We start from the raw sequence: 199,781 nt of genomic DNA, 5'->3' as shown, positions 1-199,781 counted from the left end.
GGGGGGTTGGGGGGGGGGGGGCGGGGGGGGGGGGGGGCCCCCCCGGGGCGGGCGCCCCCCCCCCCCCCCCCCCACCACCGGGGGGGGGGGGGGGGCCCACACCCCCGCGCCCCCCCCCCCCCGGCGGCTTTCTGCGCCCCTGGCGGGGCTGAGGCGTACGGGAACGCCTGAGGGCCCGCGGCAGTCACGCTGCGGGCCCTCAGGCGATTCGCGGCTCCATCGCCTCGGGTTACGCCTCGTCCCGGCGCAGCGACGGCTTGAGGTCCTTGAGACGGCCCAGCAGGCCGTTCACGAACGAGGGCGACTCGTCCGTGGAGAACTCCTTCGCCAGCTGCACCATCTCGTCGAGCACCACGGCGTCCGGGGTCCCGTCGGCCCAGATCAGCTCGTAGGCGCCCAGGCGCAGGATGTTGCGGTCGACGACCGGCATCCTGTCCAGCGTCCAGCCGACCGAGTACTGCGCGATCAGCTCGTCGATGCGCTTCGCGTATTCCGCGTAGCCCTCGACCAACTGCATCGTGTACTCGCTCACCGGCGGCTGCCGGGTGTCTTCCCGGGAGAGCCGGATCCAGTCCGCGAGGACCGTCAGGACATCGACGCCGCGCTGGTCGCCCTCGAAGAGGATCTGGAAGGCGCGCTTGCGGGCCGTGTTGCGGGCAGCCACGGTTAGCTGTTCACCCGGCCGAGGTAGTCGCTCGTGCGGGTGTCGACCTTGATCTTCTCACCGGTGGTGATGAAGAGCGGCACGTTGATCTGGTGGCCGGTCTCCAGGGTGGCGGGCTTGGTGCCGCCGGTGGAGCGGTCGCCCTGGACGCCCGGCTCGGTCTCCTGGATGACGAGCTCGACGGCGGCCGGCAGCTCGACGAAGAGCACCTCGCCCTCGTGCTGCGCCACGGTGGCCGTGAAGCCCTCGATCAGGAAGTTGGCGGCGTCGCCGACAGCCTTGCGGTCGACCATGAGCTGGTCGTAGGTCTCCATGTCCATGAAGACGAAGTACTCGCCGTCCATGTACGAGAACTGCATGTCACGCTTGTCGACAGTGGCCGTCTCGACCTTGACGCCGGCGTTGAACGTCTTGTCGACGACCTTGCCGGACAGCACGTTCTTGAGCTTGGTGCGCACGAAGGCGGGGCCCTTGCCGGGCTTGACGTGCTGGAACTCGACGACGGACCAGAGCTGGCCGCCTTCGAGCTTGAGCACCAGGCCGTTCTTGAGGTCGTTCGTGGAAGCCACGGTTGCGGAATCTCCTGGACTGACGTGGACGACCCCGGCGCACGCCACTGCCTAGAGGGCGAGCAGCTCCTTGGTCGTGATGGTGAGTAGCTCGGGTCCGCCGTCCGCCTCGGGGCGAACGACGAGCGTGTCATCGATCCGGACACCGCCCCGGCCCGGGAGGTGGACCCCCGGTTCGACGGTGACCGGCACGCAAGCGTCCAGTTTACCCATGGCCGCGGGGGCCAGCTGCGGGTCCTCGTCGATTTCGAGTCCCACACCGTGTCCGGTGAGCGGCGGGAGGCCCTCGTGGTGGCCCGCGGCCTCCAGTACCTGACGTGCCGCACGGTCCACGTCACGGTAGGCCACACCCGGTGCCAGTGACTCGCGTCCGGCCCGCTGAGCGGCGAAGACGAGGTCGTACAGCTCGATCTGCCAGTCGGCGGGGGACGTACCGATGACGAAGGTACGGCCGATCTCACAGCGGTATCCGCGATAGTTCGCGCCGAGGCAGACAGAGAGGAAGTCACCCTCCTCGACGCGGCGGTCGGTGGGGTGGTGGGCCCGGCGGCCGGAGTTCGGTCCGGTGGCGACCGATGTGGCGAAGGCCGGGCCGTCGGCGCCGTGGTCGACGAGCCGGCGCTCCAGTTCGAGGGCGAGATGCCGCTCGGTGCGGCCCACGAGGATGGACTCCAGGAGTTCGCCCAGTGCCTGGTCGGCGATCTCGGCACCGATGCGGAGGCAGGAGATCTCCTCCTCGTCCTTGATGACGCGGAGCTGTTCGACCGCGCCGGCGAGGTCCGCGAGGCGCAGGCGCGGGACGACCGAGCGGATGGCCCGGTGCCGGGCGACCGTCAGGTGCTCCTCCTCCACGGCGAGGGAGTCCGCGCCCTGGCCTGTGGCGAGGTCCGCCGCGGCCACGGCGGGGTCCCCTCCGGCGCCGGGAAGGTGATGGACCTGCACGGCACTGTCGGGGCGTCCGACGCCGGGGCGGTCGTCCGGAGGGCCGGCGCACACCAGTTGGTCCTCGGTCCTGCCGAGCAGCAGCACGCTGCCCTGGGGGGCCGCACCCGTGAGGTAGCGGACGTTGGCCGGGCGGGAGATCAGCGCGGCCTGGCTGCCGCCGGCTTGGCAGCGGTCGCGTAGGCGGGCTCTTCGAGTGGCGTACACCTCTGGCATGAGTTGAGCGTAGGAGTTTTGCCGGTATGTCGCTTTTCGGGAGAGTCCGAGTGGGGAGGGTCGCCTGTCGTCTGCCGGCCGGTGGGGGCTGGTCGCGCCCACGCGGCGGAGCCGCGTATCGGCACAGCCCCGCGCCCCTTCAGGGCGCTACCAGCTCGGCGGGCTTGCCATCGACCTTGCCAGCACGTCGTCCAGGACCCTCGCCGTCTGGGGTACGTCCATCTGGCTGTTGTCGATGATCGGCAGCCCCGAGCCGTACCAGCCCGCCATCCGCCCGTGGATCCGCGCGACTTCCTCATCGGTCAGGCGGCGGTTGCCGGAGCGTTCGGCGTTGCGTTCCAGGACGATCTCCAGGCCGGGCAGCAGAACCACGGGCAGCAGACCGGGGCCCACGTGCCGCTTCCAGCCGCCGAGGCCGACGACCGGCCGGTCGGGGAAGACGGCGTCGTCGAGGATGCAGGAGATGCCGTTGGCGAGGAAGTTGCGGGCGGCGAAGCCGCAGGTGCGGCGGGCGAGGCGGTACTGGGCCTCGGAGTGGTCGTTCCAGCCGGACTGGGGGTCGGCGAAGCCCGAGCGAACCCACTCGCGTACGTCGTCGAGGCTGATGTGGGCGGTGGGGACCCGGCGGTGATCGGCCCAGAACTTGGCGACGCTCGTCTTGCCCGCACCGGCCGGGCCGATCAGCAGCACGGCGAGCGTGGTGCCCGCCGGGTCGGGCACGGCGGCGGGCGGCGCGCTGGGAGCGCCCACTGGGGCACCGGGCGGCAGCGGCACATGGCCGGTGGTGTCCGGTGCCGGCGCCGGGGAGTGCTGCGGTGCGGGCGGGACCGGAGCCGGGGTGAAGCCCGGTGCCGGAGGCGGTGGGGGCACCGGGACGGAGCCCTGGTGCACACCTGGGGGACGCGGTCCCGGGTGATGTGCGGCCGGCGACCAGCCTGCGGCCGGTCCCTGCCCCGGCTGATGGGGCGGCGGCAGCGGAGAACCCACTGCGTGCTGCATCCGGTGCCACTCCGTCTCGTCTTTTCGGCTCGTTCACCGCCGGGGCGCTCACGTCGGTGCCGGGAGCCCGACCGCGCTCGGCCCGCGAGCCTGCGCGCGTTCGTCCTCTCGTCCCCGACGCGCCCCTCCGGCTCCCTCGCGGCAGGCTGATTGGCGCTGGCCGGGGGGCATGTACCCCCTCGCAACCGAACGGTACCGCCCCCGGCCGTCGTTTGGTGAAACGGCCGGGGGCGGCCCGAAGTGCCCCTGCGGAAAGGCGAATCGGGCGGAACACCCGTCGGGGGACTTACTGGCCGACCTCGCCGTACGCGGCGAGCAGGACCGCCGGGTCGGGACCCTCCAGGACGGTGGGCTTGCCCAGTCCGTCGAGGACGATGAACCGCAGGAGATTGCCGCGGGACTTCTTGTCGACCTTCATGGTCTCGAGGAGCTTGGGCCACTGGTCGTAGCGGTAGTGCAGCGGCAGGCCCACCGACTCCAGGACCGTGCGGTGCCGGTCGGCGGTCGCGTCGTCCAGCCGGCCCGCGAGCCGGCCGAGCTCGGCGGCGAAGTGCATGCCCACGGCGACCGCGGCGCCGTGCCGCCACTGGTACCGCTCGTTCTTCTCGATGGCGTGGGCGAGCGTGTGGCCGTAGTTGAGGATCTCCCTGAGGCCCGCCTCCTTGAGGTCGGAGGAGACGACCTCGGCCTTGACCCGGATGGAGCGCTCGATGAGCTCGGCGGTGTGCGGGCCCGCCGGGGTGCGCGCGGCCTGGGGGTCGGACTCGATGAGCTCCAGGATCACCGGGTCGGCGATGAAGCCGGCCTTGATGATCTCGGCGAGCCCGGAGACGTAGTCGTTGACGGGCAGGGAGTCCAGCGCGGCCAGGTCGCACAGGACGCCGGCGGGCGGGTGGAAGGCGCCGACGAGGTTCTTGCCCTCGGCGGTGTTGATGCCGGTCTTGCCGCCGACGGCCGCGTCGACCATGGCGAGCACGGTGGTCGGGATGGCGATCCAGCGCACTCCGCGCAACCAGGTGGCCGCCACGAACCCCGCGAGGTCGGTGGTGGCGCCGCCGCCGACGCCGACGATGACGTCGGAGCGGGTGAAGCCGGACTGTCCGAGCGCCTTCCAGCAGTAGGCGGCGACCTCGGCGGTCTTGGCCTCCTCCGCGTTCGGGACCTGGATGGCGACGGCCTCGTAGCCCTGTCCGGCGAGATCGGCACGCAGTGCGTCTGCGGTGTCCGCCAGCGCCTCGGGGTGGATGACGGCGACCCGCTGGGCCTTCTCCCCCACCAACGCGCCGAGCTCGCCCAGGAGTTGACGTCCCACCAGGACCTCGTACGGCTCGCTGCCCGCGGTTCCGCCGACCTGGATGCGCGTCACTGCCTCGCTCATGCTTCCTTCAACTCCAGTGCGTCCAGCGCGTTCTGTGTGACTTCTTCGGGTGTACGGCCGTCGGTGGCCACGACCGCCGTGGCGATCGACTCGTACAGGTGGCGGCGGGCCTCCATCAGCTCGCGCCACTGTTTGCGCGGGTTGACCGCCAGCAGGGGACGGGCGGCGTTCAGGCCGGTGCGCTTGACGGCCTCCTCGACGTCCATCGAGAGGTAGACAACCTGCTGCCCGGCCAGCAGTTCACGCGTGTCCGCGTCCAGGATCGAGCCACCGCCCAGCGCGAGGACCCCCTCGTGCTCGGCCAGTGCCCGCAGCACCGCCCGCTTCTCGATCGCCCGGAAGACCGGCTCGCCCTCGTCGACGAAGATCTCCGCGATGCTGCGGCCCTCGACGGCGACGATGTCGTCGTCGGTGTCCCGGTACCCCACGCCGAGCCGCCCGGCCAGCAGCTGCCCGACGGTGGACTTGCCCACACCCATCGGACCGACCAGCACCACCCTCGGACCCGTCACCGGATCGCCAGGTTCTCGAGGTAGGAGCGCACATTGCGGCGGGTCTCGCCCACGCTGTCGCCGCCGAACTTCTCCGCCACCGCGTCCGCCAGCACCAGCGCAACCATCGCCTCGGCCACGATCCCGGCCGCCGGCACCGCGGACACGTCCGAGCGCTGGTGGTGGGCCTGGGCCGCCTCACCGGTGGTCACGTCCACGGTCTGCAGGGCACGCGGCACGGTCGCGATCGGCTTCATCGCCGCCCGCACCCGCAGCAGCTCACCGGTGGTCAGACCGCCCTCGGTACCGCCGGAACGGCCCGACACCCGGCGGATCCCCTCCGGCGTGTTCACGATCTCGTCGTGCGCCTTCGAGCCCGGCACCCGCGCCAGCTCGAACCCGTCACCGATCTCGACGCCCTTGATGGCCTGGATGCCCATCAGGGCACCGGCCAGACGGGCGTCCAGCTTGCGGTCCCAGTGCACGTGCGAGCCCAGGCCGACCGGGACACCGTAGGCCAGGATCTCCACCACACCGCCCAGGGTGTCGCCGTCCTTGTGGGCCTGGTCGATCTCCGCGACCATCGCCTTCGACGCGTCCGCGTCCAGACAGCGCACCGGGTCCGCGTCCAGCTTCTCCACATCCGCCGGGACCGGGTACACACCGGCCGGGGCCTTCGCGGAAGCCAGCTCGACGACATGGCTGACGATCTCGATGCCGGCCGTCTCCTTCAGGTACGAGCGGGCCACCGCGCCCAGCGCCACCCGGGCCGCCGTCTCCCGCGCCGAGGCACGCTCCAGGATCGGCCGGGCCTCGTCGAAGCCGTACTTCTGCATGCCCGCCAGGTCCGCGTGACCGGGGCGCGGACGGGTCAGCGGCGCGTTGCGCGCCAGCCCTGCCAGGATCTCCGGGTCGATCGGGTCGGCCGCCATGACCTGCTCCCACTTCGGCCACTCGGAGTTGCCGACCATGATCGCGACCGGGGAGCCGAGGGTGAGTCCGTGCCGGACCCCGCCGAGGAAGGTGACCTCGTCGCGCTCGAACTTCATCCGGGCACCGCGGCCATAGCCCAGCCGACGCCTCGCCAGGTGGTCCGCCACCATCTCCGTGGTGATCGGCACGCCGGCGGGAAGACCCTCCAGCGTCGCCACGAGTGCGGGACCGTGGGACTCCCCCGCGGTCAGCCAGCGCAACCTGCTCAACGGTGCTCCTCAGTGCTCGCGCCCTGGTACTGCCCTGCGTACGCGCGTCCTCGCGTACGGCAACGGCGCGACCAGGTGCGCGGCCCCGGCCCGCCACCTCCGATCCTCCCACGTCCGGTGGCGGGAGCCGGTCACAGGTCCAGCAGACGGACGTGGGCACCCGCGTGGAGCCCTTAGGCCATCCGTTGCGCCGCGCTCCTGATCGCCTCCCGGATGCGGAAGTACGTGCCGCAGCGGCAGACGTTCGCGATGGCGTCGATGTCGGCGTCCGTGGGGTTCTTCGTGCGCTTGAGGAGGGCGACGGCGGCCATGATCTGGCCGGGCTGGCAGTAGCCGCACTGGGCGACGTCCTGTTCCAGCCAGGCCTCCTGGACGGGGTGCAGCCGGTCGCCGTCGGCGAGCCCCTCGATGGTGGTGACCTCTCGGCCCGCGGCCTCGGAGACGGGGACCACGCAGGGGTTGACGGCCTCGCCGTCGAGGTGGCTGGTGCAGGCCTTGCAGACGTCGATGCCGCAGCCGTACTTGGGTCCGCGGATGCCGAGCAGGTCGCGCAGGGCCCACAGCAGGGGCAGGTCGTCGGGGGCGTCGACGGTGACGGACTTCCCGTTGACGGTGAAGGTGTGGGACGGCACGGACGGCTCCTCAGCGCGGGAACGGGGTGAAGTCGACGTCGAAGTTGACGGGGAAGCTGCGCGGCTTGGTGCCGGTGGCCCGGGCGTAGGCGTTGGCGACGGCACCCACCGCCGCGGGGACGCCGAGTTCACCCGCGCCGCCCGGCTCGTCGGCGCCTTCAATGACGTAGATCTTCACGTCCTTGGGGGTGTCCTTCTGGCGCGCGTAGTGGAACTGGGAGTAACTGCCCTCCAGCGGCAGGCCCTTGTCGATGTGCAGGCCGGCCCTGAGCGTGGTGGAGATGGCGTCCGTGAGCCCGCCGAGCAGCTGGGCCTCCAGGCCGCGCGGGTTGATCACCCGGCCCACGTCGGCCACGATCACCGCCTTCGTCACCCGGGGCTTCTTCGGGTCGGTGGCGTCGATCTCGACCAGGCAGGCCGTGCAGGACTTGTACTCGTCGTGAAAGCCGATGCCCTGGGCCCAGCCGGCGGGCAGGGCGCGGCCCCAGTCGCCCTCCTCGGCGGCACGGTCGAGGACGGTCCGCTGCCGGTCGGACTTGAGGAACGACCGCCGGAACTCCACGGGGTCCTTCCCCAGCTTGGCGGCCAGCTCGTCGACGACGATCTCCTCGGCGCCGCGTGTGTTGGCCGAGTACACCGACCGCCACGACCCGGTGTGCATCCTGAGCGGTATCTCGGTGAGGGTCTGGGTGGTCAGGCCGAAGTTGTAGGGGGACTTCACCGTGGTCAGGAACAGGGTCTGGGCAAAGGTCGCGTTGCCGAGGCCGGTGGGCAGGCTCGCGGCGGCGGCGGTGACCGCGTCGCCGAGTCCGTGCCGGAAGTCGGTCTCGACGGCCGCCACCTGGTGCTGGAAGGTGAGCACCTGCCCGGCCGCGTAGGTGGCGCGGACCCGGTGGTGGGTGGCGGGCCGCATCCGCCCGTGCCGCATGTCGTCGATACGGGACCACATCAGCCGCACGGGCCTGCCGCTCTTCTTGGACACCACGGCGGCCTCCAGGGCCGCGTCGTGGAACAGCCGCCGCCCGAAGGAGCCGCCGGACTGCACCACATGCATCGTGACCTTGGACACCGGCAGCCCGACGGCCTTCGCGACGGCCGCCTGGGCGACGATCGGCGACTTGAGGCCGGACCAGATCTCGGCCGAGTCGGACCGTACGTCCGCGACGGCGGAGTTGGTCTCCAGCGGGGCGTGGCTCACGAAGGCGAAGTCGAACTCGGTGTCGACCTTCTTGACCAGTGCCCCGAGCAGGTCGAGCGAGGGCGTGGCCGCCTTGAGCCTCGCCCGGATGTCGCTGTCCGAGAGCGTGTCGACACTCCCGCCGGCCCAGGTCACCTCCAGGGCGTCCTTGCCGTCGAGGGCCTGCCCGAACGTCTCCGCGACCACCGCGACGCCGGTGTCGATGACGACCACGTCGAGGACGCCGGGCATGGCCCGTACGGCGGCCTCGTTGTCGACCGACTTCACGGTGCCGTTGATGGTCGGCGGGCGGCGCACCATGCAGGGCTTGGCGCCGGGCACGTCGAGGTCGAGCGTGTACTCCTGTGTGCCGGTGACCAGGGCGCGGGCGTCGATGCGCGAGGTGGGGGTGCCGACGAGAGTGTGCTCGGACTCCTTCTTCGGCGTCACCGTGAGGGAGCCGAGGTCCAGGCCGGCCGCGGCGGCCGTGAGGGAGCCGTACGAGGCCGTGCGGCCGTCGGGTGCGGACACCACACCCGCGCGAACCGAGAGGTCGGCCGCCTTCAGTCCCCACTGACGGGCCGCGGCACCGACCATCCGGGCCCGCGCGGCCGCCGCGGTCCGGCGCACCGGGTCGTACAGCGAACGGACCGAGTTGGAACTGCCGGTGAGCTGGTTGAAGAGCAGCTCGGGCCGGGCGTTCTCCAGATGGACGCGGACCCGGTCGAGCGGGGTGTCGAGTTCTTCCGCGACCAGCATGGCCACGGCGGTGGTGAGCCCCTGGCCGACCTCCTCACGGGGCAGCCGGAAGTGGACGTCGCCGTCCTCGTCGACGCTCAGCACGAGCATGTCCGCGGTGGGCGCCCCGGCCAGGATCAGCAGGTCTCCGAGGTCGACCAGGTCGGCCGGTGCGGGAGGCGTCGGGATCGCCGCTTCGGCTCTGCCGGGGGCGTAGGCGTCCACGCCGACCCTGGTCGCTACGGCAAGGGCGGGCGCGGCCACCAGATAGGTGAGAAACCTGCGCCGGGCGTGACGGGTCATGGCGGCTCCGTTCGGCGGCCCGCCGGCTTTGCCGGGCCGTCCGCAGAGCATGACCTGGGGTTACTTCTCAGTACAGCGTTTTCACAGGATCGCCATGTCCCGCTTCGCCGACGGGCCTCAGCGGGCCGCCAGCGCGTGTTCGCCCGCCTTGCGCATGGCCTCCACCGGCGCGCGCTGCACACCGGTCATCTGCTCGACCTGGAGCACCGCCTGGTGCACCAGCAGGTCGAGGCCGCTGACCACGGCCCCGCCGATCATCGACCAACGGGCGGCGAGCTCGGTCGGCCACGGGTCGTACAGGACGTCGAAGAGGGTCGCGGGGCGCTCCGGTACGGCGTGGGCGAGGGCGTCCGTGGCCCCGGCGGGCGTGGTGGCGATCACCAGAGGGGCGCGCAGCGCCTCGGCCGCGTCCGCCCAGTCCGCCGTACGCACCTCGATGTCGAGTCGCCGGCCCCACTGCCGCATCTCGGCGGCCCGGGCCTCGCCGCGCACGTAGGCGACGACCTCGCCGGTGCAGATCCGGGCGAGCGCGGCGAGCGCGGAGGAGGCGGTGGCGCCGGCGCCGAGGACCGCCGCCGAGTCGACTTGTTCGATGCCTCGCTCGCGCAGGGCGGCGACCATCCCGGGGATGTCGGTGTTGTCACCGAGACGACGGCCGTCCTCGGTCAGGACGACCGTGTTGACCGCCTCCACCGAGGCGGCCGTCTCACTGATCTCGTCGAGCAGCGGGATGACCGCCCGCTTGAGCGGCATGGTCACCGACAGCCCGGCCCACTCCGGTCCGAGCCGCTCGACGAACCCGGGCAGTCCGGCCTCGTCGAGCTCGAAGCGGTCGTACGTCCAGCCCGTGAGGCCCAGCTCCTCGTAGGCGGCGCGGTGCAGCACCGGGGAGAGGGAGTGGGCGATGGGCTTGCCGAGGACGGCGGCCCGGCAGGCGTCAGCTGCCCGTGCTCTCATCGAACTTGTCCTTGAGCTTCAGGAAATCAGCGTGGGTCTTGGCGAATTCGGTCGTCTTCACACCGTCGGTCGCGACGAAGTAGTACCAGCCGTCGTCGGTCGGATCCAGGGCCGCCTTCAACGCGACATCACCCGGGTTGTCGATCGGTCCGGGCGGAAGGCCCTTCTGGGTGTACGTGTTGTACGGGTCCTTGTTGCTGTTGATCGCGGACTCGCTGATGTGAATGTTGCTCTCGCCCTTCAGGTAATTGAAGGTCGAGTCGAACTGGAGCAGGCCATAGGTCTCGGGGTTCGCGAGATTGAGGCGGTTGTAGACCACTTCCGCCATCTTGCGGTAGTCGTCCTCGGTCTTGCCCTCGGCCTGGACGAGGCTCGCGACCGTGATGACCTGCAGCGGGCTGTCCAGCTTGAGCGCCTTGGCCTTCGCCTCGAGGTCGTAGTCGTCGTATTTCTCGGCGGCCTGGGTGACCATGCCCTTCAGCACGTTCTCGGGCTTCATGCCCTTGGCCGCGGGATATGTCCCCGGGTAGAGGAATCCTTCCAGCGGGTCCTTGATCTTGCTGTTGTCGTTGGCCCAGCTCGGCAGCCCGAGACTCTTGTACTTCTCCTTGGCGATCTTCTTCGTGGTGCCGGAGGAAAGATCGAGTTTGTCGTCGATCGCCTTGTAGACGGCGATATTGCGCACCCCCGGTGCCACCACCACGTTGTTCTGACTGTCCGGGTCGAGCATCAGCACCACGGCACTCGCGGCGGACATCTGCTTCTTCAGCAGATAGGCACCGGCCTGGATCCTGTCGCCCTTGTCGTTCTGCTGCTGGGCGGAGACGAAGGCGTCGACGCTCTTGACGACTCCGGCCTCCTTCAGCCGTCGGCCGATCTCGTAGCCGCCCGCACCCTTGGGGATCTGGACGGTCACCTTCTCGCTGGTGCCGTCGCCCGCGTAGTCCGGGGCCGTGCCGAAACGATTTTGGTAGAACTGGTAGCCGAAGTACCCGACACCGCCGATACCGCCGCCGAACACCAGCAGCACCACCAGACAGGCGCAGCCGCTCTTGCGCTTCTTGCTGCCCTTGCCGCCACGGCCCCGCCGGTCGCCACGGCCGCCTTTCGGGTCGTCCGTGTCGTCCTCGTCGTCGTCCCCGCCACCCGCGAAGAAGGCATGTTCGCCCTCGTCCGGGCCGGGATCCCAGTCCGTCTGCTGCGGTTCCGGCTCGGCACGCCGACGGCTCGGCGGCTCCGGCGGCGGGTAGGCGTCCGGGCTGCCGTAGTAGTCCTGCTGTTCCGCGCCGTACGCGGCGGCCTGCTGGCCGTAGGGGTCGGACGGGTCGGCGGGGTAAGGGACCTGCCCCTGCCCCTGCGTGCCGTCCGCCCAGCCGTTGTTGTCGTACGACTGCTGCGGAGCGCCCTGATAGGCCTGCTGGTCGTACTGCTGTTGCTGTTGGTACTGCTGCTGGTGGTACTGCTGGTGCTGGTCGTACTGGCCGTCGTGCTGCGGGTACTGCTGCTGCGCCTGACCGTAGGCGGCCTGCTGGCCGTCGCCCCAGCCACCGTTGTTGTCGTACTGCGGCTGCTGCGGCTGCTCCGGATAGTGCTGCGGCTGGCCGCCGTAGGGGGACTGCTGACCCTCGGGGGCCTGCTGTCCTCCCCATCCGTCGTCCCCGTACAACGGGTCCTCCGGATGCCACGGTTCGGAGCCTTGGCCCCGGCCATACTCAGTCATCGATCCCCTAGAGCCGCGAGGTGGTGGTCGCCTTCTTCGACGACCCGGCTACCGGTCCGCCTCTTTCTGTGCGGTGGCTGTTCGAATGCCGCCGCATCGCGCGGAACGTTACCGTATCGCGATCAGATGACCACTTCGACGCCCTCGCCGGGTGCTTTACCTGACACCCGTTCGGATTCCAGGGCCTGCTGGAGGATGATCACAGCGGCTGCCTGGTCGATGACCGATCTGCCCTTTTTGGATTTCACTCCGGACGCGCGCAGTCCCTGACTGGCCGTCACCGTCGTCATCCGCTCGTCGACCAGCCTGACCGGGATGGGCGCGATCCCCCGCGCGAGCTCCTGGGCGAAGCCACGGACCTTGACCGCGGCCGGGCCCTCGCCCCCCTTGAGGGAGCGGGGGAGACCGACGACGATCTCGATCGGTTCGTACTCCTCGACCAGCTGCCTGAGCCGACGGTGAGCTGCCGGGACGTCCCGGCCGGGGACCGTCTCCACCGGAGTGGCGAGGATCCCGTCGGGGTCGCACGAGGCGACCCCGATCCGGGCGTCCCCCACGTCGATCGCGAGTCGACGGCCTCTTCGCATTACTTGGCCGTCTCCCCGACCAGGCGCTCCACGGCGTCAACGGCCTCACCGATCGCGGCCGGGTTCTGGCCACCGCCCTGGGCGACGTCCGGCTTGCCGCCACCGCCGCCGCCGAGCGTCTTGGCCGCCGTGCGGACCAGGTCACCGGCCTTGAGACCGCGCTCGCGGGCGGCCTCGTTGGTGGCGATGACCGTGAGCGGCTTGCCGTTGTTGACGGTGAAGAGGGCGACGACGACGGCCCGGCCGCCCTGGATACGGCCGCGCACGTCGAGGACCAGCTTGCGCAGGTCGTCCGGCGTGGTGCCGTCCGGGACCTGACCGGTGACGACCGCGATCCCGTGGACGTCCTTGGCGGACTCGGCGAGACCGGCCGCGGCCTGCAGGACCTTCTCCGCGCGGAACTTCTCGATCTCCTTCTCGGCGTCCTTCAGCTTGCCGAGCATGGCGGAGACCTTCTCCGGGAGCTCCTCAGGGCGGCCCTTGACCAGCTCCTGGAGCTGGGCGACGACCGTGTGCTCACGGGCCAGGAAGTTGTAGGCGTCCACGCCCACGAGCGCCTCGATACGGCGGACCCCGGAACCGATCGACGACTCGCCGAGCAACTTGACCAGGCCGAGCTGCGAGGTGTTGTGCACGTGGGTGCCGCCGCACAGCTCCTTGGAGAAGTCGCCGATGGTGACGACCCGGACCCGCTCGCCGTACTTCTCGCCGAACTCGGCGATGGCGCCCTGCTTCTTGGCCTCGTCCAGGCTCAGGATCTCGGCGTGCACGTCGAGATCACGGGCGAGCACCTCGTTGATCTTCTGCTCGACGTCGGTCATCACGGCCGTCGGAACGGCGGACGGGGAACCGAAGTCGAAGCGGAACCGGCCGGGCTGGTTCTCGGAACCGGCCTGCGCGGCCGTCGGACCGAGCGCGTCCCGCAGGGCCTGGTGGGTGAGGTGGGTGGCCGAGTGGGCGCGGGCGATGGCCGTACGACGGCGGCCGTCGATCGAGGCGAGGGCCTTGGCCCCGACGGTCACCTCGCCGAACTGGACGACGCCCTTGTGGACGTAGACGCCCGGTACCGGCTTCTGGCAGTCGCGGATCTCGATGACGGCACCGGAGTCGACCTTGATGCGGCCGGTGTCGCCGATCTGGCCGCCGCCCTCGGCGTAGAAGGGGGTGCGGTCCAGGACGATCTCGACCTCGTCGCCCTCGGTGGCGGCCGGGGAGGAGGCGCCGTCGACGAGGATGCCGACGATCGTGGACTCGCTCTCGGTCTCCGCGTAGCCGAGGAACTCGGTCTCGCCGGCCTGGTCGGCGATCGCACGGTAGGCGCCCGCGCCGGCGTGGCCGGTCTTCTTGCCCTGGGCGTCGGCCTTGGCGCGCTCCCGCTGCTCCTTCATCAGACGGCGGAAGCCGTCCTCGTCCACGGAGAGCCCCTGCTCGGCGGCCATCTCCAGGGTGAGGTCGATCGGGAAGCCCCAGGTGTCGTGGAGCAGGAACGCCTTGTCGCCGGCGAGGACCGTGCCACCGGACTGCTTGGTCTCGGTGACCGCGGTGTCGAGGATGTTGGTGCCGGCCTTCAGCGTCTTGAGGAAGGCGTTCTCCTCGGCGACGGCGACCTTCTCGATGCGCTCGCGGTCGGTGACGAGCTCCGGGTACTGCTGGCCCATCATGGCGATCACGGTGTCGACCAGGTCGAGCACGACCGGGCCGGTGGCACCGAGCAGGCGCATGTTGCGGATGGCGCGGCGCATGATGCGGCGCAGGACGTAACCGCGGCCCTCGTTGCCGGGGGTGACGCCGTCGCCGATGAGCATGACGGACGTCCGCATGTGGTCGGTGACCACGCGCAGGGACACGTCGGACTCGTGGGCGTCGCCGTACGCGACACCCGTCAGCTCGGTGGCCTTGTTGATGACGGCCATGGAGGTGTCGATCTCGTACATGTTCTGCACGCCCTGCAGGATCATCGCGAGCCGCTCGAGTCCGAGGCCGGTGTCGATGTTCTTGCTGGGGAGCTCGCCGAGGATCTCGAAGTTGTCCTTGCCGATGCCCTCGCCGCGCTCGTACTGCATGAAGACGAGGTTCCAGATCTCCACGTACCGCTCGTCGTTGACGGCGGGGCCGCCCTCGACACCGAACTCGGGGCCGCGGTCGTAGTTGATCTCGGAACAGGGGCCGCAGGGTCCCGGGACGCCCATGGACCAGTAGTTGTCCTTCATGCCGAGGCGCTGGATGCGCTCCTTCGGCACCCCGACGACCTCGTGCCACAGGCGCTCGGCCTCGTCGTCGTCCTTGTAGACGGTGATCCAGAGCTTCTCCGGCTCCAGGCCGTAACCACCCTTGTCCTGGGGGCTGGTGAGCAGCTCCCAGGCGTACTTGATGGCGCCTTCCTTGAAGTAGTCGCCGAAGGAGAAGTTGCCGCACATCTGGAAGAACGTGCCGTGCCGGGTGGTCTTGCCGACCTCTTCGATGTCGGGCGTGCGCACGCACTTCTGGACGCTGGTCGCGCGCGCCCACGGCGGCTTGACCTCACCGAGGAAGTACGGCTTGAAGGGGACCATGCCGGCGGGGACCAGGAGCAGAGTCGGGTCGTCCGCGATGAGCGACGCCGAAGGGACGACGGTGTGACCGCGCTCCTCGTAGAAGCTCAGCCAGCGGCGGCGAATCTCGGCCGACTCCATCAGTGGTCCTCATTCCGGTTGTACGAGTACGTCGTCCTGTCGCTGTCGACGGACTTCGGGTCGGTGCGGTTCTCGATGGCGGTGTACCGCCGGGGAGCGGGGAGTTCGGGGTCGGAGTTGATGCCCAGGGCCTCCCCCAGCTCCTCCTCCCGCTGGGCCATGTTGTCCCGGACGTCGAGCGCGAAGCCCACCGCTCGGTCCTTGATGCGGTGACCCGTCTCGATCGCCTTGTTCGCCGCGGTCGCGGCCAGGCTCTCGGGGGTCAGCTGACGCAGCTTGCGATTGACCTTGGTGGTGGCCCAGACACCGGCGGCGACGCCGGTGCCGAACCAGAAGGTACGGCGGAACATGCTGGCTCTCAGTCCCTCTTTCCGCGGAGGTTTCGCTTCTCTCGCCGGGAGACCGTGCGGCCCACGATCACGGTACGCCGGGGCTCCTTGGCGGGCATGTCGTCCTTGCGGCCGCTGACCGCCCTGCGCACGCCGTAGCCGAAGGCCGCGACCTTGACGAGGGGGCCGCCGAAGGTGGAGGCGACGGTGGTGGACAGCGCGGAGGCGTTCGACGTGACCTCCTGGACGTCCGAGGCGATCGCGTCGACCCGCTCGATCTGGGTCTGCGCCGAGCGCACCGCGGTGGAGGCCTCGGCCAGCAGCGGGACGGCCTGGTCGGTCACGTCCGCCACGAGTTTGGTGGTCGCCTTGAGCGTCTGGGCCAGCCTCGCCAGGGCGACGGCGAGGAAGGAGACCAGGATCGCCCAGAAGACGGCCACCAGGATCCCGGCAACCTCTCCACCGGACACCTGACACCTGCTCTCATAAACACCTGTAGATAACGCTGCCGAGCCTATCGCGCCGGGGATGGCGCTCCGCACCGGATTACCTCCCGCGGCCCTTCGGGGGGCGACGCGTGATTGTACGGAGTGAACACGCTTCAGTACGCTCCGTGTTCCATGCGTAGTCATCAGCCCGGCGGCACCGCGGCGCACGGCAATCTCCCCCTGGAACTCGACGCTTTCGTGGGCCGCGGTGCCGAACTGCCGGGGCTGGCGCGGGCGCTGGACACCGCGCGGCTGGTGACGGTGACGGGTCCGGGCGGGATCGGTAAATCCCGGCTCGCGGCGCGGGTGGCCGGCGGCTGCTGCGCGCTGCCCGACGGGGTGTGGCGCGTCGAGCTGTCGGTGGTGCGCGACCCGGAGTTCGTCGACCACGCGGTCGTGGAGGCGCTGGGCCTGACGGACCACACCGTCCGGCCGCCGCGCGAGTCGCTCCTCGCGCACCTCGCCGGGCGCCGGCTCCTGCTGGTCCTGGACGGCTTCGAGCACCTGGTGGACGCCTGCGCGGAGCTCGTCGCCGACCTGCTCGGACGGATCCCGGGACTGGCCGTCCTGGCCGTCGGACGCAGGCCTCTGTCCGTGGCCGGGGAGCAGGTGTTCGCGTTGGGGCCGCTGGGCGAGGACGAGGCCGTGGAACTGTTCGGGGAACGGGCCGTACGGCAGGGAGTGACGGTCGGCGACGATCCGCACGCACGGGAGCTGTGCCGGCGGCTGGACGGGATCCCGCTGGCGATCGAACTCGCCGCCGGACGGCTGGGAGCGCTGTCCCCCGAGCAGCTGCTGGAACGGCTCGACGACCGGTTCCGGGTGCTGACGGGCGGCGGCCGGGACGCCCTGCCCCGGCATCGGACGCTGCGCACGGCGATCGGCTGGAGCCACGAACTGTGCACGCCCGAGCAGCGGTTGCTGTGGTCACGGCTGTCGGTGTTCGCCGGGCAGTTCGACCTGGAGGCCGCCGAGTACGTGTGCAGCGGCGGCGGTCTGCACTCCGACGACGTCCTCGACGTCCTGTCCGCGCTGCTCGCCCAGTCCGTGGTGTCCCGCGCGGAGACCGCGACCGGCGTGCGCTACCGGATGCTCGACACGGTCCGGGCGTACGGCGCCGAGTGGCTGGAGGCTACGGGCGACGCGGTCCGGCTGCGCAGACGGCACCGCGACTGGTACGTGGGCCTTGCGACCTGGTGCGAACTGGACTGGTTCTCGCCGCGGCAGAACGAGGTGGCCGCACGGATCGAGGCCGAGCTGCCGAATCTGCGCTGCGCCCTGGAGTACTGCCTGACCGAGCCCGACGGGGCGGAACTGGGCCAGCACCTCGCGGGCTCCCTCTGGTTCTGCTGGGTCGGCTGCGGGCGGCTGTCGGAGGGGCGGCACTGGCTGGAACGCAGTGTCGATCTGGAGCCGGGTGCCGAACACGCCCGGCTGAAGGCCCTGTGGGTCCTCGGCTATGTGGCGGTCCTCCAGGGCGACACGGTGCCCGCGCTGGCGGCTCTGCAGGAGTGCCGGCAGGAGGCGGAGCGGTCCGGGAACCCTACGGCGATGGCGTACGCCGAGCACCGCACCGGCTGTCTGGCGCTCGTCTCGGACGACATGCCGCGTGCCGAGACGCTGCTGCGCTCGTCGCTGGCGCGCTATCAGGAGATCGGCGAGCTCAACAGCAACGTGCTGATGGGCCAGGTCGAACTGGCGATGGCCCGGGCGTTCCTGGGAGACCTGCCGGACGCGGTGCGGCTGTGCGAGGACGTACGCCGGGTGTGCGAGGACCACGGCGAGCGATGGGCACGTTCGTACGCGCTGTACGTCCTGGCGTACGCGGCCTGGAGCGAGGGTGACCCGGCACGCGCGCGTGAGCTGCTCACGGACTGCCTGACCTGCGCGCACGCCTTCCACGATCTGCTCGGTTCGGTCCTGTCCCTCGAACTGCTGGCTCTGGTCACGGTCACCCAGGGCGATGCGGCCGAGGCCGCGCTGCTGCAGGGCGCGGCGGCGTCGCTGTGGCCGTCGGTGGGTCTGCCGCTGTTCGGCTCGGCCCACTACAACGCCCCGCACGAGCTGTGCGAGGCGACGGCCCGGCAGCGGCTGGGCGACGAGCGGTACGAGACGTGCGTACGGCAGGGGGCTCGGCTGGACCGGGACGCGGCAGTGGCCCGGGCCCTGGGGCGTGGCGGGCGGGAGGCGGGTCTGGAGGCGCTGCGTGCCCCGCGCGGTCCGGTGCGGCATCCGACGGCGGCCTCGAAGACGCAGCAGCCCGCCGCCTCGCCCACCCGGAAGGGCGGGGAGACGGCGGGCTGAGTGGTGCGTGGTGCTACGGCCTGCTGGTGATCAGCGGGCGTAGTACTCGACGACGAGCTGCTCGTCGCAGATCACCGGGATCTCCTTGCGGTTCGGCTCGCGGTCCAGGCGGAAGGCCAGGGCGCCGAGGTTCACCTGCAGGTAGCGCGGGGTCTCACCGTCGGGGGCGAAGCCACCGGCGCGGGCGACCTCGAACAGCGTCTTGCTGCGGCTGCGCTCGCGGACCATCACGACGTCGTCGGGACGGACACGGAACGACGGCTTGTCGACCTTGCCGCCGTTGACCTCGATGTGACCGTGCACGACCATCTGACGGGCCTGGTAGATGGTGCGGGCGATGCCCGAACGCAGGACCAGGGCGTCGAGACGGCGCTCGAGCTCGATGACCAGGGCCTCACCGGTCTTGCCCTGGGTCTTGGCGGCACGCTCGTAGGCGCGGACGAGCTGACGCTCGGACACGTCGTACTGCGCACGCAGACGCTGCTTCTCCAGCAGACGGACCTTGTAGTCCGAGTTCTGCTTGCGGCCACGGCCGTGCTCACCCGGCGGGTAGGGGCGGGCCTCGAAGTACTTGACGGCCTTCGGGGTCAGCGCGATGCCGAGGGCACGCGACTTCTTGACCTTGGGGCGGGACTGGTTCGCCACAATCTCTCATTTCTGGTGTTCGGCTCGTCAGAGTTATGGGAGGTCGCATCCGCAGCCGGGGAAACCCGCCGGGTCCGCGAGGGACCTGGTGGGCAGCCGCTCCCCTGGTCTGGGCACATACGTGCAGCACGCGAGTGACCCACCGACCGGTGCCGCCGTACTCTCGTACGACGGGTGGTGATGGGTTGCCCGCGACACCATTCGAACGGTGCGCGACGCTCCTGGAACCCACTGGGGTTCCGGCCGGTTGTCCCGCTCTGACTGCGCGGGACTCGGCACTTCGAGGGATTCTACAGGGTGCTCAGGACCGCTTACGACCGAGGTGCTTGCGGGTCCACTCGACCGCGTCCGCGTACCGCGCCTCGGCCCCGTGCCGGGTGGGGGTGTAGTACTCCCGGCCCCTGAGCTCCTCCGGGGCGTACTCCTGGGCGGCGATCCCCTCGGGCAGGTCGTGCGGATAGACGTACCCCTGCGCGTGCCCGAGCTTGGCCGCGCCCTTGTAGTGCCCGTCCCGCAGGTGCATCGGCACGGGCCCCGCGTGGCCCTTGCGTACGTCCTCCATGGCGGCGCCGATCGCCGTGGTCGCGGCGTTGGACTTCGGGGCCAGGGCGAGGGCGATGGTCGCGTGGCTCAGTGTCAGCGCGGCCTCGGGGAAGCCGATCATGGCGACGGCCTGGGCGGCGGCGACGGCTATGGGGAGGGCGCCCGGGTCGGCGAGGCCGATGTCCTCGCTCGCGGAGATCATCAGGCGGCGGGCGATGAAGCGGGGGTCCTCGCCGGCCTCGATCATGCGGGCCAGGTAGTGCAGGGCCGCGTCGACGTCCGAGCCCCTGATGGACTTGATGAGGGCGCTGGCCACGTCGTAGTGCTGGTCGCCGTCGCGGTCGTACTTCACGGCCGCGCGGTCGACCGTCTCCTCGAGTGTGGTGAGGGAGATCTCCGGCTCGCCCTTGTCCAGCGCGGCGCCGGCGGCGGCCTCCAGGGCGGTCAGGGCGCGGCGGGCGTCGCCGCCGGCGATCCGCAGGAGGTGGGCCTCGGTGTCCCCTGGGAGGGCGACGGTGTTCTTCAGGCCGCGCTCGTCGCTCACGGCCCGCTTCAGGAGCCCTCTGAGGTCGTCGTCGGTGAGGGGTTCGAGGGTCAGCAGGAGGGACCGGGACAGCAGCGGGGAGATCACCGAGAAGTACGGGTTCTCGGTGGTCGCCGCGATCAGGGTCACCCAGCGGTTCTCGACCGCGGGGAGCAGGGAGTCCTGCTGGGCCTTGCTGAAGCGGTGGATCTCGTCGAGGAAGAGGACGGTCTCCTTGCCGAACCCGCCGATGGCGCGGCGGGCGCCTTCGATGACCGCGCGCACTTCCTTGACCCCGGCGGTGATCGCGGAGAGCTCCACGAAACGCTTGTTGGTCGCCTTCGACACGACGTACGCCAGTGTCGTCTTGCCGGTACCCGGCGGGCCCCACAGGATCACCGAGGAGGGCCCGGCGGGGCCGCCGCCGCTCTCGCCGACCAGTCGGCGCAGCGGCGAGCCCGCCTTGAGCAGGTGCTGCTGGCCCACCACCTCGTCGAGGGTGCGCGGGCGCATCCGGACCGCCAGGGGGCTGCCGGCCGGGTCCTTCTCCTGGCGCTCTTCCGCCGCGGCGGTGAACAGATCGGGCTCCACGTTCAAAACCCTATGTCACGCCACTGACAACGCCCGAAGGATCAGGCCCGAAGGATCAAGCCCAGAGGGTGGAGCCCCAGCGGGTCAGGATCATCATCGCGATGATGCCGCAGTGCGTGACCGGCAGGACCCAGGTGAACTCCGCGAGGAAGCGCTTGAGCCAGCCCGGGGACGGCAGGAAGTCGTTGCGGACGTTGAACGAGGTGACGTACCAGAACATGGTGATCGTGGCGACCCAGGCCAGCGAGCACCACAGGCACAGCGCGTTGATCCGGTACAGGGACTGGAACTGGAGCCAGGTGCAGAAGGCCACGCCGAAGAGCGTGCCGAAGTTGAAGGTGAGCCAGTACCAACGCGGGAAGCGGGCGCGGGTGAGCAGGCTCATGCCGACGCAGATCACGATGCCGTAGCAGACGAGGCCGAGCATCGGGTTGGGGAACCCGAAGGCGGCGGCCTGCTTGCTCTCCATGACGCTGCCGCAGGAGACGATCGGGTTGAGGGAGCAGCTCGGGGTGAACGTCTTGCCGCTCACCTTGCCCTCGAGGATCTTGAACTTGTCGATCGTGATGACCCACGCGGCGAGCAGTCCGGCCGCGCCGGTGATCACCAGCAGCAGGGCGAAGGCACGGCTGCCGCCCTCCGTCCGGGGCGTCGCGTCGGCGCCCGCCGACGCGGGCCCGGGCTCCGTGGAGACGTCTTTCACTGTGGTCTTGCTCATCACGCCGATCCGTCTGCTTGAGAGTTGGACCTTACTTCGGGCAGGGGCCATTGTGCCGTACACAGAGGCTTGTCCACCGTTCGGTGGACATAAGGAAGTACGCACGGTCGTCCCTGAGCGTTCGGTTCCGGCCGACTCTCGAGGGCATGACAACACACGCGAACGAACTCGCTGTGGACGTTCGGGGGCTGCGCAAGCGGTACGGCGACGTGACCGCGGTCGACGGAATCGATCTCGGCATCCGCAGGGGCGAGGTGTTCGGCCTGCTCGGGCCCAATGGCGCGGGCAAGAGCACCACGGTGGAGATCCTCCAGGGCAACCGCGACCGGGACGCGGGCGAGGTCTCGGTGCTCGGCGCGGACCCGGCGCACGGCACACGCGCGTGGCGCTCACGTGTCGGAATCGTCTGGCAGGACGAATCCGCGCCCGCGGAGTTGACGGTCGGCGAGACCGTACGGCATTTCGCCCGCTACTACCCGAGGCCGCGGGACCCCGAGGAGGTCATCGGTCTGGTGGGTCTCGAGGCCAAGGCGGGCAGCCGGATCAAGGCGCTGTCGGGCGGCCAGCGGCGGCGCCTGGACGTGGCGCTCGGGGTGATCGGCGATCCCGAGCTGCTGCTTCTGGACGAGCCGACGACCGGTTTCGACCCGGCGGCCCGGCGGCAGTTCTGGGACCTGATCCGCAAGCTGTCCGACGAGGGCACCACGATCCTGCTCACCACGCACTACCTGGAGGAGGCCGAGGCACTCGCCGACCGGCTGGCCGTGATCTCCCGGGGCAAGGTAGTCGCCGAGGACGAACCGGCGAGGCTGCGGGAGCGGTACGGCACCGGCGCCACCGTCGCGTGGACCGAGCCGGACGGCACCCCGCGCGTGGAGCACACCGACACCCCGACCAGGACGGTCGCCGAGCTGATGCGCCGCTTCGACGGCGAGATCCCGGGACTGACAGTGGGCCGCCCCACGCTGGAGGACGTCTACCTCCGGCTGACCGGACAGGAGGACGCGCGATGACCACGACCGCCGTACGGTCCCGGGCCGATGCCCGCGCGGAGAGGCTGCCCGGCGCCTGGGAGCTTGGGCTTGGGCGGGGTGCCCTGGAGATCAAGCAGTTCTTCCGGCAGCGCGACCAGATGGTGTTCACCTTCGCGTTCCCGGTGGTCTTCCTGTTCCTGTTCGCGTCGATCTTCAGCGACGACGTGAAGGGGGCGGGCATCAGCGTCCAGCAGCTCTACGTCCCGGCGATGATGGCCGCGGGCATCATGTCGACGAGCTTCCAGTCGCTCGGCATCTCCATCACCATCGAGCGGGACGAGAAGGTGCTACGCCGGCTGCGGGGCACGCCGATGCCGCCGACGGCGTACTTCCTCGGCAAGGTCTGGCTGGTACTGGTCACCGGTCTCATGGAGACGGCGATCCTGCTGCTCGTCGGTGTGGCGTTCTACGACATCGATCTGCCCTCGGACGGCGGCAAATGGTTCGCGTTCGCCTGGATCTTCGTGCTCGGGCTGACGGCCTGCGCGCTGCTCGGCATCGCGATCAGTTCGGTGCCCAAGTCCGCCAAGAGCGCGAGTTCCGTGGTCGTGCTGCCTTTCCTCGTCCTCCAGTTCATCTCCGGGGTGTACATCTCGATCGAGACGATCCCCGACTGGATGCTGAACATCGGCGCGCTGTTCCCGCTGAAGTGGATGTGCCAGGGGCTGCGCGGGGTGTTCCTGCCGGACTCGGCGCAGGTCCTGGAGCAGGCAGGCGACTGGGAGTTCGGGCGCATCGCCCTGGTGCTGGGGGCGTGGTGCGTCGGAGGATTGCTGCTGTGTCTGCTGACCTTCCGGTGGAAGAACCGGCGCGACGGATGAACGACCGGACGGGGGCGGACGGCGCCTACAGCTGGGACCGCTCCTTCCGGCTGTGGGACACCTACTTCGCCCTCATCTGGCTGGCCACCCTGGCGTTCGTGCTCGGCACAGGACATCCGGGGTGGCCGGTCCGCGTCACCGCGGCGGCGCTGCTGGTGCCGTTGATCCCGCTGTTCGTGTGGACGGGACGCCCGTTGCTGAAGGGCGACCCGCCCCCCGAGCGCCAGGCCCTCGGCTACCTCTTCGCGATGACCGCCCTGTTCCTGCCCTCGGCGATCCTGGTGGGCGAGACCCGGCTGATGACCTTCGCGCTCGTCCCCCAGTGCTTCATGACGCTGCGGATGCGGTGGGCGACCGTCATGGTGGCCATGATCAACCTGGCGCCGGTGGTGGGCTGGGCGCTGCTGTGGTGGCCGAGCGACCAGGACGTCTTCTTCAACGGCCTGTTCGCGGTGGTCACCCTGGTCTTCTCGGTGGCCCTGGGCGGTTGGGTGATCCGCATCATCGAGCAGAGCCAGGAGCGCGCGGCGCTGATCGCGGAGCTCGACGCGAGCCGGCACGAGGTGTCCCGGCTGTCGGCGGCGCACGGGGCGCTGGCCGAGCGGGAGCGGATGGCCAGGGAGATCCACGACACCCTCGCGCAGGGCTTCACCAGCCTGTTGATGCTGGCCCAGGCCGTCGACGCGGAGCTCGGTCACGATGTGCCGCAGGCTCGCCGGCATCTGGCGCTGATGGACGAGACGGCCCGGCTGAACCTCGCCGAGGCGCGAGCTCTGGTCGCCGGAGGCACCCCCGCCGACCTGGACGGCGCGACGCTGCCGGACGCCCTGTTCCGGCTGGCGGCGCGGAACTCCGCGAAGCTGGAGGTGACCGGCCCGGTCCGTCCGCTGCCCGCGGGACCCGAGGTCGTCGCCCTGCGCTCCTGCCAGGAGGCGCTCACGAACTGCCGTAAGCATGCGGGGAGTTCGGCCGCGGTGACCATCGGTCTCCACTACGCCGACGGCCGCCTCACCGTGTCCGTACGGGACGACGGCCACGGCTTCGACCCGGGGGCCGCCCATGACGGCTACGGCCTGGCGGGGCTCCGTGCCCGCGCCACCGAGGTCGGCGGCACGGTCCGGGTGCGCAGCGCGCCCGGCGGCGGCACCACGGTCACCGTCGAACTGCCCGTACCTCCCCCGAGGAGTCGTTCATGATCCGGATCATCCTCGCCGACGACCACCCCGTCGTTCGGGAGGGCCTGCGGGCGATGCTGACGGCGGAACCGGACCTGGAGGTGATCGCCGACGCGTCCAGCGGGCCGCAGGCGGAGGCACTGGCGGCGGCGCTCCGGCCCGACATCGTGCTGATGGACCTGCGGATGCCGGGCGGCTCGGGCGTCGAGTCGATCGTGCGGATGACCGAGGCGGGGCTGCCCTGCCGGGTGATCGTCCTGACGACGTACGAGACGGACCGGGACATCCTGCGGGCCGTGGAGGCGGGGGCGGCGGGCTACCTGCTGAAGGACCTGCCCCGGGGTGAACTGGCTCAGTCCGTACGGGCCGCCGCGCGCGGCGAGACGGTACTGGCGCCGACGGTCGCCGCCCGACTGGTCGACCAGCTGCGCACCCGGCCGGAGCGGCCGAGGCTCTCGGAGCGTGAGACGGCGGTCCTGCGGCTGGTGGCGGAGGGCTGTACGAACGCGGAGATCGGCCGGCGGCTCTTCATCGGCGAGTCGACGGTGAAGACCCATCTCCTGCGGGCCTTCGGCAAGTTGGGGGTCACCGACCGGACGGCAGCCGTCACCTGTGCCATGCGGTACGGGCTTCTCGACCAGTAGGGCCCCGTCAGGCGCCGTCGATCCGGTCGAGCAGGTCCCGGGCCTCGACGGTGCGGTAGTGCTCCGGGCCGAAGGTGGCCACGCAGGCGTCATGGGCGATCGCGGCCTTGGAGTGGGCCTCGGTTCCACGGCCCAGCCCCAGGAGGGCTCTGGCCATGGCCAGTTCGACGGCACCGGTCTCCGGGCGACGCTGTTCCTCGGGCAGGCGCCGGCTCAGGCTGTCGGCGCTCTCCGCCTCGGCGAGCGCCTCCTCGTGACGGGCCTGGCCGTTGAGGCTGCGCGCCAGGCCCAGCCGCAGACCCAGGGTGAACCGGTCCTCGGTGTGATGGGCGGCGAGAGCCTCGCGAGCAAGCCGCTCGGCTTCCGGATGACGGCCCTGCGCGTTGACGGCGTAGATCTGGCCGTTGCGGGCGGCCGCGATCATCCGTGACCGCTCCGGCTCGCCGAGCCGGGCCGCGGGCCGGACGGCGGCCCGGGCGACGGCCGCACACTCCCTCTCGCACTCGGCGTACCTGGCGAGCGGGATCAGGCCCTGGGCACGGTTCGAGCGCAGTAGCAGGGTCCGCGAGTGTTCGGCGCCGAAGTTCCTGCCGAACACCGGCAGCAGCGCGTCGTATTCGGCGAGGGCTTCGGCATGCCGGCCCTGGGCGCCCGCCGACATCGCGGCGAAGGACAGTGCCAGGACTCCGTCCGGAAGACCCGTGCCGAGGCTCGCGGCCACGGCACGGGCTTCGGCCTCCGCCTCCTTGTAACGCCCACCCCGGAACAGGGCCATGGCGGGGACCAGGGACTTCCCCAGCACCTGTACGTCGCTGTCTCGGCCTCTCAACCGGAAGAGTCTCATGCGCGGAGCATAGGAACGCGGTGCACGCTCGTTCGAAAACATCGCCAAGCGTTTACCCCGGTATCCCGACTCCTTTGCCCCTGGGGCGAGTTGGCAGGAAGAAGGGCGCCTGCCGGTGAGTGCCGACGCCCTTCCCCCGCCGTCCCGCTAACCGAGCCTCGACTCCAGCTCCGCCACGATCTCGTTGACCCCGATCGCCGACTGCTCCCCGGACTCCATGTCCTTCAGCTGTACGACGCCCTCGGCGAGGTCGCGTTCACCGGCGACGATCGCGTAGCGGGCGCCGCTGCGGTTGGCGTTCTTCATGGCGCCCTTGAGGCCCTTGGCGCCGTAGGAGAAGTCGGTCGCGATGCCGAGCTTGCGCAGTTCGGTGACCTTGGCGAACAGGATCCGGCGGGCCTCCTCGCCCAGCGGGACCGCGAACACGCTGGTCGTGGAGGGGAGTTCGAGCTCGACGCCCTCCGCCTCCAGGGCGAGGACCGTGCGGTCGACGCCGAGCGCCCAGCCGACGGACGGGAGGGCGGGTCCGCCGATCATCTCCGACAGTCCGTCGTAGCGGCCGCCGCCGCCCACCGCGGACTGGGAGCCCAGGCCGTCGTGGACGAACTCGAAGGTCGTACGGGTGTAGTAGTCGAGGCCGCGCACCAGCTTCGGGTCGTCCTCGAAGGCCACGCCCGCCGCGGTGATCAGCTCACGGACCTCCTCGTGGTACGCCTTGCAGGCGTCGCAGAGGTAGTCACGCAGCAGGGGTGCGTCCGCGAGCTGCTTCTGCACGTCCTGGCGCTTGTCGTCGAGGACGCGGAGGGGATTGATGTCCGCGCGGCGCAGGGTCTCCTCGTCGAGGTCGAGACCCCTCAGGAAGGTCTGCAGCGCCTCCCGGTACACCGGGCGGCACTCCTTGTCGCCCAGGCTGTTCAGCAGGATCCGGAAGTTCCTCAGGCCCAGCGAGCGGTACGCCTGGTCGGCCAGGATGATCAGCTCGGCGTCGAGCGCCGGGTCCTCCGCGCCGATCGCCTCGGCGCCGACCTGCGAGAAGTGCCTGTAGCGGCCCTTCTGGGGGCGCTCGTAGCGGTAGTACGAGCCGGAGTACCAGAGCTTGACCGGGAGGTTGCCGAGCTTGTGGAGGTTGGCCTCCAGCGCCGCACGCAGCACGGACGCCGTGCCCTCGGGGCGCAGGGCGAGCTTGGTGCCGCCCTTGGTCTCGAAGGCGTACATCTCCTTGGTGACGATGTCGGTGGACTCACCGACACCACGCGCGAACAGCTCGACGTTCTCGAAGCCGGGGGTCTCGATGTAGCCGTAGCCGGAGGTGCGCAGCGGTGCGGCGATCGCGTCGCGGACGGCCAGGAACTTGGCGCTGTCCGGCGGGATCAGGTCGTACGTGCCCTTGGGGGCCTGAAAGGTGCTCACGGAAGTCTCTCGTCACATTCCTCGTCGGGGAGCCTGAGGTGCTCCCTGGCCGTCGGCGGCCACCTGCCGCAGATACGGGTTGGTGGCGCGCTCCTGGCCGATGGTCGTCTGGGGGCCGTGGCCGGACAGCACCACGGTCGAGTCGTCGAGCGGCAGGCACACACGGGCCAGCGAGTCGAGCATCTCGGCCATGTCACCGCCGGGCAGGTCGGTGCGTCCGATGGAGCCGGCGAACAGCAGATCCCCGGAGAAGAAGACCGACGGGATATCGGCCGTCTCCGGCATCCGGAAGGCCACCGACCCCTTGGTATGCCCCGGCGCGTGCGCGACGGACAGCTCCAGACCCGCGAGCTCCAGCTTCGCGCCGTCGGTCAGCTCCTTGACGTCGTCCGGCTCCCCCACGGTGATCTCGCCCATGAGCGGCATCCCGACGGAACGCCCGAGACCCATCGAGGGGTCCTTCATCATGTAGCGGTCCTCGGGGTGGATCCACGCCGGTACTCCGTGCGCGCCGCACACGGGGACGACCGAGGCCACGTGGTCGATGTGGCCGTGGGTGAGGACGACGGCGACGGGCTTGAGCCGATGCTTCTTCAGCGTCTCCTCGACTCCCTCGGCGGCCTGGTGGCCCGGGTCGATGATCACGCACTCCTCACCGGCGGCGGGGGCGACGAGATAACAGTTCGTCCCCCAGGCCCCGGCGGGGAACCCCGCAATGAGCACGATCGTCCTCGTTTTGTGTGGGTACGGGCGGTCTTTCGGGCGGCTGCCCCAGTGGTCAGAGCCTACCGGCGCTGCCGATTCCTCAGCGAACCCATATACGGTACGGGGCACACGCAGGCGGTCGGCTCATACGACGCATGCGTACCGGTCGGCGGACGAGACGCATGAGGAGAGAACCCCGTGGTCACCCAGGAACAGCGGAAGCGGCAGCTCGCGCGGGAGAAGTTCTTGCGACAGCAGCAGCGGCGCACGGCCGCGCGCCGCAAGGCCCGTGTACGCAACTCCGTGATCGGGTTGGTGCTCGGCGTGGTCCTGGTGGGCAGCCTGGCGCTCTACACGTCCGGCGTCATGAAGGACGACGACAAGACCAGCGCGAGCGCGCAGACCAGCCCGAGCGCGGCGCCGAGCAAGGCGCCGGACCCGTGCGAGAAGGCCGCCGCCGGCAAGGTCAAGACGGAGACCTGGAAGAAGGAGCCGGCGATGTCCATCGACAAGTCGGCGAAGTACACCCTGGGCCTCGCGACGACCTGCGGTGAGATCGACATCGCGCTGAAGGCGTCGGCGGCCCCGCACACCGTCAACTCGTTCGACTTCCTCGCGGGCAAGGGCTTCTTCGACCACACCAAGTGCCACCGGCTCACCACCAACGGCATCTACGTCCTGCAGTGCGGCGACCCGACGGGCTCCGGCAGCGGCGGACCGGGCTACACCATCCCGGACGAGAACCTGAAGGACAAGAGCCTCAAGTCCAACGTCTATCCGGCGGGCACCGTCGCGATGGCGAACACCGGACAGGCGCACACCGGCGGCAGCCAGTTCTTCCTCGTCTACCAGGACAGCCAGCTGCCTCCGAGCTACACCCCGTTCGGCACCATCTCGGCATCCGGTATGAAGGTGCTGAAGAAGATCGCCGCGGCTGGTGAGAGCACCGGCGCGGGCGACGGCGCGCCGAACGCGACCGTCGTGATCAACAAGGCGACCGTCACCAAATCCTGACCGCCAACTGCGTAATTTCGGTCGCGCGGGATGCGGACAGGCAACCCGCCGGTCGCCTATGTTGGCCGTGACGAAACTGTGGACGATGCCCGGGGGCGCTGAAGCCTTCCGCAGGCATCATGTGGAGGAGGCGCTGTGAGCAGCGACCCGTGGGGCCGCGTCGACGAGACGGGGACCGTGTACGTGCGTACGGCCGACGGCGAGCAGGTCGTCGGTTCCTGGCAGGCGGGCACCCCCGAGGAAGCCCTGGCCTACTTCGAGCGCAAGTACGAGGGCCTGGTTGTCGAGATCGGCCTCCTCGAGAAGCGAGTGAAGACCACCGACCTGTCCGCGAAGGACGCGCAGACCGCGATCGACCACATTCGCGAGCAGGTCGACGCGCATCACGCGGTCGGTGACCTGGCGGCGCTCAAGGTCCGGCTGGACGCTCTCGTGGAGACGGTCGGCAAGCGCCGCGAGGAGCGCAAGCAGCAGCGCGCCAAGCAGTCCGACGAGGCCCGGCACTCCAAGGAGGCGCTGGTCGTCGAGGCGGAGGAGCTGGCCCAGTCCGACCAGTGGCGGTCCGCCGGTGAGCGGCTGCGCGCCCTGGTGGACACCTGGAAGGGTCTGCCGCGCCTGGACCGCAAGTCCGACGACGAGCTGTGGCACCGCTTCTCGCACGCCCGCTCGGCGTTCTCCAAGCGCCGCAAGGCCCACTTCGCGTCACTGGACGCGCAGCGCGAGGACGCCCGCAAGACCAAGGAGCGGCTGGTCGGCGAGGCCGAGGCGCTCTCCGGGTCCACGGACTGGGGCCCCACGGCCGCCCGCTACCGCGATCTGATGACGGAGTGGAAGGCCGCGGGCCGCGCCCAGCGCGAGCACGAGGACGACCTGTGGAACCGCTTCCGCGGTGCCCAGGACGTGTTCTTCGCCGCCCGCAGTTCGGTCTTCGCCGAACGGGACGCCGAACAGACGGAGAACCTCAAGCTCAAGGAGGAGCTGGCCGAGGAGGCCGAGAAGCTCCTGCCGATCGGTGACCTGAAATCGGCCCGCGCCGCGTTCCGCACGCTCAACGAACGCTGGGAGGCCATCGGCCACGTCCCGCGGGACTCGCGCCCGAAGGTCGAGGGCCGGATGCACGCCGTCGAGCGCGCTCTGCAGGAGGCCGAGGAGACGGAGTGGCGCCGGACCAACCCGGAGGCACGCGCGCGTGCCGAGGGTCTGACCGGTCAGCTCCAGGCAGCCGTGGACAAGCTCAGGGGCCAGATCGATCAGGCGCGCGCCCAGGGCAACAACGCCAGGGCCGACAAGCTGGAGCGGGAGCTGGAGGGCCGCCAGGCACTCCTGGACCAGGCCCTGAAGGGTCTCCACGAGTTCGGCGGCTGAGACATCGGCTGAGATCGACCCGTACGACGAGAAGGGCCCCGTACAGCGCGTACGGGGCCCTTCTCGTCGTATCGGCGTCCTACGGCGTACTACGACCGGTTCCGCGCCGAGGTCACCCGGTACACGTCGTAGACGCCCTCGACGCCACGGACCGCCTTCAGGACGTGCCCCAGGTGCTTCGGGTCGCCCATCTCGAACGTGAAGCGGGAGGTGGCGACGCGGTCGCGGGAGGTCTGGACGGCCGCGGAGAGGATGTTGACGTGCTGGTCGGACAGGACACGGGTGACGTCGGAGAGGAGCCGGGAGCGGTCCAGGGCCTCGACCTGGATGGCGACCAGGAAGACCGAGGACTGGGTCGGCGCCCACTCGACCTCGAGGATGCGTTCGGGCTCGCGGGACAGTGACTCCACGTTGACGCAGTCGTTGCGGTGAACCGATACGCCACTACCGCGGGTGACGAACCCGATGATCGGGTCGCCGGGTACGGGCGTACAGCAGCGGGCCAGCTTGACCCACACGTCGTCGACGCCCTTGACGACGACACCGGGGTCCTGGTTGCTGCGCCGCTTGCGACCGCGGGTGCGGGACGGCGGGACCGCCTCGTCCATCTCCTCGGTGGCCGCCTCCTCGCCACCGAGCGCCGAGACCAGCTTCTGCACGACGTTCTGCGCGGAGACATGGCCCTCGCCGATCGCCGCGTACAGCGCGGAGATGTCGGGGTAGCGCATCTCGTGCGCGAGGGTGACCAGGGAGTCGCCGGTGAGGATCCGCTGGATCGGCAGGTTCTGTTTGCGCATCGCGCGGACGATGGCGTCCTTGCCCTGCTCGATCGCCTCGTCGCGGCGCTCCTTGGAGAACCAGGCGCGGATCTTGTTGCGGGCACGGGGGGACTTGACGAAGTTCAGCCAGTCCCGGGACGGTCCGGCTCCGGGCGCCTTGGAGGTGAAGACCTCGACCAGGTCGCCGTTGTCGAGGGTCGACTCCAGCGGTACGAGCCGGCCGTTGACGCGGGCTCCTATGGTGCGGTGGCCCACCTCGGTGTGCACCGCGTACGAGAAGTCCACGGGCGTGGCGCCGGCCGGCAGCGCGATGACGTCGCCCTTGGGCGTGAAGACGAAGACCTCGTTGCGCGAGAGGTCGAAGCGCAGGGACTCCAGGAACTCGCCCGGGTCCTCGGTCTCCTTCTGCCAGTCCAGGAGCTGGCGCAGCCACGCCATGTCGTTGAGGTGGTCGTCCTTGCCGGTGGTCCTCGGCTGGTCCGAACGCACCTTGGAGGCGCCGGCGACGGCCTCCTGCTTGTACTTCCAGTGCGCGGCGATGCCGTACTCGGCGCGACGGTGCATGTCGAACGTGCGGATCTGGAGTTCGACGGGCTTGCCGTTGGGGCCGATCACCGTGGTGTGCAGCGACTGGTACATGTTGAACTTGGGCATCGCGATGTAGTCCTTGAACCGGCCGGGGACCGGGTTCCATCGCGCGTGCACGGTGCCGAGGGCGGCGTAGCAGTCGCGGACGGTGTCGACGAGGACTCGGATGCCGACCAGGTCGTAGATCTCCGCGAAGTCGCGACCGCGGACGATCATCTTCTGGTAGACGCTGTAGTAGTGCTTGGGGCGGCCGGTGACGGTGGCCTTGATCCGGGCCGCGCGCAGGTCGGACTGCACCTCGTCGGTCACTATGGCCAGGTACTCGTCACGCTTCGGTGCCCGCTCGGCCACCAGCCGTACGATCTCGTCGTACATCTTGGGGTAGAGGATCGCGAACGCGAGGTCCTCCAGCTCCCACTTGATGGTGTTCATGCCGAGGCGGTGGGCGAGCGGCGCGTAGATCTCGAGGGTCTCGCGCGCCTTCTTCTCCTGCTTCTCGCGCTTGAGGTAGCGCATGGTGCGCATGTTGTGCAGCCGGTCGGCGAGCTTGATGACCAGGACGCGCGGGTCCTTCGCCATGGCCACGACCATCTTGCGCACGGTCTCGGCCTGCGCGGCCTCGCCGAACTTGACCTTGTCCAGCTTGGTGACGCCGTCGACGAGCAGGCCGACCGATTCACCGAAGTCACGGCGCAGCTGGTCGAGGCCGTACTCGGTGTCCTCGACGGTGTCGTGCAGCAGGCCCGCCATGAGGGTGGCCGGGTCCATGCCGAGTTCGGCGAGGATCGTGGTCACCGCGAGCGGGTGCGTGATGTACGGGTCGCCGCTCTTGCGCTTCTGGCCGCGGTGCCACCGCTCGGCGACCTGGTAGGCCTGCTCGATCTGCCGCAGGGTGGCGGTCTCGATCTTCGGGTCGTTGCTGCGCACTATCCGCAGCAGGGGCTCCAGGACCGGGTTGTACGGGTTGGAGCGCTGGCCGCCGAGGCGGGCGAGACGGGCGCGGACGCGGTTGGAGGAGCCGGTGCGGGCGGGCTGGCCCGTGTTCGGGCGGACGGACGCGGAGCGCTCGGAGTTCCCCGGTGCGGCGGAGTCGAGGGCGGGGGACGGCTTCGGCCTGGCAGCTTCGGCCGGCTTGTCGACGGGCGCGGACTGGGCGTGCTCGACCGGCCCGCGGGCGTCGTTCGTCGCGGTCTTCGCGTCCGGCGCGGGCTTCGCCGCGGGCGCCGAGCCGGGCTCGGGCTTGGCGGCGGTCAGTGGCTGGGCCTCGTCTGGCAAGAGGGCTCCTCGTGCGCGATCCGGGTCCCCAGGTCAGGCTCCGGAGGACCCATGGTAGCGATCCTGCGCCCCGGGATCGTCTTCAGTCCGATGTGAGGGACGTCTACGTCTGGAACAAGAGAGGCCGCCATCGGAATTCCGGTGGCGTCATCCCCCCTGGGGGCGCGGGGAACCGCGCGACCAGCCACGACGGAGCGGCAGACGACGAAGCACCTCGCTTCCCCATGGGGAACGGCCGCCCCGGTGTCCCGGAACGGCCGTTTCACAGGCAGGGCGGTCTGCGCTCAGACCACCAGCAGTGCTTCCAGCGGAGCCCCCGCCAGCGCCGGGATCAGCCGGGCACGCCCGCCCAGGAAGCCCAGCTCCATGAGAACCGCGAGGCCCGCCACCTCCGCGCCCGCGCGACGGATCAGCTCGATGGACGCCTCGGCCGTGCCTCCCGTGGCCAGGACGTCGTCGACGATCAGGACACGGTCGCCGGCCGACAGGTCCTCGGCGTGGACCTCGATCTCCGCCGAGCCGTACTCCAGGTCGTACGCCTGGCTGAGGGTCGCCCCGGGGAGCTTGCCCGCCTTGCGTACGGGGATGAAGCCGAGGCCCGCGCGGACCGCGACCGGGGCGCCGAGGATGAATCCCCTGGCTTCCAGGCCGACGACCTTCGTGGCTCCGGTGTCCGCGGCGACCGCAGCCAGCGCGTCGGTGAGCGCCGTGAACGCCGCCGGGTCCGCCAGGAGCGGGGTGATGTCCTTGAACATCACGCCCGGCTCCGGGTAGTCGGCCACGTCCCGGATGCGGCTGAGCAGCAGTTCCGTGATCCCTGCGAGCTCGGTCATCGGCGCTTCCCCGAGGGACGGCCACGGCCCCGGCCCCGCGAGGCGGGCTGGGTGCGCGGGCCGACGACCGCGTGGGCGTCCTCCGGCTCCTCACCGACGGGACGCGACTCCACGATCTCCTCGTCGGCGGTCGCCTGGGCACGCTTGGCCAGGACCCGCTTCCTGACGGCCTTGATCGCCGGCTCGCGCTCCTTGAGGTCGGCGACGAGCGGGGTGGCGATGAAGATCGAGGAGTACGCACCGGCGGCGAGGCCGACGAACAGCGACAGCGAGATGTCGTTGAGCGTGCCCGCGCCGAGGAACCCGCCGCCGATGAACAGCAGGCCCGCCACCGGCAGCAGCGCGACCACCGTGGTGTTGATGGAGCGGACCAGGGTGCCGTTGATCGAACGGTTGGCGATGTCGCTGTAGGTCCAGCGGGTCTGCTTGGTGATGTCCTTCGTCTGCTCCTTGAGGGAGTCGAAGACGACCACCGTGTCGTAGAGCGAGTAACCGAGGATGGTCAGCAGACCGATCACCGTGCCCGGCGTGACCTCGAAGCCGACGAGGGCGTAGATGCCGACGGTGATGGTGATGTCGTGGATCAGGGCGACCAGCGCCGCGATGGCCATGCGCCACTCGAAGGCGATCGCCAGATAGATCACGACGAGGACCATGAAGATCGCCAGACCCTGCCAGGCCTTGTTGGCGATCTGGTCGCCCCAGCTGGGACCGACGAGGTCGGCGGCGATGGTCTCCGGGTCGACCTTGAAGTCCTTGGCCAGGTCGTTCTTGATCTGGTCGGACTGCTTGGTGTCCATGCCGGCGATCTGGATGCGCAGCGTGCCGTTGCCGAGCTTCTGGACGACCGCGTCGTGGCCGGAGGCCTCCTTCGCGTAGTCCTCGGCCTGGGAGACGGAGACGCTGGTCTTCTCGGTGGTGAAGACCGCGCCGCCCTGGAAGTCGATGCCCATGTTCAGGCCGCGTACCGCGAGGCCGACGATCGCCGTGATGGTGATCAGGATCGAGATGCTGTACCAGAGCTTGCGGTGACCGATGAAGTCGTAGCTGATCTCGCCACGGTGCAGTCGGGCGCCGAGGTTGCCGAGTTTCGACATGCTCACGCCTCCTTCGTCTCAACGGGGGCGGGACGGCGGGTGCGGCGCAGCGGCGGCTGCGCACCGAGGCCCTTCGGGTCGAGGCCGGACCACTTGTGACCGCTCGCGAAGAACTTCCGGCGCGCGAGGAGCGTCATCAGCGGCTTGGTGAAGAAGAAGACCACGACCACGTCGAGCACGGTGGTCAGACCGAGCGTGAACGCGAAGCCCTGGACCTTGCCGACGGTCACTACGAAGAGCACAGCGGCGGCCAGGAACGACACGAAGTCGGAGACCAGGATGGTGCGCCGGGCTCGCGGCCAGGCCCGCTCGACGGCCGGGCGCAGCGTGCGGCCCTCGCGGATCTCGTCGCGGATGCGTTCGAAGTACACGATGAACGAGTCTGCGGTGATACCGATCGCGACGATGGCACCGCACACGGCCGGCAGGTTCAGCGCGAAGCCGATCGTCGGGCCGAGCAGGGACATGATCACGTAGGTGAGGATCGCGGAGGCGAGCAGCGAGGCCATCGCGACGAGCGACAAGCCGCGGTAGTAGGCCACCAGGTAGATGACGACCAGCAGCAGGCCGATCGCACCGGCCAGGAGACCGGCGTGCAGCTGCTCACCGCCGAGCGCCGCGGTCACCGTGGTCACGCTCTGCTCCTGGAAGGAGAGCGGGAGGGCGCCGTACGACAGCATGTTGGAGAGGTTCTGGGCCTCTTCCTGGGTGAAGCTGCCGGAGATCTGGGCGCTGCCGCCGGTGATCGAGGAGCTGACGTACGGGCTGGAGACGACCTCGCCGTCGAGGACGATGCCGAACTCGTTCTGCGGCTGGGTGTTCTTCGCGAGCTGCCCGGTGATGTCGGCGAACTTCTTGGCACCCTTGCCGGTGAAGGTCATGGTGACCTGCCAGCCGGCGGCGTTCTGGGTGTCGAAGACGGCCTGGGCCTTCTTGACCTCGGTGCCGTCGACGGCGGCGGGGCCGAGCACGTACTTGTACCAGACGCCGTCGATGTCGCCGCAGCCCAGAGTGGTGTCGGTGGGCTTGGCGCCGTCGCCCGCCTTGGTGCGCTGCGCCTTCTTGGAGCAGTCCAGGGCGGCGTACTGGGCCTGGAGCTTGGCGTCGGCGGCGGAGGGAGCAGGGGCGCTGCTGCTCGGGGCGGCCGACGGGGACGCGGAGCCGGTCGGGCTCGCGGACACCGACGGTGTGGAGTCGGCCTTCAGCGCGTCGGTGACGGCGCGGCCCTGCGAGGAGGCGGTGGGCGAGGGGGAGGACGACGAGGTCGCCTTCTCACCCGTGGAGCCGGACTTGCTCGCGGACGGGCTGGGCGAGGCGGTCGAGGAGCCGCTGGCGGACGCGCTCGGCGACGGGGTGGCCGCGGCGCTGCCGGTGGCGTCCTGGGCCAGGACCGGACGGAAGTACAGCTTGGCGGTGGTGCCGACCTGGTCGCGGGCCTCCTTGGAGTTGGTGCCCTTGGGGATGTTCACGATGATGTTGCGATCACCCTGGGTCTGCACCTCCGCTTCGGAGACGCCCAGACCGTTGACACGGCGGTTCATGATGTCGACCGCGGTGTCCATGTTGGCCTTGTTGATCGCCGACCCCTGGTCGGCCTTCGCCTCCAGCGTGATGCTGGTACCGCCGGCAAGGTCGATGCCGAGGCGGGGGGTGGTGTGGCCGGAGAGGAACATTCCCCCGGTCAGCGCCACCATGGCGATCAGGATCAGGGCCAGCGTGCGCCCTGGCTTGCTCTGGGCACTCGCGCTCCGGCCCCTCTTAGGTGCTGCCACCTTCTCGTACTCCCTCTCGGGCCGCTCTCGCGCCGGATCGGCGTACGGACGGCCATGACATGGTTGGGGATCCCGTGCGAGCTGCGCAGGTTCCGGGGCGCGCGGAGTTGGCCCGCGCGCCCGGAGTGCGACTACTTCGCGTCGGAGTCGCCGTCGGTCTTCTTCGGCTCGTCGTCCGACTTCGCCTCGGTGGCGTCGGCCTCGGCGTCGGCCTTGGCGGGCGCGTCGGCGACAGGCTCCTCGGCGGTGTCCTTCTTACCGAGGTCGACGGACTTCTCGTCGGAGGCGGCGGCAGCTTCGTCGGCGGACTCGTCGGTCTCGGTGAGGGAGGAGGCGTCGTCCGGGACGACGTCGGAGTCGGACTTCAGGTCGTGCTCGATGCCGTGGACGATGCGGTTGTACTCGTCGTCCGACAGGACGGCACCGATGGCGTTCTTCGCGAAGAGCAGGTCCACACCCGGGCCCGCGTCCAGGAGGACGGTGTCGTCACCGACCTCCTTGACCGTGCCGTACATCCCCCCGATCGTGCGGACGCCGCTGCCGGGCTGCATGTCGTTCCGCATGTTGGCGGCGGTCTGCTGCTTCTTCTTGGCAGACCGGGTCATCAGGAACATGGCCCCGATGAGCACGATGAAGGGGAGGAGGGTCACGAGACTCACGGGTCGGAACTTCCTTCACGCGACCGCGAGGTGAGCGGCCTGATGGTTGGGGTGTGGACGCCGCCGACAAAGGCGGCATCGGCGGAGTCTAAGCGAGTCCGCGCGCAGGGAACAACGCTCAGCATCGCACCTGGGTTCCGCACCCCGCCAATGCCCGCGCCGTCACGATGCCGTCACGTCCCGAACAGGTCCCCTTGTCCGTTTCCTGTGGCCGCGGAGCGGGGCGGCGTGAGGCCGAGATGCGCCCATGCCGCGGGAGTGGCGACCCGTCCCCGCGGGGTACGGGCGAGCAGGCCCTCCCGCACGAGGAAGGGTTCGGCGACCTCCTCGACGGTCTCGCGCTCCTCCCCCACCGCGACCGCGAGCGTGGACAGGCCGACCGGGCCGCCGCCGAACAGCTTGAGCAGGGCCTCCAGGACTCCACGGTCCAGCCGGTCGAGGCCGCGGGCGTCGACCTCGTAGACCTTCAGCGCCGCCCCCGCGATGTCGCGCGTGATGACGCCGTCCGCCTTGACCTGCGCGTAGTCGCGCACCCGGCGCAGCAGGCGGTTGGCGATACGGGGCGTGCCGCGGGAACGGCCCGCGATCTCGGCGGCGCCCTCGGAGCCGATCTCGACGTCGAGCAGATGGGCCGAGCGGTGGATGACCCGCTCTAGCTCGGCCGGTTCGTAGAACTCCATGTGCGCGGTGAAACCGAAGCGGTCGCGCAGCGGGGGCGGCAGCAGGCCCGCGCGCGTGGTGGCGCCGACCAGGGTGAAGGGGGGCAGCTCCAGAGGGATGGCGGTGGCGCCGGGGCCCTTGCCGACGATGACGTCGACGCGGAAGTCCTCCATCGCCATGTACAGCATCTCCTCGGCGGGCCGCGACATGCGGTGGATCTCGTCGAGGAAGAGGACCTCGCCCTCCTGGAGGGAGGAGAGGATCGCCGCGAGGTCACCGGCGTGCTGGATGGCGGGGCCGCTGGTGATGCGGATCGGGGCCTCCATCTCGGCCGCGATGATCATCGACAGGGTGGTTTTGCCGAGCCCGGGGGCGCCGGAGAGCAGTACGTGGTCGGCGGTGGCGCCCCGCGCGCGTGCCGCGCGCAGGACCAGGTCGAGCTGTTCGCGGACCTTCTCCTGGCCGATGAACTCGTCCAGGTCCTTGGGGCGCAGGGCGGCCTCCACGGCCTGGTCCTCACGGTCGGCGACAGAGCCCACCAGCCGCTCCGCGGCGGGGGCGGTCTCGTCGGTCGTGTCGTCCCAGTTCACTGACGTTCTCCTAGCGGGCGCGGTTCAGGGTTTGCAGGGCGGCCTTCAGCAGTTGGCCGACCTGAGGCGTGCCCTCGGCCGCCTCCGCCTGCGGGGCCACGGCGGTGACGGCCTCGTCGGCCTCCCGCGTGGCGTAGCCGAGGCCGATCAGGGCCGCGTGCAGCTGGTCCCGCCAGCCCTGGGTGACCGGTGCTCCGATCGCGGGGGCGCCGATCGGCTCGCCGAGCCGGTCCTTCAGCTCTAGGAGCAGCTTCTGGGCGCCCTTCTTCCCGATGCCGGGCACCGCGATCAGGGCTTTCTCGTCGCTGGTGACGATCGCCCGGCGCAGGGCGTCCGGCGCGTGCACGGCCAGCATGGCCTGCGCCAGCCGGGGGCCGACCCCGCTCGCGGTCTGGAGGAGCTCGAAGACCTGGCGCTCGTCGTCGTCGACGAAGCCGTAGAGGGTCAGGGAGTCCTCGCGCACCACGAGGGAGGTGGCGAGCTTGGCCGGCTTGCCGAGGCGGAGGGTCGACAGCGTGTTCGGCGTGCAGTGCACCGCCATGCCGACCCCGCCGACCTCGACCACCGCGGTGTCGGGAGCGAGTGCGGCGACCGTGCCGCTCACAAAGGCGATCATGCCGTACGGCCTTTCCGTGCTGTGGCTGTGTGCAGGGCGACGGCCTGCTGGAGTCGGTTCTGGGCGGGGGCGCGCCAGATGTGGCAGATGGCGAGCGCTAGGGCGTCGGCGGCGTCGGCCGGCTTGGGCGGTGCGTCGAGCCGCAGCAGCCGGGTGACCATGGCGCCGACCTGGGCCTTGTCGGCGCGTCCGCTGCCGGTGACGGCGGCCTTGACCTCGCTCGGGGTGTGCAGGGCGACGGGGATGCCGCGGCGGGCGGCGCACAGCATCGCGACGGCGCTGGCCTGGGCGGTGCCCATCACCGTGCGGACGTTGTGCTGGCTGAACACCCGCTCCACGGCGACGAATTCGGGGCGATACTCGTCCAGCCACTGCTCGATGCCCTGCTCGACGGCGACGAGCCGCTGCCCCAACTCGGCGTCCGAGGGCGTGCGTACGACCCCGACGCCGACCATGGTCAACGGCCGGCCCGCGAGCCCCTCGACGACACCCACACCGCACCGCGTGAGTCCGGGGTCCACCCCGAGTACGCGCACCCTGCCCCTCCCTCTCGAATCGCCTGTTTGTGCAGGCTATCTGCTGCCACCGACAACGGCGGCGGGCCGGTGGGGTGTGTCCCACCGGCCCGCCGGATCCGCTCAGTTCGCGGCAGCGCTACGCGTCGACCTTCTCCATGACCTCGTCGCTGACGTCGAAGTTGGCGAAGACGTTCTGGACGTCGTCGCTGTCCTCCAGTGCGTCGATGAGCCGGAAGATCTTCCTCGCGCCCTCCTCGTCCAGTTCGACCTGCATGGTCGGGACGAAGTTGGCCTCGGCGGAGTCGTAGTCGATCCCGGCGTCCTGGAGGGCGGTGCGGACGGCGACCATGTCGGTGGCCTCGCTGAGCACCTCGAAGGACTCGCCGAGGTCGTTGACCTCCTCGGCGCCCGCGTCGAGGACCGCGCCGAGGACGTCGTCCTCGCTCAGCTCGCCCTTGGGGACGATGACGACGCCCTTGCGGTTGAAGAGGTACGACACCGAGCCGGGGTCGGCCATGTTGCCGCCGTTGCGGGTCATGGCGACGCGCACGTCGGAGGCGGCACGGTTGCGGTTGTCGGTGAGGCACTCGATGAGCACCGCGACGCCGTTCGGTCCGTAGCCCTCGTACATGATCGTCTCGTAGTCGGCGCCACCGGCCTCGAGACCGCCGCCGCGCTTGACGGCGGAGTCGATGTTCTTGTTCGGGACCGACGACTTCTTGGCCTTCTGGATGGCGTCGTAGAGGGTCGGGTTGCCCTCGATGTCGACGCCGCCCATGCGGGCCGCGACCTCGATGTTCTTGATCAGCTTCGCGAAGAGCTTGCCGCGCTTGGCGTCGATCACGGCCTTCTTGTGCTTCGTCGTAGCCCATTTAGAGTGGCCGGACATCTGCCTGTCTCCTTCGCGTAACCCATCCCAGCAACCAACGCCTGAGATCCTACAAGGACTCCGCCGCCCGGTTCGCGCGCACCATGTCGACAAACAGAGAGTGCACGCGGTGGTCGCCGGTCAGTTCCGGGTGGAACGACGTGGCGAGCGCGTTGCCCTGACGGACCGCGACGATGTGACCGGCGTGCTCGGCCAGCACTTCGGTGCGGGCACCGACGGACTCGACCCAGGGGGCGCGGATGAAGACGCCCTCCACGGGGTCGCCCTCGACGCCCTTCACCTCGACCGCGGCCTCGAAGGACTCGTTCTGGCGTCCGAAGGCGTTGCGGCGCACGATCATGTCGATGCCGCCGATCGTCTCCTGGCCCGAGCGCGGGTCGAGGATCTTGTCGGCCAGCATGATCAGGCCCGCGCAGGTGCCGTAGACGGGCATGCCCTCGCGCACACGCGCGCGGAGCGGCTCCAGCACGCCGAACAGGGCGGCCAGCTTGGAGATGGTGGTGGACTCGCCGCCGGGGATGACGAGGCCGTCCACCTCGGCGAGTTCCTCGGGGCGCCTGACCGGCCTGGCCACGGCGTCGGCCGCGGCCAGGGCGACGAGGTGCTCCCGGACGTCGCCCTGGAGGGCCAGGACGCCTATGACAGGAGTGCTCATCAGTGGTTACCAGCCGCGGTTGGCGTAGCGCTCGGACTCGGGGAGGGTGTCGCAGTTGATGCCGACCATGGCCTCGCCGAGGTTGCGGGACGCGTCCGCGATGATCTTCGGGTCGTCGTAGAAGGTGGTCGCCTTCACGATGGCCGCGGCGCGCTTGGCGGGGTCGCCGGACTTGAAGATGCCGGAGCCGACGAAGACGCCCTCGGCACCGAGCTGGCGCATGAGCGCGGCGTCGGCGGGAGTGGCGACACCACCCGCGGAGAACAGCACGACGGGGAGCTTGCCGAGCTCGGCGACCTCCTTGACCAGCTCGTACGGGGCGCGCAGGTCCTTGGCGGCGGCGTACAGCTCGTTGTTGTCGTAGCCGCGCAGGCGGGCGATCTCGTTCTTGATCTGGCGCAGGTGGCGGACGGCCTCGACGACGTTGCCGGTGCCGGCCTCGCCTTTGGAGCGGATCATGGCCGCGCCCTCGGCGATGCGGCGCAGGGCCTCGCCCAGGTTGGTGGCGCCGCAGACGAAGGGCGTCGTGAACGCGAACTTGTCGCTGTGGTTGACCTCGTCGGCCGGGGTGAGGACCTCGGACTCGTCGATGTAGTCCACGCCGAGCGACTGCAGGACCTGGGCCTCGACGAAGTGGCCGATGCGGGACTTGGCCATGACCGGGATGGAGACCGCCTCGATGATCTCCTCGATCATCGTCGGGTCGGACATCCGGGCCACACCGCCGTCCTTGCGGATGTCGGCGGGGACCCGCTCCAGGGCCATGACGGCCACGGCACCGGCGTCCTCGGCGATCTTCGCCTGCTCGGCGTTGACCACGTCCATGATCACACCGCCCTTGAGCTGCTCGGCCATGCCGCGCTTCACGCGCGCGGTACCGGTCTCGGGAGTCTGGTTCTCGGTGCTGGACACGGGCTGACCTCGCTGATGTGAAAGGGGGATTACTGCAGCACCGAGGAAACGCCACCGGACCAGTCCACTGCAAGGGCCAATGGGAAGCCGGTGGATCGTTCTGCTCCCCCAAGGGCCACATCAGTCGGAGTTCTCCCAGGTCAGCACGCCCGGACCGTCGGGTGTGAGCACCGGCACCCACGCCTCGTCGGCCTCGGCCAGGCGGGACTCGTCGAGAACCAGGGGCGTGGGCCACACGTCGTCGCGGTTCGCGGAGCCGTAGACGTGCAGTGCGACGGCGCTCCTCAGCCGGTCCAGCAACTCGGGCGACCAGGTCGGACCACGGGAGCCGGACCTCTTCAGCTCGCCGACGAAGATCTCCTTCAGCTCCTCGTCGAGGGCCCGTCCCGGCACGGGGAGCAGATAGCCCTCCTGCTCGTACGGGACGCAGCCGTAACCGCCACCCTGCACCTCGTAGACGATGCCGGTCGGCGCCGCCACGACGACGAAGACCGTGCCGTTCCCGTTGCCCTCCAGGTCGAGGAAGACCCGGCGTCCCGCGTCTGTCATGTCCTACGCGGCCCGGTCCACCAGGGCCGCGGGCGGCTCGTCGTCCATCTCGAAGGCCATCGGGAAGGGGGCGTGGCCGGCCAGCCGGAACCAGCGGACCTTGCGGTGCTGGCGGAGCCGGCGGGCGGCGCCGACCGCGTCGTTGTGGAAGCGGCGGGCCATCGGAACCCGTCGTACGGCCTCCGTGAGTTCATGGGCCGCCGATTCTCCCCCGGGCGCCTCACGGACCGCCTCGACCTGGGCCGTCTCCGCGAACACGGCTCGCAGCGCCTGGCTCAGCTCGCTCTCGGCGACCTCACGCTGCTCCTCCTCGGCCTGCCGCGCGGCATGTGCGGCCTCGTACAGGACGATCGACGCGGCGGGGTCGAGGACGCCCGAGGTGGCCAGTTCCTGGGCCACGGAGGCCCGGCGGAGCAACTGCGCGTCCAGTCCCGCGCGCGTGGCGTCGATCCTGGCGTGCAGCCGGTCGAGACGGCCCGCGGTCCAGCTCAGGTAAAGGCCGATCGCGACGAGCGCGACAAGGATCCAGATGAGGGTGGGAGTCACGAGCAGCAAGGCTATCGGGGCGGGTTCGGACGGGGCGGGTCAGGACCGGGGAGGACGTGTGCGCGGTCGGCGTGTCCGGTGCGTGCGAGAGCGCTGTCACGGCACTACGACATCGGCGGCGGGGTGCACTCCGGGCCGGGCCGACTCCGGTCATCGCCGCTCCGGCTCCGGCCACGCGCCGCTCCAACCGCCCCCGTACCTCGCCTCGGCGGCCCCGTCATCGGCGAGAGCGGCAAGCCCCCGGGCCGGACCCGGCCGCGTCGTCAGCCTCGCCGACCGACCGTGAGTGGGGCGGTCCAGCCCGTGCCGCACCTCACCAGGCCTGCGGCACCACGCGCGCCGGTCCCCCGCCGACCGCGCCCCGCGCGCAAGTACCGTCCGGTCATCGGGGCCGGTCAGTCCCGGGCCAGCCCCAGCCGTGCCCGCAACCCCGGGCCCCGGTCGTCCTCCGCCGCTGCCACCGCCGCCGCGCCCGCCGTCACCGTCTCGTACACCGAGAGGATGTCCGCGCCGACCGTCGACCAGTCGAACCTGCGTACGTGCGCGCTGCCGCGTGCCCGCAGTTCGGCCAGTCGCGCCGGGTCGCCCAGCAGGCGTACGGCGGCCTCGGCGAGGGCGTCCGCGTCCTCGTTGGCGAAGAGCTCGCCGGCCGCGCCGTGGTCCAGGACCTGGGCGAAGGCGTCGAGGTCGGAGGCGAGCACCGGGGCCCCCGCCGACATGGCCTCGACGAGGATGATCCCGAAGCTCTCGCCGCCGGTGTTGGGGGCAATGTACAGGTCGACGCTGCGCAGGAAGCGGGCCTTGTCCTCGTCGCTGACCATGCCGAGGAACTCCACGCGTGCGCGTAGTTCCACGGGGAGCGACTCCACCGCCTCCTCCTCGTCACCGCGCCCGGCCACCAGCAGCCGGGTCCCCGGGCGCTCGGCGAGGATCTTCGGCAGGGCCCTCATCAGCACCGGCAGCCCCTTGCGGGGTTCGTCGATACGGCCCATGAAGCCGATCGTGTCTCCCTGCCACTGCGGATTGGGCTTGGCCTTGGCGAAGAAGCCGACGTCCACGCCGTTCGGGATCACCACCGCGTCGCCGCCGAGGTGCTCGACGAGCGTGCGGCGGGCGTACTCGCTGACAGCGATCCGGGCGCTGATCTTCTCCAGGGCGGCCTGGAGGATCGAGTACGCGGCGATCATCGCGCGCGAGCGCGGGTTGGAGGTGTGGAAGGTGGCGACGATCGGGCCCTGCGCGATCCAGCAGGTCAGCAGGCCGAGGGACGGCGAGGACGGCTCATGGATGTGCACGACGTCGAACTCCCCGTCGAGCAGCCAGCGGCGCACGCGCGCGGCGCTCAGGAAGCCGAAGTTGAGCCGGGCCACGGAGCCGTTGTACGGCACCGGGACGGCGCGGCCGGCCGAGACGACGTACGGGGGCAGCGGAGTGTCGTCGTCGGCCGGGGCGAGGACGGACACCTCGTGACCGAGACGGATGAAGTACTCGGCGAGATCGCGGATGTGGAACTGGACGCCGCCCGGTACATCCCAGGAGTACGGGCAGACGATGCCGATCCTCACGCGGTTCCCTTCGTGGGATCGAGGTCCTTCAGCCACAAACGCTGGAGCATGTGCCAGTCCTCCGGATGGTCGGCGATCCCGGTGGCGAAGGCATCGGCCAGCGCCTGTGCCATGACAGACGTCTTTTCGGCCCGCGTACCTGACTCGGGCACCTCTACCGGCGGGTGCACCCTGCCCTGCATGACGGGCGAGTCGTCGTACCAGAGTGTCACCGGCAGCAGCAGCGCGCCGGTCTGCTGGGCCAGCAGGGCCGGTCCCGCCGGGATACGGGTCGTCTCGCCGAAGAACTCCACCTCGACGCCGGAGCTGGACAGGTCGCGCTCGGCGACCAGGCAGACCAGTCCGCCGTCCCGCAGTCGCCGGGCGAGGGTGCCGAAGGCGGTGCCGCCACTGTGCGGCAGGACCTCCATGCCGAGTCCCTCGCGGTAGGCGACGAAACGGTCGTACAGCGTCTCCGGCTTGAGACGTTCGGCGACCGTGGTGAACGGTGTCTCCAGCCGGGTGGTGACCCAGGCGCCGGCGAGGTCCCAGTTGGCCATGTGCGGCAGCGCGAGGATGACGCCCTTGCCGGCGGCGAGGCCGTCGGTGAGGTGGTGCAGGTCCTTGGGTTCGAAGCCGCCCCTGATGCGTTCCTTGCTCCAGGCGGGCAGCCGGAAGGACTCCATCCAGTAGCGCAGGTACGAGCGCATGCCCGCGCGCGAGAGCTCGGCGAGGCGCTCAGGGCTCGCGTCGGGCACCACGCGCGCGTAGTTGCTCTCCAGCCGGAGGACGCCTTTGCCGCGCCGTTTCCAGGCGAGGTCGGCGATGTTCCGGCCCAGGCGCACGGCGACCGGCTCGGGGAGCTTCTTGACCACGCCCCAGCCGAGGCCGTACAGCGTGTCCGTCAGCCGCTCCTGCGCGCTCACTTAGCGGCCTCGCTCCCCTGCTCCTGGGTCTTCTCCTCGGCACCGGACTCCACGGTGCCCGACTCGACGGCGCTCGTACCGGCGGTGCCCGACTCGGCGGCGGCCTCCTCGGCCTCCGCCGACTCCCGGCGGACCGTGACGACCCGCTGGATGAGCGTGACCAGGCTGCCGACGGCGACGATCCACAGAGCGACCGGCAGCAGGTACTGGATGCCGGGCACGCCGAACTTGTGCAGGCCCGCGAGGCCGGCCGCGACCAACGAGATCACGAGGCGCTCGGCGCGCTCGACGAGGCCGTTGACGGCGACCGGCAGCCCGATCGACTCGCCACGGGCCTTGGTGTACGACACCACCTGGCCGCTGGCCAGGCAGAAGATGGAGACCGCGCACAGGGCGATGTCGTCGCCCCCGCCCGCGTACCAGAGGGCGAAGCCGCCGAAGACCGCGCTGTCGGCGACCCGGTCGAGCGTGGAGTCCAGGAAGGCGCCCCAGCGGCTGGAGCGGCCGAGCTGGCGGGCCATGTTGCCGTCGACGAGGTCGGAGAACACGAACAGCGTGATCACGACCGTGCCCCAGAAGAACTCGCCCATGGGGTAGAAGACCAGCGCGCCCGCGACCACTCCGGCGGTGCCGAGGAGCGTGACCGTGTCGGGGCTGACGCCCCTTCTGATCAGAAATGTGGCGAACGGCGTGAGGACACGCGTGAAGAATGCACGCGCGTACTTGTTCAGCATGGCCTTCCCGAGGGTCGGTGTCGCCGCGCGGCCCCTGCTGGCCACCGGCTGGCCCATCGTAGCCACGCGCGCACGTGGGCGACGGCCGGGCACCCGGAGCCCGTGTGTCACGGGCCCGCGGCACACGGGTCACGGCGCGATCGCGTCCGTTGTATGGACGCACCGTGACGCGAGTGGAAAGCTCGAAGGACCGCGGGCGTCACCGGAGCCGCACCGCACGCGGGTCCATGCGTCCGCGCCCACAGTGACCTCACCGTGCACGGGAGGCAAGGCCATGGGCGACAAGGCGAACACACACCCCGGAGCCGCCGGCAGGGCAACGGCGGCCGACCACCCCGCGTCCGTACGGAATGTGGTGCTGGTCGGCCACTCCGGTTCGGGCAAGACGACATTGGTGGAAGCTCTCGCGCTGACGGCGGGGGCGGTGAACCGGGCGGGCCGCGTGGAGGACGGCGGCACCGTCTCCGACTACGACGAGATCGAGCACCGGCAGCAACGCTCGGTACAGCTCTCCCTGGTGCCCGTCGAATGGGACGGGTTCAAGATCAACCTTCTGGACACCCCCGGATACGCCGACTTCGTCGGGGAACTCAGGGCCGGTCTGCGAGCGGCGGACGCGGCCCTTTTCGTCGTCTCCGCCTCGGACGGGGTGGACGGCTCCACGCGCATGGTGTGGGAGGAGTGCGCGGCCGTCGGGATGCCCCGGGCGATCGTCGTCACGCATCTGGAGGCCGCGCGGGCGGACTTCGAAGAGATGACCCGGATCTGCGCCGAAACCTTCGGAGGCGACGACCCGGACGCCGTACTGCCGCTCTACCTGCCGTTGCACGGCCCGCAGGGCCCCGACGGGCACGCGCCCGTGACCGGGCTGACCGGGCTGCTGTCGCAGAAGCTGTTCGACTACTCGTCCGGGGAGCGCAAGGAGGGCGAGCCGGGTGAGGACCTGCTGCCGGAGATCGAGGAGGCCCGCAACCGGCTGATCGAGGGGATCATCGCGGAGAGCGAGGACGAGACCCTCATGGACCGCTACCTCGGCGGCGAGGAGATCGACTTCAAGACGCTCGTGGAGGACCTGGAGCGGGCCGTGGCGCGCGGGGCGTTCCATCCGGTCCTGGCCGCCGCCCCCGCGAGCGAGGGCGCCAAGCAGGGGCTCGGCACGGTCGAGCTCCTCGAACTGGTCACCGGCGGTTTCCCGACTCCGTTCGAGCATCCGACACCGGGTGTCACCACCATCGACGGCAAGCCGCGTGAGATCAAGGCGTGCGACACCGCGGGGCCACTGGTCGCGGAGGTCGTGAAGACCGCGTCCGACCCGTACGTCGGCAGGATCTCGCTGGTGCGGGTCTTCTCCGGGACCCTGCGTCCGGACGAGACGGTCCATGTCTCGGGGCACGGGCTCGCGGACCGCGGGCACGAGGACCATGACGTGGACGAGCGGGTCGGCGCCCTGTCCGCACCCTTCGGAAAACATCAGCGCTCACTCACGCACTGCATCGCGGGCGATCTCGCGTGTGTGGCGAAGCTGAGCCGCGCGGAGACCGGGGACACCCTCTCGTCGAAGGACGACCCGCTGCTCATGGAGCCGTGGGAGATGCCCGATCCGCTGCTGCCGCTCGCCATCCAGGCGCACAGCAAGGCCGACGAGGACAAGCTCTCGCAGGGGCTGGCGAGGCTGGTCGCCGAGGACCCGACCATGCGGCTCGAACAGAATCCGGACACCCACCAGGTGGTCCTGTGGTGCCTGGGCGAGGCGCACGCCGACGTGGCGCTGGAGCGGCTGCGCAGCCGCTACGGCGTGCAGGTGGACCTCGTACCGCACCGGGTGCCGCTGCGGGAGACGTTCGCCGACAAGTCGGCGGGGCGCGGGCGGCACGTGAAGCAGTCCGGCGGGCACGGACAGTTCGCCATCTGCGAGATCGAGGTGGAGCCGCTGCCCGGCGGCTCGGGCATCGAGTTCGTGGACAAGGTCATCGGCGGCGCGGTGCCGCGGCAGTTCATCCCGTCCGTCGAGAAGGGCGTACGGGCGCAGGCGGCCAGGGGGGTCGCCACCGGCCATCAGCTCATCGACGTCCGGGTCACCCTGCTGGACGGCAAGGCGCACTCGGTGGACTCCTCCGACGCCGCGTTCCAGACGGCCGGGGCGCTGGCGCTGCGGGAGGCGGCGGCGGACGCGCGGATCCATCTCCTGGAGCCGGTCGCCGAGGTGTCCGTGCTGGTCGGCGACGACTACGTGGGCGCCGTGATGAGCGATCTGTCCGGGCGGCGCGGCCGGGTGCTCGGCACCGAGCAGACCAACGGCGGCCGCACGCTCGTCAGGGCCGAGGTGCCCGAGATCGAGATCGGCCGGTACGCGATCGACCTCAGGTCGCTGTCGCACGGCACCGCGCGGTTCAGCCGTTCCTACGCACGGCACGAGCCCATGCCGCCGCAGATCGCCGAAAGGATCCGCGAAGACGCGCGGGACGCCTCGTAGTTGGGGCCCGGCGCCACACAAGTGGCGTTCGGAGTCCCACGGGTGAGGTTCATGGAACCCTCCCTTCCGAATCGGCGGGCGGCTTCGGCCGTCCGCCGATTAATGTCAGTGCGTACAGATACGCTGATGACCTGATCAACAGGTGTGCGGAGCACGGAAGTCGGGAAGGCCGCAGTGGGTGAGTCCGGCGGCGATCGGGGGCGGGAATGACCGTTGACGGCGGTTACGCGGACATCTTCGGTCCGCAGGTGCCGCGCACGGGCGACGAGGCACAGACGGCGACGTTCGCCCTGGCCTCGGCGGCCTATCGGGACAATCCGGTGGAGGAGATCCTCAAGGCCAACAACGAATGGCACGAGTCGACCATCAAGGGCGGCCGCAGCTGGGCGAAGATCTTCCGCCCCAACCTGGGCGAGGCCTTCTCCACGGCCGTGGTCGCCCGCATGCTCGGCAAGGGCCGCAAGCCGCTCATCCAGTCCTTCGGCGCCGAGCCGCAGGTCGTGGTCGACCACTGTCTCGCGGCGAACAACATCCGCCGGGACCGGGACAACTGGCTGAGCGCCGTCGTGGTGCTCTGCGGTGTGCTCTTCCTGCCCGGCCTCCTGGTCTGGCTGCTGGTCTTCACGCTGCGCACCAACATCGCCAGGCGTGACGACAAGCAGGCGGGCGTACTCTCCACGGCGCTGCTGGTCGCGATGGGGGCGCTCGCCGTGCTCTTCCTGATCAAGATGCCGTTCGGGGGGTTCTGGGCCCTGTACGCACGCGCGTGCGTGGTGCTTCCCGTGGTCGGCTGGTTCTGGGCCAAGCAGATCTGCGAGCGCACGGCGAGGGACCTGCGGGGCCGCTGGGACAGTCTGCTGGCCGGCAGCAGCGTCGGCGCCAAGGTGCCCGAGGCGGTGCCGAGCAGCCCCGGTGAGACCGCTGCCGAGCAGCTGCGCCAGTCCCTCGCCACGCTCAGCGCCGAGCAGCAGTCCAACTCGGTCTTCTACGCCGGCCCCAAGGGGATACTCGGCATGGGCACCCGCTGGGGCAGCTGGCAGCTGGCCGAGGACCTGGTGTCCGCCGACCCCACCCGGGAGATCCACCCCTTCCGTAGCTGGGACGTCATCCGCTCGATCCACGACCAACTGCGCATGCTGGAACGCAACACGATCAACACCGGCGGCTTCCCGAAGCCGTCCGTACGGCACTGGGTCGTCACGCCGATCGCGGAGGGCGCGAAGGAGGTGTCCCGGCCCGGCGGCACCGACGTGGACGCGTACCAGGTCAAGTCGCACGCGATACAGGACATCTGCAACAAGCAGCAGTTCGGCGGCGGCGACCGGCACTACCTGGGCGTCCAGTGGACGCTGTGGGAGGGCCAGCTGGTCCTCACCATGCTGATCACGGTGACCGTGCTGCACGAGACGCTGCGCATCGAGGTCACCGGCCATGCGCTGGGGCCGGTGCACGGACTGTTCACCTCGAAACCGGCGGCGAAGGAGAAGGAGGTCGCCAAGTCGGTCCGGTTCTGGGAGACCCGGAAGATCAAGCTCCCGCTGGTCGACGCCGACGAGGTGGTCCGCCTCGCGGCCCGGGCACCCCTGACCCGGTATCCACCGCTGCTCAACTGGCTCGGCGGCTCGCTCACCCTGCCCGAGCCGTTCGGTCTGCGGCACGCCTGGGCGGACAAGCCCTGGCGGCACCGCTTCATGGCCGACGACGCGCTGCGCGCCGCGACACCGGTGCTGCGGGTCGTGCACTCCGCGGCGCTCCGGGTGCTGACGGAGAACGGCGTGGACACGGAGAAGTTCGGCACGCGGGCAGGCTTCCTGAGCACGCAGGTCCAGGACGTCTCACCCCGGAAGGCCGACCTCTACGACGCGTAGGCGAGAGGGGGCCGTGCGTCGTCGGCCCCCTCGTACGTCACTGACTGGGCCAGGCCTCCGCCAGCATCTTGCGGGTGTCCCCCAGCAGTTGGGGCAGCACCTTCGTGTGGCCGACGACCGGCATGAAGTTCGTGTCGCCGCCCCAGCGCGGGACGATGTGCTGGTGCAGATGGGCGGCGATTCCGGCGCCGGCGACCGTTCCCTGGTTCATACCGATGTTGAAGCCGTGCGCACCGGACGCCGTCCGCAGGGCCGTCATCGCCTGTTTGGTCAGTGCGGCCAGTTCGGCGGTCTCCGGCTCGCTGAGGTCGGTGTAGTCGGCCACATGACGGTAGGGCACGACCATCAGATGGCCGCCGGTGTAGGGGTAGAGGTTGAGCACCGCGTACACCAGCTGTCCGCGCCGGACGATCAGGCCGTCCTCGTCGGACTTGGCCGGAATGGAGCAGAAGGGACAGCCGTCGTCGGCACCCGGGCCGGTCGGCTTGTTCTCGCCCTGGATGTAGGCCATCCGGTGGGGTGTCCACAGACGCTGGAACGCGTCCTGCGTCCCCACTCCCCACTGCTGCTCCGGCTCACTCGTCATGCAGTGCAGCATATGACTTCGCCCGTTCGCGCCGTGTCGGCGGGGTTGTGGGAAAAACGGACCGGGCCAAGCTGGACGGGTGGACGACGACAGCGGCACGCGCCTTGGCACCAACGGGCACGAGACCCACGGCACCGACGCTCGCAAGGCCCTCGGCACTGGCGAGCACGAGTGTCACGGCACCGCGGCTCACCACACCCACCGCCCCGACGAACCCGAGGACCACGGCACGGACCCTCACCACACCCACGACACCGACGAACCCGAGACACATGGCGCCGACGGAGTCCAGACCCCCGGCACAGCGGCCCGCAGGCCCCTCGGCACCGACGGAGTCCAGACCCGCGAGGCCACCCGCCGCCGGACCCACCGCACCGACGGCCCCAGGGCTCACCGAGCCGGTCGCGGCCGAGGCGACAGCACCGAGCCCGCCGACGCCGCCCACCGCCGAGCCCGCTGGGAGCAGCGCACCGAGATCCCTCTCGCCCTCGCCTCCCTGGCCTTCCTCGCCGCATACGCCCTCCGGGTCCTGGCCCACGGTCTTCCGGAAGCCGCGCTCGACCTCTGCCTGGCGGTGACACTGGCCGCCTGGGCCCTGTTCGCCGTCGACTACGCGGTGCGCTGGCGTCTCAGCGGGCAGCGGCTGGGCTTCGTACGGACGCACTGGCTGGACACCGTGGTGCTGCTCCTGCCGCTGCTGCGACCCCTGAGGGTCGTGAAGGTGTACGAGGCCGTGCAGCGCCGGCACGGACGGCCCCGGCTCGCCCTGCACGCGCGCGTGATGGTGTACGCCGGTCTGTCGACCGCGCTGCTGGGCTTCACCGGCGCCCTCGCCGTCTACCAGCAGGAACACGACGCGCCCGGCGCCACCGTGCGCACCCTCGGCGACGCCGTGTGGTGGACCTGCGCCACCCTCGCCACCGTCGGCTACGGCGATGTCGCCCCGGTCACCCCGCTGGGACGCCTGATCGCGGTCGGCCTGATGATCACCGGGCTGGCCCTGCTCGGCGCCGTGACCGGTACCTTCGCCTCCTGGCTGCTCCAGGTCTTCGCACGGGAGGACGACGAAGGGCCCCCGGGGAACTGAACTCCCCGAGGGCCCCGCCGTACGGGCGTCAGACCTGTGTCCGCTCCTCCACGACCTTCGCGATCTTCGCGATGGCCTCGTCGAACGGGATGCCGTTCTCCTGCGAGCCGTCGCGGTAGCGGAAGGAGACCGAGCCGCCCGCCATGTCCTCGTCGCCCGCGATGACCATGAAGGGCACCTTCTGCTTCTGGGCGTTGCGGATCTTCTTCTGCATCCGGTCCGAGGAGGAGTCCACCTCGACCCGCAGGCCCTGCTTCTTGGCCGCGGCCGCGAACTTCTCCAGGTACTCCACGTGCGCGTCGCCGATCGGGATGCCGACCGCTTGGACCGGGGCCAGCCACGCCGGGAAGGCGCCCGCGTAGTGCTCCAGGAGCACCGCGAAGAACCGCTCGATGGAGCCGAACAGCGCGCGGTGGATCATGACCGGACGCTGCTTGGAGCCGTCCGGCGAGGTGTACTCCAGCTCGAAGCGCTCCGGCAGGTTGAAGTCGAGCTGGATCGTCGACATCTGCCAGGTCCGGCCGATCGCGTCCTTGGTCTGGACGGAGATCTTCGGACCGTAGAAGGCGGCGCCACCGGGGTCGGGAACGAGCGGCAGACCCTGCTTCTCGGCGACCTGACGCAGGGTCTCGGTCGCCTCCTCCCAGACCTCGTCCGAGCCGACGAACTTCTCCGGGTCCTTGGTGGACAGCTCCAGGTAGAAGTCGGTCAGGCCGTAGTCGCGCAGCAGGCCGAGGACGAAGGTGAGCGTCTTGTCGAGCTCCTCCGACATCTGCTCACGGGTGCAGTAGATGTGCGCGTCGTCCTGCGTGAAGCCACGCGCACGCGTGAGGCCGTGCACGACACCCGACTTCTCGTACCGGTACACGGTCCCGAACTCGAAGAGGCGCAGCGGCAGTTCACGGTAGGAGCGGCCGCGCGCGTCGAAGATCAGGTTGTGCATCGGGCAGTTCATGGGCTTGAGGTAGTAGTCCACGCCCTCGTCGAGCTGCATGGGCGGGTACATGCCGTCGGCGTACCAGTCCAGGTGCCCGGACTGCTCGAAGAGCTTCCCCTTCGTCGCGTGCGGGGTGTAGACGAACTCGTAGCCCTCCTCCTCGTGGCGGCGGCGCGAGTAGTCCTCCATGACGCGGCGGATGATGCCGCCCTTGGGGTGGAAGACGGCGAGGCCGGAGCCGATCTGCTCCGGGATGGAGAACAGGTCGAGCTCGGAGCCCAGCTTGCGGTGGTCGCGCTTCTCGGCCTCGGCGAGGAAGTCGAGGTGCGCCTTCAGCTCGTCCTTGGTGGGCCACGCGGTGCCGTAGATCCGCTGGAGCATCGGGTTCTTCTCGCTGCCGCGCCAGTAGGCGGCCGCGTTGCGCATCAGCTTGAACGCCGGGATGTTGCGGGTGGAGGGCAGGTGGGGACCGCGGCACAGGTCCTTCCAGCACAGCTCGCCGGTCTTGGCGTCCAGGTTGTCGTAGATCGTCAGCTCGCCGGCGCCGACCTCGACGTCCGCGCCGTCGTCGGAGGAGGCCGAGCCCTTGAGGCCGATCAGCTCCAGCTTGTACGGCTCGGCGGCCAGTTCCTCGCGGGCGGCCTCGTCGGTGACCACTCGGCGGGAGAACTTCTGGCCCCGCTTCTGGATCTCCTGCATCTTCTTCTCGACGGCCTTGAGGTCCTCGGGCGTGAACGGCTTCTCGACGTCGAAGTCGTAGTAGAAGCCGTCCTTGACCGGCGGGCCGATGCCCAGCTTGGCCTCGGGGAAGAGCTCCTGCACGGCCTGCGCCATCACGTGCGCGGCGGAGTGGCGCAGGATGTTGAGTCCGTCCTCGGAGGAGATCTCGATGCCCTCGACCTCTTCGCCCTCGGACAGGACGTACGCGAGGTCCCTGAGCTCGCCTCCCACGCGCGCGGCGACGATCGAGCGTTCGCCGGCGAAGAGCTCGGCGGCCGCAGTGCCCGTCGTCACCACGCGTTCTTCCCGCTCGGAATCGCGCTGGATGATCACACGGACGTCTGACACCGGTCTCTCCTGACTGAAGGTGGGTGCGGCGCCATACCGGGAGCGCGCGCAAGAGGGGATCGTACCGACCCGGCACCCGCCTCCGCGAAATCAGTCCCCTCCGCAGGCTTCCTGACCGGACTCTCCGCAGGCCTCCTCGAAGAAGTCCAGATTCTCCTGGAGGGATTTCATCAGCCGGTCCCGCTCGGCCTCGTCCACCTGCACGGGGGCGACCCCGGTGGCCCCCGTGAGCCTGCGGAAGCCGCCCCGGCTCTCCAGCCGGCCGTGCACCCGCACGGGCAGCCCTACGAGATGGGCCTGCCCGGCGATCCGGTACGCCTCCTCGTCCAGCGTCAGCCTCAGGTGCGGGATCTCGGCGCCGGCGATCACGCGCAGCCGTACCGAGCCGTCGCCTCGCGGCCCCGACCTGCGCATCCGCTCCACCGTGCCGGTGATCCGCACCGGGACGGAGGGTTCCTCGCGCAGGAAGCGGGCCCCGGCTTCGCGGAGCACGGGCAGGTCGCCTGGCGAGAACTCGACGGCCTCGGCGCGGGCCGCGCACCCTTCGGGGACCCCGGCCGCGGGCGCCCATTCGACGGCGATGCGCGCGCCCTCCGTGCCCCGCACGAAGTCGATCAGCGCCTCAGTGAGCTCCCGGCTGACGCCCGCCTCGACGGCCCCGTCGAAGGCGTCCATGCCCCCGGTGGCCCGCTGGTAGTCGATGGCCTCCCTGGTCGCGTAGAGGGCCTGGTGGAGGCGGACGGCCAGCGGGCGGCCGGTGTCGACGGGCACGAAGGCGGTGAGCCGGCGGCCACCGGTGGCCGAGCCGACCAGGACGTTGTCCAGGGACGCGGCTGCCGTACGGCGGTAACGGGCGCCGTAATAGCCGGCACGCGCGCGTGTGGCGAGCGCGCCGGCGAGGAGGGTCTGGCGGGCGGCGGCGCGCAGTTGCTCCTCGACGGTCCAGGTGGTGGCGTCGGCGGGGCCGGTCGGCACGTCCCGCCACCAGCGGATCTCGTCGCTGGGCACGGCGAGTCCGACGAGCACCTCGCGCGCCGAGGCAGTGCCGCTGCGGGACAGGGCGACGAGGGCCTCGCCGAGGAGGTCCTCGCTGTCGGGGAAGGCGCGGCTCTCGGGCACGAGCAGACTGGTCCCGCTCGCGCCCGGTCCTGGTGGCGTCCAGCGGCCGTAGCGTCCCGGGGCGCCGCCGCGCCGCTGCCAGCCGTGCCGGCGCAGCAGGGCGCTCAGGACGGCGGGGTCGACCTCGTCGGGGGTCGGTGAGCGGTCCCAGTGGGCTTCCGGGTGGGGGCGTACGGCACGCAGTGGTTCCTCCAGCGGGCGGTGGGTCATGCTCTGCCTCCCGTCCCGACGCGCGTCATGATCTCGCACAGCGCCCGGTCGTCGAAGATGCGGTTGGTCGGTATCCGCACGGTGGTCCGGGTCCGGCCGGTGATGGGGTGGCCGGCCAGGTTGACCCAGTAGCAGCAGTGTCTGAGGTCCAGGCGGTCGTGGCCGGCGCGCAGCCAGTCGTCCTGGGTTCTCGGCACGACCATGACCACCAGGATCTTGTGGACGGACACCGGTGTGCGGGCGAGTTTGCGCAGGTGGTCGTTGTCGAGCGTGAAGGAGAAGAAGCGGCCCGGTGGGCTGGGCGCGATCTGGTAGGTGCACTTGAGCTGCACCTTGATGGTGACCTCGTCGTCGACGGTGTGTCCGGGCGAGCCGTGGCTGACGTGCCAGTCGATGCCGTTGTCCGGAAAGGGCTGCGACAACGAGCAGCCGGCCGCCGCCGCGACGGCGTGCAGATAGCCCACCTGCAGTGTCTCCATGCAGGCGGTGGTGGCGAGCGTGCCGCGAAGAATGCCCGTGCGTTCGGGCAGCAGCCCGCCCCGCTCGGGCTGCGCTATCGCCATGACCAACAGCCTTCCAAGCAAAGTGACATGCCCACATTGGGGGCGGATGAATCCCACGCCGGGCCGCTGAACTGCAAAGACCCGTACTCCTGTTGTGTCCTTCCGGCGTACGGCGCAAACAGCCCGGGTATCACCAAACAGGCAGAAGACGGCGCGTCAGCTGCCGTGGGTGAACGAGGGGTTGAGTTGGTATGACGTGCTGGTACGAAGGGCCCCTGGCCGCTTTCGACACGGAGACCACGGGCGTCGACGTCGAGACCGACCGGATCGTGTCGGCCGCCGTCGTCGTCCAGGACGCGGCGGGCGCCCGGCCACGGGTGAGCCGGTGGCTGGTCAACCCGGGTGTGCCGGTGCCCGCCGGGGCGACGGCGGTGCACGGGCTGACGGACGAGCATCTCCAGCGCAACGGCCGCTGGCCGGCGCCGGTGATGTTCGAGATAGCCGAAGTGCTGGCGGAGCAGGCGGTGGCGGGCCGTCCGCTGGTCGTGATGAACGCGCCGTTCGATCTGACGCTGCTGGACCGGGAGTTGCGCCGCCATCGTGCGTCGTCCCTGGACCGCTGGTTCGACACCTCGCCGCTGCTGGTGCTGGATCCGCGGGTTCTCGACAAGCATCTGGACCGCTACCGCAAGGGCCGCCGCACCCTCACCGACCTGTGCGCGCACTACGGCGTCGAGCTGGAGGGCGCGCACGACGCGGCGGCCGACGCGCTGGCCTCACTGGATGTCGTACGGGCGGTCGGGCGCCGTTTCGCAACCCGGCTGGAGCGGCTGGCCCCCTCGGAGCTGCACAACCTCCAGACGGTGTGGCACGCGGCCCAGGCGCGTGGCCTGCAGGCCTGGTTCGCGCGCAGCGGCTCGGAGGAGTCGGTGAGCACGGACTGGCCACTGCGTCCGGACCTGCCCGCGGCGGCGTGACGGGGCATGAAGAAAGCCGGCCCGTCTGAGACGGACCGGCTTTTCCCGGTGGGCGATACTGGGTTCGAACCAGTGACCTCTTCGGTGTGAACGAAGCGCTCTCCCACTGAGCTAATCGCCCGGGAACGCACTGAACAATACAGGTCCCCTCGGGTTTCCTTCAATCCGCTTCCAAGTGGGCGACCAGCCCCCGCCGTCCGGCGCGCATCATCAGCCGGTGGTTGGCCCGGAAGGCCAGTCGTCCCGGCACGGCAAGGCGCCGGAGCAGTGGCTTGGTCACCTCGGTGACCTGGTCGTAGTGGGCAAGGCTGCCGTCGCCGTCCGCGGTGATCGTCCAGCGCGCCCAGCCGTCGAGGTCCCCGGCCATCGCGATCTCCAGCACCCCGGCCCCGGGGTCGCGCCGCACCTCGCGCGCGGTGAAGACCAGGTCGTACGGCAGCACGGCGCGGATCGTGATCAGGCCGCTGGTGTCGTCGAGCCTGCGGACCTCGCGCACCTGGGGCCACCAGCGGGGATACTCCTCGGCCCGCTCCAGCGCCTCGTACACGGCGGCCGGCTTCGCGGGGAGGTACCACTGGGTGCGGAAGCGGAATCGGGTCCAGTCCATGGGCAGAGTATGGGCGGGGTCCGGCATCGGATTCGAGTACGTCCTGAGTACGTGTACTCATGTCGCGCCGCGTGACCCAGCCCACACTTCAAGGCATGACCCACATCCCGCCACCGGCCGAGGAACTGCGGCTCCTCGATGCAGAGCTGTGGCAACTGGACGCCCGCCGGGCCCAGTTGCTGACCCGCCGGGCCTGGCTGGTCGCCGCGCTCCAGCCGAAGTGGCCCGCGCCCGAGCCGACCGGACCGACGCCCTCCGCGCTCCCCCGCCCCGAGGCGAGCCGACCGAGTGTGCAGAACCTGCTCCTCGTGCTCGGCGGTGTCCTGCTCACGGTCGCGGCGATGGTGTTCACGCTGGTCAGCTGGGGACACCTGGGCATCACCGGCCGGGCCCTGGTGCTCGGCGCGGTCACCGCGGCGGCGCTCGGAGCCCCGCTGCTCCTGCTGAAGCGGGACCTGCGGTCGACGGCCGAGACGGTCGCGGGCCTGGGTCTGGCACTGACGGTCCTGGACGCGTACGCCCTGCACGGGGCCGCTCTCCCGCAGACGCCCGGGGCGGCCTACACGGCGGTCGCCTCGGCCCTCCTGGCCGGCCTCTGGACGGCGTACGGGCTGCTGCCGCGCGCCGAAGGGCTGCGCCTGCCCCGCCCCGCCGCCCTGGTCGCGACCCAACTCCCGCTGTTCTTCTGGGCGATCGCGGCCGACGCGGGCGCGTACGGCCTCACGGCCGCGCTGTTGGTGACGGCCGGGGCCGACACGGTTGTGGCGCTCCGGGTGACGCCCAGGTCCGTACGCGTGATCGCCGCGATCGGCGCGTACGGCACGGGCGCCTGGGGCGTACTGACCGCCGGATGGCTGACCTGGACAGCCTCCGGCCCGAGCGCCGCCGCCCGTGCGGCGGCGCTCCTTCTCCTCGCGGCGGCGATCGCCCTGGGGGCGGCCTGGCAGAAGCGGTGGCTCGGCCTGGCCGTTGCCTCCGGGCTGCTCATGGTGGCGGCCCTCGGCGGTGCCGCCCGGCCCGCACTGCCCGAACTGTGGACGGTCCCGGTCCATCTGGCCTTCGGTATCGCCCTGTTGGCGGCACTCCGGCTCAACCGCCTGCCGGACGCGGTACGACGAGGTCTCCTCTGGGCCTCCGGCGCCGTGCAGGCACTTGCCCTGCTGTGGGTCCTGCCGGTCGTCGGTGCCGTCGTGGTGGGTCCGCTCGCCTGGGTCTCGCAGGCCTGGACCGGCGCCCCGTCGGACGCCCGCGCCGCGGTGACCGTCGGCACGGCCTGGCCGCCGCACTCGGGGGCCATGCCCATCGTCCTGGCCGCCGTCGCGGGTGTGCTCGCCCTGGCGGTACGGGACGCGGCCTGGCGCGTGCGGGCCCTGAACGGGGCCCTGGGCCTGGCCTGGGCCACCGCACTCACACTGTCGGCCGTACTCGAACTCCCTTACACGGCTGGCCTGTTGATCGAAGGCACCGTAACGGTCGGAGCCCTCGCGGCAGCCGTGTTCCTACGGCAGCACCTGACAGCCCTCGCCCTCGCACTGGTGACCTCCGCGAGCCTCGCCTTCCTGGCCCTCGCGTCCCAGACCGCGACCCTCGTCACGCTCTCCGGCCTGGTCGCACTGTTCACGGCGACCTCCTGGCGCCTCGCCCCGTTCACGGCCCCGACCGCCCTGGCCTACGGCACCGCGCTCGCCGGTGCGACCGGTGCCGCCGCGGGCTGGTCACCGGCGCACACCGCCCTCCTGGTCCTCGCGATCCCGGCGGCCGCCGCTCTGCTGGCCCCGCGGCTCGGCGACCTGAAGGCCACCGTGCCGGTCGAGGCGGCGGGAGTGGCGGCCGGACTGCTCGCCATCGCCCTGGCGGCGACCGACACTCCCCTGCTCGCCACGGTCCTGGCCCTGTGCGGGGTGATCGCGGCGGGCACGGCGATCCGCACGGACCGCCGCCCGGCCGGATACGCGGCCGCCGCCCTGTTCCTCGCGGCCACCTGGGTCCGCCTCGCGGCCTGGGACGTGGGCACCCCGGAGGCGTACACGCTCCCGGTCACGGTTCCCGCGCTGCTGGTCGGCGTCCTGCGCCACCGCCGTGACCCGAGGATCTCGTCCTGGACGGCGTACGCCCCCGGACTGGCCGTCACCCTCCTGCCGAGCCTCGTCACGGCCTGGAGCGACCCCAACTGGGCGCGCCCCCTGCTGCTGGGCACGGCGGCCCTGTCGGTCACCCTGGCAGGCGCCGGCCACCGTCTCCAGGCCCCGCTTCTGCTGGGCGGCGGTGTCCTGATCCTGGACGCCCTGCACGAACTCGCCCCGTACCTCGTCCAGGTGGCGGACGCCCTCCCCCGCTGGGTACCGCCCGCCCTGGCCGGCCTCATGTTGCTGGCCCTGGGAGCGACCTACGAACAGCGCCTCAGGGACGTCCGACGGATACGGGAGAACCTGGGCCGGATGAACTGACGCAGGGGCGTGGGGAACTGCGGGACCGGCCACGCCGGCCCCGCAGTTCCCCACGAACAGTTACGGCATCCTGTCCCCGAGAAGCGCCAGGTTCTCGATCGCGGCCAGCCCGTACAGCGCGGTGTCGTTGGTCGCCACCCAGGCCGCCTCGCTGCCCGCCACCAGCGCGACCGGTCCGCTCAACGCCTCCGTCTTCCAGGGCGACGACTCCTTGTACCCGTCGGAGTTGTAGAACTTGTCCCACGCGCGCGTGGCCAGCTTCGCGTCCCCGGTCTTGACGGCCGCGTACGCGTCCAGGCGTGAATGCCCCTGGAACAGCAGCAGTGTCCCGAAGTTGGACCCGTACCGAGCCGCCTGCTCGGCCTTGGTCGCGTTGAAGTACCGGCAGTAGTCGAAGTACGCCTCGTTGAACTTCGGCATGTCGACCAGGTCGATGAGCTCGGCGCACAGCTCGTTGAGCCCGAACACGGCGGACAGGTGCGAGACCCCGACCACCGGCGCCGTAGCGACCGCGAACTTCCCCGTGTCGAGGTCGTACAGTCCACTTCCCTGCACGAAGCCGTTGGGCTGGGCGGCGATGCCCTCCATCGTCGACAGCACCCGGGCCTTGGCCTTCTCCCACTTGGGCCCCTTGCGCTCCCACTCGGTCAGCCAGGCCGACACCAGTCCGCTCCAGTCCGTGCCGAAGCCGACGGACAGCGCGTGCCGGTCCGGCGTGTACGTGTCGGTGCGGACCTTGCGCAGCGGGTCCAGTACGAGGAACGTCTCGTCGGAGTCGACGTTGGCGTGCATGAGGTCACCGACGCGCTCGTCGGCGGTGAGGAAGTAGTAGTAGCGGCGGTACGTCGTGTTGGCGATGCGCTGCTGCTTGGCACTGTCGGCATAGTGCTGCACACCGTGTCGGGTACCGAGTCCGGCCCACTGCCCCAGGTGGTATACGTCCACTTCACCGGTGTGCCGGGTCATGGACTCGGCGAACCGGAAGATGTCCGCGCGTCCGCTGCGGATGTACGCGAACCAGAGCCAGAGGTCCGGCGAGAGCTCGGAGTTGTCCCACGCGTAGCCGCCGATGTCGTACCGCCACTGGTGCCTGACGGTGTCGTAGGTGTGCATGATGTCGCCGTGGTCCCAGAAGCCGTACCAACGGCGTTGCTCCACCTGGTCCTTGTAGTAGGTGAAGAGGAAGTCGAGGTGGTCCTCGATCTTCGCCTTGGCCGGGGTCGAGCGGTCCGGCTCGGAGTACAGGCCAGGACCGAAGACCTTCGCCTTGATGAGCTGCTTGGGCGGGGCGGCGAGCTGCGGCAACACCCGTACGGCCTCGACCTGTTCGGCCAGGGCCTCCGGTGTGGGCGTCGACTCGTTGGCCCAGAACAGCAGTTCCGAGGTGCGGGCGATGCCGTAGGGCGTGCCGAACTCGGGCTCGTAGTCCTCGTAGGTGATGTTGAGGCCCTCGAGCTGTTCGGCGAAGGTGTCCTGGCCCATGCCGTCGTGGTAGAAGCGCAGGTCCATGGGCTGAGCCTCGGGCGACCAGAGCCAGAGGGTGACCTCGGCCTCGTCGGTCTGCGCGTCACGGATGTCGAGCTGGGAGGGGTGCCGCTCCCAGAAGTCCCGGAGTCCGAAGGAGAATCCGCCGCTCGCGCCGCCGACGTACCCGAACCCGGAGGCCCGCCCGCCCCCGCCGGCGCCGATCCAGCCGTGCCCCTTCTTGGTGCGCTTGCGCAGGGTGAAGCCGTCGGAGGAGAGCTGGGAGAGGGTGTAGTCGCCCCACTCGGGGATGTACTGGAGCCGGGTGGTGACCCGCTGGTCCCAGGTGGCCGGGTCGGGCAGCTTCTTGCCCGCGTACTGGGCCTCCTGCACGGCGATACCGGGGTCGCGGCGCAGACCGGTGATGCCCTTGACGGCCTCCCTCAGCAGGCCGGTCCCTTCGCCGCCGATCCGGACGTGGCGGTCGTAGGACTGGTCCCGCATCGGCACGGTGAAGCGGACGCCGAGGCCGCGGATGAAGTCGCCGCTCGCCTTGCCGGGCTCCTGGGTGCCGTCGTAGGTGATGGTGTGGACCATGCGGAAGGAGTCGGCGCCCGCGTAGAAGTACAGGCGGATGGAGAACGGCAGCCAACTCCGGTTGCCCTTGCGGTGCTTGCCGTCGATCTTCACGACGGCACGGACCGGACCGGACTGCTCGACGGTGACCTCGGAGATGGCCCCCTCGAAGCGCTCCGTCTTGACCGTGCCCTGGTCCTCGTCCTCGATCTCGGGCTGGCGGATCAGCACGAGCCGCCCGTTCTTGGCGATCTCGGTGGAGCCGCGGGTCACCGACTTGATGAGGGTGGCGCCCGACTTGCCGATCTTCGCGGTAATGACCCCGGTGGAGACGGTGATCGCGCCACCGCTCTTGTCGACGGTGACCTTCTTGGCGGGTACGGCGGCGTCACCTGCGGTCAGCGACAGCTTGCCGTTGCCCGAACTGACCGCGTGGGCGGTCCACTTGAGCGAGCCGTCGGGCCAGTAGGCGATCGGCCAGGACTGGACCGGCACACCCTTGCCGTCCGCGTCGGTGACCGCGAACTTCTGGTCCTGCTGGTAGACGCCCTTCGGCCAGGGGACACCCACGGTGGAGCCGGGCGCGGCGCCGAGGCCACCGTCCTCCAGCCAGTCCAGGGTCACCGGACTGTCGTCGGCCTCGGCGGCTCTCGGCGCGGCCTGCGCGTCCTTGGCGCCCAACGCCCAGCTGAACTGCGCGGCGGCACCGGCGACGGCCGCCGCCTTGAGGATGGACCTGCGGGGGATGGGGGACATGGTCATTCCTTTCCATGGAACAGGCTGGTCAGGGGCATGACAGAGAGCGGTGCGACGCCGAGGGCGCCGACCTGGTGACGAGGGCGCCGCCCGTCAGCGGCGCCGGTAGCGCTCCTCCACGGCGACGGCCGCCGCCGCGACGGCCCCGAGGACCGGGACCGCCAGCGGCGTGACGAACCCCGCGGTCAGGGCCACGACGGCCAGGCCGGCGACGATCAGGAAGGACCCGGCGGGATCACGCAGGGTCCGGCGTACGGCGTCCGCGAGCAGCGCGCGCCAGGAGGCACCCGGGACCCAGACGGCCGCCGCGCGCAGCCCGGCCACCGCGAGGGCGATCAGCGCGAACAGTCCGACGGCCCCGACGAGCGGGCCACCGGGGATCCCGGCCCGCGCGGCCTGGACGTCCACCCAGACCGCGGCCGCCACGACCCATCCGGCGACCCCGACGAGCCACCCCCGGCGCACGGCCGTACGGAAGTCCGCGACGAACTCCCGCCAGCCGCCGGCCTCATGGCCCGTACGCCGCCGCAGATGCCGGGCACCGGCGGCGAAGGCCGCGGGGTAGGTGACAAGACCGAGACAGGCCACGGCGATCCACACGCCGGTGAGCAGGGACTCGGCGAACACCGCGAAGCGCTCGCCACCGAACACGGACGCCCTACGACGGGCCTTCACACGCACGTGCGCCATGCTGACCGCCTCACTTCAGTCCGGAGGTCGCCATGCCGTCGATGAGATAGCGCTGGAAGGCCATGAAGAAGGCGACGACCGGCACCAGCGCCACCAGCGACATCGCGATCATGCTGCCGTAGTTCGAGATGCCCTCCTGGTCGCGGAACATCATCAGGCCGAGCGAGACCGTGTACTTGGAGGGGGTGTTGAGGTAGATCAACGGACCCATGAAGTCGTTCCACGCGTTGATGAAGGTGAAGATCGCGCTGGTGATGAGGGCCGGCCGGCACAGCGGCAGCACGATCGACCAGTAGGTCCTCAGGTGCCCGCAGCCGTCGAGCTTGGCGGCCTCGTCCAGCTCGCGCGGCAGCCCGCGCATGAACTGCACCATCAGGAAGACGAAGAACGCCTCTGTGGCCAGGAACTTCCCCGCCACCAGCGGCACCAGCGTGTCGACGAGTTCGAGCTTGCGGAACAGCACGTACTGCGGGATGAGCAGCACGTGGTACGGCAGCAGCAGCGTGCCGATCATCAGCGAGAACAGCAGGTTCCGTCCGGCGAACCGGATCTTGGCGAAGGCGTACGCGGTCAGCGAGCTGGAGATCACGACACCGGCCACGGCGAGGCCCGCGTACATCAGCGAGTTCATGAAGAAGCTGCTGATGGAGATGCCGGAGATGCCGTCGGAGAGCCCGGAGAAGTTCGCCCAGACCGGCTTGGTGGGCAGCAGGTCGATGCTGGCGATGATGTCCTTGCTCGGCTTGAACGAGGCTCCGAGGACCCAGATCACGGGGTACAGGACGACTGCCAGGACGGCGAGCGAGCCCACGTGCCAGGCGATCGATCCGGTGCGCCGCCGCTCGTTCGCGGAACGCACGACGGGGGTGCTGACTGTGGTCACTTGGCCGCCTCCTCGTAGTGCACCCACTTCTTCTGCGACCAGAACAGGACCGCAGTGACCAGCGCCACCGCCACCACCAGCGCCCAGGCCATCGCGGAGGCGAAGCCCATCTGGGCCTCCTTGAAGCCCTTCTGGTACAGGTAACAGGTGTAGACGAGCGTGGCGTCGGCGGGCCCGCACTGGGTGTTGGAGACCACATACGCGGAGCCGAACACCTGGAACGCGTGGATGGACTCCAGCAGCACGTTGAAGAAGAGCACCGGGGAGATCATCGGCAGCGTGATGTTCCAGAACCGCCTGAGAGGGCCGGCCCCGTCCATCTCGGCGGCCTCGTAGAGCTCCTGCGGCACCTGCTTGAGGCCCGCCAGGAAGATGACCATCGGCGCACCGAACTGCCAGATGCTGAGGGCCACCAGTGCATAGAGGACGTAGTCCGGATTGCCGATCCAGCCGCCCACGTCAACGCCGAAGACCTTCTGCGTACGGTCCACGATCGCGTCGTCCGAGAACAGCGCCCGCCACACGAATCCGACGGAGACGCTGGCCCCGATGAGTGAGGGCATGTAGAACGCGGCCCGGTACAGCCCCTGCCCGCGCCGCTTCTGCGCGAGCAGCAGCGCGACACCGAGCGCGAGCAGCAGCTTCAGCGGCGTGGCCACGACGACGTACTTGAGCGTGACCTCCACCGACTTCTGCCAGCGCGGGTCCTGGAACATCGTCGTGAAGTTGTCCAGCCCCACCCACTTCGGGGGCGTGAACAGGTTGTAGCTGGTGAACGCGTAGTAGAGCGACGCGATCATCGGCCCCGCCGTGAGCAGCAGGAAACCCGCGATCCACGGCGACATGAAGAGATAGCCGGCGAGGTTCTCGCGGCGCCGCCCGCGCCGCCCGGCGACAGGAGCGGCGGACCGCTTCTTCGCCGGGCGCACGGGCGCTTCCTTGACGAGCGTCATGGTGGTACGTCCCCTCAGCCCGCGAACGCGGCCTTGGCCTCGCTGAACAGCGCCTTGGCGGCGTCGGCCGGCTTGCTCTTGCCCTGGGAGACCTCGCCGCCGATCCGCAGGAACGCCGCCTCGATGACGTCGGCGCCCGACGGGTGCGGGGTGATCTTCCCGAGCACGCCGGCCTTGGCGACCTCGTCCTCGTAGGCCGCGACACCCTTGTTCTGGGCATCGGTCGGCTTGAAGGCGTCGTACTGCTCGGTCGTGGGAAGGATGCCGCGGTCGTAGCCCATGGTCTTGCCGACCTCGGGGTCGTGGACCATGAAGGAGATGAACTGGGCGACCTCCTTCGGGTGCTTGGTCCCGGAGAAGCCGCTGAGCATCAGCGAGCCGAGGTACTGGCCGGTGTGCTTGCCGTCCGTGGTGGGGATCGGCGCGAGTCCGTAGTCCGACTCGCCCTCGCCCTCGTAGCGGATGGAGAAGTTGTCCCAGGTGAACTCGGACGCGGCGAGCCCGGCCGACAGACCCGACTTGGGATACACCTGCTCGATCTTCTTGGGGTCGGCGACGAGCCCGGACTTCACTCGCTTGTATGCGTCCGTCCACCACTGCGTCAGATCGTCCTCGGTGAAACCGAGATCGGAGTCGGTGAAGAAGGCCTTGCCGTTCTGACGCAGATACAGGTCGTACAGGTACATGATGGCGTGGTAGCCGGTGTCACCGGCGATCTTCAGCTTGTCCTGGATGGTCTGGAGCGCGGCGAAGTACTCGTCCCAGGTCCAGCCCATCTTCGCCTCGACACCGGCCTTCTTGAAGGCCTTCAGGTCGATGACGAGCGCCATGGTGTTGGCGCCGACGGGGATGCCGAGCTGCTTGCCGTCGACCTGACCGTTCGCCAGGACACCGTTGCGGAAGTTGTCCAGGCTGAGATTCCCGGCGTCCGCCTGTGACTTGAGATCCAGCAGAACTCCGCGCTTGTCGTACTTGCGCAGGAAACCGACCGCATTCTGGAAAACGTCCGGCGGATTCCCACCCGAGGCCTGGGTCTGGAACTTCTCCCAGAACGCGGCGTAGTCGGTGAATTCAGGCTTGATCTTGATCTTCGGATACTTCTTCTCGAAGAGCGCGATCGACTTCTTGATGGCGATGGTGCGCGGCTCGCCACCCCACCATGCGTAACGCAGCGTCACTGTTCCGTCTCCGGAACTGCCGCTGTCCCCACCGCACCCGGTCGTCGCGGCCAGTCCCAGCGTCGCCGCTGTAGCCCCGGCCGCCTTCAGGATCGTTCGCCTCTCAACATTCCTGCTGGTTCCCACAGTCGGTCCCCTCCCCGCAGCGTCGCCGCCTGCATGAATCGTTTCAAGTAAGCGCTTGCTGGCACAAGCTACGGAGGGCCCGGGGGTGCGTCAATGATTCGGACAGGAATTTCTTGTGAGTGTGGTGAGAGACCGGACCGCGCCCAACAGCCGGGCTGCGTGCGGGAGCTGACGTTGCCCCAGGTGAGAGACGTGGAGTCGACTGGCCGAACAGAACGCGTGGTGTCGTACGCGATCGGCGGGCGGCCGAAAAAGGACGGGCGGCAAAGAGATGTTGCCGCGGACGGTCACGCTCGGCGGAGTCGGCGGATCAGGTGGCGCGTGATCGGCGGATCACATGGGGCGGAGTCTGCGGATCGCGTGAGCGGATCGCGACCGCCCGTCCGCACGACGGTCGGTACGCATGCCGACGGCCCGTCCGCGTTGTCGCAGACGGGCCGTCGGTCCGGGTGGGCGATACTGGGTTCGAACCAGTGACCTCTTCGGTGTGAACGAAGCGCTCTCCCACTGAGCTAATCGCCCGGGCGCAGGAAGTAGATTACCCCACGTCAGGGGGTGCCTGTGACCAGCGGTGACAGGCACGGCACCCCCGGCACGGCTCACTGGTCCTTGATGTTCCAGGGCATCTCGAAGCCGAACTTCCAGAGGTAGACCCCGAGGATCGCGGCGATGACCACCAGGCCGATCGAGGTCAGGATGATGTTGCGCCGACGCACCCTGGGATCGAGGGCGCGATGGGCCGCCTCGGTCACCTTGCGTTTGGTCCAGCGCAGCGCGAGCTGGGCCCACACGAACTCGGTCGCCCAGATCGCCATTCCGCCGAAGATCACGACCCAGCCGGGTCCCGGCAGCGGCAGCATGATGATTCCGGCGACCACGACCGCGAGACCGATGACAAAGATGCCGACCTGCCAGCTCAGGTGCAGCAGCCGACGCGCCTTGACGAATTCCGGCGCCCTGGATCCGAGCCCCTGCTCGTCCTGCGCCTCGTCCGTCCTGCCGTCGGCCTTCTCGTCGGATGCCACGGCGACCTCGCCCGAATCGTCACTCCCCGTATTCATACAGCCAAACCCTACCGGAGAGAAACCGGTCACCGGAATGGTCGTACCTACCGAACAGGGTCTCGGCCGGAAGAGTTACGTAAAGGCACGCAAAACACTCAGAGGGGTTTACAACGGCACCGTAGGTGGCATGTCGATTTCGCCGACGTGCGAATCCCCGAGCGCACACTGAGCGAAAGGCCCTGGCGCTTATGAACACCACGGTCAGCTGCGAGCTGCACCTGCGCCTCGTTGTGTCGAGCGAGTCCTCCCTGCCTGTCCCCGCAGGCCTGCGGTACGACACGGCCGACCCCTACGCCGTGCACGCCACCTTCCACACCGGAGCCGAGGAGACCGTCGAGTGGGTGTTCGCCCGCGACCTCCTCGCGGAGGGCCTCCACCGGCCCACCGGAACCGGCGACGTCCGAGTCTGGCCGTCGCGCAGTCACGGTCAGGGCGTCGTGTGCATCGCCCTGAGCTCCCCTGAGGGCGAGGCGTTGCTCGAGGCCCCGGCGCGGGCCCTGGAGTCCTTCCTGAAGCGGACGGACGCCGCCGTGCCACCGGGCACCGAGCACCGCCACTTCGATCTGGATCAGGAGCTCTCGCACATCCTGGCGGAAAGCTAGGCGCGAGACCGCACAGAGCCGCCCGGCGCCGTCCACTCGGGGAGACGGCTCGGGCTCGTACAACCGAATATGGATCGACAGGTGCCGTGGCTGCGGAGCGCTCCGCAGCCACGGCACCTGTCGTGCGTCCGGCGGAGGCCGCCGCCGCTCCTGTCCATCCGAGCGCCCCCGGCCGGGGCGCATGCCTCGTACGACAGCAGCCGCCGGCCGCATCCCACAGGGGACCCGCTGGGCCGGCGCCGACGGCCCCATACCGCCAGGGGCCACTGCCCGTCCCGCGAGGCGCCACTGACCTCGCACCTGGGCGTCCCGTCGGCGGTATCCCGCCACGGACCGATGGCCGCGCCCCGGCCCGGCAGCACTCGACCCGACCGGGATCCTCGGCCCCATCCGCCTGTGGCGACCGCTCTCGTCCGCGCCGGACTGCCGACCGCATCCGCCGAGCGCAACTGGCCTCCTGCCCGCCAAGCACCGATCGCCGCGCCCCCGACCCCGGCACCACAGCCCTCGACCCAGCCCACCGGCCGCACCAGCAGGGCACCGCTCTCGTCCGCGCCGGACTGCCGACCGCATCCGCCGAGCGCGACTGGCCTCCTGCCCGCCGAGCGCCGATCGCCGCGGCCCGACCGGCCAGGGCTGATGGCCTCGTCCCGTCCGGTCGGTCGGGGACGGAGCCATCGTCGCGGTGTCGTGAGCCACTACCATCGGCCAGCATCGGCGGGCGTCCGCCCGACCCCCAGTCCAGGGAGCGAATCGTGCTGATCACCCACGACACCCGGTGTGCCCTCGACGCCGTGGTCGATCTGGTGAACACCGCACCGGAGGACGACGCGGCGACAGACGCACTGCAGGATGTCGCGGCGCTCGAGGATTTCGTGCGAAACCACGAGATCAGTGATGTCGGGGCGCTGTCGGAGTTCGACCTGGCGGCCGTGCGCAGGATCCGCGGCCGGTTCGCCTCGGTCTTCGCCGCCCCGGACCCCCGGGCCGCCGCGGCCCTGATCAACGACCTGGTCGCTGCCGCAGGCACCACTCCCCAACTCACGGACCACGACGGCTACGACTGGCACGTGCACTATTTCGCGCCGGGTGCCTCCGTAGCCGATCACCTGGCCGCCGACTGCGGCATGGCACTGGCCTTCTTCGTGGTGGCCGGCGAACAGGAGCGGCTGCGGCGCTGCGAGGCGCCCGACTGCCGACGGGCCTTCGTCGACCTCTCCCGCAACCGCTCGCGGCGCTACTGCGACAGCCGTACCTGCGGGAACCGTCTGCATGTGGCGGCGTACCGGGCGCGACGCAAGGAAGCCGCGGGCTGATGCACGGGGCCAAGGGGGGCGACGTGATCCCCGACGGGTGACGCCGGGGACCACGGGTACGGCTCAGAGCAGCAGCAGGTCGTGCAGCGCAGCCATGAGCAGCAGACTCCCGATCACCGCAAGAAAGATCATCAGCGGTGGCTGGGAAAGGGCGAAAAGGCATCCACGCGGCTCATCCTGCGGCGGCGCGGTGTCGCTCTGTTCCGTGTCCAGCATCTCGCGGTGATGATGGCGCAGTCGGCACCCTCGACGCGATCAACACGCCCGGAATGAGCGGGAGTTCGCTAAATTCCGTGATGTCCGTTTCGGATTCTGATCGCTTACGGACGAGCTCGGATCCGACTGCGAACGTTTCAGTCCGTCATGCGACCGTCATATGCCGTGCTTCTTGAGGATGGCCTCGATGTCGCTGAAGTCCTCCGCGGCGGATCCGGTGCCGGCGGTCTTGCCCGCGGGGCGGGCCGCCGGGGCGCGGACGGCCGGGCCGAGAGAGGGTGCAGAGGCCGCCGGTGCCACCGCCTCCTGCTGGGCACCACGGGCCGCCTTGCGCTCCTTGCGGGTGCCGCCGCGACGGCGCTCCACCGCGCGCGTGGTCGAGAACAGCACCCACGACAGGCCGAGGACCCCGAAGCCCGCCCACGCGGTCGGGCTGAGCGCGGTGTCCGCGAGCCAGTCGACGACGCCGGTCATCACCAGGCCCAGCGGAACGAGGGAGTAGGCGGCGATCCGGGTCGCCGCGAGGAAACGCTTTCGGTACGCCGTGACCGCCGCGATACCCAGGCCGGCCGCGGCGACGGCGGAACAGACGGTCTCGGCAATCATCCGGTCCTCCATGCGGGGCTCGATCGGCCAGGTGGCCACTTCGTCCCTATCCATCCTGCACCTCCCGACCCCCACCGGGCCATGCTCCGGCAGGACATCAGGGACATCTCCGGGTCGCCTCCTCCGGAGGTGCCGGTCGCGAGGCTGCCGGGGACCAGGGGTGCCACGCCGGGCCCGGCCGCGGGTGGTGCCGTCGAGCGGGTCGGAGCTGGGAGACTGGGGGCATGAACGACCCCTCCCCCGTGCGTCCCTCCGTCCCCGTCCTCGAGGTCTGGTGCGAGTTGCAGTGCCCGGACTGCCGTGGCGCTCTGGACGATGTCCGTGCCCTCCGCGCCCGTTACGGCGACCGTCTGGAACTGCGGCTGCGGCACTTCCCCCTGGAGAAGCACAAGCACTCCTTCGCCGCCGCCCAGGCCGCCGAGGAGGCGCTGGAGCAGGGGAAGGCCTGGGAGTACGTCGAGGCCGTGCTGGGGCGGGTCGAGGAGCTGGACCGCGGGGGCGAACCCTTCCTGGTCGAGGTCGCCCGTGAACTGGGCCTGGATGCCGAGGAGTTCGACACCGCCCTGATCGACGGCCGGCACATCCTGATCGTGGACGCCAACCAGGCCGAGGGCAAGGCGATCGGCGTCACGGGCACGCCGACGTACGTCATCGACGGTGAGCGCCTCGACGGCGGCAAGAGCCAGGACGGGCTGCGGGAGCGGATCGAGGAGATCACGGACCGACTGCTCGCCGGGCAGGAGTGAACCCGCCTCAGAGCAGGCTCTTGTACATCGAGTAACCGACGTTCGTGTAGCCGAGCGACTCGTACAGCCGCTCGGCGGGGGTGTTTCCCGCGAAGACGTTGAGGCCCAGCACCCGTCTCCCGGAGGCGATCGCCTGGGCCTCGGCCAGCAGCATCAGGGAACGGCCGTGTCCGTGGCCCCGGAGGGCCTCGTCGGTCTCGACGTCGTAGACGAACGCCTTGTCACCGAGGAACTCCACCCACAGGACCCCGGCCCGGACGCCGTCGTGCTCCAGCACGCTGAACAGTGCGTGCTCGGTGTCGAGGCCGCGTTCCACCAGCAGTTCGTAGTCCTTCCTCGACCTTGCCGCGGCCTCGTCCTCCGGCACCCCGCGTTCGCTCCAGTCCCGGGCGTATTCCGTGATGCCGCGCTCCGCCCACGGCCCGAACTCGACCTCCGTCATGGGCCTGGCGCGGCTTCCCACGGGCAGTGGGGGCGGGGTGTCGCCGAGCCGCTTCTCCATACCGCGGTTGCGATGGACGTATCCGAGCATGGTGGCGAGGCGCAGCCCGGGTTCGGCGTCGGCCGGGACCCTGATCTCCACCTGCTTGCACCCCCAGCCGCGCGCCACCTCCTCGGCGGCGAGCGCGGCGACCGTGCCCCGGCCGCGTCTGCGGTCCGGCTCCTCGATCCGCAGGTCCCGGATCTGGGCGACGGCAGCCCCGAAGGACGGGTGGGTCGCGAGATGTGTCGCTCCGACGGGGCGGCTGTTCACGCACACCGTGTAGTGGCGGGACAGTGCCCCGTCGGCGCCGCGCTGAAGCGGCTCGGTCGGCCGCAGAGTGGTGGTCATCAACGGAGTTCTACCCGCTGTCGCACGCCGGGGCAGCCCAATATCCCGGGGCTTTACGGATCGAGGTCGTCCCCGGCCCGCTCGTCGAAGATCCGCATGGCCTTGGCGGTCACCGGGCCCGGTGCGCCCGACAGTTCACGTGCGTCGACCCGGTGTACCGCCTGGACGTCCCGCAGGGTCGAGGTGAGGAAGATCTCGTCGGCCCGGTCCAGGACGTCGAGCGGCAGGTCGCTCTCCCGGGCCCCGGTCCATTCGACGGTCAACGCGCGCGTGATGCCCGCCAGGCAGCCGGAGGCGATCGGCGGGGTGTGGATCTCGCCGTCGAGGACGACGAAGACGTTCGACCCGGTCCCCTCGCACAACTGCCCGACCGTGTTGGCGAACAGGGCCTCGGAGGCGCCCTGCGCACGCGCGCGTGCGAGAGCGACGACGTTCTCGGCGTACGAGGTGGTCTTGAGGCCGGTGAGGGCCCCGCGCTCGTTCCGCGTCCACGGGACCGTGATCACGGCCGTGAAGTCGGGGCGGTGGGCGGACTCGCCGAGGGCGACCACCAGGGTCGGCCCGTGCTCGCCCCGGTCCGAACCGAGCGGCCCGTGGCCGCCGGTGCAGGTGATGCGCAGACGCCCCAGCGGCATCGGATTCGCTTCGAGTACGGCGGCACAGGCGCGGCGGACCTCGTCGTGATCGGGGTCGGGCAGTCCGAGCCCCCGCGCCGACAGGGTGAGCCGGTCGAGATGCCGGGTGAGCGCGAAGGGCCGGCCCTCCACCGCCTTCACGGTCTCGAAGATGCCGTCGCCCACGGTCAGCCCGTGGTCGAAGACGGAGACGCGAGCGGTCTCACTGTCCTGGAGCCCGCCGTCGAGCCAGATCTTCACGGTTGCAGTCCCTCTCCGCCGACCTCGTACGTGCCCGACGCTACCGCGAGCAGCCGGGCCGCCTTCAGTTCGGTCTCCCGCCACTCCCCCTCGGGGTCGGAGCCCCAGGTGATCCCGGCGCCGGTGCCGAAGCGCAGCACGCCTTCGGCGCGGTCGAACCAGAAGGTCCGGATACCGACGGCCAGCTCTCCGCTCCCCCGGTCGGCATCGACCCAGCCGACCCCACCGCAGTACGGCCCGCGCGGCGCGGTCTCCAGGGCGTCGATGATGCGCAGGGCGCTGGACTTGGGCGCACCGGTGACCGAGCCGGGCGGGAAGGCGGCGTCCAGTAGTTCGGCCCAGCCGGCGTCCTCGCGCAGCTCGCCGCGGACGGTCGAGACGAGGTGGACGAGACCGGGGTGCTTCTCGACGGCGCACAGGTCGGGGACGGTGACGCTGCCGGGGGCACACACGCGTCCCAGGTCGTTGCGGACCAGGTCCACGATCATCACGTTCTCGGCGTAGTCCTTGGCCAGCAGGTCGTCCTCGGTCCGCCCGGTCCCCTTGATGGGCCCCGACTCCACCACCCGTCCCTGCCGGCGCAGGAACAGTTCGGGCGACGCGGTGGCGATCTCCACCCCGTGTCCGGGCAGCCGAATCGTTCCTGCGTACGGCGCCGGGTTGCCGCGGGCCAGCAGCGCGGTCAGCGCGTCCACGTCGGCGCCGGGCGGGAGGGGAGCGGTCAGGACGCGGCAGAGGTTGGCCTGATAGACCTCGCCGGTGGCGATGTGCGCACGAATCCGTCGTACGCCCTCCATGTACGCGCCGCGGTCCAGCGACGACGTCCAGTCGCCGGTCGCCGGGCCCCGCCACGCTCCGGGCCGCGGCACGGGCACCGGCTCCTGACGTACGTCGGCGAAGCGCGCGCAGGTCACACCGCCCTCGAAGTCCGCGGCGACGGCCCAGAAGCCGGTGGAGTCCAGGGCCGCGGGATCACTGGTGACATCGAGGAGACCGGTGGCGAGGCGGTCGCCGAAACGGGCGAGAGGAGCGAGGTCGGGCACGTCGCCGAGTCTATGGCGGGTGTCCTGCGGGTGACCTGGCCGTGTCCTTCAAGGCGCCCTGACCACGTACGTCGGCATACGCACCGCAGCACGCTGCGCAAACGCGTTTTTGTGCTGGCCCCGGAATCCGCTAGAGTTCAACTCGTCGCCGGGCCGCGAGAGCGGTACGAAACGACACGCGGACGTAGCTCAGTTGGTAGAGCGCAACCTTGCCAAGGTTGAGGTCGCCAGTTCGAACCTGGTCGTCCGCTCGTAGGAAGCAGGGGGATCTTCCCGAACCCCCTCACTCCTGGTGGAGTGGCCGAGAGGCGAGGCAACGGCCTGCAAAGCCGTCTACACGGGTTCAAATCCCGTCTCCACCTCCAAGGACGATTAGCTCAGCGGGAGAGCGCTTCCCTGACACGGAAGAGGTCACTGGTTCAATCCCAGTATCGTCCACTGGATCTTCGAGAGTTCATCGAGGGTCTGACCCGCGCGATTAGCTCAGCGGGAGAGCGCTTCCCTGACACGGAAGAGGTCACTGGTTCAATCCCAGTATCGCGCACGCAGTACTCACGATCCCGATCGTGGTTTCCCGCGCGATTAGCTCAGCGGGAGAGCGCTTCCCTGACACGGAAGAGGTCACTGGTTCAATCCCAGTATCGCGCACACTTCGAAGCCCCCGGCCCTTTGGCCGGGGGCTTCCTCGTTGCCCGGTCAGCTGGAGAACAGCATGTGGCCGAAGCCGCGGTTGCGGTGGTGTCCGCCGTGATGACCACCGTGGCCGCCGTAGTGGCCGCCTCCGTGCTGCGGCGCGCCCCAGGCTGGTGCGCCGGGCGCGGCAGGGTACTGCGGAGCGGCCGGCGGCGGCGGGACGACGGGGCCGCCGCCGTACTGGCCCTCCAGTCGGGTCAGCGCCTCCAGCTCGCCGTAGTCGAGAAAGATCCCGCGGCAGCCGCTGCACTGCTCGATCTGGACACCGTTGCGGTTGTACGTGTGCATCGGTGCGTGACACTTCGGACACTGCATCGTCGGCTCAACTCCTCGCCCGTTGGTACTGCTTCGTGTTACGCCAGGACAGACTCCGTCCGCCCCTGGTCGGTTGCACCCTACTTCGCGAAACCGCCCGCCAACTGCGGCGGGGCGGAACCCATTCGGTCACAGGCGTCCACCACCGCCTGCTCCACATCGTCCAGCGGACGGTCCGCCTCGGTCGCCTTGGCGACGGCCCGGGCCGCGGTCTGCACGGTGAGCGCGCGTGCGGGGACGTCCAGGGCGGGCCAGGGGTCACCGTCGGGGGGTACCGCCGGGCCGGCGGCCGCTCGGTAGGCGCCGAGAAAGCGGGCCCAGTCGTCCGGCGGCAGCAGACCGCAGGCGTACCAGGCAGCGGGGCGGGCCAGGTCCCAGGCGGGTTCTCCCACGCCGAGGTCGTCGACGTCGATCAGGCGCCAGGCGCCGTCCGGGGCGGGGTGGCGGACGAGCTGGCCGAGATGGAGGTCGCCGTGGCAGAGGGTCGCCGTGTCGGTCATGGGGGTCTCGGCGCGGGCCCATCCCGGGAGAGTGGACCAGGCCCGGAGGACGGGGACGACGGCGGGGTTGTGCCGGTGCCGGGTGGCCGCGAGGAGACGGGCGACGGCGAGGGCCGCCTTGACGGGGCCCCGCATGGGCGGCAGGTCCGGCGGCGCGGGGGTGCGGTGGAGGTGGGCGAGGAGGGTGGCGGCGGGCTCCCAGGGGGCCTCGTCCGGGTTGTCCGGGTTCACGGGACTGCCGTAGGGCCAGAACGTGACGAGTCTGCCGTGCAGGTCGACGGGGGTCTCGCCGAGCGGGGGCAGGAGGATGCCGGGGAGTTGGGCGGCGGCGGTGAGGCGGGGGGTCAGGTCGGTGGGGGTGGTGTCGGGGGCGTGCGCCTTGGCGACGGTGTCGGCGTGCCGGACGACCGTGGCGTCGGGGCGGTCGGCGAGGGTCACCGCTCCGCAGGGGCAGGCCGAGGAGGTGCGGGAGTGAGCCTCGGTTCTTGCTCTGAGGGTGAGCTCGGTGAGCAGGGGGTGGGTGGTCACGGGGCTCCCTGGGCGTGCGGTGGCTGCTTGCGCAGGGTATGCGGGTTCGGCGGCCGGTTGTCGGGTGCGGGTCCGGTGGGGGCTGATCGCACAGTTCCCCGCACCCCTGGGGAGTCGCAGGTGATGACGGCCAGGATGGACTGCTGGTCACGCACGGCGGAAGGGCACCCGCCCCAACCGCGACAGCCTGGGCACGCTGCACGGTCGCCGAAGGGCCCTCGCTCAGCCCTGAGGGCAAAGCAATGCCGGCGCAGCTCCCCAGCTGCGCCGGCATTTTGCCGTCCGCCGCACCCCCGTCCCCACGGGGTTTCATGGGTGGATGTCCCCGCCCGGACCGCTCTTCCGGGCCTGGGGTCGCCGCTCAGCGCCCCAGCATCACTCCCACGGACGACGCCTGTGTGGCCACTGTCTCCCAGCCGTCGAAGACGACGAGGAGCAGGACCGCCAGGGGAAGGGCCATGAGCGTCGCCACCAGTGGGTGGCGACGGCCCTGACGGCGCTTTCGCGTACGAACCAGAGTCCGCGGTGCCGTGTAGGCCATGGTCCCTCTCCTGACCGTGTCGGTTGTCTTGGCAGCGGCGGGTGTCTGACCTCGGGGGACGAGTGCTGCACCCGCCGCTTGACCTCAAATCTAGGCTTCACGGGCTCTGCGCACGTCATGCCCTCGTACCGATTCCCGGGCCTCCCCGAGGATGAGCCATGACCGGCGAAGTACTCCCGTGGGTGGAGACGAGGACCTAGGTCTCCGGGTCTTCCCTGAGGGGTCGCCCGGTCTGCCCCGTTTTCTCCGAACTGTCCTCACGCGGGACCGGCTGTTCGACCAGTGCCAGCACCCGGGTCGCCATGAAACGGGCCGTTCGCACCACGGATCCGTTTCGCGTGACTTCGCTCACTTCCACGACACCTCGGCGTACCGCCGTCTCCACCCGGCGGCCCGCCCTGCTCGCCACCACCTCGTACGTGCGCGTCGTGTCCCCTGCGTCCACGACTATCTCCACGCGATCACCCTTCACGGGTTCAATCCCCCTTCTGCGACGGGTGGTTGGGATCACAGTCGACCCGAAATCGCCCTGTCCGCCGACCCCCTGACCACCTCTCAAGTCTCCCACCCGGCACTGACAATCCATCGGGACGAGAGGGCGCGGCCTCTGCGCGCGGCGGGCCGTGGAAACGTAAGCTGTCGCTCGTCACACGGACCGGGCAGCGGGGATGAACATGGCGATGATGCGCCTGAGGCGCGAGGACCCGCGCGTCGTCGGCTCGTTCAGGCTTCACAGACGGCTCGGCGCGGGCGGGATGGGCGTCGTCTACCTGGGCTCCGACCGCAAGGGCCAACGGGTCGCGCTGAAGGTCATCCGACCCGATCTCGCGGAGGACCAGGAGTTCCGGTCGCGCTTCGCGCGCGAGGTCTCGGCCGCGCGGCGGATCCGCGGCGGCTGCACCGCCCGGCTCGTCGCGGCCGACCTGGAGGCGGACCGTCCGTGGTTCGCCACCCAGTACGTGCCGGGGCCCTCCCTTCACGACAAGGTCGCCGACGAGGGTTCGTTGGGCGCTGCCGAGGTCGCCGGCATCGGCGCCGCCCTCTCGGAGGGGCTCGTCGCCGTGCACGAGGCCGGGGTGGTGCACCGCGACCTCAAGCCGTCCAACATCCTCCTGTCCCCCAAGGGGCCGCGGATCATCGACTTCGGCATCGCCTGGGCCACCGGGGCCTCGACCCTCACCCACGTCGGCACCGCCGTCGGCTCCCCCGGCTTCCTCGCGCCCGAGCAGGTGCGCGGCGCCGCGGTGACACCGGCCACGGACGTGTTCTCCCTCGGTGCGACCCTGGCGTACGCGTCGATGGGCGACTCGCCCTTCGGGCACGGCAGTTCCGAGGTGATGCTGTACCGCGTGGTGCACGAGGAGGCGCAACTGCACGGCGTGCCCGACGCGGTGGCCCCCCTCATCCGCGCCTGTCTGGCGAAGGACCCGGAGGAGCGGCCGAGCACGCTCCAACTGTCGTTGCGGCTCAAGGAGATCGCGGCCCGCGAGGCGCAGGGGCTTCCTGATCTGCGTCCGCCCGGGCCGCGCGCCGCCGAGGCGGACCGGCCCACCGGACGCATCGCGGACGCCTATCCCGACCGGGCTCCGCAGCGGCGCCCGCAGGGGCAGCAGCCCGGCCCGACCAGTTCTCCGGGGGCTGCTCCGACACGGGGTTCCGGACAGACCCGGGGCCAGGGTCCCGCGCGCGGCGGGGTTCCGTCACGTGGCAGCGCCCCGCGCGGCAACGGCGTGCCGTCCTCCCGTCCCGGCTCCCGGTCCATGCCCGGTGCCTCACGGGACACGAGCCGCTCCGGCAGCGGAAGCCGTCCCGCGCCGCGCAGCGGTACCGGACGCCCCACGTCCAGGAACACCAAGACCGGACTGCGCCCGGCGAACCCCCGCCTGCTGCGCCAGCGGCTGTTCGTGTTCGTCGTCGTGACCCTGCTCGTGGCACTCGGAATCGCCGCGGCCCAGGGCTGCCAGGGGCCCGCGCGGGGACTCGGCGACGACAGCGGAGTCGTACGCGAACAACGGCAGGGGCAGGTGCACGCGTCGCCGGATCACGTGCTGCCGCAGCGGTCGACCGGCAACAGTGCCGGCTGAACGCTGCGCGGCGGTGTCGCCGTAGCGGATCGCACCACACGCGCGTGGGAGGGCGCTACCGGCGTCGCAGAGCGCACCGTCCCGGCGGAGACGCGGCCCCCGATCGCGGACGACGGCGGGGTCAGGCCTGTGGGCGCCCCGTGGCCACCGCGTAGAAGGCGACCGCCGCGGCCGCGCCCACGTTGAGGGAGTCGACGCCATGGGCCATCGGGATGCGGACCCATTCGTCGGCGGCGACCAGGGCCTGGGTGGTCAGGCCGTCGCCCTCGGCGCCGAGCATCAGCGCCACCCGGTCCATCTTGTGCGGCGCGGCCTCGTCGAGGGTCCTGGCCTTGGCGTCCGGAGTGAGGGCGAGGAGGGTGAAACCGGCCTCGCGGACCGACTCCAGGCCCTTGGGCCAGGTGTCGAGACGGGCGTAGGGCACGGAGAAGACCGCGCCCATGGAGACCTTGACGCTGCGGCGGTACAGCGGGTCGGCGCAGTCCGGGGAGAGCAGGACCGCGTCCATGCCCAGGGCCGCCGCGGAGCGGAAGATCGCGCCGATGTTGGTGTGGTCGTTGACGGACTCCATGACCACCACCCGACGCGCGGTCTGGAGCAGCTCGGCCGCCGTGGGCAGCGGCTTGCGCTGCATGGAGGCGAGGGCGCCGCGGTGCACGTGATACCCGGTCACCTGTTCGGCGAGTTCCGGACTGACCGCGTACACCGGGGCCGGGAGTTCGTCGATGACGTCACGCATGACGTCGACCCACTTGGCGGACAGCAGCATGGAACGCATCTCGTACCCGGCGTCCTTCGCCCGCCGGATGACCTTCTCGCCCTCGGCGATGAAGAGGCCCTCGGCGGGTTCGCGTTTGCGGCGCAGTTCGACGTCGGTCAGGCCCGTGTAGTCGCGCAGGCGCGGGTCGTCGGGGTCATCGACGGTGATGAGATCGGCCACAGGGTGATACTGCCTTGTCCTGGGAGCGGTGCCAACGGCTGGGAACGAACTGTGTTACCCCGGGTTACCCCAGGGGTGCCGACGCCGGTGCTCCCACGGCGACGACCTCGCCGACGACGATGACGGCCGGGGGCTTCACCTCCTGGGCGACGACCACCTCGCCGACCGTCGCCAGGGTGGCGTCGACCCGGCGCTGGGCGGCCGTCGTGCCCTCCTGGACCAGCGCGACCGGGGTGTCGGGCGACTTGCCGTGGGCCATCAGGGTCTCGGCGATCCGGCCGATCTTGTCGACGCCCATGAGGATGACGAGCGTGCCGGTGAGTTTGGCGAGCGAGGGCCAGTCGACCAGGGAGCGTTCGTCGTCAGGGGCGACATGGCCGCTGACCACGGTGAACTCGTGTGCGACCCCGCGGTGGGTGACCGGGATGCCGGCCGCTCCCGGTACCGAGATCGAGCTGGAGATGCCGGGGACGACGGTGCAGGGGATGCCGGCTTCGGCGAGAGCGTGCAGTTCCTCCATGCCGCGGCCGAAGACGTAGGGGTCCCCGCCCTTCAGCCGTACCACCGACTTGCCCTGCTTGGCGTGCTCGATCAGGGCGTTGTTGATGGCCTCCTGGGCCATGAAACGGCCGTAGGGGATCTTCGCCGCGTCGATCACCTCGACGTGCGGCGGGAGCTCGGCGAGCAGGTCCCGGGGGCCGAGCCGGTCGGCGATGACGACGTCGGCCTCGGCCAGGAGGCGGCGGCCGCGGACCGTGATCAGGTCGGGGTCGCCGGGGCCGCCGCCGACAAGGGCGACGCCGGGGGTGCGGGTGCGGTGGTGGGGGGCGACAAGAGTGCCGTCGCGGAGGCCCTCGACCACCGCGTCACGGATGGCCGCGGTGTGGCGGGGGTCGCGGCCCTTCGCGTTCGTCGTGAGGACGGCGACCGTGACGCCCTCGCTGTGGCCCGTCGCGGGGGTCCAGGCGGTGGCCGCGTCGGCGTCGTCGGAGCGGACGCACCACACGCGGTGCCGCTCGGCTTCGGCGGAGGCCCTGGTGTTCGCCTCCGTGTCGCCGGTGGCGATGAGGGCGTACCAGGCGTCTTCGAGGTCGCCCTCCTCGTACGGGCGCCGGTGCCAGGTGATCTCGCCCGCGTCCGCCATCGCCTCCACGGAGGGGGTGGCCCCGGGGGACACGAGGAGGACGTTCGCGCCTGCCGCGATCAGGGCCGGGAGGCGGCGCTGGGCCACCTGGCCGCCGCCGAGGACGACGACCTTGCGGCCGGTGAGGCGGAGGCCTACGGGGTAGGCGGGGTTCTCGGCCATGAGGGGCGGCTCCTCCGGGTGTTCGTGCAGTGGCCCTGACGTGCGGATTTTACGGGGCGGGCGGCGAGGTCGGCGCGGGGGTCCGGTGGCTGGGCCTCTCGCCGGAAGGGAATGCGCGGGCCCGGACCCACGTGCCGGGGGGACTCGGGGACAGTCCCCCGAGTCCCCCCGGCAGCGCCTACTTCTCGGTGACCCCCGCGGAGTCGAAGGTCGCCACCTCGTGCATCGCCCTCGCCGTGCTCTGCACCAGGGGCAGGGCCAGCAGTGCGCCGGTGCCCTCGCCCAGGCGCAGGTCGAGGTCGACCAGCGGACGCAGTCCGAGCTTGTTCAGGGCGGCCACGTGGCCCGGTTCGGCGCTGCGGTGGCCCGCGATGCAGGCCGCGAGGACCTCCGGGGCGATCGCCCGGGCGACGAGGGCGGCGGCACCCGCGCTGACGCCGTCCAGGATGACCGGGGTGCGCAGGGAGGCCCCGCCGAGCAACAGGCCCACCATCGCCGCGTGTTCGAAGCCGCCGATCGCCGCCAGCACGCCGATCGGGTCGGCGGGGTCCGGCTGGTGGACCTCGATCGCGCGGCGGACCACCTCGGTCTTGCGGGCCAGGGTCTCGTCGTTGATGCCGGTGCCGCGGCCGGTGACCTCGGCGGGGTCGGTGTCGGTGAAGACGGAGATCAGGGCGGCGGACGCGGTGGTGTTCGCGATGCCCATCTCGCCGGTGAGGAGGGCCTTGTTGCCGGCGGCGACCAGGTCGCGGGCGGTCTCGATGCCCACCTCGATGGCCTGCTTGGCCTCCTCGCGGGTCATCGCGGGGCCGGTGGTCATGTCGGACGTACCGGCACGGATCTTTCGGGGCAACAGGCCGGGCGTGGCCGGGAGTTCGGCCGCGACGCCGACGTCCACCACGCACACCTCGGCGCCCACCTGGGCGGCGAAGGCGTTGCAAACGGCCCCGCCGCCGAGGAAGTTGGCCACCATCTGGGCCGTCACCTCCTGCGGCCACGGGGTGACACCCTGAGCGTGGACCCCGTGGTCACCGGCGAAGATCGCGACGGCCGCGGGCTCCGGGATGGGTGGCGGGCACTGCCGCGAAAGCCCGGACAGCTGGGCGGAGATGATCTCCAGCATGCCGAGCGCGCCGGCCGGCTTGGTCATCCGCTTCTGCCGCTCCCAGGCCTCGCCGAGCGCCTTGGCGTCCAGCGGGCGGATCTGGGCGACGGTCTCGCCGAGCAGGTCGTGCGGCTCCTCGCCGGGCAGGGCGCGGCGGCCGTACGTCTCCTCGTGCACGACCCACGACAGCGGGCGGCGCTTGGACCAGCCGGCCTGCATCAGTTCGGGCTCGTCCGGGAACTCGTCGACGTACCCGACGCACAGGTAGGCGATGACCTCCAGGTGCTCGGGCAGACCGAGCGCGCGCACCATCTCGCGCTCGTCGAAGAAGCTGACCCAGCCGACGCCGAGGCCCTCCGCGCGGGCGGCGAGCCACAGGTTCTCGACGGCGAGCGCGGCGGAGTACGGGGCCATCTGCGGCTGGGTGTGCCGGCCGAGGGTGTGGCGGCCGCCGCGGGTGGGGTCGGCGGTGACGACGATGTTGACCGGGGTGTCGAGGATGGCCTCGATCTTCAGTTCCTTGAACTGCTTCGCGCGGCCCTTGGGCAGCGACTTGGCGTACGCGTCGCGCTGGCGCTGGGCCAGTTCGTGCATCGCGCCGCGTGTCTCGGCGGAGCGGATGACGACGAAGTCCCAGGGCTGCGAGTGGCCGACGGAGGGCGCGGTGTGGGCGGCCTCCAGGACGCGGAGCAGCACCTCGTGCGGGATCGGGTCGCTGCGGAAGCCGTTGCGGATGTCGCGGCGCTCCCGCATGACCTTGAGGACGGCCTCGCGTTCGGCGTCGTCGTAGGCGGGCGCGGCGGGGCCCGTGGACGGTCGTGCTTCTGCCGCGGGGGCCGCGCTCACTTCTTCCGGCACTTCTTCCGTTACTTCCTGGTCTTCCTGATCGGCCGCCCGGGTGTCCAGGTCGTCCGCCTGCTGAACGAGTACGGGGTCGTCGTCGGCCTCGCGCGGGGCGGGGACCACCGGTTGCGCCTCGTCCACGGGGAGCGACAGAGGGTGGGGCGGAGTCGGCGCGAGCTGCGGGGTGGTCGGCACCGAGCCGTCCACGGCCACGAACTCGCCCAGGAGCCCGCCCGGTTGGGGCTCCAGAGGAGCGCCGGGGGGCAGGGCGCCCGGGGTCTCGTCGGCGCCGGGGGCCACGAACCAGGGCTGGGCGTCGGCGAGTTCGGCCGCGAACGGCGGCTGCGGCGCGGGCTGCGGACCCTGTGGCGCCAGGTCCGGGGCGGGGTGACCCACTGGAGCCTCCGCCAGGAGGGCCGCCGCCGGCTCCATCGGCCGTACGTCGGTGTCGGCGACGTCAGCGGCCTCGGCGATGTCGGCCACGTCCGCCGCGACCGGGTCCGGTGCGGGGGCTGCCTGCTCGGCGGGCAACGGCTGCGAACCTGCCTGCGGCTCGGGAACCTCGGTGACGGCCTCGACGGGTGCGGAGGCGTCCGTCGGCTGCGAGGGCTGCTCGGACTCGGTCGGGGCCTGGAGAACAACGGCCTCCGGGGCTTCCGGCGCGGATACCGCAGCGGCGACCTCGTCGGGGACCGGTTCGGTGTGCGGAGCTGCCAGGGCTTCCTGCGCCGGGGCTGCTTCGGGGAACGCGACAGCGTCCTGAGGGGCACCCGCCTCCGGGAAAACGGCCGGGACCTGAGGGACGAACCCCTCCGCGGGAACCGTCGCGTCCTGGGTGACGATCTCCTCGGGGGCGGCGGTCACGTCCTGTACCGCGACTGCTTCCGGCGCGGGGACGGGCTCGGGGGAAGCGAGGGTTCCGGACACCTGTCCGTCCACGGCCTCACCGCCGTCGAAGGTCTGCTCGGCGTCGAAGGTCTGCTCGGCGTCGAAGGCCTGCTCGGCGTCCGCGGTGTGACCGGCGTCGGCGACCTGGACCTCGTCGGCGACGCCCACGAACTCGGCAACGGGCTCGGCACCGTTCACGTCGACCGGCTGAGCGGACACCACGGCCTCGGGCTCGGGTCCGGTCTCCTCCGCGACCTCACCGGTCACGGGCTCGGGCGTCTCGGTGGCCGGTACGTCCTCGGTCACCGGCACGGCTTCCGCGGCCTCGCCCTGCTCGGCGCCTTGCACGGCGTTCGAGGTGTCGGCGTCAGGGCCGGTCTCCGGAGTCGGAGCCGCGCTGGGCACAGCTCCGTCGACCGGCACCTGCCCCGCGGCCGGATCGGCCTCGGCGACCGGAGCGGCCTCCGTGTACAGGTCGGCATCCAGCACCTGCACCGCGTCGGGTACGGAACCGTCCCCCGGTACCGGATCCGCTCCGGCAGTGGGCGCGGCGTCACCGATCGGGGCGACGTCGGCGATCGGGGCGACGTCGGCGAGAGAAGCCGCGTCCGCGTCCATGACCGTGTCCACCACCTGAACCGGTTCCGGCTCGAATCCGTCAGCCGGGAGCAGGCCCGGCTCCGCGACCGGATTCTGCGCGGGCTCCGTCTCGTACCCGGCGTCCGGGACGACGGCCGCGGGGGCCTCGGCAGGTGCCGCATGCCCGGCGGTCCCCGCCTCGAAGGCGAGCCGCGCCATCGTCGCCTGCGCCGCGCCCACCGGTTCCTGGGCCGGGACAACCGTTTCGGCAGCCGGGGCCGCCGGGTTCACCTGCGTCTGGACGGCGGCCTGGACCGGGGCGCCCCACGGGGCCGCGCCCTGCGGCTGCGGGGTGTCGAAGTACTCGGGGCCGGCCACGGCCGCGGCCGGCTGCCGTACCGGTACGCCCGCGGGGCCGCGGTCGGCGAGGGAGCGGACCGGGCTCGCGGAGGCGTCGGGGATCGGCGGGCCCAGGTGCAGGGGCCGACGGGGCGTGATGGGCGGGATCGGCACCGAGGGTGCCTGCGGCTGGGACGTGCGGACGGCGCTCAGATCATGCGCTCCGCTGTCGCGGCCGGACATCTCGTGCGGTCCCGGCTCGTGGACGGTCTCGACGACCGGCTCAGGCGCGGGCGGAGCGACCTCGTTGCCCCAAGGGCTCTGGGCGCCCGGCAGCAGCAACAGGTCTTCGTCCTCGGCGGTGGTCTCGGAGAGGTAGGTGTACGCACCCGGAACGCCCGGCTGCTCCACCATGCCTGCGTTCTCCGGCAGTCCCTCGGCCGGGACCTGGCCGGTGTCGGTCATGCGTACCCCTCGCCCATCGGTTAGTGCTTCCACGTCCAGCTCACCGGGGACGGCGCACCGACCGCCCCCGCAGTGAAGAACGAGCGTGCGTGCCCAGCGGCACGAACGGCCTGCCGAGAAAGACGACAAAGCCATTAACTGGCATTGTCCCGGCCGTTCCCCCGTCGCGACAGGTTGATCCGCGACGGTCCGCTGTGGACTGCGCCACGTTGCGCGTCCTCCGGTTCTGCCGTACCACACCCACCCCAAAACGGGCGCGCTTTCCGGACATTGGCGAACGAATGCCGGGCCACCCGGTGCGGTACAACGGTCGGCCAGCCTACCGCGCGCAGTACGACAACAGGATCACGGGGACCGCAAACCGGGTCAGGTCGTACGGTCCGGAAGGACCCCGCTGAGCAGGAACGCGACACTCCGTTCCGTCTCCGTCCAGGCCCGGGTGTCGAGTTCGACGGACTGGAGGAGGGAACACTCGACGCGGTAGCCGTGCTCGGTGAGGTCCCGGCCGACGAGTTCGGCCTCGTCACGGGTGGCCGCGTGGGCGACGATGCGCTGCGGACGCCGGTCGGCGACCGCGGAGACCACGGCCACTCCCCCGCCGCCGACGCGCACGACGTCCGGCTCGGGAAGGTTCTCCAGGACGTGCGGGGCGGTGCCGGGGACGATCTGGACCTGGAGTCCGAACGCGCGCGCGTTGGCCTCGGTGCGCTCGCAGGCCCGCAGATCGCGGTCGACGGCGATGACGGCGGCCCCGGCCCGGGCGGCCTCGGTGGCGAAGGCGCCGCTGCCGCAGCCGATGTCCCACACCAGGTCGCCGACGCGCGGGCCCAGCCTGGCGAGTTGGGCCGCTCGGAGCGGTTCCAGCTCACCTTCGCCCATGAGACCGCCGTAGGCCTCGGCGGGCAGGGTCCAGCCACGCGGAGCGGCGGCCGGGTCGCGGCCGGCGATCCAGCCGCCGTCCTCGGCCACGGAGGCGGTGCCGCCGATGACGATGACGAGGTTGGGGTCGCGCCAGGTGTGGTCGGCGGCCTTGTCGGAGGTGACGACGGTGAGCTGCTCGCGGTCGGTGCCCAGTTCCTCGCAGATGACGAAGGTGCGGTGGACGCCCTCCATCAGCAGGCCGAGTTCGGCGGGGCCTGCGCCGGGTGAGGTGAGGACGGCGACCTTGGTGTGGGCTCGGCATACGTTCACCGCGCGTCGCAGGGTGCGGCGGTGTGCGACGACCACTTGTGCGTCGTCCCAGGGCATGCCGGCGCGGGCGAAGGCGGCGGCGACCGAGGAGACACCCGGGACGACCTCGACCTCCAGGCCGAACTCGGGCGCGCGCAGGGTCCGTACGACGCCGAAGAACCCGGGGTCGCCGTCGGCGAGCACGACGGCGGTGCCCCGGTGGCCGGTGATGCGGCGCGCGGCGAGGGCGACGCTGCCGAGGCGGATGCGTTCGGCGGCGGGGGGCACCTCGGGGAGCGCGAGGTGGTGGGCGGCACCCGCCACCAGCGTGGCGGCGCCAAGGGCGGAACGTGCCGCGGCGGTCAGCGGCGAGCCGTCCCAGCCGATCACCGTGACCCGGTCGGCCATCGTGTCTCAGTCTCCAGGGGGTGTACGCGAGTGGTCGTCGGGAGGCTACCCGGTACGGCGGGGAAGCGCTTTCGCCGTCCGCCGTCGGTACGCGGTCAGTTCCAGTCCGAGTACGGCGTGAAACCGTCCGCGTCGGCCAGCTGCCCGCCCGCCCCGTCGAGGTCCTCGGGCAGCAGGCTCCACACGATGAAGTCGGTGCGGACGTCGCTCCAGGTGCCGTCCTCGGCTCGGACGTGCGCTATGCAGGCGTTGCGCAGGACGCCCTCGCTGATACAGCCGATCTTCTGGGCGACCTGCTGGGAGGCGGTGTTGTCGGCCGCCGTGCGCAGCTCGATCCGCTCGAACTTCTGGTCCGTGAAGAGCCATTGGGCGGTGGCGAGCGCGGCTTCGGAGGCGTAGCCCTCGCCGCGGGCCCAGGGGGCGACGATGTACGACAGCTCGGTGGAGCGGATGTGCCAGTCGGTCCTGCCGAGCTGGATGACACCCACCAGACGCTGGGTGAGGAACTCGGTGACGGCGAGACCGAGTCCGCGGCCGGCCTCCCGCTCGGTCGGCGCGTACTCCGTGATCCAGCCGCGCGCCCGGTCCTCGCTGAACGGCTGGGGGACATCGGTCCACGCCCCGACCTGCTCGTCGTTCATCATCTCGGCCAACGCGGGCACGTCGTCCTCGTCGAGGGCGCGCAGCACCAACCGCTCCGTGCTGATGGAGATGTTGGGGAAGGTGCCAGTCATGCGCCACTCCGTAACCGTCGGAAACCTTCAGTCCTGCGAACTGCCCAGCATGCAGCATGGCGGCGCGCGACGGGAGCACGGGGTCCACCCATGGTGAGCGAGTGGACCCCGTCCGTGGCGATACGCGGTTTACGCGCCGGTAACCCCGTGCCGCTCAGAAGGACGCGATGACGGAGCCGGCGTACGTGTCCTGGATGAACTTCTTGACCTCGGCGGAGGTGAGCAGCTTGGCCAGCTTCCGCACGCGCGGGTCGTCCTCGTTGCCGTCCTTGACGGCGAGGAAGTTGCCGTTCGGGTTGCCCTTGGCGGACTCCAGGACGAGGGCGTCCTCGGCGGGCTTGAGGTCGGCCTCGATGGCGTAGTTGCCGTTGACGACCGCGGCGTCGACGTCGTCCAGGGAGCGCGGGGTCTGGGGCGCCTCCAACTCCTTGAACTCGAGGTTCTTCGGGTTCTTCACGATGTCCGCGGGGGTCGCCTCGTTGCCCGCGCCGTCCTTGAGGGTGATGAGTCCGTTCGCGGCGAGCAGCTTGAGGGCACGCGCCTCGTTCACGCTGTCGTTGGGGACCGCGACGGTCGCGCCGCTCTTGAGGGCGTCGGCGCTCTTGACCTTGTGGGAGTAGAGGCCGAGCGGCTCCAGGTGGACCGTGACGACGGGCACGATGTGGGTGCCGTTCTTCTTGTTGTAGTCGTCGAGGTAGGGCTGGTTCTGGAAGTAGTTGGCGTCGACCGAGCCGTCCTCGGTGACCGGGTTCTGCGCCGTGTAGTCGCTGAACTCCTTGACCTCCAGGTCGAGTCCCGCCTTCTTCGCCAGGTTCTCCTTGACGAAGTTCAGGATCTCGGCGTGCGGGGTCGGACTCGCGGCGACGACCAGCGGTCCGCTGGTGTCGGAGGCGGCGTCGGAGGAACCGCAGCCGCTGAGCCCGAGGGTGAGGGCTCCGGCGGCGAGGACGGCAGTGGTGAGCTTTGCGGTGTTACGCACGAAAAGTGCCTTTCCTTTTGGGTGCAGCGATCCCGTGATGGGGTGCACGGGAAAATTCCGAGGCGCCTCAGACGGTCTTGGTGTCCGCCGTGGACGCCTTCAGCAGACGCAGCTTCGGCGCGGGGGCCGAGCGTCCGCTGCGGCTGTGCAGCGACCGGGCCGCGAAGTCGCCGGCGAACTGGATGAGCGAGATGACGACGGCGAGGATCGCGACGGTGACCCACATCAGCTGGGTCTCGAAGCGCTGGTAGCCGTAGCGGATGGCGACGTCGCCGAGGCCGCCTGCGCCGACCGTGCCGGCCATCGCGGAGTAGCCGATGAGGGCGACGATCGTGGTGGTGGTGCCGGCGATCAGCGAGGGCAGGGACTCCGGGACGAGGACCTTGCGGACGATGGTCCAGGTGTTGCCGCCCATCGACTGCACGGCCTCGACGAGCCCGCCGTCCACTTCGCGGACAGCCGTCTCGACAAGCCGCGCGAAGAACGGGATCGCCCCGATCGCGAGCGGCACGATGGCGGCCTCGCGGCCGATGGTCGTCCCGGTGATCGAGCGGGTGAAGCCCATCAGCGCGACCATCAGGATGATGAACGGCATCGAGCGGGCGACGTTCACGACCTGCCCGATGACCTTGTTCGCGACGACGTTCTGGAGGAGGCCGCCCCGGTCGGTGAGGACGAGAAGGACTCCGAGCGGGAGGCCGCCCACGACGGCGATGAGCGTGGCCCAGCCGACCATGTAGAGGGTGTCCCAACACGCCTGCTCCAGCAGGGGCTGCATTTCGGACCAGGTCACTTGGCACCTTCCTTCACCGGCTGGGACTCACCGACGATGTCGATCTGCAGCCCCTGCTCACGCAGGAAGCCGACGGGTACGACGTTGTCCTCGTAGCGGCCGGGCAGTTCGAGGCGCATCCGGCCGACCTGGAGGCCGCCGACGGTGTCGATGGCGGCACCGAGGATCGATATGTCGATGTTGTAGGTGCGTGACAGCTGGGAGATGACGGGCTGGGTGGCCGCCTCGCCCTGGAAGGTGACGTCGAGGACGGTCCGGTCCTCGCCGGTGGCCTCGCCGCCGACGGGGAAGAGGGCGGAGGCCAGCTCCGAGCCGGGGGTGGCCAGCAGTTCGCTGACCGTGCCGGACTCGACGACGCGCCCGTTCTCCATCAGGGCGGCCGAGTCGCAGATCGACTTCACGACGCCCATCTCGTGGGTGATGAGCAGGACGGTGAGGCCGAGTTGCCGGTTCAGGTCGCGCAGCAGCTGGAGGATCGAGCGGGTGGTCTCCGGGTCGAGGGCACTGGTGGCCTCGTCGGACAGCAGGACCTTGGGGTCTCCCGCCAGGGCGCGCGCGATGCCGACGCGCTGCTTCTGGCCGCCGGAGAGCTGGGCCGGGTAGGCGTTCGCCTTGTCGGCGAGCCCGACGAGGTCCAGCAGTTCGAGCGCCTTGCGCGAGCGCTCCCTGCCGGACCTGCCGAGGATTTCGAGCGGCAGCTCGACGTTGTCCTGGACGGTCCGGGTGGACAGCAGGTTGAAGTGCTGGAAGACCATGCCGATCCGGCTGCGCGCCTGCCGCAGCTCCCGGCCGGCGCGCGGACCGCGACCCGCGAGGGCGGTGAGGTCCTGTCCGGCGACGGTCACCGTGCCGGCGGTGGGGCGCTCCAGCAGGTTGACGCAGCGGATGAGCGAGGACTTGCCGGCGCCGGACTGGCCGATGACGCCGTACACCTCGCCTTCGCGGACGTGGAGATCGACGCCGTCGAGGGCGGTGATCTCGCGACCGCGTGAGCGGTAGACCTTGGTCAGGCCTGAGGTCGTGATCACAGGGGTTTCCGTCACAGTCGAGTACGCGGGCGTGGGTGTGCCCTGGTACGGGAGGAAGATCGTGCGCGGGCTGTCGGTCACGTACGGCGTTGATGGGCGTACGGACATGCCACAGCGGCTCGCTTCGGGGCGCGAGGCTCAGGGGTGGTGCGGGGGCCCTCTAACAGGCGCGCATTCGACACGTACAACGAGCACCGGGCGTCATGGTCGCCTCGGTCGCAAGGATGCGGCAGCTCGTCGTGGTCATGCGATCAGTAAAGCAGACGTATGGAACCGACCAAGAACCCGCTGTCCGTATGACGGACAGCGGTGGACAGGTGTCAGCCCCGGACGGAGATCTCCACGTTCCCGGCGGTGACCAGCGCCGACAGGGCGGAGAGGTCCTCGACCACGAGGTCGGCGTCGAGCTCGTGCGCCTGGTGGGTTGTGGTCAACGCCACGGTGATCATCCCGGCGGCGCGGCCGGCGCGCAGGCCCGCGGGAGCGTCCTCGAAGACGACACAGCGGGCCGGGTCGACGCCGAGTTCGCGGGCGGCGAGCAGATAGGGCTCGGGGTCGGGCTTGCCGCGCGTGACGTCGTCGGCGGCGACCAGCGTCTTGGGGAGGATGCCGACCGCTTCGAGGCGGGCCTCGGCGAGACGGCGGGTGGCGGAGGTGACGACGGCCCAGCGGTCGAAGGGCAGGGAGTCGAGGAAGTCCTTGGTCCCGGGGAGCAGTTGGACCCCGCCGTTGGGTACGTCCTCCACCTCCAGGCGCTCGATCCGCGCGACGGCCTCGGGTACGACGTCGGCGGGCAGCAGGTCGGCGGCTATCGCCGCGGCCGTCCGGCCGTGCAGTTCGACCTGCGCGAACGCCTCCGCGGTGATGCCGTACTCCTCGGCCCAGCGCGTCCAGCAGCGGTGGACGGATTCGAGGGAGGAGACGAGGGTTCCGTCGTTGTCGAACAGAAGGGCTTCGGCGTGGATCTTCATGCCCTCGACCCTACGGTGCGAGACGGGGGCGGCCGCCTCAGGCCTTTTGGCCCGTAATAGGCTCGCCGCATGTTTGATGCCCTGACGCTGGTGACCGGCGTCGCCGCGCTGCTGCTGGCCGCCTGGTGCGGCTGGGCCGCGTACCGGGACCAGCCGACCAAGGACTGGCACTTCATCGGGATGGCCGCGGTGTCGGTGCTGGCCCTGGCGCAGCTGGTGGTCGGGATCGTGCAGCTCGCGCGGGGCGAGAAGCCGGAGCAGGGCACGACGATCTTCGTGGCGTATCTGCTGGGGGCGTTCGCGTGTGTGCCGGCGGCGGGGTTCATGTCGCTGGCGGAGCGGACGCGGTGGGGGTCGGTGACGGTCGCCGCCGGCGGGGTGGTGCTGGCCGTTCTGGAGGTGCGGCTCTATGACATCTGGGGAAGTTGACGTGAGCCGACGGTTGATCAGTGGGCCGGGGACACTGCTGGTGTGGCTGTACGGCGTGATGGTCGTAGGGGCCGTGTCGAGGTCGGTGTACCAGATCTCCACCGAGTTCGACCGGGCGCCGCTCGCGTATTCGCTGTCCGCGGTGGCGGGTGTCGTGTACGGGTTCATCACGTACACGCTGGTGCGGGGCGGAGAGACGGCTCGCAAAGTGGCGCTCGCGTGCTGCGGGGCTGAGCTGGTGGGGGTGCTGACCGTCGGCACGTGGACCCTGATCGAGCCGTCGGCGTTCCCGGATGCGACCGTGTGGTCGGACTTCGGGATGGGGTATCTGTTCATCCCTGTGCTGCTGCCGCTTTCCGCCATCTACTGGTTGCGAAAGGGTGCGCCTACGGGGGATGCCGCCTGAGGCCTGTCGGCGGCATCCGGCCGTATGTGGCTGTCCGCGCAGTTCCCCGCGCCCCTAAAAACTATGCGGTTGCCGCATATGCGCCTGCGGGCTTCTCCAGGACGATCATCGGGACCCCGTCCGCGCCCTTCGAGGTACCCACCGTCTGGTAGCCGACCCGGCGGTAGAGGCGGAGGTTGCCCTCGCTGCGGTGGCCGGTGAAGAGGCGGAAGCTGGTGGCGCCGCGCTCGTCCGCGAGGGCGGACTCGGCCGCCCGGAGGAGACGGGCGCCGATCCCGTGGCCCTGGAGGCGGGGGTGGACGCAGAGTTTGCCGATGGCGGCCGAGCCGTCCTCGGTGACATGGCCGCGGACCGAGCCGACCACCTCTTCGCCGAGGCGGGCCACGAAGACGCAGTCCGAGGCCACCTCCCCGCGGACCGAGTCCAGACTCTGGACGAGCGGATCGATGCGGTAGTTGCCGTACAGTGCCGCCTCGCTCTGGAAGCACAGGTACTGCAGCCTGAAGATCTGCTCCGAGTCCTGCTCGGCCGCCGCAGAGATGGTCACGCTCATGCCCATGTGCGCACGCCTCCCGCTCACCTGATCGCCTGTTGTCCCCCACTCCTATCCCCGCGCACGGCGTGTCGCAACCTCCGGTGCGAGCAATCGGCGAAGACATCCCAGGCATCTGGAACGTTCCGGACCCAGACTGCCCTGTGAGATACCCAACTCGCCCGCGATCTCCCGGTAGGTGAGGTCTCTCGGGGACAGCAGGGCGGCCAGGAGGGAGGGGCATCGGCCGGGCAGCCGACGCACCGCGTCGTGCACGGCCCTGCGGCGGGCAGCGGCGAGGGTGAGCTGTTCGGGAGTGTGGTCGCCGTCGACCGCGGGCTCGGTGCCGTAGGGCCGTTCGAAGCGGGCCGTACGGCGGCTGCGGCGGGACTCCGAGCGGACGGCGCGGCGGAGCCAGCCAGGCGGATCCAGGGGCGGGCCCTGCGTCTCCAGGTGCTCGAGGAGCCGGAGCCAGACCGCCTGCTCCAGGTCGCCCGGTTCCGTACCGGTGGCATGTGCCTCGGCACTGGCCTCGGCGGTGAGCAGCGGGCGCAGGGTGGTGACCAAGTCGTGCGTCATATGCGGTACGACATGGCCGCCCGGGCTGCGGGTTGCCCGGGCGGCCGGAAGTCACCCCATCCGGGGCCGGGGACTCAGCTGTTGACGAAGTCGGCGCGGGCGAGGACGCCCGTGTCCGCGTTGTCGGTGAAGACGCCGTCGATGCCGGTGGCGAAGTACCTCTTGAAGGCGCCGAAGGCGTCTCCGTAGGCGTCCGCGTCCGTGCCCCTGCGGTACTCCGTGGGCAGGAACGGGTTCTCGTTGCGCATGGTGTACGGGTGCAGGATCAGCCCGACCTTGTGCGCGTCGGCGACCAGGGTCGTCTCCTTGTCGAGGCTGCCGTCGGCCTTCTTCGTGACGACCAGGTCGAGGGTCGGGCCGATGCCCTGGGCGTAACCGGCGATCTCCCTGAGGCCCTTGGGGGTGATCAGGTCGGCGACGGTGCGCGGGTCGCCCGTCTCTACGAAGTCCCAGGGGCGGGTGTTCGCGGCGGACAGGAGCACGACCAGGGGGTTGTCGACCAGCTTGTTCAGGCGCTGGATGCTGGTCGGCTCGAACGACTGCAGGATGACCGGGGAGTTCCGCCTGTCCTTGCCGTGCTTGTGCAGGAGCTTGGCGACCCGCTCCTCCAGACCCAGGCCCAGCTTGCGGAAGTAGGTGGGGTGCTTGGTCTCGGGGTAGATCCAGACCTGCTTGCCGCGCTTGCGGGTCTGCTCGTCCTGCCACTTCAGGACTTCCTCGAAGGTGGGGATCTCCCAGCGGCCGTTGTAGAGCGTGTTGTGCGGTCGGTTGGCCGGGATGCGCTCGATCGCGCGCAGCGTCTTGAGCTCGGCGAGCGTGAAGTCCTCGGTGAACCAGCCGGTGGTGGAGACGCCGTCGAGGACCTTCGTGGTCCTGCGGCCGGCGAACTCCGGATGGTCGGCGACGTCCGTGGTGCCGCCGATCTCCGGCTCGTGGCGGCAGACGAGGTGGCCGTCCCTGGTGGGGACGAGGTCGCCGGCCTCGACCACGTCGGCGCCCAGGTCGAGGGCGAGCTGGTAGGACCCGAAGGTGTGCTCGGGGCGGTAGCCGCTGGCGCCCCGGTGACCGATGATCGTCGGCACGGGCAGGCTCTTCAGTCCGCCCTTCCCATGTCCGGCGGACCCGGCCGCCCCGGCGGCTCTCGCCGTGCCGGACACCCCGAGGACCGCTCCCCCGGCGCCGAGCACCGCGGCCCCGAGGAGCGCCCGCCGCCCGGTGCCACCCGTCTGCTCGTCCTGCGTTCCCATGAGGACCCCTTCTGCCGTCGCCTCTTCAGTGCGCGCCGATCGTAGGTCCGCGTCCGTGACGGAGGGGAGACCTGCGGCGGAACACGCGGGTGACGTGGGATGTCGTATGGGAACAGATGTCTGACGAATCGTCGGCTTCAGGGCGCGAGGCCGGGGTACGCGACCGTCGGGGCGACCTCCGTCACATCGTTCCGCCCGGGTTTCCGGCACGCAACGGGAATGCGCCGCAGGTAAACGAGCGTCAACAGTGCGTAAGACCTCGGTGAACCCCGGGTACTCGATGTGCACGACCCCCCGAGCCGCGAGTAATGTCCTCACCTGCACAGACTCATACAGTTTTCCTGGCCGTTCTCTTTACACCGGAGGGCTCGTTGTCCCGCTTCGTGCTCATCAAGGCAGTGCTCGGACCGATCATGCGCCTGATGTTCCGCCCCCGGGTGGAGGGCGTGGAGCACATCCCGGGCGACGGCCCGGTGATCCTGGCCGGCAACCACCTGACCTTCATCGACTCGATGATCCTGCCGCTGGTGTGCGACCGGCAGGTGTTCTTCATCGGCAAGGACGAGTACGTCACCGGGAAGAGCCTCAAGGGCCGGCTGATGGCGTGGTTCTTCACCGGTGTCGGCATGATCCCGGTCGACCGTGACGGCGGTCGCGGCGGAGTCGCCGCGCTGATGACCGGGCGGCGGGTCCTCGAGGAGGGCAAGGTCTTCGGGATCTACCCCGAGGGGACCCGGTCGCCCGACGGCCGGCTGTACCGGGGGCGTACCGGGATCGCGCGGCTCACGCTGATGACGGGGGCGCCGGTGGTTCCCTTCGCGATGATCGGGACGGACAAGCTGCAGCCGGGGGGTGCGGGGATGCCCCGTCCCGGGCGGGTGACCGTGCGGTTCGGTGAGGCGATGGAGTTCTCCCGGTACGACGGGATGGGCCGGGACCGGTATGTGCTGCGGGCCGTGACGGACTCCGTGATGACCGAGGTCATGCGGTTGTCGGGGCAGGAGTACGTGGACATGTATGCGACCAAGGCGAAGGCTGCGTAGGTAGGGGTTCGTTGTCGGGTCCGGCGCCGTGGGGGCTGGTCGCGCCCGCGCGGCGGAGCCGCAAATCGATACAGCCCCGCGCCCCTAAAGGCCCTTGTCCAGCCGTTGGTTCTTCAGCATGAACCAGGCTGCTATTGCCGTTGCCAGCAGGACCGCTGCTCCTGCTCCCGCCGCGATGGCCAGGCCGTCGACGAAGGCATCCCGGGCTGACGACAGCAGTTCCTGAGCCGTGTTGGCCGGCATCCCGGACGCCGCCTCGACCGCGCCGCCCAGTGATTCGTGCGCCCCTGCCGGGGTTCCGGCCGGGGCTGCGAAGCCCCGGTACACGCCCGTCACGATCGAGCCCAGTACCGCGATGCCGAGCGCCGCGCCCAACTCGTACGCCGTCTCCGAGACCGCCGACGCCGCGCCCGCCTGTTCCTTCGGGACGCTCGACAGGATCACGTCCGCCGTCACCGTGAACGAGAAGCCGGCGCCCACGCCCACGATCAGCAGGGCGGCGCCCAGCATCGGGTAGCCCGTGGACTCGTCGAGCAGGGTCAGGGATGCCAGGGCCAGGCCGATGGCCGCGAGGCCTCCGGCGACCACCGCGCGTACCGAGTAGCGGCGGGCCACCGTGCCCGCGACCAGGCCCGCCACCACCGCGCCCACCGCCGCCGGGAGTTCGGCCAGGCCTGCCTCCAACGGCCGCCGTCCCTGCACGAGTTGCAGGTACTGGGAGAGGAAGAACACCAGGCCCGAGAGGCCGAGGATGGTCAGCAGGTCGGCCAGGACGGCGCCCGAGAAGCCGCGGTTGCGGAAGAGGCGCATGTCCAGGAGGGGTGCGGGCAGGGTGAGTTGGCGGCGGACGAAGGCGTACAGAGCCGTCGCGCCCAGGGCGCCCGCGGCGAGCGGCTCCCAGGTGACACCGTGTGCGGCGAACTCCTTGACGGCGTAGACCACCGCGATCATGCCCACCAGGGACAGCACGACGCTGCTCAGGTCCCAGGGTCCCGGGTTCGGGTTGCGGGACTCGGGGAGCATCCTGATGCCGACGACGACCAGGACCGCCATCACCGGCAGGTTGATCAGGAAGACCGAGCCCCACCAGAAGTGCTCGAGGAGGAACCCGCCGACGATGGGGCCGATCGCCGTACCGGCGGAGGCGGTGGCGCCCCAGATGCCGACGGCGAGGCTGCGTTCGCGCGGGTCGTGGAAGAGGTTGCGGATCAGGGCCAGGGTGGCGGGCATGAGGGTCGCTCCGGCGACGCCGAGCAGAGCCCGCGCCAGGATCATCGACTCCGGTGTCGTCGCGTAGGCGTTGAGCACGGATATCGCGCCGAACGCCGTCGCGCCGACGAGCAGGATCCGCTTGCGGCCGATGCGGTCGCCGAGGCTGCCCATCGACACCAGCAGGCCCGCGATGACGAACGAGTAGACGTCGCCGATCCACAGGAGCTGGGTGCCGCTCGGCCTGAGGTCCTCACTGATGTACGGGGTCGCGAGGCCGAGGACGGTCGCGTCGACGGCCACCAGCAGCACGGCGAGCACCAGGACGGACAGCGCGAGCCAACGGCCGGGACGCTTCACCGCCTCGGTCGCGGTCGCCAGCTGCAGGGTGCTGGTCATGATTCCTCTCCCGGTTGTGCGGAGTGACGTAGTGCGCCGCCGAGCAACAGCCCGACGGTCATGTGGTGGAAGTCCTTGGGGGCGCCCTTGCCGCTCTGGAGCATCCAGACAGCGGAGGCGAGCAGGCCGAACAGTGCCTCGGTGAGCCAGGCGGGCGTGAGGTCGATACGGAACTCGCCGTCCTGCTGTCCACGCCGGAACAGTGCGCCGATCCGGGCGTCGATCCTCGACCAGCCCTCGTTCTGCTCCGCGCCCTCGAACAGCTGGTTCTCGGTGTAGAGGAAGGCGAGGAGCCCGGCGGCCGGCTCGATCTCGCGGACGAGGCGCCGTACGGCATCGCTCGCCGGCCCCTCGTCCAGCTGTGCCGCGTCCACCGCGGCCTCGCACTCTCCGATCCCGAGCGCCTCCAGTGCCCGTACGAGCGCGTCGCGTCCGGCGAAGTGGCGGTGCAGTGTGGCCCGGCTGATCCCGGCGGCCCTGGCGACCTCGTCCATGGTCGCGGTGGATTTGCGGGTCAGCAGGGCCGCGGCATTGCGCAGCACGTGGTCACGATCGACAGCCATGAGACAACTATAACTCATGTGAGACATTGATGTCTCATCATGGGCGCAGGCGTCTCACCAGGAGACGTTGATCAGGGATGTGTCAGTGCCAGGGCAGCTGACCGCGCCGCCCCCAGTACGCCCGCGGTTCCTCCACCAGCTCCGCGAGCCGGGCCAGCTGCTCGTCGTCCAGGTCCACGACCGGCGCGTGCAGGTTGGAGGCGAGCTGGTTGACGGTGGCCGCTCCGGAGAGGACCACTCCGGCCCAGGGCTGACGAAGGACCAGCGCGAGGGCCACGGCGTCACAGCCCAGGGACGTCTGTGCCGCCACGGCCTTCAGGGCGTCCGGAGCGTGCGGCTCGGCGAGCCTGCCGTTGGCCATGCCCTCCTTGACGATCACCGTGAGGCCGGCGTCGTGGGCCTCGGCGAGCGCGGGTCCCGCCGAGGTCTCCAGGGCGTTGTAGGTCGACTGGACCGTACGGAAGAGGGGCTCGCCGTCGACCGTCACGGCGAGGGCGGCGCGAACGGCGTCGGCCTGGGCGGGGCCGCTGGTCGAGAAGCCGATGGTGGTGCCCTGGGCGGCCGCTTCCGCGAGCCTCGCGTGGAGTTCCTTGTCGGTGAGGGCCGGGCTGTCCGGGGTCACCGAGTGGATCTGGTAGAGGTCCAGGCGGTCGCCGAGCAGGTCGGCGGACTCGGCGCGCTGACGGTCGTACGTCCGGACGCCGTGGTCCTTGACCTCGTGCTGTTCGGCGTCGGTGGTCCAGTCGGCGGTGTAGGTGTAGCCCCACTTGCTGCCGATGACTACGTCGTTTCGGCCGGGGTTCTTGTGGAGCCAGTCCGCGAGGAACTCCTCGGAGCGGCCGTAGGAGCGGGCCACGTCGAAGTAGCGGACGCCCTGGGCGTAGGCGGCGTCGAGGAGTTCGTGGGTGCGAGCTCGCAGGGCGTCTACCGTGCGGGTTTCTGCCAAGCCGAGGTCATGATCTCGGCCGAGGTTGATGTAGCCGGGGCGGGCGATTGCGGCAAGGCCCAGGCCGATGTGGGAGGTGGGGGTGGTCGCTGTGGCGAGGCGGGCGAAGGGCATACCGACAACGTAGCTCGGGATGCCCTTCGCCTCAGGGGGTGGGTTGTGCGGTGGTTTGGCGGGTGCGGCGCCGTCGTGGCTGGTCGCGCAGTTCCCCGCGCCCCTAAAGGCCCTTGGCCTGAGCCCATTCGTGCTGTGAGGCCACGTTTGCCTTAACCTCCGCCAACTGGACCGCGACCGCGCTCGGGGCCGTACCGCCCCTGGCGTTGCGGGAGGCGAGCGCGCCCGGGACGTTGAGGACCGTACGGACCTCCGGGGTGAGGTGGGCGGAGATCTTCGCGAACTGGTCGTCCGTCAGGTCGCCGAGCTCCTTGCCCTCGGCCTCGGCCGCCTTGACGCACTCGCCGGCGACCTCGTGGGCGACACGGAAGGGGACGCCCTGCTTGACCAGCCACTCGGCGATGTCGGTGGCGAGGGAGAAGCCGGCCGGAGCCAGTTCCTCCATGCGGTCACGGTGGACCGTGAGGGTGGCCATCATGCCGGTGAAGGCGGGGAGCAGGACCTCCAGCTGGTCGCAGGAGTCGAAGACCGGCTCCTTGTCCTCCTGGAGGTCGCGGTTGTACGCCAGCGGGAGCGCCTTGAGGGTGGCCATGAGGCCCGTCAGGTTGCCGATCATCCGGCCGCTCTTGCCGCGCGCCAGCTCCGCGATGTCCGGGTTCTTCTTCTGCGGCATGATCGACGAGCCCGTCGAGAACCCGTCGTGCAGGGTCACGAAGGAGAACTCCTTCGTGTTCCAGATGATGATCTCCTCGGAGATGCGGGAGAGGTTCACACCGATCATCGCGGTGATGAAGGCGAACTCGGCGACGAAGTCACGGGAGGCCGTGCCGTCGATGGAGTTGCCGACGCTGCCGTGCTCGAAGCCGAGGTCCTTGGCGACCGCCTCCGGGTCGAGTCCCAGGGAGGAACCGGCCAGAGCGCCGGAGCCGTACGGCGAGACCGCCGTCCGCTCGTCCCACTGGCGCAGCCGCTCCGCGTCCCGGGACAGCGACTGGACGTGGGCCAGGACGTGGTGCGCGAACAGGACCGGCTGGGCGTGCTGGAGGTGGGTGCGGCCGGGCATCGCCACGTCCGGGTGGGCCTCCGCCAGCCCGATCAGGGCGTCCTGGAGATCGGCGATCAGGCCGCCGATGATCCGGGCGTGGTCCCGGAGGTACATGCGGAAGAGGGTCGCGATCTGGTCGTTGCGCGAGCGGCCGGCACGGAGCTTGCCGCCGAGGTCGGCGCCGACGCGCTCCAGCAGGCCCCGCTCCAGGGCGGTGTGGCAGTCCTCGTCCGCGATCGTGCCCACGAACTCGCCGGATTCCACGTCGACTTCGAGCTGGTCGAGTCCGGCGATCATGCGCTGGAGCTCGTCCTCGCTCAGGAGCCCCGCCTTGTGCAGCACGCGCGCGTGGGCACGCGAACCGGCGATGTCGTACGGGGCGAGCCGCCAGTCGAAGTGGACGGACGCGGACAGCTTGGCCAGGGCCTCGGCGGGACCGTCGGCGAAACGGCCGCCCCAGAGCCGGACGTCACCGCTGTTGCTGCTCACTTGCGTTGCTCCTCACCGCTGCACTCAAGGTCCTGCATGATTATGCAGAGTCCTGCATGATTCGTCAATCCGGATCGGGCGGCGGAGAATTTGCGGTCCCTTTGAACATCGGAAACCGCTTGCGCGTATTCCCCGCCGAACGCAGGCGCCGCGTTTGTAAACGAAGACCACTCACTCCCGATCCCGAGCGAGGCATCCGCATGTCCAGGGCTCTTCCGAAGTACAACAAGCGTCGCGTGGCGATCATCGGCGGCGCCGCCGCCGTGGCACTGACCGGGGCCATCGTGGCCGGTACCGCCCTCGCCGGGGAGTCCCCGAAGAGCAGCACCGCGACCGCCCGCACCCTGGCCGACCCCGGCACCATCACCTGCCCGGACGTAGCTTCCCAGCTGCCCGCGATCCCGGCCACCGCGCAGGCCGAGGTCGAGCGCAACCTGACCCTGCTCCAGACCCAGATCGATGAGGCCAACAAGCGGCTCGTCGACACGGTCGGCCAGGGCGGCGCCAACTTCGTCCAGAACGCCATCCTCGGCCCGCTGGAGGACAAGCGGATCGCCACGGTCAACCGCATCGCCACGGCGATCGGCCGCACCGCCGACAAGCCGCAGGGCCTGGACGCCCTGGCCCCGTGCACCCTCAACGCCGCCGGTGCGGCCGGCACGGGCGAGGAGGCGGCAGGCGGCGCCGAGGCCGGAGCCGGCGGGGAGGCCGAGGCCACGCCGAGCGAGGCGGCCTCGCAGGCGGCCGGCGCCGAGGACACCGGGAACGCGGAGGGCGCCGGTGACGCGGGCGCGGCCGCCGGAGCGGGTGCCATCTCCTGCCCCGACGTGGCCTCGCAGCTGCCCGCGATCCCGGCCACCGCGCAGGCCGAGGTAGACCGCAACCTGACGCTGCTGAACACACAGATCGCCGAGGCGAACAAGCGGCTCGTCGACACGGTCGGCCAGGGCGGTGCCAACTTCGTCCAGAATGCGATCCTCGGCCCGCTGGCCGACAAGCGGAAGTCGACCATCGACCGCATCGCCATCTCCATCGGCCGTACCGCGGAGAAGCCCCAGGGCCTCGACTCCCTGGCCGCCTGCACGCTCACCAAGTGACGTGACAGGCGCTGTGGCCGCCCCGTTTGAGCGCCGGCCGGGGCGGCCACGGGCGTCCGTCAGGGTCTCCACTCAAGTGGGCCCCCGAAAGTGGACACCCGAAAGTGGGCACCCGAATCCCTTAGGCAAATTCATTAGACAGGTGAAAGACTTTCCCTCATAATCGTTAGACATGGGAAAGACTTATGAGCGCATAGACGGCCGCCTCCGCACGTTCATCGAGGCGCAGCCCCTCTTCTTCACCGCGTCCGCCCCGCTGTCCGGCGACGGCACGGTCAACCTCTCCCCCAAGGGGCTGCGCGGTTCCTTCGCGATCCTCGACGAACTCACCCTGGCCTACCTCGACTTCGCGGGATCGAACGCCGAGACGGTGGCGCATCTGCGGGAGAACGGCCGGATCACCCTCATGTGGTGCGCGTTCCAGGGACCGCCGAACATCGTCCGGGTGCACGGGCGCGGTGAGCCGGTCTTCCGGGACGACCCGCGCTTCCGGGAACTGCTCACCCACTTCCCGGACATCGACCCGACCGAGCACGGACTGCGGGCGATCATCGTCGTGAGAGCCGAACTGATCCGCGACTCCTGCGGTTACGCGGTGCCGTACATGGCGTACGAGAGCGACCGCGAGCTGCACGCCAAGCGGTTCTCGCGCGAGGACGACGAGTCGCTCAGCGCGTACTTCACCAAGAAGGAACACATCGCCACCAGCCTGGACGGACTGCCCGGGCTGCCGTTGCCGCTGCCGCCCACTACGGTCTGAGCCATGCGAATGCGCTCCGCTGTTCTCGCCGTTCTCGTGTCGGCGCCGCTGGTCGCCGGTGCCGCTCCCGCCGCCCAGGCGCCGTTGCCCGCCCGGATGGCCGACACCGGGGGCGGCAGCCAGCTGATCACCGCCGTCGCCCCGCGGACCGATGCCACGCAGGGCACGCTGACCTGGTGGGATCTGCGGGGCGGCACATGGGTGAAGGCCGGTTCCGCGAAGGCCAGGTTCGGAGCGAAGGGGCTCGTGGAGGGCGCCTCGCGCAGGCAGAACACGAACACGACTCCGACGGGGCTGTACAGGATGCCGTACGCCTTCGGGATCAGCGCCGCGCCCGTCGGCACCCGATACAGGTACCGTGCCGTGAAGCCGAGTTCGTGGTGGTGCGAGGACAACGACTCGCCTGCGTACAACCGTTGGGTCCAGCCGCGTCCCGCGCACTGCCGGGCCGCGGAGTCCGAGCACCTGATCGCCTATCCGACGCAGTACGCGTACGCGCTCGTGATCGGGTTCAACTACGAGCGTCCCGTGCGCGGCCGGGGCGCCGGGATCTTTCTGCATGTCAACGGACGGGGAGCCACCGCCGGTTGTGTGTCGGTGCCTTCGGACGCCATGCGGAAAATCCTGGCCTGGGCCGATCCCTGGAGCAGGCCGCACATCGCGATCGGGACGACGGGCGGGCGTACGGCGATCACCGGCTACTGAGCCGGACGGTGAAGGTCGTCGATCCCGGCCGGCTCTCCATCGCCATGTCTCCCCCGTGCGCCTCCACCACCGCCGCCACGATCGACAGGCCGGGTCCCGCGCCGCCGCCATACTCCCTTTCGGCGCCGCCCCGTTCGGACCGCATGCGGATCACGGTCAAGGCGCTCGGCGACCACAGTGCGGCCGTGGCGCTGCTGCGGCCGGGCACGCGGGTGTGGGCGGAGGGGCCGTACGGCTCGCTGACCGGGGATCGGCGGACCTCGCCGAAGGCGCTCATGATCGGGGGCGGGGTCGGCATCACTCCGCTGCGGGCGCTGTTCGAGACGCTGCCTGGAGAGGTGACCCTCCTGTACCGGGCGCGCACGGTGCAGGACCTCGCGCTGGGCGGGGAGTTGGAGGCCGTCGCGCGGTGGCGGTGCACTACGCGCTCACCGGACCCGACGGACGGCGGCCGAGCATCACCGCCGCCTCGTTGCGGGCGGTCGTCCCCGACCTGGCAGGACATGACGTCCATATATGCGGTCCGCACGGCTTCGCCCGGGACCTGTACGAGGAGCTGCGCGCCGCCGGTGTCCCGGACCACCGGATCCACCACGAGTCGTTCGAACTCTGAGAGCCGGGAGGCCGTAGAAGTGCACGCGTTGAAGAAGAACCGCCCGCTGCGCCGGATCGTCCTGGCGAGCGCGGCCACCGTGTCCGGGATGGTGATGCTGCTGTCGCTGAAGCCGCACACGTCAGCGGCGGCCGCGCCGGCACTGCCCGCGCTCACGAGCAGTTCGAGCGCATCCAGCGGCTCCGCGTCGGCCACTTCTGGCACGAAGACTCTCACCGGCGACACGATCCCGACCCGCTGGGGGCCGGTCCAGGTCCGCAGCACGATCAAGGACAGCAGGCTCACCGAGGTCTAGGCGGTCACCTACCCGACGGACAACCCGCGGGACCACGAGATCAACAGCTACGCGATCCCCGGCTGCGCAGCGAGGCCCTCCAGGCCCAGAGCGCGGACATCGACACCGTCTCGGAGGCCACGTACACGAGCGACGGTTACCGCCAGTCACTCCAGTCCGCACTGGACTCCGCTCGCAGCTGAACACACTGGCGTCACGGCACGTATCCAAGGACCAAGGGACCACGCCCACCCCCCTTGCCGCCGTCCTCGGAGGAAACGTGACCACCACGCTCGCCAGCGGCCGCGCCGCCCGCCGTCAGACGATGCGCCGCATCCGCCCGCGCCGTTCCCCGGCGACCGTCCTGCTGATCGCCGTATGGGCGGGCGCGGTCGGCGTGTTGTGGCTGTGGTGGCACAACACGCCGTCCGTGGCCGACGACAACAGCAAGATCCTCAACGCGGGCCGGATCACCGGTCTGCTCGCCGGGTACCTGATGGCGCTCGTGGTGCTGCAGATGGCCCGGGTGCCCGCGCTGGAACGCCGGGTGGGCTCCGACCGGGTCGCCCGCTGGCACGCGATGACCGGCCGCTACACGCTCTGCCTGGTCATCGCCCACGTCTTCCTGATCATGTGGGGCTACGCCCTCCAGGCGGGCAAGGGTCTCGGCGACATCGTCCAGCAGACGATGGACTCCATCAACCAGCTGCCCGACATGGGCAAGGCGGCCATCGGCACCGGTCTGCTGTTCGTGATCGGGCTGATGTCGATCGGCGGGGTGCGCAAGAGGATCCCGTACGACACCTGGTACCACGTGCACCTGCTGACGTACGCGGCGGTCTTCCTGACCTTCTGGCACCAGCTGACCACGGGCAACGACTTCGCGGTCGAGCCGATCGCCAAGACCGTCTGGTACGCCCTGTACGGCTCGGTCACCGCACTCGTGATCTGGTACCGCATCCTCACGCCGATCCGGCTGAACCTGCGCCACCGGATGTACGTCGAGGCCGTCGTCGAGGAGACCCCCGGCGTGGTGTCGGTGCTGATCGGCGGGCGCAAGCTGCACCGGATGGGCGCTGAGGCGGGCCAGTTCTTCCGCTGGCGGTTCCTCGCGCCCGGCATGCGGTTCAGCTCGCACCCGTACTCGCTGTCGGCGGCGCCCCGGCCGGGGATGCTGCGGATCACGGTGAAGGCGATCGGCGACCACAGCGAACGGCTGCGCGAGCTGGTGCCCGGCACCAAGGTGTGGGCCGAGGGGCCGTACGGCGCCATGACCGCCCAGCGCCGCAGTCGCGGCAAGGTGCTGCTGGTGGCCGGCGGTGTCGGGATCACGCCGATGCGGGCCCTGTTCGAGACGCTGCCGGGCGCGGCCGGTGACATCACCCTGCTGTACCGGGCCAACACCACCCAGGACCTGGCCCTGTGGGACGAGCTCTCGGCCATCGCGGACGAGCGCGGCGCCCGGCTGATGTACGCGGTGAACAGCCCGGACGGGGAGCGCCCGGACATCTCCGCGGAGTCCTTGCAGCGCAAGCTCCCCGACATCGACAAGCACGACGTGTTCATGTGCGGGCCCAACGGTTTCGCGCAGTCCGTGTTCGAAGCACTGCGCGGCGCGGGCGTGCCTGCCCGCCGCATCCATCACGAGTCGTTCGAGATGTGAGCGACGGGAATCCAGGAGCTGTTGAAGCGATGAGGAAGTCTCACCCCGTCCGTCGAGTCGTGCTCGCGACCGCCGCCACCGTCTCCGGTGTCGTGCTGATGCTGTCGCTGAAGCCGTCCTCGGACCCGGCGTCCGCCCAGGCGGGCGGAACGATCCCGCAGCAGACTTCGGCGGCCCAGGAGTCGGCCCAGGGCGGCACCGGGGCGGCCGCCGGCAGTACGTTCACCGGCGACGTGGTCCAGACCCAGTACGGTCCCGTCCAGGTCCGTATCACCGTCAGCGGCACCAAGATCACCAAGTCCGAGGCGGTCCAGGCGCCCAAGGGCGGTACCAGCGACCAGAAGACGGCGCTGTCCGTCCCGAAGCTCAACCAGGACGTGGTCACCAAACAGAGCCCACAGGTCGACACGGTGTCCGGGGCCACCTACACCAGCGAGGGCTACAAGAAGTCCCTCCAGTCGGCGATCGACAAGGCGAACGCGGCCCCCGCCGCCCCCGCGGCCCCGGCGCAGCCGTCGGCCCAGCCCTCGCAGTCGGCGGGCGGCGGCGCGGCGGCCGCCAAGACGGTGACCGGTGCGGTCTCGCAGACCCAGTACGGCCCGGTCCAGGTCCGGATCACGGTCAGCGGCGGCAAGATCACCAAGGCCGAGGCGGTGCAGGCGCCCAAGGGCGGCACCAGCGACCAGAAGACCGCGCTGTCCGTCCCGAAGCTCAACCAGGAGGCCGTGGCGGCCGGCAGCGCGGACATCGACTCGGTGTCCGGGGCCACCTACACCAGCGAGGGCTACAAGAAGTCGCTCCAGTCGGCGCTGGACCAGGCCGGTGGCTGACACGGTGGCCGAGCCGGCGCAAGCTCCCGCCGCGGTACGTCACGCGGAAGAGACCATGGGGACGGTCTTCTCCTTCGACGTCCGCGGCGGGGAACCCCTCGCCGTGCAGACGGCACTGCGGGAGGCGGTGGCGGGACTGCACCGCGTGAACGAGGTGTTCAGCACCTACCGCGACGACAGCCAGGTCTCCCGCCTGGCCCGCGGCGAACTGACGGTCGCCGACTGCGATCCGGAGGTGGCCGAGATCCTCGAACTCGGCGCCGAGGCCGAGCGGTTGAGCGACGGCTGGTTCAGCATGCGCTACGAGGGCCGCCTCGACCCGACCGGCATCGTCAAGGGCTGGGCGGTGGAACGCGCGGCCCGCCACCTGGCTCTCGCCGGGGCGACCGGCGTGAGCGTCAACGGCGGCGGAGACGTACAGCTGTTGGGCGTACCGGGCCCTGAACGCCCGTGGCGCGTGGGCGTCTCGGACCCCCTGCGCCCGGGCGGCCTGGCGGCGGTGGTCTCGGCGGCGGGCGCGGCGGAGTTGGCGGTGGCGACCTCCGGCACGGCCGAAAGAGGCGCCCACATCGTCGACCCCCGCACGGGCCGCTCCGCGGTCACGGACCTGGTCGCGGTGACCGTGGTGGCCCCCACCGTGACCTGGGCGGACTGCTGGGCGACGGCGGCCTTCGCGATGGGTTCGAGGGAGGGCCTGGCCTGGCTGGAGGCGCTGCCGGACGTGGAGGCGTTGCTGATCACGGCGGGGGACGAGGTCAGGTGTACCGGGGGCCTGGCAGCTCGACTCGGGTGAGCGGGTTTCCCTAGGGGGGCGGGGCTGTGTCGATGTGCGGCTCCGCCGCGTGGGCGCGACCAGCCCCCACAGACCCGCGCCCAACAGACGACCGCTAGTGCCCGTTCTGCGCCAACCGCAACAAGTGCTCAGCCAGCGCCTGACCCCCCGTAGGGTTCCGGCTGATCAACATCAACGTGTCGTCACCGGCAATCGTCCCCAAGATGTCATGCAGCTCAGCCTGGTCAATGGCCGACGCCAGGAACTGCGCGGCCCCCGGAGGAGTCCGCAGCACCACAAGATTCGCCGAAGCCTCCGCGGAGATCAGCAGCTCCTGCGACAGCCGCCGCATCCGCTCCTCCTTCGCCGACTCCCCCAGCGGAACACGGGGCGTCCGGAAACCCCCCTCGCTCGGCACCGCGTAGATCAGGTCGCCCTCGTTGTTGCGGATCTTCACCGCGTTCAGCTCGTCGAGGTCCCGGGAGAGCGTCGCCTGCGTGACGCTCAGCCCGTCGTCGGCCAGCAGTTTCGCCAACTGGCTCTGCGAGCGCACCGGTTGCCGGTTGAGGATGTCCACGATCCGGCGGTGGCGCGCGGTACGCGTCTGCGGCACGGCAGGCCCGGCGGCGCCGTTCAGCTCGTGATCCTGCGCATGACTCATCGTCGTCCCATTCCCCGGATCATCCGTCTCCCTCAGCGGCACCCAGGATGCCGGGCAGCGCCTGAACAAGCGCGTCCACTTCGTCGTCGCCGAGGTTCAGCGGCGGCATCAGCCGTACGACATCGGGGGCGGGCGCGTTCACGAGGAACCCGGCGTCCTGAGCCGCCTGTTGCACCTGCGGCGCCAGCGGCTCGGTGAGCACGATACCCAGGAGGAGCCCCGCGCCCCGGACATGGTCGATCAGCGGGTGTCCGAGTGACTCGATGCCGTCCCGCAGCCGCTCGCTCTGCTGCTTGACGTTCTCCAGCAGCCCGTCGTTCGCGATGGTGTCGAGAACGGCGAGACCGGCGGCGCACGCGACCGGGTTCCCGCCGAAGGTCGTCCCGTGGTGCCCCGGCTGGAGCAGGTCCGCGGCCCGCCCGAAGGCGACGGTCGCGCCGAGCGGAAGTCCGCCGCCGAGCTGCTTGGCGAGGGTGACGACGTCCGGCAGCACACCCTCGTGGGCCTGGTACTCGAACCAGTGGCCGGTACGGCCGATTCCGGTCTGTACCTCGTCCAGGACCAGCAGCGCGCCCTTGGCCGCCGTGATCGCCCGGGCCGCCTTCAGATAGCCGGCCGGGGGCATCACCACGCCGTTCTCGCCCTGGATCGGCTCGATGACGACGAGCGCGGTGTCCTCGGTGACGGCGGCGTCCAGCGCCTGTGCGTCGCCGTACGGCACGTGGGTGACGTCACCGGGCAGCGGCAGGAAGGGTTCCCGCTTGGCGGGCTGGCCGGTGAGTGCGAGGGCGCCCATGGTCCGGCCGTGGAAGCCGCCGTCGGTGGCGACCATGTGGGTGCGCCCGGTGAGCCGGCCGATCTTGAAGGCCGCTTCGTTGGCCTCGGCTCCGGAGTTGCAGAAGAAGACCTTGCCCTCCCGGCCGAAGAGCTGGAGCAGCCGTTCGGCGAGGGTGACGGTCGGCTCGGCCATGAAGAAGTTCGAGATGTGGCCGAGGGAGGCGATCTGCTTGCTCACGGCCTCGACGATCGCCGGGTGGGCGTGGCCGAGCGCGTTGGTGGCGATGCCGCCGACGAAGTCGAGGTACTGCTTTCCCTCGCTGTCCCAGACCTTGAGGCCCGCACCGCGGACGAGAGGCAGCCTGGGAGTGCCGTAGTTGTTCATGAGCGAGCCCTGCCACCGCTGGGTGAGCTCCTGATTGTCGGTCATACGGCATCCCCCTCTTGTACGTCCGGCACGACCATCGTGCCGATCCCCTCGTCGGTGAAGATCTCCAGCAGGATCGAGTGCTGGACCCGCCCGTCGATGACCCGGGCCGTGGTCACCCCGCCTCGCACGGCGTGCAGGCAGCCCTCCATCTTCGGGACCATGCCGGAGCTCAACTCCGGCAGCAGCTTCTCCAGTTGGGAAGCCGTGAGGCGGCTGATCACCTCGTCGCTGTTGGGCCAGTCCTCATAGAGACCCTCGACGTCCGTGAGGACCATGAGAGTCTCCGCTCCAAGAGCAGCAGCGAGTGCCGCAGCCGCCGTATCAGCATTGACGTTGTAGACATGTCCGTCGTCCTGGCTCCGGGCGATCGACGAGACGACCGGGATCCGGCCGTCGGCGAGCAGTGCCTCGATCGCGCCCGTGTCGATCGCGGTGATCTCGCCCACCCGCCCGATGTCGACCAACTCCCCGTCGATCTCGGGCTGGTGCTTGGTGGCGGTGATGGTGTGCGCGTCCTCGCCGGTCAACCCGACGGCGAGCGGCCCGTGTTGGTTGAGCAGCCCGACCAGCTCACGCTGGACCTGCCCGGCGAGCACCATGCGTACGACGTCCATGGCGTCCTCGGTGGTGACACGCAGGCCGGCCTTGAACTCGCTGACGATGCCGTGCTTGTCGAGGGCGGCGCTGATCTGCGGGCCGCCGCCGTGCACGACGACCGGCTTGATACCGGCGTGGTGCAGGAACACGACGTCCTGGGCGAACGCGGCCTTCAGGTCCTCGTCGATCATGGCGTTGCCGCCGAACTTGATGACGACGGTCTTGCCGTTGTGGCGGACCAGCCAGGGCAGCGCTTCGATGAGGATCTGGGCCTTGGGCAGGGCGGTGTGTTTACGAGTGGTGCTCATGACGAGTAGGCGCTGTTCTCGTGGACGTAGTCGGCGGTGAGGTCGTTGGTCCAGATGGTGGCGGTCTCGGACCCGGCGGCGAGGTCGGCCACGATGTGCACCTCGCGGTAGCGCATGTCGACCTTGTCGCGGTCCTCGCCGACACCGCCGTTCTTGCAGACCCAGACGCCGTTGATGGCGACGTTGAGCTCGTCGGGCTCGAAGGCGGCCTTGGTGGTGCCGATGGCGCTCAGGACTCGCCCCCAGTTGGGGTCCTCGCCGTGGATCGCGCACTTGAGGAGGTTGTTGCGGGCGATGGAGCGGCCCACCTCGACGGCGTCGTCCTCGCTCGCGGCGTTGATGACCTCGACCTTGATGTCCTTGCTGGCGCCCTCGGCGTCCCGGATCAGCTGCTGGCCGAGGTCGTCGCAGACCTGCCGTACGGCCTCCGCGAACTCCCCGTGTTCCGGGGTGACTTCGGAGGCGCCGGAGGCGAGCAGCAGCACGGTGTCGTTGGTGGACATGCAGCCGTCGGAGTCGACACGGTCGAAGGTGGTCCGGGTCGCGGCCCGCAGGGCGCTGTCCAGGACGTCGCTCTCCAGGTCCGCGTCGGTGGTGAGGACGACCAGCATGGTGGCGAGGCCGGGGGCGAGCATGCCCGCGCCCTTGGCCATGCCGCCGACGGTCCAGCCGTCCTTGGTCACAACGGACGTCTTGTGCACGGTGTCGGTGGTCTTGATGGCGATGGCGGCCTTCTCACCGCCGTGCTCGGAGAGTTGGGCGGCCACGGTCTCGACTCCCGGCAGGAGCTTGTCCATCGGGAGCAGGAGACCGATGAGCCCGGTGGAGGCGACGGCCACCTCACCCGCGCCGATGTCCAGCACCTCGGCGACCTTCTCGGCGGTGGCGTGCGTGTCCTGGAAGCCCTTCGGCCCCGTACAGGCGTTGGCGCCACCGGAGTTGAGGACAACCGCGGACAGCCGGCCGGCCTTGAGGACCTGCTCGGACCACAGCACCGGTGCGGCCTTCACGCGGTTGGAGGTGAAGACGCCGGCGGCGGCGCGGCGGGGCCCGGTGTTGACCACGAGGGCCAGGTCCGGGTTGCCGTTCTCCTTGATTCCGGCGGCGATGCCCGCGGCCTGGAATCCCTTGGCTGCCGTGACGCTCACGGTGCGACTCCGATCGTGGAAAGACCGAGCTCCTCGGGGAATCCGAGGGCGATGTTCATGCTCTGGACGGCACCGCCCGCGGTGCCCTTGGTCAGGTTGTCGATGGCGCTGATCGCGATGATGCGGCCCACGGACTCGTCGAGGGCGACCTGCACCTGAACGCCGTTCGAACCGTAGACGGACGCCGTGGCGGGCCACTGGCCCTCGGGGAGCAGGTGGACGAAGGGCTCGTCGGCGAGGGCCTTCTCGTAGGCGGCGCGGACGGACTCGGCGGTGACGCCGGGCTTCGCCTTGGCGCTGCACGTGGCGAGGATGCCGCGGGGCATGGGCGCGAGGGTCGGTGTGAAGGAGACGCTCACCCGGGAACCGGCCGCCGCGCTGAGGTTCTGGACGATCTCCGGCGTGTGCCGGTGCCCGCCGCCGACGCCGTACGGCGACATGGAACCCATGACCTCGCTGCCCAGCAGGTTGGGCTTGAGGGCCTTGCCCGCGCCGGAGGTACCGGAGGCGGCGACGATCACGGCCTCGTTCTCCGCGAGGCCCGCGGCGTAGGCCGGGAAGAGGGCGAGCGAGACGGCGGTCGGGTAGCAGCCGGGCACGGCGATGCGCTTGGACCCCGTGAGCGCGGCGCGGGCGCCCGGCAGTTCGGGCAGACCATAGGGCCAGGTGCCGGCGTGCGCGGAGCCGTAGAACTTCTCCCAGTCGGCCGCGTCCTGGAGCCGGAAGTCGGCTCCCATGTCGACGACGAGGACGTCCGGGCCGAGCTGCTCGGCCACGGCGGCGGACTGGCCGTGGGGCAGGGCGAGGAAGACGACATCGTGTCCGGCGAGGACGTCGGCCGTGGTTTCCTGAAGTACCCGGCCGGCCAGCGGCAGCAGGTGCGGCTGGAGTACGCCGAGCGGCTGTCCGGCGTTGGAGTTGCCGGTCAGGGCACCGATCTCGACCTCGGGGTGCGCAAGGAGCAGCCGCAGGGCCTCACCGCCCGCATATCCACTCGCCCCGGCCACTGCCGCACGTACCGCCATGTCATCCTCCTCTTGGACGGCATGACTATACGCACCTATGCACGTTTATGCAAGAACGGTGATCGTGAAGCGTGCGCAAGGCTGTTGTGACTGAGCGCTCCGTTTGGCGGGTCAGCGCTTCAGTGGGCGAGTCGGTTGGCGGAGACCAGCCACCGCCAGCGGCGACGCTCCGTGACGAGGGTGGCGGCGACCAGCAGGGTCACGGGGGCCGCCGCCCAGGCGGGCCAGGCCAGCCACGAGGAGACCACGGCCGCGGCGAGCTGGAGCAGCACCAGCAGGATCGTGGCCCAGCCCGGCACCGCGATGATCACGTTGGCCTTGTCCCCCGGGGTGGAGAACACCGTGGGAAGACCGATCAGGACCAGCACGGACAGGGCGGCAAGCAGCCATGAGTGGCCGGCCAGGGCCCAGGGGGTGGCCACCCACGCGACGAGTTCCGTCGCGAAGCGCAGAGCGGAGGCAGCGCGGTCGTCCGGCCGTCTCAAGGTCCTTGCCCCACCAGCAGCGTCGGTCACCTGCGGACGATCCCACGGCACGCGGCTGACCGCCAGGGATGTGGAACGCCGCCGTCGCACCAGGCCGGTGTCGCCGAACACCGAGCCCTTCCACCCCTGCTTCCCACGCGGCCGTCGGCCGGCAGGTGGCCCTTGCAGGTCAGTCCGCTCCGCGAGCGCGACTGCTGATCTTCGCCCCGGTACCGCATCGGCGCACGGGGCGGGCCGGAGAAACAGCCCGCGTGTCCGTGGGGTGTGCCTCGGGCGACATTCCCGAGGTGGCATGCGACATTCGACCGTCTCCTCCTCCACGACCGCAGTCTCATCGCGGCGCGGTGCGGTGCGGCTGCTGCCGCCGGCGTGGGTCAGGGCCTACCTACCGACCCACACAAGGGGACGACTTCATTCGGCTGCGCCCTGCCCCGAGCTGAGCCCGTCCAGCAGGAGGTCCCCGAGTTCGGAGAAGGCGTCGCCCGCGGTCAGGCCGGTGCTCTCCAGGAGGGCGCCCGACTGGACCGCGTCGATGGTCACCGCGACGACCTGGGCGGCGAACTGCCCGTTGAGCGCGCGGAAAACGCCTGCCCGCACACCCTCCTCGATCAGTCCGTGGACCCGGTGCGCGGCGGCGGCGGAGTTCTTGCGGTAGATCTGTGCGGTCGGCTCGTAACCGACCATGTCGTCGTAGAAGGCGTGGGAGTGGCGGCGCATGGCCGTGCCGACGCCGGTGAGGTAGACCCGGATGCGCTGCCTGGGGTCGGGCTCGGCCTGGACGGCCTGCTCGATCTCGGCGGTCGCGTCCCGGAAGAAGGTGCGGGTGACGGCCAGTACCAGCTGTTCCTTGGTGGAGGCCAGGCTGTACAGCGTCGCCTTGGAGCACTCCAGCCGCTGCGCGAGCTCGTCCATGGTGACCGCGGTGAAGCCTTCGGCCAGGATGATCGCCTCGGCCTGGCGCAGCAGTTCGTCCCGCCGACGGGTGTCGACGACCCGCTTGCGGGGAGTCCGGCGGGGGCGTCGGTCACGCGAGTCGGTGGGGGCGGTCACCGCAGCAGTCTCCCATGGGCGTGTTCGCCGGAACCGGCGGGTCGTCGCCCTGACCGGAAGGCCGATCCTTACGAATGGGTACCAGGGTACCGCTCAACGTACCCGGGCTGTGGCAGTTCCGGACGGCGAGCCCACGGTCACCGTCTGACCGTCGAAGTGGCGCTCTACCGGATCGAGGATCCGATGGAGATGCCGCCGTCCACGTCGAGGACGACGCCGGTGATGTAGCCGGCGGCCTCGCTGGCGAGGAAGGCCGCGGCTTCGGCGATGTCCTCGGGTTTGCCGGTGTGGCGCATCGGGATCTTGTGGGTGAGTTTGTCGCGTGCGGGGCCGTTCATGGAGGCGAGCATGGGGGTTTCGATGAGGCCGGGTGCGATGGCGTTGGCGGTGATCCCGTGGCGGGCGCCCTCGAGGGCGAGGGTGCGGGTCATGCCGACGATGCCGGCTTTGGCGGCCACGTAGTTGGTCTGGCCGAAGTTCCCGCGCCAGGACATGGAGGAGAAGCTGACGATACGGCCGTAGCCCTGGCGTTTCATGGGAGCGAAGGCGGCGCGGGCGCAGTGGAAGCCGCCGGTGAGGCTGACGTCGATGACGGCGTGCCAGTCGTCGTCGGTGATGTCCTCGACGCGGTTGTCGCGGATGATGCCGGCGTTGTTGACCAGCACGTCGAGGCGGCCGAGTTCGGTCGTGATGCCGTCGGTCCAGGCGTTGACCTGGGCCGAGTCGGTCACGTCCACCACGTCGGTGCGGGCGCTGCTGATGGTTGCGGCGGCGTCGGCGAGGGCTTGTTCGTTGACGTCGGCGAGCGCGACCGTGGCGCCCTCGGCGGCGAACCGGGTCGCCATGGCGAGGCCGAGGCCCTGTGCGGCACCGGTGATGGCGACGACGCGCCCCTGGTAGCGATTCACTTGCTGTCTGCTTTCGTGGTGGGGGGAGTGAGGAAGGTCCGCAGGGCGTCGGCCACTGAGCTGGCCGTCCAGTTGTCGGCGAAGGTGGCCAGTTCCTCGCGCAGGGCCTGCTCGGGCGCCGTTCCGTCGATCCGGTGCAGCAGCGTCTTTAGGTGTTCCTGGGCGGGGCTGTGGCGGTCGGCCAGTTGGTGGCAGATGCGGGTGGCGGTGGCGTCGAGGTCGTCCTCGGGCACGATCGCGCGGATCCAGCCGGTGTGGGCGAACGCGGTCGCGGGCAGCAGTTCGCCGGTGAGCAGGAGCCAGCGCGACAGGCCCCGCCCGACCGCTTCGGGCAGCCGGACGCTCGACCCGCCGGCCGGCACCAGACGCCTCTTGACGTGACCGTCGCCGATCAGCGTGGTGTCGGCCGCTACGACGACATCGCAGGCCAGGGCGAGTTCGAGGCCCCCGGCGACGGCGTGACCGTGCAGCACGGCGACCCAGGGCTTGGGGCTGGCCGCGATACGGCTGAAGCAGGCCGACACGTCGGTGAGGAAGCCGACCGGGTTCTCGCCCCGGTCGTCCAGTTCCAGGAACTGGTGGAAGTCACCGCCGGCGCAGAAGCTCGGTCCCTTGCCCGCCACCGCGACGACCGCGGTCCCGGGGTCGGCCTCGGCACTGGTGATCTGCTTGTCCAGAGCTTCGACGAGGGTGATGTCGAGGGCGTTGCGCCGCTCCGGGCGGTTGAGCAACAGCCGGCGGACGGGGCCGCGTTGCTCGACGATGAGGGGGTCCGAGTCGGTCACTGTGCCTCTCGTTCGGCGAGTTCGGCGAGTTCGGCGCGTCGGCGTCTGCGCAGCAGGTAGCGCTGGGTCTTGCCGCTGGGTGTCTTGGGCAGGGCGTCGATGAAGTGGATGGAGCGCGGGTAGGCGTGGGCGGCGTAGCGGGTCTTGACCAACTGCTGGAGCTCGGCGGCCAGTTCCGGTGAACCGTCGACGCCGTCGCGCAGGACGACGTACGCCTCGATGACCTCGCCGCGGACCTCGTCGGGTGCGCCGATCACGCTGCACTCGGCGACCGCGGGATGCTGGGCCAGCACGCTCTCGATCTCGAACGGTCCGATCCGGTAACCGGCCATGATGATGACGTCGTCGTCGCGGGAGGAGAAGAAGAAGTCGCCGTCGGTATCGACGCGCCCGGCGTCGCCGGTGAGGTAGTAGCGGCCGTCGGGGGTGAACTTGGAGCCGCTCTGCCCGGGGATCTGGTAGTCGCGGAACGTCATGAGCGGGCTTCCGGTGACGTCGATCGCGACCCGGCCGAGCACACCCGCCCCGGCGACCTCGTCCTTCTCGTCGGCCAGCACGGTCAGGTTCCAGCCGGGCACCGGCCGGCCCATCGATCCCGTCTTGAGCGGACGGGCGAGTTCGGGGTGGTGGTGGTTGGCCAGGGGCATCCCGACCTCGGTCTGGCCGAAATGGTCGTGCACGGCCAGGCCGAGCGCGGTACCCGCCCACTCGTTGACCTCGGGCGTCAGGGGCTCCCCCGCGCTGGACGCCCGCTCCAGCCGCAGGCCCTCGGGCACCGGCACCGACGAGGAGCGCAGTCCCCGGTACACGGTGGGGGCGGCGGTGAAGTCGGTGACCTGGTGGTCGAGGAGGGTGCGCCAGGTCGTCTCGGCGGAGAATCCGCCGGTCAGCAGCAGGCTGGGGATGCCGGCGGCCAGCGGGGCGACGATGGCCGCGTACAGGCCGTAGGCCCAGCCGGGGTCGGCTGCGCACCAGTAGCTGCTGTCCGGGGTGACGCCGAGACCGTACTCCAGGTAGATCTGCCATCCCGCGATGTAGGAGACGGGGTGGATGACCCCCTTGGGCTTGCCGGTGGTGCCGGAGGTGAACATGTGCACCAATGGCCCGTCTCCGGATGTGGTGACGGCGGGCACCGGCTCGGGTGACGCGGCGGCGACGAGGTCGGCCAGCACCATGTCACCGCTGGACGCGGCCGGTCCGGTGACGATGATGCGGCGTCCGGGGTCGTCCGGCAGGTCGGGGCCGGGGTCGAGTTTGTGGCGCTGGTCGGGGTCGACGATCACGACGTGCGCGTCCGCGCCTTCCAGGCGCAGGGCGATGGCCTGGGGTGCGAACGCCGTGAACAGCGGGACGTAGACCGCGCCGAGCCGCCAGATCGCCAGGATGACGGTGACCAGGTCGGTCCCCTTGCCCATCAGGGTCGCCACCCGGTCACCCGGACCGACCCCAAGCCCCTGCAGCGCCCGCGCGCAGCGGTGCGAGTCCGCGGCGAGCGCGCCGTACGACAGCGTGGCAGCCTTGCCGTCGTTGTCGACCACGGTGAACGCCGTGCGGTCTGCGGGGTGCCGGTCGCACAGCAGCCCGGCCACGTCGAGGGAAGAGGCCGCGAAGGCGGCGGTCAGTTCGGAGACCCGGTCGGGGGCGCTCACGACTGGTCCTTGCGGTCGATGACCGGCAGGATCAGACGGCTGGGGTGGTTCGGCCCGTGGTGGATGTGGTTGATCGCGGGGATCATCTGCTCCTCGCTCTCGTGGGCGATGACGCCGCCGGTGTTGGTGTTGCGGTCGTAGCGGGGGAAGTTGCTGCTGGAGACGTCCACGCGGATGCGGTGACCGGGCAGGAACACGTTGGAGGTGCCCGTCATGTCGACGGTGATCTCGTAGACGGTGCCGGGCTCCATGAGCTCTTCCGTGGCGAGGCCGCGCCGGTAGCGGGTGCGCAGGATCCCGTCGCACAGGTTGATCGCCCTGCCGTCGGGGAAGACGTCGACGAGCTTGGCGGTGAAGTCGGTGTCCACCGCCGACGAGGAGACGTACAGGGTCAGGCTGACCGGGCCGGTGACCTCCACGGCCTCCTCCAGTACGGGCGTCGCGAAGCACAGGACGTCCTCGCGGGCGGCGACCGTCCGCTGGTCGACCGGGCCGCAGAACCCCGGCGTCGTCGGCATCGACGCCCCGCCCGCCGAGGGAACCGGGCGGCGAGGGTCGTAGAGGTAGGTCTCGTGCCCGGCGTCGGACGGCGCCTCGGTCGTCAACACGCCGGCGCCGTCAGCGGTGTTGGCGTGACCGGTGCTCGTGAGGTGGAAGTCGGTCCACTGCGTGTCGGGCAGCGGCCACTCCCGCTCGTCGCGCCACTGGTCGATGCCCATCACGAAGATCTTCACCGGCGCCACGCCGTCCAGCGCGGTGGTGTCACCACGCAGCCAGCGGTCGAAGAACTTCACATACAGGTCCGTCAGGCCCATCATCTGGGCACCGGCCAGCGGGCCGAAGGACCGGTCGGGATAGGCGCCACCCGTGGAGATGTGGTCCCACGGACCGATGACCAGCCGCTGCCCCTCGCGCGCCTCCTCGGTGCCGGCCTTCTGGCGGGCGGTGACGTAGGTGCGCAGGGTCTGCCCGATGTAGAGGTCGTACCAGCCGCCGATGTTCAGCGCCGGGACGGTGACGTTCTTGAGCTCGGGCGTGAGCTCCATGGCGTCCCAGTACCCGTCGTGGGAGGGGTGGGCCATCCAGTCGTCCCACCACCTCCCGTACGCCGCCAGGACCGGAACCTCTGCCGTTGGCAGCACCTCGTTGAGAGGCTCGGGGAACAGGGCCGCCTGACCGAGCTGTTGCAGCTGGGACAAGGTGTCCTTGCCGAGGGCCAGGGACCGCTGCGCGTCGGCCGCGTACATCATGGCGTTCCACAGCGTGACCAGGCTCAGTGAGAGCGCACCGCCCGGGCCGTACCAGGGCGCCTCGTAGTTGTCGATCGAGGTGAGGCTCGGCGCGATCGCCTTGAGGGCGGGGGCGCCGGTCACGGCGGTCTCCCACTGGACCATGCCGAGGTAGGACGCCCCGTACATGCCCACCGTGCCGTCCGACCACGGCTGCTCGGCGATCCAGGCGACGGTGTCCTCGCCGTCGGCCCGGTCGGCCATGTGGGGCACGAACTCGCCCTCCGAGCGGTTCGTGCCGCGGCAGTCCTGCATGACCAGCGCGTAGCCGGCCTCCAGCAAGGTCAGCAAGTTCGGCAGGATCTCAGAGGCGGTGCCCAACCTGTCCTTGCCGTACGGCAGGCGCACGAGCAGCGTCGGGGCCGTCCCCTCGGCCGGACGCCACACGTTGGCGGCGAGAGCCACGCCGTCACGCATCGGAACCCGGACGTCTATCTCGTATAGGTGCTGCATCGGTGCTCCTCGTCGAGCCGCGGCGGCGTTGCCTGGATGTGGGTACGTTAAAAGGTACGTTCGTACCCTGTCAATTACCTCACGAGGTCGGGCCTCCCCTTCTCCAGGGGTGCGCTGGGCCGACCACGCGGCAGCCGCCCGCGGACACCTACGGCTCGGCAGGCGAGCGCCGCATGGCCGTGGCGGTCGGTTGCCGTCGCGATCGGCGAGTTCAGCGAGGGGCTGGTCGAGGCGCCGGCGCGCAAGGCCCGCGAGGTCGAGGGCGGCCCGGCGACGCCCCCTTTCAGACCGCGTGCTCAAGCGCCCCGGGGTCTTCATCCTGGCGAGCGGAGAACCGGGCCGATACGAAGTGGGTCTCGCCTGTCCGTCGTCGCCCCGCCCACAGCGCCTGCCGCGGTTCCAGTAGCGTCCGTTCCGTGATCGCCCTCGATGCCCTGGTCCGTCTCTGCCCCCCGCCCGCCGAACCGCCGCCCGCGGTGGACTGGGCCCGGGCCGAGCGCGCCCTGGGTACGGCTCTGCCCGCCGATTACAAGCAGCTCGTCGAGACATACGGCGACGGCGTCTTCGACGACACGATCTGGCTGCTCGTCCCCGGCTCCGCCCACAGCGACTGCGACCTGCTCGCGCAGACGACGGAACGGGACGAGATCCTGGCCGAGCTGTGGGAGTTCGAGGCAAAGCCTGCCGGTTTGCTGGAGGCGGACGGTCGGGTCCTGCCGTGGGCGTTCGAGGAGGGCACGGGGGCCTTCCTCTACTGGCTGGCGGGGGCCGGCCGGCAGCCCGATGACTGGACCGTGCTCTACAACGAGGGACGCGGCCCCTTGTGGGAGGACCACGACATGGGGTGCTCGGACTTCCTGTTGGCGGTCCTCACAGGAACGGCGGAAACGGACTACTTCGGCCACCTCCACGAAGTGCTGAAGCCGGCGGAGCACCGCTTCGCGACGGCCGCCCAGACCCTCGGCACGCCCCGGCGCTGACTCGTCCAGCCACTCTCGACCGGCGTGACCTTCCGCGGCGGGAGACTGTCCTCATGCAGATCCCAGCCGAAGCCGTGGCCGCCACCTCGCTGATCGAGGTCGTACGGATCTCCGCCCTCCCCGTCGAGCGGGGCGCCCCGTACCCCGGGAGGACGGTCGCCCACTGGGCCGAGGACGAAGCGGTCGACGCCCTGACCCTGATCGGGTCCCTGCCCGGAGGTGCACAACACCGCTGCGGCTTCTCCCCGGGCTGGAGCATCCGCGCCTACGACGGCTCCCTCGATCTCGCTCTCTTCGAGGCGGCGTTCTGCTTCAGCTGCCACGAGATCCGCATGCACGGAACAGCCGTCCCGCCCGCGCTCGCCACCCAGTTCTTCGACGCGGACACTCCACCGGCGCAGGCACTGCTCGCCCTCTTCCGCGCTGCGACGCCGTGACTCCCCTCTGTCCACCACCCCTAGGATCTCCGCCATGGCCCTGCGACCGGTGATGGTGAACATCAAGGCTCTCGACGCCCCGGCGGTCGGCCGGTTCTGGGCGGAGGCGCTCGGCTGGACCGCTCACAGCCCCGGTGTGACCACCTACGTCGGCCCCGGCGACGGTCTCGTCTGGCCGGACCCGGTCGCCCTCGGCATCGACGTCGTCCCCGTCCCGGAACGCAGGACGACGCCGAAGAACCGTGTGCACCTCGACCTCGCCACCACCTCCCCGGCCCACCAGAGGGAACTGGTCGCGCGTCTGAAGGCTCTCGGCGCGACGCCCGCCCAGGTGGGCCAGGGCGATGTCCCGTGGACGGTCCTCGCCGACCCCGAGGTCAACGAGTTCTGTGTGCTGGAGCCCCGGGAGGTCTACCGGGACACCGGGCCGGTCGCCGCGGTGGTGGTCGACTGCGCGGATCCGCGGGCCATGGCCCGGTTCTGGGGCGAGGCGACGGACTGGACCCTGCACGAGGTGAACGACGACCAGGCAGTGCTGCGTTCCGCCAAGGGCGGCGGGCCGTATCTCGAGTTCCTCCGCACGCCCGGCGAGAAAACGGGGCCGGACCGCGTCCATCTCGACCTGCTGCCGTACCCCGGCGACGACAAGGCGGCGGAGGTGTCCCGGCTGCGGGCCCTCGGCGCCACCGACCTCGACGTCGGCCAGGGAGACGTCCCCTGGACCTGCATGGCCGATCCCGAGGGTCACGAGTTCTGCGTCCTCGCCCCGTCCTGAGACCGGGCGGCCCGGAACAACCGAGGGCTACGTCACCTTCGACCGTCCCGTCTCCCGGCGTCGACGGACGGCGCCGAGGACGCCGAGCGCGACCAGAGAAACGAGCGAGCCGGCCCCGACGGCCGTCCCCAACCGCAGACCAGGCGGGTGGAACGTGCAGGTGACGCTGCTCGCCCCCTTGGCCAGCGGCACGGCGATCAGCCCGTGGTACTCCCCCGCGCGTACGGCAGAACCGCCACCTGCGGCACAGCGCCAGCCCGCGATCCTGGGCGCCGCCACGACCGCGACCCCTCGGCTGCCCGCCGGGAGCTCGGCCCGGATCGTGCCGCCGGAGCCGGAGACGGTCACCTCGGTGGCTCCGGTGGCCGTGAGCTGTCGTACGGCGGTGTGCAGCCGCCCGGTGTCCAGGCAGCCGACCGCCTGGTCCGGCACGACGCCCAGCCGGTTCGCGGACAGCTCGATCGTGAGGCGCCCCGAGGCCGGGACGGTGCCGAGCCGCGCCATGGCGGCGATCTTGGTGAGGGGCCGCCAGTCGGCCCTGAACCGTCCGGTCAGGCCATGGGCGGAGGTGCCCGTGAGCCGTGCGGTGCCCGAGAAGTGCGGTGCCCAGAGGTAGACCTCGCTCCCCGTCGGGCACTGCGCGGTGATCGTCGCCTTTGCGCCGACGCGCACACCCTGCCGCTGGTCGGTGCTGCGGTCCGGCTGCCTCCCGGCGCTGTTGCGGATCGTGAGGCGGGGCACGGTGTAGACGCGGGAGCCCAGCAGGAGCTCCTGGTTCCGGTAGGGCGAGGGCCCGAACGCGGGGCCGGCGGCGGACGGCCGTACCGTCACGAGGGGCGGGACCACCTCCCTCGTCACGGTCACCCCGCTGCCGTCCTGGGGCCACCAGTTCTGGTGCGGGTCGGGCGGGGAGTGCACCCGGGCGCCGACGGAGAAGATCGCGTCCGTCACGGCGTTGTCCAGGCTCTGCAGGCTGCGTCCCCCCGAGGTCCAGCCGCCGCCGAGGGCGGTGAGCGTGCTGCTGAGCACGGCGGAGGTGTGGCTGCTGTAGTACTGGGCGCCCTCTCCGCCGACCTCCAACGGGTCGTTGCCGACGGTCTGTTCGCGGCCCGGGTCGGTGCGGTAGCGGGGCCAGCCGTCGGCCTTCGCGACAGCGTCGGCCTGTTGCTGCTGCCGGTCGCCCCAGGGCGCGTAGTCGTCCATGTGCCCGAACCGCATCCGGGTGGCCACGGCGTCGGTGGCGGTGGCCTCCCCGAGCTGTGCCCCGACGAGGAGTACGGCGGCGAGCGCGGCCGGGGCCATGCGCAGCACGGGACGTTCACGGCCGAGCAGGACCAGCCCGAGCAGCGCACCCGCGGCGGCCGTCAGGAACACCGGCCAGGCGAAGGGACGGACCAGTTGGCTGCCGCTCGCGACGACCGCGATCAGGGCGAGCAGCGCGGCGGCCGCGCCCAGGGCCCGCCGGTCGAGGGGGCCGTAGGAGAGCGTGTGCCAGGCCGCGACCACCAGCAGGGCGCACACCACGAAGGTCTGGCGGTACGAACTGCCCTGCGGTTCGGCGAAGGCGTGCCACAGCAGATGGGTCGGGCCCCACTGCATCGACAGGGTCACCACGACGACCAGCAGCGTCCAGCCGGCACGCACCCTGCGGGGAGCCGCCCGGTGGAAGGGCAGCGCCAGGGCGAGCAGCAGTGCCGTGGTGCCGACGAAGAGCGCCGGGGAGCCGAAGCTGTACGTCGTCGGCAGCAGCCGGGCCAGCAGGTCCTGCGTGCCCACCGGGGCGAACTGCGTGAATCTGCCCTCGGAGGCGTGCGCGCTGCCGAAGTAGACGACCATCACCACGGGTGCGGCCAGACCCATGCCGAGTGCGAAGGTCAGGACGGCCCGGCCCACCGCGGTAAGCCCACGGCGGCGCGGGAGGCCGGCGAGCCACAGCCGCAGCAGGAACACGAGGACGGCGGCGAGGGTCGCCATGTACGCCGTGTAGAAGTTGGCGACCCAGACGGCCGTCACGACCAGCACCCCGGCGAGGGGGCGCCGACCGCTCAGGATCCACTCGCCGACCAGGCACAGCAGCGGCAGGGCGATCAGGCCGTCGAGCCACATGAGGTTGTACGAGGCGGTCGCCACCGTCCATCCGCACAGGGCGTAGGACGCGCCGAGCAGGCCTGCCGCCCACCAGCGCCCGGGGCGCAGCCTCAGCAGCAGCCAGGCCATGGCGGCACCGGCGCACGCGATCTTCAGCACGGTGATCACGTACACCGCGAGAACGATCTCGCCCCTCGGGAACACCGCCACGAGCAGGGCGAACGGGCTGGTGAGGTAGGTGCCGAGGTCGGGCAGGAAGCTGGTGCCGAATCCCGACTGCCAGTTGACGAGGAGCCCGCCGGAGCCCTGTCCGTGCAGCAGGTCCCACAGGTGCGCGTGGAACGGGACGTACTGGTTGCCCAGGTCGTTGACGTTCCGGGTGCGCGGGCCGAAGGGGTAGCTGCGGGCGACGGCGTCGGCCGCGCAGAGCACGACGACGGTGAGCGCCGCCGCGAGCAGGGCGGCCCGTCCGGGCCCGGGCGGCTGATCGGCCGCCGGCTCCGGTGCGGGTACGTGCGAGCGGTCGCCGACGACGTCGTCCGCGGTCTTCGGTCCGGGCGGGACGGTCGGTCGCACGCCCTGGTCACTGGTGGTCAATTCGGGCCCCCGTCCGGGGTTTTCACCCCGTGCGTTGTTGCTGCGACGGTTTAGACGGGGGGTGAATACGGTTGGTTGTGCCACCACCGATGGCCATGAAGTGAATTCCGCGCGACCCGAAAGCCAACGATGGCGCAGAGGAGTGCACCGTCCCCGGACGCGCGACCTACGACGGAGGAGCCGACATGAGCGAGAGCACCACCCGCGAGGAGCGTTTCGAGCGGGGCCTGGAGATGCTGGGGAGTGTCAACCCCGAGGTCGGGCAGCGGGTCCTGGACTCGCTCGCCGACATCAGCCCGGAGATGGGCCACCAGCTCGTCGCCTGGGGGTTCGGCGAGATCTACTCCCGGCCGCAGCTTGTCCCCCGGGACCGCCAGTTGGTCACGCTGGGCATGCTCACCGCGCTCGGCGGCTGTGAGACCCAGCTGGAGGTGCACGTCCACACGGCCCTGAACGTGGGCCTGACCCCCGAGCAGATCGTGGAGGCGCTGCTGCAGTCGGCCGGCTACTGCGGCTTCCCCAGGGCCCTCAACGCGATGGCCGTGGCGAAGAAGGTCCTCGCCGAGCGTGGGCTGCTGCCCGTCGGACAGCAGCCCACGAAGGACGGAACGTCTACCGCCGGCTGATCCTGAGGAAGGTGACGGAGTTCGCCGGGAAGGTGTACGAGAACTTCCCGGCGACCCCGTCGAACATGGACCTCACCGGGGCGACCGCGGTGGACGTCTCGCTGTTCACGGCGTCCGGGCCGGCCGCGAGGGTGGTCACCCGGGCCCTGGACGCGACCTTGGCGCCGCCCAGGTCGATCGCCGTACGGGCCGCCGAGTTCTGGGCGTTGACGACCTTGACGATCAGGTCGCCGGTCTTCTGATCCTTGGTAACGACCTGGCGGAACGGCTCGGCAGGCTTGTCGTCGGTGAAGCTGCCCCACTCCTGTCCGTCGAGGTAGAGGGTCACCTGGCGGCCCCGCACCTTGACGTCGACGTCGTAGGCGCGGCCCGTCTCGACCGATCCGGCCTTGGAGAGCAGCGTCGACTTGCCGCCGTCCACGGCCTGTTCGACGGCGGACTGGGTGTTGTTCCAGCCGCCGAGGTTCCACCAGTAGTAGTTGCCGGTGTCCTTGACGCCGAAGGCGACGAGGAAGCCCTCCTTGCCGGCCTTCTTGGTGGCCTTCACGTGCAGGTCGTAGTCGTGCCAGCTGGGGTCGCCGGCCGAGACCATGGTGTTCTCGGCGTTCACGTCGCTCTGCGTGTACTGCCCGTCCTGGACGCTCCAGCTGCCACCGCCGGTGTGGGTCCACTGCGAGGAGTCACCGCTGAAGTCGTCGGTGAGCAGGGCGTTCCCGTCGGCGCCGGTGACCTTCACATCGTCGTACGACGCCGTGGTCGCCCAGGTCGACAGGCCGACCGCGCCGCTGATCGGGGCGAGCAGCGAGGGGGTCCCGGTGGCGGTGGAGGGCACCACGCGGTCGCCGACGTTGTTCATGAACAGCTTCTGGACCTCGTAGTTGGCGGAGTTCCAGGAGGCGTGGTTGTTGAACCAGACCAGGTCAGGGCGCCACTGGACGTAGTCCTCGTTGGCGAACAGCGGTGCGTAGGAGGCCAGTTTGACGACGTCGGCGTTGCGTTCCAGGCCGGTCATGTACGCGGCTTCGGCGAGACCGTTCTTGAAGGTGTTGCCGAGGGAGGCGTACTCGCCGAGGAAGACCTTCGGACCGCTGCGGTCGTAGGAGTCGTAGCGGTCGTTGTTCTGGAGGAACCACTGCGGGCTGTTGTAGTAGTGCTCGTCGACCATGTCGACCTTGGCGTCCTTGTTGAGCTGCCAGGCCGTGTCGAAGGTCGAACCGGAGTCGTCAGGACCGGAGTTGGAGATGACCTGGATGTCCGGGTGCTTCGCCTGGATGGCGGCGCGGAACTCCTTGAAGCGGGCGAAGAACTCGTTCGGCAGGTTCTCCTCGTTGCCGACCTCGATGTGGGTGAGGTGGAAGGGCTTCGGGTGGCCCATCCGGGCGCGCACCTTGCCCCATGTGGAGCTCGCCGGTCCGTTGGCGAACTCGATGAGGTCGAGGGTGTCCTGGATGTGCCGCTTGAGCAGCGCCTCGTCGGCGACGGCCTGGTTCTGGCCGCAGCCGGTCACCAGGGCCGGGACGACGGGCAGCGGCATGGCGCCGATGTCCTCGGAGAGGCGGAAGTACTCGTAGTAGCCGAGTCCGTAACTCTGGTTGTAGCCCCAGAAGTTGGAATTGGTGGCGCGCTGCTCGACCGGGCCGACGGTGTCCTTCCACTGGTAGGAGCGCTTGCGCTGGTAGCCGGAGGCCTCGCTGTAGTCCTCCATGGAGCCGGTGTTCACCAGGCAGCCGCCCGGGAAGCGCACGAAGCCCGGGTGCAGGGCGGCGATCTTCTCGGCGAGGTCCTTGCGCAGGCCGTTGGGTTCGCGCTTGTACGTGTCGCGCGGGAAGAGGGACACCATGTCGAGGGCGGCCGCTGCCGAGGAGGCAACGGTGAGGCGACCCGCGCTGCTGGTCCGGGTCGCGGTGAAGGTGGCCTTGTACTGCGCCCAGCCGTCCTTCGTCACGGGCACCCGGCGGGCGGGTGCCAGGGGGCCGTCGGCGTCCTGGAGCGACACGCTCAACGTGCTGCCGGCTGCGGCCCGGGCCCACACCGAGAAGTCGTACCTCTTGCCCTCGTCGACGTGGACGCCGGTGTTGTATCCGGCGTTCGTGACGGACGAACCGGCGGCCAGGGAGAGGTAGTTGCGGTTGCGCGCGTTCAGCCGTCCGTCGTCGTTCACGACCTGGGCCGTGCCGTCGACCGTCCACGAGGTCAGCGGGGTGTACGAGGAGTTGTCGGCGGTGGAGTACTCGAAGGACCGGTTCTGCACGAGTTCGGCGTACAGACCGCCGTCGGCGGCCCGGTTGATGTCCTCGAAGAAGACGCCGTACATGGTGTCGTCGATCTTCGCGCCCTTGGCGGCCGGGTCGACGGTGATCGCGTAGTCGGTGACGTCCTCGGCATGGGCGGGGGCGGTGACCAGTCCGGCGGCCACCAGCAAGGCGGTGGCGCCGAGACCGAGTCTCCAGCGGGTGCGTGACATGGATACTCCGCGGCTCTCTGTCGAAAGGGGCGTTCGAGATATCGGACTGCGATCAGCACTTCGAACGGCAACATAGAGAGAGGGATTCCGGAGCGTCAACGGGGCGCGTGGTACCGAAAGTGTCGGAAGTGAGGGACCGGTGGGCGGGTTCTGGCCAGTGGCGGATGCGCTGTCCTATCTGGCCGGGCGCTGGCGGACCGAGCGAACCGTTCGGGATCTGGCGAGCGGTGACGAAGGGTGGTTCTCCGGCACGACCGCTTTCGGCCAACTGGAGGGCGGTGGCCTGCTGTCCGAGGAGTCGGGCACCTTCACCTGGCGGGGCGTACCGCGCCCCGCCGAACGAACCCTCCGCTACCTGCCGGGTGCGACACCGGGCACGGCGGACGTCCGTTTCTCCGACGGGCGCCCCTTCCACGGCCTGGATCTGACCCATGGGCACCATGTCGCCGACCACCCGTGCGCGGCGGACCTCTACCGCGGCGAGTTCACCGTCCTGGACGCCGACCACTGGCGCACGGTGTGGCGGATCGGCGGCCCGGCCAAGGACCTCGTCCTGACGACGGATCTCACGCGCGAACCCGTCGGCTAGGACCGCGCGGGCTGCGCCGGTACGCCCTCGAAGCGCAGGCTCCACCGGCCGGCGCGCCCGGTGACGGTGGTGGCCGACAGGGGGCGTACGTCGATGTTCCAGTAGGTCGAAGGCGGCGCCTTCAGGGCGTACACCAGGGCGGCCCGGATCACGGCGGGTTCGGCGACGGCGACGATACGGCCGCCGTCGCCGACGGGCCGGGTGTCGAGCCACTCACCGACCCGGGTGATGAAGTCGAGCAGCGACTCACCACCGTGCGGGGTCGCTCGCGGGTCCGCGAGCCAGACGTCCACGGACTCCGGCTCCCGGGCCATCGCCTCGCCGAGCGTCAGTCCGCGCCAGCGCCCCATGTCGCAGTCCCGCAGGGCGAGTTGAACCAGAGGGGAGTAACCGAGGGCGTCCCCGGTGGCGCGGCTGCGCGGGGTCGGCGAGCAGTAGCGCTGTTCGGCCGCCGCGAGCGGCAGCAGGTCGCGGGACGCGGCCAGCGCCTCGTCCCAGCCGGCCTGGTCGAGCGGACGGTCGTCCTCGAAGCGCTCGGCGAGCAGCGAGGAGCTTCGCGCGGCGGCGACGAACGTGACCCGAAGTTGCATGCGGCGATCGTGAGCCGCGAAAGTGCGCAGGTCAAGAGGCGTTACCGGGGAGTTACCCGGGGTGCGTCCGGCATCACTGGTCGAACAGGAGCGCCATCCACTGATCCGGCTTGGCCAGTGGCGCGAACCCCAGCTTCTCGTACACGCCGTGGGCGTCGTGGGTGGCGAGCAGGACGCGCCTGAGGTCGTAGGGGCGCAGGTGCTCGCGTACGGCCCCGACCAGCGCCGTGCCGATCCCCTTGCCGCGCGCGGAACGGTCCACGTACACGTCGCACAGCCATGCGAAGCTCGCCAGGTCGGTGATCACTCGGGCATAGGCCACCTGATCCCCCGAATCCACCTCGTACACCCCGAAGTTGAGCGATCCGGCGATCGCCCGGTCCTGCTTCTCCCGTGACCGCCCGAGCGCCCAGTACGCGTCGGTGGACAGCCAGTGGTGCACCCGCCCGGCGTCGACGCGGCCGGGGTCGGTGGAGATCTCGTAGCCCTCGGCGAGGGGCGGGGTGTCGTTCATGGGCGCGACCTTCCCAGGTCAGGGGGATCGCAGTCGAGCGGTTTTCGCCGGGAGCACCTCGTGGCAGGCCGCCCGCAGCCGCCGTACCCCTTCGGCGATCTCCCCCGGCCCCGCGACCGCCGCGAAGCTCAGGCGCACATGTCCCGCCGGGGGTTCCGCGCTGAAGTACGGGCGGCCGGGGGCGATCGCCACGCCCGCGCGCAGGGCGGCCGCCGTGAGGGCCGGTTCGTGTCCGGGCTCCGGCAGGCGCAGCCACAGGTGGTAGCCGCCGGCCGGGATGTGCGGGAGGTCGAGTTCGGGGAGGTCGAGACGCAGGGCGGTGGTCATCGCGTCGCGGCGGGCCCTCAACTCCGACGAGATCGACCGCAGATGGCGGGGCCAGGCCGGTGAGCCGACGAGTTCGAGGGCCGCCTCCTGGAGGGGGCGGGGGACGAAGAAGGTGTCGACGATCTGGATGGCCCGCAGGCGTTCCAGGACCGGGCCGCGCGCGGCCAGGGCGCTCACCCGGAAGCTGGGCGAGGTCGCCTTGGTCAGCGAGCCGACGTGGACCACGACTCCGTCGGGATCGTCGGCCGCCAGCGGACGCGGCAGCGGGCCGGCGTCCTCGTGCACGAGCCGTCGTACGAAGTCGTCCTCGACGACGAACGCGCCGGCCTCGCGGGCGATCCGCAGCACCTCGCCCCGGCGCTCGGGGGCCAGCACCGCACCGGTCGGGTTCTGGAACAGCGGCTGGCAGACGAACACCCGGGCGCCGGTGGCCCGGAACGCGTCGGCGAGCAGGTCCGGTTTCACGCCGTCGGCGTCCACCGGGACGGGGACCGGCCGCAGGCCCGCCGCACGGGCGATCGCCAGCATGCCCGGGTAGGTGGGCGACTCGACGAGCACGGGTGCGCCGGGCGGGGCCAGCGCGCGCAACGCCGTCGTGAGCGCCGACTGACCGCCCGAGCTGATCAGCACCTCCGCCGCCGTGACCGCGCCGCCGATGTTCCGCGCGAACCATTCCCGCAGTTCCGGCAGGCCCTCCATGGGCGGCCGTCCCCAGGCTCCGGGTCGACGGCCGGCGCGGGCCAGGGCGGCGGACATCGCGCGCTCCGGCTGGAGGGAGGGGTGCAGATAGCCGCCGTTGAACTCGATCACGCCCGGCTGCGGGGCGGCCAGCGAGACCAGGACGCCGGACGCGTCCACCGAGCGCGGTACGAGGTCGGCGGCGCCGTCCGCGCTCAGCGCGACCTCCTGCCAGGAGGTGTCCCCGGCCGGGGCGGCGGCGGTGCGTGCCGGGGCGCGGAACGCACCGGCGCCGGGCCGGGTGATCACCAGGCCTTCGGCGGCGAGCTGGGCGAGGGCGCGGGACACGGTCACCGGACTGACCCGGAAGCGGTCGACCAGAACGCGGCTCGAGGGGAGCTTCTCTCCAGAAGAGTAGCGGTCGAGCTCTCGCCTGAGCCGTACTGCCAGTTCATCGACGCTGCTACGCTCATGCATGAGAGCAGAGAGTAGCGCTACTGCGCCGACCAGGATAGCGGTCGTCACCCCGATGAGGACCTTCGGCACCCTGCAGGCCGCCCTCGGTGTCGCCGCGTTCTCCCTCACGTTCCCCGCCACGGCATGGGGTCTTGAGGGTTTCGGTCCGTGGTCCCTCGTCGCGGTCCGCAGTGTCCTCGCGGCGCTGATCGCGGGCGGCTGTCTGCTGGCGCTGCGCGTGCCCGTGCCGGGCCGCCGCGACCGGCCCGGGCTCGCGGTCGTCGCCGCCGGAGTCGTCGTCGGCTTCCCGCTGCTGACCACGCTCGCCCTGCGGACGTCGACCACCGCGCACGCCGCGGTCGTGGTCGGTCTGCTCCCCCTGACGACCGCGCTGTTGTCCGCCCTGCGCATGGGCACCCGCCCCTCGCGCACCTTCTGGACGGCGTCCGTCGCGGGCGCGGGCGCGGTGGTCGCCTTCACCGTGCAGCAGAGCGGTGGCGCCCTCACCGGCGCCGACCTGTATCTCTTCGCCGCCCTGCTGGTGTGCGCGGCCGGTTACACCGAGGGCGGCCGGCTGGCCCGGGTCATGCCCGGCTGGCAGGTCATCGCCTGGGCGCTGGTGCTGTGCCTGCCCCTCAGCGTGCCCGCGGCGGCGCTCGCGCTGTCGTACGAGCCCGTGCACCTCACCGCGCACAGCGTCGCCGGGCTCCTGTGGGTGGCGGTGGGCTCGCAGTTCCTCGGGCTGGTCGTCTGGTATCGGGGCATGGCGGTGATCGGCATCCCCAAGGCCAGCCAGTTGCAGCTCGCCCAGCCCCTGCTCACACTGGTGTGGTCGGTGCTGCTGCTCGGCGAGCACCTGACGGTGGCCGCCCCGCTGACGGCCGCGGCGGTGCTGGTGTGCATCGCCGTCACCCAGCGGGCGCGGGGCTGACCGGCGTGCACGCGCCGGTCCCAACCGGCCTCCGCGCCGTAAAATCGGGGCCACGAACCGCTGCTCCCGCACTTGGTGAGGAGGCACCGCTGATGCGCGCAACCGTGGGCGACCAGCTTGTCCAGCACGGCAGGGTGGTCGGACAGCAGGACAAGGTCGGCGAGATCGTCGAAGTGATGGGCCAGGCAGGCGATCCCCCGTACCGCGTCCGCTTCGAGGACGGGCACGAGGGCGTCTGCTCACCCGGCCCCGACACCGAGATCCGGCACCGGTACCCGCAGACCGGCCGGTGACGCAGAGCCTGTGTCACATCCCCGGCCGAGCGCCCGCCGCCCGGCACGCACTCCCCCATAGGGGGACCCCCATCGAGGACACTCCGGCGCCTTGCGATCGCACGCTCCCCCACGACGACGTGCGCTGATCCGGCCGGGGATGTGACTCAGGCTCTCAGCGCGGTGCGGTCGCCGGCTCCTGATAGTGGTCGGCGACCACCCGCGCCATGGCCCCGATCGGGTCGGAGGCGACCTCTCGGGCCGCGAAGAAGACATGCCCGCGCGCCTGCTTGTACCTGCGCGCGAGCGTGAGGTGGCGCGACAGCTCGGCGGGGTCCCGCCAGGGCGCGGGCTGCGCCGGATCCCCCGCCTTGTACAGGGCCTCGCCGAGATACAGCTTCGTCCTGCTGCCCTGTGCCTGCTTGGCCCACCAGGGCACCAGCTCGGCGTAGTCGGCGGCGGCGAAGCCGATGTTCCAGTAGAGCTGCGGCACGATGTAGTCGATCCAGCCCTCACGCACCCACTTGCGGGTGTCCGCGTAGTTGTCGTCGTAGGACTGCACACCCGCGCGCGTGTCCGAGCCGAGCGGGTCGGTGGCGGCGTTGCGCCACACTCCGAAGGGGCTGATGCCGAACCGCGTGCCGGGCCGGATCTGCCTGATGCGGGCCGCGGTCTCCAGGACCAGCTTGTCGATGTTGTGCCGCCGCCAGTCGGCCCGGCTGGTGAAGTCCCCGCCGTACCGGTCGTAGGCGGCATCGTCGTCGAAGGTCTGCCCGGCCACCGGGTACGGGTAGAAGTAGTCGTCGAAGTGGACCGCGTCCACGGGGTACTTGCGCACCGCGTCGAGGATCGCGTTCTCGACGAAGGCGCGGACCGCGGGCAGCCCGGGGTTGTAGTAGAGCTTCCCGCCGTACGTCACCACCCAGTCCGGGTGCTTGCGCGCGGGGTGGGAGGCGACCAGCTTCGTCGGATCCGTGTGGTTGGCGATGCGGTACGGGTTGAACCAGGCGTGCAGTTGCAGGCCCCTGCGGTGCGCCTCGGCGACCGCCGTGCCGAGCGGGTCCCAGCCGGGGTTCTTGCCCTGGGTGCCGGTGAGGTACTGCGACCACGGTTCGTACGGCGAGGGCCACAGGGCGTCGGCGGTGGGCCGTACCTGGAAGATCACCGTGTTCAGGCGGTCCGCCACCGCCCGGTCGAGGTGGGCGATCAGCTCCGCCCGCTGCTGCGCGGCGGTCAGCCCCGCCTTCGACGGCCAGTCCCGGTTGGACACGGTGGCGAGCCACACGCCCCGCATCTCCGCCGCCGCCCGCCTCGGATGCCGCGGCGCCGCCGCCGCTCCCGAGGCCGAGGTCAGGGTCGACAGCGCCGCCAGCGCGAAGGCCCGGCGTGACAGACGTCCCATGTGCACACTCCCCCAACACCATGGATCCGCTCGGTCACGGATCGTCTCCGCGGCCCAGGATGCCCGACGGATGACGGACCCCGGTGATCGATCATCGATACTTGGGAGTAACGTGCACGAACGGAGCAGGAACCGGACACGGCCGACCTGCCACGAGGCGAAGAACCAGCGAAAGGGACGATGTGACGGACTTCCCGGCGGGAGACATCGCGCGCGTCGGAGTGGTGGGCTGCGGCCAGATGGGGGCGGGCATCGCCGAGGTGTGCGCCCGCGCCGGTCTGGACGTCAAGGTCGCCGAGACCACCGGCGAGGCCCTGGAGTTCGGCCGCACCCGGCTGCTCAACTCCCTGACCAAGGCCGCCGAGCGCGGCAAGATCTCGGCGGACGAGCTGGCGGCGACGCAGGCACGCCTCAGCTTCACCACCGACCTCGGCGAGTTCGCGGACCGCGACCTGGTCATCGAGGCCGTCGTCGAGAACGAGCAGGTGAAGACAGAGATCTTCCAGGTGCTGGACCAGGTGGTGACCCGCCCGGACGCGATCCTGGCCTCCAACACCTCCTCCATCCCGCTGGTGCGGCTGGCGGTCGCCACCTCGCGGCCCGACCAGGTCGTCGGCATCCACTTCTTCAACCCGGCCCCGGTGCAGAAGCTCGTCGAGCTGATCCCGGCGCTCACCACCTCCGAGGGCACGCTGGCCCGCGCCCAGGCGTTCGCCGAGAAGCTCCTCGGCAAGCACGCGATCCGCGCCCAGGACCGCTCCGGCTTCGTGGTCAACGCGCTGCTGATCCCGTATCTCCTGTCCGCGATCCGGATGTTCGAGTCGGGCATCGCCAGCCGCGAGGACATCGACAACGGCATGGAACTCGGCTGCGCCCACCCGATGGGCCCCCTGAAGCTGTCCGACCTGATCGGTCTCGACACGGTCGCCTCGGTCGCCTACTCGATGTACGAGGAGTACAAGGAGCCCCTGTACGCCGCTCCCCCGCTGCTCCAGCGCATGGTCGACGCGGGCCGGCTGGGCCGGAAGTCCGGCTCGGGCTTCTACACCTACGGCTGAGTACGCCTCACGGCAGATTGCACAGTGCCCGTTTCAGGGTGCTGATTACACAGTGCGACCACAACGGGCCCGGCGCTTTTCGAGCGCCGGGCCCGTGTCATTCACACACCGTGTGCGCGCCGGGCCCGCATATGCCCCTCGCACACTCTACCCCTGCGCCCACCAGGCGAGTTGACTCTTCACGCGCATGCAGGGGATGTGATGACTACGGAAAGGAGCGGACTCGTGACCGCCGACCCGGAGCATCCCGTGATCCATGGAGAACTCGCAGAGTTACGACGCCGCCTCGATGTCGCGTATGCACGCGTCGAGGGCGGACTGGCTCTGCTCAGCCATCGCACGGAGGAGACGGACAAGGAGATCGACGATCTGAGCGCACGGATCATCGCCCTGGAGCACGCCCGCTGGCCGCTGCCCGCGATCTCGGCGGTCACCGCCGTGGGCGCGCTCGTCGTGGCGATCTGGCAGATTTTGGGGCACTGAGGCTCCGGGACATCCGGGTGGGGGATCAGGGCAAGATGTCCTGACCGAGCCTCAGATGGTGCAACAGGAGTAACGCGGCCGCCATGTTGGCGGCCGGGACCTCCCCACGGGCGACCATGTCGGGAACGAGTTTCAGGGGGACCCACTCCCTGCGGTCGGACTCGAAGTCGTCCACCGGGTGCCCGATGTACTCGCCCTCGTCGGCCCAGTAGATGTGGTGCCGGGCGTCGGTGAGCCCGTTGGAGGGCTCCACACTCATCAGGTGCTGGAGCGGCCCCGGCCGCCAGCCGGTCTCCTCCTCGAGTTCCCTGGCGGCCGCGACGGCGATGTCCTCGCCGTCCTCGACCACACCCGCGGCGAGCTCCCAGCCCCAGCTGTCGGTGATGAAACGGTGGCGCCACAGCAGGAGGACCTCGTTGGCCTCGTTCACCACCGTGGCGACGGCGACGGGCCTCAGCCGTATCAGGAAGTGGTCGAGGTGTCGCCCGTCCGGTAGTTCGACATCGGCGAGATTGACGCTGAACCAGCGGTTTTCATAGACAGTTTGTTCGTTCTGTTTCGTCCACTGCACGGTTCTGCCACCTTCCGTCGAGTAAGTGGCAATATCGCAGCAGGGACTGTGGGGTCGGTGGTCTCGTGCCGGCCTACATCGGTACGCGCAGCGCCCCGTCGATCAGTTCGGCTGCCTCGGCCGTGCCCGCGCAGCCGCTCCGGACCAGGTGCTCGCGTACCGCTCTGAGTCTGTCGCGCAGGCGCTGGGACTCCATTCCCCGCGCCTGTTCCGCCATCTGTACGGCGGTGGCCACCGCCTTGTCGGCGTTGCCCTGGCGCAGTTCGATCGTGCTGAGCATGGCGAGCCGGTGCACCCGGCCGCGGTCGTGGGCCGGGTTGTCGACGGCTGCCGCGGCGTGCGCGGCCGCGGCGGCGAGTTCGCCGAGGCTGAGGAGGGCCTCCGCCACCTGGACGTTGACGAGGCCCGGCTGGACATAGCCGGTCTCGTCGGGCTCGTACCCGCGACGGATGCGTCCGGCGGCCTCCTCGGCCCGCCTGATGCAGGACATGGCGGTCGTGCCGTCGCCGAGGTGGGCGTACGCCTTGGCCTGCATCGCGTAGAGGTCGCAGGCGAGCGCCGGGGTGATGTGCTTGCCCGCGGCACGCAGCGCGGCCTCGGCGAAGGCGACGGCCTGGCGGTACTCGCGCATGTACAGGGACTGGTTGACGAGCAGCGCGATGACGTACGCACCGAGTCCGCGGTCGCCGCTGGCCTTGGCGAGCCTGAGGGCCTGGTGGAAGTACCGCTGGGCGAGGCCGTGCGCGTCGGAGTCGTAGGCGCAGATGCCGGCGACCGCGACGAGTCCGCCGGTGGCGCGGTGCAGTTGGCGGCCTGTCTCGTCGGTGTAGCTGCCGCGCAGCAGCGGGGCGGCCTCGGCGTTGAGGAAGCCGACGATCCGGTTGCGGGTCGCGATGCCGCCGGCCTTGCGGTACATCTGCTCGTAGTGGGTGCGGGCCGAGCGCAGCATCTCGAGGTCGGCCGGGGTGACCCGGTGCCTGCCACCGCGGGAGACGTCGACGTCCTCGGGCGGGTTCTCCCACTCCCACACGGGCATGACGGCGGGCGTACCGGTGACCGCGGGGGCGCCCAGGATGTGCGGGCGCTGCTGTTCGTCGGAGCGCCACAGGGCGGTGGCCCGCTCGACGAAGCCGGACAGGGAGGTGCCGTGCGGGGCGGACGGTTCGCCGGGCACACCGAGGCCGATGTCGTCGAGGGTGACGGGGCGTCGGAGTCGGCTCGCGAGCACCTCGCACATCAGGTCGGGAACCTGGCCGCGAGGCCGCTGGCCCTTCAACCACCGTGCCACGGCGGTGTGTTCGTACCTGAGCGCGAGGCCGCGTGCCCTCCCGGCCTGATTCACATGTGCGGCAAGCCCCGCGTGCGAGATCCCGGCTTCGTCGAGGATCGCGTCGAGCAGAGTATTGGGCTGCATATATGCCCCCCGGGTGGCTCGGTGCGGACAGAGTAGTGCGTTCGGGTTCACACGGGGTGTGAACGGAGTGCTCGAATCCGCAGGGTGTGCGCACTGTTGCGGAGAGTTTCCAACGGGTTGACTGAATTGCCTCGCAAGAGGCCGGCCGGGCCGCCGGCTCCCCCTCGTACAGTGCGGTGGCCTGGCCGTGGGCTGAGCGGCTAGAGGTGCGTGGTCGACTGCGGGTGCATCGTGGCTGGTCGCGCCCGCGCGGCGGAGCCGCTGATGTCACTGTCGCGCGCCCCTGGGGTAGATCGTGGTGGGCGATCGTTCTTCAGTACCAGTAAGGCCACGTCATCCTTCGGGGTACCGCCCGTGTGGATCAGCAGGTCCGTGAAAACCGTGCCCAACGCAGCCTGGGGTGTGGCGTGTGCAGCCTTCTCGAGCGCCGTGGGCAGAGAAAAGAACCGGCCACGCCCGTCCCGCGCGTCCTCGGCGCCGTCCGTGTGCAGGACCAGGGTTTCACCCGGCAGTAGATGGCCGCACGGCAGCCCCGACAAGTCGGCAGGCAGCGGGAACAGGCCGAGCGGTGGCATGGGGTCCGCGCAGGAGAGTGGCTCGACCACTGAGCCACTGAGCAAGTACGGCCACGGGTGACCGCAGTTCAGGGCGCGCAGTTCGCCGTCACCGCCGATCTCCAGCAGCAGTACGGTGACGAACTCCTCGGCCACCGTGCCGTCGCGTTCGGCGCGCTCCCGCAGGTGACGGGCGAGCGCACGGTCCAGTCTGCGCAGCACGCCCCCGAGTTCGGGCTCGTCGTGGACCGCCTCGCGGAAGCTGCCGAGCACGGCGGCGGCCGTACCGATGGCGGCGAGGCCGTGCCCTCGGGCGTCCCCCATGACGACCCGTACCCCGTGTTCCGTGGCGACCGCCTCGTACAGGTCGCCGCCGATGACGGCGCCCCGGTCGGCGGAGAGCTGGGCCGCGGCGACGGTGAGCCCGTCGATGCGCGGGGGCAACGGCCGCAGCAGCACGCTCTGGGCGGCGCCCGCGACCCGGCGGGCCTGCCGGAGTTCGCGCAGCAGGGCGCGCCGGACATGGACGATCAATCCGGTGCCCACCGCGAAGAACACGGCACTGGTGACGACACGCGCGCCCAGCCCGTCCTGCTGCGCGAGCGGACAGGCCAACTTGTACGTGACCGCGACGGCGCCCCACATCGTGGGCAGCCCCGTCGTCAGCACACGCCGCAGTGACCCCGCCCGGGGCACCGCAGCCTTGATGCACATCATGCCGATGGCCCCCAACCAGGCCCCGCAAGCACAATCGGACCGACCTCGAAAGGCCGGTCCGATTCTGTCGAGCGCATGGACCGAATGGGCCAGATCGCCAGGAGAACTCACCCTATCGAGTGAGGTAACCAGATATGGGGGTGTGCGGGCGCAGCCCCACACCCCCCAGGGGCGCGGGGAACTGCGCGACAAGCCACGACGCGCCCGCAGCCGCCGACGCACCCGCGGCCCCAGGCGACTAGGCCCTCAGCACCGCTCCGGTCCGCTCGCCCGCAAGGGCAACCGCCGCATCCCGAGCCGCGGACGCCTCATCGACCGTCAGCGTCCGGTCACCCGCCCGGAACCGCAGCGCGTACGCCAGCGACTTCTTCCCCTCGCCCAGCTGCGCAGCGTTCTCGTACACGTCGAACAGCCGGATTCCCTCGAGAAGTTCACCAGCCCCCTCCCGCAGTGCGGCCTCCACATCGGCGTGCGGGACCTCGCGGGAGACGACCAGGGCGACATCCTGCGTGGCCACCGGGAACGTCGAGATGCTCGGCGCCTGCGGAGTGTCGTCGCCGACCCGCTCCAGCAGGTCGAGGTCCAGCTCCATCGCGCAGGTACGCGCGGGCAGCCCGAACGCCTTCACCACCCGCGGATGCAGCTCACCGGCGTGCCCCACGACGGTGTCACCGACCACGAACTCGGCGCAGCGCCCGGGGTGCCACGGCCCGTACTGGCCGCCCCGCACGACCAGTTCGGCCCCGGCCTCACGCGCGACCAGACGTCCGGCCTCGACGGCGTCGGCCCACCCGGCCGGACGGCCCGCGCCCCACCAGCCGGCCTGCTCGCGCGCGCCCGCGAGCACGGCGGCGACATGGCGCGGCTGCTCCGGCAGCGCGGCGTCCAGCTCGGCGATCTCCTCGTCCGTGGGACGACGGTCGACGGGCAGCACCGTGGCGACACCCTGCTCCTCGCGCGGCAGGAAGACCAGCCCGGTCTCGAACAGCGCCAGATCGTGCGAGCCCCGGCCGTCGTTGCGCCGCAGCGCACCGAGCAGACCCGGCAGCAGTGACGTACGGAGCGCGGGCTCCTCGTCGTTGAGCGGGTTGGTCAGCTTCACGACCCGGCGGGCCGGGTCGTCGGCCGCGAGGGCCAGCTGGTCGAAGACCTGCTCGGAGACGAAGGGGTAGTTCGGCGCCTCGACGTACCCGGCACCGGCCAGCACCCGGCCCGCACGTCGATGCAGCCGCTGACGCCGGGTCAGGCCACGGCCGGCCGGCGGCCTGGGCAGCGTGGAGGGCAGGTTCTCGTAGCCCTCCAGACGGATGACCTCTTCGGCCAGGTCGTTGATCTCCTGGAGGTCGGGACGCCAGGACGGCACGGTGACGATCAGCTCGTCCTGTCCGTACACGTCGCAGCCGACTTCCTGCAGACGCCGTACGACGGTCTCGCGGCCGTACTCGACACCCGCGACCTTGTCGGGGTGGTCCGCCGGGACGCTGATGGTGTGCGGGGCCGACGGGGCGACGACCTCGGTGACACCCGCCTCGGCGGTGCCGCCCGCGAGCAGCACCAGCAGGTCGACCGTGCGCTGGGCTGCAGCGGCGGCGGCCTGCGGGTCGACACCGCGCTCGAAGCGCCGGGACGCCTCGGAGGAGAGCTTGTGGCGGCGGGCCGTACGGGCGATGGAGACCGCGTCGAAGTGGGCGGCCTCGATGACGACGTCGGTGGCGCCCTCACCCTCGGCGTGGTCGGCGATCTCGGTGTTGGCGCCGCCCATGACGCCGGCGAGGCCGATCGGGCCGCGGTCGTCCACGATCACCAGGTCCTCGGCGTGCAGCTTGCGCGTCACGCCGTCGAGGGTCTGGATCTGCTCGCCCTGCGCGGCCCGGCGGACCCGGATGGAGCCCTGGACCAGCGTGCGGTCGTAGGCGTGCAGCGGCTGGCCGAGCTCCGTCATCACGTAGTTGGTGACGTCGACGGCGAGCGAGATCGGGCGCATGCCGACCTTCTGGAGCCGGCGCTGGAGCCAGATCGGCGAGCGGGCCTCGGGGCTCAGACCTGTGACGGTGCGCGCGGTGAAGCGGTCGCAGCCGAACGGGTCGGAGACCTCGACCGGGTAACCGAAGGCGTTCGGACCGGGCACGTCGAGCAGGGCCGGGTCGCTGAGCGGCAGGCCGTAGGCGATGGCGGCCTCGCGGGCCACGCCACGGATGGACAGGCAGTCGCCGCGGTTGGCGGTGACGGCGATGTCCAGGACCTCGTCGACCAGTTCCAGGAGCTCGATGGCGTCCTTGCCGACCTCGGTCTCCGGGGGCAGCACGATGATGCCGTGGCTGCCGTCGTCGCCCATGCCCAGCTCGTCGCCGGAGCAGATCATGCCGTGGGACGTCTTGCCGTACGTCTTGCGCGCGGAGATCGAGAAGCCGCCGGGCAGCGTGGCGCCCGGGAGGACCACGACGACCTTGTCGCCGACGGCGAAGTTGCGGGCGCCGCAGACGATCTCCTGCGGCTCTCCGGTGCCGTTGGCCTGGCCGACGTTCACCGTGCAGAAGCGGATCGGCTTCTTGAAGCCCTCAAGTTCCTCGATGGTCAGCACCTGGCCGACGACCAGGGGGCCCTTGAGGTCGGCGCCGAGGTGCTCGACGGACTCGACCTCGAGACCGGCCGAAATGAGCTTGGCCTGGACGTCACGGCCGGTTTCGGTCGCCGGCAGGTCGACGTACTCCCGCAGCCAAGAAAGCGGGACCCGCATCAGATCTCCATCCCGAACGGCCGGGTGAACCGGACGTCACCCTCGACCATGTCTCGCATGTCCTCGACGTTGTGGCGGAACATCAGCATCCGCTCGATGCCGAACCCGAAGGCGAAGCCGCTGTACTTCTCCGGGTCCACGCCACAGGCGGTGAGCACCTTGGGGTTGACCATCCCGCAGCCGCCGAGCTCGATCCAGCCCTCGGAGGAGCAGGTGCGGCAGGGGCGGTCGGGGTTGCCGACGGACTCGCCGCGGCAGACGTAGCACACCATGTCCATCTCGGCGGACGGCTCGGTGAAGGGGAAGAAGTTCGGGCGCAGCCGGGTCTTCATGCCCTCGCCGAACAGCGCCTGGACCATGTGGTCCAGGGTGCCCTTGAGGTCGGCCATGGTGAGGCCCTCGTCGACGGCCAGCAGCTCGACCTGGCGGAAGACCGGGGTGTGGGTGGCGTCCAGCTCGTCGGTGCGGTAGACGACGCCGGGACAGATCACGTACACCGGCAGCTCGCGGGAGAGCAGCGAGCGGATCTGCACGGGCGAGGTGTGGGTGCGCAGCACGACACCGGACTCGGTGCCGCCCTCGGGGCCCCGCACGAAGAAGGTGTCGGCCTCGCCGCGGGCCGGGTGGTCCGGGCCGATGTTGAGCGCGTCGAAGTTGAACCACTCGGCCTCGACCTGCGGGCCCTCGGCGACCTCGTAGCCCATGGCCACGAAGACGTCCTCGATGCGCTCGGAGAGCGTGGTGAGCGGGTGGCGGGCGCCGGCCGGTACGCGGTCGTACGGCAGTGTGACGTCCACCGCCTCCTCGACCAGCACGCGGGTGTCCCGCTCCGCCTCCAGCTCGCTCTGGCGGGCGGCGAGGCCCTTGCTGACCGCGCCCCGGGCCTGGCCGACGAGCTTGCCGGCGGCTGCCTTGGCGTGCGGGGGCAGGGCGCCGATCTCGCGGTTGGCGAGGGCCAGCGGGGAGGCGCCGCCGGTGTGGGCGACCTTGGCCTCCTGGAGCGCGTCGAGCGAGTCCGCGGCCGCGAAGGCGGCGAGCGCCTCGTCCCGCATGCGCTCGATCTCTTCCGGTTTCAGGGCCTCGACCTCTACAGGGTCGTACGACTTGTTCGGTGCCGACATCTCTTCCCGTGCTTCCGATTGGCTGGCTGAAGGTCCCCGTCACCGACTCGCTCAGAGGTCGGAGGGCCGTCCATGGGACACGAAGGTGCCAAAGGCCGAGTCTAACGGGGGTGGGGCCGCACGCCGGACGCCCGGTCCGAGAGCGGCCCTCAGGTACGCGAATGCGCCCGCGGGCGGCTCGGGCGGATCTCAGGTGAGATAGGCCGGAACGCTCACGGGCAACGTAAATCGGAACTCGGCGCCGCCGCCCGGGGCGCGGCCGACCGTGATGGTGCCGCCGTGGGCTTCGACGATGCCCTTGACGATGTACAGCCCGAGTCCGGTGCCGCCGCGCTTGCTGCCCCGCCAGAAGCGGGTGAAGACGCGGTTCATGGACTCCTCCGGGATGCCGGGGCCCTCGTCGCTCACCGTGACCGACGTTGCGATGTCCTCTCCCTCGCGGGGGGACGCCGTGGGCGTGATGTCAATGGTGACGGTTCCCTCGCCGTGCCGCACGGCATTTTCCAGCAGGTTGCTGAGCACCTGGTCGACCTTGTCGGGATCGGCCCACAGGGCGGGCAGCGGCTGCTCCAGACGCAGCAGGAACCGGTCGGCGGCGAGGCCCGCGGCGACGTAGGCCTGGATGTGGCGTCCGACGGCGGCGCCGATGTCGACGGGCTGGCGCCTGACTTCGAGGCGCCCGGAGTCGATGCGGGAGATGTCCAGCAGTTCCGCGATGAGCCGGGTGACCCGGTCGGCGTCCGCGTCGACGGTCTCCAGCATCAGCCGTTTCTGGTCGTCGGTGAACCTCTCCCATTTAGCTAGGAGGGTCGCGGTGAAGCCCTTGACGGAGGTGAGCGGGGACCGGAGCTCGTGGGCCACGGTGGCGATCAGCTCGGCGTGGCTGCGCTCGGTGCGGCGGCGGGCCTCGGTGTCGCGCAGGCTGACGACGACGCGGTGGACGGGTCCGGTGGGCTCGGTGCGCACGTAGGTGGCGGAGACGAGGACCTCACGGCCGCCGGGCAGCAGCAGATTCCGCTCGGGCTGGCGCCTGCGGATGGCGAGGCCGCCGTACGGATCGGTCAGCTGCCACCAGCGCCGCCCCTCCAGATCCTCTAATGGAAGGGCCTTCTCCAGCCGCTGTCCGAGGGCGTCCTCGGCGGGGAGGGCGGTGATCCGGGCCGCGGCGGCGTTGAAGCAGATCACGCGGCCCTGCTCGTCCGCGACGACGAGGCCGTCGGGCAGCTGGTCGGGATCGATGCCGAGCCCGTCGGGACCACCGGCACAGCTCCCGGACACGCCCAGTGCGCTCCTCGTGCCGACACTCATCCCCGTACCCCACCTCTCAGGCGTCTGAGGGGCCCCCGAGCTGGTCACCTTACTGGTTCTCGATGACGGAGCGGCACCCTCCGGAGGCGCGCTGTGCACGGGCTGACGCATAGAGACATACGGCGGCCGCGGTGGCGAGGTTCAGGCTTTCGGCCTTCCCGTGGATCGGAACGCGCACCACGGCGTCCGCGAGTGCGCGGGTCTCCTCCGGGAGCCCCCAGGCCTCGTTGCCGAAGACCCAGGCGGTCGGGCCGCCCATGGTGCCCCGGTCGAGCTCGTCGTCGAGGTCGTCGGTCCCGGCCCCGTCGGCGGCGAGAATGCGCACCCCGGCGTCCTTCAGCCCCTGGACAGCCTGCTCCACGGGCACCCCGACGGCGACGGGCAGGTGGAACAGGGAGCCCACGGAGGCGCGTACGGCCTTGGGGTTGTAGAGGTCGACGGAGGCGTCGGTCAGGACGACGGCCTCGGCGCCGGCGGCGTCGGCGCACCGCAGCACGGTGCCCGCGTTCCCGGGGTCCCGCACGTGGGCGAGGACGGCGACGAGCTTCGGCCGGGCGGCGAGGATCTCCTCGAAGGGGGTGTCGAGGAACCGGCAGATCCCGACGAGGCCCTGCGGGGTGACGGTGGTCGAGATGTCGGCGATGACGTCCTCGGCGGCGAGGTGGACGCGGGCCCCGGCGTCCCGGGCCTCTCCGACGATGTCCGCGTAGCGTTCGGCCGCCTCCACGGTGGCGAACAGTTCCACCAGACCGTGCCCGGCGGCCTCCCGTACCGCCTGCGGCCCCTCGGCCAGGAACAGCCGCTCCTTCCCCCGGAAGTTCCGCCTGGCGAGCCGCCGGGCGGCGGAGACACGGGGGGAACGGGGGGAGATCAGCTCGGGGGCAACCGGGGGCATCGCGCTCACTTTCAACCAACTTTCCGCCGCAACGGCGATCAACCACGACGGCGGAAGTCGGCGGTGCGCACCCACCCCGCCACTCAACGCAACGGACCCGTAGGCAGAAGCCCACGGGTCCATCAAGTCACGTCGGCCTAGAGCCGGCGCGGCGTCACGCGGCCTTGGGCGCGTTCACGTCCGCCGGGAGGGCCTTCTGAGCGACCTCGACGAGCGCCGCGAAGGCGGGCGCGTCGTTGACGGCCAGCTCGGCCAGGATCTTGCGGTCCACCTCGATGTTGGCGGCGTTCAGACCCTGGATGAGGCGGTTGTACGTCATGCCGTTCTGGCGGGCCGCAGCGTTGATGCGCTGGATCCACAGCCGACGGAAGTCGCCCTTGCGCTTCTTGCGGTCGTTGTAGTTGTAGACCAGCGAGTGGGTGACCTGCTCCTTGGCCTTGCGGTACAGGCGCGAACGCTGACCGCGGTAGCCGGAGGCCGCCTCGAGGATCGCCCGGCGCTTCTTGTGGGCGTTGACTGCCCGCTTGACGCGTGCCACTTGTTAACTCCTTGTAGCGGGGCCGTGGTTGGACTCACACGGCCCGGAAACGATTGGGTCCCGGTCCTGACGTACGGCGCTCGGTCGGAGCGCCGCGTACGTCACTTGCCGAGAAGCTTCTTGATCTTCGCGGCGTCGCCCGGGGCCATCTCGGCGTTGCCGGTGAGGCGACGCGTCACGCGGGACGACTTGTGCTCGAGCAGGTGGCGCTTGCCGGCGCGCTCGCGGAGCACCTTGCCGGAGCCGGTGATCTTGAAGCGCTTGCTGGCACCGCTGTGCGTCTTGTTCTTCGGCATAGCGCCGTTCACTCCTCGTCGGTGGCGTTCCGGTGCCCGGTCGTGAAACCGGGCACGGTGGAACGCGCAGTTGTTTCGGTTATGTCCTGGGGACTCGCGTCCCCGGGGGTCACGCCTCGGCCGGAGCCTCGACGGGCGCCTCGGCCGAAGCCTCGTCGTCCGCGGTGAGCTCGTCGTGCTCGTCAGTGAGCTCGTCGCCCTCGGACTCCGCGGCGTTCTGCGACTTGCCGGGGTTGGCCTTCGCGTCAGCCTTGCGGGCTTCCTGCGCCTGGCGTGCCTCGGCCATCGCCTCGGTCTTCTTCTTGTGCGGGCCGAGAACCATGATCATGTTTCGGCCGTCCTGCTTCGGATTCGACTCGATGAAGCCGAGGTCCTCCACGTCCGACGCGAGACGCTGCAGCAGTCGGTAGCCCAGTTCGGGACGGGACTGCTCGCGACCACGGAACATGATCGTGATCTTGACCTTGTCGCCCTGCTTGAGGAACCGGACGACGTGACCCTTCTTGGTGTCATAGTCGTGCGGGTCGATCTTCGGCCGGAGCTTCATCTCCTTGATGACCGTGTGCGCCTGGTTCTTGCGCGCCTCACGGGCCTTCATGGCCGACTCGTACTTGAACTTCCCGTAGTCCATGAGCTTGCAGACCGGCGGACGCGCGCTCGCGGCAACCTCGACCAGGTCGAGGTCGTACTCCTGCGCGAGTTCCAGGGCCTTGGCAAGCGGAACAATCCCGACCTGCTCGCCGCTCGGACCGACAAGTCGCACCTCGGGAACGCGAATCCGGTCGTTGATACGGGGTTCGGTGCTGATGGATCCTCCTCGGTTAGCACCACACGGCCATCTGGCGGACGGTCGCGCTGTCTGTGTTCGACCGACCTAACCGCGCCGAGGCACAAAAAATGCCCCGGACGATCACAAGACGGGGCTCCAAACACTGCCGGAGCACCGCCACGATGATCGCGGGGCGCGCTTTCGGGCGACTCCATCGTCCGTACGGAACGATGGTGGCCGCCTGACCGGGGTGACCCGCCGTCCCGGGGGACGGTCAGGTGGGAGATCGGAGCCTCCACTTGTGGGCCGGGCATATGAATGTCCGGCCGGTCGTCACACAAGGTTAGCAGCTACCTGGGGGTGGTGCGAACCGCCGTGCACCGGGCCCTATCGTGTGGGACATGAGTGACACCCCTCCCGCGTCCCCTGACTCCCCCGACTTCGACGCCATGACCCGCGACATCGCCGAGGTCCCCGCCGTCGAGGTGATCGTGACGGTCGCCGTCAACCTGATGAGCGCCGCCGCGGTGAAGCTCGGTCTGACGGAGGAGGGCGACAAGTACAAGGACCTCGACGAGGCCCGCAAGCTGATCCACGCCCTCGCCGGTCTGCTGGACGGGAGTGCGACGGAGATCAGCTCCTTCCACGCGGCCCCCCTGCGCGACGGCCTGAAGTCGCTGCAGCTGGCGTTCCGCGAGGCGTCCCTCGTCCCGGACGAGCCGGGCCAGGGCCCGGGCGAGAAGTACACCGGGCCGGTCTACGGCTAGTTCATCCGCGTACGTACAAGGGCTCGCCCGGAGGCGTGGCACCGGCCGGCAGTGCTGCCAGGTCGAGGCCGCGCACCAGGCGGGCCCTCAGCGTCTCGTCGGCGGCGATGCGCCGGGCGACCGCGTGGACGCCCGCGTCGTGCGGCACGGCCGGTTCGAAGACCAGGGCGAGGGTGCCGTCGCCCCGGCCCGGACCGAGATAGGCCCGCAGCACCGCGCGCACGTCGGCGACCACCGCACGCACCGCCTCCACGACCGCCGGGTCGGCGAGCGGGTCCGTGGAGGTACGCCCCTCGGCGAGGGCGAGCAGCGCGGGGCCGGTCAGCTCGAAGGGCACCGGACCGGCCAGATCCAGTACGACCGTGTCGGCCTTCTCGTGCGCGGCGGCCTGCAGCGCCTGGTGCAGGGGTACGGCGACCGGGCGGGCCTCCGGGTCCCAGCGGGCCAGCGAGCCGGTGGAGGTGAAGGCCGGCAGGGCGGTCCTGGATCCGGCCTTGAGGGTCGGTACGGCCATGTCGCTGGTCTTCTCGCGGCGCAGCCCCTTCTCGTCCTCCTCGACCTCACCCAGCACGGCCACCACCGGGACGAGCAGCCGAGCCCCCTTCAGCGCCTCCAGGACGGGGCCCACGGCGGCGCGGTCCTCGGCCCAGGCCGCGAGTGCCGCGCTCAGCCGGGGATCGGCGGAGCCGTCGTCGTCGGAGAAGCCGGGGTCGGGAATGTTCTTGTTCGCCACGGTCACCGACCCTATAGGGGGCTTGCTGCTGGGCTTGTGCGGGCCCGGAAACCCGCCCGTGACGGCTTTCACGGGTTTCTCAGAATTCGCTGACACAGCTCTAACGTCCGTCTAACGGCCCGCACAGTCGGCGGCCCGACCATCGGCGGCATGGAGTCCTCCAGAGCCGCCAGACGCCGTGCCCGCAGATTCCCGCGCCGGTCCCTGATGTACACCGCGCTCACCTCCGTCGCCATCGTCGGTGCCACGGCCGGAGGAACGGTCTATGTGAAGGCGCAGGCGCACTCCGCGGGGAGCGTCGTATCGTCGGCGGCGACGCCGTCGGTCTCGCCCTCACCGGCGGCCACGACGGAGGAGGCGGCCGTGGCGGCACCGGTGGATCTGGACGCGCTGCTCGCCGACGCGATGAAGTCGGTGAGTGTGACGGGCCACGCGAAGGTGTCGGCGGCGGTGCTCGACCTGGAGTCGGGCGACAGCGCGGTGTACGGCGACGGCGCCTTCGACACGGCGAGCATCGTCAAGATGGACATCCTGGCGACGCTGCTGCTCCAGCACCAGGAGGCGGGCACGAGGCTGAGCGCACAGGAGAAGGCCTACGCCACCACGATGATCGAGAACAGCGACAACGCCTCCGCGTCCGCGCTGTGGAACATCATCGGGAAGGCCCCAGGACTCGACGCCGCCAACGGGAGGTTCGGGCTGACCGGCACCGAGGGCGGCGACGGAGCGCTGTGGGGGCTCACCCAGACCACGGCCGCCGACCAACTCACCCTGCTCCGGCAGGTGTTCGGCGACGACTCGGAGCTGAGCGAGGCCTCGCGGTCGTATCTCCGGGGTCTGATGGGGCGGATAGAGGCCGACCAGCACTGGGGTGTCTCGGCCGCGGCCGACGGCTCCGGCTGGGCGCTGAAGAACGGCTGGCTGCCGCGCAGCACGACCGGTCTGTGGGACATCAACAGCGTCGGACGGGTGACGGTGGACGGCCACGACTATCTGGTGGCCGTGCTGTCGAACGGCAACTCGACGCAGGCGAAGGGGATTTCCCTGGTGGAGGCAGCGGCGAAGGCGGCCGTGTCGGTGTTCACGGGCGGGACCGCCTCACCGACCGCGTCCGCGACGGCGAACGCCACGTCCGCGGCTGTCGCCCGGTGACCGTCGCGCTCCCGGCTCAGAGACCCTCGTAGGAGCGACGGGGGCCGCGGCGCCCGCGCCACAGGAGTACCGCGGCGATCAGCAGGACGCCGCCGAGGCCACCCGCCAGCGGGGCCGCCCAACTGGCCGTGTCGTCCTGCGACTTGGCGGTGTCAGGCCCGGCGCCGAAGTACTTTTCGCCGTAGGAGGCGGGCTGCAGGCCCTCCGGCTTGAGGCGGTCCGCGGCCTTGAGCGCCGCCGCCGGGTCGATGAAACCGAAGCCGCGGGAGTCGTCGCGGCCACCGGAGGGGGCGTTGCGGGCCGTGTCCTCCAGGAGCCGTTTGATCTGTGCGGGCGTCAGGTCCGGGTGGGCGGCCTTGACGAGGGCGGCCGCGCCGGAGACGAACGCGGAGGCGGCACTGGTCCCCCAGCCCTCGTAGTACTTGTGGTCGGGGTCGGCGATGACGACGTCGTCGCCGGGGGCGGCGACCGTGGCGTACCAGCGGCGGGTGGAGAAGGAGGCGCGGGTGCCGTACTTGTCGACGGCGGTCGCGACGATGACGCCCGGGTAGGCGGCCGGGTAGGAGATGTGGTCGCCCTTGTCGCCGCCGTTGCCGGCCGAGGCCACGACGACCACGCCCTTCTTCAGCGCGTACTGGACGGCGTCGTCCTCGCCGGCCTCCGGATGCGCGGAGGCGGAGTCGTCGCCGAGGGAGAGGTTGATGACGTCGGCGCCGTGGTCGGCGGCCCAGCGGATGCCTTCGGCGAGGGCGTTGCCGCGGGTGTTGCGGGCCTTGGCGCGGGCGGGATCGCCGTCCTCCAGGATCACGCGGACGGGGAGGATCCTGGACTCGGGGGCGATGCCCAGGACGCCGTCTCCGTTGCCGTAGCCGTGTCCGTGACCGGCGATGATGCCGGCCATGGCGGTGCCGTGCCGGGCCCAGGAGCGGTCGCCCTCCGTGGCCCCGAAGCCGATCATGTCCTTGCCGGCGAGGACGTTGCCGACGAGGTCGGGGTTGTCGGCCTCGACACCGGTGTCCAGCACGGCCACGGTGACGCCCGCGCCCTTGGTGGTCTGCCACGCCTGCTGGGTGTGCATGGCGTCCAGGGCCCACTGCTTGGCGCGGATGCCGTCGGCGTGCGCGAGGGTGGGCGGGACGAGGGCGACGGAGGCGGCGAGGAGGACGCTCAGGAGACCTGCCCTGCGGGTGCTGACGCTCATGAGGGCTGCTCCGGGGGCGAGGTGACGGTCTTGCGCAGGGCGCGTTCGACGCGGTCGGCCAGGCCCTGTGCCTCGTTGCCGAGACCGGACTGCGCGGCGGGGCTGGTGTCGCCGGACTCCATGGCCTTCTCGGCGGGCTCGGGGGCGTCCACGGTACGTCCGTCCGCCCAGCCGGAGACGGCGTAGGCGACGACCGGGGCGTCGGTGAGGACGGAGACCGTCCAGGAGGCCCGCTGCCTGGCCCCGAAGTCCGCGGCGAGGGTGTTCTTCGCGGCGTACGGGAGGGGCATCAGGTCGGTTCGGGCGTCCAGGCCCTCCTTGGTGAAGCGGGTGTCGAGTTCGCGCATGGCGGTGGCGTCGGCGTCGGTGAAGAGGAGGCCGACGGTGGTGACGTAGCTCTGGGTGGCGTCCGTGTACGTGGCGCGCAGGAGGCGTTCGCAGCCGACGGGGGCGAGGACCTTGCGCAGCAGGGGGTCGAAGGCGTCCGTGCAGCCGCTGTCGGGGGCGACGGCGATCCGCGTCCAGGTGCGGTCGGCTCCGCCGGGGCCCGCGCCCTGGCCGTCGACGGTGGGTGGGAACAACTGGTCGACGGGAACGCTGTGCCACAGCTCACCGGCCACGGTGAAGCTGTCGCGTCCGCCGTCCTCGCCCGAGTCGCCGATCAGCCAACTCCCGGTCACGGCACCGCCGATGAGCCCGAGCCCGAGCACCACACAGGCGGTCACCGAGACGATCCGCGCCGGAAGCCGCATCCCCCGCGTCCGCAACCGCTGCCCGTACCCCACTTCGGGTTCCCCGAACGACACAACAGGCCGTCCGTTGCCGGGAGTTCCGGCATGCGGGGGCATGGGGGCGCTCCAGGAGAGGGCGGGGTCGGGAGAGAGTGACGCACCTGACGGGGGCGTACGGGGCGGTTCTGCGGGTGCCGGGGGCGTGCGCGTGGTGCTGGAGGCCGACGCCTCACGCGTGGGGCGCGGCGGGAATCCGGGACGGGCGGGCGCACCCGGCCGCGCACCGGCCTGCGGGCCCGTCGCGGCACCCTCCGGACGGCCGGACCCCGCCCCGGGGCGGGTCTTGGGCACGGGCGGTACGGCGGCGCCACCGGACGTCGGTCCGGCCGGCACGGGCCGTATCCGGAAGGTCGTCTCCGACGCGGTCTCGGCGGGGGCGCCGGTACGACGTGGGGGCACAGAGGGGTCGGAGGGCGGCCGGGGCGGCACGACACCGGGCGCGGACGGCGCCGGGCCCGAAGCGGGAGGCGTCCTGTCGGTCGAGCGGGACTCGGTGCCCGAGGCGGAGCCGGACTCCGGTGGAGGGGTGTCCGGGAAACGGGCCGAAGCCGGGGGCGGGGGCGGAACGCTGCCGGGAAAGGCGGTCTCCGGGTTCGGGTTCGGGGAGCCCGAGCGCCGGGTGCCGCGGGTGCCCTGAGGGTCGGACGCCTCACCACCGGTCGGCGTGGCGCCGGAGTCAGTGTCGTTCGTCGTTCGTATCGGCGGTCGGCCCGCGGCGGGCGGTGTCCGGAACGGCTGCGCATCCGGTACGCCGAACTCCCGGCCCCGGTTCGCGTCGTCGAACACGCGGGACGCCGTGGCGCCGGTGTCCCGCGGGGCCTGTCGACCGGAGTCGCCGAACACCCGCTCCCCCGCATCGCGGGACGCCTGCCGTCCGGGCTCCCGGCCGTCCGGGCTGCCGCTCTCGTCGGACCCCTGCCAGTCGAACCCACCGAACGTCGGCCTCGTCTGCGCCCCGGTGGCCCGTCGGCTCCGCACCCCGAACGCCTGCCAGTTCGATTCGTCGGTCACACGCCCACCCGACTCACCAGGTTCCCGGCGTCCCGGCTCCTCGGGCTCCCCGAAGCCGGGCTCGCCCTCGCCGGCCGTCGGCGGCTGAGCCGGCCGTGGCGGTGTCGCCGGACGAGGAGGAATCGAGGCGCGGCGGGCTTCCGTACTCATGCACCCCCCGTTTCCTCATGCTCGGGCCGTTCGGTCGTGCGCGGGCCCTCGCCGGTGTCGCCGGCGTGGAAGACGGCCGTCCGGGCACGCATACCCGCACGGGAGGGCCGGCATCCCGGCGCGGCGGCGACGGGGGGCGGACAGCCCGACGTGCGTGGGCGTCACTCTACGGGTTGTTGCCGGTCGCCCGGGCACCAGTCCACCAGGCCGGGGGCATCTGCCCGGATCGTCCCCCTACCCCGCGGTAATCCTGTCTGGCAGGCTTCGTTCATGACTGCGCGCGCCGCCGACCGGGCCCGTTACGACCGGGCCACCGCCCTTCTCGACGCTCCTCTCGCGATCGTGGACCTGGACGCCTTCGACGCCAACGCGGACGATCTCGTCCGCCGGGCGGGAGGCAAGCCGATCCGTGTCGCCAGCAAGTCCGTGCGCTGTCGAGCACTGCTCGAACGCGTCCTGGCGAAGGACGGATTCGCCGGGATCATGTCCTTCACCCTCGCCGAGTCCCTGTGGCTGGCCCGGGGCGGTTTCGAGGACGTCCTGCTCGCCTACCCGTCCGCCGACCGGGCCGGATACGCCGAACTCGCCTCCGATCCCAAGCTCGCCGCCGCCGTGACGGTGATGGTCGACGACCCCGCGCAGCTCGCCCTCATCGACGAGGCCCGCGCCGGCGGCACCGAAGTCATCCGGGTCTGCCTGGAGTTGGACACCTCGCTGAAGCTCCTCGGCGGCAGGGTGCGGGTCGGTGCCCTGCGTTCTCCGCTGCACTCCCCCGCCCAGGTCGCCGACATGGCACGCGCGGTGGCCCGCCGCCCCGGCTTCAAGGTCGTGGGGATCATGGCCTACGAGGGGCACATCGCCGGTGTCGGGGACGCGATCGCGGGGCGGCCGTTGCGTTCGCGGGCCGTACGGCTGATGCAGGCCACGGCCCGCCGGGAACTCGTCGAGCGGCGGGCCGCGGTGGTGCGCGCGGTGCGGGCCGTCGTACCGGACCTGGAGTTCGTCAACGGCGGTGGCACCGGCAGTGTGCAGCACACCGCCGCGGAGGACGCCGTCACGGAGATCGGTGCCGGGTCGGGGCTGTACGTGCCGCGGCTGTTCGACAACTACACGTCCTTCAGCGGACGTCCGGCCGCCCTCTTCGCCATGCCCGTCGTACGCAGGCCGGGCGTGGGCGTCGTGACCGTCCTGGGCGGCGGCTACACGGCCTCCGGCGCGGCAGGACCCGACCGGCTGCCGGTGCCGTATCTGCCGGAGGGGCTGAAGTACGACCCGCAGGAGGGGCCCGGCGAGGTGCAGACCCCGCTGCTCGGTGCGCCCGCGGACGATCTGCTGCTCGGCGACAAGGTGTGGTTCCGGCACGCCAAGGCCGGTGAGCTGTGCGAGCGGTTCGAGGTGCTGCGGCTCGTCGAGGGGGACGTGGTGACGGCGACCGTCCCGACGTACCGCGGGGAAGGCCACACGTTCCTGTAGGTCACTTCTCCTGGTCGACGGGCCGGATCCCCTCGGTGATCCGGTCCATGTCGGCGAGCGGCGGGCCGCCGGGACCCGCGTCGAAGGCGAAACGGACGACGACGACCGCGGCGGAAGGGGAGCCACGGTCGGCGCCGGGTGTGAGGGCCAGTGACTGGACGTAACCGCCGGGGCCCTCGGCCGTCCTGACCCGCCACCGCACCAGGTATCCGGCGCCTCCCGCGACCGACACCCGTTCCGACCTCAGGACCCGGTGGCTCTCGATGCCGCCGTGCGGTCCGGGGCCGGACTCGCCGCCGCCGTAGGACGCGTCGGCGGCCTGCGGTATGTCCTTCGCGGCGAGGGCTGCCGGGGAGGTACCGGGTTTCGGGGGCAGCGTGCGGGCGAGGACCCGGCCGCCGTGGGTGGTCATCACCACGTTGTCGCGGGTGACGTACTTCGACGGGGTCCAGCCGTCGGGCAGCGGCAGGCTGATGCCGTCGAGTTCGTCGACCAGGCGGGACGGGGGCGAGGAGGTCGTGGAAGGCGACGGCGGCGCGACCGTCGGTGCCGTGTCCGCCACGACGTCGTCCCCGTCGCCGCGGGCCAGGGCGTACGTCCCGGTGACGATCGCGGTGACGAGGACGGCTCCGGAGACCACCAGGGCGACGGCCTTCGCGCGTCCCGAGGCCCCGTCGGCCGGTCGAGGCGGGCCGGGGGGCTCGGGTGCGCGCCGCTGGTCCGTCCAGGCCGTCCCGTCCCACCGGCGCTCCAGATGCGGGGCGTCAGGGTCCGGGTACCAGCCGGGCGGGAGCCTGCTGCTCATTGCGGCACTGTAGGCCGAGACCTACACCGGTGTGACGTACGCCCCGGAGATGCCGCCGTCCACGAGGAAGTCGCTGGCGTTGACGAAGGAGGAGTCGTCGCTGGCCAGGAAGGCGACGGCGGCGGCGATCTCGTCGGCCTCGGCGAACCGGCCGACCGGAATGTGGACCAGGCGGCGGGCGGCCCGCTCGGGGTCCTTGGCGAACAGCTCCTGGAGGAGCGGGGTGTTGACCGGGCCCGGGCACAGGGCGTTGACGCGGATGCCTTCCCGGGCGAACTGCACGCCCAGTTCACGGGACATGGCGAGCACGCCGCCCTTGGAGGCGGTGTAGGAGATCTGCGAGGTGGCGGCGCCCATCCGGGCCACGAAGGACGCCGTGTTGATGATGGAGCCCCTGCCCTGCTGCCGCATGTAGGGGATCGCGGCCTTGCAGCACAGGTAGACGGAGGTCAGGTTGACCTCCTGGACGCGCTTCCACGCCTCCAGGCCGGTCTCCAGGATGGAGTCGTCGTCGGGCGGGGAGATACCCGCGTTGTTGAAGGCGACGTCGACGCTGCCGTAGGTGTCGTACGCCGTCTTGAACAGGGCCTCGACCTGCTCCGGGTCGGTGACGTCGACCTTGACGAAGAGCCCGCCGACCTCGTCGGCGGCCGCCTTGCCGCGGGTCTCGTCGACGTCGGCGCAGACGACGTTCGCGCCCTCGGAGGCGAGCCGGCGGGCGGTGGCGAGACCGATGCCGCTGCCGGCTCCGGTGATGACGGCCGTACGGCCGACGAGGCGACGGCACACGATCTGATCGGTCGAAGAGGTCACTGGGCGGGGCCTTCCGTGCTGATGAAGACGTTCTTGGTTTCGGTGAAGGCGGTCAGGGCGTCCGGGCCGAGTTCACGGCCGAGTCCGGACTGTTTGTAGCCGCCGAAGGGGGTCGAGTAGCGGACGCTGGAGTGCGAGTTGACGGACAGGTTGCCCGCCTTCACGGCCCGGGACAGGCGCAGGGCGCGGCCGATGTCGCGGGTCCACAGGGAGCCGGAGAGGCCGTACGGGCTGTCGTTGGCGAGGCGGATCGCGTCGGCCTCGTCGGTGAAGGGCAGCAGGACGGCGACGGGGCCGAAGATCTCCTCGCGGGCGGCCGCGGAGTCGGGCGCCTCGCCGGTCAGAACGGTCGGCGCGAACCAGAAGCCGGGTCCGTCGGGCGCGCTGCCGCGCAGGCCGGGGGCGTCGGCGGGCACCAACGCCCTTACCCGGTCCAGCTGTTGGCGGGAGATCAGCGGGCCCATCTCGGTCTTCTCGTCGGCCGGGTCGCCCACGACCACCGCCTTCAGGGCGTCGGCGAGCAGTTCCCTGACCTCGTCGAGGACGGACTCCTGGACGAGGATGCGGGTGCGGGCGCAGCAGTCCTGGCCGGAGTTGTCGAGGAACGAGAAGGGGTCCACGGCGGTCTTGAGGTCGGCGTCCGCGAAGACGATGTTGGGGCTCTTGCCGCCGAGTTCGAGCGTCACCGGCTTGATCTGGCGGGCGCAGCGCTCCATGACGTCACGGCCGGTGCGGCTGGACCCGGTGAACACGATCTTCGCAACGCCGGGGTGTTCGACGAGGGCGGTGCCCGCGACCGGGCCGTGGCCGGGCAGCACCTGGAACAGGTCTTCCGGGAGTCCTGCCTCCAGGGCGAGTTCGGCGAGCCGCAGGGCGGTCAGCGGGGTCGTCTCGGCGGGCTTGAGGACGACGGCGTTGCCGGCGGCGAGCGCGGGGGCCGTGCCCCAGGCCGCGATGGGCAGCGGGAAGTTCCAGGGCGCGATGACGCCGACCACGCCGAGCGGTTCGAGGATCGTGATGTCGAGACCGCCGGCGACCGGGATCTGCCGGCCGTTCAGCCGCTCCACTCCTCCGGCCGCGTAGGCGAGGAGGTCACGGACGTTGCCGGCCTCCCAGCGGGCGTTGCCGAGGAGGTGGCCGGCCTCGCGGACCTCCAGCCGGGCCAGTTCCTCGACGTGCCCGTCGACGACGTCGGCGAACCGGCGCAGCAGCCGGGCCCGGTCGGCGGGGGCCGCCGCGGCCCACTTCACCTGGGCCCGGGCGGCTCTGGTGACGGCGGCGTCCACGTCGGCCGCGGTGGCGGCGGGGACGGTGGCGACGACCTCCTCGGTGGCCGGGTTGAGGACGGTCAGCTCATGCTCGTAAGACGACGGGGACAACGAAGAACCTCTACAGACGTTCGAAGGAGCGGCGCAGCTCCCAGTCGGTGACCGCCGCGTCGAAGGCTTCGAGCTCGACGCGGGCCATGTTGCGGTAGTGCGCGACGACCTCGTCGCCGAAGGCTGCCTGGGCGATCGGGCTGTTCTCCCAGAGCTCGGCGGCCTCGCGCAGGGTGGTCGGGACGTGGGCGTAGTCGGCGGTGTAGGCGTTACCGGGGCACGCCTCGGGCAGCTCCAGTTTCTGCTCGATGCCGTGCAGTCCTGCGGCGACCAGCCCGGCGACCGCGAGGTAGGGGTTGACGTCTCCGCCGGGCAGCCGGTTCTCGAAGCGCATGGAGCGGCCGTGGCCGACGACCCGCAGGGCGCAGGTGCGGTTGTCGTGGCCCCAGGCGACGGCCGTGGGGGCGAAGGAGCCCGGCTGGAACCGCTTGTAGGAGTTGATGTTGGGGGCGTACAGCAGCGAGAAGTCCCTCAGGGCCGCGAGCTGTCCGGCGAGGAAGTAGCGCATCACGTCGGACATGCCGTCCGGGCCCGCCATCGCGTTGTTGCCGGCGGCGTCGGCGAGCGAGAGGTGGATGTGGCAGGAGTTGCCCTCGCGCTCGTTGTACTTGGCCATGAAGGTGAGGGACACGCCCTCCTGGGAGGCGATCTCCTTGGCGCCGGTCTTGTAGACGGCGTGCTGGTCGCAGGTGACCAGGGCCTCGTCGTAGCGGAAGGCGATCTCGTGCTGGCCGGGGTTGCATTCGCCCTTGGCGGACTCGACGGTGAGCCCGGCGGCGGCCATCTCGTTGCGGATACGGCGGAGCAGGGGCTCGATGCGGCCGGTGCCCAGCACCGAGTAGTCGATGTTGTACTGGTTGGCCGGCGTCAGCCCCCGGTAATTGGCGTCCCAGGCCTGCTCGTAGGTGTCCTTGAAGACGATGAACTCCAGCTCGGTTCCGACCTGGGCGGTGAAGCCGTGCTCGGCGAGGCGCTCCAGCTGGCGGCGCAGGATCTGCCGCGGGGCGGCGACCACGGGCGAGCCGTCGTTCCAGCCGAGGTCGGCCATCAGCATGGCCGTACCGGCGTTCCAGGGCACGCGGCGCAGGGTACCGAGGTCGGGGTGCATGGCGAAGTCACCGTAGCCGCGGTCCCAGGAGGACATCGCGTAACCGTCGACGGTGTTCATCTCGGTGTCGACGGCGAGGAGGTAGTTGCAGCCCTCGGTGCCGTGGTGGAGTACCTCGTCGAGGAAGAAACGGGCGGCGATCCGCTTGCCCTGGAGCCGGCCCTGCATGTCGGGGAAGGCCAGGACGACGGTGTCGATCTCGCCGCTCGCGACGAGGGTGTACAGCTCCTCGACGCTGAGCGGGGGTGTGCGGTCTGCCACGGGAGAGCTCCTTCGGCTGCTGCGCGTTTTTCCGACCGGGCCGGGAGCCATAAGGTATTGCTCTGAACCATTGCTTGGGAAGGGGGCTCGGCCATATGTCGGTGGACGCTGACGGCGGCCCGGACGACCGGTTGACGCCGGTACTGCGGCCGGTCAGAGCGGGCAACGGATTCGAGGAGGCGCTGGAGCAGATCCTGCAGGTCGTGCGGCTCGGACTGGTTCCGGGGGGTGAGCGGCTGCCGGCCGAGCGGGAGCTCGCGGAACGGCTCGGGATCAGCCGGGTGACGCTGCGCGAGGTGCTGAAGGTCCTTCAGGACCAGGGGCTCGTGGAGTCGCGGCGCGGGCGGTACGGGGGCACGTTCGTGCTGCCCCGCGCGCGGGACGCGGTCGGCGAGGACGAGCTGCGCCGCCGGATCGCCGAGGCGGACATCGAGGACGTACTGCGCTTCCGGGAGGTGCTGGAGGTGGGTGCGGCGGGGCTGTGCGCGACGCACGGCCTCACGGACGAGCAGGCGCAGCGGCTGCGGGACGCACTGGCGGCCACCCAGGAGGCACCGCTGGCCGATTACCGGCGCCTGGACACGCTGCTGCACCTGACGATCGCCGAACTGTGCGGATCACCCACCCTGACCGCGCAGTACGCGGCCGTACGAGCCTCCGTGAACGACCTCCTCGACTGCATCCCGCTGCTGGTCCGCAACCTGGAGCACTCCCAGCGCCAGCACGCGGCCCTGGTCGAGGCGGTCCTCGACGGGGACGCCGACGGGGCGCGGGACATGATGCGGGAGCACTGCGCGGGGACGGCGGCACTGTTGCGCGGATTCCTGGCGTGACCTTGCTTCTCACCACCCCGAGGCGCAAAGGTATGTGCGTGCGCCATTGCAAGCCTGGGAGGGCCGTGTGACCGGACGACCGCTGATCGGCGTCAGCACGTATCTGGAGGCCGGGGCGCGCTGGGGCGTCTGGGAGCTGGAGGCGGCGCTGCTGCCGGCGGGGTATCCGCGGCTGGTCCAACGGGCGGGCGGCCTGGCCGCGATGCTCCCGCCGGACGCCCCCGAGCACGCGGCGGCGACGGTGGCCCGTCTGGACGGCCTGGTGATCGCGGGCGGCCCGGACGTGGAGCCGGTCCGCTACGGCGCCGCACCCGAGCCCCGCACCGGCCCGCCCGCGCGGGCCCGGGACGCCTGGGAACTGGCCCTGATCGAGGCCGCGTTGGCGGCCCGCGTCCCGCTGCTGGGCATCTGCCGGGGCATGCAGCTCCTGAACGTCGCCCTCGGCGGCACGCTCGTCCAGCACATCGACGGCCACGCGGAGGTGCCGGGAGTCTTCGGCCGGCACCCGGTCAAGCCCGTACCGGGCACGGTGTACGGCGACATCGCCCCGGAGGAGACCCTCGTACCGACCTTCCACCACCAGTCGGTGGACCGCCTCGGAACCGGCCTGCTCCCGTCGGCATACGCCACGGACGGCACGGTGGAGGCCGTCGAACTCCCGGGCGAACACTGGGTGTTGGGGGTTCAGTGGCATCCGGAGATGGGCGAGGATCTGCGGGTGATGCAGGCTCTCGTCGCAGCCTCAGCTGAAATCAGCCCCTCCGGCGTTTGAGGAGCGGGGGTCGAAGGGGGCGGAGCCCCCTTCATGAGGGGACGGAAGATCACGCCCGCGTGAGCGACAGCAGATCCCTCGCCGGCCCCACCGGCCGGTGCCCCGTGGGCCACACCGCCCGCAGGTCCCGGGCCAGCGACACCCCCTCCACCGGCACCCGCACCAGCCGCCGCATCGCCAGCTCCTCACCGAGCGCCAGCTCACTCAGCACCGCGGGCCCCGCTCCACTCACCGCCGCCGCCTTCACCGCCGTGGTGGACGAGAGCTCGATGAGAGGGCGCGCCAGGCCCCCCAGAGCCGCGTCCAGCACCTGCCGTGTGCCGGAACCCTTCTCCCGCAGGATCAGCGGCGTGGTGGCCAGTTCGGCCGCTTCCACAGGCCGTCGGCGGCGGGCCCACGGATGCCCCGGTGCCGTCACCACGATGAGGTGGTCGTGGGCTATCACCACCGAGTCCAGCCCGGTCGGCACCGTGAGGCCCTCCACGAAGCCGAGATCCGCCTCGTCGGCGAGCAGCCGTTCGGCCACCGTCGAGGAGTTGCCGGCCTGCAGGGACACCGCCGTGTCCGGACGCCCCGCGCGCAGCGCCAGCAGCCACCCCGGCAGCAGGTACTCCGCGATGGTCATGCTCGCCGCCACCCGGAGCCGGGAGTCGCGCCGGACCCGCAGCGCCTGCGCCCCGGCGTCGAAGGCCGCCGCCGCCTCCACGATCCGCCGCGCCCAGTCCGTCACCAGCGCCCCGGCATCGGTGAGCCGTGAGCCGCGGGGCGAGCGGTCGACCAGGGCCACCCCCAACTGCCGTTCCATGGAGCGGATCCGGCTGCTCGCCGCGGGCTGCGTGATCCCCAGCTCCCGCGCCGCGCCGCCCAGACTCCCCAGCCTCGCCACGGCCAGCAGCAGTTCCAGTGCCCCGAGATCGGGCACCCGATGGGACAGTCCGCCGCCCCCGGCCGTCCCGCGCTCCTCCACACCGCTCATAAAGACAGCTTATGCCCTCATAGACCCATACTCCCTGGTCCCGGCCCTCCCCCGGCGGGACCGTGGAGTCATGGTCACCGCCGTCCGTCACCTCGGGCCGAACTGGTACGCCGCCGTCATGGGCACCGCGATCGTCGCCACCGCCGGCGCCGCGCTCCCCGTGCACCTCCCCGGCGGGCGCACGATCTGCGCCGCCGTCTGGCTCCTGTCGCTCCTGCTCCTCGTCACCCTGCTGGGCGCCCGCGCCCTGCACTGGCGCCACCACGCCGACCAGGCCCGCGCCCACCTCCTGGACCCCGCGGTCGCGCCCTTCTACGGCTGCCTCGCGATGGCTCTGCTCGCCGTCGGCGGGGGCGCCCTCACCGTCGGCCGGTACTGGATCGGCACTCGGGCCGCGGTCGCCCTCGACGCCGTGCTGTTCACCGTCGGCACGGTCGTGGGACTCGCGGCCGCCGTGGTCGTGCCGTACCTCATGGCCGTAGGGCACAGGGCGGAGCCGCGGGACGCCACGCCCGTGTGGCTGCTGCCCGTCGTGGCGCCCATGGTGTCGGCCGCGCTCGGCCCGCTCCTGGTGCCGTATCTGCCGGCCGGTCAGGCCCGGGAGACCCTGCTCCTGGCCTGTTTCGCGATGTTCGGGCTCAGCCTGCTGGCGACCCTGGCCATGCTGCCGCTGGTGTTCGCGCGGATCGTCACCGGCGGGCCGCTCCCCCTCGCCCTCACACCGACCCTGTTCCTGGTTCTCGGCCCGCTCGGCCAGTCCACCACCGCCGTCGGCAAGTTCGCCGACGTGGCCCCCGGTGTCGTACCGGCCCCCTACAGCCAGGGCTTCGGCGTGCTCGCGGTCCTCTACGGCGTCCCCGTCATGGGGTTCGCACTGCTGTGGCTGGCGCTCGCCACCGCGCATGTGATCGCCGCCCGGCGGCGCGGGATGGGGTTCTCGATGACCTGGTGGGCGTTCACCTTCCCGGTCGGCACCTGTGTCACGGGGGCGGCGGCGCTGGCCCGGCACACGGGGCTCGTCGTCTACGACGGGCTCGCCGTCGGGCTGTACGGCCTCCTCGTCGCCGCCTGGGTCACGGCCGGCGTGCGCACCGCGCGCGGTGTCCTCAGCGGAGCGCTGCTCGCAGGGCCTCGCCCAGTGCTTTCGGCGCCTCTGCCAGTGAGGGTCCGTACCACGTCAGGTGCCGTCCGCTGACGAGTGCGCAGGGCAGACCGGGGAAGGCCGCGGGGCCGTCGTCGGGTGTGAAGCGGTACGGCTCGTCGGGCAGGACGACCACGTCCGGTGCCGCCGCCCGCAGTTCCTCCAGCGGGACGCGCGGATAGCGGTCCGCGTGCGTCGCGTACACGTGGTCCACGCCCAGGCGGGACAGCACGTCGCCCGCGAAGGTGTCCCGGCCCAGGACCATCCAGGGCCGCCGCCAGATCGGCACGACCGCCGTGATCCGGCGCGAGGGGGCAGCGAGCGCCGACCAGGCCTCCTCGGCCTCGTCCAGCCAGCGCGGCCGTACGACGCCACAGGCCGCCACGACCCTCGCCAGTTCCCGGAAGGCCTGCGGGACGTCCCGCACCTCGGTGACCAGGACCTCAAGACCCGCCTCCCGCAGTGCCGCGAGGTCGGGCTCCCGGTTCTCCTCCTCGTTGGCGATCACCAGGTCGGGGGCGAGGTCGGCGATCCGGTCGAGCTTCGGGTTCTTGGTGCCGCCGATCCGGGTGACATCGAGGTCCGCCGGCTCGGTGCACCAGTCGGTGGCGCCGACCAGGGCGCCCGGTGCCGAGCGGGCGATCGCCTCGGTCAGCGAGGGGACCAGCGAGACGACCCTCACTGCCGGGGCCGGTCCTGGACCGCCTCGATGTTCTCGGCCACGGCGACGACGATCACGCGGGTGTCCGGCACGGTCGCGCGCCAGCGGTGGCGCACCCCGCCGGTGAGGTACAGGGTGTCGCCGCGGCCCAGGCGGTAGGCGCGGCCCTCGGCCTCGACGTCCACAGCGCCGTCGGCGACGTACATCAACTGGTCGTTGCGGTACTGGAATTCGCGTCCCGCGTCGTGGTCGCCGGTGAACTCCTGGGCGTGCATCTGGTGGTGACCGCGCACCAGGGAGCGCATCCGGGGTGCGCAGTCCGGCTCCGGGCCCTCCGCGTGCACGACGTCGACGCTGCACGCCGGGTCGGCGGCGGCGAGGAGTTCGACGGCCGTGGTGCGCAGGGCGTCGGCGACCTTCTCCAGGGAGCCGCGGCTGGGCCGGGCGCGTTCGTTCTCGATCTGGCTCAGGAAGGGAACCGAGAGGCCGCTGCGCTCGGCCACGACGGCGAGGGTGAGGTCCAGCGCGCGGCGCCTGCGGCGTACGGCGGCGCCCACCCGAAGGGGCTGTTCCTTGTGGTCGCCCATGGCTCCGGCTCCCTCCTCCGCTCGTCGGTCCGGTGACACGTCTCCTGATGAGTTGTCTGCACCCTACGCATGTTCGGCAAACCGTTTCATGCGGCCGTCACATCGATGTCATACGGCGTGCGACCGTACCTCACACTTCACGCCAGCCGAACGGCCCCCCGCAAACTGCCAGGGGGCCGGGTTTCGGTCACTCCTCCACCGCGGACCGTCCAAGTCCCCTAGTCGGCATCGGAGTTCGGGCGATGGCGTAGCTCTATGTGGTTGGCCGGATCCTTACCGTGGTCCCGGAGCGGTTATGACCCTGTCATCCGCCCGACCATCCCCGGGTGCTCCTTGAGCCAGGCCGCGACCGCCTGCTCCTCGTGCCCCTGTCCGTACTTGTTGATCTCACCCTCCAGAGTGCCGAGCTCGTCCTCACTCATATGGAAGCCCTTGATCCACTTGGTGAGCTGCGGGTACTGCCCGGGGAACTTCTCGTTGGAGATGGTGCGGATCGTGTTGCCCTCGCCGAAGAGCTTCTTGTCGTCCTTCAGCTTGGTGAGGTCGTACTGGCTGTACGCCCAGTGCGGCGACCACAGGACGACCGCGACGGGCTGCTTCCTGGCGTAGGCCCGCTTGAGCTCGGCCAGCATCGCGGGCGTGGAGCCGTCGACGACGTCGTACTCCTTGTCGAGGCCGTAGCCCGGCAGCACCTTGCTCTTGAGGAGGCTCATCTCGCCGGTGCCCGGTTCGATGCCGATGATCTTCCCGTCGAAGAGGGACGCCTTGCCCTTGAGGTCCTCGTAGGACTTCACGCCCTTGACGTACGACGGCACGGCGACCTCGAGGGACGTCGGCTGGTACCAGGTGCCGAGGTCCTTCAGTCTGTCCTTGCTCTTGTCCCAGTAGTTCTTCTGGGCGTACGGCAGCCAGGCGTCGAAGTTGAGGTCCAGGTCGCCGGAGGCGAGGCCGGTGTAGACCGGGCCGACGTCCATCTGCTTGAGGTTCAGCTGGTAGCCGCGGGCCTCCAGGACGTTCTTCCAGAGGTAGGTGACGGCGATGTCCTCGTCCCAGGGGAACCAGGCCACGGCGATCGGGCGCTTCGTCTCCGCCGCCGTCTTCTGGACGGGCGCCAGCTTGTCGACCAGGCCGGGGTGCTGCCCCAGCCAGGTACGGACGGCGTCCTGCTGCCTGCCCTGACCGGCCTTGTTGATCTCGGCCTCCAGGCCGGTGAGCTGCTTCTCGTCCAGTTTGAAGCCCTTCAGCCACTGGGCGACGACCGGGTCGTCGGCAGCGAGCCCCTTGCGGCCGACGGTGTGGATGCCGTCGCCCGAGCCCCAGGCGCCCTCGGGGTCCTTGAGCTTCTTCAGGTCGTAGTCGTTGTACGCCCAGTGCGGCGACCAGAGCGTGACGACGATCGGGTCCTTCTGCGCGTACGCCCGCTTGAGCTCGGCCAGCATCGCCGGCGTGGAGCTGTCGACGACCTTGTACTCCTTGTCGAGGCCGTACGCCTTCAGGACCTTGCTCTTCAGCAGGGCCATCTCACCGGCGCTCGACTCCATGCCGGTGATCTTCCCGCCGAACTCGGAGGCCTTGCCCTTGAGGTCGGCCAGGGTGTTGATGTCCTTCATGTACGACGGGACGCTCAGCTCGAGAGAGGTCTTGTCGTACCAGGCGCCGAGGTCGTCGAGCTTGCTGCCGTACTTCTTCCAGTACTGCTCGTGGGTCGTGGGCAGCCAGGCGCCCGTCATGAAGTCGACGTTGCCGGCGGCGAGGGAGGTGTAGAGCGGGCCCGCGTCGAGCTGCTTGGCGTCCACCTGGTAGCCGCGTTCCTCCAGGATCTCCTTCCAGAGGAAGGTGGAGGCGACACCGTCGTCCCAGGGGACGTAACCGATGCTGATCTTCTTGCCCTGGCCGACGTCCTTGCCTCCCGCGACGGCCGTGGCCTCGCCGGAGGTGCCGCCGAAGATCCCCATGCCGCCCGCGACGAGGGCGAGGACCACGACACCGACGACGGCGATCTGGGGGCGGGGGCGGTAGGACCAGATCTTCAGGCCGCCCTGGGACGCGCGGGCCCTGGTGGCGGCGCGGCGGCCCAGCGGGGAGACCTGGGTGCCGAGCGCGCCGGTCATGCGGTCGAGGTAGATCGCGAGGATCACGATGGCGACACCGGCCTCGGAGCCGAGGCCGACGTTGAGCTGGCCGATGGCCTCGTTGACGTCGCCGCCGAGACCGCCGGTGCCGACCATGCCGGCGATCGCGGCCATGGACAGGCCGAGCATGATGACCTGGTTGACGCCGGCCATCACGGTGGGCAGCGCGAGCGGCAGCTGGACGCGCAGGAGCGTGTCGCGCGGGGTGGTGCCGAACGCCTCGGCCGCCTCGACGAGTTCCTTGTCGACCTGGCGGATGCCGAGCTCGGTCATGCGGACGCCGGGGGCGAGCGCGAAGATCAGGGTGGCGACGATGCCGGCGGAGGCACCGGTGCCGAAGAACAGGATCGCCGGGATGAGGTAGATCATCGCGGGCAGCGTCTGCATGAAGTCCAGGACGGGCCGGACGATCCCGCTGACCCGGTTCGAACGGGCCGCCCAGATGCCCACGGGGACGGCGATCACCAGGGCGATGATCGTGGCGACGAGGACCAGCGAGAGGGTCGTCATCGCGTCCTCCCACAGTTCGAGGGAGTCGATGAAGGCGAATCCCGCGAAGGTGAGGAGACCGGCGAGGGTGCCGCGCAGCCAAAACGCGATCACGGCGAAGATGCCTGCGAGGAGCAGGGGGTGGGGCGCTTGGAGGACGGCGTCGATACCGTCGTAGGTGCCGGTGAAGACGGTCTTGAGGAAGTCGAAGAACCAGGACACGTGGTCCAGCAGCCAGTCGACGGTGTCGTTGACCCAGTCGCCGAGCGGGATCCTAGGCATGGGCCACCTCCGCGTCGCCGATGAAGCCGACCAGGCGCTGCTGCCGGACCACTCCGACGAGCTTTCGTTTCTCGTCGAGGACGGCCACGGGGTGCGTCGACCGGGCGCTCATCGCGCAGAGTTCGGTGAACGGCGTGTCGGGCGTCGCGGTCTCGCAGTCGCCCGCGCAGCCGCAGTCGGCCTCGTCGCCGCGGACGTCCGTGTCCATGACGGCGGACGCGGTCAGGACGCGGGAGCGGTCGACGTCCTTGGTGAAGGAGGCGACGTAGTCGTCGGCGGGCCGCACCAGGATGTCCTCCGCGCTGCCGATCTGAACGATCCGGCCGTCGCGCATGACGGCGATGCGGTCGCCGAGCCGCATGGCCTCGTTCAGGTCGTGGGTGATGAAGACGATGGTCTTCTTCAGGGTCTTCTGGAGCTGGAGCAGCTGGTCCTGCATGTCACGGCGGATCAGCGGGTCGAGCGCGCTGAAGGACTCGTCCATGAGGAGCAGGTCGGCGTCGGTGGCGAGCGCGCGGGCGAGCCCGACGCGCTGCTGCATGCCGCCGGAGAGCTCGTCGGGCCAGGACTTCTCCCAGCCCTTGAGGCCGCACAGCTCGAGGGCCTCCGTGGCCCGCTCGATGCGCTCGGCCTTGGCGACGTCCTGGACTGCGAGGCCGTAGGCGGCGTTCTCCAGGACGCTGCGGTGCGGGAAGAGCGCGAAGTGCTGGAAGACCATGCTGATCTTCCGGGCGCGTACGGCACGCAGTTCGCGGTCGGTGAGCGCGGTGAGGTCCTGGCCGTCGAAGCGGACATGGCCCGCCGTCGGCTCCAGGAGGCCGTTGAGCATGCGCAGCAGCGTGGACTTGCCGGAGCCGGACAGGCCCATGACGACGAAGATCTGCCCCGGGTCCACGGTGAACGAGGCGTCGATCACGGCGGCGGTGGTGCCCTCCGCGCGCAGCCCCTGCCGGTCGGCCCCCTCGCGGAGCCGTTCGACGGCCTCGTGCGGCCGTCTTCCGAAGACCTTGTACAACTGCTCTGCCTCAAGCCGTGACGACACGGGCACCTCTCGTCTCTTGACCACTGGGGGGAGACGAAGGGCCGGAAAACAGTTGAAAGTGCAACCTGCCTCGCTCCGAGGCGGCGCCTGCCCTGATGCCCTTGGGCCAAACACACAGGTGGCCCAGTTCACAGGACGCTCACACCCACCGGACGGGGTAAGCGACGGCGGCCCGTGTCGGTGGCGTACGGCATGATGCGGAGCGTGACCGGACGACTGATGCTTCTCGACACCGCCTCGCTCTACTTCCGTGCCTACTTCGGCGTGCCGGAGTCGGTGAAGGCGCCGGACGGCACGCCGGTGAACGCCGTGCGCGGGCTCCTCGAATTCATCGACCGCCTCGTCAAGGACCACCGTCCGGACCTGCTGGTCGCGTGCATGGACGCCGACTGGCGCCCCCAGTGGCGGGTCGACCTCATCCCCTCCTACAAGGCGCACCGGGTCGCCGAGGAGCGCGAGACCGGCCCGGACGAGGAGGAGGTGCCGGACACGCTCTCGCCGCAGGTGCCGGTCATCGAGGCCGTCCTGGACGCGCTCGGCATCGCGCGCGTGGGCGTGGCCGGATACGAGGCGGACGACGTGATCGGTACGTTCACCGGGCGGGCCGAGGGCCCCGTCGACATCGTCACCGGCGACCGCGACCTGTACCAGCTGGTGGACGACGCGCGCGGAGTGCGGGTGCTGTATCCGCTCAAGGGGGTCGGCACGCTCCAGATGACCGACGAGGCGTGGCTGCGCGAGAAGTATGGCGTCGACGGCCCTGGGTACGCGGATCTGGCGCTGCTGCGCGGCGACCCGAGCGACGGTCTGCCGGGGGTGCCCGGCATCGGCGAGAAGACGGCGGCGAAGCTGCTGGCGGAGTTCGGCGACGTGGCGGGGATCATGGCCGCGGTCGACGACCCGAAGGCGAAGCTCACACCGTCGCAGCGCAGGCGGCTGGACGAGTCGAGGCCGTACGTCGCGGTCGCGCCGAAGGTGGTCAAGGTCGCCGACGACGTCCCGCTGCCGCAGGTGGACACCGCGTTGCCGCGCTCGCCGCGCGACCCCGCGGAACTGGAGAAGTTGGCAGAACGGTGGGGACTGGGTGGTTCGTTGCAGCGGCTGACGGCGACGCTCAGCGTGTAGTCGGAGCGCCGCACGGGGCGGGGCGGGGCAGGGCGGGGCGTAAATATTGCCCTCGCTTTCCACGAGTGGCATGCCGTCGCCAGGGAGGCGGATGCTAACTTAGGTAAGCCTAAGCATTGGGAATGGGAGGCCGCCATGGCAGAAGGACCGGCACGCACGCCGCGGAAACCTCGCTCCGCGCAGGTCGTCCGCACCGAACGCCTCACCCCGCACATGCAGCGCGTGGTGCTCGGCGGCGACGAACTCGCCGACTTCGCGGCGGACACCTGCACCGACCACTACGTCAAGATCCTGTTCCCGCCCGAAGGCGTCACCTACCCCGAACCCTTCGACCTGCAGCGGATCCGCGAGGAACTCCCGCGCGAGCAGTGGCCCGTGACCCGCACGTACACCGTGCGCCACTGGGACCCCGAACACCGCGAGCTGTCCCTGGACTTCGTGATCCACGGCGACGAGGGCCTCGCCGGCCCCTGGGCGATGCGCGTCCAGCCCGGCGAGACCGTGCGCTTCATGGGCCCGGGCGGGGCCTACGCCCCAGACCTGGACGCCGACTGGCATCTGCTCGTCGGCGACGAGAGCGCGCTGCCGGCGATCGCGCGTTCCCTGGAGTCACTGCCCGCCGGCGCCCGGGCGCACGCCTTCATCGAGGTCTCCGGGCCCGAGGAGGAGCAGAAGATCGACTCCGACGTGGACGTCGTCTGGCTGCACCGTGGCTCCCGGCCCGTGGGCGAGGCCCTGGTGGAAGCGGTCCGCGCACTGGAGTTCCCGGCGGGCCGGCCGCACGCGTTCGTCCACGGCGAGGCGCACTTCGTGAAGCAACTGCGCCATCTGCTGCGGGTCGAGCGTGCGATCCCGCGCGAGGACCTGTCGATCTCCGGTTACTGGCGCCTGGGCCACAACGAGGACGGCTGGCAGGAATCCAAGCGGGAGTGGAACGCGCGCATCGAGGCGGAGCAGGAGGGGGCGGCACCGGCCGCTTAGACACGACGACTGCTTGGGCATGTCGGTCGCTCGGGCATTACGCCACCGCTTGGGCATACGACCGCGAGAGGGGCGGCACCTTCGAAGGTGCCGCCCCTCAGGCGTGTCCGGGACACCGACGACAGACCCACGCCGTATCGCGTCGAAGGGGTCCACGCGCGGACGTGAGGACTTGGGCGCTGCTTGGACATGGCCGTGTCACGCACCTGAAACAGCCTCTCCCTAATTTCTGTCACCCGACAGAATTTCGCGCCCAAGGCAGGTGCCGCCGTGACGACGACCACCCCCTCCGACGTCCGCCCCGATCCCCCGCACTCCTCCTCCCCCTCCTCCGACGACCGTTCCCTCGCCGAGTTCGGCTACCACCAGGAGCTGCACCGCAGCCTGGGCCGGTACGCGTCCTTCGCGGCGGGGTTCTCCTTCATCTCGGTCCTGACGACCGTCTTCCAGTTCTTCGCCTTCGGTTACGCGTTCGGCGGCCCCGTCTTCTTCTGGGCCTGGCCGATCGTGCTGGTCGGGCAGCTGCTGGTGGCGGCGTGCTTCGCGGAACTGGCGGCGCGCTATCCCATCTCCGGCGCGATCTACCAGTGGTCGTCCCGGCTCTCCAACGCCACCTTCGGCTGGTTCGCCGGCTGGATCATGGTGATCGGGCAGATCGTGGTCGTCGGAGCGGCGGCGCTCGCCCTGCAGATGGTGCTGCCGGCGATCTGGCCGGGCTTCCAGCTGATCGGCACCGACCCGGCGCCGACCTCGGCGGACGGCGCGGCGAACGCGGCGGTCCTCGGCGTGATCCTGCTGGTCCTCACGACCCTCGTGAACGTCGTCGACAACCGCGTGATGTCCCTCATCAACCGGGTCGGCGTCACCGCCGAGATCATCGGCGCGGTCCTCATCATCGTGCTGCTGCTCACCCACTCCGAGCGGACGCCCACGATCACCTTCCACACCGAGGGCGCGGCCCAGTCCGGCCTGCTCGGCGCCCTGCTCGTCGGCTCCTTCACAGCGGCGTACGTGATGATCGGCTTCGACAGCGCCGGCGAGATGAGCGAGGAAACCCGCGACCCGCGCCGCACCGCGCCCCGCACGATCCTCACGGCACTCGGCGCGGCCGGCCTCCTCGGCGGCCTGATCGTCCTGGCCGGCCTGCTGGCGGCCCCCAGCCTCACCGACGGCCACCTGGGGGTCGACGGCCTCAGCTACGTCCTCACCAGCAGCCTCGGCGACGGGGTCGGCAAGGTCCTGCTGGCCGACGTGGTGGTGGCGATCGCGGTGGCCACCCTGGCCATCCAGACGGCGGCCTGCCGCATGCTCTTCTCCATGGCCCGCGACGGCCGGCTCCCGTTCGCCGCCCGCCTCGCGCGCGTGAACCCCCGCACCGGCATGCCCACCGCGCCCGCACTCGCCGTCGGCGTCCTCGCCGCCGCCCTGCTCCTGCTCAACTTCGCCTCCCCCGAGGCGTTCCTGGCCATCGGCACGACATGCATCGTGATGCTGTACCTGGCGTACGCGATGGTCACCGGGCCGCTGCTGATCCGGCGCATACGAGGCGAGTTCACCTCGGAGGGCACCGACGAGACAGGCGCCCGCCTCTTCTCCCTGGGCCGCTGGGGCATCCCGGTCAACGCCCTGGCCCTCCTCTACGGCCTCCTCATGACCGTCAACCTGGCCTGGCCCCGAGCCGAGGTGTACGACCCGGCGGGCGGGCACTGGTACTTCCAGTGGTTCACGGTGTTGTTCCTGGTGGTCACGGTGGGGCTCGGAGCCCTGTACCGCCTCTGGGGCGCGCGACGAGGGCCCTCCGCTCCCGAGGGGGCACTGCCAGTGCCCCCTCCGGCGTCGGTTCCCCAGCCGTAGCAGCGGCAGGATCCGCCTTCCGCCCGGACCGAGGCAGAAGGCCGGTGTCCGGACGGGCCGGCGACGACGGTCCGCCCGCACCACCGGGTCGGTGGCCTACTGGCGGACGCTCTCAGCCACGCGGTCGCTCTTCAGGCCCTCCACTCGGACCTGGACCCTGTGAGGTGTCAGGGTCATACGGGGTTCGATGGTCGGCGCCTGAAGGTCACCGCGCGAGAGTCGCCAGTGGGTGACGATCGTGGCCAGGGCCAGTGTCGCCAGGGTCATCGCGTAGTTGTCGCCGAGGCACTTGCGGGCGCCTCCCCCGAACGGGATGAGTGTGCCGCGCTCGTGTTCCTGCTCCGGAAGCCATCGGTCGGGATCGAAACTGTCGGGCCGCGGATTGAATCGTGCGTCGTGGTGGATGAGATACGGGCTGTAGACGAGCGTGGTCCCGGGCGGGATCACGGCGTCGGCAAGTCGGGCTTCGGTACTGGTCGTCCGAGTGAAGATCCACCCGGGAGGATAGAGGCGCAGGGTCTCGGTGATGACCCTGCGCGCCAGGTCCAGCCGCGGGAGATCATCCCAGGTGGCGGTTCGGGCGCCGAGGACCTCGGTCGTCTCGGCGCGCAATCGCTCCTGGATTTCGGGGTGTTGGCACAGGAGATGGACGGCCCAGGTGAGGGCCACTGCGGTGGTGTCGATGCCGGCGACGAGCAGCGTCATGATCTGAGCGTGGATCTCTGCGTCGCCGAGGCCGTCTCCCGCGTCGTCACGCGTCGCGAGGAGCATCGACAGGACATCACCGCGCGCCTCACCGTCCTGTCGGTACAGGCTGATGGTCTTGCTGACCGCGGCCCACGCCCGGTTGCGGGCCCGTTCGTAGCGCTTGTTCGACGGGAGCGGCAGACGGCGCAGCACAGGCGGAAGGACAGCCTGTTGATAGATGCCTCGGAAGATGTCCGGAAGGCAGGCACTCACGGTGTCCACAGCGGGTGCCGCCGCTTCAGCCGTGAACAACGTGCGAGCAATGGTGTCACTCGCGAGGGCGTACATCTGTTCGCCCACTTCGATGGTCTGCCCGTCGCTCCAGCCGGTGGCGAGCGTATCGATCCGGTCGGTCATGATGGCGGCGTACTCACGCAGGCATGTGCGCGAGAAAGCCGGCTGCAAGCTGCGTCGTTGCCGCCTATGCGCACTGTGCGGACAGGAGGCGATGCCGTCCCCGAGCGCGTTTCCGACCCGCTCTATGATCGGCCCGCCCTTGTCGTATATTCGGTCGTTCAGTAGGACCTGCTGAACGAGTTCTGGCCGGCAGACCACGACGGCCGTTTGCGGCCCGAGCCGTATCTGCACCAGATCCCCATGGGCGGGAAGGGTGTTCAGGAAACGCAGCGGGTCGCGCAGCAGTGGGAGGAGATGTCCGACGACCGGCAGTGCCCCGGGAGCGCGGGTGATGCCTCCATGGTTCTTGGCCATAGCGCGTTGTTCCCCTTCTCGTCGATCGAGGATGGTGTCGGGCTCGTGGACCGGCCGGTCAACCACAACTCTGGCGGGGCACGTCGTCCAGGCTCGGGAGCAGCACCTGCAGGTGGTCGTGCTGCTGATCCAGCTCGCCCGGCGTGGTGGGAATCGCATAGCGGGTGGTGTTCCGGTACCAGTGCAGGCATCCGTTGGTCCACTGCCGCATTCCGGCAGTGACCCTCAGAATGTCCTCACAGGCGCCGCGCGGTACGCCACGGCCCGTCAGGAAGGGCACCAACCGCTCTTCGGCCGCCAGAAAGTCGGCCACTCGCTCCTGCACCTTGGCGACGGTCACGTCGACGGCTTCCTGGAAGGACATTCCGTCGGCGTGCTGCATGACGATGACAACGTTGTGGAAGTCACCGCGCTGCTTGTCCAGGTGAAGAGAATGCAAGTCGTTCTGCCAAGCGACCACATCGCTCGCCGCTTCGACGATCTCCCTGAACAGGCTTGTCTCGTATATGTCTTGAGGCACCTCCACCCGCTGACTGAGTTCGACGAGATCGAAGCCGAACTCCATACCCACGGAGAGGCGCCTGGTATGCGTGAAACTGTCGATCCCGGGGGGAGTGCCACGGAACCGGTTCTCGGACTCCTCGGCGAATCCCTGGAAGAACAGGTCCAGGTGCCGGTTCAGCCGCCCGCGCAGCCCTGGCGAAAGCCTTTCGCGGGTGCGAATGGACAGATTCGTGAGCGCCTTGGTGAAGGGAGTTCGTTCCCGTGGAGGGGCGGGGTCCTTTCCGTTGGTGATGATGTCCATCAGGCGGCGGTGGACCGGCACCCAGGCTTCCGGAGCGTCATAGACCTTCAACGTGTGCAGGTCGTCCAGGATGAAGGTGAAGAAGAGCCATTCCGCGCAGAGACAGAGATCGCGGAACGAGGCTTCCGGATAGGTCCAGGCAACAAAGTTCCCGTAGCCTGCCTCCAGCCGCTCCCGGCCGCCCTCTGTCTCTGTCAGCCCGAGGCTCCACCCGAGTGAGTGGACGTACTCCTCGATCCTCCGGGCGTACGGGCTTACGGCCGGCGGGGTGGGCTCCGCATACGTCGGGATCGTGGCGAGCACTGGGTCCTCCATGTCTGTCGCGCCGGAACTGACTGACGCGGGCCGGTGGTGGGGAGGTTGTCGGTTCTCGCGGGGAGAAACCGGGGAGCTGCTGGGCGAGCGGTGCCTCACAGGGCCGCGCGGGGAGATCTCCGTCTGCACAGTGGGCGAAACCGCTCACAGCCGGGCCCCGAGCGGGCGCATACGGCGGTGACCGCAGTGGGCGACGGCACGGGCTCCCCCTTCCGTGACGGCGCGAGCAGAACGCGCCGGCTCCAGTCGTACGCCCTTTAATCACATCGCAGTTCGGTCCCCACCGGAAGTGGGCGCCATCGATCCGGTCGCGAAGGTGTCGGTGCCCAACTGGAGGCCGGATCATCGGAGGGAAATGGCTGTGCCGAGTCACCGTGGCCATCGACCGTGTGCCCGCACAGAACACACGACGTCGGGTGAATCCGGTGGAGGCCAAGAAGGGAGGCTGACAGCTGAGCGGCGACCATGGCGACTCCTGCAGGACAAGACCATGGAGTGGCGGGGACGACTCCCAGTAGACGCAAGGCCCTCACGCAGGTACAAGTGATCGAGTGGGGGCGCACGGGAGCGCAAAGGTGATCACGCAATCGCATCGAGGGGCCGGCCGACCTCGTACACCACTGACCGCGCCGTTGCGCCGGAGCCTGTGGCGCTGAGCCGGAGCACAGGGGCGCTGAACGGTGTGGGACGCCCCGCCGCACACAGCGCTCCTCCCCCGCTGCCGGTTCCTCCTCTTACCCTTGATCGTGATGAGACGCCGGACACCGCCCCCGCCCTCTCCCCTGCCGCAGCGCGACGGGGTGGATCCGGTGCGCTTGAGACTGCCTTTCGGGGAAGCCTGGACGACCGTACGTGATCATCTCGTGGCACGGCTGGCGGCCGGAGCCGGAGTGATCGACGACATGCTCGACGCGGGGCGCATCGTGGACAGCGGAGGGCGTCCGGTGCCGCGGGACAGCGCGTATGTCCCGGGGATGTTCGTGTGGTTCCACCGGGACCTTCCCGACGAGGAGCAGGTCCCCTTCCCCGTCGAGGTCGTGTACCGGGACGAGCACGTGGTAGTGGCCGACAAGCCGCATTTCCTGGCCACCACCCCGCGCGGCAGCCATGTCGCCGAGACCGCCCTGGCGCGGCTGCGGCGGGAGCTGGATGTCCCGACCCTCGGTGCGGCGCACCGGCTGGACCGGCTGACGGCGGGGCTCGTGCTGTTCGTCGTACGCCCCGAGGAGCGCGGCGCGTACCAGTCGCTGTTCCGCGACAAGCAGGTCATGAAGGTGTACGAGGCCGTCGCCGGGTACGACCCCGCACTGGAGCTGCCGCGGACCGTGTGCAGCCGCATCCTCAAGGAACGCGGGGTACTGGCGGCCCGCGAGGTCGCGGGCGAGCCCAACGCCGTAAGCCTGGTCGAGTTGCTGGAGCACCGAAGCGGACGCGCCCGGTACCGGTTGACACCGCGTACCGGGCAGACGCATCAGCTGAGGGTGCACATGAGCGCTCTGGGGGTGCCGATCCTCGGTGATCCGTTGTATCCGGTGGTGGCCGACCCCGTGCCGGCCGGCGACTTCCGGCGCCCGCTCCAACTCCTCGCGCGAACACTGGAGTTCACCGATCCGGTCACAGGGCGCGAGCACCGGTTCGCGAGCCCGCGCGTCCTGCCCGCCTGGTCGTCGTACGACGAGTGGGCCCGATAGCCCGACGGCCCGGTCGGCTCACTCCCCGCGCCACCAGCGCAGGAGGCGCCGGAACACGTTCGGCCGACCGGCCGGTTCGGGCACCACCGTCGGCGACTCGGTGGCCGGCTCCGGCTCCGGCGCCGTGGGCTGTGGAGCGGGAGACTCCGTCCGTACCATGCCGACCTGCCAGTTGTCCGCGCGCTGCAGCGGCACCGGGTTGATCGAGGGCAGCAGCGTGACGTCCTGCTGCGGCTTCGGCTCGAACTTCACCGGCAGTTCCACGAGATGCCGGTTCAGAATGAACGACCGCCAGCTCAGTTCGTCTTCGTAACCGGCGAGTTCGACGTCCGGGAGCCGGGTCAGCAGTGCGTCGACGCCGACATCGGCGATGGCACGGCCGATGTCCTGGCCCGGGCACTCATGGGGGCCGCCGCCGAAGGCGAGGTGGGAGCGGTTGCCCTGCATGTGGGCCTTGGGGTCGGGGCGGACACGTGGGTCGACGTTGCCCGGCGCGATTCCGAAGAGGAGGGCGTCACCCGTGCGGATGCGCTGGCCGCCCAACTCCGTGTCCTGCTTGGCGATGTAGGGCAGGATCGTGCTGAACGGCGGCTCGTCCCAAAGGGACTGCTCCACGGCCTCGGGCACGGTCATCTGGCCGCCGTTGAGCTGGGCACGGAACCGCGGGTCGGTGAGCACCACCCGCAGCACGTTGGCCAGGAGGTTGGCGGTGGTCTCGTACGCGGCGATCAGGACTACGCGTAGATGCTGGCTGATCTCCTCGTCGTTGAGCCGCGCCGGATGGTTGATCAGGTGGCTGGTGAAGTCTTCCTTGGGTTCGGCCCGACGGCGGACGGTGAGCCGCGTCAGGGCGTCCATGATGTACGCGTTGCTGGCGATGGCGGTTTCGGTGCCCTTGAGCATGTCGCGGGCGGCCTGCACGATCCGTTCGCTGTACTCCTCGGGCATGCCCAGGATCTCGCACATCACCGCCATCGGCAGGTGCTCGGCGAACTGGCTGACCAGGTCTGCCCTGCCGTCCTTGCAGAACTTGTTGACGAGATGCTGGGTCGCGCGGTTGGCGTAGCGGCGGATACCCCGGTGGTCGATCGTCGACATGGCGCCGGTGACCGCGCCGCGCAGTCGCAGATGCTCGTTGCCCTCGGCGTGGCAGCAGATGGGTTGCCACGCGATGTGCGGCATGAGCGGATGATCGGGCTTGACGGTGCCGTCCTGCAGCGCGCTCCACTGACGGGTGTCACGGCAGAACTGCGAGGGAGAGCGCACCATGTGCATGTTCTCGCTGTGGCCGAGCACCACCCAGATCGGCACGTCGTCATGAAGCAGCGCGGGAGCCACGGATCCGTGCTCGGCGCGGAGCTTCTCGTACACGGCCCCGAGGTCCTCGGCCTCGGGGCCGTACAGTCGGCGCACTCCGCCGGTCCCGACGGCATGCGCGGGGCAGCCCGGGGGCGGTACGGCCGTGGGGTCGCCCATGCCGGCCGGATACAGGGATTCAGACGTCACGATGATCGCTCCGGAACTGAAGTGGATCTGCTGTACAGGAAATGAGGTCGTGCGGGGGACGCCGGGGCGCGCCGTGTCCCGAGGAGGAACCCGAGCGGCTGCACGGCTCCGCCGACACGCGGATTCACGCCGGAGCCTTCTCCGCCGTCAGTGAATGGAGGAACCGCAGCAGCGTCATCAGCACGTCCCGGCTGGAGGCGCGGCGGCGCGCGTCGCACTCGACGATGGGGATGTCCGGGCTCAGGTCGAGCGCGGTGCGCAGCTCCTCGATGTCGTAACGCGGGCCGTCCGGGAAGGAGTTGACGGCGACGACGAACGGCACCCCGCGCTCCTCCAGGCGCCCCATGACGTCGAAGCTGACCTCGAGGCGACGGGTGTCGACCAGCACGACCGCGCCGAGCGCGCCCTCGAACAGGCCGTTCCACAGGAACCAGAAGCGTTCCTGGCCCGGGGTGCCGAAGAGGTAGAGCACCAGCTGTTCGGTGATGCTGATGCGGCCGAAGTCCATCGCCACGGTGGTGGCCGTCTTGGTCTCGGAGCCGTAGTTGTCGTCGACCCCGACGCCGGCCTGTGTCATGGTCTCCTCGGTGGTCAGCGGTTTGATCTCGCTGACCGACCCGACCATGGTCGTCTTGCCGACGCCGAAGCCGCCCACGATGACGATTTTCACCGCAGCCTGCGCGGTCTGCGGGAGGTGGTCCTCGGTTCGCGGACCGGGAATCGTGTCAGAGCCTTTGAAGTCCATGCATCACCGCTTCGAGGAGGGAACGGTCGGCCAGCGCCTGGCGGATGACCGGGGCGCGCGCCGTCACCAGTTCGGCCGTCAGCAGCTCGGTGAGCAGGACGGTCACCACGCTGAACGGCAGGCTGAGATAGGCGGACAGTTCGGCCACGGACAGGGGTGCCGTGCAGAGCCTGAGCAGCGCCGCCTGCTCAGGCGTGGCGGAGGGCGGCGGATCGGCGTGCGCCACGATTAACGTGACCAGGTCGAGCTCCGAGCGCTCGGCCCCGTCGGGGCAGGTGATGACGTACAGGCGCTCGGGGTTCTTCTTCGGGCCCTCGGGAGGATCCTGGCTCTCCTGTGGGGGTGCAGGTGCCGGTGCCTGTTCGGGACTGGCCTTGGGGTGCCGCCGTCGGCGTTGTGGAGGAGTCATACGGTCTGCCCGTTGCGCCGGGGCGGGCTGGTGAGGTGCGCGCCGATGCGGACGACCAGATCGCTCATGCGGGCGCTCATGTGGCCGGGTTCGGTGATGATGTCGGAGAGCACCGCGAGATAGGCGTTGGGGCCGGCGGCCATCAGGTAGAAGTAGCCCCCGTGGATCTCGATGAGGACCATCTTCATCTTGCCGTCGCTGCCCGGGATCTCCCCGGCGACGGCGCCCGCCAGGCTCTGCAGGCCCGCGCAGGCCGCGGCGACGCGGTCCGCGGTGTCCGGGTCGCCGCCGTGGCGGGCGATGCGCAGGCCGTCGGCGGAGAGCACCACGATCATCTGGATGCCCGGTACGCCTTTGGCGAGGTCCTGGAGCATCCAGTCGAAGTTGCCTCGCTGCTGGATCACTTGAGGTTCCCCTCGTCTTCGGCCTCGATATGGGCCGGTTCGTCGGTCGGCTGACTGGCTGTGGAAGCGGTGGGGCGCTTGAGGCCGTCCATGAAGGCCTGGACCCACAGGCCCGGCGGGGTGTCGTCCGGCTTCTTCCCGGGCTCGGGCTCGGGCTCGGGCTCACGGCGGGCCGTCGACCACACGGTCGGGCGGCCTTCCCGCTCGGCCTGTTCCATCTCGGCCCGCTCGGCGAAGCGCTGGGAGAGCGGGGTCTTGACCCGGCTGCGGCGCTGCGGCAGCCCGTTCGCGGTCCACTCGGTGACCTCGGGGACCTCGTCCTCCATGGAGACCGGCGTCGTGAACTTGGGGCTGGTGGGACGCCGCTTCTTGATGGTGCGCTTGGGTCCGGGCAGAGCGCCGAGTTCGGCCTTGGGCACGGCGGTGGCGCCGATGCCGTGGGCGAGTCCGACGCCGGGCTCGTCGGTGAGCATGTCACTGGGTACGACGAGGATGGCGCGAACTCCGCCGTACGCGGAGGCACGCAGGGAGACCTGCATGTCGTAGGCCTGGCAGAGACGGCCCACGACGGCGAGCCCGAGGCGCGGCGACTCTCCGAGGTCCTGGAGGTCCACACCGGCCCTGGCGCGCTCCAGCATGCCCTCGGCCCGCAGCCGGGCCTCTTCACTGAGGCTTACGCCCGCGTCCTCGATCTCGATGCAGACGCCGGTCTGCACCTCGGTGGCGGTGACGTGCACCTTGCTCTGCGGCGGGGAGTAGCGGGTGGCGTTGTCGAGGAGCTCGGCCGCGGCGTGGATGACGGGCTCGACCGCGGTGCCCTTGACGTTGACCTTGGCGATCGAGGACAGATCGATGCGCCGGTACTCGAGGATCCGGGACATGGCGCCGCGCAGCACGCTGTACAGCGCGACGGGCTCGGGCCACTGCCGGCCGGGGCGCCCGCCGCCGAGGACGGAGATGGAGTCGGCGAGGCGGCCGATCAGCGCGGTGCCGTGGTCGATCCGCAGGAGGTCGTCGAAGACCTCGGGGTTGCGGCCGTGGTCCTCCTCCATCTCCCGCAGTTCGTTGGCCTGTTGGTGGACGATGGCCTGGACGCGGCGGGCGATGTTCACGAAGGAGCGCTGCGCGGCGTCGCGCATGACCTCCTCGGTGTCGACGATGTCGAGCACCGTCTTCAGCAACCGCTGCTGCGCGTCGGGCAGATCGCTCCACGCCGGGTCGATGTCACCGAGTCGGCGAATCACCTCTCCGGGGGAATTTCCGCGGCGCATCCAGTGCAGTGCCGCGGGCGCGATCTCCTTGGCGAGGCGGGTCATGTCCTGGTCCTGATGCGCGATCCGCTGTTCCAGATACGCAGTGTGACGGGCCTGCTCGCCCCGGGCGTCCCGCAGGGCGCGACCGCGCCGCACCGCCTCGGCGCCCACCGCGATCACCAGCAGCGTGGCGACGGCACCGCACCAGCCGACGGCCGCCCTTGCCGGATCCGTCACCGCGGCGACGGCGGCCCCGGTCGCCGCGGCCATGACTATGGCGGGCAGCAACAGTACGCGCGCGTAGGGAAGTTCACGGCGTCCTGGGGGGGATTGAACACTCACCATGTGGGCCCTCTGAGACGTATCGACGGGGAGTCGCACATATAGGGAACAAGCGCACGAATACACATCAACTCGGTGCGCTGCGGGCGAGCTTAGTCCGACCGGATCAACGCCGTGTCATATTCGGCAAGCGCCTGAAACGGGCATTGCGACTGGAGTACCCTCAGTCCATTTGTACGCTGAGCCATCGCTCGCACACGATGAGTTACGGCGAACGCGCACACGAAACTCACTCACCGTGACGGGTGAAGGTCACCGCCCGACGCGGCCCACGGCTCAGTCGGAGACCCGGTGCCGAGCCAAGTCGACCCGACCCGCCCGCGACTCAGGCTCCGGCGATACGGAGTGCGGCGTCCGCGGTGGCCTCCGCGAACACGGAGACAGGGCGGTCGGGGTCGGAGCGGTGGACGAGGATGACGCTCTCGATCAGACCGAAGAGCAGGTCCGTGCGGAGATCAAGCTCGCCTTTCGCGAGTGCGCCGCCCGCGGATGTCGCGGCGAGCAACTGCCGGTAGGCATCCTTGAGTTCGGCACGCACGGCGTGAAAGCCCGCGAAGCGCTCCGCACGCACTTCGGGCAGCAGATAGAGACCGCCGAGGTTGTACGGCCCCTCGCACAGCACCTCGACGTCCGCACGGCACAGCTCCCACAGCCGGTTCTCCGGCGGGACCGTGTCGTCGGCGAGCAGCTCACGGGCGTACACGAGCGAGGGCGTGACGGTGGACTCCAGGAGCTCGGCGAGGAGTTCCTCCTTGCCGGAGACGTAGTGGTACATGGAGGCCTGCCGCATACCGGCACGCTCGGCGACGGCCCGGGTGCTGGTGGCGGCGTATCCGAGGGTCGTGAACAACTCGGCCGCGGCGACCAGCAGTTCCTCACGCGGCGCCAGTCCACTGTCCGGCCGCCGGGCAGCCCGGGGCCGACCGACCCTCCGACCGGACTCCGCACCACGTGTCGTACCCATGCGTTCGATCCTCGCACACGGGGGCCCACGGCGAGCGCCGGACGATCTTCACGCACCCCGAACCGCCGCCACAGAGGCAGCGAGCACGCGGACACCCAGGCGCCCAACCCTGCCCCGACGCGCGGCTCCACCTCATGAGCAGGAACCAACCCGCACCCGCACCCGACGGAACTCCCCACCCCGTGAGCCCCCGGTAACCGGCCGGCAACACCCGAGCAACCCCCCCGACCCACCCCGCCCCTAATTTCTGTCAAGCGACAGAAACAACCCCGGAGCCGGAGGTCCGCCATGGCGACAGAGACCACGTACGGAGCCCGCGACCACGCACGCGCGCAGGAAGGCACCCGTGCCGAGGCCATGCCCGTCGTCCCGGCCGGCGACTGGCCGGACCCGCCCTGCGAGGCGGGCCACCTGGTGTGGGCGGAGACGGTCGCGGGCGGCAACTACACCCACCGGGTCCTCGCCCGCGGCACCGAGCTCCGCCTCACCGACCTGCACGGAGACGCCTGCGCCCACCTGCTCCTGTTCGTGGAGGGCCGCCCCTGGGAGCGCCTGAACGTCGCCGACACGGTCAAGGTCCAGTGGAACGCCTACCTCGGCGAGAACCAGCTGCTCCTGTCCGACCAGGGCCGCGTCCTCGCGAGCGTCGTCGCCGACACCTCGGGCCGCCACGACGCCCTGTGCGGGACCTCCACCCTCGTCCGCAACACCGAGCGCTACGGCGACGGCACCCCCCAGAGCCCCTCTCCCGCCGGCCGCGAGCTCTTCAAGCTGGCGGCCGCGAAGAACGGTCTCGAACCGCGCGACCTCCCGCCGTCCCTCTCCTTCTTCCAGGGCGTGCGGATCGACGAGGACGGCACCCTCGACTTCACCGGCTCCGCGGGCCCGGGTGGCAGCGTCACCCTGCGCGCCGAACAGGACGTGACCGTGCTGATCGCGAACGTCCCGCACCCCGCCGACCCCCGCCCCGCCTACGTCAGCACCCCCCTTGAGGTGCTCGCCTGGCGCGCCGGACCCACCCGCGCCGGCGACCCCCTCTGGGACGCCACCCCCGAGGGCCGCCGCGCCTTCCTCAACACCGCCGACTTCCTCGCCTCGAAGGGACGCGCATGAAACTCCAGGACACGCGCACGACGGCAGTGGTCGCGGCCCGCGCCGCCTGGTCCTCCGTCCTCCGCGAGGGCGAGACGCTCACCATCACCGACCTGCACGGCAACCAGGCCGTCGACTTCCTCGTCTACGACGCCCACGACACGTCGGTCCGCTACAGCGCCCCCGACACCATCCACGCGCAGGGCGGCATCTTCCTCACCACGGGCAGCGTGCTGATGTCCAACGAGCACACCCCGCTGATGACGGTCGCCGCCGACGACGTGGGCCGCCACGACACGGTCGGCGGTGCCTGCTCCAAGGAGTCGAACACCCTGCGCTACGGCCATCACACCTGGTCGCAGCACGCCTGTGTGGACAACTTCCTCGCCGAGGGCGCGAAGCACGGTCTCGGCAAGCGCGACCTCGTCTCCAACATCAACTGGTACATGAACGTCCCGGTCGAGAAGGACGGCACCCTCGGCATCGTCGACGGTCTCTCCGCCCCGGGTCTCTCCCTGGTGCTGCGCGCCGAGCGGGACGTCCTCGTCCTGGTCTCCAACTGCCCCCAGATCAACAACCCCTGCAACGGCTTCGACCCGACGGCCGTGGAGATGACGATCCGGGCGGCGCAGACGGCGATCGGGGCTGTCGCATGACCTTCGACACCCTCCTCGTCGCCAACCGGGGCGAGATCGCGGTGCGGATCATCCGCACCGCCCGCGAACTGGGCCTGCGTACGGTCGCGGTGTACTCCGACGCGGACCGGGCCGCCCCTCACGTCCGCCTCGCCGACACGGCCGTACGCCTTGGTCCCGCGCCCGCGAAGGAGTCGTACCTCGACGCCGATCTGGTCCTGAAGGCGGCCAAGGACACGGGCGCCGGCGCCATCCACCCCGGCTACGGCTTCCTGTCCGAGGACGCCGCCTTCGCCCGTCGCTGCGAGGACGCCGGAATCGTCTTCGTGGGCCCCACCGTCGGACAGCTGGAGCTGTTCGGCGCGAAGCACACGGCACGGGCCGCGGCCGAGGCGGCCGGGGTGCCCCTCGCGCCGGGCACGGGACTGCTGCCCTCCCTCGACGCGGCGCTCGAAGCAGCGGCGGCCGTCGGCTATCCCGTCATGCTCAAGGCCACCGGCGGTGGCGGCGGCATCGGCATGTCGGCCTGCCGCTCGGCCGCCGAACTGACCGACGCCTGGGACCGGGTGCAGCGCGTCGCCGCCGCCTCCTTCTCCTCCGCCGGCGTCTTCCTGGAACGGCTCGTCGAGCACGCCCGCCATGTCGAGGTGCAGGTCTTCGGCGACGGCGACGGCACGGTCGTCACCTTCGGCGACCGCGACTGCTCCCTCCAGCGCCGCAACCAGAAGGTCCTGGAAGAGGCACCCGCACCGGGCCTCCCCGCACACATACGCGCTCAACTCACCTCCAATGCACGCGACTTGTGCGCCTCCGTCGGCTACCGCTCCGCCGGGACCGTCGAGTTCGTGTACGACGCCGCCCGAGAGGAGGCCTACTTCCTGGAGGTCAACACCCGCCTCCAGGTGGAGCATCCGGTCACCGAGGAGATCTACGGCGTCGACCTGGTCGCCTGGATGCTCCGCCTGGCCCGGGGCGAGCGGGACGTCGTACGCGAGCCCGGCACCCCGCGCGGACACGCCGTCGAGGCCCGTCTCTACGCCGAGGACCCTTCCCGCGAACACCGGCCCAGCGCGGGCCTGTTGACCCGGGTCGAGTTCCCCACCGGGGTGCGTGTCGACGGCTGGGTGGAGACCGGTACCGAGGTGACGACGTCGTACGACCCGATGCTCGCCAAGATCATCGCGTACGGTTCCGACCGTGCCCACGCGCTCCAGCGGCTGGACGAGGCCCTGGAACGCACTCGCGTCGACGGCATCGAGACCAACCTGGGCCTGGTGCGGGCGGCGCTCACGCACACCGACTTCACTACGGCCACCCACTCCACGGCGACGCTCGACGAGGTCACCGATCCCACCCGCCGCATCGAGGTCGTGGCCGCCGGAACCCTCACCACCGTGCAGGACTGGCCCGGCCGCACCGGCTACTGGCAGGTCGGCGTGCCCCCGTGCGGGCCGATGGACGACCGTTCCTTCCGGCTCGGCAACGCGGCGCTGGCGAACCCGGAGGGTGCGCCCGGTCTCGAATGCACCCTGCAGGGGCCGTCGTTGAGGTTCTCCCACCCCACGACGGTCTGTGTGACGGGCGCACCGGCACGGGTCACGGTGGACGGCAGTCCGGTCGCGCAGTGGGAACCGGTGACCGTGCCCGCGGGCAGTGTCCTGGAGGTCGGCGCACCCGCCGAGCACGGCCTGCGGACCTACGTCCTCTTCGCGGGCGGCCTCGACGTCCCGGCGTTCCTCGGCAGCGCGAGCACCTTCACGCTGGGCCGCTTCGGCGGACACGGCGGACGGGCGCTGCGCACGGGTGACGTACTGCACGGAGGCCGCCGGGCCGAGGGGACGGCCGGGACCGACCGCCCTTCCCGCCCCTCCTTCACCTCCACCTGGCACATCGGCGCCGTCGAAGGCCCGCACGCCGCACCGGAGTTCTTCACCGAGGACGACATCCACGACTTCTACGCCGCCGACTGGAAGGTCCACTTCAACTCGGCCCGTACCGGAGTCCGCCTGGTCGGCCCGAAGCCCCGCTGGGCGCGCACCGACGGCGGCGAGGCCGGCCTGCACCCGTCCAACATCCACGACACGCCCTACTCGGTCGGCGCAGTCGACTACACGGGCGACATGCCGGTGTTGCTCGGCCCCGACGGCCCCTCCCTGGGCGGTTTCGTGTGCCCGGCGACCGTGATCAGCACCGAACGCTGGAAACTGGGTCAACTGCGCCCGGGTGACACCGTGCGCTTCATGCCGGTGAACACGGACGGCTCGGCGCGCCCGGCCATCGTGGACGGCGGCATCCTGGCCCGCGACGGCGACGTGACGTACCGCCGCAGCGGCGACGACAACCTGCTGGTCGAGTTCGGCCCCATGCAGCTCGACCTGGCGCTCCGGATGCGCGTCCACGCGCTGATGGAGGCGGTGTCCGAGGAGGGCCCGGACGGCATCACCGACCTCACCCCCGGCATCCGCTCCCTCCAGATCCAGACCGACCCCGGCCGCGTTGCGCAACACGAACTCCTCGCCGTCGTAAGGGAGATCACCGCCGCACTCCCCCCGTCCGACGAACTGGTCGTTCCCTCCCGCACGGTCCACCTCCCGCTCTCCTGGGACGACCCGGCCACCCGCGAGGCGATCGCCCGCTACATGGCGGGCGTCCGCGACGACGCACCCTGGTGCCCGTGGAACATCGAGTTCATCCGCCGCGTCAACGGCCTGGACTCGGTGAACGACGTCTACCGCACGGTGTTCGACGCCGAATACCTCGTACTCGGCCTGGGCGACGTGTACTTGGGCGCCCCGGTCGCCACCCCGCTCGACCCGCGGCACCGCCTGGTGACCACCAAGTACAACCCGGCGCGCACCTGGACGGCCGAGAACTCGGTCGGCATCGGCGGCGCGTACCTGTGCATCTACGGCATGGAGGGCCCCGGCGGCTACCAGTTCGTGGGCCGTACGACCCAGGTGTGGTCGGGCTGGCAGCAGCGCGGCGCGTTCGAGCCGAGCTCGCCCTGGCTGCTGCGCTTCTTCGACCGCATCAAGTGGTATCCGGTGGACGCGGACGAACTGCTGGAACTACGCGCCGACATCACCTCCGGCCGTTTCGTGCCCCGCATCGAGGAGGGCACCTTCTCGCTCGCCGAGTACCAGGGGTTCCTCGCCGAACACGCCGGGTCCATCGCGGAGTTCAGGGTGCGCCAGCAGGCCGCCTTCTCCCAGGAGCGGGACGCGTGGGAAGCGGCGGGCGAGTTCGCGCGCGCCGAGGCGGCATCCGCACCGGCGGTCACCCCGGCCGAGGTGACGGTCCCCCCGGGCGGCCATCTGATCGAGGCAGAATTCGCCGCCTCCGTATGGCAGTTGAACGTCGGACCGGGTGACGAGGTGACGGCCGGCCAGCCGCTCCTGGCCCTGGAGGCGATGAAGATGGAGTCCAGGGTGCACGCGCCGGCAGCCGGTGTGGTCACGGAGATCCTGGCGAGGCCCGGCGACCAGGTGGAGGCGGGGACGGCACTGCTCGTCCTGGCCCCGCCCGCACAGTGAAAGAGGAGCAGGACATGTCCACCACCGTCACCCGGGTCCGCGCCGCCTACGGCCGCGTCGAGGCCGTGGACCGCCCTGAGATCTGGATCGACCTGCGCCCGCGGGAGGAGGTCGAACGGGAAGCGCGGACGATCGACGAGCGGCTCGAGAGGGGCGAGCAACTACCCCTCGCCGGGCGCCTGTTCGCCGCCAAGGGCAACATCGATGTGGCCGGTCTGCCCACCACGGCGGGCTGTCCGTCGTACGCCTATCACCCCGAGGCCGACGCACCGGTCGTCGCCCGGCTGCGCGCGGCGGGCGCGATCGTGCTCGGCACCACGAACCTGGACCAGTTCGCGACGGGCCTGGTCGGCACCCGCTCCCCGCACGGCGCGGTCCGCAACGCCTACGACCCCGAGCGGGTGAGCGGCGGTTCCAGCTCCGGTTCGGCGGTCGCCGTGGCCCTGGGCATCGTCGACTTCGCCCTCGGCACCGACACGGCGGGCTCGGGCCGGGTACCGGCCGCCTTCAACGGCATCGTCGGCCTCAAGCCCACCCGCGGCCTGGTTCCCACGGCCGGAGTCGTCCCGGCCTGCGCCTCCATCGACTGCGTGACGGTCTTCGCCCGCACTCTCCCGGAGGCCGAACAGGCACTGGCCCACATGACGACCGGCACACCCCCGGGGATTCCCGGACGCCCGCCGGGACCCTGGCGGATCGCGGTCCCTCCGCGAGAGCAGCTGGGCGAACTGGACGAGGGCTGGGCAGAGGCGTACGAGCGGGCGGTGGAGCAACTGGTCGCGGCAGGCGCGTCGCTGCGCGAACTCGACCTCACAGCCTTCACCGAGGCGGCGGCGATGCTCTACGAGGGCGCGTTCGTCGCCGAGCGCTACACCGCCGTGGGGGCTTTTGTCGACAAGGCGACAGCTGAGGGCGACCCGAACCTCGACCCCACGGTCGCCGCCATCATCACCCGGGCCCGCGACCTCCCGGCCCACCAGCTCTACGCCGACATGGACCGTCTGTCCGTCCTGCGTACCCGGGCCCTGGCCGAACTGGCCGACGCGGACGCCCTTCTCCTGCCCACCACCCCCGGCCATCCCACCCTCGGCGAGGTGGCCGCCGACCCCGTCGGCGCCAACGCCCGTCTGGGCCGCTTCACCAATGCCACGAACCTCTTCGACCTGGCCGCCGTGGCGGTCCCGGCCGGCGAGGTGAACGGCCTCCCCTTCGGCGTGATGCTGATCGGCCCGGCACACACGGACGAACGCCTGACGAGAATCGCGGCCCAGCTCCAGCCGGAGACCCGGCTGGCAGTCGTCGGTGCCCACCTGACCGGCCAGCCCCTGAACCCCCAACTCCTGTCGTTGGGCGCCCGCCTGGACCGTACGACGACGACGGCCCCGGTCTACCGTCTGCACGCCCTGCGGACAACGCCACCGAAGCCGGGTCTGGTTCATGTGGGCAAGGGCGGCGCACAGATCGAAACGGAGATCTGGCGCCTCCCCACAGAGGGCCTGGGTCGCCTCCTGACGGACCTCCCCCGCCCGATGACGCTGGGCAGCGTGGAACTCTCGGACGGAACCCGAGCCCCAGGCTTCCTGTGCGAACCCAGCGCTCTCACCAACGCCGAGGACATCACGCAGCACGGCAGCTGGCGCTCATATCTGAACAAGGAGTAGGTCGCCCAACTCAGGGGCGCGGGGAACTGCGCGACCAGCCACAGCGAACCCGCGCCCGCCCCCAAACCCGTCACCCCACCGACGAGTAGGCCACAACCCCCCGCAGCAACAGATCAACAGCCTTACGCGCGTTCTTCGCAACGGAGGAAGACCGGTCGCCCCCCGACACCGGCGCCGCCGCGGAGATCTGCCCCAGCACGTCGATGACCTGCTTGCACCACCGCACGAAGTCCCCGGCCGGCATCTCCGCCTCCCGAAGCACCTCGTCGAGCCCCTTCCCCGAGGCCCACATGTACGCGGCCCAGGCGAACCCGAGATCCGGCTCGCGCTGCCCGACCCCCTCGGTCTGGCTGATCCGGAAGTCCTCCTCCAGGGCGTCCAGCCGTCCCCAGATCCGCACCATCTCACCGAGCGAGGCCTTCGCCTTGCCGGAGGGCACCTTGGGCGCCATGGCGTCGTCGCCGACCCGGGCCTCGTACACCAACGCCGACACGCACGCGGCCAGTTCGGCGGGAGCGAGGCCCTCCCAGACCCCTTCCCGTAGGCACTCGCTGGCCAGCAGATCGAGTTCGCCGTACAGCCGGGCCAGCCGCTTGCCGTGCTCGGTGACCTCGTCGCCCCGCAGATAGTCCAGCTCGGTCAGCAGCGCGACGATCCGGTCGAAGGTGCGGGCGATGGTGTTCGTCCGGCCCTCGATACGCCGCTCCAGCTGCGAGGTGTCCCGCATCAGCCGGTGATACCGCTCGGCCCAACGGGCGTGGTCCTCCCGGTCGTTGCACCCGTGGCAGGGGTGTGCCCGGATCGCCGTACGCAGTCGGGCGATCTCCCGGTCGTCGGCCGCCTGGGACCGCTTCTTGCGCGCCCGCTCCGGCGGAATGTGTCCCGCCTTGGTACGGAGAGCGGAGGCGAGGTCACGACGGGACTGCGGTGAACGCGGGTTGAAGGACTTCGGGATCCGCATCCGCTCCAACGCCTCGACCGGCACCGGGAAGTCCATCGACGCGAGCCGCTTGACCTGCCGTTCCGCGGTCAGCACCAGGGGCCGCGGGCCGTCATGGTGCTCGAAGCCCCGGTGTCCGTTGGACCGCCCGGCGGGCAGCCCCGGATCCAGCACCAGGGCGAGACCGGCGTACTTGCCCGTCGGCACATGGATGACGTCACCCGGCTTGAGTTTCTCCAGCGCCACGGCCGACTCGGCCCGGCGCTCGGCAACTCCCTGACGGGCCAGCTCCGTCTCCCGGTCCTTGAGCTCGCGACGCAGCCGCGCGTAGTCCTCGAAGTCACCGAGGTGGCAGGTCATGGACTCCTTGTAGCCGTCCAGACCCTCTTCGTTGCGCTGCACCTGCCGCGAGATCCCGACGACCGACTTGTCGGCCTGGAACTGCGCGAAGGACGTCTCGAGCAGCTCGCGCGAGCGATGCCGGCCGAACTGCTCGACCAGGTTGACCGCCATGTTGTACGACGGCTTGAAGCTGGAGCGCAGCGGGTAGGTGCGCGTGCCCGCGAGCCCGGCCAGATGCTCGGGGCCCGACCCCCGCTGCCAGAGCACCACCGCGTGGCCCTCGACGTCGATACCGCGTCGCCCCGCTCGCCCCGTCAGCTGGGTGTACTCGCCGGGGGTGATGTCGGCGTGCTGTTCGCCGTTCCACTTGACGAGTTTCTCCAGCACGACTGAGCGGGCGGGCATGTTGATACCCAGCGCGAGGGTCTCGGTCGCGAACACGGCCTTGACCAGGCCGCGCACGAACAGTTCCTCGACGACCTCCTTGAAGGTCGGCAGCATGCCCGCGTGGTGGGCCGCGATACCGCGCTCCAGGCCCTCCAGCCACTCGTAGTACCCGAGCACATGGAGGTCCTCGGTCGGGATCGACGTCGTACGCTCCTCGACGAGCTCGCGCACCTTCCCGCGCGCCTCGTCGTCGTTGAGCCTCAGCCCCGCGTGCAGGCACTGCTGGACGGCCGCCTCGCACGCGGCACGGCTGAAGATGAACGTGATGGCGGGCAGCAGGCCCTCGGCGTCGAGCCGCTCGATGACCTCGGGCCGGCTCGGTGTCCACACTTTCGACCGCTGCCGCCGCTCTCGCTCACGGTCGGCCTCGCGCATCGCCCGGCCGCGTCTGCGGTCCTGGTAGGAGGGCCGCTGGGCCTCCATCCGGGCCAGCCGCGTGAGGTCGGGGTTGACGGCCTTCTTCTGGCCCTCGCCCTCCTCGAACAGGTCGTACATCCGCCGCCCGGCGAGCACGTGCTGGAACAGCGGCACGGGCCGGTGCTCCGAGACGATCACCTGGGTGTCGCCTCGGACGGTGTCGAGCCAGTCGCCGAACTCCTCGGCGTTGGACACCGTCGCCGACAACGACACCAGGGTCACCGACTCGGGGAGGTGGATGATCACCTCTTCCCATACGGCGCCACGGAAGCGGTCGGAGAGGTAGTGCACCTCGTCCATCACCACGTATCCGAGGCCGAGGAGGGTCTGCGAGCCCGCGTACAGCATGTTCCTCAGCACCTCGGTGGTCATCACGACCACGGGGGCGTCGGAGTTGACGCTGTTGTCACCGGTGAGCAGGCCGACCTTGTCCGCGCCGTAACGGCGGCTCAGGTCCGCGTACTTCTGGTTGGACAGCGCCTTGATGGGTGTCGTGTAGAAGCACTTCTTGCCCTGCTGGAGGGCGAGGTGGACGGCGAACTCGCCGACGATCGTCTTGCCGGAGCCGGTGGGCGCGGCAACCAGCACGCCCTTGCCCGCTTCGAGAGCCTGACAGGCCTCGATCTGGAAGGGATCGAGACCGAAGTCGTACATCTCGCGGAAGTCCGCGAGCGAGGTGGCCTGCTCGGCTGCCCGCAGGCGGGCTGCCGCGTACCGCTCGGCCGGTGAGAGGTCCTCTGTCATCGTGCTTTCGAGCGTACCGGGCGCCACTGACAACAGGACGATCATTATCCGGATCGGCCTTCGCGAAACCCGGTCTTCACGCAGATCAGGAGCCGGGGGCAGAGAAGGCCCGGCGGACACGACGCGCTCGGCGGCAACGCCTTGGGCCGTTTCCCGGCCGCAACGCGCAAGCGGCCGGCAGCGCCGCTGTGGCGCCCCGGCCGCGGCCCGCGGTGGAGTGGACGAAGAGGGCGCTCCCGCAGGTCACGGCAGTGACCTCAGGAACTGTTGCCCGCTCGTCAGGTCACGTCGTCATAGCCGTTGACCCGGTCCGTGCCCGACGCCTCGGGCAGTGCCCGGCTCGCGGAGACGGTCTCGACCTCGCCGATGTCGTCGGGGGTGAGGTCCAGGTCGGAGGCCTCGTCGTCGTCGGGCCCCTCGGCCTCGCGACGGCGCTTGCGGCGGTCGTTCAGCAGCGAGAACGCGGTCGCCCCGAAGTACAGCACCCAGATCGGCGCGGCGAGCGCGAGCATCGTCAGCGGGTCGGTGCTCGGCGTGGCGACGGCCGCGAACACCGTGATCGCCATGATCATGCCGCGCCACCAGCCGAGCATCCGCTTGCCGGTGATCAACCCGGTGAGGTTGAGGAAGACCAGCAGCAGGGGCAGCTCGAAGGAGAGGCCGAAGACCAGCACCATGCGCAGGACGAGGTCAAGCAGGTCGTCCAGGGGCAGCAGGTTGGAGGTACCGCCCGGGGTGAAGCCGATCAGCACCTTCGCCGTGGTGGGCAGCACCGAGTAGGCGAAGTAGGCACCGACCATGAAGAGCGGGGCACCCGTGCCGACGAAGGCGTAGGCGTACTTCCGCTCGTGCCGGTGCAGGCCCGGGGCGACGAAGGCCCACAGCTGGTAGAGCCAGACCGGGGAGGCGGCGACGACGCCGGCCATCAGCGACACCTTCAGGGCCAGCGTGAAGGGCGCCAGAAGGCCGTTGATCGTGATCTCGGCACACGGCTTGGTCGACTGTGTCGACTTGGCCAGTTCCGCGAAGGACTTGTCACAGCCGACCGAGTCGAGGATCGGCTTGGTGATCAAGTTGATGATGTCGTTGTAGAAGAAGGCGGCGACGACCGTGACAAGGACGATGGCCAGCATGGCCTTCGCGAGCCGGTTGCGGAGCTCACGAAGGTGATCCGCGAGAGGCATCCGCCCCTCGGGATCCCTCTCCTCTTTGCGGGCAGACTTGAGCAACCCACGTTCCCATCTCGTGCGGGCGGGCCGGAGGTCACCGGCCCCGCGTCAGCGCTTGGTCGTGTCCGTCGGCTCGGTGACCGGGCGCGAGCTCGTCACGTCGCCAGGGGCGGACTGGATGGTGCGCTGAGCCGGGGTCTGCTCGTCGGTGTTGGGCGGGCCGGCCGGCGTGGCCGTGCTGCTGCCCTCGTCCTTCATCGCCTTGGCCTCGCTCTTGAGGATGCGAGCGGACTTGCCGAGCGAGCGCGCCATGTCGGGAAGCTTCTTCGCGCCGAACAGCAGGATGATGACGACGAGGATGAGAATGATCTCGGGGGCGCCGAGCCTTCCGAACATAAGTCTTTACCTTCTCACCGAGGCGGCTTGTGGGGTGCTGTCCGACCGGTCGGACACATGTCCGACCAGTCGTGCTGACAGCGATCGTAACGCTCAGGGGTGAACGCCTGGCAATCCCCGTGCGTACTCCCGGTTCGCGGCCGGGCCTCGTTATCCGGACCGCGACCAGCAGCGTACCTGTCGACCTGGCCGAGGTGACAGGGCGAAGTGGCGCAAAACGCATCCAGCCCGCCACTCACACCCAACTCTCAGCCGTACTCACAGCGAGTCCACAGAACGGGCCGTGCTCACCGCCGCCCGCTCCAGGTCCTCCGCGGCCCGGCTGATGCGCCGCGCGGAGTCCGTGACCTGCCTCCCCAGGCGCTGCGCCTCCAGAAACACCCGGACGGCGAGCACACCGAGAACGGCGAGACCCACGAAACCCACAGCTACCGCGAACATCGGCCAGAACATGGCACCGAGCCTAGAGGGTGGAGTGCAGCCGCAGCGTCCGGACCCCGCCACCGGTGAGCAGCTCCACGATCCGCTCGCCCGCGGGCTTGCGGACGGCCGCACCGCACTCGGGGCAGGTGAAGGAGTAGAACGTGGTGCGCGTGCTCGCACCGATCGCGAGGCGCAGGGCGCTCGCGGTCAGCTCGAAGCGCTCCCGGCAGTCCGGGCAGCCCGCCTTGAAGGTCACCGGAGCCGCGCTTCTCATCCCCGCGAAGGCGGCAGCCACCGTCATGCCCGCACCGGACGTCGCCGACTCGCTCAAAGCCCCTGCTCCTGCCTGTCGTACCGACCGTCCTGTACACGGGTCCCGGGGGTCTCGTGCGCCTCGACCCCGTCGTAGGCCGCAAGCGCCTCGCGGGCCGCCTCGCGGGCGCTGTCGGCGAGGTCGCGCGGCGAGACGATACGGCCGTCGCGGCCGAGCCGGAGCGCCAGCCGCCTCAGGGACGCCGGCTCGGGAGTGCGGAGGGTAATACGCAGCCCACCGTCGGAAAGCTCATCCGCACTGTCGTGCGGGTAGTACTCGGCGACCCAGCGTCCGCCCGGCCCCACCTCCACGACCACCTCGGGATCCTCGGCCGCGGGCTGCACGAGCCCCTCGGACAGGTCCCTGAGCTCGATCTCGGGCGGCACGGACGGTTCGTCGAGGATCCTGATCTCGGCGACCCGGTCGAGCCGGAAGGTGCGGCGCGCCTCGGAGCGGCGGCACCAGGCCTCCACATAGGTGTGGCCGACGCTGACCAGGCGGATCGGGTCGATCTCACGCTCGGTGACCTCGTCGCGGGCGGGCGAGTAGTAGCGGATCCACAGACGGCGGCGCTCGGAGATGGCCCGGTCGACGTCCGCGAAGACACCGCCCTCGGACTCGAAGGTCACCGACAGTCGCGCGCTGGCGCCGGCATTCTCACCGGCCGCGGTCTCCACCTTGGCGGTGGCCCGCAGCAGCGCCTGCCGGTCGCTCTCCCTGAGGCCGGGCAGTGTGGACACCGCGCGGGCGGCCACCAGCAGCGCGGTCGCCTCGTCGGCGGCGAGCCGGAGCGGCTCCGCCACGTCATCGGGGTTGTGCCACCAGATCCGCTCGCCGTCGGTGTCGATGTCGAGCAGGTCGCCCCCGCGGAAGCTGGTGCCGCACATGGGCAGCACATCGAGGTCGGAGACCAGCTCGTCCTCGGTGATCCCGAAGGCACGGGCGACGTCCTCGACCCGGGCTCCGGGGCGCTCCTTCAGATAGGTCACCAGCGAGAGCATCCGCCGGGTCTGGTCGATGGCGTTCGTGGGCCTGACCGGTTTGCCTGCCACGTTCTCTTCCGCTCCCCCTCAGCCCTTGGCCACGGCACGCAGCCGGTCCACCACGTCGGCCCGCAGCTCGGCGGGCTCCAGGACCACCACGTCAGGGCCGAACTCCACCAGCCAGGCGTCCAGGCCGTGGCCGTACGGAATCTCCAACTCGTCCCAGCCCTCGCCCAGTTCCCGAACCGAGGTGGCCTTCGCCCGCAAGGGGTATCCGGCATCGGTGCGCAGCCGGATCCGCGCGCTGCGGTCGGCGGTCTCGCCCGCCCAGCTCGCGACGGTCTCACGGACGGTCACGACATCGGGGACCGGAGCGGTGAAGCGCGCACCGCGCGAGCGGACCTTCCCGGTGATCCGGGAGAGCCGGAACACCCGCTCGGCACCCCGGTCGCGGTCGAAGCCGGCCAAGTACCAGTGGCCGCGCCAGCACTCCAGCGCCCACGGCTCGACATGGCGGGGCTCGGGGCGTGCGGCGGTGGCCTTGCGGTAGTCGAACAGGACCGGACGGCGGTCTCGGCAGGCCAGCATCAGCGGCTCGAAGGAGGCCTCGTGCACCGGGATGCGCGGCTCCAGGGCGCCATGCGTCTCATAGGGGTCGACATCCTCGGGCAGCCCTGCCGCACGCAGCTTCTGGAGAGCGCCGCTGGCGGCACCGGCGAGCCTGGCCTGCTGCCACACCTTGGCGGCCAGCCCCAGGGCGGCGGCCTCCTCGGCGTCGAGCGTGATGGGCGGCAGCCGGTTGCTGTCGCGGCGGGCGAGATAGCCGACTTCGCCGTCGAGGTTCTCAACGGTCTCGATCACGAGCCCCAGTTCGCGCAGATCATCCTTGTCGCGCTCGAACATCCGGTTGAAGGAGTCGTCGGAATTCGCTTCCAGGTAGGCCTCGATGGACTCCCGGAGCTCACGCTTGCTCAGCGGCCGTCGCGTCCCGAGCAGACACAGCGCCAGGTTCATCAGCCGCTCGGCCTTGGCAATGGCCATCGACGCCCTTCGCCTCCCTATGGTGCTTCCGGACGATGACCGTACCGCCCCGAAGGAGCAAGGCAAAAGCCGAGGGCCCATGCCCGGACAGGCATGGACCCCGGTTGATCGAATCCGGTCGGATCCCGTACGACGATCCGACCGCGACGCGATCTCTTATGACTTCTCCGACAACTGCGGTACGACGATCAGACGGCGACGAGGTCGACCACGAAGATCAGGGTCTCGCCGGGCTTGATCGCCGGAGTCGGGCTCTGGTTGCCGTAGGCGAGGTGGGCGGGGATGGTCAGCTGGCGACGGCCGCCGACCTTCATGCCCTGCACACCCTGGTCCCAGCCCTTGATGACCCGGCCGCCGCCCAGCGGGAAGCGGAACGGCTGACCTCGGTTCCAGCTGGCGTCGAACTCCTCACCGGTGCTGAAGGAGACGCCCACGTAGTGGACGGTGACGGTCTGGCCGGCCTGCGCGACCTCGCCGTCGCCCTCCCAGATGTCCTTGATCTCCAGGTCCGCCGGGGGCGCGCCCTCAGGGAAGTCGATCTCGGGCTTGTCGATGCTCACGTCACTCGCTCCTGCTTGTTCACGGAAAGGCAACTGGGACCAGTCTTGCATCCCTGCCGCGGGGACCTTCGCGCATGTCCCCCGTGCGTCACATCTTGGCCAGGATGTCCACGGTGAAGACCATCGTGGAGTCCTTCTCGATGCCGCTGCCGGGCTGCGGGTTGTCGCCGTAACCCAGCTTCGGCGGGATGGAGATGAGCACCCGGCTGCCGACCTTCTTGCCGGTCAGACCCTGCGCCCAGCCCTTGACGACCTGCTGGAGCGAGAACGACGTCAGCTGCTTGCGGCCGTACGTCGAGTCGAACTCCTTGCCGGAGTCCCACACCACGCCCTTGTACTGCACGAGCAGGGTGCTGTCCGCCGCGACCACGTCGCCGTCACCCTCGATGACGTACTTCGCCACCAGCTCGGTGGGCGCGTCCGCCTTGGGGATCTCGATGGAGGGGGCCTTGCCGTCGGTGTTCGTGCCGACCTTGGGCAGTTTCGCGTCGCTCTGCGCCACGTTCTTGCCCTTGGCGGAGCTCTTCGCGTTGAACGTGTCCTGGATGTCGAAGACGAAGACCAGCGTGTCGGTCCCCTTGACGCCCGCGTCCGGGTTGCCCGCCTTGCCGTACGACCATGTCGGCGGAACCGAGAACTCGACGCGGCTGCCGGCCTTCCTGCCCGTCAGGGCGTACCGCCAGCCATCGATGACACTGCCCTGTTGCAGTTGGAAAAGAATGGCCGTCTTGGCGTCGTACGAGTTTCCCAGGACCTTCGCCGAGTCCCAGATCTGGCCGAGGTAGTGGGCCTGGACGTAGTCGCCCTCGGCGACCGTGGTGCCGTTGCCCGCGATGACCGTCTTGACCGCGAGCTGATCGGACGCGGCGCCGCTGCCCTTGGCGACCGTCGGCTTCGCACCGAACTTCACGCCCCCGGTGATCGCCGGCAGCGGCCCGTCGACGACCTTCGGCGCAGGCGGCGCCGGGGTGCCCGACGACGTGGCCGAGGGCGACGCACTGTCGCTCGCCTTACTCGAGTCGGACTTGTCGTCGCCGCACGCGGCGAGCGTGGCAAGTCCTGCGGGTACGGCAATGAGCAGTGAGCGTCGGCGCACGGTGGAAGCCTCGTAATCGGTCGATCTTGTGGATGGCGTGCGCGCAACTCTACGGCGTGCGAAGGGCGCCGTACGGGAAACGTACGGCGCCCGTGTTGCGTTCCGGCAGTCAAGCGGAACGCTTCGATCACATTCCGGCGATCAGTTTCTCGACCCGGTCGTCGACCGAACGGAACGGGTCCTTGCACAACACCGTGCGCTGGGCCTGGTCGTTGAGCTTGAGATGAACCCAGTCGACGGTGAAGTCCCGGCGCTGTTCCTGCGCCCTGCGGATGAAGTCACCGCGCAGCCGGGCCCGAGTCGTCTGCGGCGGAACCGACTTGCCCTCGAAGATCTTCAAGTCGTTGCAGATACGGGCGGCTTGGCCCTTCCTCTCCAGAAGGTAGTAGAGACCACGACGACGGTGAATGTCGTGATACGCGAGGTCTATCTGCGCGACCCGCGGGTTGGACATGGTCATGTTGTGCTTGGCCCGGTACCGCTCGATGAGCTTGTACTTCATGACCCAGTCGATCTCGGTGCCGATCCGGTCCAGGTCCTCGGCCTCGATCGAGTCCAGCACCCGGCCCCACAGCTCCAGGACCTGGTCGACGGTGCCGGTGCGGATGCCACGCCGCTCGACGAAGTCCACGGCCTTCTCGTAGTACTCGCGCTGCACCTCCAGCGCGGAGGCCTCCCGGCCGCTGGCCAGGCGCACCTTGCGCCGGCCCGTGATGTCGTGACTGACCTCGCGGATCGCCCGGATCGGGTTCTCCAGCGTCAGGTCCCGCATCACGGTGCCCGCCTCGATCATGCGCAGCACCAGGTCGGTCGCGCCGACCTTGAGCAGCATGGTCGTCTCGGACATGTTCGAGTCGCCCACGATCACGTGCAGGCGGCGGTAGCGCTCGGCATCCGCGTGCGGTTCGTCGCGGGTGTTGATGATCGGCCGGGAGCGGGTCGTCGCCGAGGAGACACCCTCCCAGATGTGCTCGGCCCGCTGACTGACGCAGTACACCGCGCCCCGCGGGGTCTGCAACACCTTGCCGGCGCCGCAGAGAAGCTGCCTCGTGACCAGGAACGGAATGAGAATGTCCGCGAGCCGGGAGAACTCCCCGTGGCGTGCGACGAGATAGTTCTCGTGGCAGCCGTAGGAGTTGCCGGCCGAATCCGTGTTGTTCTTGAAGAGGTAGACGTCGCCCGCGATTCCTTCCTCGTGCAGGCGTCGTTCGGCGTCCACCAGGAGTCCTTCGAGAATGCGCTCGCCTGCTTTGTCGTGCGTGACCAGTTCGGTCACGTTGTCACATTCGGGTGTCGCGTATTCCGGATGTGACCCGACGTCGAGATAGAGGCGGGCGCCGTTTCGCAGAAAGACATTGCTGCTGCGGCCCCATGACACGACACGGCGGAAGAGGTACCGCGCCACCTCGTCGGGAGACAGCCGGCGCTGTCCCCTGAACGTACACGTGACGCCGTACTCGTTCTCCAGCCCGAAAATGCGGCGGTCCATGAGTGAACATTACGCCCGATCCCCCGAGCTGAAACGGGGTTCGGCAGCACGGTTTGGATCATTTTCCGATGAGGACGCAACCACCGCCCTCCCCACGGGAGCTGTGAGGACGCTTCCCGTGAGCAGCAGAACCAGCAGCGACACGCCCCCCGCGACACCCGGCACCGCGAAGCCCCACAGAGCCCCGCCCCGCTCGACGACCGGGCCCGCAAGCCCCGTTCCGACGGACGCGCCCACCGTGAACGTCGTCACGAGCCAGGAGAACGCCTCGGTGACCGTACCGGCCGGAGCGTGCCGGTCGACCAGGACGAAGGCACACGCGATGACAGGCGCCAGGAACACACCCGCGAGCACCGACAGCAACGTCATGGCGACCGCGCCCGGCATCAACGTCAGCGGCAGATAACACACCGCCAGGAAGCCCACCAGCACCTGCAGTCGCCGCGCCGGCTCACCGGCCCACTGCCGCGCGCCGTACACCATGCCGCCCAGGAGCGCGCCCAGACCGATACCGGCCATCAGCCAGCCGTACACCGCGTCCCCGCCGTGCTCGTCCGCGTACGGCACGGAGGCGACCGTGATGGACCCCAGCGCGATCCCGACGAACAGGAACGCGCCCAGCATGGCCAGCAGTCCGCGCGAACGCAGCGCGCCGAGCCAGTGCGCCTCCCGCGGTGCGGAGCGCCACGCGCGCGAGGGCGGCGACACGACCACGGAGAGGGCGCCGAGCACCCCCACGGCGTTCAGCACCAGCAGGGCCGCCCGCTCCGACCACAGCGACACGCACAGGGTCACCAGCAACGGGCCGACGGTGAACATGACTTCCTGCGCCACCGCGTCCAGCGCGTACGCCCGGTGCACCTGGTCCTCCCGGCGCAGCACCGAGGGCCACAGGGCCCGCAGACCGCCCTCCAGAGGCGGCGTGAACAGACCGGCGGCCGCCACGCACGCGTAGGCGAGCGGAAGCGGGTCGGTACCGGTGAACGCGAAGCCCGCCATGGCGAGCGCGGACAGAACGGCCGCCGGCAACTGGACCCGCGGCTGGCCGTACAGGTCCACCAGCCGGCCGAGGACGGGCTGGCCTACGGCGTTGGCGACGCCGTAGACCGCCGCGAGAGCGCCCGCCAGGCTGTACGTGCCGCCCTCGGCCCGGACGAAGAGCACCAGGGCGATCGCCGCGGTCGCGTTGGGCAGCCGCCCCACCAGCGTGCCCGCGAGCAGGCGAGCCGCGTGCCGTCCCCTGAGGATCTCCAGGTATCCCGCGGCCATGCCCCGCCTCCAAGTAATACGTATAACGTCCTCTCCCATACGTACCATGTGCGCAGTCCGCAGGTCCAGACGAAAGAGCAGGTCCACGGTGGCACCCAGCAGTACGCGCCCGACCAGCCGAGACGTCGCGCAGGCCGCCGGGGTGTCCCAGGCCGCCGTCTCACTCGTCCTCGGCGACAAATGGCGCGGCCGGGTCTCCGAGACCACCGCCGCACGCGTCCGCGAAGCCGCCCGCGACCTCGGCTACCGGCCCAACCTCGCCGCCCGCAACCTCCGCCTCGGCCACACCCGCACCGTCCTCCTCGTCGTCCCGGCACTTACCACGGAGTTCTTCGCCGGCGTCTACACCGGCGCCGCACGCGTCGCCGCCGACCACGGCTTCGGCGTCGTCCTGTACCCCTCCCCCGAAGGCATCGGCCCCGCCCGCGACCCCTTCGCCTCCGCCCAGGCCGCCCTCGACGGCGTCATCGCCTCCTCCATGGCCGCCGACGCCCTCACCGCCATCCGCGGAGACCAACTCCCCCTCGTCATGCTCGACAGCGACCCCACCGGCAGCCTCGGCGCCGCCACCGTCAACCTCGACATCGCCGACGGCGTCCGCCAGGTCGCCGCCCACCTCCTGGACCTCGGCCACCGCCACTACCTCCACCTCGCAGCCGACATCCCCTCCTGGACCTTCGAGGTACGCGCACGCGAACTGGCCGCACAACTCGCCACCGTCCCCGGCACCACCGTCCGCACGATCCACGCCCCCATCTCGATCGACGGCGCCCTGACCGCCGCCCAAGCGGCCCTCGCCACCCCCGGCCCCCGACCCACCGCCCTGGTCTGCGACGACGACAAACTCGCCGCCGGCGCCTACAAAGCCGTACGACGACTCGGCCTGCGCGTCCCCGACGACATCTCCGTCACCGGCCTGGACGACCTCGCCCTCGCCACCGCCCTCGACCCCGAACTGACCACCGTACGACTGGACGCCGAGCTCTTCGGCGAACGCGGCATGCAAGCCCTCCTTGCCGTCCTGGAGGGCCGCACACCACAAGCAGGGGACATCCCCGTCGAGTTGGTCGTACGGGGCTCCACAGCCCCTCCAGGCACCCCCTGAACGCCCTGTGCCCCGGCCTGGTGTCGGCCGGGGCACAGAAGGGGTGATGGTCGCGCACTGCGGGCAGGACTACTCCTCCTCGGAGTCCTCCGCCTCCTGCGCGCTCTCCGCCTCCGTGGTCGCACCGCCCGCCTCCAGCAGACGACCGAGCTGACGACCCACGATCCGCTTGAACTTGCGCTGCTGCGGACGCGTACGGTCCAGCACCGCGACCTCCAGACGCTCCGCCGGGATCTCCCGCTCACTGCCGTTCGTATCCCGGGACAGCGCCTGCACCGCCAGCTTCAGCGCCTCGGCCAGACTCACACCGTCCTGGTGACGCTGATCCAGATACGTACTGATCTGCTCGGCGTTGCCACCCACCGCCACCGAACCGTGCTCATCCACAATCGAACCGTCATGCGGCAACCGGTAGATCTGGTCCCCGTCCGGCGTGTCACCGACCTCGGCCACGACCAGCTCCACCTCGTACGGCTTCTCGCCCGCCGAGGAGAAGATCGTGCCCAGCGTCTGCGCATAGACGTTGGCCAGACCACGAGCAGTCACGTCGTCACGGTCGTAGGTGTACCCACGGAGGTCGGCGTACCGCACACCGCCGATCCGCAGGTTCTCGTACTCGTTGTACTTGCCGGCGGCCGCGAACCCGATCCGGTCGTAGATCTCGCTGAACTTGTGCAGCGCACGGGACG

Annotated in this window: 180 protein-coding genes, 7 tRNA genes and 4 pseudogenes (1 of these 191 only partly in view); 56 read left to right on the top strand and 135 right to left on the bottom strand. The window is 70.6% G+C overall.

Annotated features, from left to right (window positions below):
* Window positions 1-229: 229 nt before the first annotated feature.
* From nusB to ACFYRX_RS13150, 15 genes are all read right to left on the bottom strand, one after another.
* Window positions 230-664: a transcription antitermination factor NusB gene (gene nusB / locus ACFYRX_RS13220; RefSeq protein ID WP_389098911.1), complete on the bottom strand. Its 435-nt coding sequence runs from the start codon at window positions 662-664 to the stop codon at window positions 230-232.
* Between the two features lie 2 nt (window positions 665-666).
* On the bottom strand, window positions 667-1,233 hold the full coding sequence (gene efp, locus ACFYRX_RS13215) for an elongation factor P (protein WP_328428997.1): 567 nt from the start codon (window positions 1,231-1,233) through the stop codon (window positions 667-669).
* A gap of 51 nt (window positions 1,234-1,284) precedes the next feature.
* Complete coding sequence (locus ACFYRX_RS13210; RefSeq protein WP_389098909.1) at window positions 1,285-2,391, bottom strand: aminopeptidase P family protein; 1,107 nt, start codon at window positions 2,389-2,391, stop codon at window positions 1,285-1,287.
* A 147-nt stretch (window positions 2,392-2,538) separates the two neighbouring features.
* Window positions 2,539-3,390, bottom strand: a complete 852-nt coding sequence (locus ACFYRX_RS13205) for a Pro-rich N-terminal domain-containing protein (RefSeq protein WP_389098908.1) — start codon at window positions 3,388-3,390, stop codon at window positions 2,539-2,541.
* Between the two features lie 286 nt (window positions 3,391-3,676).
* Window positions 3,677-4,768 (bottom strand): 3-dehydroquinate synthase, encoded by a 1,092-nt coding sequence (gene aroB, locus ACFYRX_RS13200; RefSeq protein ID WP_389098906.1) that lies wholly within the window; start codon window positions 4,766-4,768, stop codon window positions 3,677-3,679.
* Window positions 4,765-5,247 carry a shikimate kinase gene (locus tag ACFYRX_RS13195; RefSeq protein WP_389099101.1) on the bottom strand — a complete coding sequence of 161 codons (483 nt, stop codon included), beginning with the start codon at window positions 5,245-5,247 and terminating at the stop codon, window positions 4,765-4,767. The genes aroB and ACFYRX_RS13195 overlap by 4 nt, the downstream gene beginning before the upstream one ends.
* A 29-nt stretch (window positions 5,248-5,276) precedes the next feature.
* Window positions 5,277-6,461 (bottom strand): chorismate synthase, encoded by a 1,185-nt coding sequence (gene aroC, locus ACFYRX_RS13190; RefSeq protein ID WP_389098904.1) that lies wholly within the window; start codon window positions 6,459-6,461, stop codon window positions 5,277-5,279.
* 173 nt (window positions 6,462-6,634) lie between these two features.
* The gene (locus ACFYRX_RS13185) at window positions 6,635-7,093 is read right to left on the bottom strand and encodes a (2Fe-2S)-binding protein (protein WP_389098902.1); all 459 of its coding nucleotides are present in this window, start codon (window positions 7,091-7,093) and stop codon (window positions 6,635-6,637) included.
* Window positions 7,094-7,103: 10 nt separating this feature from the next.
* Window positions 7,104-9,311, bottom strand: coding sequence for a molybdopterin cofactor-binding domain-containing protein (locus tag ACFYRX_RS13180; RefSeq protein WP_389098900.1), 2,208 nt, complete (start codon window positions 9,309-9,311; stop codon window positions 7,104-7,106).
* A 117-nt stretch (window positions 9,312-9,428) separates the two neighbouring features.
* On the bottom strand, window positions 9,429-10,268 hold the full coding sequence (locus tag ACFYRX_RS13175; protein WP_389098898.1) for a shikimate dehydrogenase: 840 nt from the start codon (window positions 10,266-10,268) through the stop codon (window positions 9,429-9,431).
* Window positions 10,249-11,988: an endolytic transglycosylase MltG gene (gene mltG, locus ACFYRX_RS13170; RefSeq protein ID WP_389098896.1), complete on the bottom strand. Its 1,740-nt coding sequence runs from the start codon at window positions 11,986-11,988 to the stop codon at window positions 10,249-10,251. The genes ACFYRX_RS13175 and mltG overlap by 20 nt, the downstream gene beginning before the upstream one ends.
* A 122-nt stretch (window positions 11,989-12,110) precedes the next feature.
* The gene (gene ruvX / locus ACFYRX_RS13165) at window positions 12,111-12,575 is read right to left on the bottom strand and encodes a Holliday junction resolvase RuvX (RefSeq protein WP_389098894.1); all 465 of its coding nucleotides are present in this window, start codon (window positions 12,573-12,575) and stop codon (window positions 12,111-12,113) included.
* The gene (alaS, locus tag ACFYRX_RS13160; RefSeq protein WP_389098892.1) at window positions 12,575-15,247 is read right to left on the bottom strand and encodes an alanine--tRNA ligase; all 2,673 of its coding nucleotides are present in this window, start codon (window positions 15,245-15,247) and stop codon (window positions 12,575-12,577) included. Before alaS ends, ruvX begins: the two co-directional genes overlap by 1 nt.
* Complete coding sequence (locus tag ACFYRX_RS13155; protein WP_389098890.1) at window positions 15,247-15,597, bottom strand: hypothetical protein; 351 nt, start codon at window positions 15,595-15,597, stop codon at window positions 15,247-15,249. Before ACFYRX_RS13155 ends, alaS begins: the two co-directional genes overlap by 1 nt.
* Before the next feature lie 8 nt (window positions 15,598-15,605).
* Window positions 15,606-16,046 carry a DUF948 domain-containing protein gene (locus ACFYRX_RS13150; RefSeq protein WP_389098888.1) on the bottom strand — a complete coding sequence of 147 codons (441 nt, stop codon included), beginning with the start codon at window positions 16,044-16,046 and terminating at the stop codon, window positions 15,606-15,608.
* A gap of 150 nt (window positions 16,047-16,196) precedes the next feature.
* Between ACFYRX_RS13150 and ACFYRX_RS13145 the strand changes: the two genes are divergently transcribed.
* On the top strand, window positions 16,197-18,368 hold the full coding sequence (locus ACFYRX_RS13145; RefSeq protein WP_389098886.1) for an ATP-binding protein: 2,172 nt from the start codon (window positions 16,197-16,199) through the stop codon (window positions 18,366-18,368).
* Between the two features lie 30 nt (window positions 18,369-18,398).
* Here the strand turns inward: ACFYRX_RS13145 and rpsD are convergent, their stop codons facing one another.
* The 3 genes from rpsD to ACFYRX_RS13130 form a co-directional block, all read right to left on the bottom strand.
* Complete coding sequence (rpsD, locus tag ACFYRX_RS13140; protein WP_006381762.1) at window positions 18,399-19,013, bottom strand: 30S ribosomal protein S4; 615 nt, start codon at window positions 19,011-19,013, stop codon at window positions 18,399-18,401.
* 301 nt (window positions 19,014-19,314) lie between these two features.
* Window positions 19,315-20,670: a replication-associated recombination protein A gene (locus ACFYRX_RS13135; protein ID WP_389098884.1), complete on the bottom strand. Its 1,356-nt coding sequence runs from the start codon at window positions 20,668-20,670 to the stop codon at window positions 19,315-19,317.
* Window positions 20,671-20,725: 55 nt separating this feature from the next.
* The gene (locus tag ACFYRX_RS13130) at window positions 20,726-21,388 is read right to left on the bottom strand and encodes a vitamin K epoxide reductase family protein (RefSeq protein WP_389098882.1); all 663 of its coding nucleotides are present in this window, start codon (window positions 21,386-21,388) and stop codon (window positions 20,726-20,728) included.
* Between the two features lie 146 nt (window positions 21,389-21,534).
* Here ACFYRX_RS13130 and ACFYRX_RS13125 point away from each other — a divergent pair, with 146 nt between their 5' ends.
* The 4 genes from ACFYRX_RS13125 to ACFYRX_RS13110 are packed head-to-tail and all read left to right on the top strand — an operon-like array spanning window position 21,535 to window position 25,062.
* Complete coding sequence (locus ACFYRX_RS13125; RefSeq protein ID WP_389098881.1) at window positions 21,535-22,401, top strand: ABC transporter ATP-binding protein; 867 nt, start codon at window positions 21,535-21,537, stop codon at window positions 22,399-22,401.
* Window positions 22,398-23,243, top strand: a complete 846-nt coding sequence (locus tag ACFYRX_RS13120) for an ABC transporter permease (protein WP_389098879.1) — start codon at window positions 22,398-22,400, stop codon at window positions 23,241-23,243. Before ACFYRX_RS13125 ends, ACFYRX_RS13120 begins: the two co-directional genes overlap by 4 nt.
* Window positions 23,240-24,439: a sensor histidine kinase gene (locus tag ACFYRX_RS13115; protein WP_389098877.1), complete on the top strand. Its 1,200-nt coding sequence runs from the start codon at window positions 23,240-23,242 to the stop codon at window positions 24,437-24,439. Before ACFYRX_RS13120 ends, ACFYRX_RS13115 begins: the two co-directional genes overlap by 4 nt.
* Window positions 24,436-25,062, top strand: coding sequence for a response regulator (locus tag ACFYRX_RS13110; RefSeq protein ID WP_389098875.1), 627 nt, complete (start codon window positions 24,436-24,438; stop codon window positions 25,060-25,062). The genes ACFYRX_RS13115 and ACFYRX_RS13110 overlap by 4 nt, the downstream gene beginning before the upstream one ends.
* Window positions 25,063-25,069: 7 nt before the next feature.
* Here the strand turns inward: ACFYRX_RS13110 and ACFYRX_RS13105 are convergent, their stop codons facing one another.
* The 3 genes from ACFYRX_RS13105 to ACFYRX_RS13095 form a co-directional block, all read right to left on the bottom strand.
* Entirely contained in the window at window positions 25,070-25,906 is an 837-nt protein-coding gene (locus ACFYRX_RS13105; RefSeq protein WP_389098873.1) for a tetratricopeptide repeat protein, read from the bottom strand.
* 147 nt (window positions 25,907-26,053) lie between these two features.
* Window positions 26,054-27,316 (bottom strand): histidine--tRNA ligase, encoded by a 1,263-nt coding sequence (gene hisS / locus ACFYRX_RS13100; protein WP_389098871.1) that lies wholly within the window; start codon window positions 27,314-27,316, stop codon window positions 26,054-26,056.
* Window positions 27,317-27,328: 12 nt separating this feature from the next.
* Window positions 27,329-28,039 (bottom strand): MBL fold metallo-hydrolase, encoded by a 711-nt coding sequence (locus tag ACFYRX_RS13095; RefSeq protein ID WP_389098869.1) that lies wholly within the window; start codon window positions 28,037-28,039, stop codon window positions 27,329-27,331.
* A 180-nt stretch (window positions 28,040-28,219) separates the two neighbouring features.
* Here ACFYRX_RS13095 and ACFYRX_RS13090 point away from each other — a divergent pair, with 180 nt between their 5' ends.
* Both ACFYRX_RS13090 and ACFYRX_RS13085 read left to right on the top strand, forming a co-directional pair.
* A complete protein-coding gene (locus ACFYRX_RS13090) occupies window positions 28,220-29,035 on the top strand; it encodes a peptidylprolyl isomerase (protein WP_389098867.1) in 816 nt (271 codons plus the stop codon).
* A gap of 135 nt (window positions 29,036-29,170) precedes the next feature.
* Window positions 29,171-30,400, top strand: coding sequence for a DUF349 domain-containing protein (locus tag ACFYRX_RS13085; protein ID WP_389098865.1), 1,230 nt, complete (start codon window positions 29,171-29,173; stop codon window positions 30,398-30,400).
* 89 nt (window positions 30,401-30,489) lie between these two features.
* Here the strand turns inward: ACFYRX_RS13085 and ACFYRX_RS13080 are convergent, their stop codons facing one another.
* The 16 genes from ACFYRX_RS13080 to pgsA form a co-directional block, all read right to left on the bottom strand.
* Complete coding sequence (locus tag ACFYRX_RS13080; RefSeq protein ID WP_389098864.1) at window positions 30,490-33,042, bottom strand: RelA/SpoT family protein; 2,553 nt, start codon at window positions 33,040-33,042, stop codon at window positions 30,490-30,492.
* 284 nt (window positions 33,043-33,326) lie between these two features.
* Entirely contained in the window at window positions 33,327-33,875 is a 549-nt protein-coding gene (locus ACFYRX_RS13075) for an adenine phosphoribosyltransferase (protein WP_389098862.1), read from the bottom strand.
* Entirely contained in the window at window positions 33,872-34,972 is a 1,101-nt protein-coding gene (gene secF / locus ACFYRX_RS13070; RefSeq protein ID WP_389098860.1) for a protein translocase subunit SecF, read from the bottom strand. Before secF ends, ACFYRX_RS13075 begins: the two co-directional genes overlap by 4 nt.
* Before the next feature lie 2 nt (window positions 34,973-34,974).
* Window positions 34,975-36,744 carry a protein translocase subunit SecD gene (secD, locus tag ACFYRX_RS13065; RefSeq protein ID WP_389098859.1) on the bottom strand — a complete coding sequence of 590 codons (1,770 nt, stop codon included), beginning with the start codon at window positions 36,742-36,744 and terminating at the stop codon, window positions 34,975-34,977.
* Between the two features lie 131 nt (window positions 36,745-36,875).
* On the bottom strand, window positions 36,876-37,403 hold the full coding sequence (gene yajC, locus ACFYRX_RS13060; RefSeq protein ID WP_389098857.1) for a preprotein translocase subunit YajC: 528 nt from the start codon (window positions 37,401-37,403) through the stop codon (window positions 36,876-36,878).
* A 173-nt stretch (window positions 37,404-37,576) separates the two neighbouring features.
* Window positions 37,577-38,653 carry a Holliday junction branch migration DNA helicase RuvB gene (ruvB, locus tag ACFYRX_RS13055; protein ID WP_389098855.1) on the bottom strand — a complete coding sequence of 359 codons (1,077 nt, stop codon included), beginning with the start codon at window positions 38,651-38,653 and terminating at the stop codon, window positions 37,577-37,579.
* A gap of 10 nt (window positions 38,654-38,663) precedes the next feature.
* Window positions 38,664-39,269 carry a Holliday junction branch migration protein RuvA gene (gene ruvA / locus ACFYRX_RS13050; RefSeq protein WP_389098853.1) on the bottom strand — a complete coding sequence of 202 codons (606 nt, stop codon included), beginning with the start codon at window positions 39,267-39,269 and terminating at the stop codon, window positions 38,664-38,666.
* Window positions 39,266-39,805, bottom strand: a complete 540-nt coding sequence (gene ruvC / locus ACFYRX_RS13045) for a crossover junction endodeoxyribonuclease RuvC (RefSeq protein WP_389098851.1) — start codon at window positions 39,803-39,805, stop codon at window positions 39,266-39,268. The genes ruvA and ruvC overlap by 4 nt, the downstream gene beginning before the upstream one ends.
* 118 nt (window positions 39,806-39,923) lie before the next feature.
* The gene (locus ACFYRX_RS13040) at window positions 39,924-40,676 is read right to left on the bottom strand and encodes a YebC/PmpR family DNA-binding transcriptional regulator (protein ID WP_389098849.1); all 753 of its coding nucleotides are present in this window, start codon (window positions 40,674-40,676) and stop codon (window positions 39,924-39,926) included.
* A gap of 49 nt (window positions 40,677-40,725) precedes the next feature.
* Window positions 40,726-41,331 (bottom strand): pyridoxal 5'-phosphate synthase glutaminase subunit PdxT, encoded by a 606-nt coding sequence (gene pdxT, locus ACFYRX_RS13035; RefSeq protein ID WP_389098847.1) that lies wholly within the window; start codon window positions 41,329-41,331, stop codon window positions 40,726-40,728.
* 6 nt (window positions 41,332-41,337) lie between these two features.
* Window positions 41,338-42,243: a pyridoxal 5'-phosphate synthase lyase subunit PdxS gene (gene pdxS, locus ACFYRX_RS13030; protein ID WP_389098845.1), complete on the bottom strand. Its 906-nt coding sequence runs from the start codon at window positions 42,241-42,243 to the stop codon at window positions 41,338-41,340.
* 120 nt (window positions 42,244-42,363) lie between these two features.
* Window positions 42,364-42,792, bottom strand: a complete 429-nt coding sequence (locus tag ACFYRX_RS13025; RefSeq protein WP_389098843.1) for a DUF6210 family protein — start codon at window positions 42,790-42,792, stop codon at window positions 42,364-42,366.
* A 3-nt stretch (window positions 42,793-42,795) separates the two neighbouring features.
* Window positions 42,796-43,338: a hypothetical protein gene (locus ACFYRX_RS13020; RefSeq protein WP_389098841.1), complete on the bottom strand. Its 543-nt coding sequence runs from the start codon at window positions 43,336-43,338 to the stop codon at window positions 42,796-42,798.
* 395 nt (window positions 43,339-43,733) lie between these two features.
* On the bottom strand, window positions 43,734-44,903 hold the full coding sequence (locus tag ACFYRX_RS13015; RefSeq protein WP_389098839.1) for a glycosyltransferase family 4 protein: 1,170 nt from the start codon (window positions 44,901-44,903) through the stop codon (window positions 43,734-43,736).
* Window positions 44,900-45,808, bottom strand: coding sequence for a phosphatidylinositol mannoside acyltransferase (locus ACFYRX_RS13010; RefSeq protein ID WP_389098837.1), 909 nt, complete (start codon window positions 45,806-45,808; stop codon window positions 44,900-44,902). Before ACFYRX_RS13010 ends, ACFYRX_RS13015 begins: the two co-directional genes overlap by 4 nt.
* The gene (pgsA, locus tag ACFYRX_RS13005; protein ID WP_389099099.1) at window positions 45,805-46,599 is read right to left on the bottom strand and encodes a phosphatidylinositol phosphate synthase; all 795 of its coding nucleotides are present in this window, start codon (window positions 46,597-46,599) and stop codon (window positions 45,805-45,807) included. Before pgsA ends, ACFYRX_RS13010 begins: the two co-directional genes overlap by 4 nt.
* A gap of 217 nt (window positions 46,600-46,816) precedes the next feature.
* On the opposite strand from pgsA, the gene ACFYRX_RS13000 reads away from it, so the two are divergent.
* On the top strand, window positions 46,817-49,015 hold the full coding sequence (locus tag ACFYRX_RS13000; RefSeq protein ID WP_389098835.1) for an elongation factor G-like protein EF-G2: 2,199 nt from the start codon (window positions 46,817-46,819) through the stop codon (window positions 49,013-49,015).
* Between the two features lie 206 nt (window positions 49,016-49,221).
* Window positions 49,222-50,883, top strand: coding sequence for a hypothetical protein (locus ACFYRX_RS12995; RefSeq protein ID WP_389098834.1), 1,662 nt, complete (start codon window positions 49,222-49,224; stop codon window positions 50,881-50,883).
* A 37-nt stretch (window positions 50,884-50,920) separates the two neighbouring features.
* Here the strand turns inward: ACFYRX_RS12995 and ACFYRX_RS12990 are convergent, their stop codons facing one another.
* Window positions 50,921-51,481: an HIT family protein gene (locus ACFYRX_RS12990; protein ID WP_389098832.1), complete on the bottom strand. Its 561-nt coding sequence runs from the start codon at window positions 51,479-51,481 to the stop codon at window positions 50,921-50,923.
* A gap of 463 nt (window positions 51,482-51,944) precedes the next feature.
* Here ACFYRX_RS12990 and ACFYRX_RS12985 point away from each other — a divergent pair, with 463 nt between their 5' ends.
* Entirely contained in the window at window positions 51,945-52,556 is a 612-nt protein-coding gene (locus ACFYRX_RS12985) for a potassium channel family protein (RefSeq protein WP_389099098.1), read from the top strand.
* Window positions 52,557-52,584: 28 nt separating this feature from the next.
* Here ACFYRX_RS12985 and thrS read toward each other — a convergent pair whose 3' ends face one another.
* The 3 genes from thrS to ACFYRX_RS12970 form a co-directional block, all read right to left on the bottom strand.
* On the bottom strand, window positions 52,585-54,561 hold the full coding sequence (thrS, locus tag ACFYRX_RS12980; RefSeq protein ID WP_389098830.1) for a threonine--tRNA ligase: 1,977 nt from the start codon (window positions 54,559-54,561) through the stop codon (window positions 52,585-52,587).
* A gap of 90 nt (window positions 54,562-54,651) precedes the next feature.
* A complete protein-coding gene (locus ACFYRX_RS12975; RefSeq protein WP_389098829.1) occupies window positions 54,652-55,890 on the bottom strand; it encodes a hypothetical protein in 1,239 nt (412 codons plus the stop codon).
* Window positions 55,887-56,453 carry a DUF4365 domain-containing protein gene (locus ACFYRX_RS12970; protein WP_389098827.1) on the bottom strand — a complete coding sequence of 189 codons (567 nt, stop codon included), beginning with the start codon at window positions 56,451-56,453 and terminating at the stop codon, window positions 55,887-55,889. Before ACFYRX_RS12970 ends, ACFYRX_RS12975 begins: the two co-directional genes overlap by 4 nt.
* 191 nt (window positions 56,454-56,644) lie before the next feature.
* Here ACFYRX_RS12970 and ACFYRX_RS12965 point away from each other — a divergent pair, with 191 nt between their 5' ends.
* Window positions 56,645-57,370, top strand: coding sequence for a 3'-5' exonuclease (locus ACFYRX_RS12965; RefSeq protein WP_389098825.1), 726 nt, complete (start codon window positions 56,645-56,647; stop codon window positions 57,368-57,370).
* A 49-nt stretch (window positions 57,371-57,419) separates the two neighbouring features.
* Here ACFYRX_RS12965 and ACFYRX_RS12960 read toward each other — a convergent pair.
* Window positions 57,420-57,491 (bottom strand) — tRNA-Val (locus ACFYRX_RS12960).
* Between the two features lie 39 nt (window positions 57,492-57,530).
* Entirely contained in the window at window positions 57,531-57,977 is a 447-nt protein-coding gene (locus ACFYRX_RS12955) for an SRPBCC family protein (protein ID WP_389098823.1), read from the bottom strand.
* 59 nt (window positions 57,978-58,036) lie between these two features.
* Here ACFYRX_RS12955 and ACFYRX_RS12950 point away from each other — a divergent pair, with 59 nt between their 5' ends.
* The gene (locus ACFYRX_RS12950) at window positions 58,037-60,424 is read left to right on the top strand and encodes an SCO7613 C-terminal domain-containing membrane protein (protein WP_389098821.1); all 2,388 of its coding nucleotides are present in this window, start codon (window positions 58,037-58,039) and stop codon (window positions 60,422-60,424) included.
* Window positions 60,425-60,484: 60 nt separating this feature from the next.
* Here the strand turns inward: ACFYRX_RS12950 and ACFYRX_RS12945 are convergent, their stop codons facing one another.
* The 7 genes from ACFYRX_RS12945 to ACFYRX_RS12915 form a co-directional block, all read right to left on the bottom strand.
* Window positions 60,485-63,220 (bottom strand): Tat pathway signal sequence domain protein, encoded by a 2,736-nt coding sequence (locus tag ACFYRX_RS12945; protein ID WP_389098819.1) that lies wholly within the window; start codon window positions 63,218-63,220, stop codon window positions 60,485-60,487.
* A 93-nt stretch (window positions 63,221-63,313) separates the two neighbouring features.
* Complete coding sequence (locus ACFYRX_RS12940) at window positions 63,314-63,910, bottom strand: hypothetical protein (RefSeq protein WP_389098818.1); 597 nt, start codon at window positions 63,908-63,910, stop codon at window positions 63,314-63,316.
* 10 nt (window positions 63,911-63,920) lie between these two features.
* Window positions 63,921-64,793, bottom strand: a complete 873-nt coding sequence (locus ACFYRX_RS12935; RefSeq protein WP_389098816.1) for a carbohydrate ABC transporter permease — start codon at window positions 64,791-64,793, stop codon at window positions 63,921-63,923.
* Entirely contained in the window at window positions 64,790-65,746 is a 957-nt protein-coding gene (locus ACFYRX_RS12930) for a carbohydrate ABC transporter permease (protein ID WP_389098814.1), read from the bottom strand. Before ACFYRX_RS12930 ends, ACFYRX_RS12935 begins: the two co-directional genes overlap by 4 nt.
* 14 nt (window positions 65,747-65,760) lie before the next feature.
* Window positions 65,761-67,050: an extracellular solute-binding protein gene (locus tag ACFYRX_RS12925; RefSeq protein WP_389098812.1), complete on the bottom strand. Its 1,290-nt coding sequence runs from the start codon at window positions 67,048-67,050 to the stop codon at window positions 65,761-65,763.
* 450 nt (window positions 67,051-67,500) lie between these two features.
* Window positions 67,501-67,572, bottom strand: a tRNA-Val gene (locus tag ACFYRX_RS12920).
* Between the two features lie 77 nt (window positions 67,573-67,649).
* Window positions 67,650-68,111: a TIGR02611 family protein gene (locus ACFYRX_RS12915; RefSeq protein WP_389098810.1), complete on the bottom strand. Its 462-nt coding sequence runs from the start codon at window positions 68,109-68,111 to the stop codon at window positions 67,650-67,652.
* 191 nt (window positions 68,112-68,302) lie between these two features.
* Between ACFYRX_RS12915 and ACFYRX_RS12910 the strand changes: the two genes are divergently transcribed.
* Both ACFYRX_RS12910 and ACFYRX_RS12905 read left to right on the top strand, forming a co-directional pair.
* Entirely contained in the window at window positions 68,303-68,716 is a 414-nt protein-coding gene (locus ACFYRX_RS12910; protein ID WP_004002642.1) for an SsgA family sporulation/cell division regulator, read from the top strand.
* Window positions 68,717-69,471: 755 nt separating this feature from the next.
* On the top strand, window positions 69,472-70,032 hold the full coding sequence (locus ACFYRX_RS12905; protein ID WP_389098808.1) for a CGNR zinc finger domain-containing protein: 561 nt from the start codon (window positions 69,472-69,474) through the stop codon (window positions 70,030-70,032).
* A 63-nt stretch (window positions 70,033-70,095) separates the two neighbouring features.
* Here ACFYRX_RS12905 and ACFYRX_RS12900 read toward each other — a convergent pair whose 3' ends face one another.
* On the bottom strand, window positions 70,096-70,248 hold the full coding sequence (locus ACFYRX_RS12900) for a hypothetical protein (protein WP_389098806.1): 153 nt from the start codon (window positions 70,246-70,248) through the stop codon (window positions 70,096-70,098).
* Window positions 70,249-70,404: 156 nt separating this feature from the next.
* Window positions 70,405-70,854 (bottom strand): hypothetical protein, encoded by a 450-nt coding sequence (locus tag ACFYRX_RS12895; protein ID WP_389099096.1) that lies wholly within the window; start codon window positions 70,852-70,854, stop codon window positions 70,405-70,407.
* A gap of 224 nt (window positions 70,855-71,078) precedes the next feature.
* On the opposite strand from ACFYRX_RS12895, the gene ACFYRX_RS12890 reads away from it, so the two are divergent.
* Window positions 71,079-71,600 (top strand): DsbA family protein, encoded by a 522-nt coding sequence (locus ACFYRX_RS12890; RefSeq protein WP_389098804.1) that lies wholly within the window; start codon window positions 71,079-71,081, stop codon window positions 71,598-71,600.
* A gap of 7 nt (window positions 71,601-71,607) precedes the next feature.
* Here ACFYRX_RS12890 and ACFYRX_RS12885 read toward each other — a convergent pair whose 3' ends face one another.
* The 3 genes from ACFYRX_RS12885 to ACFYRX_RS12875 are packed head-to-tail and all read right to left on the bottom strand — an operon-like array spanning window position 71,608 to window position 74,350.
* Window positions 71,608-72,435 carry a GNAT family N-acetyltransferase gene (locus ACFYRX_RS12885; protein WP_389098802.1) on the bottom strand — a complete coding sequence of 276 codons (828 nt, stop codon included), beginning with the start codon at window positions 72,433-72,435 and terminating at the stop codon, window positions 71,608-71,610.
* A 50-nt stretch (window positions 72,436-72,485) separates the two neighbouring features.
* Entirely contained in the window at window positions 72,486-73,307 is an 822-nt protein-coding gene (locus ACFYRX_RS12880) for an aminotransferase class IV (RefSeq protein ID WP_389098800.1), read from the bottom strand.
* Window positions 73,304-74,350, bottom strand: a complete 1,047-nt coding sequence (locus tag ACFYRX_RS12875) for a chorismate-binding protein (protein ID WP_389098798.1) — start codon at window positions 74,348-74,350, stop codon at window positions 73,304-73,306. Before ACFYRX_RS12875 ends, ACFYRX_RS12880 begins: the two co-directional genes overlap by 4 nt.
* A 178-nt stretch (window positions 74,351-74,528) precedes the next feature.
* Between ACFYRX_RS12875 and ACFYRX_RS12870 the strand changes: the two genes are divergently transcribed.
* The 5 genes from ACFYRX_RS12870 (at window position 74,529) to ACFYRX_RS12850 (ending at window position 74,998) form a co-directional block, all read left to right on the top strand.
* Window positions 74,529-74,601: transfer RNA gene (locus ACFYRX_RS12870), tRNA-Gly, on the top strand.
* A 40-nt stretch (window positions 74,602-74,641) separates the two neighbouring features.
* Window positions 74,642-74,715, top strand: a tRNA-Cys gene (locus ACFYRX_RS12865).
* A 1-nt stretch (window position 74,716) separates the two neighbouring features.
* Window positions 74,717-74,788 (top strand) — tRNA-Val (locus tag ACFYRX_RS12860).
* 34 nt (window positions 74,789-74,822) lie between these two features.
* A tRNA-Val gene (locus ACFYRX_RS12855) sits at window positions 74,823-74,894 on the top strand.
* A 32-nt stretch (window positions 74,895-74,926) separates the two neighbouring features.
* Window positions 74,927-74,998 (top strand) — tRNA-Val (locus ACFYRX_RS12850).
* A 48-nt stretch (window positions 74,999-75,046) separates the two neighbouring features.
* Here ACFYRX_RS12850 and ACFYRX_RS12845 read toward each other — a convergent pair.
* From ACFYRX_RS12845 to ACFYRX_RS12830, 4 genes are all read right to left on the bottom strand, one after another.
* Window positions 75,047-75,358 (bottom strand): zf-TFIIB domain-containing protein, encoded by a 312-nt coding sequence (locus ACFYRX_RS12845; protein WP_031054045.1) that lies wholly within the window; start codon window positions 75,356-75,358, stop codon window positions 75,047-75,049.
* A gap of 80 nt (window positions 75,359-75,438) precedes the next feature.
* Window positions 75,439-76,386 carry an aminoglycoside phosphotransferase family protein gene (locus ACFYRX_RS12840; protein WP_389098796.1) on the bottom strand — a complete coding sequence of 316 codons (948 nt, stop codon included), beginning with the start codon at window positions 76,384-76,386 and terminating at the stop codon, window positions 75,439-75,441.
* A 361-nt stretch (window positions 76,387-76,747) separates the two neighbouring features.
* Complete coding sequence (locus ACFYRX_RS12835; protein WP_328745686.1) at window positions 76,748-76,927, bottom strand: hypothetical protein; 180 nt, start codon at window positions 76,925-76,927, stop codon at window positions 76,748-76,750.
* Window positions 76,928-77,123: 196 nt separating this feature from the next.
* On the bottom strand, window positions 77,124-77,399 hold the full coding sequence (locus ACFYRX_RS12830; RefSeq protein ID WP_362659879.1) for a hypothetical protein: 276 nt from the start codon (window positions 77,397-77,399) through the stop codon (window positions 77,124-77,126).
* Between the two features lie 196 nt (window positions 77,400-77,595).
* Here ACFYRX_RS12830 and ACFYRX_RS12825 point away from each other — a divergent pair, with 196 nt between their 5' ends.
* Window positions 77,596-79,011 carry a protein kinase gene (locus ACFYRX_RS12825; protein WP_389098793.1) on the top strand — a complete coding sequence of 472 codons (1,416 nt, stop codon included), beginning with the start codon at window positions 77,596-77,598 and terminating at the stop codon, window positions 79,009-79,011.
* 121 nt (window positions 79,012-79,132) lie between these two features.
* On the opposite strand, the gene ACFYRX_RS12820 is transcribed toward ACFYRX_RS12825, so the two are convergent.
* The 9 genes from ACFYRX_RS12820 to ACFYRX_RS12780 form a co-directional block, all read right to left on the bottom strand.
* Window positions 79,133-79,951, bottom strand: a complete 819-nt coding sequence (locus tag ACFYRX_RS12820) for a TrmH family RNA methyltransferase (RefSeq protein ID WP_389098791.1) — start codon at window positions 79,949-79,951, stop codon at window positions 79,133-79,135.
* A gap of 64 nt (window positions 79,952-80,015) precedes the next feature.
* Complete coding sequence (gene cobA, locus ACFYRX_RS12815) at window positions 80,016-81,257, bottom strand: uroporphyrinogen-III C-methyltransferase (protein WP_389098790.1); 1,242 nt, start codon at window positions 81,255-81,257, stop codon at window positions 80,016-80,018.
* 178 nt (window positions 81,258-81,435) lie between these two features.
* Complete coding sequence (cobT, locus tag ACFYRX_RS12810) at window positions 81,436-85,476, bottom strand: nicotinate-nucleotide--dimethylbenzimidazole phosphoribosyltransferase (protein WP_389098788.1); 4,041 nt, start codon at window positions 85,474-85,476, stop codon at window positions 81,436-81,438.
* A 366-nt stretch (window positions 85,477-85,842) separates the two neighbouring features.
* Window positions 85,843-87,054 carry a precorrin-6y C5,15-methyltransferase (decarboxylating) subunit CbiE gene (cbiE, locus tag ACFYRX_RS12805; RefSeq protein WP_389098786.1) on the bottom strand — a complete coding sequence of 404 codons (1,212 nt, stop codon included), beginning with the start codon at window positions 87,052-87,054 and terminating at the stop codon, window positions 85,843-85,845.
* Window positions 87,055-87,149: 95 nt separating this feature from the next.
* A complete protein-coding gene (locus ACFYRX_RS12800; RefSeq protein ID WP_389098784.1) occupies window positions 87,150-87,788 on the bottom strand; it encodes a GNAT family N-acetyltransferase in 639 nt (212 codons plus the stop codon).
* A gap of 154 nt (window positions 87,789-87,942) precedes the next feature.
* Window positions 87,943-88,767: a MetQ/NlpA family ABC transporter substrate-binding protein gene (locus ACFYRX_RS12795; RefSeq protein ID WP_389098782.1), complete on the bottom strand. Its 825-nt coding sequence runs from the start codon at window positions 88,765-88,767 to the stop codon at window positions 87,943-87,945.
* A gap of 67 nt (window positions 88,768-88,834) precedes the next feature.
* Complete coding sequence (locus tag ACFYRX_RS12790) at window positions 88,835-89,560, bottom strand: methionine ABC transporter permease (protein WP_389098780.1); 726 nt, start codon at window positions 89,558-89,560, stop codon at window positions 88,835-88,837.
* Complete coding sequence (locus ACFYRX_RS12785; RefSeq protein ID WP_389098778.1) at window positions 89,557-90,588, bottom strand: methionine ABC transporter ATP-binding protein; 1,032 nt, start codon at window positions 90,586-90,588, stop codon at window positions 89,557-89,559. Before ACFYRX_RS12785 ends, ACFYRX_RS12790 begins: the two co-directional genes overlap by 4 nt.
* A 320-nt stretch (window positions 90,589-90,908) precedes the next feature.
* Window positions 90,909-91,559 (bottom strand): HAD family hydrolase, encoded by a 651-nt coding sequence (locus ACFYRX_RS12780; RefSeq protein WP_389098776.1) that lies wholly within the window; start codon window positions 91,557-91,559, stop codon window positions 90,909-90,911.
* Window positions 91,560-91,628: 69 nt separating this feature from the next.
* Here ACFYRX_RS12780 and ACFYRX_RS12775 point away from each other — a divergent pair, with 69 nt between their 5' ends.
* A complete protein-coding gene (locus ACFYRX_RS12775; protein WP_389098774.1) occupies window positions 91,629-91,988 on the top strand; it encodes a hypothetical protein in 360 nt (119 codons plus the stop codon).
* Entirely contained in the window at window positions 91,969-92,394 is a 426-nt protein-coding gene (locus ACFYRX_RS12770; RefSeq protein WP_389098772.1) for a hypothetical protein, read from the top strand. Before ACFYRX_RS12775 ends, ACFYRX_RS12770 begins: the two co-directional genes overlap by 20 nt.
* A gap of 61 nt (window positions 92,395-92,455) precedes the next feature.
* On the opposite strand, the gene ACFYRX_RS12765 is transcribed toward ACFYRX_RS12770, so the two are convergent.
* From ACFYRX_RS12765 to ACFYRX_RS12755, 3 genes are all read right to left on the bottom strand, one after another.
* Window positions 92,456-92,953: a GNAT family N-acetyltransferase gene (locus ACFYRX_RS12765; RefSeq protein ID WP_389098770.1), complete on the bottom strand. Its 498-nt coding sequence runs from the start codon at window positions 92,951-92,953 to the stop codon at window positions 92,456-92,458.
* Between the two features lie 45 nt (window positions 92,954-92,998).
* Window positions 92,999-93,505 carry a sigma-70 family RNA polymerase sigma factor gene (locus tag ACFYRX_RS12760; protein ID WP_389098768.1) on the bottom strand — a complete coding sequence of 169 codons (507 nt, stop codon included), beginning with the start codon at window positions 93,503-93,505 and terminating at the stop codon, window positions 92,999-93,001.
* Window positions 93,506-93,579: 74 nt separating this feature from the next.
* A complete protein-coding gene (locus tag ACFYRX_RS12755) occupies window positions 93,580-94,752 on the bottom strand; it encodes a glycerophosphodiester phosphodiesterase (protein ID WP_389098766.1) in 1,173 nt (390 codons plus the stop codon).
* Between the two features lie 371 nt (window positions 94,753-95,123).
* On the opposite strand from ACFYRX_RS12755, the gene ACFYRX_RS12750 reads away from it, so the two are divergent.
* Entirely contained in the window at window positions 95,124-95,795 is a 672-nt protein-coding gene (locus ACFYRX_RS12750; protein WP_389098764.1) for a lysophospholipid acyltransferase family protein, read from the top strand.
* An 84-nt stretch (window positions 95,796-95,879) separates the two neighbouring features.
* On the opposite strand, the gene ACFYRX_RS12745 is transcribed toward ACFYRX_RS12750, so the two are convergent.
* The 4 genes from ACFYRX_RS12745 to argH form a co-directional block, all read right to left on the bottom strand.
* A complete protein-coding gene (locus ACFYRX_RS12745; protein ID WP_389098762.1) occupies window positions 95,880-97,403 on the bottom strand; it encodes an MFS transporter in 1,524 nt (507 codons plus the stop codon).
* A complete protein-coding gene (locus ACFYRX_RS12740; RefSeq protein WP_389098760.1) occupies window positions 97,400-97,966 on the bottom strand; it encodes a TetR/AcrR family transcriptional regulator in 567 nt (188 codons plus the stop codon). The genes ACFYRX_RS12745 and ACFYRX_RS12740 overlap by 4 nt, the downstream gene beginning before the upstream one ends.
* An 82-nt stretch (window positions 97,967-98,048) precedes the next feature.
* A complete protein-coding gene (locus ACFYRX_RS12735; RefSeq protein ID WP_389098758.1) occupies window positions 98,049-99,026 on the bottom strand; it encodes an aldo/keto reductase in 978 nt (325 codons plus the stop codon).
* A gap of 103 nt (window positions 99,027-99,129) precedes the next feature.
* Window positions 99,130-100,560, bottom strand: a complete 1,431-nt coding sequence (gene argH, locus ACFYRX_RS12730; protein ID WP_389098756.1) for an argininosuccinate lyase — start codon at window positions 100,558-100,560, stop codon at window positions 99,130-99,132.
* A gap of 200 nt (window positions 100,561-100,760) precedes the next feature.
* Between argH and ACFYRX_RS12725 the strand changes: the two genes are divergently transcribed.
* From ACFYRX_RS12725 to ACFYRX_RS12715, 3 genes are all read left to right on the top strand, one after another.
* Window positions 100,761-101,657, top strand: coding sequence for a hypothetical protein (locus ACFYRX_RS12725; protein ID WP_389098754.1), 897 nt, complete (start codon window positions 100,761-100,763; stop codon window positions 101,655-101,657).
* A gap of 172 nt (window positions 101,658-101,829) precedes the next feature.
* On the top strand, window positions 101,830-102,417 hold the full coding sequence (locus tag ACFYRX_RS12720) for a pyridoxamine 5'-phosphate oxidase family protein (RefSeq protein ID WP_389098752.1): 588 nt from the start codon (window positions 101,830-101,832) through the stop codon (window positions 102,415-102,417).
* Window positions 102,418-102,426: 9 nt separating this feature from the next.
* Window positions 102,427-103,122, top strand: a complete 696-nt coding sequence (locus ACFYRX_RS12715; protein ID WP_389099094.1) for a L,D-transpeptidase — start codon at window positions 102,427-102,429, stop codon at window positions 103,120-103,122.
* Here the strand turns inward: ACFYRX_RS12715 and ACFYRX_RS12710 are convergent.
* Window positions 103,109-103,228: pseudogene (locus tag ACFYRX_RS12710) on the bottom strand (ATP-binding protein); the annotation flags it as partial. The gene ACFYRX_RS12715 and the pseudogene ACFYRX_RS12710 sit on opposite strands and share 14 nt — an antisense overlap.
* A gap of 1 nt (window position 103,229) precedes the next feature.
* On the opposite strand from ACFYRX_RS12710, the pseudogene ACFYRX_RS12705 reads away from it, so the two are divergent.
* The 5 genes and pseudogenes from ACFYRX_RS12705 to ACFYRX_RS12685 all read left to right on the top strand — a co-directional run.
* Window positions 103,230-103,735 (top strand): annotated as a pseudogene (locus tag ACFYRX_RS12705) (ferric reductase); the annotation flags it as partial.
* Between the two features lie 19 nt (window positions 103,736-103,754).
* A pseudogene (locus tag ACFYRX_RS12700) lies at window positions 103,755-104,212 on the top strand (FMN-binding protein).
* A 77-nt stretch (window positions 104,213-104,289) separates the two neighbouring features.
* Complete coding sequence (locus ACFYRX_RS12695) at window positions 104,290-105,672, top strand: ferric reductase-like transmembrane domain-containing protein (protein WP_389098750.1); 1,383 nt, start codon at window positions 104,290-104,292, stop codon at window positions 105,670-105,672.
* 29 nt (window positions 105,673-105,701) lie between these two features.
* Window positions 105,702-106,502, top strand: a complete 801-nt coding sequence (locus ACFYRX_RS12690) for an FMN-binding protein (RefSeq protein WP_389098748.1) — start codon at window positions 105,702-105,704, stop codon at window positions 106,500-106,502.
* The gene (locus tag ACFYRX_RS12685) at window positions 106,495-107,295 is read left to right on the top strand and encodes an FAD:protein FMN transferase (RefSeq protein WP_389098746.1); all 801 of its coding nucleotides are present in this window, start codon (window positions 106,495-106,497) and stop codon (window positions 107,293-107,295) included. The genes ACFYRX_RS12690 and ACFYRX_RS12685 overlap by 8 nt, the downstream gene beginning before the upstream one ends.
* A 94-nt stretch (window positions 107,296-107,389) precedes the next feature.
* On the opposite strand, the gene ACFYRX_RS12680 is transcribed toward ACFYRX_RS12685, so the two are convergent.
* The 11 genes from ACFYRX_RS12680 to ACFYRX_RS12630 form a co-directional block, all read right to left on the bottom strand.
* Window positions 107,390-107,935 carry an arginine repressor gene (locus tag ACFYRX_RS12680; RefSeq protein WP_389098744.1) on the bottom strand — a complete coding sequence of 182 codons (546 nt, stop codon included), beginning with the start codon at window positions 107,933-107,935 and terminating at the stop codon, window positions 107,390-107,392.
* 19 nt (window positions 107,936-107,954) lie between these two features.
* Complete coding sequence (locus ACFYRX_RS12675; RefSeq protein ID WP_389098742.1) at window positions 107,955-109,142, bottom strand: acetylornithine transaminase; 1,188 nt, start codon at window positions 109,140-109,142, stop codon at window positions 107,955-107,957.
* The gene (argB, locus tag ACFYRX_RS12670; protein ID WP_389098740.1) at window positions 109,139-110,047 is read right to left on the bottom strand and encodes an acetylglutamate kinase; all 909 of its coding nucleotides are present in this window, start codon (window positions 110,045-110,047) and stop codon (window positions 109,139-109,141) included. The genes ACFYRX_RS12675 and argB overlap by 4 nt, the downstream gene beginning before the upstream one ends.
* Window positions 110,044-111,195 (bottom strand): bifunctional glutamate N-acetyltransferase/amino-acid acetyltransferase ArgJ, encoded by a 1,152-nt coding sequence (gene argJ / locus ACFYRX_RS12665; RefSeq protein WP_389098738.1) that lies wholly within the window; start codon window positions 111,193-111,195, stop codon window positions 110,044-110,046. The genes argB and argJ overlap by 4 nt, the downstream gene beginning before the upstream one ends.
* On the bottom strand, window positions 111,192-112,220 hold the full coding sequence (gene argC, locus ACFYRX_RS12660) for an N-acetyl-gamma-glutamyl-phosphate reductase (RefSeq protein ID WP_389098736.1): 1,029 nt from the start codon (window positions 112,218-112,220) through the stop codon (window positions 111,192-111,194). The genes argJ and argC overlap by 4 nt, the downstream gene beginning before the upstream one ends.
* A gap of 119 nt (window positions 112,221-112,339) precedes the next feature.
* Window positions 112,340-112,705, bottom strand: a complete 366-nt coding sequence (locus ACFYRX_RS12655; protein ID WP_389098734.1) for a hypothetical protein — start codon at window positions 112,703-112,705, stop codon at window positions 112,340-112,342.
* A 411-nt stretch (window positions 112,706-113,116) separates the two neighbouring features.
* Complete coding sequence (locus ACFYRX_RS12650) at window positions 113,117-113,755, bottom strand: TetR/AcrR family transcriptional regulator (protein ID WP_389098732.1); 639 nt, start codon at window positions 113,753-113,755, stop codon at window positions 113,117-113,119.
* Between the two features lie 164 nt (window positions 113,756-113,919).
* Window positions 113,920-114,663, bottom strand: coding sequence for an SDR family oxidoreductase (locus tag ACFYRX_RS12645; protein WP_389098730.1), 744 nt, complete (start codon window positions 114,661-114,663; stop codon window positions 113,920-113,922).
* On the bottom strand, window positions 114,660-115,448 hold the full coding sequence (locus tag ACFYRX_RS12640; RefSeq protein ID WP_389098728.1) for an enoyl-CoA hydratase/isomerase family protein: 789 nt from the start codon (window positions 115,446-115,448) through the stop codon (window positions 114,660-114,662). Before ACFYRX_RS12640 ends, ACFYRX_RS12645 begins: the two co-directional genes overlap by 4 nt.
* Window positions 115,445-117,097, bottom strand: a complete 1,653-nt coding sequence (locus ACFYRX_RS12635; protein WP_389098726.1) for an AMP-binding protein — start codon at window positions 117,095-117,097, stop codon at window positions 115,445-115,447. Before ACFYRX_RS12635 ends, ACFYRX_RS12640 begins: the two co-directional genes overlap by 4 nt.
* Window positions 117,094-118,839, bottom strand: coding sequence for a CocE/NonD family hydrolase (locus tag ACFYRX_RS12630; protein ID WP_389098724.1), 1,746 nt, complete (start codon window positions 118,837-118,839; stop codon window positions 117,094-117,096). The genes ACFYRX_RS12635 and ACFYRX_RS12630 overlap by 4 nt, the downstream gene beginning before the upstream one ends.
* 416 nt (window positions 118,840-119,255) lie before the next feature.
* Here ACFYRX_RS12630 and ACFYRX_RS12625 point away from each other — a divergent pair, with 416 nt between their 5' ends.
* The 3 genes from ACFYRX_RS12625 to ACFYRX_RS12615 are packed head-to-tail and all read left to right on the top strand — an operon-like array spanning window position 119,256 to window position 121,031.
* Complete coding sequence (locus ACFYRX_RS12625; protein WP_389098722.1) at window positions 119,256-119,819, top strand: hypothetical protein; 564 nt, start codon at window positions 119,256-119,258, stop codon at window positions 119,817-119,819.
* Between the two features lie 53 nt (window positions 119,820-119,872).
* Window positions 119,873-120,256, top strand: coding sequence for a hypothetical protein (locus ACFYRX_RS12620; protein WP_389098721.1), 384 nt, complete (start codon window positions 119,873-119,875; stop codon window positions 120,254-120,256).
* Between the two features lie 34 nt (window positions 120,257-120,290).
* The gene (locus ACFYRX_RS12615; RefSeq protein ID WP_389098719.1) at window positions 120,291-121,031 is read left to right on the top strand and encodes a VOC family protein; all 741 of its coding nucleotides are present in this window, start codon (window positions 120,291-120,293) and stop codon (window positions 121,029-121,031) included.
* Between the two features lie 27 nt (window positions 121,032-121,058).
* Here the strand turns inward: ACFYRX_RS12615 and ACFYRX_RS12610 are convergent, their stop codons facing one another.
* Window positions 121,059-123,695, bottom strand: coding sequence for a YfhO family protein (locus ACFYRX_RS12610; protein WP_389099093.1), 2,637 nt, complete (start codon window positions 123,693-123,695; stop codon window positions 121,059-121,061).
* 206 nt (window positions 123,696-123,901) lie between these two features.
* Here ACFYRX_RS12610 and ACFYRX_RS12605 point away from each other — a divergent pair, with 206 nt between their 5' ends.
* Window positions 123,902-124,342, top strand: a complete 441-nt coding sequence (locus ACFYRX_RS12605; RefSeq protein WP_389098717.1) for a carboxymuconolactone decarboxylase family protein — start codon at window positions 123,902-123,904, stop codon at window positions 124,340-124,342.
* On the opposite strand, the gene ACFYRX_RS12600 is transcribed toward ACFYRX_RS12605, so the two are convergent.
* Window positions 124,329-126,806: an alpha-L-arabinofuranosidase C-terminal domain-containing protein gene (locus ACFYRX_RS12600; protein WP_389098715.1), complete on the bottom strand. Its 2,478-nt coding sequence runs from the start codon at window positions 126,804-126,806 to the stop codon at window positions 124,329-124,331. The genes ACFYRX_RS12605 and ACFYRX_RS12600 overlap by 14 nt on opposite strands.
* 139 nt (window positions 126,807-126,945) lie before the next feature.
* Here ACFYRX_RS12600 and ACFYRX_RS12595 point away from each other — a divergent pair, with 139 nt between their 5' ends.
* Window positions 126,946-127,395: a DUF6314 family protein gene (locus ACFYRX_RS12595; RefSeq protein ID WP_389098713.1), complete on the top strand. Its 450-nt coding sequence runs from the start codon at window positions 126,946-126,948 to the stop codon at window positions 127,393-127,395.
* Here ACFYRX_RS12595 and ACFYRX_RS12590 read toward each other — a convergent pair.
* The 3 genes from ACFYRX_RS12590 to ACFYRX_RS12580 form a co-directional block, all read right to left on the bottom strand.
* Window positions 127,392-127,985, bottom strand: coding sequence for a histidine phosphatase family protein (locus tag ACFYRX_RS12590; protein WP_389098711.1), 594 nt, complete (start codon window positions 127,983-127,985; stop codon window positions 127,392-127,394). The two genes, ACFYRX_RS12595 and ACFYRX_RS12590, sit on opposite strands and share 4 nt — an antisense overlap.
* Before the next feature lie 73 nt (window positions 127,986-128,058).
* Entirely contained in the window at window positions 128,059-128,499 is a 441-nt protein-coding gene (locus ACFYRX_RS12585) for a GNAT family N-acetyltransferase (RefSeq protein ID WP_389098709.1), read from the bottom strand.
* 18 nt (window positions 128,500-128,517) lie between these two features.
* Window positions 128,518-129,981, bottom strand: a complete 1,464-nt coding sequence (locus tag ACFYRX_RS12580) for a PLP-dependent aminotransferase family protein (protein WP_389098707.1) — start codon at window positions 129,979-129,981, stop codon at window positions 128,518-128,520.
* On the opposite strand from ACFYRX_RS12580, the gene ACFYRX_RS12575 reads away from it, so the two are divergent.
* Window positions 129,980-130,891, top strand: a complete 912-nt coding sequence (locus ACFYRX_RS12575) for a DMT family transporter (protein WP_389098705.1) — start codon at window positions 129,980-129,982, stop codon at window positions 130,889-130,891. The two genes, ACFYRX_RS12580 and ACFYRX_RS12575, sit on opposite strands and share 2 nt — an antisense overlap.
* 92 nt (window positions 130,892-130,983) lie before the next feature.
* Window positions 130,984-131,184, top strand: coding sequence for a DUF1918 domain-containing protein (locus ACFYRX_RS12570; RefSeq protein WP_389098703.1), 201 nt, complete (start codon window positions 130,984-130,986; stop codon window positions 131,182-131,184).
* Between the two features lie 154 nt (window positions 131,185-131,338).
* Here ACFYRX_RS12570 and ACFYRX_RS12565 read toward each other — a convergent pair whose 3' ends face one another.
* A complete protein-coding gene (locus tag ACFYRX_RS12565; RefSeq protein ID WP_389098702.1) occupies window positions 131,339-132,565 on the bottom strand; it encodes a glycoside hydrolase family 10 protein in 1,227 nt (408 codons plus the stop codon).
* Between the two features lie 182 nt (window positions 132,566-132,747).
* Here ACFYRX_RS12565 and ACFYRX_RS12560 point away from each other — a divergent pair, with 182 nt between their 5' ends.
* Window positions 132,748-133,623, top strand: a complete 876-nt coding sequence (locus ACFYRX_RS12560; RefSeq protein ID WP_389098700.1) for a 3-hydroxybutyryl-CoA dehydrogenase — start codon at window positions 132,748-132,750, stop codon at window positions 133,621-133,623.
* A 225-nt stretch (window positions 133,624-133,848) separates the two neighbouring features.
* Complete coding sequence (locus ACFYRX_RS12555) at window positions 133,849-134,106, top strand: hypothetical protein (protein WP_389098698.1); 258 nt, start codon at window positions 133,849-133,851, stop codon at window positions 134,104-134,106.
* Window positions 134,107-134,131: 25 nt separating this feature from the next.
* Here ACFYRX_RS12555 and ACFYRX_RS12550 read toward each other — a convergent pair whose 3' ends face one another.
* The 10 genes and pseudogenes from ACFYRX_RS12550 to infC all read right to left on the bottom strand — a co-directional run bounded on the left by ACFYRX_RS12550 (window position 134,132) and on the right by infC (window position 145,090).
* Complete coding sequence (locus tag ACFYRX_RS12550; RefSeq protein ID WP_389098696.1) at window positions 134,132-134,677, bottom strand: NUDIX hydrolase; 546 nt, start codon at window positions 134,675-134,677, stop codon at window positions 134,132-134,134.
* 73 nt (window positions 134,678-134,750) lie between these two features.
* Window positions 134,751-136,091 (bottom strand): transcriptional regulator, encoded by a 1,341-nt coding sequence (locus ACFYRX_RS12545; protein WP_389098694.1) that lies wholly within the window; start codon window positions 136,089-136,091, stop codon window positions 134,751-134,753.
* Between the two features lie 200 nt (window positions 136,092-136,291).
* On the bottom strand, window positions 136,292-137,362 hold the full coding sequence (locus ACFYRX_RS12540) for a PP2C family protein-serine/threonine phosphatase (RefSeq protein WP_389098692.1): 1,071 nt from the start codon (window positions 137,360-137,362) through the stop codon (window positions 136,292-136,294).
* 238 nt (window positions 137,363-137,600) lie between these two features.
* Window positions 137,601-140,099, bottom strand: coding sequence for a phenylalanine--tRNA ligase subunit beta (gene pheT, locus ACFYRX_RS12535; RefSeq protein WP_389098690.1), 2,499 nt, complete (start codon window positions 140,097-140,099; stop codon window positions 137,601-137,603).
* The gene (gene pheS, locus ACFYRX_RS12530) at window positions 140,099-141,220 is read right to left on the bottom strand and encodes a phenylalanine--tRNA ligase subunit alpha (RefSeq protein WP_389098688.1); all 1,122 of its coding nucleotides are present in this window, start codon (window positions 141,218-141,220) and stop codon (window positions 140,099-140,101) included. Before pheS ends, pheT begins: the two co-directional genes overlap by 1 nt.
* A gap of 189 nt (window positions 141,221-141,409) precedes the next feature.
* A complete protein-coding gene (locus tag ACFYRX_RS12525) occupies window positions 141,410-142,528 on the bottom strand; it encodes an ATP-binding protein (protein ID WP_389098686.1) in 1,119 nt (372 codons plus the stop codon).
* Between the two features lie 49 nt (window positions 142,529-142,577).
* Window positions 142,578-143,423 carry a TrmH family RNA methyltransferase gene (locus ACFYRX_RS12520; RefSeq protein ID WP_389098684.1) on the bottom strand — a complete coding sequence of 282 codons (846 nt, stop codon included), beginning with the start codon at window positions 143,421-143,423 and terminating at the stop codon, window positions 142,578-142,580.
* A gap of 154 nt (window positions 143,424-143,577) precedes the next feature.
* Entirely contained in the window at window positions 143,578-143,961 is a 384-nt protein-coding gene (rplT, locus tag ACFYRX_RS12515) for a 50S ribosomal protein L20 (RefSeq protein ID WP_389098683.1), read from the bottom strand.
* 101 nt (window positions 143,962-144,062) lie between these two features.
* On the bottom strand, window positions 144,063-144,257 hold the full coding sequence (rpmI, locus tag ACFYRX_RS12510) for a 50S ribosomal protein L35 (protein WP_006607578.1): 195 nt from the start codon (window positions 144,255-144,257) through the stop codon (window positions 144,063-144,065).
* Window positions 144,258-144,366: 109 nt separating this feature from the next.
* A pseudogene (infC, locus tag ACFYRX_RS12505) lies at window positions 144,367-145,090 on the bottom strand (translation initiation factor IF-3).
* A 337-nt stretch (window positions 145,091-145,427) separates the two neighbouring features.
* Here infC and ACFYRX_RS12500 point away from each other — a divergent pair.
* The gene (locus ACFYRX_RS12500; RefSeq protein WP_389098682.1) at window positions 145,428-145,793 is read left to right on the top strand and encodes a DUF1844 domain-containing protein; all 366 of its coding nucleotides are present in this window, start codon (window positions 145,428-145,430) and stop codon (window positions 145,791-145,793) included.
* 1 nt (window position 145,794) lies between these two features.
* Here the strand turns inward: ACFYRX_RS12500 and ACFYRX_RS12495 are convergent, their stop codons facing one another.
* Complete coding sequence (locus ACFYRX_RS12495) at window positions 145,795-146,526, bottom strand: SseB family protein (RefSeq protein WP_389098680.1); 732 nt, start codon at window positions 146,524-146,526, stop codon at window positions 145,795-145,797.
* Between the two features lie 150 nt (window positions 146,527-146,676).
* Here ACFYRX_RS12495 and ACFYRX_RS12490 point away from each other — a divergent pair, with 150 nt between their 5' ends.
* Window positions 146,677-147,678, top strand: coding sequence for a serine hydrolase (locus tag ACFYRX_RS12490; protein WP_389098678.1), 1,002 nt, complete (start codon window positions 146,677-146,679; stop codon window positions 147,676-147,678).
* A gap of 16 nt (window positions 147,679-147,694) precedes the next feature.
* Here the strand turns inward: ACFYRX_RS12490 and mycP are convergent, their stop codons facing one another.
* Entirely contained in the window at window positions 147,695-148,879 is a 1,185-nt protein-coding gene (gene mycP, locus ACFYRX_RS12485; RefSeq protein WP_389098676.1) for a type VII secretion-associated serine protease mycosin, read from the bottom strand.
* Window positions 148,876-150,681 (bottom strand): hypothetical protein, encoded by a 1,806-nt coding sequence (locus ACFYRX_RS12480; RefSeq protein WP_389098674.1) that lies wholly within the window; start codon window positions 150,679-150,681, stop codon window positions 148,876-148,878. The genes mycP and ACFYRX_RS12480 overlap by 4 nt, the downstream gene beginning before the upstream one ends.
* A 420-nt stretch (window positions 150,682-151,101) precedes the next feature.
* Between ACFYRX_RS12480 and ACFYRX_RS12475 the strand changes: the two genes are divergently transcribed.
* A complete protein-coding gene (locus tag ACFYRX_RS12475) occupies window positions 151,102-152,304 on the top strand; it encodes an amino acid deaminase/aldolase (RefSeq protein ID WP_389098672.1) in 1,203 nt (400 codons plus the stop codon).
* 1 nt (window position 152,305) lies between these two features.
* On the opposite strand, the gene ACFYRX_RS12470 is transcribed toward ACFYRX_RS12475, so the two are convergent.
* From ACFYRX_RS12470 to ACFYRX_RS12455, 4 genes are read right to left on the bottom strand one after another with little or no spacing between them, the layout of a single operon-like run.
* Window positions 152,306-153,109, bottom strand: coding sequence for a DUF2510 domain-containing protein (locus ACFYRX_RS12470; protein ID WP_389098671.1), 804 nt, complete (start codon window positions 153,107-153,109; stop codon window positions 152,306-152,308).
* 21 nt (window positions 153,110-153,130) lie between these two features.
* On the bottom strand, window positions 153,131-153,922 hold the full coding sequence (locus tag ACFYRX_RS12465; RefSeq protein WP_389098669.1) for a 3-oxoacyl-ACP reductase: 792 nt from the start codon (window positions 153,920-153,922) through the stop codon (window positions 153,131-153,133).
* Window positions 153,919-155,301: an aldehyde dehydrogenase family protein gene (locus ACFYRX_RS12460; protein ID WP_389098667.1), complete on the bottom strand. Its 1,383-nt coding sequence runs from the start codon at window positions 155,299-155,301 to the stop codon at window positions 153,919-153,921. The genes ACFYRX_RS12465 and ACFYRX_RS12460 overlap by 4 nt, the downstream gene beginning before the upstream one ends.
* A 10-nt stretch (window positions 155,302-155,311) precedes the next feature.
* The gene (locus ACFYRX_RS12455; RefSeq protein WP_389098665.1) at window positions 155,312-156,670 is read right to left on the bottom strand and encodes a glutamine synthetase family protein; all 1,359 of its coding nucleotides are present in this window, start codon (window positions 156,668-156,670) and stop codon (window positions 155,312-155,314) included.
* Window positions 156,671-156,765: 95 nt separating this feature from the next.
* Here ACFYRX_RS12455 and ACFYRX_RS12450 point away from each other — a divergent pair, with 95 nt between their 5' ends.
* Window positions 156,766-157,503, top strand: a complete 738-nt coding sequence (locus tag ACFYRX_RS12450; RefSeq protein ID WP_389098663.1) for a FadR/GntR family transcriptional regulator — start codon at window positions 156,766-156,768, stop codon at window positions 157,501-157,503.
* A 67-nt stretch (window positions 157,504-157,570) separates the two neighbouring features.
* Window positions 157,571-158,275 (top strand): gamma-glutamyl-gamma-aminobutyrate hydrolase family protein, encoded by a 705-nt coding sequence (locus ACFYRX_RS12445; RefSeq protein WP_389098661.1) that lies wholly within the window; start codon window positions 157,571-157,573, stop codon window positions 158,273-158,275.
* Between the two features lie 49 nt (window positions 158,276-158,324).
* Here the strand turns inward: ACFYRX_RS12445 and ACFYRX_RS12440 are convergent, their stop codons facing one another.
* Window positions 158,325-159,251 carry a LysR family transcriptional regulator gene (locus ACFYRX_RS12440; RefSeq protein ID WP_389098659.1) on the bottom strand — a complete coding sequence of 309 codons (927 nt, stop codon included), beginning with the start codon at window positions 159,249-159,251 and terminating at the stop codon, window positions 158,325-158,327.
* A gap of 70 nt (window positions 159,252-159,321) precedes the next feature.
* Here ACFYRX_RS12440 and ACFYRX_RS12435 point away from each other — a divergent pair, with 70 nt between their 5' ends.
* Complete coding sequence (locus tag ACFYRX_RS12435) at window positions 159,322-160,446, top strand: TDT family transporter (RefSeq protein WP_389098657.1); 1,125 nt, start codon at window positions 159,322-159,324, stop codon at window positions 160,444-160,446.
* Here the strand turns inward: ACFYRX_RS12435 and ACFYRX_RS12430 are convergent.
* The 4 genes from ACFYRX_RS12430 to ACFYRX_RS12415 all read right to left on the bottom strand — a co-directional run bounded on the left by ACFYRX_RS12430 (window position 160,358) and on the right by ACFYRX_RS12415 (window position 165,585).
* A complete protein-coding gene (locus ACFYRX_RS12430) occupies window positions 160,358-161,074 on the bottom strand; it encodes a helical backbone metal receptor (protein ID WP_389098655.1) in 717 nt (238 codons plus the stop codon). The two genes, ACFYRX_RS12435 and ACFYRX_RS12430, sit on opposite strands and share 89 nt — an antisense overlap.
* Window positions 161,071-161,640, bottom strand: coding sequence for a helix-turn-helix domain-containing protein (locus ACFYRX_RS12425; protein ID WP_389098653.1), 570 nt, complete (start codon window positions 161,638-161,640; stop codon window positions 161,071-161,073). Before ACFYRX_RS12425 ends, ACFYRX_RS12430 begins: the two co-directional genes overlap by 4 nt.
* 293 nt (window positions 161,641-161,933) lie before the next feature.
* Complete coding sequence (locus ACFYRX_RS12420) at window positions 161,934-164,543, bottom strand: ABC transporter permease/substrate binding protein (protein WP_389098651.1); 2,610 nt, start codon at window positions 164,541-164,543, stop codon at window positions 161,934-161,936.
* Complete coding sequence (locus tag ACFYRX_RS12415) at window positions 164,536-165,585, bottom strand: glycine betaine/L-proline ABC transporter ATP-binding protein (RefSeq protein ID WP_389098649.1); 1,050 nt, start codon at window positions 165,583-165,585, stop codon at window positions 164,536-164,538. The genes ACFYRX_RS12420 and ACFYRX_RS12415 overlap by 8 nt, the downstream gene beginning before the upstream one ends.
* A 195-nt stretch (window positions 165,586-165,780) precedes the next feature.
* Between ACFYRX_RS12415 and ACFYRX_RS12410 the strand changes: the two genes are divergently transcribed.
* From ACFYRX_RS12410 to ACFYRX_RS12400, 3 genes are all read left to right on the top strand, one after another.
* Window positions 165,781-166,710: a 5'-3' exonuclease H3TH domain-containing protein gene (locus ACFYRX_RS12410; protein ID WP_389099092.1), complete on the top strand. Its 930-nt coding sequence runs from the start codon at window positions 165,781-165,783 to the stop codon at window positions 166,708-166,710.
* A gap of 135 nt (window positions 166,711-166,845) precedes the next feature.
* Window positions 166,846-167,691: a siderophore-interacting protein gene (locus ACFYRX_RS12405; RefSeq protein WP_389098647.1), complete on the top strand. Its 846-nt coding sequence runs from the start codon at window positions 166,846-166,848 to the stop codon at window positions 167,689-167,691.
* Window positions 167,692-167,961: 270 nt separating this feature from the next.
* On the top strand, window positions 167,962-169,545 hold the full coding sequence (locus ACFYRX_RS12400; protein WP_389098645.1) for an amino acid permease: 1,584 nt from the start codon (window positions 167,962-167,964) through the stop codon (window positions 169,543-169,545).
* A gap of 96 nt (window positions 169,546-169,641) precedes the next feature.
* Here ACFYRX_RS12400 and ACFYRX_RS12395 read toward each other — a convergent pair whose 3' ends face one another.
* Both ACFYRX_RS12395 and ACFYRX_RS12390 read right to left on the bottom strand, forming a co-directional pair.
* Window positions 169,642-171,069: a cytochrome P450 gene (locus ACFYRX_RS12395; protein ID WP_389098643.1), complete on the bottom strand. Its 1,428-nt coding sequence runs from the start codon at window positions 171,067-171,069 to the stop codon at window positions 169,642-169,644.
* Entirely contained in the window at window positions 171,062-172,111 is a 1,050-nt protein-coding gene (locus tag ACFYRX_RS12390) for a hypothetical protein (protein WP_389098641.1), read from the bottom strand. The genes ACFYRX_RS12395 and ACFYRX_RS12390 overlap by 8 nt, the downstream gene beginning before the upstream one ends.
* A 761-nt stretch (window positions 172,112-172,872) precedes the next feature.
* Here ACFYRX_RS12390 and ACFYRX_RS12385 point away from each other — a divergent pair.
* A complete protein-coding gene (locus ACFYRX_RS12385) occupies window positions 172,873-173,814 on the top strand; it encodes an RluA family pseudouridine synthase (RefSeq protein ID WP_389098639.1) in 942 nt (313 codons plus the stop codon).
* A gap of 18 nt (window positions 173,815-173,832) precedes the next feature.
* On the opposite strand, the gene ACFYRX_RS12380 is transcribed toward ACFYRX_RS12385, so the two are convergent.
* The 6 genes from ACFYRX_RS12380 to ACFYRX_RS12355 all read right to left on the bottom strand — a co-directional run bounded on the left by ACFYRX_RS12380 (window position 173,833) and on the right by ACFYRX_RS12355 (window position 179,437).
* Window positions 173,833-175,290 carry a cytochrome P450 gene (locus ACFYRX_RS12380; RefSeq protein WP_389099090.1) on the bottom strand — a complete coding sequence of 486 codons (1,458 nt, stop codon included), beginning with the start codon at window positions 175,288-175,290 and terminating at the stop codon, window positions 173,833-173,835.
* Window positions 175,291-175,444: 154 nt separating this feature from the next.
* On the bottom strand, window positions 175,445-176,065 hold the full coding sequence (locus ACFYRX_RS12375) for an ATP/GTP-binding protein (protein ID WP_389098637.1): 621 nt from the start codon (window positions 176,063-176,065) through the stop codon (window positions 175,445-175,447).
* Window positions 176,046-176,474, bottom strand: coding sequence for a DUF742 domain-containing protein (locus ACFYRX_RS12370; RefSeq protein ID WP_389098635.1), 429 nt, complete (start codon window positions 176,472-176,474; stop codon window positions 176,046-176,048). The genes ACFYRX_RS12375 and ACFYRX_RS12370 overlap by 20 nt, the downstream gene beginning before the upstream one ends.
* Complete coding sequence (locus ACFYRX_RS12365; RefSeq protein WP_007380839.1) at window positions 176,471-176,878, bottom strand: roadblock/LC7 domain-containing protein; 408 nt, start codon at window positions 176,876-176,878, stop codon at window positions 176,471-176,473. The genes ACFYRX_RS12370 and ACFYRX_RS12365 overlap by 4 nt, the downstream gene beginning before the upstream one ends.
* Complete coding sequence (locus ACFYRX_RS12360; protein WP_389098633.1) at window positions 176,875-178,476, bottom strand: sensor histidine kinase; 1,602 nt, start codon at window positions 178,474-178,476, stop codon at window positions 176,875-176,877. Before ACFYRX_RS12360 ends, ACFYRX_RS12365 begins: the two co-directional genes overlap by 4 nt.
* 322 nt (window positions 178,477-178,798) lie before the next feature.
* Complete coding sequence (locus ACFYRX_RS12355) at window positions 178,799-179,437, bottom strand: TetR/AcrR family transcriptional regulator (protein ID WP_389098631.1); 639 nt, start codon at window positions 179,435-179,437, stop codon at window positions 178,799-178,801.
* A 288-nt stretch (window positions 179,438-179,725) separates the two neighbouring features.
* On the opposite strand from ACFYRX_RS12355, the gene ACFYRX_RS12350 reads away from it, so the two are divergent.
* From ACFYRX_RS12350 to atzF, 4 genes are read left to right on the top strand one after another with little or no spacing between them, the layout of a single operon-like run.
* Window positions 179,726-180,550 (top strand): urea amidolyase associated protein UAAP1, encoded by an 825-nt coding sequence (locus ACFYRX_RS12350; RefSeq protein WP_389098630.1) that lies wholly within the window; start codon window positions 179,726-179,728, stop codon window positions 180,548-180,550.
* Window positions 180,547-181,185 (top strand): urea amidolyase associated protein UAAP2, encoded by a 639-nt coding sequence (locus ACFYRX_RS12345; RefSeq protein WP_389098628.1) that lies wholly within the window; start codon window positions 180,547-180,549, stop codon window positions 181,183-181,185. Before ACFYRX_RS12350 ends, ACFYRX_RS12345 begins: the two co-directional genes overlap by 4 nt.
* Window positions 181,182-184,697 carry a 5-oxoprolinase/urea amidolyase family protein gene (locus ACFYRX_RS12340; RefSeq protein WP_389098626.1) on the top strand — a complete coding sequence of 1,172 codons (3,516 nt, stop codon included), beginning with the start codon at window positions 181,182-181,184 and terminating at the stop codon, window positions 184,695-184,697. The genes ACFYRX_RS12345 and ACFYRX_RS12340 overlap by 4 nt, the downstream gene beginning before the upstream one ends.
* 14 nt (window positions 184,698-184,711) lie before the next feature.
* Window positions 184,712-186,358 (top strand): allophanate hydrolase, encoded by a 1,647-nt coding sequence (gene atzF / locus ACFYRX_RS12335; RefSeq protein ID WP_389098624.1) that lies wholly within the window; start codon window positions 184,712-184,714, stop codon window positions 186,356-186,358.
* 70 nt (window positions 186,359-186,428) lie between these two features.
* Here atzF and ACFYRX_RS12330 read toward each other — a convergent pair whose 3' ends face one another.
* The 11 genes from ACFYRX_RS12330 to ACFYRX_RS12280 form a co-directional block, all read right to left on the bottom strand.
* The gene (locus ACFYRX_RS12330; protein WP_389098622.1) at window positions 186,429-189,293 is read right to left on the bottom strand and encodes a DEAD/DEAH box helicase; all 2,865 of its coding nucleotides are present in this window, start codon (window positions 189,291-189,293) and stop codon (window positions 186,429-186,431) included.
* Window positions 189,294-189,526: 233 nt separating this feature from the next.
* Window positions 189,527-190,477 (bottom strand): twin-arginine translocase subunit TatC, encoded by a 951-nt coding sequence (gene tatC / locus ACFYRX_RS12325; protein WP_389098620.1) that lies wholly within the window; start codon window positions 190,475-190,477, stop codon window positions 189,527-189,529.
* Between the two features lie 48 nt (window positions 190,478-190,525).
* Window positions 190,526-190,813: a Sec-independent protein translocase subunit TatA gene (gene tatA, locus ACFYRX_RS12320; protein ID WP_389098618.1), complete on the bottom strand. Its 288-nt coding sequence runs from the start codon at window positions 190,811-190,813 to the stop codon at window positions 190,526-190,528.
* 258 nt (window positions 190,814-191,071) lie between these two features.
* Window positions 191,072-191,266, bottom strand: a complete 195-nt coding sequence (locus ACFYRX_RS12315; protein WP_053850561.1) for a hypothetical protein — start codon at window positions 191,264-191,266, stop codon at window positions 191,072-191,074.
* 10 nt (window positions 191,267-191,276) lie between these two features.
* Complete coding sequence (locus ACFYRX_RS12310; protein WP_389098616.1) at window positions 191,277-191,567, bottom strand: hypothetical protein; 291 nt, start codon at window positions 191,565-191,567, stop codon at window positions 191,277-191,279.
* Window positions 191,564-192,601 carry a helix-turn-helix transcriptional regulator gene (locus ACFYRX_RS12305; protein WP_389098614.1) on the bottom strand — a complete coding sequence of 346 codons (1,038 nt, stop codon included), beginning with the start codon at window positions 192,599-192,601 and terminating at the stop codon, window positions 191,564-191,566. Before ACFYRX_RS12305 ends, ACFYRX_RS12310 begins: the two co-directional genes overlap by 4 nt.
* An 18-nt stretch (window positions 192,602-192,619) precedes the next feature.
* Window positions 192,620-193,573: a helix-turn-helix transcriptional regulator gene (locus ACFYRX_RS12300; RefSeq protein WP_389098612.1), complete on the bottom strand. Its 954-nt coding sequence runs from the start codon at window positions 193,571-193,573 to the stop codon at window positions 192,620-192,622.
* Between the two features lie 188 nt (window positions 193,574-193,761).
* The gene (locus tag ACFYRX_RS12295) at window positions 193,762-194,133 is read right to left on the bottom strand and encodes an FKBP-type peptidyl-prolyl cis-trans isomerase (protein ID WP_389098610.1); all 372 of its coding nucleotides are present in this window, start codon (window positions 194,131-194,133) and stop codon (window positions 193,762-193,764) included.
* Between the two features lie 88 nt (window positions 194,134-194,221).
* Window positions 194,222-195,229, bottom strand: a complete 1,008-nt coding sequence (locus ACFYRX_RS12290) for an FKBP-type peptidyl-prolyl cis-trans isomerase (RefSeq protein ID WP_389098608.1) — start codon at window positions 195,227-195,229, stop codon at window positions 194,222-194,224.
* 127 nt (window positions 195,230-195,356) lie between these two features.
* Window positions 195,357-196,718, bottom strand: coding sequence for a Pup--protein ligase (gene pafA, locus ACFYRX_RS12285; protein WP_389098606.1), 1,362 nt, complete (start codon window positions 196,716-196,718; stop codon window positions 195,357-195,359).
* A 9-nt stretch (window positions 196,719-196,727) separates the two neighbouring features.
* Window positions 196,728-197,987: an MFS transporter gene (locus ACFYRX_RS12280; protein WP_389098604.1), complete on the bottom strand. Its 1,260-nt coding sequence runs from the start codon at window positions 197,985-197,987 to the stop codon at window positions 196,728-196,730.
* A gap of 88 nt (window positions 197,988-198,075) precedes the next feature.
* Here ACFYRX_RS12280 and ACFYRX_RS12275 point away from each other — a divergent pair, with 88 nt between their 5' ends.
* Window positions 198,076-199,092 (top strand): LacI family DNA-binding transcriptional regulator, encoded by a 1,017-nt coding sequence (locus ACFYRX_RS12275; protein WP_389098602.1) that lies wholly within the window; start codon window positions 198,076-198,078, stop codon window positions 199,090-199,092.
* A gap of 69 nt (window positions 199,093-199,161) precedes the next feature.
* Here the strand turns inward: ACFYRX_RS12275 and prcA are convergent, their stop codons facing one another.
* A protein-coding gene (prcA, locus tag ACFYRX_RS12270; RefSeq protein ID WP_389098600.1) for a proteasome subunit alpha crosses the window boundary here: on the bottom strand, window positions 199,162-199,781 show its 3' portion. 136 nt of this gene lie beyond the right edge of the window; 620 of the gene's 756 nt are visible here — the last part of the coding sequence; its start codon lies beyond the right edge, outside the window; its stop codon occupies window positions 199,162-199,164.

This window comes from Streptomyces sp. NPDC005374, assembly GCF_042872225.1.
Lineage (GTDB): Bacteria > Actinomycetota > Actinomycetes > Streptomycetales > Streptomycetaceae > Streptomyces.
Note: the sequence above shows the minus strand (reverse complement) of the source record. Positions and strands in the feature narration are given on the sequence as shown.

Bases quoted from the DNA above. Each gene is read 5' to 3' on its own strand.
- ACFYRX_RS12380 (WP_389099090.1), bottom strand. From the start codon at position 175,290: ATGGGCGACCCCACGGCCGTACCGCCCCCGGGCTGCCCCGCGCATGCC.
- ACFYRX_RS12825 (WP_389098793.1), top strand. From the start codon at position 77,596: ATGAACATGGCGATGATGCGCCTGAGGCGCGAGGACCCGCGCGTCGTC.
- ACFYRX_RS13110 (WP_389098875.1), top strand. From the start codon at position 24,436: ATGATCCGGATCATCCTCGCCGACGACCACCCCGTCGTTCGGGAGGGC.
- pdxT (WP_389098847.1), bottom strand. From the start codon at position 41,331: ATGAGCACTCCTGTCATAGGCGTCCTGGCCCTCCAGGGCGACGTCCGG.
- ACFYRX_RS12775 (WP_389098774.1), top strand. From the start codon at position 91,629: ATGTTTGATGCCCTGACGCTGGTGACCGGCGTCGCCGCGCTGCTGCTG.
- ACFYRX_RS12690 (WP_389098748.1), top strand. From the start codon at position 105,702: ATGAGGAAGTCTCACCCCGTCCGTCGAGTCGTGCTCGCGACCGCCGCC.
- ACFYRX_RS12780 (WP_389098776.1), bottom strand. From the start codon at position 91,559: ATGAAGATCCACGCCGAAGCCCTTCTGTTCGACAACGACGGAACCCTC.
- ACFYRX_RS12995 (WP_389098834.1), top strand. From the start codon at position 49,222: ATGACCGTTGACGGCGGTTACGCGGACATCTTCGGTCCGCAGGTGCCG.
- ACFYRX_RS12715 (WP_389099094.1), top strand. From the start codon at position 102,427: ATGCGCTCCGCTGTTCTCGCCGTTCTCGTGTCGGCGCCGCTGGTCGCC.
- ACFYRX_RS12600 (WP_389098715.1), bottom strand. From the start codon at position 126,806: ATGTCACGCACCCGCTGGAGACTCGGTCTCGGCGCCACCGCCTTGCTG.
- ACFYRX_RS12500 (WP_389098682.1), top strand. From the start codon at position 145,428: ATGAGTGACACCCCTCCCGCGTCCCCTGACTCCCCCGACTTCGACGCC.
- ACFYRX_RS12680 (WP_389098744.1), bottom strand. From the start codon at position 107,935: ATGAGTCATGCGCAGGATCACGAGCTGAACGGCGCCGCCGGGCCTGCC.
- ACFYRX_RS13210 (WP_389098909.1), bottom strand. From the start codon at position 2,391: ATGCCAGAGGTGTACGCCACTCGAAGAGCCCGCCTACGCGACCGCTGC.
- ACFYRX_RS12725 (WP_389098754.1), top strand. From the start codon at position 100,761: ATGTCCAGGGCTCTTCCGAAGTACAACAAGCGTCGCGTGGCGATCATC.
- ACFYRX_RS12575 (WP_389098705.1), top strand. From the start codon at position 129,980: ATGAGAGCAGAGAGTAGCGCTACTGCGCCGACCAGGATAGCGGTCGTC.
- ACFYRX_RS12540 (WP_389098692.1), bottom strand. From the start codon at position 137,362: ATGATGTGCATCAAGGCTGCGGTGCCCCGGGCGGGGTCACTGCGGCGT.
- aroB (WP_389098906.1), bottom strand. From the start codon at position 4,768: ATGAGCGAGGCAGTGACGCGCATCCAGGTCGGCGGAACCGCGGGCAGC.
- ACFYRX_RS13075 (WP_389098862.1), bottom strand. From the start codon at position 33,875: ATGACCGAGCTCGCAGGGATCACGGAACTGCTGCTCAGCCGCATCCGG.
- alaS (WP_389098892.1), bottom strand. From the start codon at position 15,247: ATGGAGTCGGCCGAGATTCGCCGCCGCTGGCTGAGCTTCTACGAGGAG.
- ACFYRX_RS12525 (WP_389098686.1), bottom strand. From the start codon at position 142,528: ATGAGTGTCGGCACGAGGAGCGCACTGGGCGTGTCCGGGAGCTGTGCC.
- mycP (WP_389098676.1), bottom strand. From the start codon at position 148,879: ATGAGCGTCAGCACCCGCAGGGCAGGTCTCCTGAGCGTCCTCCTCGCC.
- ACFYRX_RS12470 (WP_389098671.1), bottom strand. From the start codon at position 153,109: ATGAGCAGCAGGCTCCCGCCCGGCTGGTACCCGGACCCTGACGCCCCG.
- ACFYRX_RS13155 (WP_389098890.1), bottom strand. From the start codon at position 15,597: ATGTTCCGCCGTACCTTCTGGTTCGGCACCGGCGTCGCCGCCGGTGTC.
- ACFYRX_RS12890 (WP_389098804.1), top strand. From the start codon at position 71,079: ATGAACGACCCCTCCCCCGTGCGTCCCTCCGTCCCCGTCCTCGAGGTC.
- ACFYRX_RS12360 (WP_389098633.1), bottom strand. From the start codon at position 178,476: ATGGTGAGTGTTCAATCCCCCCCAGGACGCCGTGAACTTCCCTACGCG.
- ACFYRX_RS13025 (WP_389098843.1), bottom strand. From the start codon at position 42,792: ATGACAGACGCGGGACGCCGGGTCTTCCTCGACCTGGAGGGCAACGGG.
- ACFYRX_RS12545 (WP_389098694.1), bottom strand. From the start codon at position 136,091: ATGCAGCCCAATACTCTGCTCGACGCGATCCTCGACGAAGCCGGGATC.
- atzF (WP_389098624.1), top strand. From the start codon at position 184,712: ATGTCCACCACCGTCACCCGGGTCCGCGCCGCCTACGGCCGCGTCGAG.
- ACFYRX_RS12490 (WP_389098678.1), top strand. From the start codon at position 146,677: ATGGAGTCCTCCAGAGCCGCCAGACGCCGTGCCCGCAGATTCCCGCGC.
- pheS (WP_389098688.1), bottom strand. From the start codon at position 141,220: ATGTCGGCACCGAACAAGTCGTACGACCCTGTAGAGGTCGAGGCCCTG.
- ACFYRX_RS12720 (WP_389098752.1), top strand. From the start codon at position 101,830: ATGGGAAAGACTTATGAGCGCATAGACGGCCGCCTCCGCACGTTCATC.
- ACFYRX_RS12570 (WP_389098703.1), top strand. From the start codon at position 130,984: ATGCGCGCAACCGTGGGCGACCAGCTTGTCCAGCACGGCAGGGTGGTC.
- ACFYRX_RS13040 (WP_389098849.1), bottom strand. From the start codon at position 40,676: ATGTCCGGCCACTCTAAATGGGCTACGACGAAGCACAAGAAGGCCGTG.
- rpmI (WP_006607578.1), bottom strand. From the start codon at position 144,257: ATGCCGAAGAACAAGACGCACAGCGGTGCCAGCAAGCGCTTCAAGATC.
- ACFYRX_RS12930 (WP_389098814.1), bottom strand. From the start codon at position 65,746: ATGACGCTCGTCAAGGAAGCGCCCGTGCGCCCGGCGAAGAAGCGGTCC.
- ACFYRX_RS12440 (WP_389098659.1), bottom strand. From the start codon at position 159,251: ATGAGCGGTGTGGAGGAGCGCGGGACGGCCGGGGGCGGCGGACTGTCC.
- ACFYRX_RS12340 (WP_389098626.1), top strand. From the start codon at position 181,182: ATGACCTTCGACACCCTCCTCGTCGCCAACCGGGGCGAGATCGCGGTG.
- cobT (WP_389098788.1), bottom strand. From the start codon at position 85,476: ATGACCGACACCGGCCAGGTCCCGGCCGAGGGACTGCCGGAGAACGCA.
- ACFYRX_RS12990 (WP_389098832.1), bottom strand. From the start codon at position 51,481: ATGCTGCACTGCATGACGAGTGAGCCGGAGCAGCAGTGGGGAGTGGGG.
- ACFYRX_RS12910 (WP_004002642.1), top strand. From the start codon at position 68,303: ATGAACACCACGGTCAGCTGCGAGCTGCACCTGCGCCTCGTTGTGTCG.
- cbiE (WP_389098786.1), bottom strand. From the start codon at position 87,054: ATGGCCGACCGGGTCACGGTGATCGGCTGGGACGGCTCGCCGCTGACC.
- ACFYRX_RS12735 (WP_389098758.1), bottom strand. From the start codon at position 99,026: ATGCCCTTCGCCCGCCTCGCCACAGCGACCACCCCCACCTCCCACATC.
- ACFYRX_RS12770 (WP_389098772.1), top strand. From the start codon at position 91,969: ATGACATCTGGGGAAGTTGACGTGAGCCGACGGTTGATCAGTGGGCCG.
- ACFYRX_RS12630 (WP_389098724.1), bottom strand. From the start codon at position 118,839: ATGCAGCACCTATACGAGATAGACGTCCGGGTTCCGATGCGTGACGGC.
- ACFYRX_RS12375 (WP_389098637.1), bottom strand. From the start codon at position 176,065: ATGGACTTCAAAGGCTCTGACACGATTCCCGGTCCGCGAACCGAGGAC.
- ruvX (WP_389098894.1), bottom strand. From the start codon at position 12,575: ATGCGAAGAGGCCGTCGACTCGCGATCGACGTGGGGGACGCCCGGATC.
- ACFYRX_RS12800 (WP_389098784.1), bottom strand. From the start codon at position 87,788: ATGACTGGCACCTTCCCCAACATCTCCATCAGCACGGAGCGGTTGGTG.
- ACFYRX_RS13000 (WP_389098835.1), top strand. From the start codon at position 46,817: ATGGGCGACAAGGCGAACACACACCCCGGAGCCGCCGGCAGGGCAACG.
- ACFYRX_RS12330 (WP_389098622.1), bottom strand. From the start codon at position 189,293: ATGATCGTCCTGTTGTCAGTGGCGCCCGGTACGCTCGAAAGCACGATG.
- ACFYRX_RS13130 (WP_389098882.1), bottom strand. From the start codon at position 21,388: ATGAGCAAGACCACAGTGAAAGACGTCTCCACGGAGCCCGGGCCCGCG.
- ACFYRX_RS12970 (WP_389098827.1), bottom strand. From the start codon at position 56,453: ATGGCGATAGCGCAGCCCGAGCGGGGCGGGCTGCTGCCCGAACGCACG.
- ACFYRX_RS12450 (WP_389098663.1), top strand. From the start codon at position 156,766: ATGTCGGTGGACGCTGACGGCGGCCCGGACGACCGGTTGACGCCGGTA.
- ACFYRX_RS12845 (WP_031054045.1), bottom strand. From the start codon at position 75,358: ATGCAGTGTCCGAAGTGTCACGCACCGATGCACACGTACAACCGCAAC.
- secF (WP_389098860.1), bottom strand. From the start codon at position 34,972: ATGTCGAAACTCGGCAACCTCGGCGCCCGACTGCACCGTGGCGAGATC.
- pheT (WP_389098690.1), bottom strand. From the start codon at position 140,099: ATGCGGGTCCCGCTTTCTTGGCTGCGGGAGTACGTCGACCTGCCGGCG.
- ACFYRX_RS12350 (WP_389098630.1), top strand. From the start codon at position 179,726: ATGGCGACAGAGACCACGTACGGAGCCCGCGACCACGCACGCGCGCAG.
- ACFYRX_RS12765 (WP_389098770.1), bottom strand. From the start codon at position 92,953: ATGGGCATGAGCGTGACCATCTCTGCGGCGGCCGAGCAGGACTCGGAG.
- ACFYRX_RS13195 (WP_389099101.1), bottom strand. From the start codon at position 5,247: ATGGGTGTGGGCAAGTCCACCGTCGGGCAGCTGCTGGCCGGGCGGCTC.
- ACFYRX_RS12520 (WP_389098684.1), bottom strand. From the start codon at position 143,423: ATGCCCCCGGTTGCCCCCGAGCTGATCTCCCCCCGTTCCCCCCGTGTC.
- ACFYRX_RS12435 (WP_389098657.1), top strand. From the start codon at position 159,322: ATGGTCACCGCCGTCCGTCACCTCGGGCCGAACTGGTACGCCGCCGTC.
- ACFYRX_RS12280 (WP_389098604.1), bottom strand. From the start codon at position 197,987: ATGGCCGCGGGATACCTGGAGATCCTCAGGGGACGGCACGCGGCTCGC.
- tatA (WP_389098618.1), bottom strand. From the start codon at position 190,813: ATGTTCGGAAGGCTCGGCGCCCCCGAGATCATTCTCATCCTCGTCGTC.
- ACFYRX_RS13105 (WP_389098873.1), bottom strand. From the start codon at position 25,906: ATGAGACTCTTCCGGTTGAGAGGCCGAGACAGCGACGTACAGGTGCTG.
- argC (WP_389098736.1), bottom strand. From the start codon at position 112,220: ATGGCGGTACGTGCGGCAGTGGCCGGGGCGAGTGGATATGCGGGCGGT.
- mltG (WP_389098896.1), bottom strand. From the start codon at position 11,988: ATGACTGAGTATGGCCGGGGCCAAGGCTCCGAACCGTGGCATCCGGAG.
- argB (WP_389098740.1), bottom strand. From the start codon at position 110,047: ATGAGCACCACTCGTAAACACACCGCCCTGCCCAAGGCCCAGATCCTC.
- cobA (WP_389098790.1), bottom strand. From the start codon at position 81,257: ATGGCCGAGAACCCCGCCTACCCCGTAGGCCTCCGCCTCACCGGCCGC.
- ruvA (WP_389098853.1), bottom strand. From the start codon at position 39,269: ATGATCGCCTTTGTGAGCGGCACGGTCGCCGCACTCGCTCCCGACACC.
- ACFYRX_RS12590 (WP_389098711.1), bottom strand. From the start codon at position 127,985: ATGCAACTTCGGGTCACGTTCGTCGCCGCCGCGCGAAGCTCCTCGCTG.
- ACFYRX_RS12965 (WP_389098825.1), top strand. From the start codon at position 56,645: ATGACGTGCTGGTACGAAGGGCCCCTGGCCGCTTTCGACACGGAGACC.
- ACFYRX_RS13120 (WP_389098879.1), top strand. From the start codon at position 22,398: ATGACCACGACCGCCGTACGGTCCCGGGCCGATGCCCGCGCGGAGAGG.
- ACFYRX_RS12585 (WP_389098709.1), bottom strand. From the start codon at position 128,499: ATGAACGACACCCCGCCCCTCGCCGAGGGCTACGAGATCTCCACCGAC.
- ACFYRX_RS12405 (WP_389098647.1), top strand. From the start codon at position 166,846: ATGGCAGAAGGACCGGCACGCACGCCGCGGAAACCTCGCTCCGCGCAG.
- ACFYRX_RS12615 (WP_389098719.1), top strand. From the start codon at position 120,291: ATGGCCCTGCGACCGGTGATGGTGAACATCAAGGCTCTCGACGCCCCG.
- ACFYRX_RS12900 (WP_389098806.1), bottom strand. From the start codon at position 70,248: ATGCTGGACACGGAACAGAGCGACACCGCGCCGCCGCAGGATGAGCCG.
- ACFYRX_RS12345 (WP_389098628.1), top strand. From the start codon at position 180,547: ATGAAACTCCAGGACACGCGCACGACGGCAGTGGTCGCGGCCCGCGCC.
- pafA (WP_389098606.1), bottom strand. From the start codon at position 196,718: ATGGACCGCCGCATTTTCGGGCTGGAGAACGAGTACGGCGTCACGTGT.
- ACFYRX_RS12580 (WP_389098707.1), bottom strand. From the start codon at position 129,981: ATGCATGAGCGTAGCAGCGTCGATGAACTGGCAGTACGGCTCAGGCGA.
- ACFYRX_RS12475 (WP_389098672.1), top strand. From the start codon at position 151,102: ATGACTGCGCGCGCCGCCGACCGGGCCCGTTACGACCGGGCCACCGCC.
- ACFYRX_RS13180 (WP_389098900.1), bottom strand. From the start codon at position 9,311: ATGACCCGTCACGCCCGGCGCAGGTTTCTCACCTATCTGGTGGCCGCG.
- ACFYRX_RS12370 (WP_389098635.1), bottom strand. From the start codon at position 176,474: ATGACTCCTCCACAACGCCGACGGCGGCACCCCAAGGCCAGTCCCGAA.
- ACFYRX_RS12300 (WP_389098612.1), bottom strand. From the start codon at position 193,573: ATGGCCATTGCCAAGGCCGAGCGGCTGATGAACCTGGCGCTGTGTCTG.
- ACFYRX_RS13115 (WP_389098877.1), top strand. From the start codon at position 23,240: ATGAACGACCGGACGGGGGCGGACGGCGCCTACAGCTGGGACCGCTCC.
- ACFYRX_RS12745 (WP_389098762.1), bottom strand. From the start codon at position 97,403: ATGACCAGCACCCTGCAGCTGGCGACCGCGACCGAGGCGGTGAAGCGT.
- ACFYRX_RS12420 (WP_389098651.1), bottom strand. From the start codon at position 164,543: ATGCCTAGGATCCCGCTCGGCGACTGGGTCAACGACACCGTCGACTGG.
- ACFYRX_RS12975 (WP_389098829.1), bottom strand. From the start codon at position 55,890: ATGACCCACCGCCCGCTGGAGGAACCACTGCGTGCCGTACGCCCCCAC.
- ACFYRX_RS12755 (WP_389098766.1), bottom strand. From the start codon at position 94,752: ATGGGAACGCAGGACGAGCAGACGGGTGGCACCGGGCGGCGGGCGCTC.
- ACFYRX_RS12385 (WP_389098639.1), top strand. From the start codon at position 172,873: ATGAGACGCCGGACACCGCCCCCGCCCTCTCCCCTGCCGCAGCGCGAC.
- ACFYRX_RS13125 (WP_389098881.1), top strand. From the start codon at position 21,535: ATGACAACACACGCGAACGAACTCGCTGTGGACGTTCGGGGGCTGCGC.
- ACFYRX_RS13145 (WP_389098886.1), top strand. From the start codon at position 16,197: ATGCGTAGTCATCAGCCCGGCGGCACCGCGGCGCACGGCAATCTCCCC.
- ACFYRX_RS12740 (WP_389098760.1), bottom strand. From the start codon at position 97,966: ATGGCTGTCGATCGTGACCACGTGCTGCGCAATGCCGCGGCCCTGCTG.
- ACFYRX_RS12915 (WP_389098810.1), bottom strand. From the start codon at position 68,111: ATGAATACGGGGAGTGACGATTCGGGCGAGGTCGCCGTGGCATCCGAC.
- ACFYRX_RS12355 (WP_389098631.1), bottom strand. From the start codon at position 179,437: ATGGGTACGACACGTGGTGCGGAGTCCGGTCGGAGGGTCGGTCGGCCC.
- ACFYRX_RS12760 (WP_389098768.1), bottom strand. From the start codon at position 93,505: ATGACGCACGACTTGGTCACCACCCTGCGCCCGCTGCTCACCGCCGAG.
- ACFYRX_RS12410 (WP_389099092.1), top strand. From the start codon at position 165,781: ATGCGGAGCGTGACCGGACGACTGATGCTTCTCGACACCGCCTCGCTC.
- ACFYRX_RS12895 (WP_389099096.1), bottom strand. From the start codon at position 70,854: ATGATTGCCGAGACCGTCTGTTCCGCCGTCGCCGCGGCCGGCCTGGGT.
- ACFYRX_RS12315 (WP_053850561.1), bottom strand. From the start codon at position 191,266: ATGTTCTGGCCGATGTTCGCGGTAGCTGTGGGTTTCGTGGGTCTCGCC.
- ACFYRX_RS12425 (WP_389098653.1), bottom strand. From the start codon at position 161,640: ATGGGCGACCACAAGGAACAGCCCCTTCGGGTGGGCGCCGCCGTACGC.
- ACFYRX_RS13175 (WP_389098898.1), bottom strand. From the start codon at position 10,268: ATGAGAGCACGGGCAGCTGACGCCTGCCGGGCCGCCGTCCTCGGCAAG.
- ACFYRX_RS12950 (WP_389098821.1), top strand. From the start codon at position 58,037: ATGTCGCGCCGCGTGACCCAGCCCACACTTCAAGGCATGACCCACATC.
- ACFYRX_RS12940 (WP_389098818.1), bottom strand. From the start codon at position 63,910: ATGGCGCACGTGCGTGTGAAGGCCCGTCGTAGGGCGTCCGTGTTCGGT.
- ACFYRX_RS12620 (WP_389098721.1), top strand. From the start codon at position 119,873: ATGCAGATCCCAGCCGAAGCCGTGGCCGCCACCTCGCTGATCGAGGTC.
- ACFYRX_RS12945 (WP_389098819.1), bottom strand. From the start codon at position 63,220: ATGTCCCCCATCCCCCGCAGGTCCATCCTCAAGGCGGCGGCCGTCGCC.
- ACFYRX_RS12955 (WP_389098823.1), bottom strand. From the start codon at position 57,977: ATGGACTGGACCCGATTCCGCTTCCGCACCCAGTGGTACCTCCCCGCG.
- ACFYRX_RS12605 (WP_389098717.1), top strand. From the start codon at position 123,902: ATGAGCGAGAGCACCACCCGCGAGGAGCGTTTCGAGCGGGGCCTGGAG.
- ACFYRX_RS13205 (WP_389098908.1), bottom strand. From the start codon at position 3,390: ATGCAGCACGCAGTGGGTTCTCCGCTGCCGCCGCCCCATCAGCCGGGG.
- ACFYRX_RS12675 (WP_389098742.1), bottom strand. From the start codon at position 109,142: ATGACCGACAATCAGGAGCTCACCCAGCGGTGGCAGGGCTCGCTCATG.
- ACFYRX_RS12835 (WP_328745686.1), bottom strand. From the start codon at position 76,927: ATGGCCTACACGGCACCGCGGACTCTGGTTCGTACGCGAAAGCGCCGT.
- ACFYRX_RS12565 (WP_389098702.1), bottom strand. From the start codon at position 132,565: ATGGGACGTCTGTCACGCCGGGCCTTCGCGCTGGCGGCGCTGTCGACC.
- pgsA (WP_389099099.1), bottom strand. From the start codon at position 46,599: ATGGGCCAGCCGGTGGCCAGCAGGGGCCGCGCGGCGACACCGACCCTC.